The sequence below is a fragment of the Agrobacterium sp. ES01 genome (assembly GCF_050320885.1).
Taxonomy (GTDB): Bacteria; Pseudomonadota; Alphaproteobacteria; order Rhizobiales; family Rhizobiaceae; genus Allorhizobium.
This window is the reverse complement of sequence record NZ_JBNQTH010000001.1, coordinates 1-222690: the sequence shown is the minus strand read 5'-3', so window position 1 is coordinate 222690 and position 222690 is coordinate 1. Positions and strand designations below refer to the sequence as shown.

At 58.1% G+C, this 222690-nt stretch carries 221 protein-coding genes, 7 tRNA genes, 2 pseudogenes and 1 riboswitch (1 of these 231 only partly in view); of the genes and pseudogenes, 126 read left to right on the top strand and 104 right to left on the bottom strand.

The window, feature by feature from the left end; all coding sequences use genetic code 11:
* Both lptF and ACQQ2Q_RS01145 read right to left on the bottom strand, forming a co-directional pair.
* A protein-coding gene (gene lptF / locus ACQQ2Q_RS01150; protein WP_428185184.1) for an LPS export ABC transporter permease LptF crosses the window boundary here: on the bottom strand, nucleotides 1-835 show its 5' portion. The gene continues 347 nt to the left of window position 1, outside the view; the window shows 835 of its 1182 coding nt (coding positions 1-835); it begins with the start codon at nucleotides 833-835; the stop codon falls past the left edge of the window.
* Between the two features lie 67 nt (nucleotides 836-902).
* A complete protein-coding gene (locus tag ACQQ2Q_RS01145; protein ID WP_428185183.1) occupies nucleotides 903-1733 on the bottom strand; it encodes a phosphatase PAP2 family protein in 831 nt (276 codons plus the stop codon).
* 207 nt (nucleotides 1734-1940) lie between these two features.
* On the opposite strand from ACQQ2Q_RS01145, the gene ACQQ2Q_RS01140 reads away from it, so the two are divergent.
* Nucleotides 1941-3440 (top strand): leucyl aminopeptidase, encoded by a 1500-nt coding sequence (locus ACQQ2Q_RS01140; protein WP_428185182.1) that lies wholly within the window; start codon nucleotides 1941-1943, stop codon nucleotides 3438-3440.
* 20 nt (nucleotides 3441-3460) lie between these two features.
* Nucleotides 3461-3910, top strand: coding sequence for a DNA polymerase III subunit chi (locus ACQQ2Q_RS01135; protein WP_428185181.1), 450 nt, complete (start codon nucleotides 3461-3463; stop codon nucleotides 3908-3910).
* A 37-nt stretch (nucleotides 3911-3947) separates the two neighbouring features.
* Here ACQQ2Q_RS01135 and ACQQ2Q_RS01130 read toward each other — a convergent pair whose 3' ends face one another.
* The 4 genes from ACQQ2Q_RS01130 to ACQQ2Q_RS01115 form a co-directional block, all read right to left on the bottom strand.
* Nucleotides 3948-4793 (bottom strand): polysaccharide deacetylase family protein, encoded by an 846-nt coding sequence (locus ACQQ2Q_RS01130; protein WP_428185180.1) that lies wholly within the window; start codon nucleotides 4791-4793, stop codon nucleotides 3948-3950.
* Nucleotides 4794-4901: 108 nt separating this feature from the next.
* Entirely contained in the window at nucleotides 4902-6791 is a 1890-nt protein-coding gene (locus tag ACQQ2Q_RS01125) for an ABC-F family ATP-binding cassette domain-containing protein (RefSeq protein WP_428185179.1), read from the bottom strand.
* Nucleotides 6792-6908: 117 nt separating this feature from the next.
* Complete coding sequence (locus ACQQ2Q_RS01120) at nucleotides 6909-7982, bottom strand: GGDEF domain-containing protein (protein ID WP_428185178.1); 1074 nt, start codon at nucleotides 7980-7982, stop codon at nucleotides 6909-6911.
* A 178-nt stretch (nucleotides 7983-8160) separates the two neighbouring features.
* Nucleotides 8161-8670, bottom strand: coding sequence for a DinB family protein (locus ACQQ2Q_RS01115; RefSeq protein WP_428185177.1), 510 nt, complete (start codon nucleotides 8668-8670; stop codon nucleotides 8161-8163).
* 142 nt (nucleotides 8671-8812) lie between these two features.
* Between ACQQ2Q_RS01115 and ACQQ2Q_RS01110 the strand changes: the two genes are divergently transcribed.
* Both ACQQ2Q_RS01110 and ndk read left to right on the top strand, forming a co-directional pair.
* The gene (locus tag ACQQ2Q_RS01110; RefSeq protein ID WP_428186454.1) at nucleotides 8813-9496 is read left to right on the top strand and encodes a glutathione S-transferase family protein; all 684 of its coding nucleotides are present in this window, start codon (nucleotides 8813-8815) and stop codon (nucleotides 9494-9496) included.
* A 149-nt stretch (nucleotides 9497-9645) separates the two neighbouring features.
* Nucleotides 9646-10068, top strand: coding sequence for a nucleoside-diphosphate kinase (gene ndk, locus ACQQ2Q_RS01105; protein ID WP_428185176.1), 423 nt, complete (start codon nucleotides 9646-9648; stop codon nucleotides 10066-10068).
* Between the two features lie 151 nt (nucleotides 10069-10219).
* Here ndk and ACQQ2Q_RS01100 read toward each other — a convergent pair whose 3' ends face one another.
* Entirely contained in the window at nucleotides 10220-10726 is a 507-nt protein-coding gene (locus tag ACQQ2Q_RS01100; protein ID WP_428185175.1) for a hypothetical protein, read from the bottom strand.
* Nucleotides 10723-11274, bottom strand: coding sequence for a CGNR zinc finger domain-containing protein (locus ACQQ2Q_RS01095; protein ID WP_428185174.1), 552 nt, complete (start codon nucleotides 11272-11274; stop codon nucleotides 10723-10725). The genes ACQQ2Q_RS01100 and ACQQ2Q_RS01095 overlap by 4 nt, the downstream gene beginning before the upstream one ends.
* A gap of 59 nt (nucleotides 11275-11333) precedes the next feature.
* On the opposite strand from ACQQ2Q_RS01095, the gene ACQQ2Q_RS01090 reads away from it, so the two are divergent.
* Nucleotides 11334-12230: a branched-chain amino acid ABC transporter permease gene (locus ACQQ2Q_RS01090; RefSeq protein WP_428185173.1), complete on the top strand. Its 897-nt coding sequence runs from the start codon at nucleotides 11334-11336 to the stop codon at nucleotides 12228-12230.
* 3 nt (nucleotides 12231-12233) lie between these two features.
* Here ACQQ2Q_RS01090 and ACQQ2Q_RS01085 read toward each other — a convergent pair whose 3' ends face one another.
* From ACQQ2Q_RS01085 to uvrC, 4 genes are all read right to left on the bottom strand, one after another.
* Nucleotides 12234-12692: a molybdenum cofactor biosynthesis protein MoaE gene (locus ACQQ2Q_RS01085; RefSeq protein WP_428185172.1), complete on the bottom strand. Its 459-nt coding sequence runs from the start codon at nucleotides 12690-12692 to the stop codon at nucleotides 12234-12236.
* A gap of 2 nt (nucleotides 12693-12694) precedes the next feature.
* Nucleotides 12695-12949, bottom strand: a complete 255-nt coding sequence (moaD, locus tag ACQQ2Q_RS01080) for a molybdopterin converting factor subunit 1 (protein ID WP_428185171.1) — start codon at nucleotides 12947-12949, stop codon at nucleotides 12695-12697.
* A gap of 1 nt (nucleotide 12950) precedes the next feature.
* The gene (pgsA, locus tag ACQQ2Q_RS01075; protein ID WP_428185170.1) at nucleotides 12951-13535 is read right to left on the bottom strand and encodes a CDP-diacylglycerol--glycerol-3-phosphate 3-phosphatidyltransferase; all 585 of its coding nucleotides are present in this window, start codon (nucleotides 13533-13535) and stop codon (nucleotides 12951-12953) included.
* 110 nt (nucleotides 13536-13645) lie between these two features.
* A complete protein-coding gene (uvrC, locus tag ACQQ2Q_RS01070) occupies nucleotides 13646-15676 on the bottom strand; it encodes an excinuclease ABC subunit UvrC (RefSeq protein WP_428185169.1) in 2031 nt (676 codons plus the stop codon).
* A gap of 515 nt (nucleotides 15677-16191) precedes the next feature.
* On the opposite strand from uvrC, the gene ACQQ2Q_RS01065 reads away from it, so the two are divergent.
* Nucleotides 16192-16821, top strand: coding sequence for an outer membrane protein (locus ACQQ2Q_RS01065; protein WP_428185168.1), 630 nt, complete (start codon nucleotides 16192-16194; stop codon nucleotides 16819-16821).
* 79 nt (nucleotides 16822-16900) lie between these two features.
* Here ACQQ2Q_RS01065 and ACQQ2Q_RS01060 read toward each other — a convergent pair whose 3' ends face one another.
* The 5 genes from ACQQ2Q_RS01060 to ACQQ2Q_RS01040 form a co-directional block, all read right to left on the bottom strand.
* Nucleotides 16901-17302 (bottom strand): hypothetical protein, encoded by a 402-nt coding sequence (locus ACQQ2Q_RS01060; RefSeq protein WP_428185167.1) that lies wholly within the window; start codon nucleotides 17300-17302, stop codon nucleotides 16901-16903.
* A 14-nt stretch (nucleotides 17303-17316) separates the two neighbouring features.
* Entirely contained in the window at nucleotides 17317-17913 is a 597-nt protein-coding gene (locus tag ACQQ2Q_RS01055; protein WP_428185166.1) for a glutathione S-transferase, read from the bottom strand.
* Between the two features lie 15 nt (nucleotides 17914-17928).
* The gene (locus tag ACQQ2Q_RS01050) at nucleotides 17929-18684 is read right to left on the bottom strand and encodes a ribonuclease T2 family protein (RefSeq protein WP_428185165.1); all 756 of its coding nucleotides are present in this window, start codon (nucleotides 18682-18684) and stop codon (nucleotides 17929-17931) included.
* Nucleotides 18685-18987: 303 nt separating this feature from the next.
* Nucleotides 18988-19794, bottom strand: coding sequence for an FkbM family methyltransferase (locus ACQQ2Q_RS01045; protein ID WP_428185164.1), 807 nt, complete (start codon nucleotides 19792-19794; stop codon nucleotides 18988-18990).
* A gap of 111 nt (nucleotides 19795-19905) precedes the next feature.
* The gene (locus tag ACQQ2Q_RS01040; protein WP_428185163.1) at nucleotides 19906-20766 is read right to left on the bottom strand and encodes a 23S rRNA (adenine(2030)-N(6))-methyltransferase RlmJ; all 861 of its coding nucleotides are present in this window, start codon (nucleotides 20764-20766) and stop codon (nucleotides 19906-19908) included.
* 75 nt (nucleotides 20767-20841) lie between these two features.
* Between ACQQ2Q_RS01040 and ACQQ2Q_RS01035 the strand changes: the two genes are divergently transcribed.
* The 3 genes from ACQQ2Q_RS01035 to ACQQ2Q_RS01025 are packed head-to-tail and all read left to right on the top strand — an operon-like array spanning nucleotide 20842 to nucleotide 24372.
* Nucleotides 20842-22962, top strand: coding sequence for a molybdopterin oxidoreductase family protein (locus ACQQ2Q_RS01035; RefSeq protein WP_428185162.1), 2121 nt, complete (start codon nucleotides 20842-20844; stop codon nucleotides 22960-22962).
* Nucleotides 22959-23558, top strand: coding sequence for an NUDIX domain-containing protein (locus ACQQ2Q_RS01030; protein ID WP_428185161.1), 600 nt, complete (start codon nucleotides 22959-22961; stop codon nucleotides 23556-23558). The genes ACQQ2Q_RS01035 and ACQQ2Q_RS01030 overlap by 4 nt, the downstream gene beginning before the upstream one ends.
* 22 nt (nucleotides 23559-23580) lie before the next feature.
* Nucleotides 23581-24372 carry an SDR family NAD(P)-dependent oxidoreductase gene (locus tag ACQQ2Q_RS01025; RefSeq protein WP_428185160.1) on the top strand — a complete coding sequence of 264 codons (792 nt, stop codon included), beginning with the start codon at nucleotides 23581-23583 and terminating at the stop codon, nucleotides 24370-24372.
* Between the two features lie 7 nt (nucleotides 24373-24379).
* Here ACQQ2Q_RS01025 and ACQQ2Q_RS01020 read toward each other — a convergent pair whose 3' ends face one another.
* From ACQQ2Q_RS01020 to purM, 4 genes are all read right to left on the bottom strand, one after another.
* A complete protein-coding gene (locus ACQQ2Q_RS01020; RefSeq protein WP_428185159.1) occupies nucleotides 24380-25318 on the bottom strand; it encodes an omptin family outer membrane protease in 939 nt (312 codons plus the stop codon).
* 140 nt (nucleotides 25319-25458) lie between these two features.
* The gene (locus tag ACQQ2Q_RS01015) at nucleotides 25459-27321 is read right to left on the bottom strand and encodes an ABC transporter ATP-binding protein (RefSeq protein WP_428185158.1); all 1863 of its coding nucleotides are present in this window, start codon (nucleotides 27319-27321) and stop codon (nucleotides 25459-25461) included.
* Between the two features lie 123 nt (nucleotides 27322-27444).
* Entirely contained in the window at nucleotides 27445-28101 is a 657-nt protein-coding gene (gene purN, locus ACQQ2Q_RS01010; protein ID WP_428185157.1) for a phosphoribosylglycinamide formyltransferase, read from the bottom strand.
* The gene (gene purM, locus ACQQ2Q_RS01005) at nucleotides 28098-29171 is read right to left on the bottom strand and encodes a phosphoribosylformylglycinamidine cyclo-ligase (RefSeq protein ID WP_428185156.1); all 1074 of its coding nucleotides are present in this window, start codon (nucleotides 29169-29171) and stop codon (nucleotides 28098-28100) included. The genes purN and purM overlap by 4 nt, the downstream gene beginning before the upstream one ends.
* 297 nt (nucleotides 29172-29468) lie before the next feature.
* Between purM and ACQQ2Q_RS01000 the strand changes: the two genes are divergently transcribed.
* From ACQQ2Q_RS01000 to ACQQ2Q_RS00960, 9 genes are all read left to right on the top strand, one after another.
* On the top strand, nucleotides 29469-30605 hold the full coding sequence (locus tag ACQQ2Q_RS01000; protein WP_428185155.1) for an AI-2E family transporter: 1137 nt from the start codon (nucleotides 29469-29471) through the stop codon (nucleotides 30603-30605).
* Complete coding sequence (gene hdaA, locus ACQQ2Q_RS00995; RefSeq protein WP_428185154.1) at nucleotides 30598-31323, top strand: DnaA regulatory inactivator HdaA; 726 nt, start codon at nucleotides 30598-30600, stop codon at nucleotides 31321-31323. Before ACQQ2Q_RS01000 ends, hdaA begins: the two co-directional genes overlap by 8 nt.
* Before the next feature lie 50 nt (nucleotides 31324-31373).
* Nucleotides 31374-33566 carry an RNA degradosome polyphosphate kinase gene (locus ACQQ2Q_RS00990; RefSeq protein WP_428185153.1) on the top strand — a complete coding sequence of 731 codons (2193 nt, stop codon included), beginning with the start codon at nucleotides 31374-31376 and terminating at the stop codon, nucleotides 33564-33566.
* A gap of 10 nt (nucleotides 33567-33576) precedes the next feature.
* The gene (gene ppx, locus ACQQ2Q_RS00985) at nucleotides 33577-35097 is read left to right on the top strand and encodes an exopolyphosphatase (RefSeq protein ID WP_428185152.1); all 1521 of its coding nucleotides are present in this window, start codon (nucleotides 33577-33579) and stop codon (nucleotides 35095-35097) included.
* A gap of 367 nt (nucleotides 35098-35464) precedes the next feature.
* Entirely contained in the window at nucleotides 35465-35704 is a 240-nt protein-coding gene (locus ACQQ2Q_RS00980) for a hypothetical protein (RefSeq protein WP_428185151.1), read from the top strand.
* A 96-nt stretch (nucleotides 35705-35800) separates the two neighbouring features.
* Entirely contained in the window at nucleotides 35801-36040 is a 240-nt protein-coding gene (locus ACQQ2Q_RS00975) for a hypothetical protein (protein ID WP_428185151.1), read from the top strand.
* A gap of 96 nt (nucleotides 36041-36136) precedes the next feature.
* The gene (locus tag ACQQ2Q_RS00970) at nucleotides 36137-36376 is read left to right on the top strand and encodes a hypothetical protein (protein WP_428185150.1); all 240 of its coding nucleotides are present in this window, start codon (nucleotides 36137-36139) and stop codon (nucleotides 36374-36376) included.
* 96 nt (nucleotides 36377-36472) lie between these two features.
* Nucleotides 36473-36709, top strand: coding sequence for a hypothetical protein (locus ACQQ2Q_RS00965; protein WP_428185149.1), 237 nt, complete (start codon nucleotides 36473-36475; stop codon nucleotides 36707-36709).
* Nucleotides 36710-36805: 96 nt separating this feature from the next.
* A complete protein-coding gene (locus ACQQ2Q_RS00960; RefSeq protein ID WP_428185148.1) occupies nucleotides 36806-37042 on the top strand; it encodes a hypothetical protein in 237 nt (78 codons plus the stop codon).
* A gap of 115 nt (nucleotides 37043-37157) precedes the next feature.
* On the opposite strand, the gene ACQQ2Q_RS00955 is transcribed toward ACQQ2Q_RS00960, so the two are convergent.
* The 11 genes from ACQQ2Q_RS00955 to ACQQ2Q_RS00905 all read right to left on the bottom strand — a co-directional run bounded on the left by ACQQ2Q_RS00955 (nucleotide 37158) and on the right by ACQQ2Q_RS00905 (nucleotide 47857).
* Complete coding sequence (locus ACQQ2Q_RS00955) at nucleotides 37158-38516, bottom strand: esterase-like activity of phytase family protein (protein WP_428185147.1); 1359 nt, start codon at nucleotides 38514-38516, stop codon at nucleotides 37158-37160.
* A gap of 185 nt (nucleotides 38517-38701) precedes the next feature.
* The gene (locus ACQQ2Q_RS00950) at nucleotides 38702-38986 is read right to left on the bottom strand and encodes a hypothetical protein (RefSeq protein WP_428185146.1); all 285 of its coding nucleotides are present in this window, start codon (nucleotides 38984-38986) and stop codon (nucleotides 38702-38704) included.
* A gap of 8 nt (nucleotides 38987-38994) precedes the next feature.
* Entirely contained in the window at nucleotides 38995-40002 is a 1008-nt protein-coding gene (locus ACQQ2Q_RS00945) for a DUF2891 domain-containing protein (RefSeq protein WP_428185145.1), read from the bottom strand.
* 8 nt (nucleotides 40003-40010) lie between these two features.
* Complete coding sequence (locus ACQQ2Q_RS00940) at nucleotides 40011-40988, bottom strand: small ribosomal subunit Rsm22 family protein (RefSeq protein ID WP_428185144.1); 978 nt, start codon at nucleotides 40986-40988, stop codon at nucleotides 40011-40013.
* Nucleotides 40989-40991: 3 nt separating this feature from the next.
* The gene (locus ACQQ2Q_RS00935) at nucleotides 40992-41474 is read right to left on the bottom strand and encodes a GNAT family N-acetyltransferase (protein ID WP_428185143.1); all 483 of its coding nucleotides are present in this window, start codon (nucleotides 41472-41474) and stop codon (nucleotides 40992-40994) included.
* 2 nt (nucleotides 41475-41476) lie between these two features.
* Nucleotides 41477-42622, bottom strand: a complete 1146-nt coding sequence (gene rnd / locus ACQQ2Q_RS00930; RefSeq protein ID WP_428185142.1) for a ribonuclease D — start codon at nucleotides 42620-42622, stop codon at nucleotides 41477-41479.
* Between the two features lie 139 nt (nucleotides 42623-42761).
* On the bottom strand, nucleotides 42762-43649 hold the full coding sequence (locus ACQQ2Q_RS00925) for an MBL fold metallo-hydrolase (RefSeq protein ID WP_428185141.1): 888 nt from the start codon (nucleotides 43647-43649) through the stop codon (nucleotides 42762-42764).
* Between the two features lie 81 nt (nucleotides 43650-43730).
* Entirely contained in the window at nucleotides 43731-45137 is a 1407-nt protein-coding gene (locus ACQQ2Q_RS00920) for a multicopper oxidase family protein (RefSeq protein WP_428185140.1), read from the bottom strand.
* 87 nt (nucleotides 45138-45224) lie between these two features.
* Nucleotides 45225-46460 carry an MFS transporter gene (locus ACQQ2Q_RS00915; protein ID WP_428185139.1) on the bottom strand — a complete coding sequence of 412 codons (1236 nt, stop codon included), beginning with the start codon at nucleotides 46458-46460 and terminating at the stop codon, nucleotides 45225-45227.
* Nucleotides 46461-46582: 122 nt separating this feature from the next.
* Entirely contained in the window at nucleotides 46583-47422 is an 840-nt protein-coding gene (locus tag ACQQ2Q_RS00910; RefSeq protein WP_428185138.1) for a hypothetical protein, read from the bottom strand.
* 3 nt (nucleotides 47423-47425) lie between these two features.
* Nucleotides 47426-47857: an ABA4-like family protein gene (locus ACQQ2Q_RS00905; RefSeq protein ID WP_428185137.1), complete on the bottom strand. Its 432-nt coding sequence runs from the start codon at nucleotides 47855-47857 to the stop codon at nucleotides 47426-47428.
* Between the two features lie 101 nt (nucleotides 47858-47958).
* On the opposite strand from ACQQ2Q_RS00905, the gene ACQQ2Q_RS00900 reads away from it, so the two are divergent.
* Nucleotides 47959-48573 (top strand): TetR/AcrR family transcriptional regulator, encoded by a 615-nt coding sequence (locus ACQQ2Q_RS00900; protein WP_428185136.1) that lies wholly within the window; start codon nucleotides 47959-47961, stop codon nucleotides 48571-48573.
* Nucleotides 48574-48718: 145 nt separating this feature from the next.
* Complete coding sequence (aspS, locus tag ACQQ2Q_RS00895; protein ID WP_428185135.1) at nucleotides 48719-50509, top strand: aspartate--tRNA ligase; 1791 nt, start codon at nucleotides 48719-48721, stop codon at nucleotides 50507-50509.
* Between the two features lie 438 nt (nucleotides 50510-50947).
* On the opposite strand, the gene ACQQ2Q_RS00890 is transcribed toward aspS, so the two are convergent.
* The 4 genes from ACQQ2Q_RS00890 to ACQQ2Q_RS00875 form a co-directional block, all read right to left on the bottom strand.
* Nucleotides 50948-51433, bottom strand: coding sequence for a hypothetical protein (locus ACQQ2Q_RS00890; RefSeq protein ID WP_428185134.1), 486 nt, complete (start codon nucleotides 51431-51433; stop codon nucleotides 50948-50950).
* Nucleotides 51434-52181: 748 nt separating this feature from the next.
* Nucleotides 52182-53186, bottom strand: a complete 1005-nt coding sequence (locus ACQQ2Q_RS00885) for a lysophospholipid acyltransferase family protein (protein WP_428185133.1) — start codon at nucleotides 53184-53186, stop codon at nucleotides 52182-52184.
* A gap of 7 nt (nucleotides 53187-53193) precedes the next feature.
* Nucleotides 53194-54603 carry a cytochrome P450 gene (locus tag ACQQ2Q_RS00880; RefSeq protein ID WP_428185132.1) on the bottom strand — a complete coding sequence of 470 codons (1410 nt, stop codon included), beginning with the start codon at nucleotides 54601-54603 and terminating at the stop codon, nucleotides 53194-53196.
* Between the two features lie 190 nt (nucleotides 54604-54793).
* Complete coding sequence (locus ACQQ2Q_RS00875) at nucleotides 54794-55984, bottom strand: hypothetical protein (RefSeq protein WP_428185131.1); 1191 nt, start codon at nucleotides 55982-55984, stop codon at nucleotides 54794-54796.
* A gap of 203 nt (nucleotides 55985-56187) precedes the next feature.
* Here ACQQ2Q_RS00875 and parC point away from each other — a divergent pair, with 203 nt between their 5' ends.
* Nucleotides 56188-58464, top strand: a complete 2277-nt coding sequence (gene parC / locus ACQQ2Q_RS00870) for a DNA topoisomerase IV subunit A (RefSeq protein WP_428185130.1) — start codon at nucleotides 56188-56190, stop codon at nucleotides 58462-58464.
* A 224-nt stretch (nucleotides 58465-58688) separates the two neighbouring features.
* On the opposite strand, the gene ACQQ2Q_RS00865 is transcribed toward parC, so the two are convergent.
* From ACQQ2Q_RS00865 to ACQQ2Q_RS00855, 3 genes are read right to left on the bottom strand one after another with little or no spacing between them, the layout of a single operon-like run.
* Complete coding sequence (locus ACQQ2Q_RS00865) at nucleotides 58689-59627, bottom strand: DMT family transporter (RefSeq protein ID WP_428185129.1); 939 nt, start codon at nucleotides 59625-59627, stop codon at nucleotides 58689-58691.
* Nucleotides 59624-60391 carry an arginyltransferase gene (locus ACQQ2Q_RS00860; protein WP_428185128.1) on the bottom strand — a complete coding sequence of 256 codons (768 nt, stop codon included), beginning with the start codon at nucleotides 60389-60391 and terminating at the stop codon, nucleotides 59624-59626. The genes ACQQ2Q_RS00865 and ACQQ2Q_RS00860 overlap by 4 nt, the downstream gene beginning before the upstream one ends.
* A gap of 27 nt (nucleotides 60392-60418) precedes the next feature.
* Nucleotides 60419-62248, bottom strand: a complete 1830-nt coding sequence (locus ACQQ2Q_RS00855; protein WP_428185127.1) for an SLC13 family permease — start codon at nucleotides 62246-62248, stop codon at nucleotides 60419-60421.
* Nucleotides 62249-62512: 264 nt separating this feature from the next.
* Here ACQQ2Q_RS00855 and ACQQ2Q_RS00850 point away from each other — a divergent pair, with 264 nt between their 5' ends.
* The 4 genes from ACQQ2Q_RS00850 (at nucleotide 62513) to ACQQ2Q_RS00835 (ending at nucleotide 66273) form a co-directional block, all read left to right on the top strand.
* A complete protein-coding gene (locus ACQQ2Q_RS00850; protein WP_428185126.1) occupies nucleotides 62513-63256 on the top strand; it encodes a GntR family transcriptional regulator in 744 nt (247 codons plus the stop codon).
* A 99-nt stretch (nucleotides 63257-63355) separates the two neighbouring features.
* Nucleotides 63356-64342, top strand: coding sequence for a sialic acid TRAP transporter substrate-binding protein SiaP (locus ACQQ2Q_RS00845; protein WP_428185125.1), 987 nt, complete (start codon nucleotides 63356-63358; stop codon nucleotides 64340-64342).
* 85 nt (nucleotides 64343-64427) lie between these two features.
* The gene (locus ACQQ2Q_RS00840) at nucleotides 64428-64991 is read left to right on the top strand and encodes a TRAP transporter small permease (protein WP_428185124.1); all 564 of its coding nucleotides are present in this window, start codon (nucleotides 64428-64430) and stop codon (nucleotides 64989-64991) included.
* A gap of 7 nt (nucleotides 64992-64998) precedes the next feature.
* Nucleotides 64999-66273 (top strand): TRAP transporter large permease, encoded by a 1275-nt coding sequence (locus ACQQ2Q_RS00835; RefSeq protein ID WP_428185123.1) that lies wholly within the window; start codon nucleotides 64999-65001, stop codon nucleotides 66271-66273.
* A 68-nt stretch (nucleotides 66274-66341) separates the two neighbouring features.
* On the opposite strand, the gene ACQQ2Q_RS00830 is transcribed toward ACQQ2Q_RS00835, so the two are convergent.
* Entirely contained in the window at nucleotides 66342-66800 is a 459-nt protein-coding gene (locus ACQQ2Q_RS00830; protein ID WP_428185122.1) for an RDD family protein, read from the bottom strand.
* Nucleotides 66801-66910: 110 nt separating this feature from the next.
* Nucleotides 66911-67921 carry a porphobilinogen synthase gene (hemB, locus tag ACQQ2Q_RS00825; protein ID WP_428185121.1) on the bottom strand — a complete coding sequence of 337 codons (1011 nt, stop codon included), beginning with the start codon at nucleotides 67919-67921 and terminating at the stop codon, nucleotides 66911-66913.
* Nucleotides 67922-68100: 179 nt separating this feature from the next.
* Between hemB and ACQQ2Q_RS00820 the strand changes: the two genes are divergently transcribed.
* From ACQQ2Q_RS00820 to ACQQ2Q_RS00790, 7 genes are all read left to right on the top strand, one after another.
* Nucleotides 68101-68514, top strand: a complete 414-nt coding sequence (locus tag ACQQ2Q_RS00820) for a DUF6163 family protein (protein WP_428185120.1) — start codon at nucleotides 68101-68103, stop codon at nucleotides 68512-68514.
* Nucleotides 68515-68670: 156 nt separating this feature from the next.
* Complete coding sequence (gene ldtR, locus ACQQ2Q_RS00815) at nucleotides 68671-69180, top strand: transcriptional regulator LdtR (RefSeq protein WP_428185119.1); 510 nt, start codon at nucleotides 68671-68673, stop codon at nucleotides 69178-69180.
* 308 nt (nucleotides 69181-69488) lie between these two features.
* Nucleotides 69489-70814: a L,D-transpeptidase family protein gene (locus ACQQ2Q_RS00810; protein ID WP_428185118.1), complete on the top strand. Its 1326-nt coding sequence runs from the start codon at nucleotides 69489-69491 to the stop codon at nucleotides 70812-70814.
* A 250-nt stretch (nucleotides 70815-71064) separates the two neighbouring features.
* Nucleotides 71065-72354: a serine hydroxymethyltransferase gene (glyA, locus tag ACQQ2Q_RS00805; protein WP_428185117.1), complete on the top strand. Its 1290-nt coding sequence runs from the start codon at nucleotides 71065-71067 to the stop codon at nucleotides 72352-72354.
* Between the two features lie 17 nt (nucleotides 72355-72371).
* Entirely contained in the window at nucleotides 72372-72848 is a 477-nt protein-coding gene (gene nrdR, locus ACQQ2Q_RS00800; RefSeq protein WP_428185116.1) for a transcriptional regulator NrdR, read from the top strand.
* Between the two features lie 29 nt (nucleotides 72849-72877).
* Nucleotides 72878-73930 carry a bifunctional diaminohydroxyphosphoribosylaminopyrimidine deaminase/5-amino-6-(5-phosphoribosylamino)uracil reductase RibD gene (gene ribD, locus ACQQ2Q_RS00795; RefSeq protein WP_428186453.1) on the top strand — a complete coding sequence of 351 codons (1053 nt, stop codon included), beginning with the start codon at nucleotides 72878-72880 and terminating at the stop codon, nucleotides 73928-73930.
* Nucleotides 73930-74556, top strand: coding sequence for a riboflavin synthase (locus ACQQ2Q_RS00790; RefSeq protein ID WP_428185115.1), 627 nt, complete (start codon nucleotides 73930-73932; stop codon nucleotides 74554-74556). The genes ribD and ACQQ2Q_RS00790 overlap by 1 nt, the downstream gene beginning before the upstream one ends.
* 302 nt (nucleotides 74557-74858) lie before the next feature.
* Here ACQQ2Q_RS00790 and ACQQ2Q_RS00785 read toward each other — a convergent pair whose 3' ends face one another.
* Nucleotides 74859-75203 (bottom strand): hypothetical protein, encoded by a 345-nt coding sequence (locus ACQQ2Q_RS00785; RefSeq protein WP_428185114.1) that lies wholly within the window; start codon nucleotides 75201-75203, stop codon nucleotides 74859-74861.
* Between the two features lie 352 nt (nucleotides 75204-75555).
* On the opposite strand from ACQQ2Q_RS00785, the gene ribH reads away from it, so the two are divergent.
* The 4 genes from ribH to ACQQ2Q_RS00765 all read left to right on the top strand — a co-directional run bounded on the left by ribH (nucleotide 75556) and on the right by ACQQ2Q_RS00765 (nucleotide 80041).
* Nucleotides 75556-76014 carry a 6,7-dimethyl-8-ribityllumazine synthase gene (gene ribH, locus ACQQ2Q_RS00780; RefSeq protein WP_428185113.1) on the top strand — a complete coding sequence of 153 codons (459 nt, stop codon included), beginning with the start codon at nucleotides 75556-75558 and terminating at the stop codon, nucleotides 76012-76014.
* A gap of 3 nt (nucleotides 76015-76017) precedes the next feature.
* On the top strand, nucleotides 76018-76494 hold the full coding sequence (gene nusB, locus ACQQ2Q_RS00775) for a transcription antitermination factor NusB (RefSeq protein WP_428185112.1): 477 nt from the start codon (nucleotides 76018-76020) through the stop codon (nucleotides 76492-76494).
* A 34-nt stretch (nucleotides 76495-76528) separates the two neighbouring features.
* Complete coding sequence (locus tag ACQQ2Q_RS00770; RefSeq protein WP_428185111.1) at nucleotides 76529-77755, top strand: MFS transporter; 1227 nt, start codon at nucleotides 76529-76531, stop codon at nucleotides 77753-77755.
* A 147-nt stretch (nucleotides 77756-77902) separates the two neighbouring features.
* Nucleotides 77903-80041 (top strand): sodium-translocating pyrophosphatase, encoded by a 2139-nt coding sequence (locus ACQQ2Q_RS00765; RefSeq protein WP_428185110.1) that lies wholly within the window; start codon nucleotides 77903-77905, stop codon nucleotides 80039-80041.
* Between the two features lie 156 nt (nucleotides 80042-80197).
* Here the strand turns inward: ACQQ2Q_RS00765 and ACQQ2Q_RS00760 are convergent, their stop codons facing one another.
* The gene (locus tag ACQQ2Q_RS00760) at nucleotides 80198-80701 is read right to left on the bottom strand and encodes an outer membrane protein assembly factor BamE (RefSeq protein WP_428185109.1); all 504 of its coding nucleotides are present in this window, start codon (nucleotides 80699-80701) and stop codon (nucleotides 80198-80200) included.
* 210 nt (nucleotides 80702-80911) lie between these two features.
* On the opposite strand from ACQQ2Q_RS00760, the gene ACQQ2Q_RS00755 reads away from it, so the two are divergent.
* The 7 genes from ACQQ2Q_RS00755 to ACQQ2Q_RS00725 all read left to right on the top strand — a co-directional run bounded on the left by ACQQ2Q_RS00755 (nucleotide 80912) and on the right by ACQQ2Q_RS00725 (nucleotide 85501).
* Entirely contained in the window at nucleotides 80912-81517 is a 606-nt protein-coding gene (locus tag ACQQ2Q_RS00755) for a ubiquinol-cytochrome C chaperone family protein (protein WP_428185108.1), read from the top strand.
* A complete protein-coding gene (locus tag ACQQ2Q_RS00750; RefSeq protein WP_428185107.1) occupies nucleotides 81514-82077 on the top strand; it encodes a YceD family protein in 564 nt (187 codons plus the stop codon). The genes ACQQ2Q_RS00755 and ACQQ2Q_RS00750 overlap by 4 nt, the downstream gene beginning before the upstream one ends.
* A gap of 112 nt (nucleotides 82078-82189) precedes the next feature.
* Entirely contained in the window at nucleotides 82190-83236 is a 1047-nt protein-coding gene (gene plsX / locus ACQQ2Q_RS00745) for a phosphate acyltransferase PlsX (protein ID WP_428185106.1), read from the top strand.
* A 19-nt stretch (nucleotides 83237-83255) separates the two neighbouring features.
* Nucleotides 83256-84227: a beta-ketoacyl-ACP synthase III gene (locus tag ACQQ2Q_RS00740; RefSeq protein ID WP_428185105.1), complete on the top strand. Its 972-nt coding sequence runs from the start codon at nucleotides 83256-83258 to the stop codon at nucleotides 84225-84227.
* A gap of 108 nt (nucleotides 84228-84335) precedes the next feature.
* Entirely contained in the window at nucleotides 84336-84674 is a 339-nt protein-coding gene (locus ACQQ2Q_RS00735; RefSeq protein WP_428185104.1) for an integration host factor subunit alpha, read from the top strand.
* A gap of 122 nt (nucleotides 84675-84796) precedes the next feature.
* Nucleotides 84797-85339 carry a MerR family transcriptional regulator gene (locus ACQQ2Q_RS00730; RefSeq protein WP_428185103.1) on the top strand — a complete coding sequence of 181 codons (543 nt, stop codon included), beginning with the start codon at nucleotides 84797-84799 and terminating at the stop codon, nucleotides 85337-85339.
* An 85-nt stretch (nucleotides 85340-85424) separates the two neighbouring features.
* Nucleotides 85425-85501: transfer RNA gene (locus ACQQ2Q_RS00725), tRNA-Pro, on the top strand.
* Nucleotides 85502-85648: 147 nt separating this feature from the next.
* Here ACQQ2Q_RS00725 and ACQQ2Q_RS00720 read toward each other — a convergent pair.
* Together ACQQ2Q_RS00720 and ACQQ2Q_RS00715 are read right to left on the bottom strand one after the other, a co-directional pair.
* The gene (locus tag ACQQ2Q_RS00720; RefSeq protein WP_428185102.1) at nucleotides 85649-85834 is read right to left on the bottom strand and encodes a hypothetical protein; all 186 of its coding nucleotides are present in this window, start codon (nucleotides 85832-85834) and stop codon (nucleotides 85649-85651) included.
* A gap of 162 nt (nucleotides 85835-85996) precedes the next feature.
* Nucleotides 85997-86215, bottom strand: a complete 219-nt coding sequence (locus ACQQ2Q_RS00715) for a hypothetical protein (RefSeq protein ID WP_428185101.1) — start codon at nucleotides 86213-86215, stop codon at nucleotides 85997-85999.
* Between the two features lie 188 nt (nucleotides 86216-86403).
* Here ACQQ2Q_RS00715 and ACQQ2Q_RS00710 point away from each other — a divergent pair, with 188 nt between their 5' ends.
* Nucleotides 86404-87444: an extracellular catalytic domain type 1 short-chain-length polyhydroxyalkanoate depolymerase gene (locus ACQQ2Q_RS00710; protein ID WP_428185100.1), complete on the top strand. Its 1041-nt coding sequence runs from the start codon at nucleotides 86404-86406 to the stop codon at nucleotides 87442-87444.
* 13 nt (nucleotides 87445-87457) lie between these two features.
* On the opposite strand, the gene ACQQ2Q_RS00705 is transcribed toward ACQQ2Q_RS00710, so the two are convergent.
* The 4 genes from ACQQ2Q_RS00705 to ACQQ2Q_RS00690 form a co-directional block, all read right to left on the bottom strand.
* Nucleotides 87458-88759 (bottom strand): O-antigen ligase family protein, encoded by a 1302-nt coding sequence (locus ACQQ2Q_RS00705; protein WP_428185099.1) that lies wholly within the window; start codon nucleotides 88757-88759, stop codon nucleotides 87458-87460.
* Nucleotides 88756-90309 (bottom strand): undecaprenyl-phosphate glucose phosphotransferase, encoded by a 1554-nt coding sequence (locus ACQQ2Q_RS00700; RefSeq protein WP_428185098.1) that lies wholly within the window; start codon nucleotides 90307-90309, stop codon nucleotides 88756-88758. Before ACQQ2Q_RS00700 ends, ACQQ2Q_RS00705 begins: the two co-directional genes overlap by 4 nt.
* A 99-nt stretch (nucleotides 90310-90408) precedes the next feature.
* Nucleotides 90409-91563: a glycosyltransferase family 4 protein gene (locus ACQQ2Q_RS00695; RefSeq protein WP_428185097.1), complete on the bottom strand. Its 1155-nt coding sequence runs from the start codon at nucleotides 91561-91563 to the stop codon at nucleotides 90409-90411.
* Nucleotides 91564-91566: 3 nt separating this feature from the next.
* Nucleotides 91567-92142 carry a polysaccharide biosynthesis/export family protein gene (locus tag ACQQ2Q_RS00690; protein WP_428185096.1) on the bottom strand — a complete coding sequence of 192 codons (576 nt, stop codon included), beginning with the start codon at nucleotides 92140-92142 and terminating at the stop codon, nucleotides 91567-91569.
* Between the two features lie 192 nt (nucleotides 92143-92334).
* Here ACQQ2Q_RS00690 and ACQQ2Q_RS00685 point away from each other — a divergent pair, with 192 nt between their 5' ends.
* Nucleotides 92335-94587, top strand: coding sequence for a GumC family protein (locus ACQQ2Q_RS00685; RefSeq protein WP_428185095.1), 2253 nt, complete (start codon nucleotides 92335-92337; stop codon nucleotides 94585-94587).
* 6 nt (nucleotides 94588-94593) lie between these two features.
* Here the strand turns inward: ACQQ2Q_RS00685 and ACQQ2Q_RS00680 are convergent, their stop codons facing one another.
* Both ACQQ2Q_RS00680 and ACQQ2Q_RS00675 read right to left on the bottom strand, forming a co-directional pair.
* Complete coding sequence (locus ACQQ2Q_RS00680; protein ID WP_428186452.1) at nucleotides 94594-95841, bottom strand: GNAT family N-acetyltransferase; 1248 nt, start codon at nucleotides 95839-95841, stop codon at nucleotides 94594-94596.
* A gap of 185 nt (nucleotides 95842-96026) precedes the next feature.
* Nucleotides 96027-96236, bottom strand: a complete 210-nt coding sequence (locus tag ACQQ2Q_RS00675) for a DUF2842 domain-containing protein (RefSeq protein WP_428185094.1) — start codon at nucleotides 96234-96236, stop codon at nucleotides 96027-96029.
* A 136-nt stretch (nucleotides 96237-96372) separates the two neighbouring features.
* Here ACQQ2Q_RS00675 and ACQQ2Q_RS00670 point away from each other — a divergent pair, with 136 nt between their 5' ends.
* Entirely contained in the window at nucleotides 96373-97476 is a 1104-nt protein-coding gene (locus ACQQ2Q_RS00670) for a COX15/CtaA family protein (protein ID WP_428185093.1), read from the top strand.
* A gap of 2 nt (nucleotides 97477-97478) precedes the next feature.
* Here ACQQ2Q_RS00670 and ACQQ2Q_RS00665 read toward each other — a convergent pair whose 3' ends face one another.
* The 7 genes from ACQQ2Q_RS00665 to ACQQ2Q_RS00635 all read right to left on the bottom strand — a co-directional run bounded on the left by ACQQ2Q_RS00665 (nucleotide 97479) and on the right by ACQQ2Q_RS00635 (nucleotide 102990).
* Nucleotides 97479-98309 carry a DODA-type extradiol aromatic ring-opening family dioxygenase gene (locus tag ACQQ2Q_RS00665; RefSeq protein ID WP_428185092.1) on the bottom strand — a complete coding sequence of 277 codons (831 nt, stop codon included), beginning with the start codon at nucleotides 98307-98309 and terminating at the stop codon, nucleotides 97479-97481.
* Between the two features lie 278 nt (nucleotides 98310-98587).
* Nucleotides 98588-98971, bottom strand: a complete 384-nt coding sequence (locus tag ACQQ2Q_RS00660; RefSeq protein ID WP_428185091.1) for a GFA family protein — start codon at nucleotides 98969-98971, stop codon at nucleotides 98588-98590.
* A 140-nt stretch (nucleotides 98972-99111) separates the two neighbouring features.
* Entirely contained in the window at nucleotides 99112-100044 is a 933-nt protein-coding gene (gene argC, locus ACQQ2Q_RS00655; RefSeq protein ID WP_428185090.1) for an N-acetyl-gamma-glutamyl-phosphate reductase, read from the bottom strand.
* A gap of 102 nt (nucleotides 100045-100146) precedes the next feature.
* Nucleotides 100147-101097 (bottom strand): agmatinase, encoded by a 951-nt coding sequence (gene speB, locus ACQQ2Q_RS00650; RefSeq protein ID WP_428185089.1) that lies wholly within the window; start codon nucleotides 101095-101097, stop codon nucleotides 100147-100149.
* A gap of 226 nt (nucleotides 101098-101323) precedes the next feature.
* Nucleotides 101324-101794, bottom strand: coding sequence for a 30S ribosomal protein S9 (rpsI, locus tag ACQQ2Q_RS00645; protein WP_428185088.1), 471 nt, complete (start codon nucleotides 101792-101794; stop codon nucleotides 101324-101326).
* Between the two features lie 2 nt (nucleotides 101795-101796).
* Nucleotides 101797-102261, bottom strand: coding sequence for a 50S ribosomal protein L13 (gene rplM, locus ACQQ2Q_RS00640; RefSeq protein WP_428185087.1), 465 nt, complete (start codon nucleotides 102259-102261; stop codon nucleotides 101797-101799).
* Nucleotides 102262-102564: 303 nt separating this feature from the next.
* The gene (locus ACQQ2Q_RS00635; protein ID WP_428185086.1) at nucleotides 102565-102990 is read right to left on the bottom strand and encodes a PaaI family thioesterase; all 426 of its coding nucleotides are present in this window, start codon (nucleotides 102988-102990) and stop codon (nucleotides 102565-102567) included.
* 108 nt (nucleotides 102991-103098) lie between these two features.
* Here ACQQ2Q_RS00635 and ACQQ2Q_RS00630 point away from each other — a divergent pair, with 108 nt between their 5' ends.
* The 3 genes from ACQQ2Q_RS00630 to ACQQ2Q_RS00620 all read left to right on the top strand — a co-directional run bounded on the left by ACQQ2Q_RS00630 (nucleotide 103099) and on the right by ACQQ2Q_RS00620 (nucleotide 105153).
* Nucleotides 103099-103929 carry an enoyl-CoA hydratase gene (locus ACQQ2Q_RS00630; RefSeq protein ID WP_428185085.1) on the top strand — a complete coding sequence of 277 codons (831 nt, stop codon included), beginning with the start codon at nucleotides 103099-103101 and terminating at the stop codon, nucleotides 103927-103929.
* 210 nt (nucleotides 103930-104139) lie between these two features.
* The gene (locus ACQQ2Q_RS00625; RefSeq protein ID WP_428185084.1) at nucleotides 104140-104571 is read left to right on the top strand and encodes a VOC family protein; all 432 of its coding nucleotides are present in this window, start codon (nucleotides 104140-104142) and stop codon (nucleotides 104569-104571) included.
* A 132-nt stretch (nucleotides 104572-104703) separates the two neighbouring features.
* Nucleotides 104704-105153, top strand: coding sequence for a CoA-binding protein (locus ACQQ2Q_RS00620; RefSeq protein WP_428185083.1), 450 nt, complete (start codon nucleotides 104704-104706; stop codon nucleotides 105151-105153).
* Between the two features lie 22 nt (nucleotides 105154-105175).
* On the opposite strand, the gene ACQQ2Q_RS00615 is transcribed toward ACQQ2Q_RS00620, so the two are convergent.
* Nucleotides 105176-105529, bottom strand: coding sequence for a hypothetical protein (locus tag ACQQ2Q_RS00615; RefSeq protein WP_428185082.1), 354 nt, complete (start codon nucleotides 105527-105529; stop codon nucleotides 105176-105178).
* A gap of 47 nt (nucleotides 105530-105576) precedes the next feature.
* Nucleotides 105577-106065: a DUF1801 domain-containing protein gene (locus ACQQ2Q_RS00610; protein ID WP_428185081.1), complete on the bottom strand. Its 489-nt coding sequence runs from the start codon at nucleotides 106063-106065 to the stop codon at nucleotides 105577-105579.
* 112 nt (nucleotides 106066-106177) lie between these two features.
* On the opposite strand from ACQQ2Q_RS00610, the gene ACQQ2Q_RS00605 reads away from it, so the two are divergent.
* On the top strand, nucleotides 106178-106606 hold the full coding sequence (locus tag ACQQ2Q_RS00605; protein ID WP_428185080.1) for a CoA-binding protein: 429 nt from the start codon (nucleotides 106178-106180) through the stop codon (nucleotides 106604-106606).
* 4 nt (nucleotides 106607-106610) lie between these two features.
* Here the strand turns inward: ACQQ2Q_RS00605 and ACQQ2Q_RS00600 are convergent, their stop codons facing one another.
* Nucleotides 106611-107039, bottom strand: a complete 429-nt coding sequence (locus ACQQ2Q_RS00600; RefSeq protein ID WP_428185079.1) for a DUF6455 family protein — start codon at nucleotides 107037-107039, stop codon at nucleotides 106611-106613.
* Nucleotides 107040-107194: 155 nt separating this feature from the next.
* Between ACQQ2Q_RS00600 and ACQQ2Q_RS00595 the strand changes: the two genes are divergently transcribed.
* Both ACQQ2Q_RS00595 and ACQQ2Q_RS00590 read left to right on the top strand, forming a co-directional pair.
* Nucleotides 107195-108478, top strand: a complete 1284-nt coding sequence (locus ACQQ2Q_RS00595) for an O-acetylhomoserine aminocarboxypropyltransferase (RefSeq protein WP_428185078.1) — start codon at nucleotides 107195-107197, stop codon at nucleotides 108476-108478.
* A gap of 50 nt (nucleotides 108479-108528) precedes the next feature.
* Complete coding sequence (locus tag ACQQ2Q_RS00590) at nucleotides 108529-108873, top strand: cupin domain-containing protein (RefSeq protein ID WP_428185077.1); 345 nt, start codon at nucleotides 108529-108531, stop codon at nucleotides 108871-108873.
* On the opposite strand, the gene ACQQ2Q_RS00585 is transcribed toward ACQQ2Q_RS00590, so the two are convergent.
* Nucleotides 108870-109532, bottom strand: coding sequence for a glutathione S-transferase family protein (locus ACQQ2Q_RS00585; protein ID WP_428185076.1), 663 nt, complete (start codon nucleotides 109530-109532; stop codon nucleotides 108870-108872). The two genes, ACQQ2Q_RS00590 and ACQQ2Q_RS00585, sit on opposite strands and share 4 nt — an antisense overlap.
* 109 nt (nucleotides 109533-109641) lie before the next feature.
* Here ACQQ2Q_RS00585 and ACQQ2Q_RS00580 point away from each other — a divergent pair, with 109 nt between their 5' ends.
* On the top strand, nucleotides 109642-110628 hold the full coding sequence (locus ACQQ2Q_RS00580) for a helix-turn-helix transcriptional regulator (protein WP_428185075.1): 987 nt from the start codon (nucleotides 109642-109644) through the stop codon (nucleotides 110626-110628).
* Nucleotides 110629-110645: 17 nt separating this feature from the next.
* On the opposite strand, the gene ACQQ2Q_RS00575 is transcribed toward ACQQ2Q_RS00580, so the two are convergent.
* Nucleotides 110646-111890, bottom strand: coding sequence for a cytochrome P450 (locus tag ACQQ2Q_RS00575; protein ID WP_428185074.1), 1245 nt, complete (start codon nucleotides 111888-111890; stop codon nucleotides 110646-110648).
* Nucleotides 111891-112213: 323 nt separating this feature from the next.
* On the opposite strand from ACQQ2Q_RS00575, the gene clpP reads away from it, so the two are divergent.
* From clpP to ACQQ2Q_RS00540, 7 genes are all read left to right on the top strand, one after another.
* Nucleotides 112214-112849 (top strand): ATP-dependent Clp endopeptidase proteolytic subunit ClpP, encoded by a 636-nt coding sequence (gene clpP, locus ACQQ2Q_RS00570; protein WP_428185073.1) that lies wholly within the window; start codon nucleotides 112214-112216, stop codon nucleotides 112847-112849.
* 291 nt (nucleotides 112850-113140) lie between these two features.
* Entirely contained in the window at nucleotides 113141-114418 is a 1278-nt protein-coding gene (gene clpX, locus ACQQ2Q_RS00565) for an ATP-dependent Clp protease ATP-binding subunit ClpX (protein ID WP_428185072.1), read from the top strand.
* Between the two features lie 401 nt (nucleotides 114419-114819).
* A complete protein-coding gene (gene lon / locus ACQQ2Q_RS00560) occupies nucleotides 114820-117240 on the top strand; it encodes an endopeptidase La (protein WP_428185071.1) in 2421 nt (806 codons plus the stop codon).
* A 205-nt stretch (nucleotides 117241-117445) separates the two neighbouring features.
* Nucleotides 117446-117724 (top strand): DNA-binding protein HupB, encoded by a 279-nt coding sequence (gene hupB, locus ACQQ2Q_RS00555; protein ID WP_428185070.1) that lies wholly within the window; start codon nucleotides 117446-117448, stop codon nucleotides 117722-117724.
* A 218-nt stretch (nucleotides 117725-117942) separates the two neighbouring features.
* Nucleotides 117943-118087: riboswitch (FMN riboswitch) on the top strand.
* Between the two features lie 153 nt (nucleotides 118088-118240).
* Complete coding sequence (locus tag ACQQ2Q_RS00550; RefSeq protein WP_428185069.1) at nucleotides 118241-119152, top strand: DMT family transporter; 912 nt, start codon at nucleotides 118241-118243, stop codon at nucleotides 119150-119152.
* Between the two features lie 132 nt (nucleotides 119153-119284).
* Nucleotides 119285-121480 (top strand): esterase-like activity of phytase family protein, encoded by a 2196-nt coding sequence (locus ACQQ2Q_RS00545; protein ID WP_428185068.1) that lies wholly within the window; start codon nucleotides 119285-119287, stop codon nucleotides 121478-121480.
* 266 nt (nucleotides 121481-121746) lie between these two features.
* Nucleotides 121747-122463: a DUF2161 domain-containing phosphodiesterase gene (locus tag ACQQ2Q_RS00540; RefSeq protein ID WP_428185067.1), complete on the top strand. Its 717-nt coding sequence runs from the start codon at nucleotides 121747-121749 to the stop codon at nucleotides 122461-122463.
* A gap of 21 nt (nucleotides 122464-122484) precedes the next feature.
* Here the strand turns inward: ACQQ2Q_RS00540 and ACQQ2Q_RS00535 are convergent, their stop codons facing one another.
* Nucleotides 122485-123471 (bottom strand): aldo/keto reductase, encoded by a 987-nt coding sequence (locus ACQQ2Q_RS00535; protein ID WP_428185066.1) that lies wholly within the window; start codon nucleotides 123469-123471, stop codon nucleotides 122485-122487.
* A gap of 148 nt (nucleotides 123472-123619) precedes the next feature.
* Here ACQQ2Q_RS00535 and ACQQ2Q_RS00530 point away from each other — a divergent pair, with 148 nt between their 5' ends.
* On the top strand, nucleotides 123620-123880 hold the full coding sequence (locus ACQQ2Q_RS00530; RefSeq protein ID WP_428185065.1) for a hypothetical protein: 261 nt from the start codon (nucleotides 123620-123622) through the stop codon (nucleotides 123878-123880).
* A 30-nt stretch (nucleotides 123881-123910) separates the two neighbouring features.
* Nucleotides 123911-125014 carry a hypothetical protein gene (locus ACQQ2Q_RS00525; protein WP_428185064.1) on the top strand — a complete coding sequence of 368 codons (1104 nt, stop codon included), beginning with the start codon at nucleotides 123911-123913 and terminating at the stop codon, nucleotides 125012-125014.
* Here ACQQ2Q_RS00525 and ACQQ2Q_RS00520 read toward each other — a convergent pair.
* Nucleotides 124950-125159: a hypothetical protein gene (locus tag ACQQ2Q_RS00520; RefSeq protein ID WP_428185063.1), complete on the bottom strand. Its 210-nt coding sequence runs from the start codon at nucleotides 125157-125159 to the stop codon at nucleotides 124950-124952. The two genes, ACQQ2Q_RS00525 and ACQQ2Q_RS00520, sit on opposite strands and share 65 nt — an antisense overlap.
* Nucleotides 125160-125324: 165 nt before the next feature.
* Between ACQQ2Q_RS00520 and ACQQ2Q_RS00515 the strand changes: the two genes are divergently transcribed.
* The 3 genes from ACQQ2Q_RS00515 to ACQQ2Q_RS00505 all read left to right on the top strand — a co-directional run bounded on the left by ACQQ2Q_RS00515 (nucleotide 125325) and on the right by ACQQ2Q_RS00505 (nucleotide 128610).
* Complete coding sequence (locus ACQQ2Q_RS00515) at nucleotides 125325-125684, top strand: hypothetical protein (RefSeq protein ID WP_428185062.1); 360 nt, start codon at nucleotides 125325-125327, stop codon at nucleotides 125682-125684.
* Nucleotides 125685-125888: 204 nt separating this feature from the next.
* Complete coding sequence (locus ACQQ2Q_RS00510) at nucleotides 125889-127196, top strand: MFS transporter (RefSeq protein ID WP_428185061.1); 1308 nt, start codon at nucleotides 125889-125891, stop codon at nucleotides 127194-127196.
* Nucleotides 127197-127338: 142 nt separating this feature from the next.
* On the top strand, nucleotides 127339-128610 hold the full coding sequence (locus ACQQ2Q_RS00505) for an arsenic transporter (RefSeq protein WP_428185060.1): 1272 nt from the start codon (nucleotides 127339-127341) through the stop codon (nucleotides 128608-128610).
* Nucleotides 128611-128654: 44 nt separating this feature from the next.
* On the opposite strand, the gene ACQQ2Q_RS00500 is transcribed toward ACQQ2Q_RS00505, so the two are convergent.
* The 3 genes from ACQQ2Q_RS00500 to ACQQ2Q_RS00490 are packed head-to-tail and all read right to left on the bottom strand — an operon-like array spanning nucleotide 128655 to nucleotide 131441.
* Nucleotides 128655-129653, bottom strand: coding sequence for a LacI family DNA-binding transcriptional regulator (locus tag ACQQ2Q_RS00500; RefSeq protein ID WP_428185059.1), 999 nt, complete (start codon nucleotides 129651-129653; stop codon nucleotides 128655-128657).
* Nucleotides 129654-129697: 44 nt separating this feature from the next.
* Nucleotides 129698-130687 carry an ABC transporter permease gene (locus ACQQ2Q_RS00495; protein ID WP_428185058.1) on the bottom strand — a complete coding sequence of 330 codons (990 nt, stop codon included), beginning with the start codon at nucleotides 130685-130687 and terminating at the stop codon, nucleotides 129698-129700.
* A 13-nt stretch (nucleotides 130688-130700) separates the two neighbouring features.
* Nucleotides 130701-131441, bottom strand: a complete 741-nt coding sequence (locus tag ACQQ2Q_RS00490; protein WP_428185057.1) for an ATP-binding cassette domain-containing protein — start codon at nucleotides 131439-131441, stop codon at nucleotides 130701-130703.
* 150 nt (nucleotides 131442-131591) lie between these two features.
* Here ACQQ2Q_RS00490 and ACQQ2Q_RS00485 point away from each other — a divergent pair, with 150 nt between their 5' ends.
* The 5 genes from ACQQ2Q_RS00485 (at nucleotide 131592) to ACQQ2Q_RS00465 (ending at nucleotide 137296) form a co-directional block, all read left to right on the top strand.
* The gene (locus ACQQ2Q_RS00485) at nucleotides 131592-132572 is read left to right on the top strand and encodes an NAD-dependent epimerase/dehydratase family protein (RefSeq protein ID WP_428185056.1); all 981 of its coding nucleotides are present in this window, start codon (nucleotides 131592-131594) and stop codon (nucleotides 132570-132572) included.
* Nucleotides 132573-132620: 48 nt separating this feature from the next.
* Nucleotides 132621-133607, top strand: coding sequence for a substrate-binding domain-containing protein (locus ACQQ2Q_RS00480; RefSeq protein WP_428186451.1), 987 nt, complete (start codon nucleotides 132621-132623; stop codon nucleotides 133605-133607).
* A gap of 151 nt (nucleotides 133608-133758) precedes the next feature.
* The gene (locus tag ACQQ2Q_RS00475) at nucleotides 133759-134706 is read left to right on the top strand and encodes a sugar-binding protein (protein ID WP_428185055.1); all 948 of its coding nucleotides are present in this window, start codon (nucleotides 133759-133761) and stop codon (nucleotides 134704-134706) included.
* 85 nt (nucleotides 134707-134791) lie between these two features.
* A complete protein-coding gene (locus ACQQ2Q_RS00470) occupies nucleotides 134792-136297 on the top strand; it encodes a sugar ABC transporter ATP-binding protein (RefSeq protein WP_428185054.1) in 1506 nt (501 codons plus the stop codon).
* A gap of 12 nt (nucleotides 136298-136309) precedes the next feature.
* Nucleotides 136310-137296 carry an ABC transporter permease gene (locus ACQQ2Q_RS00465; RefSeq protein WP_428185053.1) on the top strand — a complete coding sequence of 329 codons (987 nt, stop codon included), beginning with the start codon at nucleotides 136310-136312 and terminating at the stop codon, nucleotides 137294-137296.
* A gap of 199 nt (nucleotides 137297-137495) precedes the next feature.
* Here ACQQ2Q_RS00465 and ACQQ2Q_RS00460 read toward each other — a convergent pair.
* Nucleotides 137496-137571: transfer RNA gene (locus ACQQ2Q_RS00460), tRNA-Val, on the bottom strand.
* Between the two features lie 345 nt (nucleotides 137572-137916).
* Between ACQQ2Q_RS00460 and ACQQ2Q_RS00455 the strand changes: the two genes are divergently transcribed.
* From ACQQ2Q_RS00455 to ACQQ2Q_RS00330, 26 genes are all read left to right on the top strand, one after another.
* Nucleotides 137917-137993: transfer RNA gene (locus ACQQ2Q_RS00455), tRNA-Asp, on the top strand.
* A gap of 77 nt (nucleotides 137994-138070) precedes the next feature.
* Nucleotides 138071-138147: transfer RNA gene (locus ACQQ2Q_RS00450), tRNA-Asp, on the top strand.
* Nucleotides 138148-138392: 245 nt separating this feature from the next.
* A complete protein-coding gene (locus ACQQ2Q_RS00445; RefSeq protein ID WP_428185052.1) occupies nucleotides 138393-138758 on the top strand; it encodes an NADH-quinone oxidoreductase subunit A in 366 nt (121 codons plus the stop codon).
* Nucleotides 138749-139330 (top strand): NuoB/complex I 20 kDa subunit family protein, encoded by a 582-nt coding sequence (locus tag ACQQ2Q_RS00440; RefSeq protein ID WP_428185051.1) that lies wholly within the window; start codon nucleotides 138749-138751, stop codon nucleotides 139328-139330. Before ACQQ2Q_RS00445 ends, ACQQ2Q_RS00440 begins: the two co-directional genes overlap by 10 nt.
* 18 nt (nucleotides 139331-139348) lie before the next feature.
* Complete coding sequence (locus ACQQ2Q_RS00435; protein ID WP_428185050.1) at nucleotides 139349-139951, top strand: NADH-quinone oxidoreductase subunit C; 603 nt, start codon at nucleotides 139349-139351, stop codon at nucleotides 139949-139951.
* Nucleotides 139952-139969: 18 nt separating this feature from the next.
* The gene (locus ACQQ2Q_RS00430) at nucleotides 139970-141160 is read left to right on the top strand and encodes an NADH-quinone oxidoreductase subunit D (protein ID WP_428185049.1); all 1191 of its coding nucleotides are present in this window, start codon (nucleotides 139970-139972) and stop codon (nucleotides 141158-141160) included.
* Nucleotides 141160-141411 carry a hypothetical protein gene (locus ACQQ2Q_RS00425; protein ID WP_428185048.1) on the top strand — a complete coding sequence of 84 codons (252 nt, stop codon included), beginning with the start codon at nucleotides 141160-141162 and terminating at the stop codon, nucleotides 141409-141411. The genes ACQQ2Q_RS00430 and ACQQ2Q_RS00425 overlap by 1 nt, the downstream gene beginning before the upstream one ends.
* Before the next feature lie 16 nt (nucleotides 141412-141427).
* Nucleotides 141428-142546 carry an NADH-quinone oxidoreductase subunit E gene (locus ACQQ2Q_RS00420; protein ID WP_428185047.1) on the top strand — a complete coding sequence of 373 codons (1119 nt, stop codon included), beginning with the start codon at nucleotides 141428-141430 and terminating at the stop codon, nucleotides 142544-142546.
* Nucleotides 142547-142556: 10 nt separating this feature from the next.
* Nucleotides 142557-143861 carry an NADH-quinone oxidoreductase subunit NuoF gene (gene nuoF / locus ACQQ2Q_RS00415; RefSeq protein WP_428185046.1) on the top strand — a complete coding sequence of 435 codons (1305 nt, stop codon included), beginning with the start codon at nucleotides 142557-142559 and terminating at the stop codon, nucleotides 143859-143861.
* A 32-nt stretch (nucleotides 143862-143893) separates the two neighbouring features.
* On the top strand, nucleotides 143894-144631 hold the full coding sequence (locus tag ACQQ2Q_RS00410) for a hypothetical protein (RefSeq protein WP_428185045.1): 738 nt from the start codon (nucleotides 143894-143896) through the stop codon (nucleotides 144629-144631).
* Complete coding sequence (locus ACQQ2Q_RS00405) at nucleotides 144631-144786, top strand: hypothetical protein (protein ID WP_428185044.1); 156 nt, start codon at nucleotides 144631-144633, stop codon at nucleotides 144784-144786. Before ACQQ2Q_RS00410 ends, ACQQ2Q_RS00405 begins: the two co-directional genes overlap by 1 nt.
* Nucleotides 144787-144801: 15 nt before the next feature.
* Nucleotides 144802-146883 (top strand): NADH-quinone oxidoreductase subunit NuoG, encoded by a 2082-nt coding sequence (nuoG, locus tag ACQQ2Q_RS00400; protein WP_428185043.1) that lies wholly within the window; start codon nucleotides 144802-144804, stop codon nucleotides 146881-146883.
* Nucleotides 146884-146895: 12 nt separating this feature from the next.
* Nucleotides 146896-147939, top strand: a complete 1044-nt coding sequence (gene nuoH, locus ACQQ2Q_RS00395) for an NADH-quinone oxidoreductase subunit NuoH (protein ID WP_428185042.1) — start codon at nucleotides 146896-146898, stop codon at nucleotides 147937-147939.
* A gap of 39 nt (nucleotides 147940-147978) precedes the next feature.
* A complete protein-coding gene (gene nuoI, locus ACQQ2Q_RS00390) occupies nucleotides 147979-148470 on the top strand; it encodes an NADH-quinone oxidoreductase subunit NuoI (RefSeq protein WP_428185041.1) in 492 nt (163 codons plus the stop codon).
* Between the two features lie 145 nt (nucleotides 148471-148615).
* Nucleotides 148616-149230 (top strand): NADH-quinone oxidoreductase subunit J, encoded by a 615-nt coding sequence (locus ACQQ2Q_RS00385; RefSeq protein ID WP_428185040.1) that lies wholly within the window; start codon nucleotides 148616-148618, stop codon nucleotides 149228-149230.
* 28 nt (nucleotides 149231-149258) lie between these two features.
* Nucleotides 149259-149567: an NADH-quinone oxidoreductase subunit NuoK gene (gene nuoK, locus ACQQ2Q_RS00380; protein WP_428185039.1), complete on the top strand. Its 309-nt coding sequence runs from the start codon at nucleotides 149259-149261 to the stop codon at nucleotides 149565-149567.
* Nucleotides 149568-149574: 7 nt separating this feature from the next.
* A complete protein-coding gene (gene nuoL / locus ACQQ2Q_RS00375; protein ID WP_428185038.1) occupies nucleotides 149575-151575 on the top strand; it encodes an NADH-quinone oxidoreductase subunit L in 2001 nt (666 codons plus the stop codon).
* Entirely contained in the window at nucleotides 151575-153086 is a 1512-nt protein-coding gene (locus ACQQ2Q_RS00370) for an NADH-quinone oxidoreductase subunit M (RefSeq protein WP_428185037.1), read from the top strand. The genes nuoL and ACQQ2Q_RS00370 overlap by 1 nt, the downstream gene beginning before the upstream one ends.
* Nucleotides 153087-153104: 18 nt before the next feature.
* Nucleotides 153105-154550, top strand: coding sequence for an NADH-quinone oxidoreductase subunit NuoN (gene nuoN / locus ACQQ2Q_RS00365; RefSeq protein ID WP_428185036.1), 1446 nt, complete (start codon nucleotides 153105-153107; stop codon nucleotides 154548-154550).
* Nucleotides 154547-155323, top strand: coding sequence for a biotin--[acetyl-CoA-carboxylase] ligase (locus tag ACQQ2Q_RS00360; RefSeq protein WP_428185035.1), 777 nt, complete (start codon nucleotides 154547-154549; stop codon nucleotides 155321-155323). Before nuoN ends, ACQQ2Q_RS00360 begins: the two co-directional genes overlap by 4 nt.
* 10 nt (nucleotides 155324-155333) lie before the next feature.
* A complete protein-coding gene (locus ACQQ2Q_RS00355) occupies nucleotides 155334-157001 on the top strand; it encodes a ribonuclease J (RefSeq protein ID WP_428185034.1) in 1668 nt (555 codons plus the stop codon).
* A gap of 56 nt (nucleotides 157002-157057) precedes the next feature.
* A complete protein-coding gene (gene mce, locus ACQQ2Q_RS00350) occupies nucleotides 157058-157462 on the top strand; it encodes a methylmalonyl-CoA epimerase (protein WP_428185033.1) in 405 nt (134 codons plus the stop codon).
* Between the two features lie 76 nt (nucleotides 157463-157538).
* Complete coding sequence (locus tag ACQQ2Q_RS00345; RefSeq protein WP_428185032.1) at nucleotides 157539-157811, top strand: DUF1467 family protein; 273 nt, start codon at nucleotides 157539-157541, stop codon at nucleotides 157809-157811.
* A gap of 456 nt (nucleotides 157812-158267) precedes the next feature.
* A complete protein-coding gene (gene proS / locus ACQQ2Q_RS00340) occupies nucleotides 158268-159590 on the top strand; it encodes a proline--tRNA ligase (protein ID WP_428186450.1) in 1323 nt (440 codons plus the stop codon).
* Nucleotides 159591-159609: 19 nt separating this feature from the next.
* Nucleotides 159610-160920 (top strand): lipoprotein-releasing ABC transporter permease subunit, encoded by a 1311-nt coding sequence (locus ACQQ2Q_RS00335; RefSeq protein ID WP_428185031.1) that lies wholly within the window; start codon nucleotides 159610-159612, stop codon nucleotides 160918-160920.
* Between the two features lie 14 nt (nucleotides 160921-160934).
* Entirely contained in the window at nucleotides 160935-161642 is a 708-nt protein-coding gene (locus ACQQ2Q_RS00330; protein ID WP_428185030.1) for an ABC transporter ATP-binding protein, read from the top strand.
* Here ACQQ2Q_RS00330 and ACQQ2Q_RS00325 read toward each other — a convergent pair.
* Nucleotides 161635-162228, bottom strand: a complete 594-nt coding sequence (locus tag ACQQ2Q_RS00325) for a hypothetical protein (protein WP_428185029.1) — start codon at nucleotides 162226-162228, stop codon at nucleotides 161635-161637. The two genes, ACQQ2Q_RS00330 and ACQQ2Q_RS00325, sit on opposite strands and share 8 nt — an antisense overlap.
* 332 nt (nucleotides 162229-162560) lie before the next feature.
* On the opposite strand from ACQQ2Q_RS00325, the gene dnaE reads away from it, so the two are divergent.
* The gene (dnaE, locus tag ACQQ2Q_RS00320) at nucleotides 162561-166058 is read left to right on the top strand and encodes a DNA polymerase III subunit alpha (protein ID WP_428185028.1); all 3498 of its coding nucleotides are present in this window, start codon (nucleotides 162561-162563) and stop codon (nucleotides 166056-166058) included.
* 17 nt (nucleotides 166059-166075) lie between these two features.
* Here dnaE and ACQQ2Q_RS00315 read toward each other — a convergent pair whose 3' ends face one another.
* Both ACQQ2Q_RS00315 and ACQQ2Q_RS00310 read right to left on the bottom strand, forming a co-directional pair.
* Nucleotides 166076-167314: a L,D-transpeptidase family protein gene (locus ACQQ2Q_RS00315; protein ID WP_428185027.1), complete on the bottom strand. Its 1239-nt coding sequence runs from the start codon at nucleotides 167312-167314 to the stop codon at nucleotides 166076-166078.
* A gap of 146 nt (nucleotides 167315-167460) precedes the next feature.
* Entirely contained in the window at nucleotides 167461-168753 is a 1293-nt protein-coding gene (locus ACQQ2Q_RS00310; RefSeq protein ID WP_428185026.1) for a DNA polymerase IV, read from the bottom strand.
* A 67-nt stretch (nucleotides 168754-168820) separates the two neighbouring features.
* On the opposite strand from ACQQ2Q_RS00310, the gene ACQQ2Q_RS00305 reads away from it, so the two are divergent.
* A complete protein-coding gene (locus ACQQ2Q_RS00305; protein WP_428185025.1) occupies nucleotides 168821-168952 on the top strand; it encodes a hypothetical protein in 132 nt (43 codons plus the stop codon).
* Nucleotides 168953-169049: 97 nt separating this feature from the next.
* On the opposite strand, the gene ACQQ2Q_RS00300 is transcribed toward ACQQ2Q_RS00305, so the two are convergent.
* The gene (locus ACQQ2Q_RS00300) at nucleotides 169050-169328 is read right to left on the bottom strand and encodes a DUF3572 domain-containing protein (protein WP_428185024.1); all 279 of its coding nucleotides are present in this window, start codon (nucleotides 169326-169328) and stop codon (nucleotides 169050-169052) included.
* Nucleotides 169329-169462: 134 nt separating this feature from the next.
* Between ACQQ2Q_RS00300 and ACQQ2Q_RS00295 the strand changes: the two genes are divergently transcribed.
* Nucleotides 169463-169834: a response regulator gene (locus tag ACQQ2Q_RS00295; RefSeq protein WP_428185023.1), complete on the top strand. Its 372-nt coding sequence runs from the start codon at nucleotides 169463-169465 to the stop codon at nucleotides 169832-169834.
* A gap of 18 nt (nucleotides 169835-169852) precedes the next feature.
* Nucleotides 169853-171229, top strand: a complete 1377-nt coding sequence (locus ACQQ2Q_RS00290; protein ID WP_428185022.1) for a PleD family two-component system response regulator — start codon at nucleotides 169853-169855, stop codon at nucleotides 171227-171229.
* An 823-nt stretch (nucleotides 171230-172052) separates the two neighbouring features.
* On the opposite strand, the gene rpmG is transcribed toward ACQQ2Q_RS00290, so the two are convergent.
* The 6 genes from rpmG to topA form a co-directional block, all read right to left on the bottom strand.
* Nucleotides 172053-172220 carry a 50S ribosomal protein L33 gene (gene rpmG / locus ACQQ2Q_RS00285; RefSeq protein ID WP_007626161.1) on the bottom strand — a complete coding sequence of 56 codons (168 nt, stop codon included), beginning with the start codon at nucleotides 172218-172220 and terminating at the stop codon, nucleotides 172053-172055.
* 92 nt (nucleotides 172221-172312) lie between these two features.
* A complete protein-coding gene (locus ACQQ2Q_RS00280; protein ID WP_428185021.1) occupies nucleotides 172313-173497 on the bottom strand; it encodes an MFS transporter in 1185 nt (394 codons plus the stop codon).
* Nucleotides 173498-173508: 11 nt separating this feature from the next.
* A complete protein-coding gene (locus ACQQ2Q_RS00275) occupies nucleotides 173509-174210 on the bottom strand; it encodes an NUDIX hydrolase (RefSeq protein ID WP_428185020.1) in 702 nt (233 codons plus the stop codon).
* The gene (locus ACQQ2Q_RS00270; RefSeq protein ID WP_428185019.1) at nucleotides 174207-174650 is read right to left on the bottom strand and encodes a DUF983 domain-containing protein; all 444 of its coding nucleotides are present in this window, start codon (nucleotides 174648-174650) and stop codon (nucleotides 174207-174209) included. The genes ACQQ2Q_RS00275 and ACQQ2Q_RS00270 overlap by 4 nt, the downstream gene beginning before the upstream one ends.
* A gap of 25 nt (nucleotides 174651-174675) precedes the next feature.
* Entirely contained in the window at nucleotides 174676-177045 is a 2370-nt protein-coding gene (gene rnr / locus ACQQ2Q_RS00265; protein WP_428185018.1) for a ribonuclease R, read from the bottom strand.
* Between the two features lie 2 nt (nucleotides 177046-177047).
* Nucleotides 177048-179699 (bottom strand): type I DNA topoisomerase, encoded by a 2652-nt coding sequence (gene topA, locus ACQQ2Q_RS00260; RefSeq protein WP_428185017.1) that lies wholly within the window; start codon nucleotides 179697-179699, stop codon nucleotides 177048-177050.
* A gap of 259 nt (nucleotides 179700-179958) precedes the next feature.
* Between topA and ACQQ2Q_RS00255 the strand changes: the two genes are divergently transcribed.
* On the top strand, nucleotides 179959-180162 hold the full coding sequence (locus ACQQ2Q_RS00255; RefSeq protein WP_428185016.1) for a hypothetical protein: 204 nt from the start codon (nucleotides 179959-179961) through the stop codon (nucleotides 180160-180162).
* On the opposite strand, the gene dprA is transcribed toward ACQQ2Q_RS00255, so the two are convergent.
* Genes dprA through ACQQ2Q_RS00235 form a run of 4 tightly spaced genes read right to left on the bottom strand, consistent with a single transcriptional unit; the run spans nucleotide 180142 to nucleotide 184194 of the window.
* The gene (dprA, locus tag ACQQ2Q_RS00250; RefSeq protein ID WP_428185015.1) at nucleotides 180142-181293 is read right to left on the bottom strand and encodes a DNA-processing protein DprA; all 1152 of its coding nucleotides are present in this window, start codon (nucleotides 181291-181293) and stop codon (nucleotides 180142-180144) included. The genes ACQQ2Q_RS00255 and dprA overlap by 21 nt on opposite strands.
* A gap of 7 nt (nucleotides 181294-181300) precedes the next feature.
* Nucleotides 181301-181930, bottom strand: coding sequence for a glycerol-3-phosphate 1-O-acyltransferase PlsY (plsY, locus tag ACQQ2Q_RS00245; protein WP_428185014.1), 630 nt, complete (start codon nucleotides 181928-181930; stop codon nucleotides 181301-181303).
* 21 nt (nucleotides 181931-181951) lie between these two features.
* Nucleotides 181952-183241, bottom strand: a complete 1290-nt coding sequence (locus tag ACQQ2Q_RS00240; protein WP_428185013.1) for a dihydroorotase — start codon at nucleotides 183239-183241, stop codon at nucleotides 181952-181954.
* On the bottom strand, nucleotides 183238-184194 hold the full coding sequence (locus ACQQ2Q_RS00235) for an aspartate carbamoyltransferase catalytic subunit (protein ID WP_428185012.1): 957 nt from the start codon (nucleotides 184192-184194) through the stop codon (nucleotides 183238-183240). Before ACQQ2Q_RS00235 ends, ACQQ2Q_RS00240 begins: the two co-directional genes overlap by 4 nt.
* 126 nt (nucleotides 184195-184320) lie before the next feature.
* Here ACQQ2Q_RS00235 and ACQQ2Q_RS00230 point away from each other — a divergent pair, with 126 nt between their 5' ends.
* Complete coding sequence (locus ACQQ2Q_RS00230) at nucleotides 184321-185976, top strand: acyl-CoA dehydrogenase family protein (protein WP_428185011.1); 1656 nt, start codon at nucleotides 184321-184323, stop codon at nucleotides 185974-185976.
* Here ACQQ2Q_RS00230 and ACQQ2Q_RS00225 read toward each other — a convergent pair.
* Nucleotides 185958-186893, bottom strand: coding sequence for an AEC family transporter (locus ACQQ2Q_RS00225; RefSeq protein ID WP_428185010.1), 936 nt, complete (start codon nucleotides 186891-186893; stop codon nucleotides 185958-185960). The two genes, ACQQ2Q_RS00230 and ACQQ2Q_RS00225, sit on opposite strands and share 19 nt — an antisense overlap.
* Before the next feature lie 281 nt (nucleotides 186894-187174).
* On the opposite strand from ACQQ2Q_RS00225, the gene ACQQ2Q_RS00220 reads away from it, so the two are divergent.
* Together ACQQ2Q_RS00220 and ACQQ2Q_RS00215 are read left to right on the top strand one after the other, a co-directional pair.
* Nucleotides 187175-187333 carry a hypothetical protein gene (locus ACQQ2Q_RS00220; protein ID WP_428185009.1) on the top strand — a complete coding sequence of 53 codons (159 nt, stop codon included), beginning with the start codon at nucleotides 187175-187177 and terminating at the stop codon, nucleotides 187331-187333.
* A complete protein-coding gene (locus ACQQ2Q_RS00215) occupies nucleotides 187330-187665 on the top strand; it encodes a DUF6105 family protein (protein ID WP_428185008.1) in 336 nt (111 codons plus the stop codon). Before ACQQ2Q_RS00220 ends, ACQQ2Q_RS00215 begins: the two co-directional genes overlap by 4 nt.
* On the opposite strand, the gene ruvX is transcribed toward ACQQ2Q_RS00215, so the two are convergent.
* A complete protein-coding gene (ruvX, locus tag ACQQ2Q_RS00210; RefSeq protein WP_428185007.1) occupies nucleotides 187605-188096 on the bottom strand; it encodes a Holliday junction resolvase RuvX in 492 nt (163 codons plus the stop codon). The two genes, ACQQ2Q_RS00215 and ruvX, sit on opposite strands and share 61 nt — an antisense overlap.
* A gap of 8 nt (nucleotides 188097-188104) precedes the next feature.
* Entirely contained in the window at nucleotides 188105-188407 is a 303-nt protein-coding gene (locus ACQQ2Q_RS00205) for an alkylphosphonate utilization protein (RefSeq protein WP_428186449.1), read from the bottom strand.
* Between the two features lie 200 nt (nucleotides 188408-188607).
* Between ACQQ2Q_RS00205 and ACQQ2Q_RS00200 the strand changes: the two genes are divergently transcribed.
* From ACQQ2Q_RS00200 to gatA, 3 genes are all read left to right on the top strand, one after another.
* Entirely contained in the window at nucleotides 188608-189315 is a 708-nt protein-coding gene (locus ACQQ2Q_RS00200; protein ID WP_428185006.1) for a metal-dependent hydrolase, read from the top strand.
* A 66-nt stretch (nucleotides 189316-189381) separates the two neighbouring features.
* Nucleotides 189382-189669, top strand: coding sequence for an Asp-tRNA(Asn)/Glu-tRNA(Gln) amidotransferase subunit GatC (gene gatC / locus ACQQ2Q_RS00195; RefSeq protein WP_428185005.1), 288 nt, complete (start codon nucleotides 189382-189384; stop codon nucleotides 189667-189669).
* 78 nt (nucleotides 189670-189747) lie between these two features.
* Entirely contained in the window at nucleotides 189748-191232 is a 1485-nt protein-coding gene (gene gatA, locus ACQQ2Q_RS00190; RefSeq protein ID WP_428185004.1) for an Asp-tRNA(Asn)/Glu-tRNA(Gln) amidotransferase subunit GatA, read from the top strand.
* Between the two features lie 78 nt (nucleotides 191233-191310).
* Here gatA and ACQQ2Q_RS00185 read toward each other — a convergent pair.
* From ACQQ2Q_RS00185 to ACQQ2Q_RS00165, 5 genes and pseudogenes are all read right to left on the bottom strand, one after another.
* Nucleotides 191311-191448, bottom strand: a pseudogene (locus tag ACQQ2Q_RS00185) (YjhX family toxin); the annotation flags it as partial.
* 131 nt (nucleotides 191449-191579) lie between these two features.
* Nucleotides 191580-192200, bottom strand: a complete 621-nt coding sequence (locus tag ACQQ2Q_RS00180) for an SRPBCC family protein (protein ID WP_428185003.1) — start codon at nucleotides 192198-192200, stop codon at nucleotides 191580-191582.
* A complete protein-coding gene (locus ACQQ2Q_RS00175) occupies nucleotides 192197-192535 on the bottom strand; it encodes an ArsR/SmtB family transcription factor (protein ID WP_428185002.1) in 339 nt (112 codons plus the stop codon). The genes ACQQ2Q_RS00180 and ACQQ2Q_RS00175 overlap by 4 nt, the downstream gene beginning before the upstream one ends.
* 100 nt (nucleotides 192536-192635) lie before the next feature.
* Nucleotides 192636-193970 (bottom strand): mechanosensitive ion channel family protein, encoded by a 1335-nt coding sequence (locus tag ACQQ2Q_RS00170; RefSeq protein ID WP_428185001.1) that lies wholly within the window; start codon nucleotides 193968-193970, stop codon nucleotides 192636-192638.
* A 122-nt stretch (nucleotides 193971-194092) separates the two neighbouring features.
* Complete coding sequence (locus ACQQ2Q_RS00165; protein ID WP_428185000.1) at nucleotides 194093-194350, bottom strand: YjhX family toxin; 258 nt, start codon at nucleotides 194348-194350, stop codon at nucleotides 194093-194095.
* Nucleotides 194351-194533: 183 nt separating this feature from the next.
* Here ACQQ2Q_RS00165 and ACQQ2Q_RS00160 point away from each other — a divergent pair, with 183 nt between their 5' ends.
* Nucleotides 194534-194689, top strand: a complete 156-nt coding sequence (locus tag ACQQ2Q_RS00160) for a hypothetical protein (RefSeq protein WP_428184999.1) — start codon at nucleotides 194534-194536, stop codon at nucleotides 194687-194689.
* The gene (locus ACQQ2Q_RS00155; protein WP_428184998.1) at nucleotides 194658-195170 is read left to right on the top strand and encodes an N-acetyltransferase family protein; all 513 of its coding nucleotides are present in this window, start codon (nucleotides 194658-194660) and stop codon (nucleotides 195168-195170) included. The genes ACQQ2Q_RS00160 and ACQQ2Q_RS00155 overlap by 32 nt, the downstream gene beginning before the upstream one ends.
* Here ACQQ2Q_RS00155 and ACQQ2Q_RS00150 read toward each other — a convergent pair.
* The gene (locus ACQQ2Q_RS00150) at nucleotides 195167-195466 is read right to left on the bottom strand and encodes a DUF1294 domain-containing protein (protein WP_428184997.1); all 300 of its coding nucleotides are present in this window, start codon (nucleotides 195464-195466) and stop codon (nucleotides 195167-195169) included. The two genes, ACQQ2Q_RS00155 and ACQQ2Q_RS00150, sit on opposite strands and share 4 nt — an antisense overlap.
* A gap of 136 nt (nucleotides 195467-195602) precedes the next feature.
* Here ACQQ2Q_RS00150 and gatB point away from each other — a divergent pair, with 136 nt between their 5' ends.
* Together gatB and ACQQ2Q_RS00140 are read left to right on the top strand one after the other, a co-directional pair.
* Entirely contained in the window at nucleotides 195603-197108 is a 1506-nt protein-coding gene (gene gatB, locus ACQQ2Q_RS00145) for an Asp-tRNA(Asn)/Glu-tRNA(Gln) amidotransferase subunit GatB (RefSeq protein ID WP_428184996.1), read from the top strand.
* Nucleotides 197109-197114: 6 nt separating this feature from the next.
* Nucleotides 197115-197618: an N-acetyltransferase family protein gene (locus ACQQ2Q_RS00140; RefSeq protein WP_428184995.1), complete on the top strand. Its 504-nt coding sequence runs from the start codon at nucleotides 197115-197117 to the stop codon at nucleotides 197616-197618.
* Between the two features lie 4 nt (nucleotides 197619-197622).
* Here ACQQ2Q_RS00140 and ACQQ2Q_RS00135 read toward each other — a convergent pair whose 3' ends face one another.
* Nucleotides 197623-198057, bottom strand: a complete 435-nt coding sequence (locus tag ACQQ2Q_RS00135; RefSeq protein WP_428184994.1) for a hypothetical protein — start codon at nucleotides 198055-198057, stop codon at nucleotides 197623-197625.
* 64 nt (nucleotides 198058-198121) lie between these two features.
* Here ACQQ2Q_RS00135 and ACQQ2Q_RS00130 point away from each other — a divergent pair, with 64 nt between their 5' ends.
* The 3 genes and pseudogenes from ACQQ2Q_RS00130 to ACQQ2Q_RS00120 form a co-directional block, all read left to right on the top strand.
* On the top strand, nucleotides 198122-198586 hold the full coding sequence (locus tag ACQQ2Q_RS00130) for an N-acetyltransferase family protein (protein WP_428186448.1): 465 nt from the start codon (nucleotides 198122-198124) through the stop codon (nucleotides 198584-198586).
* Between the two features lie 115 nt (nucleotides 198587-198701).
* Entirely contained in the window at nucleotides 198702-199100 is a 399-nt protein-coding gene (locus ACQQ2Q_RS00125) for an NADH:ubiquinone oxidoreductase subunit NDUFA12 (RefSeq protein ID WP_428184993.1), read from the top strand.
* A 162-nt stretch (nucleotides 199101-199262) separates the two neighbouring features.
* Nucleotides 199263-199643: pseudogene (locus ACQQ2Q_RS00120) on the top strand (DUF2155 domain-containing protein); the annotation flags it as partial.
* Between the two features lie 471 nt (nucleotides 199644-200114).
* Here the strand turns inward: ACQQ2Q_RS00120 and aat are convergent.
* From aat to ACQQ2Q_RS00095, 5 genes are all read right to left on the bottom strand, one after another.
* Nucleotides 200115-200732 (bottom strand): leucyl/phenylalanyl-tRNA--protein transferase, encoded by a 618-nt coding sequence (aat, locus tag ACQQ2Q_RS00115; protein WP_428184992.1) that lies wholly within the window; start codon nucleotides 200730-200732, stop codon nucleotides 200115-200117.
* 10 nt (nucleotides 200733-200742) lie between these two features.
* Entirely contained in the window at nucleotides 200743-202092 is a 1350-nt protein-coding gene (accC, locus tag ACQQ2Q_RS00110; RefSeq protein WP_428184991.1) for an acetyl-CoA carboxylase biotin carboxylase subunit, read from the bottom strand.
* A gap of 6 nt (nucleotides 202093-202098) precedes the next feature.
* Complete coding sequence (accB, locus tag ACQQ2Q_RS00105; protein WP_428184990.1) at nucleotides 202099-202569, bottom strand: acetyl-CoA carboxylase biotin carboxyl carrier protein; 471 nt, start codon at nucleotides 202567-202569, stop codon at nucleotides 202099-202101.
* A gap of 20 nt (nucleotides 202570-202589) precedes the next feature.
* Complete coding sequence (gene aroQ / locus ACQQ2Q_RS00100) at nucleotides 202590-203027, bottom strand: type II 3-dehydroquinate dehydratase (protein ID WP_428186447.1); 438 nt, start codon at nucleotides 203025-203027, stop codon at nucleotides 202590-202592.
* 145 nt (nucleotides 203028-203172) lie between these two features.
* Nucleotides 203173-203934 carry a DsbA family protein gene (locus ACQQ2Q_RS00095; RefSeq protein WP_428184989.1) on the bottom strand — a complete coding sequence of 254 codons (762 nt, stop codon included), beginning with the start codon at nucleotides 203932-203934 and terminating at the stop codon, nucleotides 203173-203175.
* Between the two features lie 208 nt (nucleotides 203935-204142).
* On the opposite strand from ACQQ2Q_RS00095, the gene ACQQ2Q_RS00090 reads away from it, so the two are divergent.
* Together ACQQ2Q_RS00090 and ACQQ2Q_RS00085 are read left to right on the top strand one after the other, a co-directional pair.
* Nucleotides 204143-205300 carry a pyridoxal phosphate-dependent aminotransferase gene (locus tag ACQQ2Q_RS00090; protein WP_428184988.1) on the top strand — a complete coding sequence of 386 codons (1158 nt, stop codon included), beginning with the start codon at nucleotides 204143-204145 and terminating at the stop codon, nucleotides 205298-205300.
* A gap of 105 nt (nucleotides 205301-205405) precedes the next feature.
* Complete coding sequence (locus ACQQ2Q_RS00085; protein WP_428184987.1) at nucleotides 205406-205966, top strand: GNAT family N-acetyltransferase; 561 nt, start codon at nucleotides 205406-205408, stop codon at nucleotides 205964-205966.
* A gap of 68 nt (nucleotides 205967-206034) precedes the next feature.
* On the opposite strand, the gene ACQQ2Q_RS00080 is transcribed toward ACQQ2Q_RS00085, so the two are convergent.
* The gene (locus ACQQ2Q_RS00080) at nucleotides 206035-208938 is read right to left on the bottom strand and encodes an Rne/Rng family ribonuclease (RefSeq protein WP_428184986.1); all 2904 of its coding nucleotides are present in this window, start codon (nucleotides 208936-208938) and stop codon (nucleotides 206035-206037) included.
* Nucleotides 208939-209613: 675 nt separating this feature from the next.
* Here ACQQ2Q_RS00080 and ACQQ2Q_RS00075 point away from each other — a divergent pair.
* From ACQQ2Q_RS00075 to ACQQ2Q_RS00060, 4 genes are all read left to right on the top strand, one after another.
* Nucleotides 209614-210888 carry an N-acetylmuramoyl-L-alanine amidase gene (locus tag ACQQ2Q_RS00075; protein ID WP_428184985.1) on the top strand — a complete coding sequence of 425 codons (1275 nt, stop codon included), beginning with the start codon at nucleotides 209614-209616 and terminating at the stop codon, nucleotides 210886-210888.
* Nucleotides 210889-211241: 353 nt separating this feature from the next.
* Nucleotides 211242-213698, top strand: a complete 2457-nt coding sequence (locus ACQQ2Q_RS00070) for a penicillin-binding protein 1A (protein ID WP_428184984.1) — start codon at nucleotides 211242-211244, stop codon at nucleotides 213696-213698.
* A 100-nt stretch (nucleotides 213699-213798) separates the two neighbouring features.
* Nucleotides 213799-214930, top strand: a protein-coding gene (gene prfB / locus ACQQ2Q_RS00065) for a peptide chain release factor 2 (protein WP_428184983.1) whose coding sequence is annotated in 2 segments (ribosomal slippage) — nucleotides 213799-213867 and nucleotides 213869-214930 — 1131 coding nt in all. Because the reading frame shifts where the segments join, the coding sequence is not laid out codon by codon here.
* A gap of 299 nt (nucleotides 214931-215229) precedes the next feature.
* A complete protein-coding gene (locus tag ACQQ2Q_RS00060) occupies nucleotides 215230-216081 on the top strand; it encodes an alpha/beta hydrolase family protein (RefSeq protein ID WP_428184982.1) in 852 nt (283 codons plus the stop codon).
* A 44-nt stretch (nucleotides 216082-216125) separates the two neighbouring features.
* Here ACQQ2Q_RS00060 and ACQQ2Q_RS00055 read toward each other — a convergent pair whose 3' ends face one another.
* Both ACQQ2Q_RS00055 and ACQQ2Q_RS00050 read right to left on the bottom strand, forming a co-directional pair.
* Entirely contained in the window at nucleotides 216126-216605 is a 480-nt protein-coding gene (locus ACQQ2Q_RS00055) for a hypothetical protein (protein ID WP_428186446.1), read from the bottom strand.
* Nucleotides 216606-216724: 119 nt separating this feature from the next.
* Nucleotides 216725-217498: an NAD kinase gene (locus ACQQ2Q_RS00050; protein ID WP_428184981.1), complete on the bottom strand. Its 774-nt coding sequence runs from the start codon at nucleotides 217496-217498 to the stop codon at nucleotides 216725-216727.
* Nucleotides 217499-217665: 167 nt separating this feature from the next.
* On the opposite strand from ACQQ2Q_RS00050, the gene ACQQ2Q_RS00045 reads away from it, so the two are divergent.
* From ACQQ2Q_RS00045 to ACQQ2Q_RS00035, 3 genes are all read left to right on the top strand, one after another.
* Nucleotides 217666-217741: transfer RNA gene (locus ACQQ2Q_RS00045), tRNA-Thr, on the top strand.
* 343 nt (nucleotides 217742-218084) lie between these two features.
* The gene (locus tag ACQQ2Q_RS00040) at nucleotides 218085-218375 is read left to right on the top strand and encodes a hypothetical protein (RefSeq protein ID WP_428184980.1); all 291 of its coding nucleotides are present in this window, start codon (nucleotides 218085-218087) and stop codon (nucleotides 218373-218375) included.
* Nucleotides 218376-218496: 121 nt separating this feature from the next.
* A complete protein-coding gene (locus ACQQ2Q_RS00035; RefSeq protein WP_428184979.1) occupies nucleotides 218497-218994 on the top strand; it encodes a hypothetical protein in 498 nt (165 codons plus the stop codon).
* Nucleotides 218995-219046: 52 nt separating this feature from the next.
* On the opposite strand, the gene ACQQ2Q_RS00030 is transcribed toward ACQQ2Q_RS00035, so the two are convergent.
* Genes ACQQ2Q_RS00030 through rlmB form a run of 3 tightly spaced genes read right to left on the bottom strand, consistent with a single transcriptional unit; the run spans nucleotide 219047 to nucleotide 221970 of the window.
* Nucleotides 219047-220264 (bottom strand): glycosyl transferase, encoded by a 1218-nt coding sequence (locus tag ACQQ2Q_RS00030; protein ID WP_428184978.1) that lies wholly within the window; start codon nucleotides 220262-220264, stop codon nucleotides 219047-219049.
* 39 nt (nucleotides 220265-220303) lie between these two features.
* On the bottom strand, nucleotides 220304-221089 hold the full coding sequence (locus tag ACQQ2Q_RS00025) for an HAD-IIB family hydrolase (protein WP_428184977.1): 786 nt from the start codon (nucleotides 221087-221089) through the stop codon (nucleotides 220304-220306).
* Complete coding sequence (gene rlmB, locus ACQQ2Q_RS00020) at nucleotides 221086-221970, bottom strand: 23S rRNA (guanosine(2251)-2'-O)-methyltransferase RlmB (protein WP_428184976.1); 885 nt, start codon at nucleotides 221968-221970, stop codon at nucleotides 221086-221088. The genes ACQQ2Q_RS00025 and rlmB overlap by 4 nt, the downstream gene beginning before the upstream one ends.
* A 216-nt stretch (nucleotides 221971-222186) precedes the next feature.
* Here rlmB and ACQQ2Q_RS00015 point away from each other — a divergent pair.
* From ACQQ2Q_RS00015 to ACQQ2Q_RS00005, 3 genes are all read left to right on the top strand, one after another.
* Nucleotides 222187-222271, top strand: a tRNA-Tyr gene (locus ACQQ2Q_RS00015).
* Nucleotides 222272-222292: 21 nt separating this feature from the next.
* A tRNA-Gly gene (locus ACQQ2Q_RS00010) sits at nucleotides 222293-222366 on the top strand.
* Nucleotides 222367-222573: 207 nt separating this feature from the next.
* A partial coding sequence (locus ACQQ2Q_RS00005; protein ID WP_143850884.1) for a GTP-binding protein occupies nucleotides 222574-222690 on the top strand: 117 nt, incomplete at its 3' end.

Genomic DNA, 222690 nt, shown 5'->3' with positions numbered 1-222690 from the left:
AGGTTGAAAGACGCCGGTGCAGCTCGCTGCGATATTCCTCGGGGCGCCGCTGGAAGTCAGAATCATTCGGGTCCGGGTCAAGCAGAAAGGCGAGTGTCCGGTCACCGGCATGCAGCCGTGCCTCGCCACGGGTCTGCGACAGGTCCGTCAGGTCAAAGGAATAGGAATCGAAACGCACAATGGAGACATTGCCGTCGCGTGCCTTGCGTTGAACTTCCCCGTCGCGCATCACCAGCGCGGTCCCGCTTTCGTCAACAGCACCTTCGCGCGCATAATAGATGAGGTCGAAATTCGGATCGCGCGAATCGGCAACGAACAGTCCCTTGAGCACTCGGCCGGACAGGCGTTCTGAAATCTGCACATAGAGCCCGTCTTCAAGACGCCGGAATGTCTTTTCCTCGATGACCGATGACAGCAGATCGGCATAGGCTGCCGCGATCATTTCGCGTGCGGATACGCGCAGCTTCGGTTCGACAAAATTCGACATCAGGAAGGAAAACGCGCACAGCAAGGCCGCAATGACCAGAATGGGCCGCGTGACGATGCTGCGTGAGGCGCCGGCGGCATCAATGACCGGGAGCTCCGAATCGTTGTTCATCGATGTCAGCGTCTGCGTGACACCAATGACCATTGCAAATGGCAGAACGGCCGGCAGAATGGTCGGCAGGATCAGGCTGGCCAGCTTGAAGAATGAGCCGACGGACTGGCCGCTATCGGTGACAAGATTGATGCGGCCCAGCACCTGGGTCACCCAGATGATGGTCAGCACAGGCAGCAGAGCGGTCAGGAACATCTGACCGACACGTTTTGCGATGTACAGTTCCAGCAGCTTCATACGCCAACCTGACAATGCTTGGCGACAGCAGCCAGCACGAAGAAAAATTTTGCTTTCTCTACGCGGCTCAGTCGCTTTTGGCGACAGGTACTAAAACATTTTTAATGTTTTCGCTGACGAATTTTCGTTGCTCGAGGATGTTGGCCACACTGAAAACCGCGGCATAAAGGACAATTGAGGACAACCAGCCCAGAATGACATCGGAGAGATAGTGGCCGCCGAAGAAGACCCGAAGGGCCGGTGTGACGATGCAGATGGCGATTACGGGAGGAATGAGGAACGGCTGGAGCTTTTTCGGAATGAGTGGAAGCAGGCAGATGACCCAGCCGGCACCGGCGGCTTCTCCCGAGACAAAGGAGCAGTTCTTGGGACATTCTCCGCCGAATTCGCCCGCAGGCATGAATATATGGGTCCCGCCGAAAAGGTCGGTATCATTGGGGCGCGGACGTCCCGAGAACATTTTGAAGATCAGGTTGACCAAGACATAAGGGCCAAGCGCGAGTGTCAGAAGCGACAGTGAATATTGTTGCGCAGGCCGCCCACGATAGGATTCGTCCCCGTTTTTGATCACCGTGAAGATGAGCATCCCGAGCAACACCAGCGCCGCGGCCGCAGGGACGTAAAAGAGAATCTTGCGTAAAACGATGAAGAACGGGTCAGTGCTGATCGGGAAAAATCCGCAATTCTCACCCGCCGGAGCAGGCTTCGGACATTCAGTCTCCTGGAAGAATATACGGGTCGCAGCTATGTCTATCTGTGGAAAAAAATGAAAAAAGGCCAGGATCAGAAACCAGATCGACAGCATGAGCATGAAGAATCCGAACGTTTCATGTCTCGGAATCGCCGGCAAGAAGCCCGGTGTTTCTTTATGTTGCTTTGGCAAATCAGTCAGGTCCATTGCAGCAGGCGGTTGAAACTGCGAATATTCAAGTCTGACGCTATCTCGTGCATGCGCACCATGACAAGGCTATGACGGTTTTAAAATTAGATATTTATGAAGTACGACCTACTTTTCCGCAGGAAGATTTCTCTGACACTTGCCTTCGAGGTTGAAAGGTTGAACATCTGGCCCAAATGAAAAAAACAAACACACGCGGAGCAATTAATGTCAGTGAAGCTTGAAATCTCCTTCTCCAAATCGGCGCGTCTCGATGGCGTAACGGCCATCCTCCTGAAAGCCTCTGGCGACGGCGCGGCTGCTGGCATCGCAGACGTCGATCCGTCAGGCGTTTATGAGCGTGCAGCGAAGGTGCGCAAGTTCACCGGAAAGTCCCTGGCAAAGCTCGATGTGGTGGCGCCACATGGTTCGTCCGTTGATCGCATGGTTGTTCTAGGCTTGGGCGATGCTGCCAAGATGAGCGACCATGACTGGCTACGTGCTGGCGGCACCGCCGTGTCGACATTGTCCGGCGTTGAGTCCGCTGTGGTCTATCTGGATGCTGCCGGGGTTGACGTGTCGGGCAAGCAGGCAGCCGACTTTGCTCTTGGCATGCTGCTTCGTGCTTACAAGTTTGATTCGTTCAAGACCTCCAAGAAGAAGGACGAGGACGAAGATGATTCCAAGGTGAAAACCCTGAAAGTCACGCTCGTGACGGCCGCTGCCTCCGACGCCAAAAAGGCCTTTGTCGATGCAGAAGGTGTCGCCGGCGGTGTCTTGCTCGCGCGCGATCTTGTCAATCTGCCGCCGAACGTGCTTGGCCCTGAGGAATTTGCGGCCCGCGCAAAGGCCATGGAAAAGCTCGGCGTCGAGATTGAAATTCTGGGCGAAAAGGAAATGAAGAAGCTCGGCATGGGCGCTCTTCTCGGCGTGGCTCAAGGGTCGTCGCGTCCGCCACGTCTCGTCGTCATGCAGTGGAAGGGTGGCAAGGCGAAGGACAAGCCGATTGCGTTCGTCGGCAAGGGCGTTGTCTTCGATTCCGGTGGCATCTCGATCAAGCCTGCCGGTGGCATGGAAGACATGAAGGGTGACATGGGTGGCGCTGCCGCCGTGACAGGCCTCATGCATGCGCTGGCGTCTCGCAAGGCCAAGGCCAATGTCGTTGGCATTATCGGTCTTGTCGAAAACATGCCGGACGGCAATGCCCAGCGTCCCGGCGACATCGTCACCTCGATGTCGGGCCAGACCATCGAGATCGTCAATACCGATGCTGAAGGCCGCCTCGTCCTGGGTGATGCACTTTGGTATTGCAACGAACGTTTCGAGCCGAAATTCATGATCAATCTGGCGACCTTGACCGGTGCCGTTCTCGTCGCGCTCGGCTCTCACCATGCGGGTCTGTTCTCCAACGACGATGCATTATCGGAGCAGTTGCTGGCCGCAGGTCTGCAGACGCATGAGCGTCTCTGGCGTCTGCCGCTCGGCAAGGAGTACGACAAGATGATCGATTCGCGCTTTGCCGATATGAAGAACAGTGGTGGCCGACATGCCGGCTCCATCACAGCGGCCCAATTCCTCCAGCGCTTCGTCAAGGAAACGCCGTGGGCGCATCTCGATGTCGCCGGAACGGCCATGGGGTCGCCTGCAGACGAGATCAGCCAGAGCTGGGCATCCGGTTACGGGGTTCGCCTGCTCGACCAGCTGGTGCGTGCGAATTACGAATCCTGAACCTGAAAGGTCCAACTGCCTTGGCGGAGATTCTCTTCTACCACCTGACGGAATCGAAGCTCGAGGACGCTTTGCCGCCGCTCCTGGAAAAAAGCCTGGAGCGCGGCTGGCGCGTGGCCGTGCAGACGCCGAACGCCGAAAGGCGCGATGCGCTCGATGGGCATCTGTGGACATTTCGCGATGACAGCTTCCTGCCGCATGGCACGGAGGAGGGGCCACAGTCGGCCGAACAGCCGATCCTCTTGACGGTCTCGGCAGACAATATCAATGCCGCGACGGTCCGGTTCCTGATCGACGGTGCCTCGCCTCCCGAAGACCTGAACTACGACCGCGTCGTCTTCCTCTTCGATGGACATGATCAGCATCAGCTGGAGTCGGCGCGGGGTGAATGGAAACGTCTGAAGGGTGAGGGGCATGCCCTGACCTACTGGCAGCAATCCCCTGAAGGGCGGTGGCAGAAGAAGGCCTGATCCCGACGTCGAGATGTGGCCATTCGTGTCGACAGCCTCACTGTGCCGATGCCAGCAGATCGAGGCCTGAACGCTTGTGGCGCAGTGCGACGACTTTGTAGCCACCGGCCTGCAAGCGCGAAAGCAATTGCGGGAGCATCAGTTCGGTGCGGGCATGAATGTCGTGCAGCAGTATGATGCCGCTTTGACGAGCCGCGAGTGTTGTCATGGTGCGTTCGACAATCTCGGATGGCGTGGACTTGAAATAGTCCTTGGAGTCGATGCCGACATCCAGCACCACGGTGCCGCGACGGGCGAGTGCGGCGCGAAGCGGGCCGGTGTCGGCGAGGTAAGGAAAACGGAAGAAGCCGATATCCGCACCGGTGCTGACCCTGACAGCCGTCTCGCCCCGCATGATCTCGGTCATGGCGCGATCGAAATTCATGCCGCTCAGATTGGCATGACGCCAGGTATGGCTCCCCACAGAATGGCCGCGTGCGACCACCTTTCGGGCGATGTCCGGATGGTTCTTCGCCATCTCTCCCACCATCAGGAAGGTCGCCTTGACGCGGAAAAGATCTAGCGTGTCGAGAATGCGCTCCGTCTTGCCGGGAACCGGGCCATCGTCAAAGGTGAGGATGACTTCCTTGGGTGCCAGTTTGATGTCGCCGACCGAGGAGACGTCCAGCGTGCGCCCCGTCAAAGGACCGCGTGGTGTGCCCAGACTGGCGTGAAACCATGCACGCGGTTCCATCGGAAGGGGATCGCTCGCATCGACAGGGCGAGGCTGCGGGATAGCGGGCACGAAGGCCGTCTGTGCTGAGGTTTCGTTTTTCTTGAGGTTCGCACAACCGGTGACGGTCAAGGCGACAACAACGCAGGCAACAAGGCGAAACGCAAACATGACCACACTCAAAGCGATATGACGTTGAGCACCGGTCTAGCGAAACATGGTTAATCTTTGGTTGAAATGGCCTCTTGGCGATTAACCATAAGACTCGCCTGTGTTGCGTTACTCTGCCATCGCCTCATCGTATTCGGTCGAAAGCTCCAGCCACTGCTCTTCGGCGTCTGCCAGCTTTGACGCCGTTTCGCCGCGTAGTTTGGCTTTCTCTGCGGCCTTGGCCGGAAACTTCTCGTAGAGCACCGGATCCGCAAGTTCCGCATCAAGTGCCTGAATCTGCTTCTCCAGTTTCTTCGTCAACGCTTCGATTTCGTTGATCTTTTTCTTCATCGGTGCAAGCTGGGCGCGCCGTTCGGCGGCCTGCTTGCGCTGGTCGGCTTTGCTGGCCTGATCGGCAACTAACTCAGTTCGCGGCTTTTCTTCTTTTTTTTTACCGGAAGAGACGATGAGCCCGCGATATTCTTCCATATCGCCTTCGAAGCTTGTCACCGTGCCATTATTGACGAGCCACAGGCGATCCACGGTCGCCTCGATCAGATGGCGGTCATGGCTGATCAGGATCACCGCACCTTCATAGTCGTTGAGCGCTGCAATCAATGCGCGGCGGCTATCGATGTCGAGGTGGTTGGTGGGCTCGTCGAGGATCAGAAGGTTCGGCGAATGGAAGGCGGCAAGGCCCATCAGCAGGCGAGCCTTTTCGCCACCGGAGAGATCCTTGGCAGCTGTCGCCATCTTCTCGGTCGCCAGCCCCATCTGGGCAACGCGTGCCCGCACCTTGGCTTCGGGCGCCCCTGGCATGAGACGACGAACGTGGTCGACCGGCGTGTCGTTGGGAATGAGGTCGTCGAGCTGATGCTGGGCGAAAAAGCCGATCTTCAGATTCGGTGCCAGCTTGATATCGCCGCTTTCAGCCTTCAACCGGCCCGAGATGAACTTGGCGAACGTCGACTTGCCGTTACCGTTCGCACCCAAAAGCGCAATGCGGTCGTCATTGTCGATGCGAAGATCGATATTCTTCAAGATAGGTTTTCCCGGCTCGTAGCCGACCGTGCCGCCATTGATGGCAACGATGGGCGAGGCGGGTTGCTTCTCCGGCTCCGGGAAGGTGATCGGCTGCACGTGATCCTCGATCACCGAGGCCACCGTGCCCATGCGCTCCAGCGCCTTCACGCGGCTTTGGGCCTGCTTGGCCTTGGATGCCTTGGCCTTGAAGCGGTCGACGAAGCTCTGCAGGTGCTTGCGCGCGGCCTCGTTCTTGGCCTTTGCTTTCGTCTGCAATTCGTCGGCTTCCGCCTTCTGACGTTCGAACTGGTCATAGCCGCCGCGATAGAAGGTCAGTTTTTTCTGATCCAGATGGACGATCGAATTCACGGCGGTGTTCAACAGATCCCGGTCATGGCTGATGATGATGACCGTATGGGGATAGCGTCGCACATAGTCTTCCAGCCACATCGTGCCTTCAAGGTCGAGATAGTTGGTCGGCTCGTCGAGCAGCAGCAGGTCGGGTTCGGAAAAGAGCACCGCTGCCAGCGCCACGCGCATGCGCCAGCCACCGGAAAAGGATGAGGCAGGACGAAGCTGCGCGTCGGCATCGAAACCGAGACCGGCCAGAATCGTGGCAGCACGTGCTTCCGCGGAATGCGCGTCGATATCCACCAGCCGCATCTGGATTTCGGATATCCGTTCCGGGTTGGTCGCCGTCTCGGATTCTGCCAACAGCGCTGCCCGTTCCTTGTCGGCGGCCAGAACGATGGACAAGAGCGAGTCTTCGGTTCCCGGCGCTTCCTGGGCCACCTGGCCCATGCGTGCATTCTTGGGGATCGAGATCGAACCGGTCTCCGGCGTCAGGTCACCGGTGATGATCTTGAATAAAGTGGACTTGCCCGCGCCATTGCGTCCGACCAGCCCGGCCTTGGTGCCGCTGGGAAGCGAAACGCTGGCATGATCGATGAGGAGGCGGCCGGCGATGCGAGCCGAAATATCGTTGATTGTAATCATGCCCCGGCTTGTGGCCGAACTGCAGTGCAAAGGCAATATAGGATCATACCGCAAGGCAGCATGAATGCGCCACGAGCTGTCTGGAGATGCCGTTGCGCAACAAAAAGAAGCGCAAACTCAAGCTGAACGACGAAACTTCGCTGTTGTGGCAGCTGCCGGATGTCCGGCGATCGGATTGCGACGATTGCCCTTCGTGGCTTTGAGGGCCTCCTGGGCCTGCGCCAGAAGCTGTGCCGCACTCATCGATGCGCCCGTCAGCGAGTATCCGATCATCAGCGTCAGATTGCTGTTGTCCGACGGATCGTCTGTGGCAAAGACCAGATTGTCGCTGATGGAGGTAAACAGCCGTTCTGCAATCGCCTCGGCATCCTCGGCGGAGACATCGTCGAACAGAAACGAGAACTCATCGGCACCGGTGCGGGCGACGAAGTCATTTTTCTTGATGGACCTGCGTACAATGGCCGAAAGACTCTTCATCAACCGGTTCACGGCCGCATCGCCAAACGACTGGGCCATGGCCTGAAAGCGGTCGATCCCGACGATGATCAGTGCCGTCGACTTCGGATCGCTGTCACCGGCGTAAAGTGCTTCGAGGCGGTTGTTGAAGGCGATCCGGTTCGGCAGGGATGTCACCCGGTCGCGCAATGCGGCGGTTTTGGCCTGGCCCGCCTTGCGTTCAGCCTTGGCGATGCGTTCGATACCATCGGCAAGCTTCTCGCGCAGACGATCTTCGGCTCCCATCTGTGCCTGAGCAGCCGATCTCAGATAGTCTATCTCGCTCTTCAGATCTGCGGTGTTGCCGGCATATCCGTCTTCAAGTTCGGTCGAGATGACCTCAAGCGCCTGCATGAAGCGACTTCCATGTTCAAGGCCGCTCGCCAGATCCTGGGTCAACTGTCTGAGCACGCTCGCCGCTTCCCGGTGCGCCACCTCGTCGGCAATGCCGCAATGAGAGACCAGACGGTGCTTGAGGCCGATCTGATCGAGCAGGTGCTGAGACGGATTGGTGCCGATGGCTTTCACGTCGCGCAAAAGGGCAGGGTCGTGGCCGTAGAGCCCCTGATAGAAGAGCTCATAATTGCGCGGGATGCCGGAGACCTTCAGACGGGCCATGTGTCTGGCCACTGTTTGAAGCTGATCGAGGCCAGAGGTGTTGGTGGCACGCTGCGCGTCTGCAGTATCCTCAAACATAACATATCCCATCAATAAATTATGGGCGCCTGGATGCTTGTCGCTGGCGCGCGGTCTTTAGCAATGGCAGTGATAGTTGCTGGAACCTCTTGAAAAAGGATGAATGTTGCACTGACTCCGTGCTTCGCGCCGAAGGTTCAGCGGACCATGGTAAACGGGATGTTTTAAAGCAGACGTGTCAGAGCCACTGCTGTCCCGCCGACCGCAGGAAATAGATGAGGTCCAGAGATAGCGACGGCTTGCCAAGCGCGGTCAGAGTCATGTGCGCCTGTCCGCGGTGGTGGGTCTGGTGATTGAAGAAGTGGGAGAGCGCCGGTCCAAGCTTGTGCGTGATCTGGCTGGGATTGGTGATCGGCGTATAGGTGAATGGCTGATCGAGCATCTCGGATGACAAAGAGCTGACCCAGTTGATGATCCGCGCATCTTCCGCTTTTCGCGCCTCTGTCAGCTGTGGCAGGGTGGAGTAGGGTTGTTCGTTGAGGCTCTTATGCGACGGGCCTTCCCCGGCGAAACGGTGCATCCAGATGCGATCGGCGACCAAGATATGGCTGAGCGTCGCAAACAGCGAACCGAAATAGGCGCCTCGGTCTTCGTTCAACGCCTGCGGCGTTAGAGTGGCTGCTGCGTCATATAGGAGTGTATTTGCCCAGGCGTTGTAAGCGGCAAACATATGATAATGCGCGATCATGATCCTACCTCTTTCAATCCGGTCTTTTACCCTAGCGCAGATATGTTGCAATGGGCGTGATGCATCGATGAAATAACTTGATTTGATCGACAGCGTCCCGGGAGGCTAACAATCGGGGCCTGGATTTTCAGCGAGGTTTATGATGACCATCACTCTTTACTCCTTGTGCGGCGCGGATGAAACGCGACCGTTTTCACCCCATTGCTGGAAGGTGGTGATGGCACTGCACCACAAGGGGCTGCCATTCGTCGAAAGTCCCAAGGCCTTCACAGCGATACCGGGCGTTGAAAACGGTGCATCCAAAACGGTTCCGCTTCTGCGGGATGGAGAGACGCTGATTTCCGACAGCTTTGCCATCGCCCGTTATCTGGAAGAGACCTATCCCGACCGTCCGTCGCTCTTTGGCGGAGAGGGTGGCCTGGCCATGGCACGTTTCGTCGAAGCCTTCTCCAACACCACAGTTCACCCGGCCGTCACCAGGATTGCCATCGTCGATATCTGCAACATGCTGGGGCCGGAGGATCAGTCCTATTTCCGCGAAAGTCGCAGCAAGCGCCTTGGCAAGCAGATCGAGGAGGTGGCCGCAGGCCGCGACACCGAGATCGCCGAGTTTGCCGACAAGCTGAAGCCGGTGCGCTACCTGCTGGCGCACCAACCCTTCATCGGGGGTGAAACCCCCTTGTTTGCCGATTATATCGTCTTTGGCGCCTTGAAATGGCTCGATATCGCCAGCGGCTCTGTTTACCTGCCGGAAGAAGATCCCGTATTTGCCTGGTATCAGCGCTGCCTCGATCTCTTTGCCGGTCAGCCCCGCAAGGTCGCCTGACGGCTGCAACAGGCCCCCTCTGGTCAAGATCGAGCCGCGCCGGCGAGCAATTGTGACGCCGGCGTGAAATTCGTGCATCCCTCTTGTTTTTCAGTCCCTTCGCCGCTAGAAACCGCCCACTTTCCCTATTCCACAAGAGGACATCACACATGGCGATTGAACGCACTTTTTCGATGATCAAGCCGGACGCAACCAAGCGTAACCTGACGGGCGCCATCACCAAGATGCTCGAAGATGCTGGCCTGCGCGTCGTTGCATCCAAGCGCGTCTGGATGAGCACCCGCGAAGCTGAGGGCTTCTATGCCGTTCACAAGGAACGCCCTTTCTTCGGCGAACTGGTTGAAGGCATGACATCCGGCCCGACCGTCGTTCAGGTTCTGGAAGGCGAAGGCGCAATCCTCAAGAACCGCGAAGTCATGGGTGCAACCAACCCTGCCAACGCGGACGAAGGCACCATCCGCAAGACCCACGCTCTGTCCATCGGCGAGAACTCGGTTCACGGTTCGGACGCGCCTGAAACGGCTGCTGAAGAAATCAAGTACTGGTTCTCCGACACCGAAATCGTCGGCTGAATCAGACTGTCAGGCGCAAGTCTGAACTAATTGACAGATATGAGAAAACGGCGCCGGATGGCGCCGTTTTTTTGCGAGCATCGGATACTTCTCCGTGCCTTGGTTCACATCGTCCGTGGCAGGATGTGCTGGATTTGAGATCCGCATTCTCTCATGTCGACGGGCATGCTTCCGGGGAAAAATCCGGCTTTTGGCCGGGCTTGTAGACCTCGGGATTGGCCGTATAGATCGCCCCGACAATGAGCGGTTTTGCTGGCAATATGCTCTGGTCGAGGTCTGAGGTGAGGGTCGTCTCGATGGTCTGGATCACGTCGCCCTTGCCATCGGTCACGGTCATCGTCACGTGATAGGGTCTGTTCTTGACGACACAGTGGATGGGCGGGCTTTCCAGCGCCACCTTCGTCCAGGATGGAAAGATCTTCGTCTTCGTCATGATCGGTGGCCCGCCGCGCGGGTCTTCGTAGCTGGTTTCGATAAAGCTGTGCTCCGGCAGTGTCGACTTGCGCGCAAGCGTCAGCACATAGGTTGCGGTCGAGACGCGGTAGTTGAAGGCAAAGAGCTTGCCTTCAATGGCAAGCGGTCCCTCATCCTCGCGCTGGCAGCCACCTGCGGCAAGCAAAGCCGCCAGCATGGTCATTGTCGTGATCGGCGCTTTCATGGCGCTATCCCCTGCTTCTGTCGTTGATAGTGACGGTTGGCCTTGGCGCGATTGCCGCATACGGCCATGTCGCACCAGGTGCGGCTGCGGTTCTTGCTGCGGTCGATGAACAGCCAGCCGCAGTTGCCGCAGATCTTCATGCGCTGTGGATCGGGCTCGCAGGTGAGGGCAAGCGCCGAGCGTGCGGTGCGGGCTTCCAGCGCTGTATCACTGGCAGCCGCCGACAGGTTGCGGGCAGCAAGGGCGAGCATCCATGCAAGTAAATGTCGATCATCGTTCCCGAGCGTGCGTGCCCGAAAATAGTCGTCGATGGCTTCGCGCAAGGCGAGGAAATCCTGAATATTGGCGGTTGTCGCTGCCGTCAGGCCGTTGACCTGCTGGCGCTCTGCGCAATGGGTGATCGCCGCCGGCACGAAATCATCCATCTGCGCGGTGATGGCAAAACGGTCGATCGAGCGTTCGGGGTCGAACCGCAAAATGACGCTGTTGGCGACATCCAGTGCGAGCGCGCCGCCGGAGAAGCGATGAGGGGTCCAGGCAAAATCCATGGTGAAATACTAACTGGTAAAAATCATTTTACCAGTTATAAATTTGGGTGGAGGCCGTCATGAGCTATTTCCTGCAGCAACTCGCCAACGCCGTTCCCGTCGCAGCACTCTATGCCGCGCTCGCCTTCGGCTATGCTCTGGCCTTCGGTATGACCAGACGTGCGGATATCACCTATGGCGCGTTGTTCGCATTTGCCGGCCAAATCTATTTGCTCTTCACCGGTGTCGGCTGGAACGACTTTCGTCTGATCTTTCCAGCGGCCCTGGCCTTCGGGGCTGCTCTGTCCCTTGTCTATGCCGTGGGGGCGGGAGCACTGATTGCCCGCTCGGTCATGCGGCCGCTGTACCGGCTATCGCCCAACACTGTCATCGTCGCCAGTCTGGCGGTGCTGATCGTCTTGTCGGAAACCGGCAGGCTGGCGCTCGAAAGCGGAAACCTGTGGCTGCCGCCCTTTCTCAATACCTCCATCACGTTCTGGCGCGATGGCAATTTCAGTGTCACGCTGACTGTGATCCAGATCGGCAATGCGGCACTGATGACGGTGATTGTGCTGGGTGGCCAGGCGGTTTTGCGCCAGACCCGGGCGGGGCGTATCTGGCGGGCAGTGGCTGACGATCCGCTGGCCGCAGAACTTTGCGGTGCGGCTTCCGGCAAGGTCTTCGTTCTCGCCTATGTGGCAGCATCGGCCATAGCCGCCACCTGCGGTCTGCTCGCCACCTCCTATTACGGAACGATGGACTTCGGCGCTGGCCTTGTTTTCGGTCTCAAGGTCGTTTTGATTGCCGCGGCCGGTGGCCATGCTCACCCGCTTCGCGCGGCTGTGGGGGCTGCGGGTGTTGGTGTGGCCGAAACCTTCTGGAGCGGCTACGCGCCCATTCTTTGGCGGGACTTCGTCATCGTCTCGGCTCTGGTGGTCCTGCTTGTTTTGTCGCGACGGGAGCGGTTGGCGCCGTGACGATCACAACCACTTGTCGCGGGCAGCGTCGTCGGCGTCCTTGGCGGCCACCCAGTCGCGGCTTCGACCGTCGATAGCGTGTTCCTTCTTCCAGAACGGTGCCGAGGTCTTCAGGTAATCCATCATGAAATTGGCACCATCGAAAGCAGCCTGCCGGTGCGGGGCAGCAGCCACGACCAGCACGATATTCTCGCCCGGAGCGATCTTGCCGAACCGGTGGATGGCCGTGAGCCCCAGAAGATCAAAGCGCGAAATCGCCTCGTCGGCAATCCGAGTCATTTCCGCTTCGGCCATGCCGGGATAGTGTTCGAGTTCCAGCGCTGATAGCTGCCCACCTTCGTCGCGGCACAGACCTGAGAATGAAACGATAGCGCCGATATCGCGGCGGCCTTGGGCCAGACGCTTTGTCTCCGCATTCAGATCGAAGTCTTCACGCTGCACGCGAATGGTCGGCTGGACCATGGTTACCCGCCCGTCATCGGTGGAAAGAGCCCGATCTCGCCTGCGCCGGCGATCGGTTCGTCATGCTCGACATGCTCCTGATTGATCGCAACCCGGATGGCCTGTGGAAACTGCAATGCGTTTTCGTATTCCTCGCCAAGTCCGCGCAGATGCTCGATCAGATCGCCGGCAGTGACGACGCTCGTCGGCAGGTCGAGTTCCTCTTCGGGCTTGCCGATCCGTTCGCGTACCCAGGCAAAATAGACGAGTTTCACCATGTCACTCTTCCATGATGTGCTTGGCGCCGGCCCGGAAATAGTCGTAGCCGGTATAGAAGGTCAGGATGGCCGCCAGCCACAGCAGCGCGATGCCCATCTCGGTCGTATAGGGCAGCACCTTGTCGCCTGCGGGGCCGGCCAGAAGAAATGCGATGGCCACCAACTGCACGGTGGTCTTCCATTTGGCGATACGCGTCACCGGCACCGACACCTTCAGCGCGGCCAGATATTCGCGCAGGCCCGATACCAGAATTTCGCGGCAAAGGATGGTAATGGCCGCCCAGATCGACCAGCCGGCAATCGTGCCATCGGCGGCCATCAGCAGCAGGACGGAGGCGACCAGCAATTTGTCGGCGATCGGGTCCAGCATGCGGCCGATATTCGATGTCTGGTTCCAGATGCGGGCGAGATAACCATCGAGAAAATCGGTGAGGGAGGCGACGACGAAGATCCAGAAGGCCGTCCAGCGCGCGAAATCGGTACTTTGCAGTTTGCCCTCAATGAAGAAGCAGACGACGATCAACGGAACCGCCAGAATGCGACCGTATGTCAATAAATTGGGAATATTATATGCGCGCGAAGCCATGATGTCCTGCTATCCGATATTTCGACCGTAGATGACGGTTTCCGACGCAAGCCGTCAACACGCCTCGTTATATTTAATGTCGCAGGCGCCCAGCAAAAGGCCAGCCCGCGTCAATCTGCACCGTTTTCGTGAAAATGATTGTAGACGAGCTTTGCGACGGCCTCGGAAATCCCGTCCACCGCCATCAGATCGCTGATCGCTGCCCGCGAAGCTGCCTTGGCTGTGCCGAAGTGCTGCAGGATCGCCCGCTTGCGGGTCGGCCCGATGCCGGCGATCTCGTCCAGCGGGTTTTTCACCATCTCCTTCTTGCGCCGCGCGCGGTGCGAACCGATGGCGAAACGGTGAGCCTCGTCACGCATGCGCTGGATGAAATAGAGCACGGGATCGCGCGGTGGCAGCGAGAAGTCTGGCTTTCCCTTGACGAAGAAGCGTTCCCGTCCGGCCTCGCGGTCCACGCCTTTGGCAATGCCGATGGCTGTTACGCAATCGGTAATGTCGAGATCGTCGAGGATCTTGCGCACAGCCGACATCTGTCCCTGGCCGCCGTCGATCAGGATCACATCCGGCCATGCCGGAAAGGTAGCATCGGCGGCATCCTCTGTCGTCGTTGTGCTCCGGTCCGGCTTGCCTTCTTCCTTGATCAACCGTGAGAAACGCCGGGTCATCACCTCGCGCATCATGCCGAAGTCATCGCCGGGGGTGATGTCTTCCGATTTGATGTTGAACTTGCGGTACTGGTTTTTCACAAAGCCCTCTGGCCCGGCGACCACCATGCCGCCGACCGCATTGGTGCCCATGATGTGGGAGTTGTCATAGATCTCGATGCGTCGCGGTGTGTAATCGAGTGAGAAGGTCTCTTTCATGCCCTGCAGCAGTCGCGCCTGAGACGAGGTCTCGGCAAGCTTGCGCCCATGGGCCTCGCGCGCATTGGCAACCACGTGATCGACAAGGTCCTTCTTTTCTCCACGCTGCGGAACCAGAACCAGCACCTTGTGGGCAGCCTTTTCCGATAGAGCCAGCGCCAGAAGCTCCTGCTCCTCTATCGTCTCCGACAGCAGGATCTGCCTGGGCACCGGCTTGTCGTCATAAAATTGCGCGAGGAAGGCAGACAGCACCTCGGCGCCGGAAAGCTGCGGGTCGGCCTTGGGGAAATAGGCGCGGTTGCCCCAGTTCTGCCCGGTGCGGAAGAAGAACACCTGAATGCAGCATAGCCCGCCCTCCTGATGGATGGCGAAAATATCGGCTTCCTCGACACCGGCCGGATTGATGCCCTGGTGGCTCTGCACATGGGAGAGTGCGGCCAACCGGTCGCGGAACACGGCGGCCCGCTCGAAGTCGAGATCTTCGGCCGCCTCGTTCATGGTCCGCGCCATGGTTTCTTTCACCTTCTGGCTTTTGCCGGAAAGGAAGTCCTTGGTCTCCTTGACCAGCTCCGCATAGTCCGCGTCGCTGACCTCGCCGGTGCAAGGCCCCGAACAACGCTTGATTTGATAGAGCAGGCACGGGCGGGTGCGGCTTTCGAAGACGCTGTCGGTGCAGGTGCGCAGCAAAAAGGCCCGTTGCAGCGAATTGATGGTGCGCCCGACAGCCGTTGCCGAGGCGAAGGGGCCGAAATAATCGCCCTTGCGCGCCCGCGCACCCCGGTGCTTGTAGATCGCGGGGGCCTTCCCGTCGCCGGTGATCATAATGTAGGGAAAGCTCTTGTCGTCGCGCAAAAGCACATTGTAACGCGGACGCAGCCGTTTGATCAGGTTCGCTTCGAGCAGCAGCGCCTCGACCTCGGTGCGGGTCGTGACGAATTCCATATGGGTCGTTTCGCGTACCATGCGCGCCAGCCGGTTGGAATGCAGCCGTCCTTGCGCGTAATTGCTGACGCGTTTCTTTAGAGACCGCGCCTTGCCGACATAGAGAACCTCCCGCGCGGCATTCAGCATGCGGTAGACACCAGGGGCGTTCGGCAGCTTCTTGACGAACTCGCCAATCAGTTCTGCACCCTTCAGCTCGGAGGGAACATCGCCGCTCTCGTTCCAGTCGATAGACAGGGTCGTTGCGGCCTCGACAATATCGGCGACCACGCCATCGTCATCATCTTCTGTGCCATCATAGAGCACACCGCCATCGCTGAGCTTGCCGCCCGTCATGCTTTAATCTCCTTCGCATTTGGTATCAGCCAAATGCGAGATTGTTCATGCGCCTGTACCCGTTTGCGTCTGTAGAACGCTGATCTCCGGCAAAGCGGCATCCAATTTTCGTGCCTTTACGACCACCGCTGCCGTGGTCGGGCTCGATTCTCCGTGTGCATGGGCGCAAAGAATCGAAGCCACGAGTCATATAGGCGTGTTTTTACGTTTGGCGAACACGCCGGCTTGATAACACACCAAAAACAACACAAGCGGCAAACATCTTCGTTCTCAAGTAAAACGGTGCGATATCAAGTAGATCTGACTTTACTATTTATTAGGGTTAATAAAATCCCTGTCGCATAATAGCAACATCTAACTTTCACCACTTGGGCGCCACAAACATTTCACATTTTGGCTCTTTCAAATCCTCAATTGAATTTCATTTTCCTCGGGAACGGACAGGAACCGTCTAACGTTCATATCGCAGGAACAAACAGCTGTTCGGCGGCCTGAACCGAAAAGGAGAATTTTTTATGCGTAAACTCATTCTGACCCTCATGGTCTCTTCGGCAGCTCTCGTGAGCTTCAGCGCGGCCCAGGCAGCTGATGCGGTCGACCAGATCCCAGCACCGCCAGTCGCCACCGAAAACACCTATGTGCCAGCCTCTGGCTGGACCGGTGGATATATCGGTGGTGGCGTCACCTATGATTGGGGTGGCAGCAACCTCGGCGACGCCGTTGGCGGTACCCTCTACGGTGGTTACAACATGCAGAGCGGCCAGATCGTCTACGGTCCGGAAGCAGACATCAGCTACAACAACCAGGAAGGTTCGGCCGGCGCCGGCATCGACAGCAAGGAAGGCCTCAACGGCTCGATCCGTGGTCGCGTCGGTTACGACATGAACCCGTTCCTGATCTACGGTACCGGTGGTCTGGCCGTCGGCAATCATGAACTCAGCAGCGCCGCAGGCTCTGACGAGAAGGTCTCGGCCGGTTATACAGTCGGTGCCGGTGTTGAAGCCCTGGTGACGGATAACATCACCGCACGCGTGGAATACCGCTACACCGACTACATGGACCGTGACTTCGACCTCGGCGGTACAACCGTATCGCGCGGCTTTGACGATCACAGCGTCAAGCTCGGTATCGGCGTCAAGTTCTAAGAACGCCGGAAGTACGCTTCACGAGTGAAGCAGCACCAATTGGAAGCCGGGTTCGTCCCGGCTTCTCTTTTATCAAGCTCTATAATTCCCTGAGCCGCTCGGCGACTGCCCTTTCTACGCCGGTTGCTGCGTGGAGATTGAACCACTCGATCATCCGTCGAACATCTCCACTTGCCGGGTTTTGCCCCAACGCTCCGATCAGTTCGGCACTGGCAGCAGCCATTGCAGTCAGGATGCGTGCCGTCTCAGGAACATAAGGCAGATCATTGCCGGCGTCATGGCGTGCGCGGATAATTGAGTAGCGCACCGTCTCAGGCAGGGACCACCCGCTGGTCAGAAAATCGCTGACGCTGACCGCTTGCCCGTTTACTGTGGTCGTCGCATCACGATCTTTTGGCTCAAAGCCGGTCGCTTCAATGCGCTCGCAGGCATCAATCGCTGCGTTCATCATTTCACGAATTAGAGGCCAGTCTGTTTTCATTGTTTGCCTCACCGTCACTGCGGCTTCATTTCGCTCCAGCCATCGAAACGCTTGGCGAATTTCGAAGGCCACGCAGCCAGTTCCGTGCGGCCCTTTTCCCACTGTCCGGGAAAACGCAGCATCAGGTAACCGAGCAAGGCGGCAAGCGCGAAATGACCGCCATGCAATGTCTTTCCGGTTTTCGGCATATTGGCGTTCAGATAGTCGAGACCGCGCTCCACCTTTGACCACTGCTTGTCGATGGCAGGCTGGTAAAGCATCTCTTCCGGGCGAAAGCGGCGTTCATAGACAATTGCCAGAAGGCAATCGGTCGTCCCGTCGCACAGCGCTTCAAGGCGCTCCGCTTCGGTGCGCTTCTCGCCCTTTTTGGGATAGAGCTTACCGTCCGAAATCCGGTTGAGATACTGCATGATGGCACGGCTGTCGAAGATCGCCACTTGCCCATCCCCGCGCACCAGTGTTGGAATTTTCCCCAACGGATTATTCTCGATCAGAATGTCCGGCGCCGCGGTGGTATCCACTTTCACCGATTCGATATCCAGTTCCAGATAGCGCGCGGCCATCCGCACCTTGGCCGAATAGGGGGACGTCGAAGAGTAAAGCAGTTTCATGTCGTTTCCTGAGGTTTAATTGGCGACCGGCGGTATCGTGATCGATGAACGTTGACACGACTTTCTATCAACTTCCTCGCACGCCCGGAATGTTAAATCGGTTGTCATGCAAATGCGCACTTCCTCCAGCCTTTCCCCGTCACAGGTCACGGACATGGCTTTGGTCGAAAGTCCGGGATTGGCGGCGACGAATTGCTGCTCCAGTCCGTCAGGACTCATGGTTTGGCGAATTTCGGGTTGTTGCAATGTGTCCGGTATTTTCAGCTTCTCGAACGCGGCGCGTGTCACGCGGAAATAATCCGCCTGAGACAGACCGGAACAGGTGCCATGCTTGCGCCATTCATGCCCCATCAACCCCATGCTCGGCATGATATCGAGATAATGCTGGCCGAGGTTATCTGGAACGCGGTCCGGCTGGTCGCTGGCGCAGGATTCGGGATAGCCTTTTTCATATTGCGGCCACAGCCCGTGCACGATCAGTCCGAATGCCTTGGAGGAGCCGCATTGCTGCTGGTTGCCCTCTCCCTCGTCTGACAGGCAGTAGCTTGGCGACCACGACAAGGACAGGACGTAGAAGTCGAAGCCCTGTCCAATGGGCAAAGGTTTTGTGCCTTCAGCAGGGGCAGGGACGGGTTTGGGGGCGGCTTGAACGATGACCGCCGGAGTATCTCCCACGTCCCAACTGGGCACGATAGGATCTTGCAGGAAGATCATGAGGCCCGCAGCAATCATCAGGCCGACAAAGGCGGCGATGCCATAATAGCGGTGCATGGCGGACCTCTATCGCTGCAATGTCGTGTGGGGCCGCTCCTCCGGCAAACAATGACGGAGCAGCAGATAACGGCTTTCGTGGTCGAAAGTATTGTCGGCGGAATTGGGGGTGCGGTTTGAACTCGAAGCCATCGCCGCATGGCCCGCGCTCAAGAACGCGCCAGTTGCGGCTAACCTACTGATGAAGAAGCGATTGCCCATCATGAGTCTCCCGTTTTTGCAACAATGTTGGCTAACTCGGGAGAGGTCAAGCCATCAAGCTTGGGGAGGCGGAACGGCTCCGCCTCTCGCTATCAAGAGGCCTCAGCGGCATTCGAAGAAGACGTGGCAGCGGTCATTCGGCAGATTGCTGGTCGACAAGGGCAAGAATTCCCCGCTTTTGACGTGGAGGATATGGGCGTTGAAGGCCCGGGCCGGGAAGAATTTGAAGATATCGCTGTTCTTGTGACCGTAGGTCGACAGATCGGCGTCACCATGAAGCTCGATGAACCAGTGTGAGGTTGTATGCGACAGCGTTTGCGTTGCGCCACCCAAGGCCTCGATCTCGTGCCCCTCGATATCCAGAAAAACCAGCGCCGGTGCACCATGGACAGCGGTCAATTCGTCAATCGACAAAACAGCAACCTTGGCGGACCCGACACCGGCACTCCGGGCGCGACCGTTGAGCCCGCCATCGATCGAGACAGCAATTTTCCCCGACGAGACAAGTCCGTGAAGGCAGGTGATGTTGCGGTAGCCGTTCATGGCGATGTTGCGCTCGGCAACCCGCTGGTTATGCGCATTGGCTTCGACAGCCACCACCTTGCCAGCCTTGCCGGCCAGTTCCGCCAGAAGCATGGCAACCATGCATTGGTGCGCGCCCAGATCGAAGATCGTCTTACCGGCGAGCTTGAAGCGCTTGAGGAACTCGAGTTCGGGAAGGTTGTCTTCATCGTGATCGTACCAGGCTGAACCAACAGGATCTGCGATATGCATGTTCAGCCGTTTGCCCGCAAAATTATGGGTGGCGTCGTATGCGGCAAACTGCCGTGTCATTCGCTCTTGCTTGGTGCGACGAAATAGATCGTAGATGATTTCAGGCGTGTATGAACGGATCGCGGATTTAAGCATTACAATTTTCCCTAATCGTTTAATTCAATTAACGAGGATTGATTAGGTAATGCAAATAAATCAGTGCTTCTTGCGCTTTGATGGTTAAGGTTCGGATTTAATTAAATTTTTTCAAATCTTCTCGGATTCGCCTCTAAGCCAGAAGCAACGCTGCGACGCATAGCGATCGACGCCCAGAATTTTCTTCAACTCCGGCAGCAGTGTGTGCAGTTCATCCTTGAGCGTGAAGGGTGGGTTGACGATCACGAGTCCTGACCCGGTCAGCCCTGTAATATCGCGATCGCTGCGCACCAGAAGCTCGGCGCAGAGCATTTTCGGGATTTCCAGATCCTGCAGTGCCTGATGAAACTCTTCGATGGGTGCGCCCTTCTTGATCGGATACCAGAGGCAATAGGTGCCGGTGGCAAAACGGCGATAGGCCTTTGCCAGTCCGTCTGCGATGCGAAGATATTCACCGTCCTTCTCGAATGGCGGATCGACCAGCACGATGCCGCGCTTTTCCTTCGGCGGCAGATGTGCGCCCAGTGCCAGCCAACCGTCCAGTTCGGTCACGCGCGCCTGAAAATCACCCTCGAAAAGGCGCGCAAGTGCGCGGTAATCATCCGGATGCAGTTCCATGGCCGAAAGCCGGTCTTGCGGGCGAAACAACATCCGCGCGAGCTTCGGCGATCCCGGATAGACCGTCACCGGTCCCTTGGGGTTCAGCTCTCGCACCGCGTCGAGATAGGGGGAGAGCAGCGCCTTCGCCTTGGGCGACAGCTCGGCCTCCAGCAAGCGTCCGATGCCGTCCTGCCATTCGCCGGTCTTCTGCGCTTCCTCGCTCGAGAGATCATAGACGCCAATTCCAGCATGCGTATCGAGCACGCGAAAGGCCTTGTCTTTCTGCTGCATATAGACGACCAGGCGCGCCAGCACCGCATGCTTCAACACATCCGCAAAATTGCCGGCGTGATAGATGTGACGGTAGTTCATCTGCGATCCTGATGTGTTCTATGATTTATGGAAATGGGGCTTTTGAGCCCGCGCTGCTTGCCATATAGAAAAGCAATGAACATCGCCAGTCCCAACACCTCCCGCACCATCGGTCATACGGTCTGTCCGCATGACTGTCCCTCCGCTTGCGCACTTGATGTCGACCTCGGGCCGGATGGCCGTGTGGGCCGGGTGAGGGGCGCTGCCGACAACAGCTACACCGCCGGTGTCATCTGCGCCAAGGTCGCCCGTTATGCCGAGCGCATCTATCATCCTGACCGCCTGATGACGCCTAAGCGTCGCACCGGCGCAAAAGGGGAGGGTGTCTGGCAGGAGATCTCGTGGGAGGCGGCCCTCGATGAAGCAGCCGAAGGCCTGCTGAAGGCCGAGCAGAACCATGGGGCAGACGCGGTCTGGCCCTATTTCTATGCCGGCACGATGGGCCAGGTGCAGCGCGATTCCATCGAGCGGCTACGTCACGCCAAGCGTTATTCCGGTTTCTTCGGCTCGATCTGCACCAATATGGCCTGGACCGGCTATGTGATGGGCACAGGCGCTTTGCGCGGCGCCGATCCGCGCGAGATTGCCAAGGCCGATTGCGTTGTCATCTGGGGTACCAATGCGGTGGCCACCCAGGTCAATGTGATGACCCATGCCGTCAAGGCGCGCAAGGAGCGCGGTGCCAGGATCGTCGTCATCGATGTCTACGATAATCCGACGATGAAGCAGGCCGATATGGCGCTGGTTGTCCGGCCGGGCACAGATGCGGCGCTCGCCTGCGCGGTCATGCACATTGCGTTCCGCGATGGATATGCCGATCGCGCCTATATGGACAAATACACGGACGATCCATCGGGCCTTGAGGCGCATCTGAAGAGCCGGACACCGCAATGGGCAGCATCGATCACGGGCCTATCCGTCGAGGAGATCGAAGCCTTTGCGGCTTTGGTGGGCCAGACCCGGAAAAGCTTCTTCCGGCTCGGCTACGGGTTCACCCGCCAGCGCAATGGCTCCGTTGCCATGCATGCCGCATTGTCGGTGCCGACGGTACTTGGTTCCTGGCAATATGAAGGTGGAGGTGCCTTCCACAACAATGGCGGCATCTACCGCTTCGACAAATCGCTGCTGATGGGCACGGCCTATGCCGATCCCACCGTGCGTTCGCTCGATCAGTCGCAAATTGGCCGCGTCTTGACGGGCGATGCCGAGGCCCTGCGCCATGGCGGGCCGGTGACGGCACTTCTCATCCAGAACACCAATCCGGTGAACGTTGCGCCTGAACAGCGGCTGGTCAAGCAGGGCTTCCTGCGCGACGACCTCTTCACCATTGTCCACGAGCAGTTCATGACGGATACGGCTGCTCTTGCCGATATCGTCCTTCCGGCCACAATGTTCATGGAGCATGACGACATTTATCGGGGCGGTGGCCACAGCCATATCCTACTTGGACCCAAGATCGTCGAGCCGCCGGACACCGTGCGCAGCAATCTCTACGTGATCGAGGAACTGGCCAAACGTCTCGGCATCGCCGATATGCCGGGCTTCGGCATGGATGAGCGCCAGCATATCGACCGTATCCTGACCGGTGCCGGACATCCCGGCATTGACGTGCTGGAGCAGGAAAAATGGTTCGATTGCCAGCCGCCCTTCGAGGACGCGCATTTCCTCAACGGGTTTGGCCACGCGGACGGCAAGTTCCGGTTCAGCCCTGACTGGGCGGGGACAGTCACACCCAACAGTCCGCCGGACACGATCGGCAATATGGGACCGATGGCCGAATTGCCGCGTTTTCCGGACCAGGTCGATATGATTGAAGCAGCCGATGAGGTTCACCCCTTCCGCCTGACCACATCGCCCGCGCGTAACTTCTTGAACTCCACCTTCGCCGAGACCAGGACCTCGTCCGATAAGGAAGGGCGGCCACAGGTGATGGTCGCGCATGCCGATGCCGAGCGTCTTGGCATTGAAAACGGCGATCTGGTGAAACTTGGAAACAACCGAGGCGAAATCCGCATCCATGCCCGGGTGACGGGGGAGGTCAAGGCAGGCGTTCTGGTCGCCGAGGGCTTGTGGCCCAATAAGGCCCATGTCGATGGCGAGGGTATCAATGTACTGACCGGTGCCGATGCCGTGGCGCCGCATGGGGGCGCGGCGTTCCACGACAACCGTGTCTGGCTGTGCAAGGAAACCGCATGAGCAAATTCGACAGGACGACAATAGACGTTGTCTCCGACGAGACCCTGTGGGACGGCTGGAGCCGCCTGCGTCGCGTGACCTTCGACTACACCGGGGACGATGGAAAAACCGACCGGCTGGATTGGGAAGTGTTCGATCGCGGTGAAGCGGTGGCACTCTTCCTGTTCAACAGCCAGCGCCAGACAGTGGTGCTCGTGCGCCAGTTTCGCGTCCCGGCTTTTCTGCGCGGCGATCATGCCTTCCTGCTGGAGGTGCCGGCCGGCGCACTGGAAAAGGACGAGGATCCGGCACAAGCCATCTGCCGCGAGGCGCTGGAGGAAACCGGCTACAAGGTCGAGGCGCCGACCAAACTGTTTTCGCTCTACATGTCGCCAGGCGCTGTGACCGAGAAAGTGCATTTCTACAGCGCCTCGGTTGACGATTCCGCCAAGGTGGCAGCAGGCGGCGGCCTGGAAGACGAGCATGAAGACCTGGAACTGTGCGAGCTCCCTCTGGATGAGGCGCTGGCGATGATCGAAAGCGGCACCATTGTCGACGGCAAGACGGTTGTCTTCCTGCAATGGGCAGCGCTCAACCGCGACCGTCTCTTCAACTAGACATTCAGATCGGGAGAAACGCATGGCATCGACTTCTGCCAAATGGGCGCTTGTGACCGGCGCAACGGGCGGACTGGGTCAGGCGTTCTGCCATAATCTGGCGCGCAGAGGCTATAACATCGTCGTCACGGCGCGCAGCGAGGAGGCCTTGGCGGCGCTCGCTGACGCCCTCAGGTCCGCCCATGGCGTCGAGGTCGTGGCTGACGCTGCCGATTTGAGCCAGCCAGGTGCCGCCCGGCAGTTGAAAGCGGCGCTGGAACGTCGCGGCATCACCGTCGATGCGCTCGTCAACAATGCAGGCTATGGCTGCCACGGTCGCTTCATCTCTCACACGGTTGAGGATGAATTGGGCATGATCGATGTCAATATCCGCGCCTTGACCGAACTTTGCCATCTCTTTGCAGCAGAGATGGTCAAGCGTGGCGGCGGGCATATTTTGCTGGTCGCAAGCGCAGCCGCATTCCAACCCATTCCAGGCTACGCGGTCTATGCCGCCACCAAAGCCTATGTGCTGTCGCTTGGCTATTCCTTGCGCGAGGAACTGCGGCGCAAGAATATCAAGGTCAGTGTGCTCTCGCCGGGACCGACCGAAACCGGTTTCTGGTCACGCGCTGGTCATACTCTCAATCCACTGGTGGGATCCTTCATGATGGATGCTCAACCGGTGGCGGAAGCGGGACTTGAGGCACTTTTCAGCGGCAGGGCAGGCGTGGTGCCAGGCATCGCCAACAAGCTGGCGGTCCTCACCGCGAGGATTTTCCCCCGCAGCCTGCTGGCCAAAGGCGCGGCCTATGTCATGAGCCGCCAGAAATGATCGCGGATCAGAAGCTGCCCTTCAGGCCCGCGCCGACATAGATGGTGCGAAGCGTGGCTCCCGCAGCCTCGTCATACGAATTCCGTACGCCCGTCGATGTGTTGTAGGTCTTGGTGTCGCCACGGCCGAGATTGGTGAAGTCGTAATTGGCCGTCAGATAGAGCGACGCTTTCGGTGTAAGCGTGTAGGACGCCCCAAGGCTTGCGCCGAAGGTCGGGGCAAAATCGAACTCGTCAGTGAATTCCAGATCGCGAAGCCAGTGGTTGTCCGTTGCCTTGGCGGCAAAGGCAAAACCGCCCTCAAGCCCGCCGTCGATGCTCAGTCGCCCGAATTTGCGCGAACCGTCGATATGCGCATAGGCGGTTGGAATCTGCTGGCGATAGGTGATGACTTTTTCTCCGTCGGTGAACGTGCCCGACGTGTCGCGCGTGCCAGTGGTACTGTAGAGGTAGGAACCGCCGCGTGAGGTCCATTGCAGGTCGGTGTATTTTACCCCGATACCGCCTGACAGCGTGTTGCGCGGGTCATCGACAAATTTACGATTGATTTCGATGCCGCCACTGTAAAAATGATCAAGCCCGGTGTCGGGGTGAATGGAACGGTCACTCCAGCCGCTCTTGCTGGTATCGATGTAATAAGGACTGATCCAGTCATAGTCGGTCATCTTGCCGTCGCCCTTGAAGCCGACGCGGCCATTGACTTTAAGCTGCCACTCGGGCGCAATCTCTATGCCAAGCGATCCGCGCAGAACTGGCACATTCTTGGTTTCCCAATCCAGTTCGCTGATCTTGAAACTGCCGGAATGGACCGTTTCCGTGGCATAGATATCCATGATGCCGGCATCGATGGAGCCGGAGATCAGGTTGTCGTCTGCGGCTGCATGATGGACCGCACCAGCTGTAAAAAGGCAGACGGCGAGGCTGAAATATTGACGCGAATTGGACACGCTCGACACTCCGCTGACGCTCTATTCGCCTGAAAACAAGGCAAAACCATATTGCGAGAATGTTCGCATAATATAGTTAATTATAGATTTATGTGGTACTAATTCACGCGCGTAGCGACGTCACGCAACGTGCGCCAAGCTTAGTCCGTCGCGTCCTCGCGTGAGGCGATATAGCCGCCGGTCTGGCGCTGCCACAGCCGCGCATACAGGCCGTCTTGTGCCAGCAGACGATCGGGGCTCCCCTGTTCGACAATGCGTCCCTTGTCGAGAACGATGATCCGGTCCATGCGGGCAATGGTCGAAAGCCGGTGGGCAATCGCGATCACTGTCTTGCCATCCATGAGCATGTCGAGCTTTTCCTGAATGGCGGCCTCCGCCTCGCTGTCCAGCGCCGACGTTGCCTCGTCCAGCACCAGGATCGGGGCATCCTTCAGCAGCACACGGGCAATGGCCACGCGCTGGCGCTGGCCCCCCGACAGACGTACCCCACGGTCGCCGACAAAGGCTTCGTAGCCGGTACGCCCTTCGCCATCCTTCAAGTCTGCGATAAATTCATCGGCGCGGGCAAAGCGTGCTGCATTTTCCACCTCCTTCTGTGTCGCGCCCGGCCGGCCATAGAGAATATTGTCGCCAATGGAGCGATGCAGCAGCGACACGTCCTGGGCAATAAACCCGATCTGGGCGCGCAGGCTTGCCTGGGTGACGCCGGCGATATCCTGACCGTCGATGGCAATCTTCCCGGCGTCCAGATCGAAGAGCCGTAGCAACAAGCTGACCAGTGTTGTCTTGCCGGCACCGGACAGACCCACAAGGCCGACCTTTTCGCCTGAACGAATGGAAAGAGAGAGGTCGTGAATGACGGCCTGCTTCTGGTGATATTCAAAGCCGATATTGTGGAACTCGATTGCACCACCGGTGACGTTCAGGGCAGGGGCATTCGGCTGATCGACCACCTTTGGCGGCGTGACCAGAACCGGCATGGCATCGCGGATCGTGCCGACGGCTTCGAAGATCTGCTGACCGAGGCTCAAGAAACCGCGCGAATTGGCTGAAAGCCGTTGTGTGATCGTCACGGCGGCAACGAATTCGCCAATCGATACGAAGGACGTAGCCAGTCCCCAGACACTGACGCCGAAGATGGCGATGAACAACAGCACATTAGAGGTGATAACCGCAAAGTCAGCAGTGAGGCCGATACGGCGTTCGCGGAACTGCGCGTGTATCGATTTTCCAAGCACCTTGCGAAGCGCTCCGGCCTCGCTGTCTTCGGCGGCAAAAAGTTTCACGGTCTGGATGTTGCTGTAGAGGTCCGTCATTTCGCCGACCACCCTGCTGCGGGCCTTGGCCGCCGCCTTTGCGGTCGCACTGAAACGCGGAATCGCCTGTTTTGCAATGACGATGTTGACCGCGATCCAGCACAAGACAGGCAGCGTGAGCGGCCAAGCAAGGGCAGCGAGAAGTGCCACAGAGCCCGCCATCTGTACGAGGGAGATAGGCAGCGTCCAGACCGCTGCCGCCAACTGCTGCTTAACCGCTGAGGCGACTTGGGCAATACGGCTCGCGACTTGACCCGCGAACAGGTCGTGGAAAAAGCCGATGTCCTGACGCTCGACCGCCTGGTGACCATGCCACTGAATAAGGACGGGCAACGATACAGAAAGCACATGCACGCCGATCGTATTGCAAAGAAAAATCAAAGCAGGCGTAACCGGAAAGAACAGGAAGACGAAAGCGGCCAGCTCCCCGCGGTGCGCGCTGAGATAGGGAATGGCCCCTTCACTCGAGACGCCGTCGACCATATGCGCTATGCCCCACAGTATCGTCAGGTTTACAATCTCAACCAGAGCCGAGAGTGCAAGGACGATAAAGAGCGTCGCAGGCGCCATTTTGACGAAGTGAAACAGCAGCCGCAACGGTCCCTCAGAGGGGATCGGACGGTACGGAACCTCAAGCGGGCGCAATATTCTCTCGAAAGGGCCGAAAATACGGTCGGACAACGTCATGACGGCTCCGCGGGCAAAAATTCGTTCGGAATGAAAATAAGCACGCGCAGTAAAACATGAGTCCCGGCCATCCGGGAACCCGTCGAATGTGACGAAGGGATATTCGCCTGCAACCGATCGTATTCAGACCGAGAGGACGAAGCCGCTCTTGTCGGTTGCTGTGCTGGTCGAGATCACACGACCTTCAGCGGACATGGTCACGTTCCCCAGCGCCACTTGCCGCAACGCTTCCGGGTAAAGTTTATGCTCGACGGTGAGCACGCGCGCGGCCAGAGCGTCGGATGTGTCGGTTGGCAGCACCGGAACGACGGCCTGACCGATGACAGGGCCTTCGTCCATGCCGGCGGTGACGAAATGCACCGTGCAGCCGCTGACCCGCATCCCTGCATCAATCGCCCGGTCATGGGTATGGAGCCCCGGAAAGAGCGGCAGCAGGGATGGATGGATATTCAGGATGCGGCCTTCATAGGGGGTAATGAAATCGGCCGATAGCAACCGCATATAGCCCGCCAGGCAGAGGAGGTCCGGTTTCAGCTCGGCGAGCTTCTGCAGGATCGCCTGTTCGTGAGCGTCCTTGCTGGCGTAATCCTTTCGCTGGAATGCGAAAGTCGGCACGCCCAGGGCGCTGGCTTTTTCAAGTCCGCCAGCAGTAGCCTTGTCGGACATGACCGCAATGATCTCGGCGGGGAAATCCTCCGCTTTGGTTGCGGCCAGGAGGGCAAGCATGTTGGAGCCGCTACCAGAAATAAAGGCAACGACGCGCTTGCGGGCTTGGCTCATAGGGCAAGCTCGCCTGTATAGATGGTACCCGGAGCACCGTCTTCACGGGCAACCATGCGTCCAAGCGTGAACACGGTCTCACCTTCAGCGGCAAGAGCGTCCGCAACGCGCGCGGCATCGGCTGCTGCAACGACGACGATCATGCCGACGCCGCAATTGAAGGTGCGCAGCATTTCGTTGCGGGCAACGCCGCCGGTCTTCGACAACCAGGAGAAGACGGCCGGCGGCTTTATGGAGGCCAGGTCGATTTCCGCAGCCAGATGCTTGGGCAGGACGCGCGGAATATTTTCCGGAAAACCGCCGCCTGTAATATGGGCAAGCGCCTTGATGGCACCGGTCTCGCGGATCGTCTTCAACAATGGCTTCACATAGATCCTGGTGGGTGTAAGAAGGGCCGCGCCCAGCGAAACACCCTCGGCAAAGGGTGCCGGAGCCTCCCAGGCAAGGCCGGAAAGTTCAACGATCTTGCGCACCAGCGAAAAGCCGTTGGAATGCACACCGGAAGAACCGAGGCCGAGGATCACATCGCCTTCGGCAAGATCGCCCGCCGGCAGCAGCTTTCCGCGTTCGGCTGCACCGACGGCAAAGCCGGCAAGGTCGTAATCGCCACGGGAATACATGCCCGGCATTTCTGCCGTCTCGCCACCGATCAGCGCGCAACCCGACTGGCGGCAACCCTCGGCAATACCCTCGACGATGGCCGCACCCTGATCGGGGTCAAGCTTTGCCGTGGCAAAATAGTCGAGGAAGAACAGGGGCTCGGCCCCTTGAACGACGAGGTCGTTCACGCACATGGCCACCAGGTCGATCCCGACGGTGTCATGGATATTGGCGTCGATGGCGATCTTGAGCTTGGTGCCGACGCCATCATTGGCCGCGACCAGAACCGGATCGGTAAAGCCTGCAGCCTTCAGGTCGAACAGACCGCCGAAGCCGCCGATTTCTCCGTCGGCACCGGGGCGCCGGGTGGAGCGGACAGCCGGCTTGATTTTCTCCACCAGCAGATTGCCGGCATCGATATCCACGCCTGCATCGCTATAGGTCAGACCGTTCCTGTCAGACTGGCTCATTTCTTGTCTCCGCGGCTCGCGATTGTTGCGGTGGCAATTGCATGACAGCGCGTCGGATGCAAGGCGCTAGGCCCTCAACCCGCTGGTTTTTTGCCGTCCCCGATGCCTATCCTGCTGGTGGCGGCCGTGCAGGTTCTTGTAATAACGGTAGTTCGCCCCCAACTCGGCACGGGTCTGCACCCCATACGAGAAAGCGAACGGCCTTGCTCCCCGGCGCGCGCTGTCATATTCGTGAATGCACGCGCGAAGCGGCCGTCATCGACAAAAAATACGACCCGAACCGAAGAAAGATAACGCATGTCCCAACAGATCAGCGGCTCAGGCCTGCGTCGCCAAGTGCTCTTCTGGGTTGGCGCGCTTGCCGTCTTCATCCTCTTCCTGATGACATTCAGCTCCATCCTGCTGCCCTTCATTGCCGGGATGGCGCTGGCCTATTTCCTGGATCCGGTGGCGGATCGACTGGAAAAGATCGGCTTGAGCCGCATGTGGGCCACGGTCGTCATCCTGCTCTCTTTCATCGTCGTTTTTGTTCTGTCGTTGATGATCATCATCCCGGTGCTGGCAACCCAGCTCAATGATTTCATTCAGCGTGTGCCGCAATATCTCACCGACCTGCAAAATCTCGTTGCCCATTCCAATGCAAGCTGGCTGCCCAGCTGGCTGGAAAGCCAGACCAGCACGATCCGCGAGAACTTCTCCAAATATCTGTCCGAGGGGGTGAGCTTTCTCGGCACATTGCTGGCGCAGATCTGGAATTCCGGCAAGGCCATCGTCGATGTGGTCTCATTGCTGGTGGTGACGCCGGTGGTTGCCTTCTACCTTCTGCTCGACTGGGACCGCATGATCGCCAAGCTCGATAGCCTAGTGCCGCGTCGTTACCTGTCGGATGTGCGTGAGGTCTCGCGGGAAATGGACCGGACGATTGCCGGCTTCGTGCGCGGGCAGGGCTCGCTCTGCCTCATTCTCGGCATCTATTATGCCGTTGGCCTGTCCCTGATCGGGGTGAATTTCGGTCTTCTGATCGGTCTCTTCACCGGCATGATCAGCTTTATCCCCTATGTCGGCTCCACTGTCGGCCTGCTGTTGGCCGCAGGGATCGCCGCCGTCCAGTTCTGGCCGGATTATTGGCATCTTGTCATTGTCATTGCCTTCTTCCTCTCCGGCCAGTTCATCGAGGGCAATATCCTGCAGCCCAAGCTGGTCGGTTCCAGCGTCGGCCTGCATCCGGTCTGGTTGATGTTTGCCCTTTTTGCCTTTGGCGCCCTGTTCGGTTTCGTCGGTGTTCTTGTCGCCGTACCGGCGGCAGCCGCCGTCGGTGTGCTTGTCCGCTTCGCGGTCAGGCGGTATCTTGAGAGTGATTTGTACGAAGATCCTGCGGCATCCAGCAAGGTGCCGGAAGGCATGGCCGGAAATAGAACTGAAGCAGATGCGTGAGTTGAAAAAGGTTGTCGCAAGGCCCCGGACCAGCGAACAGTTGCCCTTTGCCTTTGAACACAGGGCGTCGTCGGGTCGCGATGATCTCCTGATTTCAGAGCGGATGGCCGCTGCCGTGGCGATGATCGACAATTGGCCAGCCTGGCCATCGCCTGTGGTGATCATCACCGGGCCGGGAGGTTCGGGAAAATCGCATCTCGCCGATATCTGGAGACAGGCATCCGGCGCGCTCGATATCCATCCTTTAGCCGGCGCCGGTGCCTCTGAGGTTGCCGCAGCCAGCCCGGTGGTGTTCGAGGACGCTGACCGGACCGGTTTCGATGACACCGAACTGTTCCATGTCATCAATAGCGTCAAGCAAAACGGCCAGTCTCTGCTGATGACGGCGCGCGCATGGCCGCTATCCTGGGATGTCGAACTGGCAGATCTGAAGTCACGGTTGAGGGCCGCCACCATGGTGGAGATCGGCGAGCCGGACGAAGGCGATTTGGCGCAGTTGATTGTAAAACTGTTTGCGGATCGCCAGCTTAATATCGATGACAAGATAGTCGATTATATCGTTCCAAGGATGGAGCGGTCTTATGGGGCGGTGCAGGCCGTTGTCGAACGTATCGACACATTGGCGCTGGCACGGCGCACGAAAGTGACACGATCGATTGCCTCCGAAGTCATCAGTGCCCTGTCTGATGAGTTGGCGGGAGACGATCTGTCACAGTAAAGTCGTGCAACTGTTATATTGACCGCGGGAAATGAATTGAGAGGGTTGAAATGGACACGGTAGCGACGGAACTGAACGCGGAAAACAATAACGAGGTTGATGCGCAGGAGGCCTTGCTCACGAGCCCTGAACGTTTCATCAACCGCGAATTTTCCTGGCTTCAGTTCAATCGTCGTGTTCTGGAGGAAACCTTGAACACCGCGCATCCGCTTCTGGAGCGGATCAGGTTCCTCTCTATTTCGGCTGCAAACCTGGATGAATTCTTCATGGTGCGCGTGGCTGGCCTTGAAGGTCAGGTGCGCCAGGGTATTTCCATCAAGAGCCCCGATGGCAAGACGCCTGTCGAACAGCTGGAAGATATTCTCAAGGAAATCGACAACCTTCAGATGGAGCAGCAGGCCTCCTTGGCTGTCCTGCAGCAATATCTCGCCAAGGAAGATATTCTGATCGTGCGCCCGGCTGCGCTGTCGGGTCAGGACAAGGCCTGGCTGGAGACGGAATTCGGCGAATCCATTTTCCCGGTTCTGACACCACTGTCCATCGATCCGGCCCACCCGTTCCCCTTCATTCCCAATCTCGGCTTTTCCATGGGTCTTCAGCTGGAAAGCAATCGGGGCCGCGAGCCGATGACGGCGCTTTTGCGTCTGCCGCCGACGCTCGACCGCTTCGTGCGACTGCCGGATGAAAATTCGGCCATCCGCTACATCACGCTGGAAGATGTGGTGGGCATGTTCATCCACCTGCTTTACCCCGGCTACAAGGTCACCGGTTTCGGTACCTTTCGCATCATCCGCGACAGCGATATCGAAGTGGAAGAAGAAGCCGAAGATCTGGTGCGTTTCTTCGAGACAGCGCTGAAGCGCCGCCGCCGCGGTTCGGTGATCCGCATCGAGACGGATTCCGAAATGCCGGCATCGCTTCGACATTTCGTGGTCCATGAACTGGGCGTGCCGGACAACCGCGTGGCTGTCTTGCCGGGTCTGCTTGCCCTCAATACCATTTCGGAGATCGCCAAGGCGCCGCGCGACGACCTGCGCTTTGATCCTTATAATGCCCGATTTCCAGAACGCGTTCGCGAACATGCCGGTGATTGCCTGGCTGCGATCCGCGAAAAGGACATGGTCGTTCATCACCCTTATGAGAGCTTCGACGTCGTGGTGCAGTTCCTGCTTCAGGCCGCGCGCGATCCCGATGTGCTGGCGATCAAGCAGACGCTTTACCGCACATCCAATGACAGTCCGATCGTTCGTGCCCTGATCGATGCGGCCGACGCCGGCAAGTCGGTGACGGCCCTGGTCGAACTGAAGGCCCGCTTTGACGAAGAGGCCAATATTCGCTGGGCCCGCGATCTTGAACGGGCTGGCGTACAGGTGGTGTTCGGTTTTATCGAGTTGAAAACCCACGCCAAGATGTCGATGGTGGTTCGCCGCGAAGACGGTAAGTTGCGCACCTATTGCCATCTCGGCACCGGCAATTACCACCCCGTGACCGCCAAGATCTACACCGACCTTTCCTTCTTCACCTGCAATCCGAAGATTGCCCACGACATGGCCAATGTCTTCAACTTCATCACCGGCTATGGTGAGCTGGAAGAGGGTATGAAGCTGGCGGTGTCGCCCTATACAATGCGTCCGCGCATCCTCAAGCACATCGCCGAAGAGATCGAGCATGCGCGCAATGGCCGCCCTGCCACGATCTGGATGAAGATGAATTCTCTGGTCGACCCGGAGATCATCGACGCGCTTTACAAAGCGAGCGGTGCCGGAGTCGATGTCGATCTGGTCATCCGCGGCATCTGCTGCCTGCGCCCGCAGGTTCCGGGCCTCTCCGACAATATCCGTGTGAAGTCGATCGTCGGGCGCTTCCTGGAACACAGCCGCATCTTCTGCTTCGGCAATGGTTATGGTCTGCCCTCAGAGAAGGCGCAGGTCTATATCGGCTCGGCTGACATGATGCCGCGCAATCTCGACCGACGCGTCGAAACAATGGTTCCCCTGATCAATCCGACGGTCCATGAACAGGTGCTGACGCAGATCATGCTGGGCAATCTCATTGACAATCAGCAGAGCTACGAGATATTGGCCGACGGCACGTCCCGGCGTATGGAAGTCAGGTCGGGTGAGGAACCGTTCAACGCGCAACACTATTTCATGACAAACCCCAGCCTGTCGGGCCGTGGAGAGTCGTTGAAGGAAAGTGCGCCGAAGCTGATGGCCGGATTGATCTCCGGACACAAACAATAACTGGAACTTCATGACCAGATCAGAAGCGCAGGGGCGCCTTCCCGGAATAGCCCCTGTCTCGGTGATTGACATAGGATCGAACTCGATCCGTCTCGTGATCTACGAGGGATTGTCCAGGGCACCCGCGGTGCTGTTCAACGAGAAGGTCCTGTGCGGTCTCGGCAAGGGGCTCGCGGGCACCGGCCGGATGGACGAGGTCGGTATCAAGCGCGCGCTCGATGCGCTGCACCGGTTCCGGGCACTGTCACGACAGGCGCAGGCAACCGCACTTTATGTGCTGGCGACTGCTGCGGCTCGAGAGGCCGAGAACGGCCCTGCCTTCATCGAGGAGGCCGAACACATCCTCGAACAGGACGTCCTCGTTCTGACCGGTGAAGAGGAAGCCCTTTATTCCGCTTATGGCGTCATTTCCGGGTTTTATGAACCCGATGGTATCGCCGGAGATCTGGGCGGCGGATCGCTCGAACTGATCGACATCAAGGGCAACGAGGTCGGCAAGGGCATAACTCTGCCGCTCGGTGGCTTGCGTCTTTCGGAAACGGCGGGCGGTTCTCTTGAAAAGGCCTGTGCCTTTGCCAAGAAGCAAATCAAGAATGCCAGAATGCTGGAAGATGGCGCCGGCCGAAAATTCTATGCGGTCGGCGGCACATGGCGAAACATCGCCAAGCTGCACATGGAAATCAAGGGATATCCCTTGCACATGATGCAGGGATACGAATTGCCTGCAGCCGAGATCGGCCAGTTCCTTGATGAAATCATCTCCGGCAGCAATGCCAAGGAAGACGCCTGGGGCACCATTTCCAAGAACCGCCGGGCCTTGATTCCTTACGGAGCGGTTGCGCTTCGCGAGGTGCTGGATGTCATGAAGCCGGCCAGTGTCTGCTTTTCGGCACAAGGCGTCCGCGAGGGCTATCTGTATTCGCTTCTCTCCGAGGAGGAAAAAGCCGCCGACCCGCTTGTCACGGCTGCCAACGAGCTTGCCATCCTGCGCGCGCGTTCGCCCGAGCATGCGCGCGAGATCGCGGACTGGACGGGCCGGATGATGCCCTTCTTTGATATTGAAGAGACGCTGGAAGAAAGCCGCTATCGCCGCGCCGCCTGTCTCCTGGCAGATATCAGCTGGCGTGCCCATCCCGACTATCGCGGCCTTCAGGCTCTCAATATTATCGCGCACTCCTCCTTTATCGGTATCAGCCATCCTGGACGCGCATTCATCGCTCTTACCAACTACTTTCGCTTTGAGGGCTTGAACGACGACAAGCGCAGCGGAACGCTGGCGACAATCGCCACCGACCGATTTCTCGATCGCGCCAAGCTTCTCGGTGGCCTGTTGCGGGTGGTCTATCTGTTTTCAGCCTCCATGCCGGGCATCGTGCAGAACCTGACATTCATGCCGAGCACCAAAGACGATATCGACCTGGAATTTGTGGTGCCCGAAGCCTATCGCGACTTTGCCGGCGAGCGTATCGAAGGTCGCCTGCAACAGCTTGCCAAACTGACCGGCAAGCGACTGGCCTTCCGCTTCGAATAAAGAACTCGTCATTGTCGAGACCCGTCAGTCAGCCTCTGTCTGGAGCGCTGGCTGCTGCTCTTTTAGGCTTTGCATTGCTTTTTGACAGGCAGCTTGCGCAGATCTTGAGCGAAAAATAGGCTCATCAAAAATGCTTCACGGCGGTGTGACTTCCCTTGAATTCCCAACTTGTCGAAAGAGGTGAAGGGCTAAGTCATTGAAATTACTCAATCGAAAGTTATAAAAAACAACAGTTGTATTGTTCAATTATCGGCAACAATGCGGTCGCATTTCGACGCCTTGCTAATCGATCTCGAAACCCCAATTTCTCAATCATCGGCTCCCAAGACCGAACACGAAATTAAAACGAGAATAAGGAAACACGATCATGAACAAGGTATTTGCAGCAGCTCTTCTCACCGCCATTGCCGGCGCATCCTCTGCTTACGCTATCGAGCCAATTCAGGGTTCGATCCCATCGAGCGCCCGTCTTGAAAAGGCACCTGTCGGCAGCTCTTTCCAGAACCAGTTCTACGCTGATGGCAACCAGTACCGCGAAACTTATGTCGTCGCCCCCGACCACAGCGTTTCGCTCGTCAACCGCGAACAGCTTTCCAACAACAGCTAATCGCGACCAACTGAACAATAACAAGCAGTCGTCCAGCGATGCGGCCATGGCCGCTCGCGACGGCGAAGCTCACCCAGGAAACAAGGAAACACGATCATGAACAAGGTATTTGCAGCAGCTCTTCTCACCGCCATTGCCGGCGCATCGTCTGCTTACGCTATCGAGCCAATCCAGGGTTCGATCCCATCGAGCGCCCGTCTTGAAAAGGCACCCGTCGGCAGCTCTTTCCAGAACCAGTTCTACGCTGATGGCAACCAGTACCGCGAAACCTATGTCGTCGCACCCGACCACAGCGTTTCGCTCGTCAACCGCGAACAGCTTTCCAACAACAGCTAATCGCGACCAACTGAACAACAACAAGCTGTCGTCCAGCGATGCGGCACTGGCCGCTCGCGACGGCGAAGCTTACCCAGAAAACAAGGAAACACGATCATGAACAAGGTATTTGCAGCAGCTCTTCTCACCGCCATTGCCGGCGCATCGTCTGCTTACGCTATCGAGCCAATTCAGGGTTCGATCCCATCGAGCGCCCGTCTTGAAAAGGCACCCGTCGGCAGCTCTTTCCAGAACCAGTTTACGGCCAACGGCAATGAATATCGCGAAACCTATGTCGTCGCCCCCGACCACAGCGTTTCGCTCGTCAACCGCGAACAGCTTTCCAACAACAGCTAATCGCGACCAACTGAACAATAACAAGCAGTCGTCCAGCGATGCGGCACTGGCCGCTCGCGACTGCGAAGCTTACCCAGGAAACAAGGAAACACGATCATGAACAAGGTATTTGCAGCAGCTCTTCTCACCGCCATTGCCGGCGCATCCTCTGCTTACGCTATCGAGCCAATTCAGGGTTCGATCCCATCGAGCGCCCGTCTTGAAAAGGCACCTGTCGGCAGCTCTTTCCAGAACCAGTTTACGGCCAACGGCAATGAATATCGCGAAACCTATGTTGTCGCACCCGACCACAGCGTCTCGCTCGTCAACCGCGAAATGATGTCCAATCAGTAATCGCAAGATACTGAACGACAATAACAAAGCGTATCACGTGTCGGCTCTAGGCCCCCGTGACGATCAAATTGAACCAAGAAACAAGGAAACACGATCATGAACAAGGTATTTGCAGCAGCTCTTCTCACCGCCGTCGCCGGCGCATCGTCTGCTTACGCTATCGAGCCAATCCAGGGTTCGATCCCGGCCACAGCTCACCTTGAAAAGGCACCCGTCGGCAGCTCTTTCGAGAACCAGTTCACCGCCAATGGCAATGAATATCGCGAAACCTATGTTGTCGCTCCCGACCATAGCGTAACACTGGTCAACCGCCAGCTTCTGTCGCACGACTAAGCGATGCTGGACTGACATTGCAATGGAGCCGGGCCGATGGCCCGACCCATCTTGTGTGGTTTCATTCCATACGCAAATGGCCGAAGGCGGATCACGCCTCCGGCCATTCCCGTGTCTACTTGGCTGACAGGAACTCGCCCACCTCAAGCAGGACGAATTCGTTGTCGTCGGCCTTGTCGACTGCACGCCCGGCCGAGAATGGCAGATTGTTGTCGTTGCCGACGACGATGTGGGTCTGATCGACCACATCCACATTCTCGATGGTCACGAACGGCATGTCATAAAAGCCGTCGCCACCACCCTGACGCTTCTTGTTGCCAGGATCCGCAATCTTCATCAGGTCGATGTAACCGATCTTGCGGACGGCCTCACCGGCATTGTCGTCCGTCATCTCGATCTTGTAGATGCGCTTGTGCATGGCGGGCGTTGCAAAGCAGGTCGGATCCTTCGACGCCGCATCGGCGCAGGCCTTGTCTGGCGCTCCCTCGCCATTGTCACGCTCGATCACCAGTGCGGTCGTATCATCGACCATATTGAAGTCGCCGATGGCCTCTCCACCCTCAGACAACGGGTAAAGCCAGCTGCGACCGGTCCAGGCCTTCGACGCCACATCCATTTCGACGATACGCAGCGCCGTCAGGTCGCCGGCCTTTTCAACCGATCCGTCTTCCTTGTAGAGCGGACCTTCCAGCAGACCGTAAAGCTTGGTGCCGTCCTTCGACATGGCAAGCCCCTCATAGCCGCCCGAGCGTTTGAGGTTGAAGGTTGGCATTTTGGCTGTTGGATTGGCTGGCACGACCAGCATTGCATTATCCGGCGATGTGACCTCGATATCGCCGACCTTGGTCGCAATCACATCGGTCAGGTGACCATCGCTGTTGAATTTCAACATGTAAGGTCCGAATTCTTCACCGATCCAGAAGCCGTCAGCAACCGGCTGGATCGATTCAACGTCGAAATCGGCACCGGTCAGGTAGCGGGTATCGGCACCTTCCATGACGATCGGGAAGGGCGCTTTCTTGTCCGGGTCGCTGAGGAACAGTGTCTTTTGCACATTGACCTTGCCAGCATCCCAGTCGAACGCAATGCGATGCAGCATCAGCATGGAATCGGACGAATTGGTCTTCTTGCCGAAACCATTGTCGGAAAGGCTCCAGAACGTGCCGTCGTCCATGGTCTTGATGCCGGAAAATCCCTGCATGGCCTGACCGTCAAAAGGGGTCGAAAGGCCGGTCTCGCGGGTGCCGTCCATACCCTTGACGGTGCCAATGCCCTCTGCGCGCTTGCGGTCTGCGGTGATGAACTTTGCCGATGTTTGCAGATGCTCCGCTGCATCGGCAGGAGCTGCGATGATGCTGTTGGCCGGCAGGATTGCGTGAAAAACGAGCTTGGCTGGAAAAACGGTCTCGTCAGCAAATGCTGAGCCTGCAAACAGAACGAAAAGGGACGCGGAAGCAAGAAGAGTCTTTTTCATCGATGTCACCACTGAAAAGAGGAAAGGAACGCGGCGATCGATACGATGCGTGCATGTCCGCTCGATTACATCTGGATGAAGGTTTGGTGATCTCCCCGGAGATTTTGGGCTTGCGGTAAATCAATATGCGGGTCGATCGCCGAAAAGCTCACCACGGGTGCCAGGCTGCATGGTTGAGAGCCGTATCACAGGCCGAGGATCATCGGACCTAGCAGGATCAGCGCGCCGATCGGCGTGGCAAATCCGAGCATGATATAGGCGATGGCACTAAGGGCCAGATAGATGCCCCAGGCGAGCCGCTGCGGTGTTCGAAGTCCGCCAATGGCGACTGCGATATTGGCCAGTGCAAGCGAGCCACCCAGCGCGAAAAGCTGCGTTGCCGACAGAATAGACTCTATGAACAGCATGTGGATCGAAACCGCCACCAGCGAGATGATGATGGCAAAGACGATGAGCTTGCGGGACGACAACAGCGCTTTCAGGCCTCCAGTGCCAAAACGGCGAAACTCGCAAGCCAGTGTTCCCCCATGTAGTCGCCGGCCACATGGGGCAGGGCGGCATCGAGATGGCGAATGGCAGCGGTTTCGAATTGCGATTGAAGGCGATTGTCTGCGACCAGAGCACCGGCAAGGGAGCGCCAGCACCAGGCACGCGACAGATTGAGTCCGTCGAGATGTGCGATCTTGCCGTCCGATCTGTCTGAGACGGTGACCGGCTGGAACAGGATGTCCGGCATGCTTTGAGCGATATCCGGCAAGAAGCGGTCGAACCAGTTGAGGAAGTCTTCGACCGCTAAGAGGCGGCGCATGCATTCTGCCTCGATCAGCGTTGAGGACAGAAAATCGTCGCCGGATGGTTCGCCCCAGGCCGGGCAATCTTCGTCAGCGCCATACCAGCGCAGCGCTGTGTCGCGCAAAAGCGTGAGCAATGCACCATCGCCATCGCCTTCGGCGTAATCGGCGGCAAGCCTCAAGGCGAAGGCGGTGTTGAAATGGGTGCCCACACGCACCGGATAGGTCGCAAGCGGCAGGAACTCGACGAAGCGGCGGACAATGACATCGACAAGCGGCCGCAAGGTTTCAGACCAGCGTTTGTCGCGGCAGACGGCAAGTTCGGACGCCAGTTTCAACAACCAGGCCCAGCCATAGGGACGCTCGAAACCGCCAGCGGTCGGAGCCTCCAGATAAAGGCACTCTCCGGCAATCTTGTCGGAGACGAACTGGGTATCGAAAAGTGCGATGATATCGGTGCTCGCGGCCATCGCTGGAAAGCGATTGAGCAGCCGGGTCAGCATCCAGTAGCCATGCACGCAGGAATGCCAGTCATAGCTTCCGTAAAAGACGGGGTGCAGATCCTGTGGCGGGCGGGCGTCGCCTGGTCCGGACAGGACATGACCGGGCTTGTTGGGGTAGGGCCTGACGACATGACCAAGCGCGATGCGGGCAAACCGCTCCGCCGTTGCCTGATCCAGTTCATGCGTCGTCATGCCTTCTCCTAGCCGGATTCGTCGATGGCGAATCCATCGCCCCAGTCTGCACGGCGAACTTGCCTGAAGACTTCGCCGTCACGACGGCTGAAGGTTTCTTCCCCGGCACGTCCATCGGCTCTGCAAAGTTTGATCCGACCGACCCCGCCGTTCACGCGTGGCGGTGACAGCACACGCGCAGACGGTGGTGCCGCTGCAACGCGCGATGCCGCGATGAAGATATATTTCTCGTCCTCCCACGGCACCTCGCCTTTCTTGGCGAGCCTGTGGATACGCGAGCGCGCCACGCGCCTGGAAAAGTGACACCAGTCGGGACTCTCGATCGGACAGGTCTGTGCATGCGGGCAGGGGGCCAGCAGATGCGCGCCCGCCTCTATCAACACCTGGCGTGCCGCCAGAATACGCTTCCAGCCAGCCGTCGTGCCCGGCTCGATGATGACGAGCGTCCGGGACGCAAGTGCCCAGAGCCGCTGCGTGACCTCGCCAATGGCGGTTTCGGGCAGTTCGTCCAGCACATAGGCAAGCGTCACGAGTTCTGCCGGTTCGACTTCTGGCATGCGTCGGGTGATGTCGCCATCTGTCCATGTGGTGGAAACGGTTGAGGACCCGGAGAGCTTTTCGCCAACCGTGCGAATAGCCCCGCTCGTCTCGATCATCTGGGCGCGCTCGAGGTCGGGCCAGCAATCGCTTGCCGCCCAAAGCACTGTTCCGGGACCGGCGCCGAAATCGAGCAATGTACGCGGCGCAAAATCGGGATCGGCTTCAGTCACCATATCGAATGCCGCACGCACGGCTGCGAATGTCGCCGGCAAACGTGTTGCCAGATAGGCCTTGGCGGCGATCGCTCCGTCAATATGCAGACGGCCGTCACGCACTTCCTTGCGGTAGCGGCTGGAAAGCGTTTCCGCAGCGCGCGACAATGCCTCGAGGCGCTCACCCTCGAGCATGGCATCGACAGCACTTCGAAGCGGGGAAGGCAGTTCCATATCTTATGCTCCAGCTTGCCATTCGGGGCGCAGGATAGACATCTGCACAAAGTCGAACCGTCCAATGCCGGGCTTTGTGCCAGCCTGCCGCTGAACGCCTTCGTGAACAAAGCCCGTCTTTTCGTAGAGTGCTATAGCAGCCTTGTTGCCGGCAACCAGGCGAAGCCAGATCCGATGGATCGTGTCATGTTCTTTGAAAGCGTGGTCAAGAACGATGGGAAGCAGGCGAGAGCCATATCCCTTGGCCGGTGCCGTGACCGCGAAGCGTCGCAGGCAGGCATTGCCAAAATGATCGTCGAGGTCTGTGAAGATTGCAAAGCCAAGATCGGCGCCGACGAGATAGAGGAAAGTCGGGTCATCGATCTGGCGCAGATGGGTGGCTTCTTCGAAACGGCCAACTGTTTTCTCATAGCCGGGCATGCGCTCGGTTGCCATGATGAAGGGGATATCGTCGGGCGTTGCGCGTCTCACCATGCCGGCCGGCATGATCAGAGTTCCACCATTTCCACTCGCTTGTCGGCGAAACGAAGGGCAATGCCGCCGCCGATCAATTTCAAGGCGGGATTGCCGAACAATTCACGCCGCCAGCCCTGCATCGCCTGCACCTGTGCGTTCTCACCGTCGGTTGCAATCTTGTCGAGATCGTCGCTGTTGGCGATCATCTTGGCCGCAACACCATGCTTTTCCGAAATCATACGCAACAGCACCTTCAGCAGTTCAACCGCAGAAGCTGCGCCATCCGACACGTGGCTCTGACGTGGCAGATGCGGCATCTCGGCCTTGGGAATGGCCAGCGCCGTCTTCACAGCCTCGATAATCGCGGTACCGGCGCTGGAGCGTTCCCAGCCCTTGGGGATGGTGCGAAGACGGCCGAGCGCTTCGGTATCTTTCGGTTGCTGCTGTGCGATCTCATAGATCGCATCATCCTTGATGACCCGACCACGCGGTACATTGCGGTGCCTGGCTTCGCGTTCGCGCCACGCTGCCACTTCGCGCACGACGGCGAGTTCCTGCGGCTTGCGCAGCCGCATCTTCAGGCGCTGCCAGGCGTTTTCCGGCGCCAGATCATAGGTTTCACGCGATTCGAGAACCGCCATCTCTTCGGTCAGCCAGCTGGCCCGGCCTTCACGCTCCAGCTCTTCCTTGAGCTTGAAATAGACGTCGCGCAGATGGGTAACGTCCGCCAGCGCATAGTCGAGCTGCTTTTCGGTCAGCGGGCGTCGGCTCCAGTCGGTGAAGCGCGATGTTTTGTCGATATGTTCGCCTTTGACCCGCTGCACCAGCTGGTCATAGGACACACTGTCGCCAAAGCCGCACACCATGGCGGCAACCTGCGTATCGAAGATCGGATGCGGAATGAGGTCGCCGAGATGGAATATGATCTCGATGTCCTGACGCGCGGCGTGGAACACCTTGACCACGGAACTATCGGCCATCAGAGCGAAGAAGGACTTAAGGTCGATGCCCTTCGCCAACGGGTCGACGATAACCTCGACATCGGGGCTCGCCATCTGGATCAGGCAGAGCTCAGGCCAGAAAGTCGACTCTCGAAGAAACTCGGTGTCGATGGTGATGAAGTCGGATTTTGCGAGTTCGCGGCAGGCGTGCTCGAGTTCAGCAGTGGTCTCGATCATATCGTCTCGATAAGTGAAGTTTTATATATTGACGATCTTCCTTTCCCTTTCGGCAGCTGATGTCAATACGACGGGCCGGCTTTCCCGCCGTGCGTGCAGGGAATGCCCTGTTTTTGCACCTTTCAGACAATTTTTGCGTTCAGAAACGTTTCAGATCGCGCAATGCTGCGATATTTCCGCGATGCACCTTTTCATAGGCTGCGAAATAGCGGATGCGCCCGTCGGCGATATCCTCGGCCACGAAAGCGTTCAAAGGCAGGGCGTCGATGGAAGGATCATCGAGATGTTCGATGAGACGGAGCAGATAGGAGCGATTGGCCTCGATCAACCCGGTGTCATATCCCCCTGCGGCAATGATTTCCGGCGCGCCATGGTCAGGCAATATGTGCTTGATCGGCAATTCCGCCAATCGCGTGAGTTCGCGGATATGGGTCTTTAGATGTTCAGGCTCGGCGATATAGGTGATGGTATCCTCGAGCGTGTCACCGGCCAGCAGAATGCCCTCATCCGGTAGCCACAACACGCAGCCATCGGCGCTGTGGATATCGAAGTGCAGCAATTCCACACTTCTGTGGCCAAAGTCGAAAGCGAGGCGTTCGGTAAAGACGCGCGTCGGCATGACGACCGGCGATATGGGCGGTCCCCTGGTCTCGAGTTCCAGGCGATTGTCTTCCAGCGCTTTCGCGGTTGCCTCAAGCGCAATGATCTCGCAATCGGCAAACACTTCGTTGCCGGCCACATGGTCGGAGTGCCAGTGGCTGAGAACGACGCGGATGGAACTGACGCCGATGCTTTCCAGATGGCGCCGAATGGCCCGTGCATGGTCGAGCGACATATGGGTGTCGTAGACGATGGCTTCCTGGGCAAAGACCAGCGCGTAAGTGGCAATGCCGAGCGAATAGGCGCCATCATCCAGCCAGTTGTCGTCCTGCGAATGCAGCCTCTTTCCGGCAATGCGTCCATCGTAATAGGCAAAGAGCCCGGCGAATGGTTCGAAGATGCGCATCGTTTCGGAAAGATCTGTCATATCAGCTGCCTCGGTTCGTCATGCCACAACATCAGTGGTGACGAGACCGCGTCTGTCAACGGCGGGGCAGACGACGGACTGTCAGATGACCCGGAAGTAACCGGTCATGCCCGTCTTTTGGTGCTCGATGATGTGGCAGTGAAAGACCCAGTCGCCCAGATTGTCCGCCACCAGCGCAAGCTGAACCTTTTCGTCCGGCATGATGAGATAGGTGTCGGATACGAGTGGCGCGACCGGCCCGTTGCTCGACGATACCACCTGGAAGTTCATGCCATGCAGATGGATTGGATGCGCATGCGGTGTGACATTCTCCATATTGAGGAGATAGGTCTGGCCAAGCTTGAGTTCGGCAAGCGGGGCGGTCGGGTCATCGCTGTCGCCCGGCCATGGCACCTTGTTGATCGCCCAGAAGGAATAACCGAGCGAACCGCAAAAGCTCTCTTTGGCCGCGTTTTCAGCTGTTGCGCTCAAAACCAGCGGAATGGCGGTCGCGGTACTGAAATCGGCCTCGACCGGGGCATTGGGGCGGAATGTCGGGGCATCGCCCAGATTGCGCTTGAGGGACGTGCCCACGGCACGGAAATTGGCGACGACCTTTGGGGTGGACGGTCTGATATCTTCCAGCTTGACGATAGCGCCTTCATCGTCGGGCATGCGGATGATCAGGTCCAGGCGCTGCCCGGGCGAAATGACCGCCGTGTCGAGCGGCTCTCCAACGGGAAGAGGCTGGCCGTCAATCGCCATGATCAGCGCATCGGCACCTACAAGTTTTAGAGTGTAGATGCGCGTCACATCGGTGACGGCAAGCCGCAAGCGCACCAGTCCGCCGGCCGGGGCATCATGGGTCGGCTCTACCGCCCAGTTGGCGGTGCGCACAGTGCCATAAGTCCCGCTCTTGGCCGCGTCGCGCGGCTTGAACTGGGCGATGAACTGGCCATCGCCACCCAGCCGCCAGTCGCGCAGGTTGAGCACGATCTCGGCATCGAAGACCGGGTCATCCGGATCCTCGACCACAAGCACGCCGGTCATGCCATGGCCCATCTGGGTCAGCGTATTGCAATGGGGGTGATACCAGAAGGTGCCGGCATCCGGTGGCGTGAAGGCATAATCGAAGGTGTCGCCGGTATAGACGTAAGGCTGCGTCAGAAACGGCACGCCATCCATCGCGTTGGGAATGCGCAATCCGTGCCAGTGAATGGTGGTTGGCTCATCGATGCTGTTCTTCAACTGGGCCGCAAAAGGCTCGCCGCGCGTCAAGCGCAACAGTGGCGGCATGGGGCCGACGTTGAGACCAGCAGACTCGTAGGTCAAAACGCTGTGCGTCGCCTCGTTCCCGACGATCACGGCGTCACGCTTGACGGCTTCCAGGGTAATCGGGTGTGCGGCAGCCTTTGCCATTCCGAAACGTCCGGCCAGACCGACGCCTGCGCCATAGGCGCCGACAACGGCAGCCGATTTCAACAATGTGCGGCGGGAGATTTTCGGCAACTGCGCCTCCATGCGTTTTGGCCAGCTTTAAACCTGATCGTCGCGCTCATCAATATGGGGAGGTCGGCCAGTTTGCCGCACGGACTGTCACTTCGTCTTGGTGTTTGGTGGGCGGGCGAGCTTGGCAAAGAAGGCGGAAGTGCGCAGAAGCGAGCGGAAGCGCATGCGCCTTTCTTCCACCGGAACGCCCTCGCGAACGCGCATTCTAAGAAGTGTGTAGGCCATGAAGCCGGCCAGCACGACGACCGTGTAGACAAACAGTGCCTGCGGCCCGAAGTGATCGATCATGATGGAGGCGAACAGAGGGCCGATGACGGCGCCCGCCGACCAGTAGAACAAGGTGGCCGCCGAGATCAGCGCGTGTTGTCCGGGGGCTGCATGGTCATTGGCATGGGCCGAACAGAGCGAATAGAGCGGCATGGCAAAGGCGCCAAAGGCGAAGATGCCCACATAGTTCAGCCAGATGTTGGACCCGGCGACAAAGGCCAGAAACAGACTGGCCACCAGCGAACCGAATGTGGCCGCCAGAATGATCAGGCGCCGGTCGAGCTTGTCGGAATAGTGGCCGAGCGGATATTGCAGCACCACGCCGGCAAAGATGCCGACGCTCATGAAGGTGGCAATCGAGGCGACCGACATGCCGATGCCATCGGCATAGATCGGCCCCAGCGAACGGAAGCTGGAATTGGTAAGCCCGACCACCACGCAGCCGATAGTGGCCAGCGGCGACACCCGCCACAGGATGCCCAGATTGAAATTCACCTGCTCCGGTGCCTCAGGGCTGGAACGGTCGGTGAGCGAAATCGGCACCAGCGACAGGGTCAAGGCGATGGTAATGATCGCAAACAGCTGGAACCCGTCGATGCCGACCGCCGGGATCACGAATTGAGCCAATGTGACCGCGCCAAGATCGACGAAACGATAGACCGACAGCGTGCGGGCACGGGTTCCGTTATCCACCTTGGCATTGAGCCAGCTTTCCACCGTGGCAAACAATCCGGCAAAGCATATGCCCTGCACCAGACGCATGGAGAACCACGCCGCAGGCGTGATGAAGAGCAGCATCATGATCGAGCCGGACGCTGCAATTGCAGCCAGAGCCGAAAAAGCCCGGATATGTCCGATAGAGCGGATTACCCGGGTCACATAGATGCAGCCAATGGCAAAGCCGATATTGTAGCCGGTGCCGATGACGCCGATTATCGAGGGTGAAAAGCCCTCCTGAAGCGCACGCAGGGAGATGAAGGTGCCCTGAAGCCCGTTGCCACCGATCAGAATGCCGGCAGTCAGAAGAAGGGGAATGAGTGATCGAAGCGGTGACATGGCATGCTTTGCAGATGTTCAGCGCCCGCGGCGCACGGTCACCGTCTATAACCGGAATCGGTGCCGGTTGTCTCGCCGGAATGTCATCATCTCCCGGGCCGATGTCATCTTGTCGATCCGGTTCAAAGGAAGGGGCGCCCCATGATCGCCTGAACGAAGGTGCCGACGACGACGGCGATGCTGAACACGCTGCCGGCAAGCAATCCGGGGATCAGCAGGCGCGGCGCAATGGCGCCAAGCAATACTCCGAGGATCGGCAGGGCCTGCATGATATGGGTGGCAAAGAAATGCGCCACCCTGAGATCGCCGCCGCTGCGCGACCAGCCGAACAGAAAGAGCCCGTCAGCATCGCTGTGCACCCCGCCGACCCAATGGCCCGGACCGCCGATGCGGCCGCTGCCAAGCGCAAAGGCCGTGACGAGCGTCAGGATGCTGCCAAGCACCAGACCCCAGCCGCCGCCAAGCTGCAATCCGCGCGGGGCATCCGCTGCCGGCCGCATCAGCAGGTAGAGGCCGATCGCAAGGCTGGACAGCACCAGCAAGGCGGCCCCGATGCCCATTAGTCCATAGGCCAGTGCCTCGATCGGGGTTTCTGAATTGAAATGCGAGGCACGGCCCCGCGCGGCTTGAAGCGTGATGTAGAGGATCTCGCCGCTTGCAGTCATTGCGGCCACCAGGCAGGCAATCCAGACGCCCCAGCCGTTTTTCGCCGCGCTCTCGATGAGGGGAAGCAGGATGGCAAGCGTGCCCAGCATCATGATCAGCGAGGCCTGAAACTTCAGCGGTTTGCTCCACACGCTGACGCCGTTCAGCAATCTGTCGTCCACCACCACGGCGGCAAGGCTCGGCAACATCAACGCCAGCTGAATGCCGATGGCTGCAATCAGGAGGTTGTGCGCGCTGGAAACGTCGCAGCGGAAGGCCCAGGCTTGGCCAGGCACGGGCGCAGTGGTCAGGCTCATGGCTCAGGCCTTTCTCTGTGTGAGCGCCCTATCGGTGGCGCGGGTGATAACGAAGATCAAAAGACCCAGGGGGCCGAACAGGAAGGTTGCAAGAAGTATCGGTGCCTGCAGGACGCGGTTGATGCCGAGCTTGTCGGCTTCCAGCGCGATCCAGGTTCCGATGAAGAGATCGAAGGCCAGATAGTGTATCCAGCCGGCCACCAGCACCGCGTCGTTGGAAAACAGTGCGCGAACCTCTGCAATCGATCCAAAGCCTCCACCATCGATGCGGAAGAAGTGCGTGAATATGAGCGCGGCATAGGTGACGGCGAGAAGGCCGACCGCGCCATAACGCAGGAAAGCGATCAGCGCGGGCCAGCGTGGCAGCACCACAAGCGCCACCCAGCCATACAGGGCGAGCATGCTCGCCGCGGAAAACACCGTATCGAAGGACATCGGAACCTCATCTTGACAGTGACAAGATAACCTTAGCGCAAAACTTGTCAGTGTCAAGATTGCCTTTTGACAGCATTCCCCGCTCCAGACTATGAAGGGGCATGGCACGTCAAAAAGCATATCATCACGGCGATCTGAGAAAGGCACTGGTCGAGACCGGCCTGACCATGCTGGAGGAAGTGGGACTGGAAGGCATGTCCCTGCGCAAGATCGCAGCCCGCGTCGGCGTGTCCCATGCCGCCCCGGAGCATCATTTCCCCACCTTGCGGCACCTGTTGAATGCCTTGGCGAGCGAAGGCTTCATCCTGTTTCGAACATCCATGCTCGATGCGATGCAAAGCAGTGACGACAATGCTGCCGATCAGTTGCGCGGGGCATGCAAGGGCTATCTGGATTTCGCCGTCTCGCATCCCAATCTGTTCCGGCTGATGTTCAACAAGAACAGTCTCGACTGGGATGATCCCAAACTGGGCGAGGCTGCAGAGCCCTCCCGTCAGTTGCTGGCCGATATCTGCAAGCCGGCTGCCGCGCGGATGGGCTTGGATACACCGCAAGGGCGGCTGTCGGTCGAACATCTGGTTTGGTCGCAGATCCATGGATATGCCCATCTGGTGATCGACCAGAAAATCGAGGCCGATGCCGAAGTCTCCGGCACCACGCTTGCCCCGCCCTTCGATCTGGCGGGACTGCTGCTGCCCGCTGACGGGAAGGGCTGAAAGCCCGGCTAAAACGGGGGGCAGGGGGATCGGATTGGGGCGCGAGCCTTGACAAATCCGGCGTGCCATGCGCTTGTCCGCGCGATTTAAAACGCCCGAGAATCCGCCGTTGCGGATGACACCCAAGAATATGCAGGATCAAACCATGCACCCTTATCGCAGCCACACCTGCGCCGCCCTTCGTAAATCCGATGTCGGTTCCACCGTCCGCCTGTCTGGCTGGGTTCATCGCGTCCGCGACCATGGCGGTGTATTGTTCATCGACCTTCGCGACCATTATGGCGTAACCCAGGTGGTGGCCGACCCCGACAGCCCGGCCTTCAAGCTGGCCGAAACCGTTCGCGGCGAATGGGTCATCCGCATCGACGGCCTGGTCAAGGCCCGCTCCGACGACACCGTCAACAAGAACATGCCGACCGGCGAGATCGAGCTTTACGCGCAGGAAATCGAAGTCCTGTCGTCTGCCAAGGAATTGCCGCTGCCGGTCTTCGGCGAGCCGGACTATCCGGAAGACGTTCGCCTGAAATACCGCTTCCTCGATCTGCGCCGCGAAACGCTGCACAAGAACATTGTCAAGCGCACCCAGATCATCTCGTCCATGCGTTCGGGCATGGCCGCTGCCGGCTTCCCGGAATATTCCACGCCGATCCTGACGGCGTCTTCGCCGGAAGGCGCGCGCGACTTCCTCGTGCCAAGCCGCGTCCATCCGGGCAAGTTCTTCGCGCTGCCGCAGGCACCGCAGCAATACAAGCAGCTGTTGATGGTGGCCGGTTTCGACCGCTACTTCCAGATCGCGCCCTGCTTCCGCGATGAAGACCCGCGCGCCGACCGTCTGCCGGGCGAATTCTACCAGCTCGACGTCGAAATGAGCTTCGTTACCCAGGAAGATGTCTGGAACACGATGGAGCCGATGATGACGTCGGTCTTCGAACAATTCGCCGAAGGAAAGCCGGTCACCAAGGTCTGGCCGCGTATCCCTTACGACGAAGCGATCCGCAAATACGGGACCGACAAGCCGGATCTGCGCAACCCGATCGTCATGGAAGGCGTCACCGACCATTTTGCCGGTTCCGGCTTCAAGGTCTTCGCCGGCATGATCGAGAAGAACCCCAAGGTCGAAATCTGGGCAATCCCGGCCAAGACCGGCGGCTCCAGAGCCTTCTGCGACCGCATGAACGCCTGGGCCCAGCAACAGGGCCAGCCGGGTCTCGGCTATATCTTCTGGAAGGAAGAGGACGGCAACACCGTCGGCTCCGGCCCGCTTGCCAAGAATATCGGTGAAGAGCGCACCGCAGCCATTGCAGCCCAGCTCGGCCTTGAAGCGGGCGATGCCTGCTTCTTCGTCGCCGGTGAGCCATCCAAGTTCTACAAGTTTGCAGGCGAAGCCCGCACCCGCGCCGGCGAGGAACTCAACCTCGTCGACCGCGACCGCTTCGAATTCTGCTGGATCATCGACTTCCCCTTCTACGAGTGGAACGAAGACGAAAAGAAGGTCGACTTCTCGCACAACCCCTTCTCCATGCCGCAGGGTGGCATGGATGCGCTGGTCAACGAAGATCCGCTCACCATCAAGGCCTATCAGTATGATGCGGTCTGCAACGGCTTCGAAATCGCCTCCGGCTCCATCCGTAACCAGTCGCCCGAGACCATGGTCAAGGCCTTCGAACTGGTCGGTCTGAGCCAGGCGGATGTCGAAGAGCGCTTCGGCGGCATGTATCGCGCCTTCCAGTATGGTGCGCCTCCGCATGGCGGCTGCGCCTTCGGTATCGACCGTGTGATCATGCTTCTGGTCGGCGCCAAGAACCTGCGCGAAATCACGCTCTTCCCGATGAACCAGCAGGCCCAGGACCTGCTGATGGGGGCGCCTTCGCCGGCCCAGCCCGCGCAGCTGCGCGAACTGGAACTGCGCGTTGTGCCGCAGCAGAAGAAGGACTGACGCGGGTCAGGAAACGATGAGATTGGAGAGCCCCGGAAGCGATGGTTTCCGGGGCTTTTTTGTTGGGGGGATGGGGGCGTGAGGAAGCCTTCCCATTTGTGAGTGGGAACGAAAAAGCAGTGCATCAGCTATAGAGCGCTGGCTTCAGAGGAGTTTTCGGAGTTCTTTCTCGACCTCGCGTCATTGTGTGATGTTGGTCTTCCACCCCCTCACCAACAAAATCTGCGACTTAGCTGGCGCTAAGACTGCGATTTTGTGTCCTCTCCCACAAGGGGAGAGGATGGGCAGCAGGCTTGCCTCCGGTTCCTCTCCCTGGGTGGGAGAGGACGCAATTTCAGCATCTTAGCTTTGGCTAAGTGCTAGAAATTGCAGGTGAGGGGGTCACTTCGGCAGAGCATTATCCAGAAGAGGCGGAGGGGAATTCAGTCCCGCAGCAACTTAGCCTTTTTCATCTTTTCTTCTCGCGGTCGCCCACAAAAGCAATAAGAAAGCGCTACAAATGCTAGATACCACTGATAGGATGATAAAATAGGTGATGGTTCCGACTGCGCCGCTCATCGATTGACACAAGAGCTCAAGCTCAAATGGGGCAGTCAGAGCTGGTTGCACCTCGTCAAAGGCTGGGTAGAGAACTAACAGATTTGCTAGGCCCAAGGCTAGGACGCTGGCGACCGAGGTGTATATGGCGAGCATGACCTCAAATACCGTCGCCATTAGGATGAGGTATAGTGAGAGCTTGATGGATACGAGAGCGGAATAGGTGAGGTTTCGATTGACAATCAGGCACTCGTTGAAGCCAGCAGGAATATCGATGTGCACGAGGTGTAGATAAGCATAGGTTGCAGCAAGAAACGCCACGGGCAACAACCCTCCGAAGCAACTTCGACTTCCCAGCCTATAGGGCTTCTTTTTAACTTCCTTCATAGGATTTCTCCGCGTAGTGGCACTAATATCAGCTCGCCTTTGCGAGCAATGCTGGGCAACCGCCGAACCAATCCGTAGCTGCCGCCAGCTGCACGTAAATTCGAGACAAGTACAGCAGCGAACAATTTATGCCGGGATAGCGGGTCTAACGTGCTGTGTTTCGCCCCGACTGTATCGCCACATCGCCAACAACTCGAAAATGTTGATGGTAGTTATGAATAGAGTCGCACCAGTCGCTGCCAATAAAGAGGTTTCGCCACGGCTGATTTTTGGCTGAAGACTCCAAAGCCAATTCAAATCGGTAAAAACAAGGTAGGCGATATACAAATAGAAGAAAATTTTTTGTACCACGACCAGCGAGAAGCGGTTTGTTGAATGCGTAGAGATAGAACAACACTGCAGAGCTGAAGCCAACGTAAAAATGAATGAGAGACATCACCCGCTGTCTTTTGATCGCAAAAGCATTGTTCCGAAAAAGGTTGCTGCAACTTGGACTATCGCGAATATTTTCTACCACATGTCAGCCCCTTTATCGGGTCGAGTGTGGTGGGAAATGCTGTTTTTAGTTTAAGGCGATTGATCTAAATTGACAGGTCTATTGGGCATTGCCGCCCATGAGATGCTCCAGGCCCACAAGTGAAAATTCTACTCACTCCCCTCACCAACAAATCTGCGACTTAGCTGGCGCTAAGACCGCAATTTCAGCATCTTAGCTTGAGCTAAGTGCCAGAAATTGCAGGTGATGGGATCACTTCGGCAGAGCATTATCCAAAAAGAACCATTGCCCCAGATTGGCCCTGACCACCGGCTCGATGGCATCGTTGAGGCGTTGGATATCATCGAGCAACCGCGCCCCCGGCTTGTCTTCCGCCTCCAAGGCGATCGGTTCGAGAAACTGGCAGATGAAGCGGAAGCCGTCGGTGCGCAGGTTGTACCAGGGCTGGATGGTGGCGCCGGTCATGCGGGCAAGGCGCACGGCAACGGCGAGATTGCCTTCCAGATGCGGTTTGCGCCCGAACAGCGGTCCGCGGATCTTGTTCTGGAACCCCTCGTCGCAAAACATCGAGATCACGCCACCCTCCTTCAGCACCTTCACGGCAGGGCGAATGCCCTGCGCCCCGGGCGGCAGGAAGTTGAGGCCGCCCTTGCGCCGCACGCGCTCCGAAATCCACGCCTTGGCGCGGCCGGGCGGCGGCGTGTAATTGGCATAGGGGCGAAGGCCGATATCGCGCAGCACCGAGGGGCCGATCTCCCAATTGCCCAGATGCATGCCGACGATGATGACGGGACCTTTTGCAAGCGATTCCATCAGATAGTGCCGGTCGCGGATGTCGATGCGCTGGCGATGTTTTGCCAGCCGGTTGACCACGGAAAATTCCGTCATCAGCCGCCCCTGCGTCTCGAAATTGGTCTTCAGCAGTTGTTCCTGCTCGTCTTTCGACAGATGCGGGCAGAGTTTGGCGATGGTGGCGCGGGTGCGCTTTTCCGCAGACGGATGGAAGCGCGGAATGGCAAAGCCGCCGAGCCATGCGCCGAAATTCGAACAGCTATCCATCGGCATGAGCTTCATGCCGTAATGGCCGGCAAAATGCATGCCGTTCCAGAAATTGTCGTGGATCCAGTAGCGGATGAAACGCTTGCGCCTGTCGCCGCCGGCCATGAGATCGGACAGGGCAGGGGCCACCTGCTCTTCATAGCGCCAGGCCTTGCGCTTGGATGCCTCGACCGTCTTCTTGTCTCCTCCCGAAACCATGACGTCCTCAGCGTTTGTGCAGCGTGACGGGAAGGCCGTCCTTCGGCCTCAGCGTCAGGCGGCAATGCGGTTCCACCTTGTGCCCCTCGCGCACCCGAACACGATAACGCTGCGCAAGAATGGCAAGGCACAGGATCGATTCGGTCAGCCCGAATTGCAGACCGGCGCAGACACGCGGGCCAGCCGCAAAGGGGATGTAGCTATAGGGAACCGGCCGATTGTCGCCCATGAAGCGCTCCGGCATGAAATGATGCGGTTTTGGAAAGAGGCTCGCCGTGCGATGCAGGATCCACGGCACGATCAGAACCAGCGAGGCCGGTTTGACCTCAAGGTCTCCGATCCTGTCGGCTTCGGCAGCCTGGCGCGCCAGGATCGGCACGGGCGGATAGAGCCGCAGTGTTTCCTCGATGATGGCGCGGCACCATTCCAGCTGCGGCACGTCATCGACGGTTGGCGTGCGATCGCCGCAGACGCGCTCGATCTCCTCATGCAGCCTGGCTTCGACCCAGGTCGCCTTGGAGAGCAGATACCAGGCCCATGTCAGCGTGGCGGCTGTCGTTTCGTGGCCGGCCATGAAGATCGTGGCCGCTTCGTTGCGCAAGGCCACAACATCGAGCTTCAGTTCCGGGTTCTTCTGCTGGCGACGCACCAGAAGCTCGATCATGGAATTATGGTCGCCATGACCGGCCAGATGATCCTCGACCACCTTGTCGATGATCTTGTGGATGCGCTTGACCGAACGCCTGAGCGTTGGTGTTCGCAAGACCGGAAGCCCTTCGTCGAATCCGAGGAAATAGCCGAGATTGATCGAATCGATCAGCGACTGATAGCTGCTGAAACTGTCGGTGACGGCATCGGCGCTCTCCTTGCCGAGATCATTGCCGAACACGCTGCGGGCAATGATTTCGGCTGTCAGCCCGGCCATCTCGTGCAGAACATTGACCGCGGCACCGTCGCCAAGCGAATCCCAGCGCTCGATCAGTTCCAGCGTCGTCTGCTGCATCACCGGACCGAAGGCCGGCACCCGGTTCTTGTGCACGATATCGGCAACCAGCGAGCGCCGCTGCTTCCAGGTGTGGCCGTCGGAAATGAACAGCCCGTCGCCCAGCAGATATTCAAGCGCACGCCGCATTTGCGGGCTCTTGCGCTCGAAATTCTGATGACGCTTGGCCACCACATAGCGGATGGCTTCCGGCGAATTCACGGTGACGACCTGTCTGCCGAGAATGCGGTTCTCGCGAACATGCTCGGTATAGTCTTTCTTGCGCCAGACCGAGAGAAAGTCGGTGCGCGCCTGCAAGATCAGTTTGAGCGGTTTGCCGGTCTCGCCCTTGTAAAAGTCGGCATGTGCAGGCTCGAAAGACTGCCCCTTCAAGTTCTCTTTGATCGCGACAGGCCGATTGAGCCAGGACAGCATGAATTACCCGCTTTTGAACCTTCAACTGCAACGGGTTTAGCGACCCGTCGGCGGGCGTCAACCCGGAAGGGGCAAATTAGACTGCGGCAGTCTCAGCGAATGAGGCAATTCGCAAGCCGGGGACGGCAAGGATGCGCAACTGTGTCGCGCATCCCGCCTTGATGATCGCAGACCTGACAGGCTTTGCCGTTTACTGGTTTGCCTTGACGCTGACGCCCAGCACCTGTGGCAATGTTTCCGGCGCGCCCATGCCGGCCCCCATGATCATCGGGAAGGGAACGGGGCTTTCCGGTGCGGCGGTGATCACAAGGTTCTTGGGATCGTCAACATAGGTGTTGATCGCTGCGGACAGTTCATTCTGCAAGGCGCCGAGTTTCCATTGTGCCAGCAGTATGGGTGCCATGGCCTTGACCATCTGCGCGATCTGCGTGCCGCTCGTGCCCTGCTGCTCGCCGGCATAATCCAGCCCGCGCTTGGTAATGCCGTCGTCATCGAAACTGATCTTCGCATTGACGAAGGACATCTGCTGCATCAGGCCGAGCATTGCCAGTCCGCTTGCCTGCTGCGCCTGCGGATTTTTCGGATCGGACTGCATGGTGCGTGCCGTTTCCTGCAATTGCTTCACCAGATCGAGCGTATAGCCCGACAGCGTGAAGCCCAGGTCGAGCTTGCCGATATTGGCAAAATCGAGCGCATATTCGTCGACTTTGATGGTGCCGGTGGGCAGTTCCCATGAACCCTTCACCGAGATGTCGCCATCGAGCGTCACGATACCGAGCTTGCTCAGCGCGTCGCGGGCCTTCGGATCCTTGACGATGCTCAGATCACCCTTGATGCCGGTCATCCCGCCGTTGAAGGACATGGACTGCTCATCATCGGCGACATCGAGCGTGCCCTGGGCTTCTTCCATGGAAAAAACCGTCTTGCCGTCGACAGTCACAGTGGCCGGACCGGCATGGGCTTCTTCGTAAAGCGCCAGGGCATTGATATCGCCAGAATTCGGATCGCCCGGAACGTGGACGCCGGAAAGATAAAGGTCGGACACCTTGATGGTGGCCTTGTCTTCTTTCCTGTTGATCTCGGGAAAGGTCACGGTATCGATGCTGTAACCGCCATCGTCGTCTTCCGTGACACCCTCGAGCGTCAGTTCGTCGAGCTTGATGCCCTTGTCATCCACGCCCTTGGGCGAGAAGGTCACGCCTGTGAGCGTCACGTCGTCTCCCGAAACGTCGATGGATTGTGCCTTGATTTGACCGCCAGCGGCATAGGCTGCGTTGATCTTGGCCAGAAGATCCTGCCCGTCGAGTGCCCAGGCAGGGGCGGCAAATGATGCAAATGCGGCGCTGGCCATCAGCAAGCGGGCTCTCGTCAGGTGGGTCATGATCTCTCCTCGGTTTCGCTCGCACTGCGTCGCGCGTTCACTGTCTTGCCTGTATATGAGCGTTTGAATGACTTTCAAAGTCTTCGCGTGATTCATGCTCGTGCAACGCGAATACGGTCAGACCGAGGCATGGAGGTGGATAATCCACAGTACACTGCCCGCATTTCCTTGCCGTCGGGCGGCTTCTCGGCTAGGCAGGCTCTATGGGAAAAGAGCTTCTGCCACCCGGTGACGGTGGCGACAACATTCAGCCGGTCGACCTGAAGGCGGCGCTCGAAGAGCGCTACCTCGCCTATGCGCTTTCCACCATCATGCACCGGGCCTTGCCCGATGTGCGCGATGGCCTGAAGCCGGTTCACCGCCGTATCATTCATGCCATGAGCGAGATGGGGGTCCGTCCCAATACCGCGCACAAGAAATGCGCGCGTATCGTCGGCGACGTGATCGGTAAGTTCCACCCGCATGGCGACCAGTCCGTCTATGACGCGCTGGTGCGTCTGGCGCAGGATTTCTCGCAACGTTATCCGGTGGTCGACGGGCAGGGCAACTTTGGCAACATCGACGGCGATAGCGCTGCTGCCTATCGTTACACCGAAGCGCGCATGACCGATGTCGCAGCCTTGCTGCTCGACGGTATCGATCAGGACGCGGTCGACTTCCGCCTGACCTATAACGAGGAAGACGAGGAACCGGTCGTTTTGCCGGGCGCCTTCCCGAACCTGCTGGCCAATGGCTCATCCGGCATCGCAGTCGGCATGGCGACCTCCATTCCGCCGCACAATGTCCACGAGATCTGCGATTCCGCGCTTTATCTCATCAAAAATCCGCAAGCCACGGTCGAAGACCTGTTCTTCGATCCTTCCAATCCACAAAAGGGCGGCATCGAAGGCCCTGACTTCCCGACCGGCGGCGTGATCGTCGAAGGCCGCGACAGCATGCTGGAGACCTATCGCACCGGTCGCGGCGGCTTCCGCGTGCGCGCCAAGTGGGAACTGGAAGATCTGGGCCGCGGCGGCTACCAGATCGTCATCACCGAAATTCCCTATCAGGTGCAGAAGTCGCGTCTGATCGAAAAGATTGCCGAACTGCTGATCGCCCGCAGACTGCCGTTGCTGGAAGACATTCGCGACGAATCGGCGGAAGACGTGCGCGTCGTTCTGGTGCCGAAGAGCCGTACGGTCGATGCCACGCTGTTGATGGAATCCATGTTCAAGCTCACCGAGCTCGAAACGCGTATCTCGCTCAACATGAACGTGCTGTCGCAGGGCAAGGTGCCAAAGGTGATGGCGCTGAACGAGGTATTGTCGGAATGGCTCGGTCACCGTCGCGACGTTCTGGTCCGCCGCTCGCGCTTCCGTCTGGCGGCGATCGACCGCCGTCTGGAAATTCTGGGCGGCCTGCTGATCGCATACCTCAATCTCGATGAGGTCATCCGCATCATCCGCGAGGAAGATGAAGCCAAGCAGGCCCTGATCGAACGGTTTACGCTGACCGATCTTCAGGCCGAGTCGATCCTCAACATGCGTCTCAGAAATTTGCGCAAGCTCGAGGAATTCGAGATCCGCAAGGAGCACGAGGCACTGTCTGCCGAAAAGGCCGAAATCGAGACGCTGCTCGCCTCCAGCGACAAGCAGTGGCAGACGATCGCCTGGCAGATTGGCGAACTGAAAAAGAAATACGCAAAGGCAACCGATCTCGGTCGCCGTCGGTCGCAATTTGCAATGGCGCCCGAGGCCGATCTCGAAGCCATCCAGCAGGCCATGATCGAAAAGGAGCCGATCACGGTCGTTGTCTCCGACAAGGGCTGGATCCGCGCGCTGAAGGGCCATATTTCCGATACCTCGACGCTCACCTTCAAGGAAGGCGATGTGCTGAAGGTAGCCTTCCCGGCCCAGACCACCGACAAGATCCTGTTGGTGACCACGGGTGGCAAGGTCTACACGCTCGGCGCGGACAAGCTGCCGGGCGGTCGTGGCCATGGCGAACCGATCCGCATCATGGTCGATATGGAAAACGAGCAGGATGTGCTGACGGCCTTCGTCCACGATCCGTCGCGCAAGCTTTTGCTGTCGTCGACGGCCGGCAATGGTTTCATCATTGCCGAAACGGACATGATCGCCAATACCCGCAAGGGCAAGCAGGTCATGAATGTGGGGATGCCGGACGAAACCAAGTTGGTTGTCCCGGTCACGGGCGATCATGTTGCGGTCGTCGGCCAGAACCGCAAGATGCTGGTCTTCCCGCTCGACCAGATCCCGGAAATGACCCGAGGCAAGGGCGTACGCCTTCAGCGTTACAAGGATGGCGGCATCAACGACGTCAAATTCTTCGGCATGGATGAAGGCCTGACCTGGGTAGACAGCGCCGGGCGGACGTTCAGCAAGAATCGCGAAGAACTGATCGAGTGGCTCGGCGATCGCGCATCCGCGGGCCGCATCGTGCCCAAGGGGTTCCCGCGCTCGGGCAAGTTCTCCGGCTGACGATCAGCCCGCCTGGACGGTGTGATCGGCCAGAAAGCCTGGCCGGTTTACTCAGTGGCCGAGCGCGGGTGCCTCCAGCGCATGTTCATCTGTAATACCGGCAAGGCCGCCGTGCTCTTCTCGTTGCTCAGCGTGCATGGTCTCCACGGCTTTGCGCGAAAGCCGCCGTGGGGTGAGCCTTTGGCAGGGCCTTGCTTTCGGCCAAGAGGACGGCAACCCGAAAACTAACTGTCCGCTTTGACGTCGCCACTGTCATGGCTGCTGCCAGTCGCAGGTGCAGGCTGGAGCGGGTCGTCGGACAGAAGGGCAGGTTTCGTGCCGCGCCCCTGCCAGAGCGAATGGCCAGCCAGGGCCGCGATGATCAGAGCGCCGCCAACCAGCGTCATCGTGCTGGGCGCATCGTTGAAAATGAGCCACAGCCAGACAGGCGCCAGCACAGTTTCAAGAAGGTAGAACATGCCCACTTCTGCGCCGCTCAGATAACGGGGACCGACGGCCAGGCACCAATAGGCGATCGGCATGACAATCAACCCGTCCAGCAGGATCCATTCCGGGCTGCTGACCGCATAGCCGCCTTGCGTGACGAAAAACAGCCCGACCACGCCGGGGAAGATGGCGGCGATCAAAGGTGCAAGGCCAAGCGGTTTGGTTGCCATCCGACCAGCGGTAATCGCGCAGGCAAGCGCAAGCGCGGCTGCGGCGGCAAGAAGATCACCGAACAGATGCCCACCCGTCAGCCCGCCACCGACAATCAGTAGAACGCCGAACACCATGATGGCCATGGCAATGACGGTTGAGACGCTGGGGCGTTCCTTGAAGACGATCCAGGCCAACAGGGCACAGAATGTCGGATTGAAGGCGATAATGAAGACCGCATTGGCGGCACTGGTGTGATAGATCGCGGCCAGAAAACCGAGCATGGCAAGGCCAAAGAAAAAGCCATAAAGCACAGCAGCACGTCCCGGCATCAAGGCTGGACGGTAGGAGGTAAACAGTCTGGCAATCCCCCAGACGACAATGGCCACCGCAAAGGTCGCAAAACTGCGAAGCGCAATCATCGACCAGAACTCGGCCTGACCGAGCTTCACCAAAGGCACGTCGAACGACAAAGCCAATGCGCCGAAGGCGACAATCAGCCGCCCGTTCACTTGCTCTTTGTTCATTCAGCGCCGTCTGTGGATGTCGAAGCGGAGTTTTCCCAGCCATTGGGCATCAGGTGTTCCTGCGGCTGGAAGCGTGTCTTGTAGTCCATCTTCTTAGAGCCACTGACCCAGTAGCCGAGATAGACATGCGGCAGCCCAAGCGTATTGGCCCGCTTGATGTGATCAAGAACCATATAGGTTCCGAGAGAGCGTTTGGTGAGTTCCGGATTGAAGAAGGAATAAACCATCGACAGCCCGTCGATCATGGTATCGCTCAGGGCCACCGCAACGAGTTCGCCCTTGTCATTATCCGGCGCGTCATCGCCGGGTCTCACGCGGTATTCTATGATGCGCGTTTGCACATGGGTGTCTTCCACCATGATTGCATAATCCAGCGCCGACATATCCGACATGCCGCCGGTCTGATGACGATGATCGAGATAGCGGCGGAAGAGCGAAAACTGTTCCGTGGAGGGTTGCGCCGGATAGACGGTTGCTCTCAGGTCGCTATTGGCTGCAAGCACGCGTCGGAAGGTTTTCGTTGGCTGGAACTGCTTGGCGAGGATGCGCACAGACACGCAGGCCCGGCAGCTTTCGCAGGCCGGGCGATAGGCAATATTCTGGGACCGACGGAAGCCGCCTTGCGTCAGCAGATCATTCATCTCTCCGGCACGCGGACCAATCAGATGCGTGAACACCTTCCGTTCCATCTGATCTGGCAGATACGGACAAGGCGCTGGCGCCGTAAGGTAGAACTGCGGAGAAAGCGTCGTTTGGGTGTTCATCTTGCTCCAGCGATTAGCAGGCTCGGGCTATAAATTATAATACCATGGCGCAAGTATGGAAAACGTCAACCATATGATCGCAACCAGCGGTACGCCGCCCTTGACGAAATCCGAAAATTTATAGTGTCCGGGGCCCATGACCAGCAGGTTGGTCTGGTAACCGATGGGTGTCGCAAACGAGCAATTTGCCGCATAGACCACGGCTGCTGCAAAGGCCTCCGGCGGCGCACCGGCGCGGCGGGCGACATCGATGGCGATGGGCATGAACAATGCAGCGACCGCATTGTTGGACAGGATATTGGTCAAGACGGCCATCACCAGAAAGAGCACCGACAGAAGTGCCGCGGTTGGCGCGCCATCCATCATTGCCACGGTTTCCCGGGCGATCAGGGCCGCACCGCCGGTTGCTTCCAGTGCCGTCGCCATGGCAATCGAGGCACCAATCAGCAGGAATATCTGCTTATCGAACGCGCGGTTGGCCTGATTGAGCGTCAGGCAGCCAGTGGCAATCATCAAGGCTGCGCCAGCAATGGCGTTGACCACAATGGGGGAAATATCGAAAGCGGACAAAAGAACGATGGCCGCAAAAATACCCGCTGCCATGATCGCCTTGCGCCTCTGAGGCACGGATTCTGTCGAATGCTCCAGAAGCAGGATGTCGTGGTTACCGCGCATCGACTCGATGGCTTCTAGCCGACCGCCGATCAAAAGCGTGTCACCGGCCTCCAGTCTTATTTCCGACAATCCGGCGCGCGCCATGCGGCTTTTTCTCTGGACGCCGAACACCGCGACATCGAATTGCGCCTGCAGGCCGGAGAGCTGGATCGTGCGACCTTCGTAGCGCGAACCGGGCGCGATTATGGCCTCAACCAGATGAAAATGCGCGTCCGGCGGCGTCAGATCGGCTGCATCCAGCGAATCAATATCGGGCGATTCGGAGTCGGCACCCTTTTCGCCCTTGGCGATGGCCTCCATGAAGGACTTGCGTGTGCCGGTGACGATCAGTCGGTCGCCGGGAGCCAGTGTGATTTCGTCGAAAGGCGGCAGAATGGGAATGTCGCGGCGGATCAGAAGACGCGGGGTCAGGTTGAGGATGTCGGGAAAGAAACCGGCCTTGGCCGTCATGCCCTCGTAGCGGTGACCACGGGTGACAGCGATCTCACCAAGAAACTGGCTGCCATTGGCCGAGGCTTCGCGGGAGATCGGTGTCACACGGTCCTTCAACAGGCGCGGCAGAAGAAACAAGACATAGAGCGTGCCCGTGCCCGCAAGGATGACACCCATGCCGGTCAGGTCAAAAAAGTCGATTGTCACACCGGATTTGGCCGCAACGCCGGCTGCAATCATATTGGTCGAGGAGCCGATCAGCGTCGTCATGCCACCCAGAATGGCGATAAACGAAAGCGGCATATAGACCCGGTAGGCCGGCACGCGGTGCTGGGCCGCGATCACCGTCAGAATGGGGATAAAGATCACCACGACCGGAGTGTTGTTCAAAAACGCGCTGATGGCACCGGTCACACACAGGATAATGGCGACCGCAAGTTTTGGACCGCTCGCGCCAAGCTTGCCGAAAGCGCGGGCCGGCAGTTCCAGCGCGTCGGTGGCAAACAGTCCCTGACCGACGATCAGCAGGGCAACGACCGTGGCGAGCGCCGGATTGCCGAAGCCGGCAAGCAGTTCGCCAGGCCCCAGCTGCGCGCCATTGGGGCCCTGATAGGGCAGCATGCCGAACAGGATCAGGAGGGCCGCGATCACGCCGATGGATACGCCTTCGACGGAAAAGCGATCACTGGCAAAGGCGACAATCGCCGCAATGATAATCAGGAAGGTCGCAACAAGATGAAATTCAGACATGCAGCGTTCCGGTGGCAATGCGCAAAACAAGGTGAGTATCACCACTACCTATATGCCGTTGCGCCGGCGGGAAATAGCGGCAGCGACCAAATCAATGGCTCTGGGCGAAATATTGTTGCGCCAAAACTGCCATTGGCGGGAACGACCGGCAATCATTGATCCCCAAATTGATCGACTAGGATATCTTGCATACAAGGGATGCATCTGGTAGCCGTCGAGATGCGAAGGCTTGAAAATAAAAATGGCCGCGCAAGGGGGAGGGAAATGGGCAAGCTCGCACAGGAAGGCGAAAAGTCAGATCGATCCGCGGCTACGTCGTCGCGCGCTTCCGCATTGGCACTGTCGAAGGGTGCGCTCTATGCCGATTTGAAGGATCGTATTCTCAAGCTTGAGCTGGCACCCGGTGAGCCGATCTCCGAAATCGCCGTTGCAGACCACTACAAGGTGAGCCGCACGCCGGTGCGCGAGGCCATACAGCGATTGCTGTCGGATAAGCTGGTCGACGTGCGCGCCAAATCCGGCACCTATGTTGCGCGCATACCCTTGAACCTCTTGCCGCAAGCCATTGTGGTGAGGAAGGCGCTGGAAGGGGTTACCACGCGACTTGCAGCGCAAGTTGCGACCCAGAGCCAGATCCTGGAATTGAAGTCGCGCCTTGTGCGCATGCGGGAGATCTTGCCGACGGGGGAGCGCGAGCAGTTTCACCTCGCAGACGAGGCCTTTCATTCGACAATCGCCCGCATGGCCGGCTATCCCGGCATCTGGACGATGGTTGAACATGCAAAGATGCATGTCGATCGCTACCGGCGCGTGACGCTGCCGCAGGAAGGTCGCATGCTGGGTGTTATCGAGGAGCATGAGGCGGTGCTTGAGGCAATCGAGCGCCATGATCCGGACCGGGCGGTAGAGGCCATGGACCGGCATATCGAAGCTCTTGAAATAGCTGTCGATGAAATTCGTCGGTTGAATCCGTCCTATTTCGTCGACGAGGAGGATCTTTTGCGCTGAGGCGAACCTTGGCGGAAAGCTACCGTACCACAGGGAGTTGGTGCGTGATTTGGCGGAGGAAACGGCCGAACCGTCCGGCCTTTTATTTGGGAGGAAGACATGAAAATTACCCGCAGAAACGCGATGGTCGCGACCGCTGCCCTTGCCATGACCAGCGCGCTTGCACTGCCGGCAAAGGCTGCCATGGAGCTGAAATGGGCGCACGTCTACGAGACGGGCGAACCCTATCACCAGCAGGCGCTCTGGGCTGCCGAAGAAATCAAGAAGCGTACCAACGGAGAGATCAGCATCTCGGTCTTCCCGGCATCTCAGCTTGGCAATGAAAACCAGATCAACGAAGGCCTGACACTCGGCACTGTCGACATCATCTATACCGGCGTTGCCTTTGCCGGCTCGATCTTCAAGCCCATCTCGATCAGCAACGCGCCCTTTATCCTGCGCGACTTCGATCACTGGAAGGCATACCGCGATTCTCCGCTCTTCGGCGAAATGGCCGATGGCTACAACCAGGCCTCCGGCAATCATGTGGTTGCGCTTACCTATTACGGTCAGCGGAACCTGACGGCAAACAAGGAAATCAAGACACCGGCCGACATGAAGGGCATGAAGCTGCGTGTGCCGCCAGCACCGCTATATCTGATGTTCACCAAGGCAGTCGGCGCAAATGCCACCCCGATCGCCTTCGCCGAAGTCTATCTGGCGCTGCAGCAGGGCACCGTTGACGGCCAGGAAAATCCTTTGCCGACCATCAAGGCCAAGAAGTTCTACGAAGTTCAAAGCCACATCATGCTCAGCGAGCATATCACCGAGTCTCTGCTGACGATTGTCGGTCCTCATATCTGGTCGCAACTGAGCGACGACCAGAAGAAGATCTTCGAGGATGTGCTGCGCGAGGCAGCCTCGAACTCCACTGAAACGATCCGCAAGGCAGAAGGCGAGCTTGCGGCCTGGTTTACGGAGCAGGGCACAACCGTCGTTGAAGTCGATCGTGGTCCCTTCATCGAAGCTGCCAAGCCACTCCACAACGATCCGGAATCGGGCGCCGGCTGGACACAAGAGCAATACGACGCGCTGCAGGCGCTCTGATCGTCTGTGAAAATGCACCGCCCGGCACACAGCTGTGCGCGGGCGGTGCGGTTTGCTTTGTGATGTGCATTGGGATGGACGAACGATGACGACAAAAGGTGTGGTGCCGGCAGGTCCCGGCGAGGAGATTGTCATTCAGGTGGAGGACGACGTTGAGGAGCCCATTGAGTTCCATATCGACGACGTGATTGCCTTCATACTTTTCTGGGCCCTGGGCGGCGTGACCTTCCTGCAGTTCTTTACGCGCTATGTGCTCAACGACTCGGTTGCCTGGACCGAAGAGGTCGGGCGCTATCTTTTGATGTGGGTCACGTTCTTCGGTGCTGCCATCGTCTTTCGGCGTCGCTCGAATATCGCGGTCGACATTATTGTCGATACCTTTCCGCCGACGGCAGGCCGTGCCTGCCGCTTCGTCGCTGATGCGATCACCGTATGCTTTGTCGGCATATTGGTCTGGTTCTCCTGGACCATCACCCAGCGCATGTCGATCCAGCGCATGACGGTTATCGATGTCTCCATGGCTGTCATTTACGGCGGGATCGGCATCGGTTGCCTGCTGATGTTCTGGCGTGCGGTCGAGGCCTTCATCGCCAATGCGCGCCGAGGCTGGAGACCGCTGGACGTCAACACCCATTTGACCGCCGATTGAGGGCATCATGACCATATTATTGATCGTATTTTTCGGACTGCTGTTCCTCAGTGTTCCCGTATTCGTGGCCCTTGGCGGTGCATCGCTCGTCTACACGCACTTCATCGGACATATTCCCGATTTCGTGGTCCTGCATCGCATGGCAGGCGGCGTCGACTCCTTCCCGCTGATTGCCGTGCCCTTCTTCATTCTGGCCGGGAACCTGATGAACTCGGCCGGCATCACCAACCGTATCTTCAATTTTGCCACCGCGGCCGTTGGTTGGCTGCGCGGAGGACTTGGGCATGTGAATGTTCTGGCATCGGTCATCTTTGCCGGCATGTCCGGTGCAGCCGTTGCCGATGCCGGTGGTCTCGGCACCATCGAGATCAAGGCGATGCGCGATCACGGCTATGATGACCAGATGGCTGTCGGTATCACAGCGGCATCGTCAACCATTGGCCCGATCATTCCACCATCGCTGCCTATGGTGATCTTTGGCGTCATGGCCAATGTCTCCATCGGCCAACTGTTCGCAGCAGGCTTCATTCCGGGCCTGATGATGGCACTGGCATTGATGATCTACGTTACCTGGTATTCCCGGCGAAAGGGCATGGGACGCGATCAGGCGTTCAGCGTCACGCGTCTTGGCACAACCTTTATTGCCGCCCTTCCGGCCTTGCTGACACCTGTCATCATCATCGGCGGTATTGCAACCGGCGCCTTCACGCCAACCGAGGCAGCGATTGCTGCCTGTGCTTGGGCACTGATGCTGGGCTTCATCTTCTACCGTACTTTGACCTTGCGCCGCTTCTACAGCATCAGCATCCAGACCATCGAGACCACAGCCAGCGTTCTGATCATCGTGGCGGGCGCTTCATTGTTTGGCTGGATCCTGACCGTGACCCAGGTGACGGCCACCGTCACCGCCTTCCTGCTCGGCGTCACCGAAAATCCGCTGCTGCTGCTGCTCATCATCAACGTCATCATTCTGATCGTTGGATGTTTCATGGAAACGATTGCGGCGATTTCGATCCTCGTACCCGTTCTCATGCCGGCCGTCCTGCATGTGGGCATCGATCCGGTTCAGTTCGGTGTGGTGATGGTGCTCAATCTGATGATCGGTCTTTTGACGCCGCCCGTGGGTATGGTGCTGTTCGTGCTGGCTCAGGTGTCGAACCTCTCGCTGGACAAGACGATCAGGGCGGTGGCACCGTTCTTGGTGCCGCTCTTCATCGTCCTGTTCCTGATCAGCGCGATACCGTCTCTCACCCTTTATCTGCCAACGCTTTGGTACAGGTAAAAGAAAGCCCCGGCTTCACACGTTGAAGACCGGGGCAGGGCAGGGGACCGTTGAACCGAAGAGTAGGTTTAGTAAGCGCGGGCGACAGCCGTTCCGACCAGAAGGTCATGCACCAGTCGCGAGCGGTCGATGAACAGACCGGCCAGCAGAATGAGCGGTGTCAGCACAGAATTGAGGATCCAGAATAGAGCCAGATGCGCGATGGCGGTGACGAAGTCGATCTTGCCGCCATCGACCTTCACCATGAAGATACCCATGGCACGCATGCCCGGTGTCGACTGGCGTGGTCCAGCCAGAGACATCCCGAAATAAAGACCTGCAACAATGAAGAACAGGATCGGATAAAGAAGAAATCCGAGACCAAGTGTCAGGACGCCGAGAAAAAAGACCACCACTGCAGCCGGCACCCACAGCACCGCAATCAGCAGATAGTCGATCAGGAAAGCAAACATCCGCCGTGTCAGCACCCCGCTATAGGCGCGCCAGTCATCGGGGGCGGCATAGGTCTGGTTCTGATCAATGGCCATGGTCGCTTCCTTTTTGCCTTCGTTCCTCCATGATATGGGGAGACGTGAAATGAAATTCAAACCCTGGCGTGCGGTCTGTGCGGTCTGTGCGGTCGGCGGATGCGTGAGACCTACTTGGACAGCGCGCGCGCCACATCCATGGCGAAATAGGTGAGGATGCCGTCACAGCCTGCGCGCTTGAAGGCGAGAAGCGTTTCCATCATCGCCCGGTCGCCGTCGAGCCAGCCATTGGCAGCGGCTGCCTTGATCTGCGCATACTCGCCAGACACCTGATAGGCATAGACCGGCAGGCCGAATGCCTCCTTCACGCGCCAACAGATATCGAGATAGGGAAGTCCGGGCTTGACCATCAGCATATCGGCCCCTTCCTCCACATCGAGAGCCGCATCGCGCAAGGCTTCGGTGCCGTTGGCGGGGTCGACGTAATAGGATTTCTTGTCGCCCTTCAACAAACCATCCGTCGAGATCGCCTCGCGATAGGGGCCGTAAAAGGAAGAGGCGAACTTGGTTGCATAGGACATGATGCCGACATCCTGGTGGCCCGCGGCGTCCAGCGCCTTGCGGATGGCGCCAATGCGGCCGTCCATCATATCGGAGGGCGCAATGATATCGGACCCGGCATCGGCTTGCAAAACGGCGGCATGAGCAATCTGGTCGACCGTCTCGTCATTGACGATCACGTCGCCCCGCAAAATGCCGTCATGGCCGTGGCTGGTGAAGGGGTCGAGCGCAACATCGGTAATCACACCGATATTGGGAACAGCCTTCTTGATGGCAGCGGTTGCCGTGTTGATCAGGTTATTGGCATCGAGAATGGCCGAGCCGGTCTCGTCGCGAAGGTCCATCTCCACATTGGGAAAGGTCGCAAGTGCTGGAATGCCAAGGTCTGCGGCTTCCTTGGCGGCTTCAACCGCCTTGTCCACGGTCATGCGATTGACTCCCGGCATGGCGGCAATCGGTTCAACGATGTTATGGCCGGGAATAACGAAGATCGGCCAGATCAGATCGTCTACCGTCACCCGGTTTTCCAAAGTGAGCCTGCGCACCCAGTCGGCCTTGCGAATACGCCGCATGCGGCGATGACCGGTAATTTCATCCACCAGATGTGTCTTGTCTGTCATTGGGCGCTGGCTCCCTTTGTCTCAATTTGGCATGCACTGTCATATTATGGGGCGCGCTGGTCCGCTTGAGCCGTCCAGCATCGGCAATTGCCTTATCATGCCATCGTCATTTGCCAAACACTGTCGGACATGCTGCGACGATCTGGCGGGCGAGGATCGCAAGGGCTATCGTCGCCGCCATGGATGCTGATTCTTCACACGCCCCGAAACCAAGCCTCACCGAAAGCTTGTTTGTCGTCTTCTTTCGTCTCGTCGCCGTGTCATGCCTGTGGCTGGGTTTGCAGTACTGGGCCATGCTGACGGGCTACTCGCTCGGCGGAATGGGACGTTTCGACCTTTTGTCGGTGCCATGGAAGGTTGCGGCCTCCACATTGGCGGTGGTCTTTCCTGTGGCCGCGCTTGGTTTGTGGATTGCCGCAGCCTGGGGCAGCGTCATCTGGGTATTCGCCGCAGGCTTGCAGTTCTTGATGTATGGCCTTTGGACAGACACCTTTGGCCAGAGCATGCTGATCATCACAATGCATTGCACGGTGGTTCTGGTCTATGCCGTCTTTCGTCTGGCATTATGGCTGGAGGCCCGGCAGCGCCATTGAACGCATAAAGGCTTGGTTTACCCTATTTACCAAGTCGATGCTGGTAAGGGCTTGTTAAGCCTACGTTTTAAATAGAATTTTATATGCATTCGATAGGGTCACTCACAAGGCGGGAAGAAAAAACAAAACCGCCGCCAAAAACAGTGAGGCAGACCGATGAACACGAAACTTAAGCCGCAGGCAGATATTGTCGACGTGCAGGAAGATGCGATCCGCAGCCTGTACATGGAATCCCTTCACCTTGTCGAGCGACTGCACCGTCGTCTGCTCGATGTCATCAAGGACGAGTTCGACCGCCAGGGTCGCAGCGACGTCAACGCCATCCAGGCATTGCTCCTGTTCAACATTGGCAATTCCGAACTGACAGCTGGCGAACTGCGCTCGCGTGGTTACTATCTCGGCTCGAACGTATCCTACAACGTCAAGAAGCTTGTTGATCTTGGCCTGATCAACCATCAGCGCTCGCGCATCGACCGTCGTTCGGTCCGCATCAGCCTGACGGAAGACGGCCAGGCGATCGCTGAAACCGTGGCAAAGCTCTATGAGCGCCACATCGGCTCGATCCAGAAGGTCGGCGGTATCGGCGAGAATGAATTCTCGGAAATGAACAAGCTTCTCCAGCGGCTCGACCGCTTCTGGAACGACCAGATCCTCTATCGGCTGTAATTAGACACTGCCCCCGATAGACAAAAAGGCCGGGTGTGCTGTTTGCGCACCCGGCTTTTTCTTGTTTTCAGCATGAAAGCGGCAGCGGCCCCAGCGGGTTCGCCAATTTCACGCGCAAACACGCCTTCGTGAGCACCCCGGTGCTGACACGAATTGGCCATATTGGTATGGGACCCGCAACATATACCAAATCCATTGCCTGATGGGCGCATTTCATCGCCATGTTTCGAGTGAACCGGCGGTGGAGTCCATGGGCTGACTATGCCACATTATGCATCGAGTCTGAATCGCTGGGGATACGCTAAGAAATGTCGAACAAGTCCGAACTTCTCGCTATGTCGCGTCGAGCCCTGCTTCGGGGTGCGGCGACAACAGCCGCTGCCGCGATAGCGGGAACGGCTGCCGCGCAGTCGGCCATTAACGAGGTCATCAATGCGCCGCGCCGCGGCAATTGGGATGACCAGTTCGATGCAAAGGCATCTCGCACCGATGTCAGCGCGATTTCAAATTCGCCCGTGCTGAGTCCCAGCAATCAGGTCAATCTGTTGCAGGCGATCGGTGATTATCAGGCAATCGTCGCCAATGGAGGCTGGCCGATGGTCAATTCGGGCGTCAAGCTCAGGATCGGCGTTGTCGATCCATCCGTCCGGGTCTTGCGCCAGCGTCTGATGATTTCCGGCGATCTTGCCCGTTCGGCCGGCGTCTCAGACTCCTTCGATTCCTATGTCGACGGGGCCGTCAAGCGTTTCCAGGCGCGTCACGGCCTGCCGGAAGATGGTGTACTCGGTGAATTCACGCTGAAGGCGATGAATGTTTCCGCTGACGTGCGCCTCTCGCAGCTGAACAAGAACCTTCAGCGTCTTGAAGGCATGAAGGAAGACCTTGGCCAGCGTTATATCATGGTCAACATTCCGGCCGCCTATGTCGAAGCTGTCGAGAACGATACAGTCGCCCTTCGCAACACGGCAATTGTCGGCCGCGAAAGCCGCCAGTCTCCGCTGGTCGATTCCAAGGTCTCCGACATCATCCTCAATCCGTACTGGACCGCACCGCGCTCGATCGTCAAAAAGGACATCGTTCCGCTGATGCAGAAAGATCCAACCTATCTGGCGCGCAACAATATCCGGCTGTTCGACAACAAGGGCCAGGAAGTCTCGCCTGAATCCGTGGACTGGTTCGCGGCTGAAGCGCCAAACCTGATGTTCCGTCAGGATCCGGGCAAGATCAACGCCATGTCTTCGGTGAAGATCAACTTCCCGAGCCCAGACGCGGTTTATATGCACGACACGCCGACGCAGGGTCTGTTCAACAAGCTGATGCGCTTTGAATCGTCAGGCTGCGTTCGCGTTCAGAACGTGCGCGACCTGGTGGTCTGGATTTTGAAGAACACCCCAACCTGGGATCGTCAGCACATCGAGCAGGTCATTGCCAGCCGCGTGAACACGCCGATCCCGGTTGTCGATCCGCCACATGTGCACTGGGTCTATATCACCGCATGGTCGGCCAAGGACCGCGTCGTCCAGTTCCGCGATGATATCTACCAGCTTGACGGCGATGCCCAGCTGGCGCTCCAGACCACTGCCGGTATCGAGCAGATTTCAGGGTCTGTGGAAGACGATATTCTTCCGCAATAAGCTGAGCTGTTCGAGAATAAAGTTTGCGGGGCGGCTCTCCTTCGGGAGGGCCGTTTTGCCTTGCAATGCTTCTGTTCCGTCGCTTCCGCGCTCGATCAGCGAATTGTCACCACGGTCGAGAGGCTTAAAGAATGGCGGCGACTGACCCAGGCTGCGCTCTTTGATGGGCAAATGTCGCTCCCCGTATTGCCCTTGGGCATATGGAGGGCTAAGACGCCACTGCATCTTTCCCGTTCAGGAGCCTGCCATAATGTCGAACACCGATGCCTTCTTCTCCCGCCCGCTGGCCGAAGCCGATCCGGAAATTTTCGGCGCGATCGAGAAGGAACTGGGCCGTCAGCGTCATGAGATCGAGCTGATCGCCTCCGAAAACATCGTTTCCCGCGCCGTGCTCGAAGCCCAGGGCTCGATCATGACCAATAAATATGCCGAAGGCTATCCGGGCAAGCGCTACTATGGTGGCTGCCAGTTTGTCGATATCGCCGAGGAACTCGCGATCGAGCGCGCCAAGCAGCTGTTCGGCGTCAACTTCGCCAATGTGCAGCCCAATTCCGGTTCGCAGATGAACCAGGCGGTCTTCCTGGCACTTCTGCAGCCGGGCGACACCTTCATGGGTCTCGATCTCAACTCGGGCGGTCACCTCACGCACGGTTCGCCAGTCAACATGTCCGGCAAGTGGTTCAATGTCGTGTCCTATGGCGTTCGCGAGGGCGACAACCTGCTCGACATGGACGCCGTGGCGGAAACTGCCCGCAAAAATAAGCCAAAGCTGATTATTGCTGGCGGCACGGCCTATTCCCGCACATGGGACTGGAAGCGCTTCCGCGAGATCGCTGACGAAGTCGGCGCGTGGCTGATGGTCGATATGGCCCATATTGCCGGTCTCGTCGCCGGTGGCCAGCATCCGTCGCCGTTCCCGCATTGCCACGTTGCGACCACCACGACTCACAAGTCGCTGCGTGGACCGCGCGGCGGCATGATCCTCACCAATGACGAGGATCTGGCAAAGAAGTTCAATTCGGCTGTGTTCCCCGGCCTTCAGGGCGGTCCGTTGATGCATGTCATCGCCGCCAAGGCCGTTGCCTTCGGTGAGGCGTTAAAGCCCGAGTTCAAGGAATACGCCGCCCAGATCGTCAAGAACGCCAAGGCGCTTTCCGAGACGCTGGTGGCGGGCGGCCTCGATATCGTATCGGGCGGCACCGACAACCATCTTATGCTGGTCGATCTTCGCAAGAAGAACGCCACCGGAAAGCGGGCCGAAGCAGCGCTCGGACGTGCCTATGTGACCTGCAACAAGAACGGCATTCCTTTCGATCCGGAAAAGCCATTCGTCACCTCGGGCATTCGTCTCGGCACACCGGCCGGCACCACCCGCGGGTTCAAGGAAGCCGAATTCACAGAAATCGGCAACCTGATCGTCGAGGTTCTGGATGGTCTGAAGACGGCGAACTCCGATGAGGGCAATGCCGCTGTCGAAGCTGCCGTGCGCGAGAAAGTGGTCAAGCTGACCGATCGCTTCCCGATGTATCCCTACCTGTAAGGAAGAAGTTCGAGCCGATGCGTTGTCCATTTTGCGGATCTGAAGACACACAGGTCAAGGATTCCCGTCCTGCGGAGGACAACACGTCCATCCGCAGGCGGCGCATCTGCCCGGATTGCGGCGGCCGCTTCACCACCTTCGAACGCGTGCAGCTGCGCGAATTGATGGTGTTGAAAAAGACCGGTCGCAAGGCACCCTTCAATCGCGACAAGCTGGTGCGGTCGTTTCAGATCGCACTGCGCAAACGTCCGGTGGATAGCGAGCGCATAGAGCGCGCTGTCTCCGGCATTGTCCGTCGCTTGGAAAGCTCGGGCGAAACGGAAATCGGATCGGAAGAAATCGGCCTGCAGGTGCTGGAAGCGCTGAAGGGTCTCGACGACGTTGGCTTCGTTCGCTACGCCTCCGTCTATCGCGATTTCTCCCATGCCGAGGATTTTGAAAACGTCATCGCCGAGATCAATGCCAAGATCTCCCGCGACACCGTCGGAGATTGACGTTGACCGCGGCAGATGACGAGCGGTTCATGGCGGAGGCAATCCGCTTGTCGAAAACACATCTCGGCCAGACATCACCCAATCCCTCAGTCGGCTGCGTCATCGTCAAGGATGGCGAGATCGTCGGTCGGGCGGTCACGGCCGTGGGTGGACGCCCCCATGCCGAGACGCAGGCCCTGGATGAGGCTGGCGACAAGGCAAGGGGCGCGACGGTTTACGTGACGCTCGAACCCTGTTCCCATCACGGCAAGACGCCGCCTTGCGCCGACGCCCTGGTCAAGGCCGGCGTGGCGCGTGTGGTGACGTCGCTCCCCGATCCGGACCAAAGGGTGTCGGGCAGGGGACTGCAGATCATGCGCGATGCCGGTATCCAGGTGGAAACAGGCATGGCCGAAAATGAGGTGCGCCGGGTGCTGGCAGGCTACCTGATGCGTCAGACCCAAAACCGGCCGCAAGTGATTCTGAAACTGGCCATTTCGGCAGACGGCATGATCGGCCGCAAAGGCGAAGGCCAGATCGCGATTACAGGCCCTGAGGCGCGCACCGAAGTGCAGCATCTCAGAGCCCATTGCGATGCGATTCTCGTTGGCATAGGCACGGCGCTTGCTGACGATCCCGAACTGACAGTGCGCATTTCCGGCATGGAAGCGCGCTCGCCCATCCGCATTGTGCTCGACCGCCGGCTCGAATTGCCGCTGGATTCTAAACTGGTCCAGACAGCGCATGATGTCCCGACGATCCTTGTGACCAGTGAACAGCGCAAGGATGCATCGCGCTACTGCGAAATGCTGGCGGAACGCGGGGTCGAGGTGTTGGAAGCCGATGACATCGATACCTTGCTCTTTGCGCTGGCAAGCCGTGGCATCTCCTCGCTGCTGATCGAGGGAGGAGCCCGCGTCGCAAAGGACGTTCTGGGGTCAGGTGTTGTCGATCGCATCCTGCTGTTCAGCGGGCCTGATACAATCGGTGAAGGTGGGATTGAATCGCCCGTCACCGCCGCCAATATTCCAGATGGTTATGAAATTGTGCGCGAGGCTGATTTCGGCCCCGACCACCTGGTGGAATACGAGAGAAGCAGCTGATGTTTACTGGAATTGTGACCGATATTGGTGTGGTGGATCGGATCACCCCCCTCAATGAAGGCATCAAACTGCGCATCCGCACGGCTTATGATCCGGCCACGATCGACATGGGCGCGTCCATTGCCCATTCCGGCACCTGCCTCACGGTTACGGCTTTGTCCGAGGATGGTTCCAACGAGCGCTGGTTTGAGGTGGAGGCCTGGGAAGAAGCGCTGCGCCTGACCACCATTGGCGCCTGGACCGAGGGGACCCGCATCAATCTCGAGCGCGCATTGAAGGTTGGCGATGAATTGGGCGGCCATATCGTTTCCGGCCATGTCGATGGCAAGGCCGAGATCCAGTCGATCGCCGAGGAAGGCGATGCTGTACGTATCCGGCTGAGAGTGCCGGATGCCTACGCGCGCTTCATTGCGCCCAAGGGTTCCGTCGCGCTCGACGGGACGTCGCTCACGGTCAACGCGGTTGATGGCTGTGATTTCGATGTTTTGCTGATCCGGCACACGCTGGAGGTCACCACTTGGGGAGACCGTAAGGCCGGAGATTTCGTCAATCTCGAGATTGATACGATGGCAAGATATGCTGCGCGCCTGGCCGAATTTCCCGGAGCCGGTGGATCGTCCATCTAACGGGGCTTGACGGCGGCCGTTTATACCCGACCAGGCTGCAACATTATCTGAAGAACAGCAGGAACAGAATGACGAAGGGGAGGGGGATCCCTACGAGCCAAAGCAAAAGTCCACGAAACATTGTCATCTCCTTTTACACTGGAACTGTCCGGTGCTGTGAGCCACCCCATGAGTGGCTGCTGCGGTAATAACGTCATGATCTGGATTTGGTTCCCTTCAATAAACTGAACCGCATTCCCTCTCTCCCGGGCGGCAGAAGAGAGGGAATGCCGGCACTCATGACTTGGAACGTTCGCGCGCGGCTAGCGGACGTAGAAAGTCAAACCACCGTCTTCGGCCTTCTTGGCCGCGACGATATTGTTGATCTCAACCTTGTCGGCCTTGAGCGCCTTCATCAGGGTCTTGTTGGACTCGATGGATGCCTGCAGCTTGTGGACGCCCGGCGATTTCGGTGTGAGTGCATTATAGGCTGTATAATTGGGGTCGCTCTTCGCAATCGAGGAGATGTCCTGCAGTTGGAATTTCACCATTTTCGTCGTGGCGATATCATGGTCAAGGCTGGAAGCCTTGTCAGAGGCAAAGCTTGCACCGGCAAAAGAAGTGGCGGACATCAGGCCGATGGCGGCGAGTGTTGCGAAGCGGTTCATTGTAATTCTCCTTTCAATGAAACCAGTGGGAGGCATGAATACCTCCCGCTTGCAGGACCAAATCTGGGATCGGTTTTGGGCAAAATAGTGGCGTAAGTTACTGAAATTCATTACATATTATTTAGTCTGGTATCGGAGAATTAATGTTCTCTGGCATAGATTTGTCGCAATCTGCGAAGTGAGCCTTCACCTGCGTCGCAAGTCGCACGACTCGTCCCTTCGAATGCTGGCGGCAGCGGGAGCTCCATTTCTTCACCACGCTAAAAACACTTGCCAATCCATCATCATCATGGTTTGACCGCCATCTCTCCGGCAAATGCCGTGATTTGCCGAACAATCAAGGGCTAAAGACATGTCGCAGACAAAATCAAAGCCGCATCTTTTGATCGTGGAAGCGCGCTTCTACGACGATATGGCGGACGCCCTTCTGGAAGGTGCAACTGTCGCTCTCGACGCGGAAGGCGCGACCTATGACGTGGTCACTGTACCGGGTGCGCTCGAAATTCCGGCGGCGATTGCCATGGCGCTGGATGCGGCCGATGATGAGGGCACCAACTATGACGGCTTCGTTGCCCTTGGCATGGTCATCCGCGGGGAGACCTATCATTTCGATATCGTGTCGAATGAATCCTCGCGCGCACTGATGGATCTGGCGGTCTCTGAATCGCTTGCCATTGGCAATGGTATCATGACAGTGGAAAACGAAGATCAGGCTTGGGCACGCGTCCGTCGTACCGACAAGGACAAGGGCGGCTTCGCAGCGCGTGCGGCCCTGACGATGATCAAACTGAAGAACAAGCTGAGTGGCTGAGCAATGAGCAGCGAAGATCAAAACCCGGCCATCAAGCCGGCAAACCAGCGCGGCGCCGCAAGGCTCGCCGCAGTCCAGGCCCTGTATCAGATGGATATCGGCGGTACTGGTGTGCTGGAAATCATGGCGGAATACGAGACGCATCGTCTTGGCAAGGAAGTCGACGGCGAGACCTATTTGAAGGCCGATCCCGGCTGGTTCCGCTCTATCGTCTCGGGCGTTGTCCGCGATCAGACCAAGATCGACCCGGTCATTCGCAAGGCTTTGCAGGACGACTGGGCGTTGTCGCGCATCGACAGCACTGTGCGCGCCATCCTGCGCGCCGGCACATTTGAGATTGTCGAGCGCAAGGATGTTCCTGTCGCGGTTATCGTCACCGAATATGTCGAGATCGCCCGGGCATTCTTCGAAGACGATGAGCCAAAGCTGGTGAATGCTGTTCTCGACCGCATCGCCAAGCAGGTACGCGCCGAAAAGTAAAATCGCCAAGGCGGATCAGGAAAGAAACAGTGCAATGAGCGTGGCCGATAGCACCCAGATGGATGTCCAGTTTGGTCGCGCCAAACGCAATGTGTTTCTGTTGACCGCTGCACAGTCTGTGCTGGGCTCCGTGGCACCGATCAGCATTTCCCTCGGCGGGCTTGCTGGCTTCCAGCTTCTGGGCGACGACAAATCGCTCGCCACGCTTCCCGTCACCGGTTTCAACCTTGGTGTCGCCATGGGCGCCGTTCTGGTGGCCGCAGTGGCGCGCTTTCTCGGTCGCCGTGAAGGTTTCATGGTCGGCGCGATGATGGCAGCTCTGGGCGGCTGTGTCGCCGCCTATGCGCTCTATCAAAGCGATTTCTGGATTTTCGCTTTCGGTCTGATTCTGGTTGGCATATCCGGCGGGTTCACCCAGAAGATCCGTTTCGCAGCAGCCGACGCATCGCCGAGTTTCTTCAAGGGTAAAGCCATTTCCTGGATTCTGGCGGGTGGTATCGTGTCCGCTATCGTCGGTCCACAGATCGCCATTCAGATGAAGGATGCGTTGGCACCGGTAACATTTGCCGGCTCCTTCCTCAGCATCGCGCCCTTGATGCTGATCGCAATCGCCATTCTGTTCTTCCTGAACCTGCCGAAAAAGACCGAGCATGATCATGCTACAGGTGAGCCGGCCCGGCCCCTGACGGAGATCATCGCCACACAACGGTTCTTCACAGGAATGTTCTGCGGCGTGGCATCCTATGCGCTGATGAGCTTCATGATGACCGGCGCTCCGCTTGCCATGGTCATTGGCTGTGGCTTCTCGCCGGAGCTTGCAACGCTTGGCATCCAATGGCACGTCATCGCCATGTTTGCCCCGAGCTTTTTTACCGGCATGCTGATTTCACGCTTCGGCAGTGAGAAGATCGTGGCCGCCGGTCTTGTGATCCTGATGGCCTGCGCACTCGTCGCTCACATGGGCATAGAACTCTGGAATTTCTGGCTGGCGCTGGTGCTGCTCGGCATCGGCTGGAACTTCGGCTTTATCGGTGCCACGGCCATTGTCGCCTCAAGCTATCGTCCGCAGGAGGCCGACAAGGTGCAGGGCTTCCACGATATCGTTCTGTTCGGCACCGTCGCACTCGCTTCCTTTTCGTCGGGCAAGGTCTTTGCAGCCTATGGCTGGGCCGTCATGAATCTCGTGATCTGGCCAATTACCGTTCTCTGCCTGATCCTTCTGGCATTGCAGATGCGCTCTGCAGCGCGCAAGCCAGCCTGAGCTTCGCCCCCTACCGAAGCGGGGCTTGACGTCAATAAATCGGCAACGCAATCTCGCCTCGTGCAAAACGTCCTCGGAGGGGAGGTCGGATTGGCACGTCAATGCCCGCGTTACGTGAGGCGTGGGCAATTCGGGAGGGAATTGCGAATGACAGTGCTTCTAGGCGTAATTGTTTGCGGATTATTGTCGATCGTCTATGCGGTCTGGGCCACGCGCTCGGTCCTGGCAGCCGATCAGGGTAATGCGCGTATGCAGGAAATTGCGGGATATATCCGCGAAGGCGCGCAGGCCTATCTGACACGCCAGTATATGACCATCGCCATGGTGGGCGTCGTGGTCTTCATCATTACCTGGCTGTTGCTCTCGCCAACTGCGGCATTCGGCTTCTTGATCGGCGCCGTGCTTTCAGGCGCTGCCGGTTTCATCGGTATGCATGTCTCGGTCCGCGCCAATGTCCGCACGGCGCAGGCCTCGTCGCAAAGCCTGGCGGCCGGTCTCGACATCGCCTTCAAGTCTGGTGCCATTACCGGCATGCTCGTCGCAGGCCTCGCTCTGTTGGGTGTGTCTATCTATTTCTACGTGCTCACTGTCATTCTCGGCCATGAAAGCGGCTCACGCGACGTGATCGACGCGCTTGTTGCGCTCGGCTTCGGCGCATCGCTGATCTCCATCTTTGCCCGTCTGGGCGGCGGTATCTTCACCAAGGGTGCAGATGTCGGCGGCGATCTCGTCGGCAAGGTTGAAGCGGGTATTCCCGAAGACGACCCGCGCAACCCCGCAACCATTGCCGACAATGTCGGCGACAATGTCGGCGATTGCGCCGGTATGGCGGCCGATCTGTTCGAGACCTACGCGGTGTCCGTTGTGGCCACCATGGTTCTCGGCGCGATCTTCTTTGCCGGTAGCGCCATGCTGGAACTGTCGATGATCTATCCGCTGGCTATCTGCGGTGCCTGCATCGTCACCTCGATCATCGGTACATTCTTCGTCAAGCTCGGGACCAACGGCTCGATCATGGGCGCTCTCTACAAAGGTCTGATCGTCACCGGCCTTTTGTCGATCCTTGGCCTCGGTGCCGCCACATCGCTCACCATCGGCTGGGGCTCCATCGGCACCGTTGCCGGTCAGGATGTAACCGGCTGGAACCTCTTTCTTTGCGGCATCCTGGGCCTTGTGGTCACCGCCTTGATTGTGGTGATTACCGAATACTACACCGGCACCAACAAGCGTCCGGTCAATTCAATCAGCCAGGCATCGGTCACCGGTCACGGCACCAATGTGATCCAGGGACTGGCGGTTTCGCTCGAATCGACCGCGTTGCCGGCACTCGTGATCGTCGGCGGCATCGTTTCCACCTACCAGCTTGCTGGACTTTTCGGCACGGCCATTGCGGTGACCACCATGCTTGGCCTTGCCGGCATGATTGTCGCGCTCGACGCCTTCGGTCCGGTGACCGATAATGCCGGCGGTATCGCTGAAATGTCCGAACTGCCGCCTGAGGTGCGCAAGACAACCGATGCGCTGGATGCCGTCGGTAACACCACCAAGGCGGTCACCAAGGGCTATGCCATCGGCTCCGCAGGTCTGGGGGCACTCGTGCTCTTTGCCGCCTATTCCAACGATCTGGCCTATTTCGCAGCCAACAGCGAGCAATATCCCTACTTCGCCAATATGGGAGACATCTCCTTCAGCCTGTCCAACCCTTACGTTGTGGCCGGTCTGATCTTCGGCGGCATGATCCCCTATCTGTTCGGTGGCATAGCCATGACCGCTGTTGGCAGGGCTGCAGGTTCGATCGTGGAAGAAGTCCGTCGCCAGTTCCGTGAGGAAGCCGGCATCATGCAGGGAACCGTCAAACCGGATTACGGTCGCGCGGTCGACCTGCTGACCAAGGCGGCGATCAAGGAAATGATCATTCCCTCGCTGCTGCCGGTTCTGGCGCCACTCGTCGTCTATTTCGGCGTATTGCTCATTTCCGGCTCCAAGGCATCCGCCTTCGCAGCCCTTGGTGCTTCGCTTCTGGGTGTCATCGTCAACGGCCTCTTCGTGGCGATTTCCATGACCTCGGGCGGCGGTGCCTGGGATAACGCCAAGAAGAGTTTCGAAGATGGCTTTATCGACAAGGATGGCGTGACCCACATCAAGGGATCGGATGCCCATAAGGCATCCGTGACCGGTGATACCGTTGGCGATCCCTACAAGGATACAGCAGGTCCCGCCGTCAATCCCGCGATCAAGATCACCAACATCGTCGCATTGCTGCTGCTGGCAGTGCTGGCTGGCTGAGGACAGGCAACGCGCTTGGGCTTCGGCTAAAGCGCGATCCGGTTGATCGGTATCAAGATGTGGATGCCTCCAAGCGGGGCATCCGATCCCAAAGAGAAAAGCCCGCGGAGAGGATTTCTTCGCGGGCTTGCTTTTTATGATTGGTGCTGACCGAGGTTACTGGCCGCCACCAAGAATATTCTTGACGCTGTTGGCGGCACCCGCGCTGCCTCCGGACAGAACCTGCTGCAGGAAGGTGAGGTCCTTGCCGCCGGTCGGTGTCGTGCGCGAAATGTTGTCGAACACCTTGCCATCCTTCATCGAATAGTTGGCGATCTGCGAGACCACGCCATCCTTGTCGAAATAGATCGCAAGGATCTTCTGTTCGACCAGACGCTGCTTCATGAAGGCAACTGGGCGCTCGCGCGTCTGGGAAATGTAGTAGAAGACTTCGCTGTCGAAAGTCGCCGTCGTGGATGGTGTGCCAAGCGACAGCAGAACCTGCTCGCGGCTCGAACCCACTGGAACCAGCGCCAATGCCTGCTCGTCCACGATATAGCCGTTATGGAAGACTTCCTGGGTGGTGCAGCCTGCAAGGATGGCGCTCGACATAAGAAGTCCCGCTGCCGCACCGCGGAAAACGCCCTTGCCCGAATTAAGATACCGAATTTTCAAGCACACGTCTCCCTGCTGCGTTTGACGCCATCGTGGCGGCGCCCGACTTGTTGGGCATATGATTGTGGCCTTTCCGGGGAAAGGTCGCATCGAGATGCCGGTTCGTCCAGACCGATCGCTGTCGGGTCTAAGGGACCGGTAGACCGGTCATCCCGTGCCCAATGCGGCGATGGCATTGCAATTCACGACTGCTTCGGTAAACCAGCTTGCGCAATCATGCAACAACGTGCCGGGTATGGTATGCTCCTTCCTCGGCCAATTCTGGGAAAAACCATTCTGTTCAAGCTGTTTCGCCAGAGAAAGCACAACCAGATCATCGTGGACCGGCAATATGCTGCGCTGACCTCACTTGCGCGCACGCCGTATTTCTACACCGATCTCGATGTTCCGGACACCGTTATGGGCCGTTTCGAGATGCTCACACTGGTACTGATCCTGTTTTTCCGCCGCACGGCAAAGTCTGAGCGCAGCGGCCAGGAGCTTGCCCAGGAAATCATCGATGCATTCTTTACCGATATCGATCATTCGATTCGCGAACTCGGTGTGGGTGATCAGAGCGTGCCAAAGCGCATGAAGAAATTCGCCGGTATGTTCTATGGGCGGCTGGAATCGTACTCCGCTGCGATTGACGCTGATGAGCGAGAACAGTTGGCATTGGCGCTTCGACGCAATATATACCCCGACGCAGGCGCGGGCGCTCCGACGATGGAAAAACTCGCCGCCTGGACTATCGGCGCGGAAAAGGCGCTCACTGCGATCACCGAAGACGAGGTCGCCTCTGGCCATCTCGTTATTCTTGCCCCGGGAGGGGATACTGCATGAAGACCCAAAATCCCAAGGAAGGCGACACGCCGTTCTCATATCTCGTCAAGGTTGGCCATGTATCCGCCAATCCGGTGCAGGTGCATCTGGAAGCGAATGAGGCCGAGCGCGCCGGTCTGGCAGCGCTCTGGAACGTCGAGGCCGTCAATTCACTGTCCGCCGATCTTCAGATCGCACGCTGGAAAAAAGATGGTATTCGCATTCGCGGGACACTGAAGGGCGAGCTGGTTCAGGCCTGCGTCGTAACTCTCGAGCCCGTATTGTCCAGGGTGGATAACGAGATTGAGCAGATCTATGTGCCCGAAGGTTCCAAGCTTGCGCGTATCATGACCGACGACAACGGCGAGATGATACTCGATCCGGAAGGCCCGGATATTCCGGAGGCATTCTCCGGAGATACGATAGACGCTGGCGCTCTCGTCGCCGAATTTGCGGCTCTTTCCATCGATCCCTACCCGAAGAAGCCTGAAGCCGAATTCTCCGACTACATTGAGAGTGATGACGAAAAAGACGCGCGTCCATCGCCATTCGCAGTCCTGAAAGACTGGAAAAAGGATTGATCGCACCTCGCCGGGCTCTCCCGGGAGGCATAAACAAGTTGTCAGTGGCGGCAAAACCGGTATTTTGGCCGAAAAATTCGCCTGCCTTGGCGAACAGGAGGATCAACTCAGCGTGATCAGGATTTCTCTCGATGTGATGGGGGGCGACTTCGGTCCCGAAGTTGTCATACCAGGCGCTGTAAAGGCGCTGGAACGTCATCCGGACGTGAATTTCGTCATGTTCGGTCAAAAAGAAAAGTGCGAGCCCATTCTCGCAAAATATCCCAAGCTCAAGGACCGATATGTCTTTCACGACTGCGAAGTTGCAGTCGCCATGGACGAAAAGCCGAGCCAGGCCCTGCGTCGTGGCCGCTATGTATCCAGCATGTGGCGTTCCATCGACGCGGTGAAGAAAGGCGAGGCCGATGTGTGCGTCTCCGCCGGTAACACCGGCGCGCTCATGGCAATGTCCAAGTTTTGTTTGCGCACGATGGCGACCATCGAGCGTCCGGCAATTGCTGCCATCTGGCCGACGCTCTCGGGTGAGAGCATCGTTCTGGACGTTGGCGCAACGATTGGCGCCGATGCCCAGCAGCTTCTCGACTTCGCCGTGATGGGCGGCGCCATGGCGCGCGCCTTGTTCGAAATCGAAAAGCCGCTCGTTGGCCTGCTCAATGTCGGTGTCGAAGAGGGCAAGGGACAGGAAGAGGTCAAGGAAGCGGGGCGTCTGATTCGTGAGGCCGGTCTCGATTCCCTCGATTATTACGGCTTTGTTGAAGGCGACGATCTCGGCAAGGGCACTGTCGACGTTGTGGTGACCGAAGGCTTCACCGGAAACATTGCGCTGAAGACGGCGGAAGGTACTGCCCGCCAGATTGCAGAATATCTGCGCGCAGCCATGTCCAGGACCTTTATGGCCAAGCTTGGTTATCTGCTGGCCAAGGGCGCATTTGATCGCCTGCGCGAGAAGATGGATCCGCGCAAGGTCAACGGCGGTGTGTTCCTCGGCCTCAACGGTATTGTCATCAAGAGCCACGGCGGCACCGACGCTGAAGGCTTTGCCGCGGCCATTGATGTCGGTTACGACATGGCCCGCAACGGCCTCACCGAAAAGATAGAAAACGATCTCAAAAAATATCATGCAAGCCACCCGTCCAGCGCGGGCCCAGAAGCTGCATAATCTATAGGGTAAGAAACACATGATCCGGTCTGTAGTACGCGGTTTCGGAGCATCGCTTCCGAAACGGGCGGTTCCCAATCGCGAGTTGGAAAGTATTGTCGACACATCCGACGAGTGGATTGTCCAGCGAACCGGTATCCATCAGCGTTACATTGCCGGCGACGGAGAGACGACAGCGTCGCTGGGCGAGGGCGCAGCGCGTGCCGCTCTTGAAAATGCAGGCATGACGGTTGATCAGATCGACCTGATCATTGTGGCGACATCGACACCGGACAACACCTTTCCGGCGACGTCGGTGAATATCCAGCATCGCCTTGGCATGAGCCATGGTTATGCCTTTGACGTTCAGGCCGTCTGTTCCGGCTTCGTTTACGCGCTGGCAACGGCAGATGCCCATATACGCACCGGCATGGCCAAGCGCGTTCTGGTCATCGGCGCTGAAACCTTTTCGCGCATCCTCGACTGGACCGATCGAACCACCTGCGTGTTGTTCGGCGATGGTGCAGGGGCGCTGATTCTCGAGGCGGAAGAGGGCGAGGGCACGATTGCCGACAGAGGTATCCTCACCTCTCAGCTGCGGTCCGATGGCGCAAACAAGGAAAAACTCTATGTCGACGGTGGCCCGTCATCGACGGGTACAGTCGGCCATCTGCGCATGGAGGGTCGCGAGGTCTTCAAGCACGCCGTCGGTATGATCACCGATGTGATCGAGCAGGCGTTCGACGCGACCGGCACAGGTGCCGACGATATCGACTGGCTGGTCCCGCATCAGGCCAACAAGAGAATCATCGACGCTTCGGCCAAAAAGCTTGGTATTCCTGCTGAAAAAGTTGTCATTACCGTCGATTTGCACGGCAATACGTCGGCCGCGTCCATTCCGCTGGCTTTGTCTGTTGCAGCCGGTGACGGGCGTATTAAGAAGGGCGATCTGGTCCTGCTTGAAGCGATGGGTGGCGGCTTTACCTGGGGTGCCGTTTTGCTGCGCTGGTAACCAATTTGCTCGAAATAACGGATTTCAAACAAGCGCTTGACCGCTAGGGCCAAGGGCAATACTGTCCTTTTCATTGATTAATTCTGGCGAAGAGATGGGCTTTATACGATGGCCGGAAAGACTGTTACCCGCGCAGATTTAGCAGAATCGGTGTTCCGCAAGGTGGGGCTTTCCCGCACCGAATCGGCGGAGCTCGTGGAAACGGTAATCGACGAAATCTGCAATGCAATTGTCAGGGGAGAGACCGTAAAGCTCTCTTCCTTTGCCACATTCCAGGTTCGCAGCAAGAATGAGCGCATCGGCCGCAATCCGAAAACCGGCGAAGAAGTTCCGATCTCTCCGCGTCGTGTCATGACCTTCAAGGCCTCCAACGTGCTCAAGCAGCGCATCCTGCGCGCGCATAACGCCCGCAAGGCCAAGCAGAAGCCTGTCAATCCGGCGAGCTGACATTCGCGTAAAACCGATATTTTCCAAAACCTTGGACGAAAGTCTTGAATTACGGCCTCGTGCCCGTTGAAATACGCATGAGTTGCGACGACAGTATGTGCGTCGCAGACAGGAGCGGAACCGTGGACAAGAGCCCTGACGCCTTTCGGACCATCAGTGAGGTCGCAGACGATCTCGATCTGCCGCAGCATGTGCTGCGCTTCTGGGAAACCCGTTTTCCGCAGATAAAGCCGATGAAGCGCGGCGGCGGACGTCGATATTATCGCCCTGACGACGTGGAGTTGCTGAAGGGCATCCGCCATCTGCTCTATGATCAGGGCTACACGATCAAGGGCGTGCAGAAGCTTCTGAAAACCAATGGCAATAAATTCGTCATCGCGGTCGCCAATGGTGATGTCGATGCAATGGAAGCAACGGTTGCTGCCAGCGTTTCCAAGAACAATGACGAACCGCAGTTCAGCACGGCAGACGACGACCAGATCGTCGGCCGCCCCAAGGCAAAGGCAAGCAACCGGTTCTTTGGCTTTGGCGGTGGCCAGGGTGATGATGACAGCGTTGTGGCGAACGCGCGTGGAACAACTGTGGGAAAAGAGGACAGGGCGCTTCTGCAGGAGGCACTTTATGATCTTTTGGAATGCAAACGCCTTCTCGATCAGGTCCGCTAACCACCCTTTTTTGCCCTTGGCGACAAAATTGTCCTTGCGTCATAAAGCCCGAAAGACTAAGTGAAACTTGCTCTCAGGAGCCGGTCGGAATGTAGCGCAGCCCGGTAGCGCACTTGACTGGGGGTCAAGGGGTCGTGGGTTCGAATCCCGCCATTCCGACCATTTAATTCCTTGTTTTACAAGGAGATGTCGTTCTCTCCCCCACAAAGGACCTGTCCTTACGGAGAACGCAATCAGGCTGAGACACAGCGGTGTCGACATGCAGCCTATCTGGATTTCGGAAATTTTTGACCGTCGGTCCAGCTGTTCTCAGCCGAACTGGATATCCCGACGAGCGTTTGCAAGCAGATCCTGCTTTGGGGCATGCTCGCCCAGAAGATTTCGAAGTCGGCGTTCTTCCCGTCCATCAAGTCGGTAACGTTTGCAGAATTCGGCAACACTGAAAAGATCTGCGATATCCGTCTCTGCGGCAATGAAATCGGTGTGATTTTGCATCGGGCATCTCCTGAGGGGCAAATATCAATGCAGCGAGGCTACAATGGTTCCATTGTGCCAATCTTTTCCGATCGTCTCGTTCTGAGGCATTGGTTTCGATCAGAGTCGGATTTCCGGGAAGGCCAGCCGGCAGGGACTAGCTCGCCTTCCCGGCACTGGAGGTTACTCCGTGTCCGAAATTCCGGACATATTGTCCGGCATATTTCCGTCCTTCTGCACAAGAAGGCCTTCTGACATGCTGGTATTTTCCGCCACTATACTGGCCGTCAGGATCGTATCGTCGATTTCCGCCTGAGCGGTCGTCGGCAAATGACCCATACAATCGGCCATGGCGGTTGTCGCAAACAAGCCGAAGGCGGCACCGATGATGATGTTTTTCATGCGGCATTCTCCCCCAAGTCGTTAGCAACCGAATCATAGCGTGGCATGTAATCTGACTCTAATCACAATATGTGGCGAATATGTAATATACGCGACCGCCTTGAAATTGCTGCGATGCAACATTATTTATTGTTACGCGTTGGATATGTCTGGCTTTCGCCAGGGGCGCATAAAGGAGCGTGGAATCCATGCGTATGAAAGTTCCCAAGCTCTTTACCGACGCCATGAGCGGTCGAAGCAAGTGGCAACGCGATATATCGGCCTGGCAGCGAGATATGACCTCCTGGATGCAGGATGCCCCTGCACCTGTCGCCCCCGCACCTTTGAAGAAGCCCCGCAAAAAGCCGGGACGCTTGAAGCAGACCAATGCGTTCGGCAACAATCCCGGCGATCTGACGATGCTGCATTATACACCGCCAAAACTGGCGGTCGGCGCGGCGCTCGTTGTTGTCCTGCATGGATGTGATCAGGCAGCCGAGGATTTCGATGCCGCCAGCGGCTGGAGTGATCTTGCCAACCGGGATGGTTTCGCTCTTCTGTATCCCGAGCAGAAGGCGGGCAACAATCCCAATCGCTGCTTCAACTGGTTTCGTCCGAGTGCTGCCAGTCGCGACCGGGGCGAGGTCATGTCCGTTCGCTGCATGATCGACTATATGCTTGAAAACCATGCTCTCTCGAACAAGCGTATCCACATTTTCGGCCTGTCTGCGGGCGGAGCGATGGCTGCTGCCTTGCTGGCGTCCTATCCCGACATGTTCGCCGGCGGTGCCATCGTTGCCGGCCTTCCTTTCGGCGCTGCGCGCGATGCCATGGGCGCAATGTCGGCCATGAATTCAGGTGCTAGTAAAGGACCTGTCGAGTGGGGCGATCTGGCGCGTGCTGCATCCGACAAGAAAACAGGTTTCCCACCCCTGTCCATCTGGCATGGGGTGAGCGACAGGGTCGTCTCGGTGGCCAATGCAGACGGCCTTGCAGACCAGTGGCTCGATCTCCACGATCTCGACCGCAGCGGTGCAAGCGAATTGAAGGTGGGACGTCAGACGATCCGCCAATGGTCGAATGCGAAGGGTGAAGTGGCTGTCGAGCAGAGACTGATCGACGACATGGATCACGGCCTGCCGGTGTCAGCGCGCAATCTGCTGCAAGCACCCGACAAGCGGTTTTTCTATGATGTCGGCGTCGACGCTGCAACGGTGATGGCCAAGCGCTGGCAACTTGCCGCCAAGTGACTGGCAAACATTCTCAGTCGATGAAATGTGAGCTTCTGGCATAAGGCAGGCCCTGGGAATGGGACGCTCTGCGCGCAGGCTTTGGCACCGCGCCGTTTTTCTGCCAGTTATGTTCCAGCGCGCGGCATCCCCAAATGATCCCCAGCAGCAGATAGACGTGCCGCCAGTGATCGATGTCGATCACGTTGCCAATGCCGACATGCCCCACCACGACGATCCAGGCGATCATCAGATAGGGCTGCCAGGGTCTGTTGCGTAGAAGATAGTGAAATCCGGTCGCAAGCGTCCAGCAGATCATCGCGATATAGGTGACAAAGCCGAGCCAGCCATAGGTCGTCAGCGATTTCAGCCAGATATTGTGCTCATCCTCGGTATAGATCTTGCCAAACGCCATAGGTCCCAGACCGAGTGGGTGTTCCATCGACAGGGCAAAGCCGATCCGGTGGCGTTCGAAACGGCCCAGGTGTCCGGCATCGTAGTCCTGCTCCAGCTGCGCGCGGGTGCTGAAAAGATCTGCGACCTTCTTGGACTGCATGGCGCCGATCAATCCGCCCATCATGATCACGACGGCCACAAGCGTCAGCAGGAAGATGCGCAGGCGAAACACGCCGGTGCGCTCCTTCAACAGCAGAATGAAGACAAGTGCCACTGCGGAAAACAGAAACAGGGCCCAGGCAGCGCGCGAGAACGACAGAAAAACCCCAAGGGTGATGATCAAAAGTCCGACAGCCCGGAAGGGGGCGCCGGCAATGCTCTTGGTCAAGAGCCCATGTATCAGATAGAGCGACGGTGCGATCAGGAAGGGACCGAAGACGTTCGGATCCTGAAACGCGCCCTTGGCGCGGTCATAAAGCGTAAAGACCTCCGCACCCGGGAAGGCATGGAAATAGCCCAGGATGCCAAGTGTCGATGTAATGATGGCGGAGATGACCCATGCGTCGAAGATGATCTTCAGCCGCCTGTGATCATTCTCGATAATGGCCGCGTAGAAGACCGCGCTGAGTGCCAGAAAGATCGATACTGCGATATAGAGTGGCGCGCCCTCAAGATCGTGCATCACGGTGAGTGACATCATGCCACCGATATTGAAGAGCAGCAGAAGAGCCAGAAGCGGCGCAACGGCCCGCGAGATCTTCAGGCCGATCAGAAACCAAAGCGGAATCTGTACTGCCATGAATACTTCGTAAGGCGCGGGCTCGGAGATCACGAAACCAGACAGAAAGACGCCGAAGGCCACCATGGCCGAGCCGATCAGGCCCATTGTCGCAAGATGTGGCCTGGAAACGGGTGGCCTATGGGTCGCGATCGCGCTCAATAGGCATTTTCCGTATTCAGAAGTTTGATCGGGGTCAGGAACAGGATCTTGAGATCGAACAGCAGCGACCAGTTTTCGATATAGAACAGGTCGTAGGCCGTGCGGAACTTGATCTTGTCGTCATTGTCGATTTCACCGCGCCAGCCATTGATCTGCGCCCAGCCGGTGACACCCGGCTTGACGCGATGGCGCGCGAAATAGCCTTCGACGATCTCGCCGAACATCCGGTCGCGCGATTGCGCAAGAACGGCATGGGGGCGGGGCCCGACAAGTGAGAGGTCGCCTTTCAGCACGTTGAACAATTGTGGCAGTTCGTCGATCGAGAGCTTGCGAATATAGCGACCGATTGGTGTGACGCGCGGATCATCCTTGGTGACAACCTTCTTGGCGGCATGGTCGCTCATCTCGGTATACATAGAGCGGAATTTGAGGACGTTGATCTCTTCATTGTTGAAGCCGTGACGCTTCTGCACAAAGAGGGCAGGGCCCTTGGATGTTGCTTTGACAGCGATGGCTGTCGCGACCATCAACGGCCAGAGAAGAAAGAGGGCCAGAAGGCTGAAGAAGATATCGAAAGCACGCTTGGCAACCGAATCCCAGTCTCGGATCGGCTTGTCGAGAATATCTAGCATCGGCACTGCGCCGACATGCGAATAGGAGCGGGGACGGAACCTGAGGCTGTTGGAGTGTGCTGCAAGACGGATATCGACCGGCAGCACCCATAGCGATTTCAACAGTTCGAAAATCCGTCCTTCGGCACTGAGTGGCAACGAGATGATCATCATGTCGATATGGGCCAGACGGGCAAACTCCGTGAGCTCCGGAAATGTGCCAAGCTTGGGGTAGCCGGCAATCACATCTGGCGAACGAGCGGAGCCACGATCGTCAAAGATACCGCAGATGCGGATATCGTTGTCCGGTTGCTCCTCAAGCGCCCGGATCAGATCCTTGGCAGGCTTTCCACCACCGATGATGACGGCACGGCGTTCCATCACGCCATTGCGCGCCCAACGGCGAATGGCAAGCGCGATGAGGTTTCGCTCGCCGAACAGAAACAGTCCACCTGCGCAGAACCAGACCAGATACCAGTCACGCAAATGCGCCTGTCCGGGATGGATGAGAATGAGAACGACAGCAATGATCGCGCAAGTCACCGTCCAGGTGCCGATGACCCTTGGCATGAAATGCATCGGTGCCCGCAACGCCGGGATCTGATAGCAGTCGGCAATCTGCATCAACAAGACTGTGAGCACGCTACCGGCACAAGCGATGCAGAAATGGACGATATAGTCCGTCAGCGTTCCGGCATTCATCACGGTATGCGCTGCAAGACCGATCGCCAGCAGAAAACCGAACTCAAGCAGGCGCAATTGGCCAGTCACGATGATGGGAGAGTAATTGGTATCGCGGAACTGATTGGCGATCTGCCGCGCAAACGGGTTCATCTCGACAGGAGGTTGACGCTGAGCAGAGCCGTCCGCTGCGCTCTCGGAGATTTTACGGCGCAGTTCGCTGGAATCGAAATGCTGCCCGTTGTCCTTTTTAGCCATAGCTGAAAGCCCGCTCCTCGTTCATCAGAGTGCTAGCACCAAGATGCTAAGAAACGTTTATGACGAGTAGGATTAGGCTAAAGATCGAACTGCATTTTATCAGGATGCTTTACTGATGTGTGCCAAGCGTTCCCGGTAGACCGACAACACCCTGTCTGCCATGACCGATGCCGAAAATTGCGAGCGAAACTGGTCTTCTGTCGGCATTGTCTCGGCAATCCATTCGGGATTGGTGATGGCTTCAGACATGGTTCGGGCCAAGGCCTCGACATTGCCGGGCTCGCTCAATGCCTTGCTGTCTCCACCCAACACTTCTGGTATCCCGCCAACCCGAGAGGCAATCACGCCCTTTCCGGCACCCAGCGCTTCAAGCACGATATAGGGCATGGCCTCAGCACGCGAGGGGACAACAACAAGCCTGGACATGGCGAAGGCATCGCGAACCCGCATGGCCGGCAGCATCGTGATGCGTTCGCCAAGACCAAGGCGGTTGCGCAGGTTGTCGTAGGCGTCGAGATCAGGACCATCGCCCACCATCCGCGCCGAAAGAGGACGCCCGACGATACGCTCTGACTCTGCGAAGGCGCGGATGAAGACATCCGGGCCCTTCAGATCACGCATCATGCCGACATAGATCAGATCGGCGGCATTGGCGTTCGTCGCCACCGGCTGAAGATCTCGGTCGGATATTCCGTTATAGATCATCCGCGCAGTACATCGCGGCCGGCCGATCTTCGTTTCGTAAACGCCCTGCTCGTATTTGCACACGAACAGGATGGCATCGGTCATCCGTTCGAGCAGCCGTTCGGCCAAGAAGACGGCTTGTCCCTTCACGGAGGCCTGCTTGAAATGCAGGCTGCCTCCGTGAGGGGAATAGACGCGGGCTACGCAATACCTGTTCACCCGCAACACTGAGCCGATGGTGCGGGCGATAACGCCACCCTTGGCGCCGTGGCCATGCAACACATCAGGCTTCAAACTTTTTATGGTGTCATAACTGGACTTGATCGAGGAAAGGTCCTTCAGGCTGACCGAACGTCGGATGGGAATGCGGGTAAGGCCCAAGGAAAGGAATGGCATGATCTGATCGAAAAGCGCGTCCTCATGGGCTCCACCGGTCGTGCTGTCGCACACAATGCCGACAGCATGGCCCGCCTTGCTGTGCTGCTCAGCCAGATCGCGCACATGGCGGAAAATACCTCCGACCGGCGATCTGAAGCAGTGAATGATGCGAAGAGGCTCACCATATTGCATCTATCAGAAGAGCCGTTCACGGATATACAGCGTATCGCCCGCCATGATGGGGTCTGTGATCGGAACATGACCGGTGTAGCTGTTGCCATTGACGCGCCGCGTAATGTCAACCATCCGCTGATTGGCTCTTGTGGAGAAGCCGCCGGCAACGGCAATCGCATTCTGGACGGTCATGCCGGGGACGTAGGAATACTGACCGGGTTGGCCCACTTCACCCATGATGAAGATCGACCGGTAGCGATCCACCTCGATCGACACGTCGGGGTCACGCAAGAAGCCCTTGCGCAGCTTCTCTGCGATGGTTTTTTCCAGCTGTTGAAGCGTGGAACCGCGCGCTGCGACTGCGCCGATCAATGGGAAGGCGATATATCCCGCCTGATCGACCGTGTAGCTATTGGTCAGGCTCTGCTGTTCGAAAACGGTAATACGCAGGCGGTCACCGCTGTCGACCCGGTAGGGCTGGATCGTTGCTTCATGGAAGACCTTTGGTGCCGGCTTGTAGGATGTACAGCCTGACAGAAGCGCGGCAGTCACAGCCACCATCGCAAAACCAAATTGCCTTGAGCCCGAGATTTTCATTGCGCTTCTGCGCTCCCTGGGTGTGAATTCATTCTCAGTCGTTATCGGTCTATTAGGGTTAATGCCCGGTAAATGCCCAGTGACATCTCTAAGTATTTTCAAAACGAATACTGCTTTGACTGCCAAAGCGATTAACGCTTGGGTTACCATAAAGGTTTACAATTTCAGCACTTGAGTAATGGGAGTGCCGAGATGACGGGTTTCAGCAACGCGCAGCAGGACGTCGATATCGACCTTGCTCAGCTTTTCCGCGCCGTATGGCGCCGGAAGGGGAGGATCCTTGCTGTGACCTGTCTGGTGGGCGGACTGGCCTGTGTCGGCTCAACCTTTATCTCGCCCCGCTACGAGAGCGAGACACGCATCCTGATCGAGCCGAGCGCCACAGGCCTCGCCAGCAATCCCAATATTGCGGCAGCCGAGATGCAGCCGATGCTCGACGAACTCAATGTCGGCAGCCAGGTTCAGCTGTTGAGCTCGGTGGACCTGATCAAACAGGTTGCCCGCGACCTTGATCTCTACCAACTCTCGGAATTCGATCCCGATATTAAGCCGTCAGCCTTGTCGGATGTGCTTGTGCTCCTGGGTATCAAGAAGAACCCGATGGATCTGGCACCTGAAGACCGCGTTGTGAAGAACTTCCAGCAGAAGCTTCAGGTCTATCAGGTCGAAAAGTCCAGGGTTATCGGTGTCAAGTTCAGTTCCAAGGACCCCAAGCTTGCAGCGGCGATCCCCAACAAGATTGCCGAAGTCTACCAATCCTTGCAGAGCGGCGCAAAGCTCGACAGTACATCAGACGCCGCACGCTGGCTGGAGCCTGAGATTGCCAATTTGCGCGACAAGGTCAACGAAGCTGAAAGGAAGGTCGCGGAATATCGCGGCAATTCCGGTCTGCTGCGCACCAGCGATACCCAGAGTTTCGCCACCCAGCAGCTCAATGACGTCTCGCTTGAACTGGCGCGTGTACGTGCACAACAGGCCGACGCGGAAGCCAAGGCCGAAAGCGTGCGGGCCGCAATCAAGGCAGGCAAGCCGACTGACTCGATGGAAGCTGTCGCCAGCTCACCGGTCGTTCAACGCCTCAAGGAAACCGAATCCGGCATAAGAAGCCAGCTCACCGATCTGCAGACAACGCTGCTCGACGGCCATCCGAGGCTGAAAGCACTGCGCGCTCAGCTTGCCGGTATTCGCCAGCAGATTGCCCAGGAGTCCCTGAGCGTTGCATCCTCGCTGGAAAACGAGGCAGGCGTTGCCAAGCTGCGCGAAGCGCAGCTGTTGCAACAGCTGAACCGCGCCAAGGCGGATTCTGCCCAGGCCGTTGAAGATGAGGTGGGTTTGAAGGCGCTTGAGCGTGAAGCCACAGCCCAGCGTCAATTGCTCGAAACCTATCTTGCCCGTTACCGCGAAGCCACCAGCCGTCTCGACAAGGGCGCGAGCCCGGCTGACGCACGGGTTATCTCGAAGGCCAGCGAACCGGCTCAGCCGAGCTTCCCGAAGATTGTTCCCATAACCATTGTCGCTGCCGTTGCAACCTTTGTCCTGAGTGCGATCATCGTGATGCTGAGCGAATTGTTCAGCGGCCGTGCGCTGCGTCCTGTCTACGCCGAGTGGGAACAGGAACCTGCAAGAGACGAGATCCAGCCGGAGCGCCAGATACCGCAGGTGGCCTTATCGGCCGCTCCAGCGGTTGCCGCCCAGACAGAAATGGTGACGCCTGCTCCACCGCCGCTCAGCCGGGAAGCGCATGAAGAAGCAATTCCCGCCAGCATGCTCGATGCCGAACCGGACGAACAGCTTGCCGCAGAAATGGAAAAGAGCGTCTATCTGTCAAATGACGCCTCCGATGCAGAGGATACGGGCGAGTTTTCAATCGGCAGTGTCGCCAGCTATCTGATCGATGAGGACGTGCGCGTCGCATTTGCCATCTCGCCTTCTGGCGATGATGGCTCCACGGCCACCGTCATGCTTGCCCGCGAGATTGCCGAGACCGGTCGACGCGTGATTTTGATCGACATGACCGGCTCCGGTTGTCCGACCGCTTTGATGGCGGCGAATGCCGAGTTGCCGGGCATTACGGATCTGCTGTGCAGCGCGGCAGAATTTTCTGACGTCATGCACCCGGACAGGCTGTCTGCTGCCCATATCGTACCGCAGGGTACAAGCGATATTCGTCAGGCTATGCGCGGAGCAGACCGTCTTTCCATTGTCACCGATGCCCTTGCGGACGTCTATGATCTGGTGCTGATCGAATGCGGTCCGGCAAGACCTGAAGGCGTTGCGCGCCTGAGCCGTAACGGTGCCCATGAGGTCATCGTGTCGGCACCGAACCCTGATCGTGACCTCCTGGCGTCCATCATGGAGCAGTTCGAAAAGGTCGGTTATGGCGACCTGATCTTGATGTGTGCCAATACAGTGGCCATGCCAATCGACGGCCGCCACGCTGCCTGACCGGGTTCAACCGGTCTGGCGCGGTGCTTCTGGCTCTTCATCTGCATAAGCACGCAACCGCTGGATCATCGCATAGAGCTGCGGGTTGCCCTTGATGACAGCCTTGCCTCGCGTGAGGCCCTTCTGGGTAAGAGAACTCAGACGTCCGACCGCACTGATCGGCAGGTAGACGTCATGTTGTATGGTCTCGACCGTACACCAGCGGCGCTTGTATTCCTGGTCGCCGACTCCGAAGTCGAACAAGGCGGCTCCTTCGGCACAATATCGCTCTATCATCAGCCAGAACAGATATTCGCCTGGACTTGCCTCGGCCACCAAATCTTCGTTGATCGAACCGAATTGGCAGATGACATGATCGCCCTTGCGCGACATGCCGGCGATCGCAGCGATCTGTCCGTCATGCTCGCCCTTCAGGCGTAAGGCATGCAATTCCAAGGGTGCATCCTGACCATCGCCGGAGCGCTCCAGCAACATACGGAAGAAGCACTGCGTCTCTGCGTGCTGGAAAACATTGGGAATGCCCAAGGCCTTGAAGCGAACGGCCTTCTGATGGAAAAAGACGTCGATCATCTCCAGTTTTTCAGCGTCGCTGCGGGCAACCACGTAGTCGCAGCCGCCTGCGGCTTCCAGCTTGCGGGTCTGGCCGCGAAATCTCTTGCGGCGTCGCTTTCCATTCAATTGATCGATTGTCGCGTCAAAGTCTGAGAAGAGCGGAAGCTGGAAGGAGTGGTTCTGGTGTTCTATGACAGGAAGACCGAAAAACGGGTTTCGGTCGCCGCGCCAGTCGAGCGGAATGTTCTTCAAACTGACAAGATCGGCCTTGCCCTTCAGGCCGGCGGCCAACGCTTCCGCCAGTGCCTCTGAATCGGCTTTTGTGCAGCGGGCGCGGAAGGCCGGAGCAAACAGTCCGGTGTTGATGTTGTTGAAGCGAGCGCCGATGAATTGCGCTGTCCGCACCATGTTCTGGCGCACGATCTCCAGCGGAAGAATGCAAACGCATTCACCGTCCACTGTGCCGCGCATGATCGCCAACGGATTGCCGTGGGTCTTTGCCCAGGCCAAACACCAGTCGTAACCCTGGTGCAGAGAATTGAGATTGTCGCTTTCAAGCCGCCGCCATTCCCGCTCCAGCGGTTCCATTGCGGAGAAAAATTCGAACTTCACGTCTTCGGCAGACCTTTCATCCTCGAAAGCATGGGGATCGAGCGTGGCGAGCCTGGCAATCGCCACAGGGGCAATCGCCATCACATTCATGTCCAGCGGTGCAAGCGGCACGGCGTATACTCCATAAGAAGCCAATTGCCCGCACTTTAGCGTCGATCATCTAATTTCAATTTACGCCGCCGGGCATGCAATGGAAATCCGCAAATCTCGGTTACCAATGCCTTAACTGCTTGCGTCCGGTTGGCCGAGCATCGCCTTGAAAACCGCTCTATGGCCTATTTTTGAACAGGCCCGGCCATCCATTTGATGATGACCATAGCTGGCAGTATCCACAATACGCCGCTGAACAGAAAATAGAGAAAATGCATCCACCAGGGAGCCGTGGCGAGCAGCGCCGAGGCGATTGACACCGCAAGGACCGCATAGACGAGAACGAGGATGACGATGAGGATCGTACCAATCAGTTTGCGCAGTCGAACGGGCATGATTTCAAATTCCAAGGTGAACACAGGGCAGGGTGGTTGATCAAGATTGAGGGAGCGACCCCTTGCCGCAATCCATCAGGCCTTGTCTTCTAGCGGCACTTGCGCCAAATCAACAGCCATGCAGAAGGAATTTTCCATGGTCAACAGCGCAACGGTCGGCGAGCCGGCAATCATGAACGAGATCAACCGCAGTCGGAATAACCGGCGCGCGATACGGATCTGGCTCGGTATCGTCGTCTTCGCCCTGTTGTGCCTCGTTCTCGTTGGCGGCGCGACCCGCCTGACCAATTCCGGTCTTTCGATCACGGAATGGAAGCCGATCCACGGTGTTATACCGCCCTTGAGTGCGCAGGAATGGGAGGAGGAGTTCCAGCTTTATCAACGCATTCCCGAATATCAGCAGATCAACAAGGGAATGACGGTTGAGGACTTCAAGAGCATTTTCTGGTGGGAATGGGCGCACCGCCTGCTTGCCCGCTCGATCGGTGCCATCTTCGGTCTGCCATTGCTGTTCTTTTGGGTGACGGGACGAATAGAGCAACGCCTCAAATTGCCACTGTTGGGCATTTTCCTCCTGGGCGGATTTCAAGGCTTCGTCGGCTGGTGGATGGTATCGTCGGGCCTGTCTGTGCGCACAGATGTCAGTCAGTATCGGCTGGCAACCCATCTGGTGATCGCCTGCCTGATTTTCTCTGGCTGCATTTGGGTCATGCGCGGATTGTCGCCCCATGCCGATGATCCTGCGCCAACGCGAAATGCCGGTCGATGGGCAATGGCAATCGCAATACTCGCCTTGTTCCAGATTTATCTCGGCGCACTCGTGGCAGGGCTCGATGCAGGTTTCACCTACAACACATGGCCACTGATGGATGGCGCGCTGTTGCCTGGCGGCCTTTTCGTCCAGCAGCCCTGGTGGATCAACCTGTTTGAAAATCCAAAGACAGTCCAGTTCATCCACCGTCTTGGCGCCTACGCGCTTTGGTTCGTGGTGCTGCTGAACATGATCTGCTGCTTGAGAGGCAATGCGGCGACGACCCATACCCGCCGCAGCATGCTGCTCTTCGCCCTGGTCACCGTGCAGGCCATGATCGGTATCGCGACACTTCTCATGCATGTGCCCCTGGACGTCGCGCTCACCCATCAAGGCGGAGCGCTGATCGTGCTGGGCTTTGCCATTGCCCATTGGCGCGCCTTTTCCGGCGAATATCCGCCCGAGGCCGCTGTCGAAGTGCGCAGTTGACCTCAGCCGAACCGGTATCCTGAATAGGGTTTGCCCAGAAACTCGCCCTTGAAGATGCGGTGTCCGCGATCAGAACCCGCGGCACCGGCTGCGACAAAGATGGGTACCAGATGGTCGTGGTCCGGTACATGGCACGCGAGGGCATCGGGGTTTTGCTCCCAGGATGACAGAAGCGCCGCCCGCTCGACCACATCATCTTTCTCCACGGCATCGGTCAGCCAGTCATCAAAGCGGATTGCCTGTTTCTGGTGCTGGGCATCGTCGCTATAGAACATGCGCATATTATGGTAGGTCATGCCCGAAGCGATAATGAGCACATCTTCGTCACGCAGCGGTTCAAGCGCGCGGCCGATCGCCAGATGGGTTTCAGCGTCCAGGGTGTTCTTCATCGACAGCATCATGATCGGCACGTCGGCATCCGGATAGACCAGCATCATTGGAATGAAGACGCCGTGGTCAAAATTGCGCTCGGCGCTCTCGCCGACGTCCATGCCGGCGGCCTCGATAAGCGTTTTGGCGCGTGCTGCCAGTTCCGGCGATCCTGCGGCCGGATAGCTCAGCTCATAGGTCTCCGGCGGGAAGCCGCGATAGTCGTAAAGCATGCCGGGATGTTCCGCCGTGCTGACTGTCGGCACCGGCTCGTTTTCCCAGTGGCCGGAAATCATCAGGACGGCTTTTGGCCGACGACCGATCTGGTGATCGAGGCCGCGCAGAAAAGCGCCCAGATCCGCCCATGGCGTCTTGCCATCGCCGCCGGCTGGGAAATCCATGAACGGCCAGGGACCACCGCCATGGGGGATGAAAAGAACGGGGAATCTCTGGCTGTCGGACACGGTGCTTGCCTCGCTTTGCTGTTTCCCAAGATATAGCAACGCTGCGGGGCAACCACGATCCGGCATTGGGACGACATATTGTTCGCTGATCTTGAACGACTGGAGAATAGCAAGGTCTGAAAATAGCAACGCTGCGCTTGGATGGGCAGTGCGGTGTCGACTGCGCTGACGGCGATGTGCCAGCGCACACACAGAGGCGGTATCTGAGTATCGCTGCTGCGAAGGTCGATAGGTGCGAGCCGGAGCACCCCCTGGCTCAGGAAACCCCATCAAGTCATTCAGTACTTTTGAATTTGCGGCGCATTGTCTGCGATGTCGTAATAATCGCCCTTGTCCTTGACAAAGATATGCTTGCCCACGTGAAGGCCGGTTGGGATATCGAGGCAACCGGCAGCAATCCCGACGCCGTCTTCATCATTCATGCGATAGAATAGGCTGGAACCACACGTCTTGCAGAAGCCTCGCTTGGCGAAATCTGAAGATTTGTACCACGCAAGCCCCTGATCGTTGGTGAACTTCACTTGATCGTAGGGCGCGTGCGTTGATGCCCAAACATGGCCACTGGTACGACGGCATTGACCGCAATGACATATCGTTACTGTTTCCCTCACAGCCTCGACTTCGAAACTGACCGAACCACAGTCGCATCTGCCCTTGATCATCCACCGTCTCCCTCATCAAATCTTCAACCGCATCGCTCAAGCGCGCAGATGAATTACATAGGACGAGTCGACAAAGGGTTCCAAGTAGACGCTAACTGTCGCCACTGCGGTCGAGAGCGGATTTGCCAGACAGCAGGGCGTCAGGCCGTCAGCATCAGATCCATGTTCTGGACCGCCGCACCCGAGGCGCCCTTGCCGAGATTGTCCAGCAGGGCAACCAGATTGACATGCGTACCGCCGGGCGTGCCGAACACGAACAGTTTCATCGTGTCCTGGCCCACCAGTTCTTCTGCGTCCACCCGTGGCATTGCGGCACTGTCTGCCAGAGGCACCACAGTGACGACGTCCTGGCCGGCATAATGTGCGACGAGCGCGGCATGGATGGTTTCCATGGACGCCCCATCCTTCAGGTCTTCAACGAACAGTGGAACCTGCACGATCATGCCCTGGGCAAAACGGCCGACGGAGGGCGAAAACAGCGGCGCGCGGTCGAGCTTGCCATGAACCGTCATCTCGGGCACATGCTTGTGCTTCAGCGTCTGGCCATAGAGAAAATTGTTCGCGCTCAGATGATCCGGATGGTTCTTGTCTTCCATCTGCGCAATCATCGCCTTGCCGCCGCCGGTATAGCCCGAAACGGCATTCACGGAGACCGGATAATCGGCCGGTAGAATGCCGGCCATGCGCAGCGGCCGGATAAGGCCGATGGCGCCGGTGGGATAGCAACCGGGATTGGCGACACAACGCGCAGAACGAATCCTGGCGGCCTGATCCTTGTCCATTTCGGCAAAGCCGTAGGCCCAGTCATCCGCCACACGGAACGCCGTCGAGGTATCGATCAACCGGATATTGTTGTTGCCGGCGACCATTGTCACAGCATCGCGCGAAGCATCGTCCGGCAGGCAAAGAATGGCAATATCCGCACTGTTCAGCAGATCTTCCCGCATGGCGGGATTGCGCCGCTCGGCTTCCGGGATCGACAGCAAGTCCACATCGCGACGACCGGCCATGCGGGTGCGGATCTGCAAGCCCGTGGTGCCGTGTTCGCCATCAATGAATATCTTCGCTGTCATCAAACCTTATCCTTTGTCCTAAGACGCGCCTGCGTCCGAGCGATGCAAATATACCGCATATATGGCGGTTTCAACCCGTGTTTAAAAACGTGGGTCTGTTCCTCACCGATGTCGTGCCAATCGCTCCGCATGCAGACCCAGCAAATACATGGCCACGGTCGAGCCGGCGATTGCGGTAATGTCGGCATGGTCATAGGCGGGCGCGACCTCGACGACGTCGCCGCCGCGGATGTCGAGTTGGCCAAGGCCGCGCAAGACCGACAGCATCTTCGCGCTGGATGGGCCGCCGGAGACGGGTGTGCCTGTGCCGGGCGCATAGGCCGGGTCGAGGCAGTCGATATCGAAGGTCACATAGGTCGGTAGTCCGCCTGTATGGCTGACGATAAGCGACGCGATGTCACCGGGCCGCATGTCTTCGACCTGGTGACCATACACGATGCGGATACCGCAATCTTCCGGCGCATGGGTGCGAATGCCGATCTGGATCGAGCGGTCGGGATTGATGGTGCCATCGCGCACGGCGCGCGCCACAAAGGAACCGTGATCGATCCGTTTGTCGTCGTCGAACCAGGTGTCCTGATGCGCGTCGAACTGCACCAGTGCCATCGGCCCGTGCTTGGCAGCATGCGCTTTTAGCACCGGCCATGTGACAAAATGATCGCCGCCCAAGGTGAGCAGGAAGTTGGCCGACGAGAGGATCTTGGTTGCTTCCTCTTCAATCGTATCGGGTGTCTGCCAGTGATTGCCGTAATCGAGAAGGCAGTCGCCATAATCGATCGTCGGCATGGCTTCGAACAGATCACGCTCGAAGGGATATTGCGGATCGTTATCCATGATGGCTGAGGCTCGCCGGATCGCCAGGGGGCCAAAGCGTGCACCCGGCCGGTTGGAGGTCGCCGCATCGAACGGAATACCCCAGACAACCGCCTCCGCGCCTGTCAGGTCCTTGGTATATTTGCGGCGCATGAACGAAAGCGCCCCGGCATAGGTCGGATCTGTTGCAGCCGAGGTGAGTGAGGACGCAGTGAATGCGTGATCGATCGTCTTCGCCATGGTCTGGATCTCCCTGCTTTGCCGGACGGCCTAGAGCGTGGCGGCGATATTAGGGACGGCTGGCGCAAATTCCAGCAGTTTTTGCGATGCATTCGCCGCATGTGCGGCCCCATGGGTCGGACCTGTAGGATTTGTGCCTGTCAGCACGGGTTGCAGCGCCATCGAGGGTGCAAAGAAAAAGGCGGACCGAAGCCCGCCTTTGAAGTCTTGTTTTGAAATCCAGCGATTAACGCTTGGAGAACTGGAAGGAACGGCGGGCCTTGGCCTTGCCGTACTTCTTACGTTCAACAACGCGGCTGTCGCGGGTCAGGAAGCCACCCTTCTTCAGGACGGGGCGAAGGCCCGGCTCGAAGTAGGTCAGTGCCTTGGAGATGCCGTGACGAACAGCGCCAGCCTGGCCCGACAGACCGCCACCGGAAACGGTAGCAACGATGTCGAACTGGCCTTCGCGTGCCGAAGCAAGCAGAGGCTGCTGCAGGATCATCTGCAGAACCGGGCGTGCAAAGTAGGTTGCGAATTCGCGACCGTTCACGGTGATCTTGCCGGAGCCGGCCTTGACCCAAACGCGAGCAATGGCGTTTTTACGCTTGCCGGTGGCATAGGAACGGCCGAGATCGTCGACCTTACGGACGTGTGCCGGAGCTTCTTGAGCTTCGCCGGTCGCGCCGAGTTCCTTCAGGGAAGAGAGGTCAGCCATTATCAGGCGCTCCTTACGTTCTTTTTGCTCAGCTTCGCGACGTCGAGGACGGTCGGCTGCTGTGCTTCATGGGGATGGTTCGAACCAGCGTAAACGCGCAGGTTCTTCATCTGGCGACGACCGAGCGGGCCGCGTGGGACCATGCGCTCAACGGCCTTTTCGAGGACGCGCTCTGGAAAGCGGCCTTCGATGATGGCGCGCGCTGTGCGCTCCTTGATGCCGCCCGGATAGCCGGTGTGCCAGTAATATTTCTTGTCGTTGTATTTGTTGCCGGTCAGCACGACCTTCTCGGCATTGATAACGATGACATTGTCGCCGTCGTCAACGTGAGGTGTGTAGGTGGCCTTGTGCTTGCCGCGCAGGCGCATGGCAATGAGGGAGGCGAGGCGACCAACAACGAGGCCTTCGGCGTCGATGATGATCCACTTCTTCTCCACCTCTGCAGGCTTCTGAACGAAGGTAGACATGGTGATCACTTTCAGTTTGAACCCTTTCGGCCAAAGCCGTTCAGGCGTTTCTTGTTGCTTGAATTGCATGGTCTTTAGGAACACGCAAAATGTAGGCGGGCCTCAGGGCTCGCGAACTGGCCGGGTTATAGATGTGGCCATGATCTGCGTCAAGATAGCGCTGAAGGTAGGGTGTCTCAAATTTATGAATTAAAACAGAGACTTAATATAGCGGTATTTGGTTACCGTAAAAATTATGGTCGAATTCGCTGTGTCATGGAGGTCGAAATGGCTTTGAGGCGCGTCGTTACGGGCTGAGTGGCTTCAGCGCGGCGGAATCGAATAGGTCGCGCTGGCATGTGCCAAGGGCTCGGTTGGCGCGCTCTGATAGAGCAGGGCGTCGATCACGGCCAGCCGTTTTCCAAGCTTCAACAGCCGGCAGTCGCAGAGCATTGGTGCCAGTTCGGGCTTTCGCAGAAAATTGATGTTGAGATTGGTGGTGACGGCAAGGGCGACTGGTCCGATATGGGCGAGAACTGCGGCATAGGCTGCGACATCCGCCAGGGCAAACATCGATGGACCGGAAATCGTGCCACCGGGCCGCAGGTGCCGCTCGTTGGGGGTAAACTGCATTGTAACAGCACCCGGGCCGACAGAGACGACCGTAAAGGTTTTTCCATCGATATGCAGTTGCGGGAAGTCCGTTTCCAGAAAGGTATCGATTTCCTGCGCGGTCATCACTGGCTGCATTGTGTCTCGTTCCCATGTCGCGTAAGCGGCGTGCCGCACCACTAGAATTGCTGACCGCTTTTATGGCAGGCTTTGGCTCTGCCGCAAATTGGTGAAAAGGAGAATGCCATGGCCGAAGTCGTTTCGTTCAAAAAAGAGGCTGACAAGGCGACGCACGGCCCCGTCATTTCCAGTCTTGCCGATGGCATCCTTCGTCTTGTGCTGGACAATCCGCCTGCAAACGTCTTGTCCATTGCGGTGATGGAGGCGCTTCATGCCGAACTGGACAGAGCCGCCGAAGATAAGGATGTCCGTGTTATTGTCATCGCATCGACCGGAAACCTGTTCTCGGCAGGTCACGATCTCAAGGAATTGACGGCGCATAGAACGGACCCTGACAACGGACGAGCGTTCTTTGACAAGACCATGCGGCTTTGCTCGGATCTCATGCTCAAGATCACCCATCTGCCAAAGCCGGTCATTGCCGAGGTCGATGGACTGGCAACAGCTGCAGGCTGTCAGCTGGTCGCTTCCTGCGATCTGGCCATCTGCACCGACACGGCGACCTTTTGTACGCCCGGGGTGAATATTGGTCTGTTCTGCTCCACGCCCATGGTCGCGCTGTCGCGTGCCGCTACGCGAAAGCAAGCAATGGAAATGCTGTTGACCGGCGAGACGATCGACGCGCAGAACGCCCGAGAATTTGGGCTCGTCAACCGCATCGTGCCGAAGCAGTATCTTGGTCAGGTGGTGCAAAAATATGCGACCATCATCGCCTCCAAATCTCCCCTCACTTTGAAGATCGGTAAGGAAGCCTTCTATCGCCAGGCAGAAATGCCAATCGAAGCGGCATACGATTATGCGGCCGGTGTGATGGTGGAGAACATGATGGTGCGAGATGCACAGGAAGGCATTTCAGCTGTTCTTGAAAAACGAGAACCGGAGTGGAAGGGCGAATAGCATCTCCCGAGGCTTGCCTAGTACCTGGATACGCGGCGGTTTTGAACATCTGGCAACTATTTGCATGCTGATATATGAAGCTTCCTGTTTCTCGCAATATGACCCGAAAGCCTCCACCCGCAACCATTAGATGCTACTAAGGTACGCGGAAACATTTGCAGATCAAAAAAAGAACATATAAAAATATCACGTCAATTTTGGGGAGGCGTAATGTCGCTTGATCATCGCATTTCTATCGTCACGCTGGGCGTGTCCGATGTCGCAAAAAGTACCGAATTTTACGAAAAGCTCGGCTGGAAACGCTCTTCCTCCTCGCAGGACAGCGTCACCTTCATTCAGTTGAAAGGCGTGGTGCTGGGACTCTTTTCACGCGCAGCCCTGGCTGAAGATGCTGGGGTGGAAAACACGCCCGCCGGCTTTTCCGGGGTGACATTGGCGCACAATGTTGCGAGCCCCAGAGGGGTGGATGCGGTGGTGAAATTCGTCGTTTCCTGCGGCGCCAAGCTTGTAAAGGCTCCTCAGAAGGTGTTTTGGGGCGGTTACTCAGGCTATGTATCCGATCCGGACGGTCACCTGTGGGAAATTGCCCACAATCCGTTCTTCCCACAGGATGAATATGGACACGTCGTCTTGCCGGAATGAAGTCGTCTTGCCGGAATGAAACAGTCTGCGGCGCAGGGCTCCGGTAATTCGTTAAGAATTACCGGATATTCTGATGTTGGGACATTGTGAGACGGGCTTTCAAACCAGCCGGCTTTGCCGGGAGGAGGCTCTATGGACTATCTGCACCACACCGACACCGAAATTGCCGATATTCTCAGCACGGTGCGACACGTAGCGATTGTCGGCGCGTCGCTCAATGACGACAAGCCAAGCCATTGGGTCGCGGGATTTCTGCTCGGCAAGGGATATACGATCTATCCCGTCAACCCCGCTTATGCAGGCCAGACCTTGCTCGGACAAACGATCTATGCGCGGCTCTCCGACATTCCGGAGCATGTCGATATGATCGACGTATTCAGGCGCTCGGAGCACTTTGCTGGCGTCGTTGATGAGGTCTTGAAGCTTCCCGATTTGCCAAAGGCGATATGGGGCCAGCTTGGCGTTCGGGATGACAAGGCTGCGGAAAAGGCCGAAGCGGCCGGCATCAAGGTGATCATGGACCGCTCGCTCGTGTCTGAATATGCCATGGTCTATGGCCGGTCACACGGTCAGGCGGCCTGACAGCAATTCGCTTGGATGAGGATCAAAGCGAATTGTTGGGCACAACGAACAGCGGAAATGTCCGATCACGCTCGCGTGGTATGGGCTCGCATGCAAGCACCCGACAGCCGGGATCATCTTTTGTAGGAATGCGGGACCATTCCGCATATTCGTTGCTGTCACAATAGCGGCTGTTTTTGACATAGCGGTCGTAAAGGGGCAGGCCCGCCACATTCTTTGACGGATATCTCAAAATGGCGGCCCCCTCTGAGCGCAAAATATCCCGTGCCTGCTCGCATGTCAGCGAAGGAGAATTATAGCGCGAGATCGCAAGCGCGGGGGCAGCGGCAGCGAGCGAGAAAACCGTCACAAGGGCGGCAAGCAGCGTCTTGTTCATCACACCATCTTTCTCAAAACGTTTCGATCGAACAACGCCGCTGCGGTTCAGGTGGTTCCTGCAGCGCGGTTGGGAGACCGCTTGTTTAGATGATAGGTCAGTGCACTCTTCAAGCATAGGGCAAGGGCCGTTTCAGGAAGCGGAACTGACATCGCAAGAACCAGTGCGCGGTTGCCCTCAAAACCGAAATCCTGCGGGAACTGCTGGCGAAACATCTCCACGAGAGACGTATTGCAGTTGAAGAACAACGCGCATGTGCCCGTCTGCGCCTTGGATGCGCCCAGACGGATTGTCGTGCCGCTCTTGCTTTTCTCGGTGAGATAAGCCGGTTCACCCCACTTCAGGGTCTCCGTCACAGGACCCACGCCTTGCGTATCTGCCGCCACCTCAAAGATCATCGACCTGATCTCCAGCAGCCTTTGCTGAACCGGCTGAGGATGGCGTGAAAGCGCCTCTTTAATCTGCGTAGGTAGGGGAGGTGCGGCCATGGGCGTGTGTGTCCGGTCTCTGCTGGCCGTCATCATAGCGCTCTTCATCTGGCGGGCAATCCTCGGATGGGACGGTTCCCAGCCTCTTGGATTGACGGGAAAAGGCACTAGCTTTGTTTGAGGAGCGTCAACCGCTCATCAAAGATTTGGAGCAACGCAAATGAGCCATGACCGTTATGACGATGCAGAGATCGCAGCCGTTCTGAAGACTGTAAAGACGATCGCGGTCTTGGGGGCATCTCCCAATCCGGCGCGCCCGAGCAACGGCGTGATGCAATTCCTCATCTCCAAGGGGTACAAAGTCTTTCCGGTTAACCCCGGGCAGGCCGGCAAGGAAATCCACGGCCGGACTGTTTACGCATCGCTTGCCGATATTCCAGAACCAATTGACATGGTCGATGTTTTCCGCGCGCCCGAACATTTGCCGGCAGTCGTAGACGAGGTCCTGAGCGTCGAGCCGCAGCCCAAATATCTGTGGGGCCAGCTTTCCGTACGCAATGACGAGGCAGCCGCGACCGCAGAAGCCGCCGGAATGACGGTCATCATGGACCGCTGCCCTGCGATCGAATATCCCCGTCTGATCGGTTAGGTCGCTATTCTGCCAGAACGGTCGGTGTTGCGCGCAGCCAGTTCATGTTCTCTGCGTTGCAGCAATAGGACTGGAAGTTCTGCTGGATTGTATGGTCGTCGAGATCCTTGCGACAGGTCTGTTTGGCTGAGCAACTGGCGCATTCGACCTGCATGGCGCGGAATTGTTCGCGGTAGCGCAACTCCACTTCAACCGGATCGATGCCAAGCGCTTTCATCAGTCTTGGCATTTCGTCTGCCGCATGCGGTCCGGCCTTTGCCAGCTGGATCAACTGATCGGGACGAATGCCACAATCTCCGGCAATGGCGCGGATGGTGTCGGTTCCCAGCGCCGCGAGCATTTCCGATTCACTCGCGCCTTCCCAGCCCTTTGCCATCCAGGAGATGAGTTGGGCGAAAATTCCATTTTTATGTTCATTGGCTGCAATGTTCATGGCCAACCTCCAGTGCTTTTGGAATGATTGGCCTCGAAAGATGATTGCGCATTGATCAGGATCAATCGCGCGGCGCTTGCGGCTTTCGCCTATTCGCGATTAAGGTCGCGCCAAAGCTCGCGCGGGAGTGCCGCGAGCACAAAAGGGAGGTTTTCATGTCCAGCGACAATCCGGGTTTCTCAACGCTTTCTGTCCATGCCGGCGCTCAGCCTGATCCGGCAACGGGCGCGCGCGTCACGCCGATCTATCAGACGACGGCTTACGTCTTCAACGATTCCGATCATGCCGCGAACCTGTTCGCGCTCAAGGAATTCGGCAATATCTATACCCGCATCATGAACCCCACGCAGGCTGTGCTGGAGGAGCGCGTTGCAGCCCTTGAGGGCGGTACGGCCGCGCTTGCCGTCGCGTCTGGCCATGCGGCCCAGCTGTTAATCTTCCACGCCATCATGCAGCCGGGTGAGAATTTCGTAGCAGCCAGAAAGCTTTACGGCGGATCGATCAACCAGTTCGGCAACGCCTTCAAGAGCTTTGGCTGGAATGTGCGTTGGGCCGATCCCGTCGATACGGCAAGCTTCGAGGCGCAGATCGACGACAAGACACGGGCAATCTTCATCGAGAGCCTTGCCAATCCCGGCGGCACCTTTGTCGATATTGAGGCCATTGCCGAGGTTGCGCGCAAACACGGCCTGCCGCTGATCGTGGACAATACCATGGCGAGCCCTTATCTCGTGCGTCCGCTGGAACACGGCGCTGATATCGTCGTGCATTCCGCCACCAAGTTCCTTGGGGGACACGGCAACTCCATGGGTGGCGTCATCGTCGATGGCGGCACGTTTGATTGGTCGAAATCCGGCCATTACCCGATGTTGTCAGAACCACGCCCCGAATATAACGGGCTGGTTCTTCATCAGACTTTCGGTAATTTCGCCTTTGCGATTGCCTGCCGCGTGCTGGGGCTCCGCGACCTTGGACCGGCTATCGCGCCCATGAACGCCTTTTTGTTGTTGACCGGTATCGAGACCTTGCCGCTTCGCATGCAGCGCCATTGCGAAAACGCGCTCAAGGTGGCGACATGGCTGAAGCAGCATGACAAGGTTGCCTGGGTCAGTTACCCGGGCCTGCCGGACGATCCCAACCACGCGCTGCAGCAGCGCTATTCGCCGAAGGGCGCCGGTGCCGTATTCACCTTCGGCGTGACCGGCGGCTATGCCGCCGGCAAGGCCATGGTTGAAGGACTGCAGCTCTTCTCGCATCTGGCCAATATTGGCGACACCCGGTCGCTGGTGATTCACCCGGCCTCCACCACCCATGCCCAGCTCACGGAAGAGCAGCAGGTGGCCGCAGGGGCAGGGCCTGATGTGGTGCGCCTGTCGATCGGTATCGAGGATGCCGAGGATATCATCGGCGATCTCGAACAGTCGCTGTCAAAGGTCTGATTTCAAATTCGGGCGGCTCGTGTGGAGCCGCCCCAGCAACAGGATGTGGCATGGCCAACTATCTGCGTTTCGATCTCGACACGGTGGCCCCCGAAGAGGGCGCGCCGCCAGCTGAACGGATCATTTCCGGGGATCCGAAATTCCAGACATGGGATCTCGAAGAGGCTTCCGGGGGTATCTATGCCGGGGTCTGGCAGGCAACACCGGGAAAATGGCGGGTGTCCTACGACGAATGGGAATATTTCCACATTCTCGAAGGCCACTCCATTCTTGCCGAAGACGACGGAGAGATCATCCACCTGAAGGCCGGTGATCGCATGGTGCTGAGACCGGGCTTCAAGGGAACCTGGGAAGTCATTGAAACGACTCGCAAGGATTACGTCGTCCGCCTTTAACCGGCATCCTTTTTCAGGGCGTCGGCGATTGCTTGATGCTCTTTAGCCATGGCAGCATCTTCGGCTGTCATAGCCTTGTAGATTTGACGTTCGGTCATGCGCGCCACATAGGCCTTGATCGCCGGTCGTGGCGGAACGAGACCGAACATGACGGTCCAGGCGAGGGCGGTTCCCCAAAGGATATCCGCAGCAGTCAGCCGTTCGCCCAGCAGATGGGGCCCGGTGCTCAGCGTCGTCTCAATGAGATCGATCAGATCCTCATAGCGGCCGTAAGGCGTATCATTTGGCGTTTCCGGTATGAAACCTCTGTGTCGGTCAACGACCGCCGGCTCGAAGCAACTGCCATACATCGCAATCCAGCGCAGATAGCTGCCGCGGTCCGGATCGTCGAGGGCTGGCGTCAGCCCGGCTTGCGCAAACAGGTCTGCGAGATAGGTCACGATCGCCACCTGTTCGCTCACCAGCGTCCCGCCATGTCTGATGGCAGGCACCTTGCCCAAGGGATTGATGGCCAGATAGTCCGGCTGTCTTTGCTCGCCGATCTTCATGTTCAGCACATGCAGCGTGTAGGGCGCCTTCAGTTCTTCCAGAAGAATGCGCGTCCCGGTCGCCCGGGTCTGGGGAGAGTAATAGAGGGTAATGTCTTGCTGGGCGGTCATCGGATTTCCTTCGATTGCGGTTGAAGCGATGAACGCAGTTTGCGGCACCATACCTGTCAGCTTTTGTCAGGTTGTCATGATATAGCTCTCCAAACGGAGATTTTTTTCGATGCGCGCCAGCCGCCTCATCAACATTCTCACGACACTGCAGGCCCGAGGTCTGGTAACGGCGGAGGTCCTTGCCGAGGAAAATGAGGTGTCGGTTCGCACAATCTACCGCGATATCGACGCGCTCTCGTTATCCGGTGTGCCAGTCTATAGCGAACGCGGGTCGGACGGCGGTTATCGTCTGTTGGATGGCTATCGCGTACGGTTGAACGGCATGACCACAGGCGAGGCCGAGGCCATGTTCCTGTCGGGATTGCCGGGGGCGGCGGCAGATCTCGGTCTGGGGTCCCTCATGGCTGGCGCTCAGAAGAAACTGTCAGCCGCACTGCCTGAGGACTTGCGCCAGAGCGCTGCGAGGATGCAATCGAAGTTTCATCTGGATGCGCCGACATGGTTTGGCGAAAACGAGCAGCCGGTTCATCTTCAGGCCGTGGCCGATGCGGTCTGGAATGCCAAGCGCATCCGCATGCGATATCGTGCCTGGAAATCGGAGAAGACCCGGGAGGCAGAGCCGCTGGGCATCGTTTTGAAGGGCGGAGCATGGTATCTGGCGGCCCGGGTCGACGGTGACGTGCGCACTTACCGCGTCTCCCGTATTCTCGATCTTGTCGTTGAAGATGTGCGCTTCGATAGGCCTGACGACTTCAATCTTGCGCAATATTGGACAGACAATACGCAGCGCCTGGAACAGGAACTCCATCCCGAGTGGGCGACCTTAAGGGTTTCGGCTTGGGGCATGATGATGCTTCGACACACCAGCGCAAGCTATGTGCGGCAGCATCTGGAGGTTTTGGAGGCGGCCGATGACCAGGGTTGGACCACTATTCGCCTGCCTGTCGCCGCCGGGCGCCATGCCGTTTCCGACCTTCTGCGGCTGTCGACCGAGGTGGAGGTCATTGAGCCGCTAAGTCTCAGAGACGCGATGCGTTTGGCAGTCGATACAATTTCCCGTCGATATGCGGTCACAGCCATGGCAGCGGACGCGTAACAGTCTCCATCAGGCCGCTACCAGGCAAGGTCGAGGCGTTCCAGTCCGTGGAAGTGGTAGACATCCTTGACCTCAGGCGGCGATGCAATGCGAAGGCCCGGCAGTCTTTCAAACAGGATCGGCAGCGCGATGTTGAGCTCCAGCCGTGCCAGAGGCGCGCCGATACAGAAGTGTATGCCGGCTCCAAAGGAGAGGTTCGGCGCCTCCTGGCGACCCGGTTGGAAGGCGAGAGGATCGGAAAATTTGGCTGGATCCAGATTGGCGGCCGCCAGGATCAGCCCCACCTTGTCGCCGCGCTTGAAGGATACCCCGTCGATCTCCACTGGCTCGAGGCACCAGCGCTGGAAGATATGGACGGGTGCACAGATCCGCAGCGTTTCTTCCACGGTCCGCTCTTTGGTCTTCTCGTCGGCGAAAAGGCTGGAGGGCTCGCGGCCGCTCTCCAGAATGATGCGCACCGAATTGCCGATCTGGTGCACGGTGGCCTCGTGGCCGGCATTGAGCAGGACGATGGTGGTCGACACCAGTTCGTCGTCGGTCAGAAACTGTCCCTTGTGCTCGGTGTGGATCATGTGGCTCAGAAGATCGTCGCGCGGCTCGGCCCGGCGCTTGGCGATCATCTCGCGCACATAATCGGAAAATTCCTTTGCCGATCGGTCGGCGGCCTCTTCGTCGTCACGGGAGCGCTTGAACATGTACATGCCGACATAGTCATGGCTCCATTTCAGAAGCTGCGGCCCCATCTCTTCCGGAATGCCGATCATGCGGGCAATCATCGTCACCGGAATGATGTCGGCAAAGGAGGAGAGCAACTCAGTGTGTCCATCCTTTTCGAACCGGTCGATCAGCCGGTGGCACAGATCTGCGATCTCCGACGTCATTTTTTCCACATGGCGGGAGACAAAGGCACGATTTACCAGCGTTCTGAGCCGTGTATGTTCCGGGGGCTCCAGCTCCAGCAGGGAATGTTCCTCCGCCTTGTCGAAGTTGACCGTGTGAGCAAGAGGCTCTGGAAGTGCCAAGTCTTCGCGGCTGGCCACATGCAGGATCTGCCGGCCAAACCGGCGATCGCGCAACAAGGCGTTCACATGGTCATAGCCGGTGAAGAACCACATCTTCTGCTCTGCCCAGTAAAAGGTTGGGCAGGCGTCATGCAGTGCCGCATAGGCCGCATTCGGATTGCCAAAGAAAGCAGGGTCTCTGGCATCAAGGCTGACACGGCGGGTATCGTGATCGATCGCAAGAAATGGGAAATGGGACATGGCCTCTGTCTAGCCAATCCAAACGGCCCGTCAAGCAGCAGATTGGCCGCAGTTGCCGGTTCTGGCGCAGGCTGTTGACGGCTGGTTTACCATGACGACCTCGAAACCTGTGGAGGTCCACAAAAGGTAAGCCACACTTAAGGCAAAACTGTAATAAGCGAAAATGACGTTATGGGCACTTGTCCGAACAAGCGGCGTGTTTACCTTATCGACGACGGTGTCTTGAAGTACAGGGGCCCGGCACTCTATGTAGGGTTGACATATTTTCGACGATGATTCCCGCCGCGCTCCCGTGTTGGGGAAGGAAGTAATGAAGGACGGACATGAGAAATCCAGTTGATACCGCCATGGCATTGGTTCCCATGGTTGTTGAACAGACCAACCGCGGCGAACGGTCTTACGATATCTATTCGCGCCTCCTCAAGGAACGCATCATCTTCCTGACTGGTCCTGTTGAGGATCATATGGCTTCGCTGGTCTGCGCCCAGCTGCTGTTCCTTGAAGCGGAAAATCCGAAAAAAGAAATCGCAATCTATATCAATTCGCCAGGCGGCGTCGTGACAGCCGGCATGGCTATTTACGATACCATGCAGTTCATTCGCCCCGCCGTTTCGACACTGTGCGTCGGTCAGGCTGCATCCATGGGCTCGCTTCTGCTGGCAGCCGGCGAAAAGGGTATGCGTTTTGCCACTCCGAACGCCCGCATCATGGTTCACCAGCCGTCCGGCGGGTTCCAGGGACAGGCATCCGATATCGAGCGTCATGCCCAGGATATCCTGAAAATGAAGCGCCGTTTGAACGAGGTCTATGTCAAGCACACAGGCCGTACATACGAAGAAGTTGATAAGACGCTCGACCGTGACCATTTCATGGAAGCGGCTGATGCCCAGAAATGGGGCATTGTCGACAAGATTATGACCTCCCGCCTCGAAATCGAGGGTGCTGCACCGGCCTCGTAAGGGCCGGTGATCCCGGCTTTTGGGTGATATTACTCAATGTGAACAGGTCGGGGGTTCCAAGAGACGACAAAGACGTTATTAGTTGTCATTAAGGCTATGTTGAAATTTTATGACATAGCTTGCGATTTGGAGGGGTTTTCGTTGCCTCCGGTTCGTGTAGGTGAATGTTGGAACCGGATGTACCCCCGTCAAAGTCGATGCGATCCGGAATCGCTGCAAAGGCTGTGGCCCGGGTGGAGTAAGTGGACCGCGAAGTCCTGACGGGCAGCGGCGTGCTGGAAGGAAGAAGACATGAGCAAAGTCAGCGGTAGCAACGGCGGTGACTCCAAGAATACCCTCTATTGCTCTTTTTGCGGAAAGAGCCAGCACGAAGTCCGGAAGCTGATTGCCGGGCCGACTGTTTTCATCTGCGATGAATGCGTCGAATTGTGCATGGACATCATCCGCGAGGAGAATAAGTCTTCGATGGTCAAATCGCGGGACGGCGTGCCGACCCCGCAGGACATCATCAAGACGCTCGACGAATATGTTATCGGTCAGCGCCAGGCGAAGAAGATTCTGTCGGTTGCTGTGCATAACCATTACAAGCGGCTCTCACACTCCTCAAAGGGCGGTGATATCGAGCTTGCGAAATCGAACATCCTGCTCGTCGGCCCGACCGGCTGCGGCAAGACCTATCTTGCCCAGACATTGGCGCGCATCATCGATGTGCCCTTCACCATGGCCGATGCCACCACGCTGACCGAAGCCGGTTACGTCGGTGAGGATGTCGAAAACATCATCCTGAAGCTTCTGCAGTCTGCGGATTACAACGTCGAGCGCGCCCAGCGCGGCATCGTCTATATCGATGAAATCGACAAGATCTCCCGCAAGTCGGACAATCCTTCGATCACCCGCGACGTGTCGGGCGAGGGTGTTCAGCAGGCGCTTCTGAAGATCATGGAAGGCACGGTTGCCTCCGTTCCGCCGCAGGGTGGTCGCAAGCATCCGCAGCAGGAATTCCTGCAGGTCGATACCGCGAATATCCTGTTCATCTGCGGCGGTGCCTTTGCCGGCCTCGACAAGATCATCTCGGACCGTGGTGAAAAGACGTCGATCGGCTTTAGTGCAGCTGTTGCCGCACCCGATGACCGTCGTGTCGGCCACGTGCTGCGTGACCTTGAGCCTGAAGATCTGGTGAAGTTCGGACTTATCCCCGAATTCATCGGCCGTCTGCCGGTTCTGGCAACGCTCGAAGACCTTGACGAGGATGCACTGATCCAGATCCTGTCGGAGCCGAAGAACGCTTTGGTGAAGCAGTATCAGCGCCTGTTCGAGATGGAAGATGTGGAACTGACATTCCACGAGGACGCATTGCGCGAAATTGCCCGCAAGGCGATCATCCGCAAGACCGGTGCCCGTGGTCTTCGCTCGATCATGGAAAAGATCCTGCTCGACACCATGTTCGAACTGCCGGAACTGGAAGGCGTTCGCGAAGTCGTCATCTCCGACGAAGTCGTCAACGGCAATTCTCGTCCGCTCTACATCTATGCAGACCGCAAGGAAGAGAAGGCCAACGCTTCGGCTTGATCTACCTGAACTGAATTTGCGAAAGAGCCCGCTCCGGCGGGCTTTTTTGTGCCTTGCCGGCTCAACAGCATGGAAAACATCGAGTTTTACACACTGCGTCTATTTCCCTAGCGTAAGGCTTGGGGTAGGTCTTTGGCGTGGTTGTGTGGTCCGGAAAGATTCGCCTGTCGAATTTTCTTTGTCGGCGAAAGATATCGCTCCAGCCCCGCATTAGTTTCGCGTTCTATAGCTTTATGTTGCGTTCCCTTGTCCGCGTCCGTCACAAATTAGGGGAGCGGCAGCGGTCAGGCTTGAATTAGCGGCTCCGGCACTCCATTTCTGCCGGGACAGAAGAATACGCATGCAGCCCTTTGGGGTAGCGGCGAAAGCGCCTGGTAACAGGCCGTTTGAAAGGAAATGCAATGACCGATGAAACGTCTGGCGCAGGCCAAACCAATATCTATCCGATATTGCCTCTGCGTGACATTGTGGTTTTCCCCCACATGATTGTTCCCCTGTTCGTCGGCCGCGAGAAGTCCATCCGTGCGCTTGAAGAAGTCATGGGGTCCGACAAGCAGATCATGCTCGCAACCCAGATGAGCGCCGGTGATGATGATCCGGCTTCCGATGCGATCTTCGAGATCGGCACGGTTGCAAATGTGCTGCAGCTGCTGAAGCTGCCCGATGGCACAGTAAAGGTCCTGATCGAAGGCCGTGCCCGTGCCAGGGTCGAAGCCTATACCGACCGCGAGGATTTTTATGAGGCAACGGCTGTCCTGCTCGACGAGCCGGAAGAAGATGCTGTTGAAATTGAGGCTCTGTCGCGCTCTGTCGTGTCCGAGTTCGAGAACTATGTGAAGCTCAACAAGAAGATTTCTCCGGAAGTCGTCGGAGCTGCGAGCCAGATCGAGGACTATTCCAAGCTGGCCGATACGGTTGCCTCGCATCTGTCGATCAAGATCACCGAAAAGCAGGAAATGCTGGAAACGGTGAGCGTGAAGGGTCGTCTGGAAAAGGCGCTCGGCTTCATGGAAGGCGAAATTTCCGTCCTTCAGGTCGAGAAGCGCATCCGTTCGCGCGTCAAGCGTCAGATGGAGAAGACCCAGCGCGAATACTACCTCAACGAACAGATGAAGGCGATCCAGAAGGAACTCGGCGACGGCGAAGACGGTCGTGACGAGATGGCCGAGCTGGAAGACCGCATTTCCAAGACCAAGTTCACCAAGGAGGCCAAGGAAAAGGCCGAAGCCGAGTTGAAGAAGCTGCGCAACATGAGCCCGATGTCTGCAGAGGCAACGGTCGTGCGCAATTATCTCGACTGGCTGCTGTGCCTGCCCTGGGGAAAGAAGTCCAAGGTCAAGGTCGACCTCAACGCGGCTGAACAGGTTCTCGATGAGGATCACTTCGGTCTCGACAAGGTCAAGGAGCGGATCGTCGAATATCTCGCCGTTCAGGCCCGCCAGAAGAAGTTGAAGGGTCCGATCCTTTGCCTCGTTGGACCTCCCGGCGTCGGCAAGACATCGCTTGCCAAGTCGATCGCCAAGGCGACCGGTCGCGAATATGTTCGCATGGCGCTCGGTGGCGTTCGTGACGAGGCTGAAATTCGTGGTCACCGTCGCACCTATATCGGTTCGATGCCTGGCAAGGTCATTCAGTCGATGAAGAAGGCCAAGAAGGCCAACCCGCTGTTCCTCCTCGATGAGATCGACAAGCTGGGTCAGGACTATCGCGGCGATCCGTCTTCGGCTCTGCTTGAGGTGCTCGATCCGGAACAGAACTCGACATTCATGGATCACTACCTGGAAGTCGAATACGATCTGTCCGACATCATGTTCATCACCACGGCCAACACGCTGAACATTCCAGGCCCGTTGATGGACCGCATGGAGATCATCCGCATCGCCGGTTACACCGAAGATGAAAAGCGCGAGATCGCCAAGCGTCACCTTCTGCCGAAGGCAATCAAGGAGCATGCGCTTCGCCCCGAAGAGTTCTCGGTCAGCGACGATGCCCTGATGGCTGTCATTCAGCAGTATACCCGCGAAGCCGGTGTACGCTCCTTCGAACGCGAACTGATGAAGCTCGCCCGTAAGGCCGTGACCGAAATCATCAAAGGTAAGGTAAAGTCGGTTTCGGTCACAGCTGCCAACATCCACGATTACCTCGGTGTTCCGCGCTTCCGTCACGGTGAAGCTGAGGGCGAGGATCAGGTTGGTATCGTCACCGGTCTTGCATGGACAGAGGTTGGCGGCGAGCTGCTGACAATCGAAGGCGTCATGATGCCGGGTAAGGGTCGTATGACTGTGACCGGTAACCTGAAGGACGTCATGAAGGAATCGATCTCGGCTGCGGCGTCTTACGTCCGCTCGCGCGCTGTCGATTTCGGCATTGAGCCTCCGCGCTTCGACAAGTCGGACATACACGTGCACGTTCCAGAAGGTGCAACGCCGAAGGACGGTCCGTCTGCCGGTATCGCCATGGCAACCGCCATCGTGTCCATCATGACCGGTATTCCGGTGTCGAAGGATATCGCGATGACAGGGGAAGTGACCTTGCGCGGTCGCGTGCTGCCGATCGGCGGCCTGAAGGAAAAGCTGCTTGCGGCCCTTCGCGGCGGCATCAAGAAGGTTCTGATCCCGGAAGAAAATGCCAAGGATCTGGCTGACATTCCGGACAATGTGAAGAACAATCTTGAGATCGTTCCCGTGTCCCGCATGGGCGAGGTGATTGAGCACGCATTGCTGCGCGTTCCGGAGCCGATCGAATGGGATGCAAGCCTTCAAACGCCCGCCGTTACAACGGCTGACGGGGCCGAAGAAGGTGGCGCTTCAGTGGCACACTGAGGCTTAATTGCCGCATTCTTGCCAAATTGGCACATTCCCAATGAAAAGGCTGGCTAATATGCCAGCCTTTTTTGTGTAAAAACGCCGGAACGTCTTGTTTTGCGGGCTTTTGCAGTGCTTTTCAGTTGCTATGGGCGGAACTACACGTATTCTCCGCCCGACCTCAATTCAGAGTCGTTTCATGCCAATCAGAAAGGGTGGAAACATGAATAAGAACGAGCTCGTATCTGCTGTCGCCGAAAAGGGCGGTTTGACCAAGGCCGACGCAGCGTCGGCAGTGGATGCAGTTTTCGAAACCGTACAGGCTGAACTCGCAAAGGGCGGCGACATCCGTCTCGCTGGCTTCGGTGCCTTTACCGTTTCGCATCGTGAAGCATCCAAGGGCCGCAACCCTTCGACAGGCGCAGAAGTCGACATTCCGGCACGCAACGTGCCGAAGTTCACGGCCGGCAAGGGTCTGAAGGACGCCGTTAACAACAAGTAATTGTGGGGCGCTTCCCTGGAAGCGCCTTTGCACTTCTCTTCATTGGAAGTGATGAAAAGAGCCCGGACACGCGTCGGGCTCTTTTTTTGTGGGCGCGGCCCCCATCCCGTCATGCGGGCTGGCCATTTTCAGAGACGCAGTGTTTCGCAAACGCGGATCATTCGGTGCTTGATGAAACCGCCGATTTCACTTAACTCATGGTCGCCGGATAATCCGGCATGAATTCTCAGGGCGGGGTGAAAGTCCCCACCGGCGGTATGGGACCTTTCTCCCGAGCCCGCGAGCGCTCCGTGAAAGCGGAGGTCAGCAGATCCGGTGAGATGCCGGAGCCGACGGTCATAGTCCGGATGAAAGAGAATGAGATCCTGGCGGCTTCCGCCTTGCGTTCTGCCATCGGGCAGGCGCGGGGGGAGGGTGTTCGTCAGACGGTGCATCGTCATTGTCTTGCGCACCGTGCCGCTATCCCTCTCATGCGTCCTGATTTGTGTTGATCCTTTGACGTGAAGGAAGAATGACATGAATCAGAGCTTGATTTTGCTTCTGCGTTCCCGCGCCGTAACCGGTGCATTTTTCATGGTGCTCGCAGGCATTGCCTTTGCCGCTCTCAATGTTGCCACCCAGCGGCTCACCATGACTTTGGGCTTTTCCCCGTCCTCGACGGCCTTTTGGCAATATGGCTTTGCCTTCGTGCTGTCGCTGCCTTTGCTGGCCCGACTTGGCATCAAGTCCATGAAGACGATCTATCCCTGGCGTCACATCATCCGAGTGGTCTTTGCCGCCTTTGGCGTTCAGGCCTGGACTATCGGTCTGGCCTCGGTGCCGATCTGGCAGGCGATCGCACTGGTGATGACCTCGCCTTTCTTCATCATCATGGGTGCGCGCCTGTTCTTGGGCGAACGTGTCGGGCCTGTGCGCTGGGCAGCAACGGCTGTCGGTTTCACCGGTGCCATGATCATTCTGCAGCCATGGTCGGATGGATTTACCGCAGCCGCGCTTCTGCCGGTGCTGGCAGCCCTGCTCTGGGGAGCGTCGTCGCTGGTGATGAAGAACCTCACCAATTTCGAGCCTGCAGAAACCGTCACCGTCTGGTTGCTGGTGCTGCTGACGCCCATCAATGGCGGTCTGGCACTGGCCTCGGGCTTTGAGGTGCCGACCGGCCAGGTGTTGGTGCTTCTGCTCGTGGCAGGCCTGCTGACAGCGTTCGGCCAATATCTCCTGACACTCGCCTACAGCGTCGCGGATGCTGCTTATGTACAGCCATTCGACGATCTGAAGCTGCCGCTCAACGTGCTGGCCGGGTGGTTGGTGTTCGGCTATGCGCCTGCAGGCTATCTCTGGCTGGGTGCGCTGATGATCCTGTCGGCTTCGCTGTTCCTGATGTGGACAGAGATGGGCAAGGAGAAGCGGGAGACCCAACTGCCGGCCTGAGGCTGTGGATAAGCACCGGCGGGGTCGATAGAGGCAATCACGGCAGCCTATTGGCGGCCATTGTCATTCGTCTGTCATCCAAGTGACGCACAAGCCTCCTGTCTCATTCTCATGGAACAGGAGGGCTCTCCCATGACTTCAGGATTTTCCCGCGCGGCCCTGACCGCGGCTCTGCTCGCTTCCGCCGCCATCCCGGCTGGCGCGGAACAGGTCTTCAACCGCATCGCGTCTTTCCCTGTCGCCACCAATCTGCCGGCGGACAAGGATCCGATGACGCAAACCTCGGCTGAAATCATCTATGCCTCGGAAGACGGCAACACGCTCGTCTATTCCGATAGCCCGCTGGGCGGCATCGGCTTCGTCGACATCACCGATCCAAAGGCACCCAAGGCAGCAGGCGCTGTCATGCTCGACGGCGAGCCGACCTCAGTTGCTATCGCCGGCGACAAGGTCTTCGCAGGTGTTAACACGTCCGAAAGCTATGTGAAGCCATCGGGCAAGCTCGCCATCGTCGGTCTGACATCCAAGACCGTTGAAGCCAGCTGCGATCTCGGCGGTCAGCCCGACTCGGTTGCGGTCTCCCCCGACAAGTCCTTCATTGCCGTCGCAATTGAAAACGAGCGCGACGAAGAACTGAACGACGGTGCAATGCCGCAGATGCCCGCCGGCGATGTGGTCATCATTCCAATCAAGGATGGCACTGCCGATTGCGGCGCACTCAGCCATGTGGACGTGACCGGTCTTGCCGAGATCGCGCCTGAAGATCCGGAACCGGAATTCGTCTCCATCAATTCGCTCGGCGAAATTGCCCTGACGATGCAGGAAAACAATCACATCGTCATCATCGACGGCAAGACTTCCAAGGTGACCGCGAATTTCTCCGCTGGTTCGGTCGATCTTGACGGTATCGACATCGAAAAAGACGGCAAGCTCGACTTCACCGGGTCTCTGAAAGATGTGAAGCGCGAGCCTGACGCTGTGAAGTGGCTGGACGACAATCGTATCGTGATCGCCAATGAAGGCGACTACCAGGGTGGCTCGCGTGGCTTCACCATCTTCGACAAGACCGGCAAGGTTCTGTTCGAATCCGGTGCGTCGTTCGAACGCGAAGTGGCCCGCCTCGGCCATTTCCCTGACAAGCGCGCCGGCAAGAAGGGTATCGAGACAGAAGGTCTCGAAGTCGCCTCCTTCGATGGCCAGACCTACATCTTCGTTCTGTCGGAGCGTGGCTCTGTCGTCGGCGTCTACAAGGATACCGGTGCCGATCCTGAACTGGTGCAGATCCTGCCATCCGGTATCTCTCCCGAAAGTGCTGCTGCTATTCCAGGCCGCAAGCTGCTGGCGACGGCAAACGAAGTCGACCTCGGCGAAGATGGCGGCGCACGTTCGCATGTCATGATCTATGCCCAGGAAGAGGGCGCACCCTCTTATCCGATGATCGAATCGGTCTCCACTGACGGCAATATCATCGGCTGGGGCGCACTCTCCGGCCTCGTTGGCGACGCCGAGAAGCCCGGAATCCTTTATGCGGTCAATGACAGCTTCTATTCGGCGCAGCCGCAGATCTTCACAATTGATGCGACAGCAAAGCCCGCAAAAATTACATCGGCTCTGCCGATCACACGGGACGGCAAGGCTGCCAAGAAGCTCGACATCGAAGGCATCACGCTCGACGGTCAGGGCGGCTACTGGCTTGCCTCGGAAGGCAATACGGAAAAGGAAGTGCCGCACGCGCTCTATCACGTTGATGGCAAGGGTGCGATCACCGACGAAGTCTCACTGCCGGATGACCTTCTGAAAAACGAAGTTCGCTTTGGTTTCGAAGGCGTGACCATGCTCGGCTCCGGCGACGACGCCACCTTGTGGATGGCCGTTCAGCGCGAATGGAAGGACGATGAAAAGGGCACCGTCAAGCTCGTCTCCTACAAGCCAGCCTCCAAGGAGTGGGCAGCCGTTCGCTATCCGCTCGACAAGGGTGAAAAGGGCTGGGTCGGCCTGTCGGAAATCACCGCCCACGATGGCCAGCTCTATATCGTCGAGCGCGACAACCAGCTTGGCGATGCGGCCAGGATCAAGAAACTTTACCGCGTCGCGGTCGACAGCCTGAAGCCTGCCGCAATCGGTGGCGAGTTGCAGATGGTCTCGAAGGAAGAAGTTCATGACTTCATTCCCGATCTCAAGGCAACCGGCGGTTATGTTGTCGACAAGCTCGAAGGCTTCACCTTCGACAAGGATGGCAAGGCCTTTGCCGTCACCGACAACGACGGTGTCGACGACTCATCGGGCGAGACCCTGTTCTTCCCCGTTGATCTGACCGCCACCAACTAAGTTTCGTTCTCCCAAGACGATCGACCGAAGAGCCGGACGGGCAACCGTCCGGCTCTTTTTGCGATCAGCGACCTCGAGAGACGAAAGAGGTCGTGGAGAAAGATGATGTCGCGAGCATCAGGCCTGGCATGTCTCGTTGCAGATGGAGATGGCGGATCGCGGAAGCGCAAGACTGCGAATGCGTCTGGTAACGCAAGGCTCTCCGTCTATTATGAGCGGAAACGCACCCAGATTCGATGACGTGCTCACCAAAGCGAGATGATCTGTTGGAAACCGACCTCTACCCACCCGTTAAGCGCTTTCTCGAAAACCTCGGCTTCGAGGTCAAAGGCGAGGTGAAGGGTTGTGACGTCGTTGCGGTGTCCGGCGATGTAACGGAAGTCGTTGTCATTGGCGAACTCAAGCAGACCTTTACCCTGGAGCTGGTGCTGCAGGCGGTCGAGCGCACCTCGGCCTGCGATGAGGTCTGGCTTGCGGTCTCGGCTTCGAAGAAGGGCAAGGGCCGCGAGGCAGATTCGCGGGTGAAAAAGCTCTGCCGCTATCTCGGTTTCGGATTGCTCTGCGTGGCGGGCGGTGATCGCGTTGACGTGATCGTCGAGCCAAGCGACTGGAAACCCCGTCGTGACCCCAAGCGCCGTTCCCGCATCGTCCAGGAATTCAACCGTCGCAGGGGCGATCCGATGGCCGGTGGCTCGACGCGCGTGCCGCATATGACGGCCTATCGTCAGCAGGCCCTGGTGGTTGCAGGTGCCATGGAGCAGGCACCAGTTCGTCCGCGCGACCTGAAGGCGGTGGCGCCTGAGGCCGCAAAAATCCTGCAGGCCAATTACTATGGATGGTTCATGCGGATTGAACGCGGTGTTTATGACCTGACCGATGCCGGTCGCGCAGCACTGACGACATGGTCAACCCACCTGCCGGAGGCGGAAAATCCGGCGGCGCAGCACATAGCTTTGGGAGAAAAGACGGAACGGGCGGCCTGATCGGACCGCCCGGACAACACTTTACCAGCGATGATGCACGTGTGGGGCAATCAGCCGGTCGTAGACATCCTTTGCCGCTGCCATCACGTCGGCCGACAATGGCGCAAGTCCGGATGCCCCAGCGTTACCCTTGGCTTGCGCGTCATTGCGTGCGCCGGGGATAACCACCGTTACGGCCTCATGCATGAGGATCCAGCGCAGCGCCAATTGCGCCATGCTGGCACCGGCGGGCACCAGCTTGCGGATCTCGTCAACCGCATGGAGGCCTGTCTCGTAGGGCACACCGGCAAAGGTTTCGCCCACATCGAAGGCCTCGCCCGCGCGGTTGAAATTGCGATGATCGTCATCGGCAAAATTGGTGGACGCAGTCATCTTGCCGGATAACAACCCGCTTGCCAGCGGCACCCGCGCAATCACGGCGATGTCTTTCTTCTGCGCCTGCTCGAAAAACAGACCCGCAGGGCGTTGGCGAAAGATGTTGAAGATGAGCTGGACGCTTTTGACGCCCGGATATTCGATCGCCTTCAGTGCTTCCTCGACCTTTTCGACACTCACGCCGTAATTGGCGATCTTGCCGGCCTTCTGGATCTCTTCCAGCGCATCGAACATTTCCGGCTGGTAATAGACTTCGGTCGGCGGGCAGTGAAGCTGCACGAGATCGAGACAGTCGATATCCAGATTTTTCAGGGAGCGGTCAATGAAGGCTTCGATATTGGCGCGCGTATAACCTTCCGCCACATGCGGGGACAGTCGACGTCCGGCCTTGGAGGCCACCATGGGTCGCTCCCCGCCACGATCCTTCAGTACATCGGCGATGATCTTTTCGGATCGCCCGTCGCCATAGACATCCGCCGTATCGATGAAAGTCACACCGGCATCAAGCGCCGCGTTGAGCGCTGCACGCCCGTCCGCTTCCGAGACATCGCCCCATGAGCCGCCAATTTGCCATGCGCCAAAGCCAATCTCGCTGACGGTGAAGCCGGTACGGCCAAATGCATGATGCTTCATATGAAATTCTCCTTCTTGCCGGTGACGCAGGTAACAACTGCACCCCCGTTCGGCAAGGGCGAACCGGGAATTGCGTATTTCACGTCTTGATGATGTTCATGATATGTTCCATATCTGATTGCCCCTGAATAATGACGATGAAAACCTGATGACCAGTTTGATCGACACCCTTGGAAAGGCCGCGCGCCATAACATGCTCGTGGTCGTGCGCTGTCTGGGCTGTGGCCGCGAGGCAAAGTTCATGGCCCATGAACTTGCAGTCTTCTACGGCCATGGCAGAGTGCTGGACACACTGCCATTTAAATGCCTGGAATGCGGGGTAAGCGAAAAGAAGATCAGGCCGATGGAGTTCATGAACGACCGCACGCGTGAGATCATTGTCTGGCGTCCGACCAAGATGAAGATCTAACCGCGTGCCATTGGCCTATGGGGGAGGCAAGTGTTCAAATTCGTCTTCAGGCTGTTGGCGCTTGTGCCCATGGTGCTGGTCGGCTGGGGCGTGGTCGAAAGTGCGATCACACTCTACCGCTCGGGCGTCGCCTATGGGCTTGTCGATCCTGTAGGCCTTGCGCAGTACCGACTGTATGCCGCCGGACCGCAGCGGTTTGTCGAGGAAATCGAAAAAGCCATCGACGCCGGTGACTACGACTATGCCGAATCGCTTTATGCGCTCGGCATAGCCTATGGTCACGATCTACCCCCGGATCTTGAGGAAAAGGCGAAAGCCACCTGGGCGCGTCGCGCCGGTGTCGGCAGTCTGCGTGCCGCCAGGGGCTTCATCTTCGGCTCGGTGGAGACGGGCGAGGAATTGGCCGGGACCTTGGTCAGCGATCTCGTGGGTGTCGGTGACCTCAGAGACTTCTCGGTCCAGGGCTTCAATTATGTATCCGGAAGAGATTACGACGTCTTGCTTCTTGGCTTTTCCGCAGTCGGTCTGGGGCTGACGGCAGCAAGCTACGGCTCGTTCGGTTTGGCCGCACCCGCAGATACCGGCGTCTCACTGGTCAAGAACGCCTATCGCGCCCGCAGGCTTTCCAAGCCGCTTACCGCCTATTTTGCCAAGACTGCCCGTCGGCTGATCAAGCCATCGGTACTGAAGACGGAGCTCAAAGTGTCGAGCGAGGGCGCCGCCGGCATTGCGCGCCTGGAGAAGGCCGCGTTCAAATCGGTGGACAAGACCGCAGCGCGTATCTTGATGAAGGATGTCGAGGTATTGGGCGATATGCGCAAGACGAGCGGTATTCGCGCGCCTTTGGCAGCGCTTGCCATTGCCGATGGGCCGAAGGATTTGCGTAAACTCAGCCGGGTCAGCGCACATTTCGGCGCAAAGGGTGCCGTGGTGATGAAGTTTCTGGGCCGATCGGTCATCAGACTTGGCTATGGCGTTGCCGAGATCGCGAGTGCCGCGATCTCCCTGATACTCATGTTGTCAATGGCGTTGATACGCCTGCCGGCCCGCCTGTTGCTGGGCCGGTTGTTCAGCCGTTGGCACGCAGCAGCGCTGGTATTTCGGACATTGCGTCCGATCCTGCGGGCGTGGTGACCGCACCGGTATTCATGTGGGCGCTAATCTGAACGATGGTTGCCGTCTGCATCTCCGCAGTCTGCTCAGGCTTTGCATTGTTGCTGGTTTCCGACACGGAAATCATGTCACCGGCGGCGTCATAAAAATACTGCTTCTTGGTCATCTCGCGCTTTCAGCTTCCTGGACGGGGCCGTCCTGTCGGCGCCCGTTGATGCGGCTTCTCCTGATCGCGAATTGTTTTGAAATTAAGGCATGATCCAGCCCGTGCGCGGAACTTTTCCGCCATGCTGGGGGTTTCGTATTCAACCACCTGAAAGGGAGCACGGACATGCAAATTATTGGCACACAAGTTCATGAACAACGAGGCGGCAAGGGCGGATACATCGTCGAATTTGTCGGCGAGGGTGGCGACGTCATCTCCGTACAGTTGCGTCAGGGCAAGACCGGAGCGCTCAATCGTCAGAACGCCCTCGACAAGGCGCGTATCGCATTGTTGCATGCAGCCCAGTACAAGCGCAGCGACGATGTCAACGATGAGGCAGAGGCGGAGGCTATCCGTTCAGCCCGCGGATCCAACGATAACAATGATACGGAAGACCGTTTGGAGGAGGGGCTGGAAGACACATTCCCGGCATCCGACCCCGTCTCGATCACCCAGACCACCACAGCCGGTCGCGACGACCGGTAGTCCATTCTCTGCATGATGCAGAGACCGACGATCCGCATGAGGCGGAATATCTTGAGCGGCACGTGCCATGATGGCCCGTGCCGTTTTTGATTTGTGAACGAGTTCGGTTGCAAGCCGTGATCCGTCCTGTTGCTGCACGCGTATTGATATCATGATCAAGAGAGCCAAAACGCGGGTATGATGACTAACGGGAGCCAGGAGAGAGTGCCGAACCGGCTCCTTGCGCTTTATGCCTTGCCCGCGCTGCCGGTGGCGGCTATTGCGCTGCCGTTTTATATTATCGTACCGTCTTACTATGCGACGCGTCTGGGGCTGTCGCTGGCCGGTATCGGCGTGGTTCTGCTGCTGATACGGGTCATGGACGCGATCACCGATCCACTATTCGGCTATTGGTCGGATCGCATCACATCCCGGTTCGGGCGCAGGCGTTTTTTCTTTGCCTTGTCCTTGCCGCTGACGGCGGTTTCAGCACTGATGCTGTTCTGGCCCCCAAGCACTGCAGGGCTTTTCTATCTCGCCTTCTGGGGTGCGGCACTCTCCATCGGAACCACATGGACGACCTTGCCCCACACCGCCTGGGGTGCGGAACTCGTGTCGGACTATCATGGCCGTGCGCGGTTGACCGCCTGGCGCGAAGGCGCAACCGTGTTCGGCACACTGGTTGCCGTGTCACTGCCCTTCGCCATTGGCCTCGAGCGGGCAGATGGCCTGTCTGGATTGGCTTATCTCGGTCTGTTCGTCGCCATCGGTTTGCCGGTGCTGGGGTTGATGACGGTCGCATGGGTCGCGGAGCCCGAAGACCTGACCCGCCGTCGCCTGGCGCTTGTCGACGGATTGCGCCAGCTTTGGGACAATGCTCCCTTCCGCCGTCTTGCCCTGGCCTTTCTTCTCAACAGTTTTGCCAATGCGGTGCCGGCCAGTCTGTTCCTGTTCTTCGTCTCCGCACGGCTGGGTGCCGAGACATTGCAAGGCCCGCTGTTGTTTGCCTACTTCCTCAGTGCCGTGGCTGGCGTTCCCCTGGCCGTGCTTGCCGCCAGGAGAGTGGGCAAGCATCGTGCCTGGTGCATTTCCATGCTGGCGGCCTGCGCGATCTTCTTCACGGCCGGCTTTCTGCGGGAGGGCGATGTCGCTCCTTTTGTCGCCATCTGTATCTTGACCGGTCTGCTGCTGGGCTTCGATCTGGCACTTCCACCGGCAATACAGGCGGATGTGATCGACAACGACACGGCGATGTCAGGAGAACAGCGCTCCGGACTTTATTTCGCCGCCTGGAGCCTGATTTCCAAACTGGCGCTGGCCCTTTCTGCCGGAACTGTCTTTCCCCTACTGGGATCAGCAGGTTTCGATGCCAATGCTGCTGAGAGCGCCGCTCCCGCTGCGCTTTGGGCACTGGGTGCCCTCTACGCCTGGCTGCCGATCCCCATAAAGCTGGCATCCATCGCGGTCATGTGGAACTTCTCGCTCGACGAATTGGAACAGAAGCGGCTGCGCGAGCGCATTGAGAACGCATGATCAACATAAACACGCTATCTGCAAGAAATGACGGGCGTTGCTGCGCTGCATCGGCCAGTCCGACATCCTTCGTGCTAAGACGGCGCAAAAGCTGCGGTTGTTAAGAGTAGCTTTCACAAAGCAACCACCGGCGGACGCGAATATGCAAGTTCTGACAACGACGTTTCATCCCGCATGGATTATTGCCGCCGCAACAGCCTTCCTGGTCATTACCCGACCGTTTCGATGGCCGGAGGCTGTCTGGGCGGTCGGTGGCGCAGGCCTGTTGCTTGCATTTGGCCTGATGCGACCGTCAGCCGCCTGGACCGGTATCGCCAAGGGGTTTGACGTCTATCTGTTCCTGATTGGCATGATGCTTCTGGCTGAGTTGGCGCGAAAGGAAGGCCTGTTTGACTGGCTGGCCGTTGCCGCGATCAACCATGCCAAAGGCTCACCGAAACGGTTGTTCGTTCTGATCTATGCCGTCGGTCTCCTGGTCACCGTCTTTTTGTCCAATGATGCCACTGCTGTGGTCCTGACGCCGGCAGTCTATGCGGCGACACGCGCGGCCAAGGTGAAAAATCCGCTGCCATATCTGCTGATCTGCGCCTTTATTGCCAATGCCGCCAGTTTCGTCCTGCCGATTTCGAACCCCGCCAATCTCGTCATTTTCGGTGGCGGCCACATGCCGCCGCTCGGTGAATGGCTACGAATGTTTACGCTTCCCTCCATCGTTGCGATCATTGCCACCTTTGTCGCTCTTTACTGGACACAGCGCGGCTCTCTCAGCACCGACACGGTCGCCATGACTGCGTCGACGCCGCAATTGTCCTTGGCTGCCAAAGTTGTCGGAATTTCCCTTGCGCTCACGTCGGTTGGACTGGTTCTCGCCTCGGCATTTGAAATGGAATTGGGTCCGCCGACATTTCTGGCCGGCGTGGCGACGCTGCTGGTGATCGTCGCGGTCAATCGTCAGGCCCCATTTGCCGTGCTGAGGGGTATCTCCTGGACCGTCTTGCCTCTGGTCGCCGGCCTGTTCGTGATCGTGGAAGCGCTGAGCGGGACGGGCCTTATCCGCATCCTTGCAGACATTCTCGAGCGCGCGATTGCCAGTTCGCCGCAATGGGCAGCAGGTGGTGCAGGCGTAATCGTTGCGATCGTTACAAATCTCGTCAACAATCTCCCGGCGGGTCTGGTGGCGGGCAGCACGGTCCAATTGGCGCAAGTGCAAGGCGTGGTATCCGGTGCGGTCCTGATCGGTGTCGATCTGGGGCCTAACCTGTCGGTGACGGGGTCGCTTGCGACCATACTCTGGTTGACGGTGCTACGGCGCGAGAACATCCATGTCGGGGCCTGGCAGTTTCTGAAGCTCGGTGTCGTCGTGATGACACCGGCACTGTTTCTGGCGCTGGCAGCACTGCTCCTGACGTCATAGTCCTGTGACGGTTATCAGGGTATCACCGCAGAGGCGTCCGTGCGTTAAACCGACTCTCGCTCGATAATCTGGCATTCGACCTTAAGCTGGTCGTGGCGGCTTTTCAGCCCGCCTGCAATATCGTCGATCATCTCCACCGCCATCGCGCCCATTTCAAAGAGCGGCAGGTGAAGAGTGGTCAGCGGCGGACGGATGAACTGGGCGATATCGCGATTGTCGAAGCCGATGACCGAGATGTCGCCTGGAACGGATTTTCCTCGTTCTTTCAGCGCCTCGATACATCCAAGCGCCATCAGATCGTTGGCACAGAAGATCGCGTCGGGCGGGTTGGGCAGATCCATCAAGACCTGGGTCTCGGCATAACCGGAGGAGGGCTCCCAGTTGCCGTAGCGCACCAGTTCGGCGTCGAAGGTGAAGTCGTGGCTCGCCAGAGCCTGCTTGTAGCCGCGCAGCCGGTCGCGCGGATTGTCGAGGCCGTCCTGTCCGTTGATCAGTGCGATCCGGCTGCGACCGGCCCGGATCAACCGTTCGGTCGCAGACCGACCTCCGGCAACGTCGCCTGGCAATATGGACGGCAGTCGCCGGCTTTGATCGTAGCAATTGACGAGCACCGACGGCACCGTCAACAGCGGCGTCGGTGGATCGATCTTGCGTGTCAGGATCGTACCAAAGATATAGCCCATCAAGGGTTGCCGCTCGTATTGCTGGAAGACGTTCTCGGTTGGGTCTTCGTCCGCCCGGAAAATGCCGAGCGTGACGATGATTCCCAGTTCGAGTGCCTTTTCGCGCGCGCCTTCGAAGGCAAGTGCCATCCAGGGATCGGTCGTCAACTCGTCGGTGATGAACGCGATCACCCTGCTGTCTGTCGCATCGCTGGCAGGCGAGCGATTTGTGCGAAGGTAACCGAGTTCATTGACGGCGTCGAAAACCTTACGGCGCGTCGCTTCGCTGAAGCGTGCCCCTGAACTGCCATTGAGTATAAGGGAGACGGTCGCTTGCGATACACCCGCCCGCGCTGCGACATCCATCATGGTGGGTTTCAAGGTGATCTCCGTATTGCGCGCGAGCGCACTGTCATTTCGATTCGCTATCTTCGCACATTGCGGAATCGGTCAAATGCCACAGCGACGATGATGAAGGTACCTATGAACATTCCTTGCCAGAAAGTCGAGATACCCAGCAGGATCAGGGAATTGCGAATGACCTCGATGAGCAGCGCGCCGACAACGGCACCCAGCGCATTGCCTTCGCCACCCGCCAGATTGGCCCCGCCGATGACCGCTGCGGCAATGACGGTAAGCTCCATCGCCTGACCGAGATTGGTCGTGACGCTCCCCAGCCAACCAGCCATCAGGATGCCTGCAAGGCCCGCTGTAAAGGCAGAGAACATGTAGATACTGACCTTCAGACGTTTGACCGGAATGCCGGTCAGGATCGCCGCACTTTCATTGCCCCCGATCGCAAACAGATGTTGTCCCCATCGGGTCCAGCGAAAGACCAGTGACATGATCACGGCAAGCGCAATGACGGCATAGAGTGGATGCGGAATGCCGAGTGTCGAGCCACCGCCAATCCACAACAGTATCTCGTGATCCGGCCCGAACTCCCAGATCATCTTGTTGTCCGACAGCACCATGGCAAGCGAACGCGCGGCTGACAGTGTCCCGAGTGTGACCACGAAGGCCGGCATGCCTGCATAAGCAATCAGCACGCCGTTCAACAGTCCGACCAGAAGTGCCGAGCCGAGTGCCATGAGGGCCGACACCCAGAAGGACATGCCGCTGGCCATGGCCACACTGATCACCATTGCGCTCAAGACCACCGATGACCCGACCGAAAGGTCGATGCCACCGGAGGCGATGACGGCCGTCATGCCGATGGCGATGATTGCGACGAAGGCGAAATTGCGCCCCACATTGAACAGGTTCCGCTCGCTCGCGAAAGTATCGGTCAAAAGGGTGAGCGCCAGGCATGCTAAGATGGCGGCGGTGAAGACCCAGAAGACCTGCAGGCTTTTCAGGCGGGAAAACCAGTTTTGATGCAGCGATTTGCTGATGATGTCGTCGAGCGTTGTCATGTCGATCTCCCTCCTAGGCCGTTTCGATGGCGCCGGTGATCAGGCCGGTGACTTCTTCAGGGGATGAATCCTTGGCGGCCTTGCGGCACACCATCTGCCCCCGACGTAAAACGGCGATCCTGTCTGAGACGCTGAAAACATCGGGCATTCTGTGGCTGATCAGGATCACACTGATGCCGCGGTCACGCAGGCGGCGGATGAGGTCGAGCACTTCCGCGACCTGACGCACTGAAATTGCGGCCGTCGGCTCATCCATCATGACAATCTTCGGTTCCGACAGCAGTGTGCGCGCGATTGCCACCGCCTGTCGTTGGCCACCGGACATTCGCCGTACGAGATCGCGCGGGCGGGTTTCCGATTTGAGTTGCTTGAACAATTCGGCCGAGACGGAATTCATCTGCTTGTAGTCGATATATCGGATCGGCCCGAAATGACGCAGCGGCTCTCGTCCAAGAAAGACATTGGATGCGGCAGACAGATTGTCGGCGAGCGCCAGGTCCTGGTAGACCATTTCTATGCCCTCCCGCTGGGCGTCGAGAGGTCTGTGAAAGACCACTGGCTTGCCGTCAATGCTGATCTTGCCCGTACTCGGCGGAAAGTTTCCGGCAATGATTTTGACGAGCGTGGATTTTCCGGCGCCATTATCCCCCATAAGGCCCAGAACCTCCCCCGGTTCGATCGAAAGTGACACATCGCTAAGCGCCTGTATCGCTCCGAAATTCTTTGAAACTCCTGAAAATGCAAGTCGCGACACAATTTCCTCCCTTTATGTCAGCGCCGAAAATCCTCACTCCAAATCACACGGGCGGCTCATTTTCCCACGCCAGAATTAACTAATTACTTGACTTAATATTATTAGTAAACAAAGTTCAACTCGGACTAGGTTCTTTCGGAGGAGGGAAGCATGAGGCTTCTGCTGACGGGCGGAACGGGAAAGGTCGGGCAGGCATTCCTGCACGCATTCCTTGCAGATGTTCGTTTTGCGAAGTGGGAAGTGGTCGCACTTTGCAATAACAGGTCGGTCGAGGAGGGGGAGCGCGTCTCTGCGGTTCGGGGGTCCATGAATGATCCAGCTATCGTGGCTGAAGTCATGGATGGGGTGACCCATGTGATCCACATGGCAGCTGTCAAGGAAACGCCAGAGCTGATCTTCGATGTCGCCTTGAAGGGGCTTTACCTGCTGCTCGAGGAATTTCGGCGTTCACATTATGCGCGTCAGTTCATCCTGTTGAGTGGCGACTGCGCGGTCGGGCATATCTTCCATGACTACGATGCCCCAATCACCGAGGCGTCCGAGCGTCGGGCTTATCCGGGCAGCTACGCACTCACCAAGACCCTTGAAGAGGTGATGCTGGAGCAGTTCGGTCATCAGTATGGTGTGAACTGGTCGACGCTTCGTGCCCCGTGGATCATGGAGAAAGACGATTTTCGCTTCGCGCTCGACTTCAGCGACGCGCAATTTGGCGGTCCTTCATGGGCGGAGTTGATCGAGGAGGATCGGCTGCAGGACTGTCGCAAGGGTGGATATGTGCCGGTCTTGCGCGATGTGAACGGCGACTATCTCAAGCGAAACTTCGTCCATATCGACGACCTCGTGTCAGCAATTCTGGCGACGATCGACAACCCTCGTGCTGAAGGACAATTGCTCAATATTTCCATGGATCAGCCAGTGGACTATGGCGTCCTGGGCGAGCGGCTTTCAGCGCTCAACGGGCTCACTCCGGTCGAGATCGACACGCCGTTCTACAGCAACTGGCTCGACAATTCCAAGGCGCGGATGCTGCTTGGCTGGTCTCCGGAGATCGGCCTCGAACAGATGATCGAGCGCGCCTGGCAATACAAGCGTGCGGAAAACGACCCGCGCATTGTCTGGTATCCCGGCTGAGGCAGGAGGCTTTGGTCGGTTTAAGTGGAGGAGGAAAAACCGATGAAAATGAAGATATTGGCAATGACGGCCCTATCTGTCGCGGCTTTGGCCGCAGGGTCGGCTGGAGCAGCAGACAAAAAGACCCTGGCGATTGTCGTCAAGGGTCTCGACAACCCGTTCTTCGAGCAGATCAATCTGGGCTGCAAGAAGTGGATGTCGGAGAATGCAGACAGCGAATACGAGTGCCTCTATACCGGCCCGGCGTCGTCTGCAGACGAAGCGGGTGAAGTCCAGATCGTCGATGACCTGCTGACCCGTGGGGTGGCAGCGATTGCCATTTCGCCGTCCAACGCGCCCGCCATGGGCAATCGTGTGCGTGACATTGCGCCGTCGGTGCCGGTCATGACGGTGGATGCGGATTTCCTGGAAAAGGACCGCGACCTGCGCAAGACATATCTCGGAACAGACAACTATCTGATGGGCGTGAAAATGGCGGAGGAGGCCAGCAAGCTCAAGCCGGATGGCGGTACCGTCTGCCTGCAGCTTGGCAATGTCGCCGCTGACAACATCAATGCCCGCGCTCAAGGCTTTCGCGATACCATTGCCGGTGCCAAGGAAATCGACCGCCTGACAGGACAGGGCGGTTGGACGGAAGTCGAGGGTTGCCCGGTCTACACAAATGACCAGGCCGATCTTGCCAACCAGCAGATGTCGGACGTGTTCACCGCCAATGCAGATCTCGACGCCTTCATCCTGATCGGCGGCTGGGCACAGTTTGCGCCGCAAGCCTATGCCCAGGTGACCGACCAGGTGATGGACAAGCTCAAGAGCAAGGACCTGATCATTATCGCCGGCGACACGCTGCCGCCGCAGACCCAGGCCTTCCGCGATGGTCGCAGCCACGCCCAGGTTGGTCAGCGTCCGTTCGAGATGGGCTACAAGGCGCCGGATGTGATGATCCAGCTCATCAACGGTCAGACGGTGGAGGATCCGCTGTTTACCGGGCTCGATGTCTGCAACCAGGACGATCCTGGTTTCTGCGCCGATAACTGAGTCTTGCGGGGCGGCGGGTGGCGGGCTTCCGGGCTCGCCGCCATTCTATGTCGCAAGACGAATTATCAGTAAACATATTAATAATAATGCCATCCGTTACCGTCATATGGAACGCGACCTGGGAGGAAATCGGGTCGCAGGGAGGAATGAAATGAAACATCTGAAATCATTGGTTCTCGCAGCAAGTGTGGCATTTGCCGCGAGCCCGTCCTTTGCTCAGGACAAACCCTCGCTGGCCTTTATCGTCAACGCGGCATCCGACTTCTGGAAGCTCTCCGAAGCAGGCGTGAAGGCAGCCCAGGCCGAGTTGCCGGATTATGACTTGCAATTCCGCTACCCGGCTCAAGGGACAGCGGCCTTGCAGAATGCCCTGATGGACGATCTGGTCGCCGCCGGTACCGACGCGATCATGATTTCGTCGGCCGATCCGAAGAACTCGATCGATGCCTTCAATCGCATTGCAGCGCAGGTGCCGTTGTTTACGACGGACAGCGACGCGCCCAACAGCAATCGCATTGCCTATCTCGGCTCATCCAACACGGATGCCGGCGTTCAGGCCGGCGAAATGGCCGTCGCTGCAATGCCGGATGGTGGCAAATGCATGGGCTTTGTCGGCTTTCTCGGCGCTGACAATGCCGTTGAACGCATTGCCGGCTTCCGCAAGGCCGTCGAGGGCTCCGGAATCGAACTGGTGGATGTGAGAGGCGATGACGTGGACTTTGCCCGCGCACGCTCCAATGTCGATGACGTCCTGGCAGCCAATCCGGACATTACCTGCATGGTCGGGTTCTATTCCTACAACCCGCCCAAGATCTATGAGGCCCTGCAGGCCGCTGGGAAGCTGGGACAGGTGACCGTGGTTGCCTTTGACGAAGACCCGGTGACGCTGGGCGCCGTGCGTGAAGGAAACTTCGTCGGAACTGTGGTTCAGGACCCTTACCAGTGGGGCTATCAGGGGATGAAGCTGATGGCGGCCTATCTGCAAGGCGACAAATCGCAGATTCCGTCTGACGGCCTGATCATTGTGCCAACCAAGAAGATCACCAAGGACAATGTCGATGCCTTCGCAGCAGAACTGAAAGCCCGCGTCGGCGGATAAGCGCGCTGTCGAAAACGATCCTGGCTGCACGGATCCCATGGGGTTCGTGCAGCCTTTTGATCCGTCCTGCGTTCCGGGAGCGTCGATGACAGAATATCCTGACAAGACCATAGAACTCGATCTGGTGGGGATCACCAAGGTCTATCCGGGTGCGGTGGCACTCAACAATGTGTCCTTGAGCATTCGCGCGGGCGAGGTGGTTGGGCTTATCGGCGAAAACGGTGCCGGCAAATCCACCTTGATGAAAGTGCTAAGCGGCGCCATCGCGCCTGATGAGGGCCGGATCATCATCGATGGCGAAGAGGTGAGGTCACTGACACCCGCCCGGGTTCATGAGCGTGGCATTGCTCTCGTCCATCAGGAACTCAATCCGTTTTCCAATCTCGATGTCACAGCCAATGTGCTTCTTGGCCGCGAAATGAGGCATGGCATTTTCGGATTTCTTGATCGCACGGCGATGGAACAGAAAGTGGCGCCGATCCTTGAACTGCTCGGCGCGCGTTTCGGCCCGCGTGATCGGGTCTCCGACCTCTCGCTGGCCGATCAGCAACTGCTCGAAATTGCCCGTGCGTTGTCGATCGATCTGCGTCTGCTCATTCTCGACGAACCCACATCCAGCCTGACCATATCGGAGACCAAGCGCCTGCTGGAGGTTATCCGGCAGTTGAGCGCAAAGGGCGTGGCCGTGCTGTTCATCACCCACCGTCTGGCCGAGGTCGAACAGGTGGCAAGCCGGGTGGTGGCGTTGCGCGATGGCTGCAATGCTGGGGGCCTGAGCCGCGAGGAAATCACCAGGCACAATATGGTGCATATGATGATCGGCCGCGACGTCAGCCAGTTCTACGAGAAAACCGACCATGTGCTCGGTTTGCCGGTTCTGGAGATCAAGGCTCTGCGCACCATAGCCAATCCGCAACATTCCATTGATCTTTGTCTGAGGGCCGGCGAGATCCATTGCCTGACGGGACTTGTCGGTGCCGGTCGCACCGAGCTGGCGCGCGCGATATTCGGCATCGATCCGGTCGAGGGCGGGGTGATCGAGATCGGGGGCAGGGTGCTTGCCCCCCATTCCGTGCCAGACGCGATCGCAGCCGGCATTTGCCTGGTGCCCGAGGATCGAAAGGCAGAAGGCCTGTTCCTGGATTTCTCGGTCATGGAAAATGTTGCGATGCCTGCGCATGACGGGCTTTCAAGGCATGGCTTCGTCGATGCGCGTGCGGAACGAAGACTGGCCGAATCGTCAAGGGACAATCTGAAGATCAAGACGTCGAGCATCGATCGCGCCGTCGCCGAAATGTCGGGTGGCAATCAGCAAAAGATCGTTCTCGCCAAATGGTTGGCGATGAAGCCCAAGGTCATCATTCTCGACGAACCGACCCGCGGCATCGATGTGGGGGCCAAGGCGGAGGTCTATCGGCTGATGCAGGCGCTGGCTGCCGAAGGCGTGGCGCTGTTGATGATCTCGTCCGACATGGAAGAGGTGATCGGCGTTTCAGACCGCGTGGCGGTCATGTGCCATGGGCGGATTTCCGGAACGCTCAAGCGCGATCAACTGACCGAGGAGAGCATTCTCCGACTGGCCGTCGAATAGAAGGGGAAGAGGATGCACAAGAAAGATATTGGACTTGCCACCCTGGTGGTCACGGTTGGCGCGATTGTTGCCATGGTCAATCCGCGTTTTCTGTCGCCGATCAATCTGGCCAATACAGCCAATCTCATCGGCCTGTTCGGATTGTTTTCGATAGCCGAAGCATTCGTCATCGTGACGGCTGGCATCGAATTGTCCATTGGTTCCGTCATCGCACTGATCGGTGTCATATTCGTCGACCTCATCGCCAGTTTCGGTGTTCCCTGGGGCGTGGCACTGGCAATTGTCCTGGTTCTCTCCGTGGCCATAGGCCTGCTTCATGGCTGGCTGATCACCCGACTCAAGCTGCAGCCATTCGTCGTCACCCTGTGTGGCCTTCTGATCTATCGCGGTGTTGCGCGATTCTACACCAAGGACGGGACCGCCGGCTTCAGTTTCGGTTCCGATTTTCCCATGCTGGAATATCTCGTGTCCGGTCGCACCGCCGGCATACCGCATTCCGTCATCGCTTTTGCGCTGGTCGCCATCATCTCCTGGTTCCTGCTGCACCGCACAGTCTTCGGCCGCCATCTGTTCGCCGTCGGCAAGAATAGCGAGGCCGCGCGCTATTCAGGCATCGACACCAATCGTGTGATCATAAAGGCCTATGTGCTCTGCGCCTTCTTGACCGGGATCTCGGCGGTATTCTTCGCCATGTATACCCGGTCCGTCCAGCCATCGTCGCACGGCAATTTTTACGAATTGTATGGCATTGCAGCGGCAGTTCTTGGCGGCTTTTCGCTGCGGGGCGGGGAGGGCTCGATCATCGGCGTGGTGCTGGGCGTCATCCTGCTGCAGGAACTGCAGAACCTCGTGAACCTGCTCGGCATCCCGTCCTCCTTGAATTTCGCCGTGATGGGCAGCGTGATTCTCGCAGGCGTGATCGCCGATACCCAGTTTTCCCACTACCGCGACGCCCGCCGACAGGCGAGCGCCATGGCAGCGATGGAAGACAATACATAATGTGACGCGGATTAAGGTGTCGTTTAAACCGACTTGTCGCTACCGGATGGCGCATGACGAGTTGGCGATGGCTGCAATCGGATTGGTGAACTGCTCGCGACCGCGCCGCGCCTTATGAAGACGACTGGGATACAGCACACAACGGCAATGAAATGCGGTTGGTTGCGCTTACGAGAAATAAAGGGATTTCTGGAGAGAATGGTGGGCGATGAGAGACTCGAACTCCCGACATCCTCGGTGTAAACGAGGCGCTCTACCAACTGAGCTAATCGCCCGTCCGCTGTGCGAAGCATCTGTCCGCCGCGTCGGTGGCCGTGATCTATGCGGATCGGAAAAAATGCGCAAGAGTGTTTGTGAAGTTTTTTTGTTTTTTTTATCACTTCGCACACAGGAGAGAAAAAATCGCACCTCTTTATGTATGGGGTCTTTCCATTGGCAATGGCCGGGTTGAAAGGGGAGGGCGCACACTGGAGGCGGGCATTGTCCAAAACATTTGCATCGCTGTCATCGTTTTGTCTGCGAACCTGCTTGACACCCAATCACGAACATCTTAGTTAGCCGCTCATCGACCGGCGAGGCCCGGTTGGTGAGGACGGTTTCACCGTCTTTTTGAGATGTGCGCGGGTGTAGCTCAGTTGGTTAGAGTGCCGGCCTGTCACGCCGGAGGTCGCGGGTTCGAGCCCCGTCACTCGCGCCACTCTCAAGTCCTCGACGAAAGGCAGCCTATCGAATTTCGAAAAGCAGTCTTCTCCGCTCAAAGCGGACTATATATGCGCGGGTGTAGCTCAGTTGGTTAGAGTGCCGGCCTGTCACGCCGGAGGTCGCGGGTTCGAGCCCCGTCACTCGCGCCATATATTTCTCCTCCAATAAAAATAGGGTTTTGTTGCGCCGCATGGGTGTAATATACCGTTGACTATGTATCTGATTTTAACTCCTTGATAAAGTCGGACAGGTATCGGGTGAAAAGCCCGCTTGAGGCTTGCGCATCCGAGTTGGCTGCGTTAACCAACGGCTTGTTGCAACACTTATTTCGGCTTGTTGGCCTGATGGCCGGAATGTCGCCCGACATTTTCACTGACAGGCAGGGATGGATAAGATGACTGAACTCCTCAGTTCCTACCTTCCGATCGCAATTTTTATCGGCATTGCCCTCGTTATCGGTATAGCGCTTCTCGTTGCGCCGTTTGCCGTTGCGTATAAGGCGCCTGATTCTGAAAAGCTTTCGGCTTACGAATGTGGTTTCAATGCATTCGACGATGCGCGTATGAAATTCGACATTCGATTCTATCTTGTGTCGATTCTCTTCATCATCTTCGATCTTGAAGTTGCCTTCCTTTTCCCTTGGGCCGTTTCCTTCGGCGATCTGGGCTGGTTCGGCTTCTGGTCGATGATGGTCTTCCTCGGCGTTTTGACCATCGGCTTTATCTATGAATGGAAGAAGGGAGCCCTGGAATGGGAGTGACCGCTTCAGACACGACGCTCGTCGCGCAGCAGCCGAAGGGGATTATCGATCCCTCGACCGGCAAGCCGATTGGAGCCAATGATCCGTTTTTCGGCGAGATCAACAATGAACTTGCCGACAAGGGTTTCCTGGTCACTTCGACCGACGAGCTCATCACCTGGGCCCGTACCGGCTCGCTGATGTGGATGACCTTCGGTCTGGCCTGTTGCGCCGTCGAGATGATGCAGCTTTCCATGCCGCGCTACGACGTCGAACGCTTTGGCTTTGCCCCGCGCGCGAGCCCCCGTCAGTCGGATGTGATGATTGTTGCGGGGACGCTGACCAACAAGATGGCGCCCGCGCTTCGCAAGGTCTATGACCAGATGCCGGAGCCACGTTACGTGATTTCCATGGGCTCGTGTGCCAATGGCGGTGGTTATTACCACTATTCCTATTCGGTGGTGCGTGGCTGCGATCGCGTGGTGCCCGTCGATATCTATGTGCCGGGCTGTCCGCCCACGGCAGAGGCGCTGCTTTATGGCGTGCTTCTGCTGCAGAAAAAAATCCGCCGTACCGGGACCATCGAACGGTAAGGGCTGAGGGACGAGACAATGAGCGAAGCCCTGAACGAGCTTGCATCCTTTATTCAGGAAGTACGTGGCGAACTGATCGCCAGCGCCGAAATCAAATTCGGTGAATTGACGCTGACCGCCACACCGGAAAAGCTGATCGCGCTTCTGACCTTCCTGCGTGACGACGTGCAGTGCGGGTTTGTCAATTTCATCGATATCTGTGGTGTCGACTATCCGGCGCGCCCCGAGCGTTTCGATGTTGTCTATCATCTGCAGTCGCCGCGTCAGAACCTGCGCATCCGCGTCAAGACCATGACATCGGAAGAAAAGCCCGTGCCGTCGGCCTGTGGCGTCTTTCCCGGTGCCGACTGGTTCGAGCGTGAAGCCTGGGATATGTACGGCATCATGTTTACCGACCATCCGGATCTGCGCCGCATTCTGACCGATTACGGTTTTGAGGGGCATCCGCTGCGCAAGGACTTCCCGACCACGGGCTTTGTCGAAGTTCGCTACGACGATTCGGTCAAGCGCGTGGTTTACGAGCCGGTCGAGCTGAAGCAGGAATTCCGTAGTTTCGATTTCCTCTCGCCATGGGAAGGCACGGACTACGTGCTGCCCGGCGATGAAAAAGCGGCGAAGTGAGGACGGAAGGGTAAGTCAATGACCGAGCATAACGTTCGCAACTTCAACATCAACTTTGGTCCGCAGCATCCCGCAGCCCACGGCGTTCTGCGTCTGGTGCTCGAGCTCGACGGTGAAATCGTAGAGCGTGTCGATCCGCATATCGGTCTGCTCCATCGTGGCACCGAAAAGCTGATCGAAACCAAGACCTATCTGCAGGCCGTTCCTTACTTCGACCGTCTCGACTACGTGGCGCCGATGAACCAGGAACACGCCTATGCCATGGCGGTCGAAAAGCTCCTCGGCCTCGAGATCCCGATCCGCGGTCAGCTGATCCGCGTTCTCTATTCCGAAATCGGCCGTATCCTGTCGCATCTCTTGAACGTGACCACGCAGGCCATGGACGTTGGCGCACTGACGCCGCCGCTCTGGGGCTTTGAGGAACGTGAAAAGCTCATGGTGTTTTACGAGCGTGCCTGCGGCGCGCGCATGCACTCTGCCTATTTCCGTCCCGGTGGCGTTCATCAGGACCTTCCGCCGGAGCTGGTGGAAGATATCGGCGCATGGTGCGATCCTTTCCTGAAGACCCTCGACGATATCGACGATCTTCTGACCGGCAACCGTATTTTCAAGCAGCGTAACGTCGATATCGGCGTGGTGAAGCTGGAAGATGCCTGGGCCTGGGGTTTCTCCGGCGTCATGGTGCGCGGTTCGGGTGCTGCCTGGGATCTGCGTCGTTCGCAGCCCTATGAGTGTTACTCCGATCTCGAATTCGACATCCCGATCGGCAAGAACGGCGACTGCTATGACCGTTACCTGATCCGCATGATCGAAATGCGCGAGTCGGTGAAGATCATGAAGCAGTGCGTCAACCGTCTGCTTGGCGATGCAAAGACCGGCCCGTTCTCATCGCTCGACGGCAAGGTTGTGCCGCCGAAACGCGGTGAAATGAAGCGGTCGATGGAAGCGCTGATTCACCACTTCAAGCTCTACACCGAAGGCTATCACGTCCCTGAGGGTGAGGTTTACGCAGCCGTTGAAGCGCCCAAGGGCGAGTTCGGCGTCTTCCTCGTCTCCGATGGTACAAATAAGCCATACCGCTGCAAGATCCGTGCGCCGGGCTATGCCCATCTTCAGGCGATGGACTTTATCTGTCGCGGACACCAGCTCGCCGACGTGTCGGCAATTCTAGGCTCGATCGATATCGTCTTTGGAGAGGTCGACCGTTAATGCGCCCTGGCCTGATCATACTCGCAGCAAGCCTGGTGGCCGCTTCTGGTGCTGATGCCCAGACGTCGACAACTGGTGTTGCTTCGAGTTCTTCCTCCAAATCCATGGGGGAATTGGTCAGCGAGGGCTATGAGATCAAGTCGGCCGTTCCCAACGGCTCAACATTCATCGTGTTCCTCCAGAAGGACAATTCGGCCTATGCCTGTGAATTCGCCACCGTGGCGAGCTCAAGGTGTGGAGCCATAAACTGACAAGGCGTGAGGAAGAATGTCCGTTCGTCGACTAGCAGAAGACCAGCTCCAGCCCGGTGGCTTTTCCTTCACCAAGGAAAACGCCGCATGGGCTGAGGCGACGATCAACAAATATCCGGAAGGCCGTCAGCAGTCGGCCGTCATCCTGTTGCTCATGCGAGCGCAGGAACAGGACGGCTGGGTCACGCGTGCCGCGATCGAATCGATCGCCGATATGCTTGGAATGGCGTATATTCGCGTTCTCGAAGTCGCGACATTCTATACGCAATTCCAGTTGAAGCCGGTCGGCAAGCGCGCCCATGTGCAGGTGTGTGGCACAACGCCCTGCATGCTGCGTGGCGCTGAAGACCTGATCAATGTGTGCAAGAAGAAGATCAATGCCCAGCCATTGGAGCTCAACGAGGACGGCACGCTGTCCTGGGAAGAGGTTGAATGTCAGGGCGCCTGCGTGAACGCGCCGATGGTGATGATCTTCAAGGATTCCTATGAGGATCTGACGGCTGAAAAGCTCGAAGACATTATCGACCGTTTCCAGGCAGGCAAGGGTGACGAAGTCACGCCCGGCCCACAAATCGACCGTATTTTCTCAGCCCCTGAAGGTGGTCTGACCTCACTTCTGGAAGCCGACACGGCACCGAAGAAGACAAAGGCTGCGTCTGCCTCCACTGCTGAAGTCTCCGTCCCGCCAGCCAAGGCCGGCAAGCCTGATTCCGACGCTGAGATGACAAATCCAGCGCTGAAGACACCGGCAGACGGCAAGACGGCAACGCCTGGCGGCGAACCGGTCAAGCCGGCGCGCAAGAGTGCAAAGCCTGCGACCGATGAGGCCGATGCGGGTGACAAGCCTTCGCTCGACGACAAGAACCGTCCAGCAGCCGTCGAAAAGCCTGCGACGCCTGACGACCTCAAGCTGATTTCGGGCGTTGGCCCGAAGCTTGAAGGCACGTTGAACGAACTCGGCATCTACACCTACGCGCAAGTCGCGTCGTGGAAGAAGGCCGAACGGGAATGGGTCGATGGTTATCTGAAATTCAAGGGCCGCATCGATCGTGACGATTGGGTCAAGCAGGCCAAGGCGCTCGCCAAGGGCGGCGAAGCCGAATACATCAAAGTTTTCGGCAAGAAGCCGCGCTAAGGGGTAGGATATGTTAAAAGATCAAGACCGCATCTTTACCAATATCTATGGCCTCAAGGACAAGTCCCTGAAGGGTGCGATGTCCCGCGGCCATTGGGACGGTACCAAGCAGCTGCTCGAAAAGGGCCGTGACTGGGTCATCAATGAGGTCAAGGCGTCAGGGCTTCGCGGCCGTGGCGGTGCTGGCTTCCCCACCGGCCTGAAATGGTCCTTCATGCCGAAGGAATCCGATGGCCGTCCGCATTATCTGGTCGTTAATGCCGATGAGTCGGAACCCGGCACCTGCAAGGACCGTGACATCATGCGTCACGATCCGCACACGCTGATCGAAGGCTGCGTTGTCGCCTCTTTCGCCATGGGTGCCCATCACGCGTTCATTTATGTCCGTGGCGAGTTCATGCGCGAGCGTGAAGCCCTGCAGGCAGCGATCGACGAATGCTATGATGCAGGACTGCTCGGCAAGAACAACAAGCTCGGCTACGATATCGACATCATCGTGCACCATGGTGCCGGTGCCTATATCTGCGGCGAAGAAACGGCTCTGCTCGAAAGCCTGGAAGGCAAGAAGGGCCAGCCGCGGCTGAAGCCTCCGTTCCCGGCCAATATGGGCCTCTACGGTTGCCCGACCACCGTCAACAATGTTGAATCGATTGCGGTGACCCCGACCATTCTGCGCCGTGGTGCCGGTTGGTATTCAAGCTTCGGTCGCGCCAACAATGCCGGCACCAAGCTCTATTCGATCTCGGGCCATGTCAATCGCCCCTGCACGGTTGAAGACGCCATGTCGATCACCTTCGAAGAACTGATCGAGAAGCATTGCGGCGGGATTCGCGGTGGCTGGGACAATCTTCTGGCCGTCATTCCCGGCGGTTCGTCGGTTCCCTGTGTTCCAGGTGCCCAGATGAAAGACGCCATCATGGATTATGATGGCCTCAAGGAACTGGGGTCCGGCCTCGGGACCGCCGCTGTCATCGTCATGGACAAGTCCACCGACATCGTGAAGGCCATCTGGCGTCTGTCTGCGTTCTACAAGCATGAGAGCTGCGGTCAGTGCACGCCGTGCCGTGAAGGGACAGGCTGGATGATGCGGGTCATGGAGCGCATGGTGAAGGGCAATGCCCAGAAGCGCGAAATCGACATGCTGTTCCAGGTGACCAAGCAGGTTGAAGGCCACACGATCTGCGCGCTCGGCGACGCCGCTGCATGGCCGATCCAGGGCCTCATCAAGCATTTTCGCCCGGAAATGGAAGCGCGTATCGACCAGTATACCCGCAACGCCATGGCCCATGGCGCGGTGATGGAAGCAGCTGAGTAAAGATCAACCGGTGGGCTTGAGGAAAGATCGTCATGGCCAAGGACAACGACAGGAAGAGCGAGGAGCACCCGGAAAATCCGGCTGACTTCAGCCGGATTGCCGATGCCTTCAAGGACATGCCGATCCAGCAGCTGATGGCCAATCCGGCCGCTGCCTTTGCGGCGGCGACCGCTTTCGGCTTCGGCATGGCGACCCAGATGACAGACGTTTTCCTGCGCTCCATGCAGGCTGCGGGCAAAGCATCTGAGAGGGCCGCGAAAGAAGGCGACGGCGGGGAAGATGCGGTTCAACCCGTCGCCGAGCCGGTCAAGGAGCCAGCAAAGGCGCGCGCCGAAAAGCCGAAGCCTGCAAAGGTGACAAAGCCAAAGGCAACGAAGCCTGCCGCAGCCAAGTCGCCGGCTCCAGCGAAGTCCAAGGCGCAAGCCGCCAAAGCTGCGACGGCCAGGGAAGACGCGCCAAAGCCGGCGAAGACGGTGGCGACTAAGCCGACGGCCAAAGCGAGGCCGGCAGCCAAGAGCGCAGCCAAGCCAAAGTCCGTGGCGGGGGCGAAGCAAGGCACAGTCGCGGCCGACGACCTGAAGCAGATTTCAGGGATCGGACCGAAGCTGGAGCAGATGCTGAACGCACAGGGAATAACACGGTTCGCGGATATCGCGGGCCTGACGAAAGCCAGGATCGACAAGCTTGACGACACACTCGGATTGTCCGGCCGTATCGGTCGGGATGACTGGGTCGGCCAGGCGAAGTCTCTGTCCGGAGACAAGAGCTGATGCAGTTTGTCGACCAGGCATTTGAGGAAATTTGGAAAGCCATGTGCGAGAAGACAGCGAATGCTGGCGTGCATGTTTCCGGGAAATTGAACAATCGCGGCGACCACCAATCAATGGACCGGTCGCTCCTGCTGCGGCAGGCACGGTGTGCGTGAGACAGGAAGGCGAATATGACAAAGCTGAAAGTCGACGGTAAAGAAATCGAAGTTCCGGATCACTTCACGCTGCTTCAGGCGTGCGAGGAGGCCGGGGCCGAGGTGCCGCGCTTCTGTTTCCATGAGCGGTTGTCGGTTGCCGGCAATTGCCGCATGTGTCTCATCGAGGTGAAGGGTGGCCCGCCGAAGCCGGCAGCTTCCTGCGCCATGGGTGTGCGCGATGTCCGCGGTGGCCCGAATGGCGAACTGCCGGAAGTTTTCACCAACACGCCCATGGTCAAAAAGGCCCGCGAAGGCGTGATGGAGTTCCTGCTCATCAACCACCCGCTGGATTGCCCCATCTGCGACCAGGGCGGTGAGTGCGATCTGCAGGACCAGGCCATGGCCTTTGGTATCGATAGCTCGCGCTACAAGGAAAACAAGCGCGCCGTCGAAGACAAGTATATTGGCCCATTGGTCAAGACCGTGATGAACCGCTGCATTCACTGCACGCGCTGCGTTCGCTTCACCACCGAAGTGGGCGGCATCACCGAGCTCGGTCTGGTTGGTCGCGGCGAAGATGCCGAAATCACGACCTATCTCGAGCAGGCCATGACCTCCGAGCTTCAGGGCAACGTTGTTGACCTGTGCCCGGTCGGTGCGCTCACCTCAAAGCCATTCGCGTTTACCGCGCGTCCTTGGGAACTCGGCAAGACCGAATCCATCGACGTGATGGATGCGCTCGGTTCCGCCATCCGCGTTGATACGCGTGGCCGCGAAGTCATGCGTATCATGCCGCGCGTCAACGACGACATCAACGAAGAGTGGATCTCCGACAAGACCCGCTTCATCTGGGATGGGTTGAAGACCCAGCGCCTCGACCGTCCTTATGTCCGTCGGGACGGCAAGCTCATGCCCGCGACCTGGGGTGAAGCCTTCGCCGCCATCAAGACCGCAGTGTCCGCGACCACTGGCGACAAGATCGGCGCCATTGCCGGCGACCTCGCATCCGTCGAAGAAATGTATGCCTTGAAGGAGCTGATGACGGCTCTCGGTTCGAGCAATATCGATTGCCGCCAGGATGGTTCGGCTCTCGATCCGTCGCTCGGTCGCGCAAGCTATGTCTTCAATCCGACGATTGCCGGCATCGAGCAGGCCGACGCACTTCTGATCATCGGTGCCAACCCGCGTTATGAGGCCGCTGTTCTGAATGCCCGTATTCGCAAACGCTTCCGCCGTGGCAACTTCCCGATCGGTGTGATCGGCGAAGCCGGCGAGATGCGTTACGACTACGATTATATCGGCGCTGGCCCCGACTCGCTGAAAGAACTGGTCGATGGCACCGGGGCATTCTTCGAGACACTGAAAAATGCCGAACGCCCGATGATCATCATCGGTCAGGGCGCGTTGTCGCGCGCCGATGGCGCAGGCGTTCTTGCAAGTGCCGCCAAGCTTTCGGCTGCAATCGGCGCCGTGACGGATGAGTGGAATGGCTTTGCCGTTCTCCATACCGTCGCATCGCGCGTCGGGGGACTCGATCTCGGTTTCGTTCCGGGCAAGGATGGCGCGACCGCAGCGGAATTGCTGACGACGACAGATGTTCTCTTCCTGCTCGGCGCAGACGAAATGGACTTCTCGGCCAAGACGGCGAAGTTCACCGTTTATATCGGCAGCCACGGCGACAACGGCGCGCACACGGCGGACGTGATCCTTCCGGGTGCGACCTATACCGAAAAGTCGGGTACCTGGGTCAACACCGAAGGCCGCGTTCAGATGGGCAACCGCGCCGGTTTTGCACCCGGTGATTCTCGCGAAGACTGGGCCATCCTGCGTGCACTGTCGGATGTTCTCGGCAAGAAACTGCCGTTCGACTCACTGGCCGCCCTGCGCGCCAAACTGTACGAAAGCTACCCGCATTTCGCGATGCTGGATGAGATTGCACCGTCCAAGGGCAGTGAAATTGCCGCACTTGCGAAAAAAGGCGGGAAGATGACCAAATCCGGGTTTGCGTCTCCGGTAAAAGACTTCTATTTGACGAACCCGATAGCGCGCGCTTCGGCTGTGATGGCTGAGTGCTCGGCACTGGCCCGTAACAATTTCAAGGTTGCGGCAGAGTAAGGGCAGGGGATCATGGACACATTTGCATCAACCTATCTCTGGCCGGCGCTGATCATGATAGGGCAGTCTTTGCTACTGCTCGTCTGTCTTCTGGTCTTCATTGCTTACATCCTTTTGGCCGACCGCAAGATCTGGGCTGCCGTTCAGCTGCGCCGCGGCCCGAACGTTGTCGGTCCATTCGGTCTGTTCCAGTCCTTCGCCGACCTTTTGAAGTTCGTCTTCAAGGAACCGGTCATTCCAGCCGGCGCCAACAAGGGCGTGTTCCTTCTGGCCCCCTTGGTCGCCGTGGTTCTGGCGCTGGCCACCTGGGCCGTGGTGCCGCTGGCCGATGGCTGGGTCATCGCCAACATCAATGTCGGCATCCTCTATGTGTTCGCCATTTCCTCGCTCGAGGTTTACGGCATCATCATGGGCGGCTGGGCATCGAACTCCAAATATCCGTTCCTCGGCGCGCTTCGTTCGGCAGCGCAGATGGTGTCTTACGAAGTCTCGATCGGCTTCGTGATCGTCACCGTGCTTCTGACAGCAGGATCGCTGAACCTGACGGATATCGTCATGTCGCAGTCCGATGGTCTGGGAACGCGTCTGGGCCTGCCCAACACCTTCCTCGACTGGAACTGGCTGGCGCTGTTCCCGATGTTCATCATCTTCTTCATCTCGGCGCTCGCTGAGACGAACCGCCCGCCCTTCGACCTTCCGGAAGCGGAATCGGAACTGGTCGCGGGCTTCATGGTCGAATACGGTTCCACGCCTTACATGATGTTCATGCTGGGCGAATATGCGGCCATCGTGCTGATGTGTGCGCTCACCACCATCCTGTTCCTCGGTGGCTGGTTGCCGCCAGCCGATATCGCCATCCTCAACTGGGTGCCGGGTATCATCTGGTTCATCCTGAAGGCCGGCTTTGTGTTCTTCATGTTCGCGATGGTGAAGGCGTTCGTGCCACGCTACCGCTATGACCAGCTCATGCGTCTTGGCTGGAAGGTGTTTCTTCCGCTGTCGCTTGCCATGGTCGTCATTACAGCATTCGTGCTGAAGTTCATGGGCTGGGCGTGATCATGTCCATCCTGACATTCAGCGGATTTGGAGGTTAAGATGGCTGGTCTTTCACAGGCTATCAATTCCCTGTTTCTGAAAGAGTTCGTCGGCGCTTTCTTCCTGTCGATGCGCTACTTCTTCAGGCAGAAGGCCACGATCAACTACCCCTTCGAAAAGGGGCCGGTTTCTCCACGCTTTCGCGGTGAGCATGCGCTTCGCCGTTATCCCAATGGCGAAGAACGTTGCATCGCCTGCAAGCTGTGCGAGGCGATCTGTCCTGCCCAGGCCATCACCATCGAGGCTGGCCCGCGCCGCAATGACGGCACGCGCCGCACGGTTCGCTACGACATCGACATGGTAAAATGCATCTATTGCGGTTTTTGCCAGGAAGCCTGTCCTGTTGATGCGATCGTCGAAGGTCCGAATTTCGAATTCGCAACGGAAACCCGTGAAGAACTCTATTTCGACAAGCAGCGCCTGATCGACAATGGCGACCGCTGGGAGCGTGAAATCGCGCGCAATATCGCGATCGATGCACCTTACCGCTAATCGCGGTGCAACGTTTGGGCGGGGCATTCAGTCTCGCCCGGGCTTTTGAGTTTGAAGAGCAGCGCAGACCGGATATCCGATCCGCAAGCGCATTATCGGACGGCGCGGGGAGCCCGCCTTCGATGAAAGACGAAAAGGCAAGACTATGGGTCTGCAGGCAGTATTTTTCTATCTCTTCGCCATCGTCGCCGTGGCGTCGGCATTCATGGTCATTTCAGCGAAGAACCCGGTTCACTCGGTCCTCTTCCTGATCTTGACCTTTGTGAATGCCGCCGGTCTCTTTCTCCTGACTGGAGCAGAGTTCCTCGCGATGATCCTCCTCGTCGTCTATGTCGGCGCGGTTGCGGTTCTCTTCCTCTTCGTCGTGATGATGCTCGACATCGATTTTACCGAATTGAGGGCAGGGGCTGCGAAATATGCACCGGTCGGCGCGCTCATCGGTCTCGTCGTTGCCGCTGAACTGATCTTCGTGATCGGCGGCAGCGTAATTTCGCCGGAAGCCCTGAACGCCGTCAAAATGCCGATCCCGGATATTGCGACGCGCACCAACACAGCTGCCCTCGGCGATGTGCTATATACGAATTATGTTTATTACTTCCAGATTGCCGGCCTTGTTCTGCTGGTTGCGATGATCGGCGCCATCGTGTTGACGCTCAGGCATCGCCAGCACATCAAACGGCAGGATATTTCCCAACAGGTTGCCCGCACGCCCGCGACCGCCGTCAAGGTGGTCAAGGTCAAGCCCGGGCAAGGCGTCTGAGGCAAGGCGAGGTCAAGGATACAAAAATATGGAAATCGGTCTTTCCCACTACCTGACGATCAGCGCCATCCTCTTTATTCTCGGCGTGTTCGGTATCTTCCTGAACCGCAAGAACGTCATCGTCATTCTGATGTCGGTCGAGTTGATCCTGCTTGCGGTCAACATCAACATGGTGGCCTTTTCGCACTTCCTCAACGATATCGTCGGCCAGGTCTTTGCACTGTTTATCCTGACCGTGGCCGCCGCAGAGGCTGCGATTGGCCTCGCGATCCTTGTGGTCTTCTATCGCAACCGCGGTTCGATTGCCGTGGAAGACGTCAATATGATGAAGGGCTGAACCGGCTATGCTTATCTATAAGGCCATTGTCTTTCTGCCGCTGATCGGCTCGCTCATTGCCGGCCTGTTCGGTCGCCAGATCGGCGCCAAGGCTTCAGAATACATCACAAGCGGTTTGATGATCATCACCGCTATCCTGTCCTGGTTCGTCTTCATCAATATCGGTCTTGGCCATGGTGAAGGCCAGGAAGTCATCAAGGTTCCGGTTTTGCGCTGGATCCAGTCCGGCGGCATTGACGTCGAATGGGCGTTCCGCATCGACACCCTGACCGCCGTCATGCTGGTGGTGGTCAATACCGTGTCGACGCTGGTTCACATCTATTCCATGGGCTACATGCATCACGACCCGCATCGCCCGCGCTTCTTCTCCTACCTGTCGCTGTTTACCTTCGCCATGTTGATGCTGGTAACCTCCGACAACCTTGCCCAGATGTTCTTCGGCTGGGAAGGCGTTGGTCTGGCGTCCTATTTGCTGATTGGCTTCTGGTTCAAGAAGCCTTCGGCCAATGCCGCAGCCATGAAGGCCTTCATCGTCAACCGTGTCGGTGACTTCGGCTTCATTCTCGGCATTTCCGGTATTTTCGTTCTGTTCGGCTCGATCAATTTCGAGACGATCTTTGCCGCCGCACAGAGCTACCTGCCGGCTGAAGGCACCGAGAGCACGGAAGCGGTGATCAATCTCTTCGGCATGAACCTCGATAAGGGCCACGCCCTGACCGGAATCTGCCTCCTGCTCTTCATGGGTGCCATGGGTAAGTCGGCGCAGTTCCTGCTGCACACCTGGTTGCCGGACGCGATGGAAGGCCCGACCCCTGTGTCGGCACTCATCCACGCAGCGACCATGGTCACTGCCGGTGTCTTCCTTGTCGCCCGCATGTCGCCACTGTTCGAACTGTCGCCCGACGCACTGACCTTCGTGACGATCATCGGCGCTATTACAGCGTTCTTTGCCGCCACGGTCGGTCTCGTGCAGAACGACATCAAGCGTGTGATCGCCTATTCGACCTGTTCGCAGCTCGGCTACATGTTCGTGGCGCTCGGCGTCGGCGCCTATGGGGCGGCCATCTTCCACCTGTTCACGCACGCCTTCTTCAAGGCTCTGCTGTTCTTGGGCGCGGGCTCGGTCATTCATGCCGTCGATGGCGAGCAGGACATGCGCTATATGGGCGGTCTGCGTAAACACATCCCCTATACCTTCTGGGCGATGACAATCGGTACACTGGCGCTGACCGGCGTTGGCATCCCGGGCACGATGATCGGCTTTGCCGGCTTCTTCTCCAAGGACGTCATCATCGAAGCATCCTATGCCTCGCATTCCGCAGTGGCCGGCTTTGCCTTCACCATGCTGGTGATCGCGGCTCTGTTCACCAGCTTCTATTCCTGGCGTCTGGCCTTCATGACCTTCTTCGGCAAGCCGCGGGCCTCCGCCGACGTGATGCACCATGTGCATGAATCGCCGATGGTCATGCTGATCCCGCTATTGGTTCTGTCTGTCGGTGCGATCTTTGCCGGTCTGGTCTTCGAAGGTTTCTTCTACGGCCACGAATATGCAGAGTTCTGGAAGGGGGCGTTGTTTACCCTGCCTGAAAACGAACTGCTGGAAGAATTCCACCACGTTCCGTTCTGGGTCCAGATCAGCCCGTTCGTCGCCATGCTGCTCGGCTTCGTGATTGCCTGGTATATGTATATCCGTTCGCCGGAGACACCCAAGCGCCTGGCAGAGCAGCACCGTGTGCTCTACCAGTTCCTGCTCAACAAGTGGTATTTCGACGAGCTGTACAACTTCCTCTTCGTGCGCTCCGCCAAGGCATTCGGCCGCTTCCTCTGGAAGAAGGGTGATGTTGGAGTGATCGACACCTACGGACCCAACGGCATTGCCGCTGTCGTCGCAGGTGCCACGCAGCGGGTCGTCCGTCTTCAGTCGGGCTACCTCTACCACTATGCCTTCGTGATGCTGATTGGCGTCGCCGCTCTGATTACCTGGATGATGCTCGGGAGTTCCGTCTGATGACCGATTGGCCTATTCTTTCAACGGTCACCTTTCTGCCGCTTATCGGTGTCTTGCTCTTGCTTCTGACGAGGGACGACACTGAATCCGGTCGCCGAAATGTCCGTAGCGTTGCCTTGTTGACGACAGTCTTCACCTTTGCAGTCTCGCTCTTCATCTGGGTTGGCTTCGACAATTCGACAGCTGATTTTCAGATGGTGGAAAAGACCGAATGGCTGGGGACCGGCATTGCCTATCACCTCGGCGTTGACGGCATTTCGATGCTGTTCGTGATCCTGACCACCTTCTTGATGCCGTTCTGCATTCTGGCAAGCTGGATCTCGGTCGAAAAGCGCCTCAAGGAATACATGATCGCCTTCCTGCTTCTCGAAACGCTGATGATCGGCGTGTTCGTGTCGCTCGATATCGTGCTGTTTTACGTGTTCTTCGAAGCCGGTCTGATCCCGATGTTCATCATCATCGGTGTCTGGGGCGGCAAGGACCGCGTCTACGCGTCCTACAAGTTCTTCCTCTACACGCTGCTCGGCTCGGTGCTGATGCTGCTGGCCATCATGGCGATGTATTGGGATGCCGGCACGACCGACATGACCGAACTGCTGCAGCATGATTTCCCGGCGCATATGCAAACCTGGCTATGGCTGGCCTTCTTCGCCTCCTTTGCGGTGAAGATGCCGATGTGGCCGGTCCATACATGGTTGCCGGATGCGCACGTGCAGGCACCGACGGCGGGCTCGATGATCCTTGCGGGTATCCTGCTGAAGCTGGGTGGCTACGGTCTGCTGCGCTTCTCGCTGCCGATGTTCCCTTTGGCCTCCGATTTCTTCGCCCCTCTGGTCTTCACAATGTCGGTGATTGCGATCGTCTACACCTCACTGGTGGCGCTTGCGCAGGAAGACATGAAGAAGGTGATTGCCTATTCATCGGTCGCGCATATGGGTTATGTGACCATGGGTACATTTGCGGCCAATGCGCAGGGTATTCAGGGTGCCATCTTCCAGATGATCAGCCACGGCTTCGTCTCGGCCGCGCTCTTCTTCTGCGTAGGCGTGATCTACGACCGGCTGCATACCCGCGACATCGCGGCCTATGGTGGCCTGGTCAACAATATGCCGAAATATGCCGTGGCCTTCCTGATCTTCACCATGGCCAATGTGGGGCTTCCGGGCACCTCTGGCTTTATCGGTGAGTTTCTGACCCTGATCGGTGCCTTCCGCGCCAATACCTGGGTTGCGCTCTTTGCCGCAACAGGCGTTATTCTGTCGGCTGCCTACGCTCTATGGCTCTATCGCCGGGTGGTCTTCGGAGCGCTGGAAAAGGAAAGCCTCAAGGCACTTCTTGACCTTTCCGGGCGCGAGAAGCTCATCCTCTATCCGTTGATCGTTTTGACCATCTTCTTCGGCGTCTATCCGGCACCGATCTTCGATGTGACCGCGGCTTCGGTCGACCATTTGATCAACAACTATTCGGCAGCTTTGCAGGCGGCGCATGACGTTGCGCTCATTGCGAATTGACGACAGGACCCTTTGGATATGACCGCTGAAACACTCCTTGCAAACCTGCATCTGATCGCGCCGGAGCTGATCCTGGCGATCGGCGCCCTGGTGCTGCTGATGATTGGCGTCTTCTCGGGTGAGAAGTCGGCAACCACTGTCACAGGACTTGCTGTCGCCGTGCTGGTTGCGGCCGGCATCTGGATGGTCCTCGTCGGTGGCGACGGTGAAGCCTTCGGTGGCGCATTCATCGCGGACGGCTATGGCCGCTTCATGAAAGTGCTCGCCCTGATCGGCTCCGTGACTGCTATGATCATGGCCGTCGGCCATGCCCGCTACGATCACCTCGACAAGTTCGAGTTCCCGGTTCTGCTGGTTCTGGCCACCCTCGGCATCATGCTGATGATCTCGGCCAATGACCTGATCTCTTTCTACCTGTCGCTCGAACTGCAGTCGCTGGCGCTCTATGTCGTCGCTGCGATCAACCGTGACAGCCTCCGTTCGACGGAAGCGGGCCTGAAGTATTTTGTTCTCGGTGCCTTGTCGTCCGGCATGCTGCTTTACGGCATGTCGCTGGTCTACGGTTTCACCGGCAATACCGGCTTTGACGAAATCGCACGCGTTCTGACGGCTGGCAATCCGCAGCTGGGCCTCATCTTCGGTCTGGTCTTCGTCCTGGCCGGTATCGCCTTCAAGATCTCGGCGGTGCCGTTCCACATGTGGACGCCGGATGTGTATGAAGGTGCACCGACCCCGGTCACGGCCTTCCTTGCAGCAGCTCCAAAGGTTGGTGCAATGGCGATCCTCGTCCGTCTGGTTATCGGTGCATTCGAGCCGATCTTTGCCGAATGGCAGCAGATCATCGTCTTCATCTCGATCGCGTCGATGGTGCTGGGCTCCGTGGCCGCGATCGGTCAGCGCAATATCAAGCGCCTGATGGCCTATTCGTCCATCGGCCATATGGGTTACGCGCTGGTCGGTCTTGCCGCCGGTTCGAAGACGGGTGTCACGGGGGTGATCATCTACATGACCATCTACATGGCCATGACCCTCGGCACCTTTGCCTGCATCATGGCGATGCGCCAGAAGGAAGGCGGCAATGTCGAGAATGTCGACGATCTCGCCGGCCTTTCCACCACCAAGCCTTTCATGGCCGTCATTCTGACCGCATTGATGTTCTCGTTGGCGGGTATTCCACCTCTGGCAGGCTTCTTCGGTAAGTATTTCGTCTTTGTGGCCGCCATCGAAGCCAAGCTCTACGCTCTGGCGATCATAGGTGTGCTGTCCTCGGTCATCGGCGCCTTCTACTACCTGCGTGTCGTGAAGGTGATGTGGTTTGACGATGCCACCATGGAATTCGCGCGCATTGCCGGCGAATTGCGCCTGGTCTTCGGTCTCTCCGGTATCTTCGTTCTGGGTTACCTGTTCTTCGGCGGACCGCTGGGCACCGCTGCGGACGCCGCCGCAAAGTCGCTCTTCTATTGACGAGCGCTGGCCTGAATGGCCGGATCTCGATCGAGGATTTCCGGCACGAGGCGCTTGGTGTCGTCGGCTCGACCAATGCAGACGCGCTTGAGCGCGCAAGGGCCGGCGATCAAGGAAATGTGTGGCTGACAGCGACCGCCCAAACGGGCGGTCGTGGTCGTCGCGGCAGGACCTGGTCATCAGAGCCAGGCAATCTTTATTCCTCGCTACTCCTTATTGATCCAGCGCCATTGGAAAGCCTGCCGTCGCTGCCCCTGGCCGTCGCGATTGCTGTGCATGATGCCGTTCGCGCCGTTTTGCCCGTCGATGCACCGGCGCTTGAAATCAAGTGGCCCAACGACATCCTGATCGGCCGCAAGAAGGTCTGCGGTATTCTGCTGGAAGGCGAGCGCTTGCCCGATGGCCGCCAGGCACTGGCGATCGGCATCGGTGTCAATATCGTCGTGCGTCCGGAACTCGCAGGCTACCCGGTCGTTAGCCTGGGCGAGGTGGGGGCGTCGGTATCACCCCAAGAGCTTTTTGCACGTCTGTTCGAAACCATGGCTGAGGCGCTGGCTCTGTGGGACCAGGGCCGGGGCGTTGCAAGTGTCGTTGCCCGCTGGCGTGAAGCGGCCTGCGGCGTGGGTGAAAAAATTACGGTCAATCTGCCGGACCGTTCGATTTCCGGTTATTTTTCCGGAATTGATGATAAAGGCATGTTGCTGCTTGATCGGGAAGGCGAAAGCCGAATGACGATCGCGGCTGGTGATGTATTTTTTGGTGAAGTGAGTTAGCGAACAAAGTATGGCGAAGAACGAGGAACTGGTATTTCTGCCGTTAGGCGGCGTCGGCGAGATTGGAATGAATCTGGCCCTCTATGGCTATGGTCCGCCGACCCACCGCCAGTGGATCATGGTGGATTGCGGCGTAACATTTCCGGGACCGGATCTGCCTGGCGTGGATCTTGTGCTGCCAGATATCCGCTATGTTCTCGCCCAAAAGAACAACCTCAAGGCTATCTTCATCACGCATGCGCATGAAGACCACTATGGCGCCTTGAATGACCTGTGGCCCGGTCTCAACGTTCCCGTCTATGCCTCTGGCTTTACAGCCGGAATGCTGGAAGCAAAGCGCAACTACGAAGGCAGCCGCAGCGAAATTCCGATCACGAATTTCAAGGCTGGCGACACAGTCACTGTCGGTCCGTTCTCAGTCGAGGCTGTTGGCGTAAACCATTCCATTCCAGAACCCATGTCTCTGGTGATCCGGACGCCGCTTGGCAATCTGGTCCATACCGGTGACTGGAAGATCGACCACGCGCCATCGCTCGGGCCTTTGACTGACGAAGCCCGCTTCCGTGCTATCGGCGATGAAGGCGTTTTGGCGATGATGTGCGATAGCACCAACGCCATGCGTGACGGTGTGTCGCCATCGGAAGAAGAAGTCTCCAACGGCTTGCGCCAGATCATCGAGTCAGCCGAGGGTAGGGTGGCGATTACCACCTTCTCCTCCAATGTCGGCCGTATCCGCTCCATCGCCCAGGCAGCAGAAGCCGCCGGTCGCGAAGTTCTGCTGCTCGGCAGTTCCTTGAAGCGGGTCTGCGCCGTCGCTGCGGATGTTGGTCTGATGGAGGGAATGAAGCCCTTCATTGCTGAAGACGAATATGGCTATATCCCGCGCGACAAGATCGTCGTCATCCTGACCGGCAGCCAGGGCGAGCCTCGGGCAGCACTTGCCAAGCTCTCGCGTGACGAAATGCGGAACGTTGCGCTGGCATCCGGCGATACCGTGATCTTTTCGTCGCGCGCCATTCCCGGCAACGAAAAGGCGATCCTGGATATCAAGAACGGCCTGATCGAGCAGGGCGTTCATATCATCACGGACAATGAAGCTCTGGTACATGTGTCGGGTCACCCCCGCCGCAACGAATTGCAGCAGATGTATCAATGGGTACGTCCGAAGGTCCTCGTTCCCGTGCACGGCGAAGCAGCCCATCTGATTGCCCAGGGCGAACTGGCAAAGCAGTCCGGCATTGCCACTGTTCCGCGGGTCCGCAATGGCGATGTGTTGCGGCTCGCTCCCGGACCTGCCGAAGTGGTGGATGAGGCCCCGCATGGCCGGGTGTTCAAGGACGGAAAACTGATTGGCGATTTCGAGGAAATGGGCATCGGCGACCGCCGCAAGCTTTCCTTCGTCGGTCACGTGGCCGTCAATGTTCTGCTCGACAGCCATTTTGATTTTCTGGGTGATCCGGAAATCGTGCCCATGGGCCTTCCGGAATTCGACAATGAGGGCGAAGACATGGAGGATGTTCTCTATGATTGCGTTCTTGGTGCAGTCGAGAGCATTCCGCGCGCCCGGCGCAAGGATCTGGACAAATTGCGCGAGTCGATCCGCCGCGCAGTTCGCTCCACTGCCAATGAGGCATGGGGCAAGAAGCCTGTGGTGACGGTCTTCGTGACCAAAGTCTGATTGGCGATGTCAGGAGGGCGGTATAGCGTGCCGCCCACTGATTTCAGGAGGACACAATGCTCGGACGCGTCAATCATATCGCCATCGCCGTTCCGGATCTTAAAGCCGCCACATCCACCTATCGGGATATGCTGGGCGCCAAGGTGTCGAAGCCGCAGGTCCTTGCGGAGCACGGGGTGACCGTTGTCTTCGTTGAACTACCCAACACCAAGATCGAGCTGCTGGAGCCGCTGGGTGATGCGTCTCCCATTCTCGCATTTCTCGACAAGAACCCATCCGGCGGCATGCATCATGTCTGCTACGAGGTCGACGATATTATTGCTGCGCGCGACCGGTTGAAGCAGGCGGGCGCCCGCGTACTGGGAGATGGTGAACCGAAAACCGGCGCTCATGGAAAGCCCGTTCTGTTCCTGCATCCCAAGGACTTCTTCGGTACGCTCATCGAACTCGAACAGGTGTGACAATTTGGTCAAGGATCACGTTTGTGATCGTGCCCGCCTAGTTCTATAACGCGGCAACAAGCAGCAGGGGTCGCATATGCTTATCTTTCTTCAGCACTTCGCCGTCTACTTCATCATCTGGTGGATTACGCTCTTTGCCGTGCTGCCGATCGGCCTTCGCACGCAGTATGAGAATGATGATGTTGTTCCAGGAACGGTGGAGAGTGCGCCTGCGCGCTTTCGCGGTTTACGCGTTGTATTGATGACAACGGTCATCGCCGGGGTCATTCACGGCGGCTGGTATCTGCTGACGAATTATACAGGCCTCAGCATGGATAATCTTCCGCGTATAATGCCGGAATTCAAGTAAGTTCAGGGCAGGCGACAAGCCAAAAAAAAACAAGGCCGTGAGGCCTTGTTCTAAATTATCGCGTGATCTTCAACCATTTAAGGGGCTGCGAGCAAAGCGCGCCTAAGATCTGATCCTCCCAAGACTTGACCGCGAAAATCGACAAGAATTTAAGCTCCTTGCCTCTTTTGTGTGCTCAAGCTAGCCTAAACCTCAGGCCATGTCACCCTGTTTTTTGTAAAATTACTACAGTTCAAAGAAAAAATAGAGCTGTTCAGAGTGTCGTTGCCTTACTTAGCGGTATGCTGTGAGCAACTGCTCGCCAATGGAGAATATGTCGCAGTTTTTGCAGCGTCGCCAAGCGCTCAGCGCGGGTTTTCTTCCGCGTCGGAAACCGCTATGAACGCAGCCGAATAGAACCCTTGTCACGGCTGATTCCGCATCCGTAGCGGCTGAGCCCTTTTGATGGAATACGTTATGCGTCTGTCGCGCTATTTTCTGCCTATCCTGAAGGAAAACCCCAAGGAAGCCGAGATCGTCTCTCACCGCCTGATGCTGCGCACCGGTATGGTTCGCCAGCAGAGCCAAGGCATCTACTCCTGGTTGCCACTGGGCAAGAAGGTGCTGGACAAGGTGAATGCAATCATTCGCGAAGAGCAGAACCGCGCGGGCGCCATCGAAATTCTGATGCCAACGTTGCAGTCCGCCGAGCTTTGGCAGGAAAGCGGTCGATACGAGGCTTATGGCAAGGAGATGCTGCGCATCACCGACCGTCAGGACCGGCCCATGCTGTATGGACCCACCAATGAGGAAATGGTCACCGACATTTTCCGCTCCTATGTGAAGTCCTACAAGAACCTGCCCTTGAACCTTTATCACATCCAGCTGAAATTCCGTGACGAGATCCGTCCGCGCTTCGGCACCATGCGCTCGCGTGAGTTCATGATGAAGGACGCCTATTCCTTCGATATGACCATGGAAGATGCGGTACACTCTTATAACAAGATGTTTGCCGCCTACCTGCGCACCTTCGACCGGTTGGGTCTGCGCGCCATTCCAATGCAGGCCGATACGGGTCCAATCGGTGGGAATCACAGCCATGAATTCATCATTCTGGCCGAGACCGGAGAGTCGGAAGTCTTCTCGCACCGCGATTTTGTCAATTTCGACATTCCGCCAGCCGACGTCGATTTCGATGATGTTGCCGGCATGCAGGCGATCTTCGACAAGTGGACGTCCGTCTATGCGGCCACGTCGGAAATGCACGATGAGGCAGCCTTCGCGGCCGTTCCCGAAGCAGATCGTCTGTCGGCTCGCGGTATCGAGGTTGGACACATCTTCTATTTCGGCACCAAGTATTCCGAGCCGATGGGCGCCAAGGTGCAGGGACCGGACGGCAAGGAACATCTTGTCCACATGGGATCCTATGGCATTGGACCGACACGCCTTGTTCCCGCCATCATTGAAGCCTCGCATGACGACAACGGAATCATCTGGCCGGAATCGGTCGCGCCCTTTGATTGCGTCGTGATCAACATGAAGACGGGCGACGAAGCGTGTGATGCGGCTTGCGAAAAGATCTATGCGGAACTGATGAAGGCCGGCAAAGACGTACTTTACGACGACACCACCGGTGGTGCTGGTGCAAAGTTTGCGACAGCCGACCTCATTGGCGTCCCGATGCAGATCATTGCTGGTCCGCGCTCGGTTGCCAATGGCGAAGTCGAACTCAAGGTGCGCAAGACCGGCGCCCGCGAGACCATGACAATCGAGGCCGCGATCAACCGCCTTCTGGCCTGATCGAATTATTGGAGGCGACATGACCAGCGCAGCCGCCGACACTCCGGCTGGCCAGAACGGTGAAAAAACCGGCTCGGCCAAGCCTTTCTCCGCATTCGAACGCATGGTGGCATGGCGCTACCTGCATGCCCGACGCAAGGAAGCTTTCATCTCGGTGATCGCAGGCTTTTCCTTTGTCGGCATCATGCTGGGTGTGGCAACGCTCATCATCGTTATGGCGGTGATGAATGGTTTCCGCACGGAGCTGATTTCGCGCATTCTGGGCATCAACGGTCATATGATCGTCCAGGCCGTTGATACGCCTCTGAGCGACTTCGCCGATCTGGCGAAGAAGTTCGAGGGCGTCGAAGGCGTGACCATGGCCATTCCGCTGGTCGAGGGGCAGACCCTGGCCTCAGGCCGGTTGGGTGCGGGCACCGGCGCGCTGGTGCGAGGCATCCGTGCCGAAGACCTTCTCAAGCTGAAAACGGTATCGGGTAATATCCGCTCCGGCGATATGGTCGGCTTTACCAGCGGGCAGGGCATTTTGATCGGCTCGCGCATGGCCGCAGATCTGGGCGTGTCTGCCGGCGATACGGTGACGCTTGTGTCTCCCGAAGGCGATGTAACGCCCATGGGCGTAAACCCGCGCGTGAAAGCCTATACGGTATCCGGCATCTTCGAGATTGGCATGTCGGAATATGACAGCTCCATCATCTACATGCCGCTTGAAGAAGCGCAGCTCTACTTCAATGCCGAAGGCATCGTGCAGTCGATCGAGCTGTTCGTTTCCGATCCAGACAAGATCGACGAGATCCGTCCCAAGGTGGAGGCGGCTGCCGGTCGCCAGCTCTACATCACCGACTGGCGTCAGCGGAACCAGACCTTCTTTTCTGCCCTTCAGGTGGAGCGCAATGTGATGTTCATGATCCTGACGCTCATCGTTCTGGTGGCGGCACTCAACATCATTTCCGGCCTCATCATGCTGGTGAAGGACAAATCGAGCGATATCGGGATCTTGCGGACCATGGGCGCCAGTTCCGGCGCCGTTATGCGCATCTTCTTCATGACCGGGGCGGCCATCGGAACGGCGGGCACCATTGCCGGTGTCGCTCTTGGCGTTGTGGTCTGTCTCAACATCGAGTCGATCCGCCAGTTCTTCTCCTGGGTCTCCGGTACGATCCTGTTCGATCCGGAACTCTACTTCCTGAGCCAGCTGCCGGCGGATATGAATCTCGGCGAGACCGTGACCGTCGTCATCATGGCGCTCACATTGTCCTTCCTGGCGACGATCTTTCCCGCCTGGCGGGCATCACGCCTCGATCCCGTCCAGGCGCTCCGATACGAATGAGGACACCTCAAGCCATGTCATCCAAGACCGTCCTCCAGCTCTCAGGGATCAAGCAGGACTATGGTCAGGGCGAGACCGTCCTGACGATCCTGAAAAATGCCAATTTCAGCCTCATGGCAGGCGAAACCGTCGCTTTGGTCGCCCCCTCGGGCACCGGCAAGTCGACGCTTCTGCACATTGCCGGGCTGCTCGAGCATCCGACCGATGGCGAAGTGACACTGGGCGGTGAGGCCTGCAATGGTCTGGGCGATGATCAACGCACCCGGATGCGGCGCAATGGCATTGGCTTCGTCTATCAGTTCCACCATTTGCTGCCCGAGTTTACGGCCCTTGAGAATATCATGATGCCGCAACTGATCGCCGGCCTGACAATGGCCGAGGCGCGGGAGCGGGCAAGCCAGTTGCTCGATTACATGCGCATCAGCCATCGTGGCGAGCATCGCCCGGCGGAACTGTCGGGTGGTGAACAGCAGCGTGTCGCCATTGCCCGCGCCGTTGCCAATGCACCGCTGGTGCTGCTGGCCGACGAGCCGACCGGCAACCTCGATCCGGAAACCGCTTCTTATGTGTTTTCCGCCTTGGAGGCACTGGTGCGGCAGTCGGGACTTGCAGCTCTCATTGCGACCCATAACCACGACCTGGCGCGGCGTATGGATCGCTGTGTGACCATCATTGATGGCAAGGTTGTCGATTATGATCCGGGTGCTCGCCCCGTCATTTAACCCCGCAGACTTTGATGCCGTGCTCGTCGCTCCAGTCTTTCAGGGAGACCGTGCTTGGCGCGGTGTTCTGGGATGTGCCGTTTAAGACATACTTCCCGCTCAGCACATTATAGTCGCACGACCCGTTGCTGTCGGGATTGTCGATATCCAGCGTGTCGTTCCAGTTATAGGTAAAGCCGGCAACGATAAACTGGCTGTCACGCCAGGCGATGGTGACCGTCTGCGTCCAGCGGTTCCGCCCGATGCCCGAATTTTGCGTCGTCACGGCCAGGGAACCATTGTCCAGCGCTTTGAGTTCAGGGTCGCGTCCAAACATGCCGTCGAGACTGGTATTGCCCCACAGCGAATAGGCACCCTCGCTGACGGGCCGCAACAGGTTGTGGGTCTTGTCTGCGAGGTACAGATAGAGAAGGGCTTCGTCACTGTCCGCGTCCTCTGGAGCGACCAGCAGGGCAAGGTCGCTTCGGCCATCCTTGTTCCAGTCGCCGGTCACGCCGGAAACGACCCGTCCAGCTGGAAAATCAACAGCACCTGCCGAGACAGCCGGAAGCATTGCAATCACGGCAGCGGTCATCATTCGTTTCATCGTCTCTCACAATTCTCAATGGCAATTCATCTGGCGGTGTTCTCGCATACAGGCATGCTGAACAAAATGGCGAAAAAGTGATTGACGAAAGAACGAAAAGAGAACATAGTGGAAACATAACAAGTAAGGAGTGAGCCATGACCGAGGTAATTCGTGACGTTGCAGCATTCGCTTCCATCGCGGTTTTCATCGCAAGTTTTTCATTGATCGTGATGGCCCTGTAAGGCCTTTAGAGCGGGATAGCTTTTTGTCCCGACCGTTTGCATCTGGACTTGAGACCTCAGCCGGTCGAAAATAGCCGCCGATTCCTCGTGAGAGAAAGCGGTGCGTTTATGAGTGGTGCGGTTGTGGCTAAGGGTTCGGACGGGGCAGGCGAAACCTCGCCGGGTTTCGTGCATCTGAGGGTCCATTCGGCCTATTCGCTGCTCGAAGGTGCTTTGCCTCTCAAGAAGATCCTCGCGAAGGCGGCAAGCGACAGCCAGCCAGCCATCGCGGTGACCGATACCAATAATCTGTTCGTCGCGCTGGAGTTTTCGCAAAAGGCGCTGGGCGAGGGTCTGCAGCCGATCATCGGATGCCAGCTCGCCATCGACATGGAAGATGCGGGCGATGACAAGCGTGGACATCAGTCCATGCAGAAGTTCCCGGCCATCGTTCTGTTGTCGTCGACACCGGCCGGCTATGAGCGTCTGGTCGATCTGGTGAGCCGTGCCTATCTCGACGGTGAAAGCGGACAACTGGTTCACATCAAGGCGTCCTGGCTCGAAGAGATCGGCACGGAAGGTCTGATTGCGCTCACCGGTGCCACGACAGGTCCGGTCGATATTGCTCTGCGCGAAGGGCATAAGGCTCAGGCCGAAGCCCGCCTTGAGACGCTGAAAGGCTTTTTCGGCGACAGGCTCTATATCGAATTGCAAAGGCAGGTTGGCTATAGCCGCCCGCACGAGCAAAAAATGATCGATCTGGCTTACGAGCATGGCGTACCGCTGGTTGCCACCAACGAGGCCTTCTTCCCGACCAAGGATGACTATGAGGCCCACGACGCTCTGATGGCGGTGGCCCATAATGCTATCGTCTCCGATGACAGCCGTTTTCGCCTGACACCCGATCACTATCTCAAAAGCCGCGCAGAAATGCGCAAGCTGTTTGCAGACCTGCCGGAAGCGCTCGACAACACGGTCGAGATCGCCCGTCGTTGTTCTTTCATTCTCGACACGCGCAAGCCCATCCTGCCACGCTTTACCGGCGCCAGCGAAGACCCCGATGAGGCCGATCGCGCCGAGGGCGCGGAGCTTCGCCGTCAGGCGGTCGAAGGGCTTGAAAACCGGCTGGCGGCCCTTGGAATGGCACCGGGCTACGACGAAACCCAATATCGCGAGCGCCTCGATTTCGAACTCTCCATTATCGAGCGTATGAAATTTCCGGGCTACTTCCTGATCGTTGCCGACTTCATCAAATGGGCCAAGAGCCAGGATATTCCGGTTGGCCCCGGACGTGGTTCGGGTGCGGGCTCGCTGGTTGCCTATGCGCTGACCATCACCGATGTCGATCCGCTGCGCTTCTCACTGCTGTTTGAACGCTTCCTCAACCCGGAACGCGTATCGATGCCCGACTTCGATATCGACTTCTGCCAGGATCGCCGCGAAGAGGTGATCCGTTATGTACAGAAGAAATACGGTCGCGAGCAGGTGGCGCAGATCATCACCTTCGGATCGCTGCAGGCGCGCGCAGCGCTGCGTGACGTCGGTCGTGTTCTGGAAATGCCCTATGGCCAGGTCGACAAGATCTGCAAGCTGGTGCCGAACAACCCGGCCAGCCCGACTCCTCTCTCCAAGGCGATCGAGGAGGAGCCCAAGCTGCAGGAGGCTGCTGACGAGGAGCCTGTTGTCGCCCGGCTTCTGGACATCGCCCAGAAGATCGAAGGCCTCTATCGCCACGCCTCGACCCATGCTGCCGGTATCGTCATCGGTGACCGCCCGCTGTCGAAGCTGGTGCCAATGTATCGCGATCCGCGCTCGGATATGCCTGTCACCCAGTTCAATATGAAATGGGTCGAACAGGCCGGTCTGGTCAAGTTCGACTTTCTCGGCCTGAAAACGCTGACGGTTCTGAAGACTGCGGTTGATTTCGTGCGCCGCACCAAGGGTGTCGAAGTCGATCTTGCGGCCATCCCGCTGGACGACAAGAAGACCTATGACATGCTCTCGCGCGGCGAGACTGTCGGCGTGTTCCAGGTGGAAAGTGCCGGCATGCGCAAGGCCCTGATCGGCATGCGTCCCGACTGCATCGAGGACATCATCGCGCTGGTGGCGCTCTACCGCCCGGGCCCGATGGAGAATATCCCGGTCTACAATGCCCGCAAGCACGGCGAAGAAGAAATCGAATCGGTCCATCCGACCATCGATTATCTGCTCAAGGAAACGCAGGGCGTTATCGTCTACCAGGAGCAGGTGATGCAGATCGCCCAGGTGCTCTCCGGCTATTCGCTCGGAGAAGCCGACCTTCTGCGTCGCGCCATGGGTAAAAAGATCAAGGAGGAGATGGACAAGCAGCGCGCTCGTTTCGTCGACGGTGCGGTGAAAAACGGCGTCCTCAAACCGCAGGCCGACCTCATTTTCGATCTGCTGGCCAAGTTCGCCAATTACGGTTTCAACAAGTCGCACGCCGCTGCCTACGCTATCGTCTCGTACCAGACCGCCTATATGAAGGCGCATTATCCGGTCGAGTTCCTCGCATCGTCGATGACCTATGAAATGTCGAACACCGACAAGATCAACGATTTCCGCCAGGATGCGGGCCGGATTGGCATCAAGGTCGTGCCGCCATCGGTGCAGACCTCCTTCCGCAAGTTCGAGCCGGGCGACAACAGCATTTTCTATTCGCTGGCGGCGCTTAAAGGCGTGGGCGAAGCCTGCGTGGATCATATCGTCGAGGTGCGCGGCGACACGCCATTTGCCTCGATCGAGGATTTCTGCCTGCGCATCGATCCCAAGCAGATCAACCGTCGGGTGTTCGAAAGCCTGATTGCGGCCGGCGCCTTCGATTGTTTCGGTGTGGATCGGGCGCAACTGGTCGCGTCGCTTGACCGCATTATCGGTTACGCCCAGCGTGCGCAGGAAAACAAGGTCAGCGGACAGTCCGACATGTTCGGATCCGGTGGCGCCAGCGGACCGGAAAAGATCGCACTTCCGGCCTTCTCACCCTGGACACCGTCAGACAAGCTGATGCGTGAGTTCCAGGTGCTGGGCTTCTATCTGTCCGCCCACCCCCTGGATGCCTACAAGTCGCTTCTGGAAAAGCTGCGCGTCCAGACCTTCGGCGAATTTTCCGGTGCCGTGAAGCAGGGCGCCGTCGCCGGCCGTCTGGCGGGCACAGTGATCAGCAAGCAGGAACGCAAGACCCGCACCGGCAACAAGATGGGCATCGTGGTTTTCTCAGACCCGTCCGGGCAGTTCGAAGCCGTGCTCTTTTCCGAAGGGCTGAACCAGTTTCGCGACCTTTTGGAAACCGGCAAGTCACTGGTCATCACCGTGCAGGCCGATGAGCGCCCGGAAGGCATTGGGCTTAGAATCCAGACGGCGCAATCGCTGGAAGAAAAATCGGTTCAGATGCAAAAGGCACTGCGTGTCTTCGTACGCGATTCCGGACCGTTGAAATCCGTCGCTACCCACCTCAATGCGAAGGGCGACGGTCTCGTTTCCTTTGTGGTGATCAAGGAGGAGGGCGTACGCGAGATCGAGGTCGAACTGACGGACAAGTTCCGCCTGTCACCGGAAATCGCCGCCGCCTTGCGCTCTGTGCCGGGCGTGGTCGATGTGGAACTGGTATAGCCGGCCGGAAGCCTCGCTTATCCCTGCGGATTGCGGTGGGTTATGGTGATGAAGTCCGTGCCCTGACCGGTTTCCGGGCCAATGCCGGTATCGTTGATCGTCAGCGAGCTGCCCTCGTCGAGCAGAAGTGCGATTTTGTGGCGGATATTGTCGGGAATGGTGATGCGGTCGAGTGCTGCGGCCATGCTGTCTGAGGCCTGATCATCGGTAATGCCCAGACGCTTGCGCGTGGCAGAACTGATGTAGTCCTCAAGCGTCACCCCGTGCCACTCGGCTTTGCCGGAAAAGCGGTTGACGGCGGTTGCCTCGGCGAAATGTGTGCCGAGCGCCTTTTCGGGATGGTCGATCGTGATCGGCGCCTCGAAGACCGGCTTGAATTTTTGCCGGACCATGATCTGGCCAAGGGGCGGCTCACCACGCCCGCCGGCATGGTAGAGCGTCCGCATGAACTCGGCCGTCATGATCTCGCCCTTGGTCGGCAGGCCTTTCCAGCGCTTGAAGCCGTTGATGGCGCTGATTGTCATCGGACCGATATGACCGTCTGGTTGACCCGCATCGAAACCGAGATCGGTCAGAATTTCTTGCGCGTCAAACACCATCTCGCGCACGCCGCGACGGGTAATGAGAATACGAAGCGGCGGCAGTTTCTCAAGGGTTACACTGGTGCTCGCACCGACCTTTGGCAGAACTTCCGCAACGGCCACTTCGACCGGGATCTCGCTTCCATCGAAATTGGTCGGCCGCAACTGCGCGTCGGACAGGAGCATGCTGTTGTCGGCCGGAAGCTCCGGCGTAAAAAGTGTGCGGCTGGAGATCAGCTGAGGTGCGACAGGCGCATCGGTAATGATCACATGCGCGCCACGCTCGGTCATCTGAAACAATGAGCGCGCAAAGGCGCCGGGCAAACGCACGCAGCCATGCGAGGCCGGATAGCTGGGCACGCTGTTGGATTCATGTAGCGCGACACCAGACCATGTAATGCGCTGCATCCATGGCATTGGCGCGTTCGAATAGAGGTTCGACTCGTGATATTTGCGTTTCTCGAGGATTGAAAAAACGCCTGAAGGAGTCGTGTGCCCGGATTTTCCGGTCGAAACCTTCGAGGTCGCGACGATCTGTCCGCCGTCGTAAACGGTCAGGCTCTGTTGGTTCTTGGAGACGAAAATCTGCAGCGTGCCGCCATCTGCGGCAAGCGTTGCGGAGGAAAACGCGGTCAACGCCAGAAGACCGATGCCCAGATAAATTGACTTGAACACGAAACACAACCTCTACGCAAAACAACTCCCCTCGAATATAAGAGGAAGTTTAAGAAAGTTTTGAAGGACTGCCTCGCTCACATTTTTGTGTCAGGAAAAATCAATAGAAGCCGCTATTGGCCAGTTCGGGATGAGCGGCCAACAGCTTAACGATCCTGCCGCTTGGGATGGAATGTATAGCCGGTTTCAACGCTGCCCTTGCCGAATTTGTCGCGCAGCTTATCCATGGCAGCTTCCGCAGCAGCCCGACGCCCGGCCTGCTGGTCGACCAGATCGCCGGGGTCTGCGGTGGCAGCGTCGCAAAGGTCACTGACACCGATCCCGATCAGCCGGTACTTTGTGCCATCCGTTTCTTTTTCCAGAAGAGATATGCCGGTCCTGAAAATGCGGTCGGCAAGCTGGGTCGGATCGTCGAGACGCCTGTTGCGGGTCCGGCCTTTGAAATCGGCAGTCTTGAGCTTCAGCACCACTGTCTGCCCGGCAATGGCGCTTTTCTTCAAGCGCCAGGCGACTTTCTCCGAAAGCGAGCGCAGATGCGTCACCAGTTGCTCATGATTGGAGATGTCGTCGAAGAAGGTCGTTTCGGCCGAAACGCTCTTTGCCGCCTCGTTCAGATGCACATCGCGCTCGTCAATGCCACGTGACAGTCTAAACAGGCGCTGCCCCATGGAGCCGTAGCGGCGCATCAGGTCGCCTTCTTCCATGGTCTGCAACTGGCTGATCATCGTGATGCCATCGCGCTCCAGCGTGCCGGCAAGGGCTTTGCCAACGCCCCATATGGTTGTCACGGGTCTGGATGCCAGGAACTCGAGCGCCTCCGTGCGTCCGATAACGGAAAACCCGCGGGGCTTTTGCAGATCCGACGCCACTTTGGCCAGAAATTTGCAATAGGAGAGGCCGACGGAGACGGTGATCCCAACCTCCAGTTCGACCCGTCGGGCGAATTTCGCCAGCACCCGGGCGGCAGGGTTGTGATGCAGCTTTTCCGTGCCCTTGAGTTCCAGAAAGGCCTCGTCGATGGAGATCGGCTGCACCATCGGTGTCAGTTCCTGCATCATCTGCCGCACCTCGCGGCCAACGCGGGCATATTTTTCCATATCGGGTTTGATAACAACGGCATCAGGGCATGCATCCAATGCCTTGAACATAGGCATGGCCGAGCGCACACCATGAACGCGGGCGATATAACAGGCCGTCGAGACAACGCCTCTTTTGCCCCCACCAATGATCACCGGCTTGTCCGCAAGCTCGGGATTGTCGCGCTTTTCAACAGAGGCATAAAAGGCGTCGCAATCGATATGGGCGAGTGTCAGATCGTAGAGTTCTGAATGGTAGACAAGCCGCGGGCTGCCACAGGACGCGCACCGACGGCGGCCTTCAGGTTGACCCTTCAGGCAGTCACGGCAAAAGCCCGGAGATGGTTGATCGTCAGCGGCCATGATGAGAACAAAAGTTGAACATTCGATGTTTATGCGCTAGCGTTCCGCAATGCAAGCGGAGCAAGACATGATGCCTCAAAATTTCACTGACCGTCCACTGTCACCTGATCTGCCGCAGGACGTCGCGGTTGCCATGGGGCGGCAGGGGGGCTGTTACGGTTGCTGGTATGCCTGTTTCTGCCTGGCGCCACCCGAATGACAGGCAGGGAGCGCTGACGGGTGCAAGGCCGACATGCGCGCGCGTGGGAGTGCTGGCGCATCGCCGGGCGTACGCTGATGGCCAGCCGACAGAAGGCCTACATCATCGGTCCAGAAAGCTTGTGCCATGCCTCTGCTACCGTTTCAGGCTTGGTGCCAGTCGCCTCGCAAAAGCTCATCAGGCTGGGTTCATGGGCCATCATGAAATCCAGAAGTCCCGCCAGAAAGCCCGGATCTGTTGCCGCAGTGCGGATCTGGTCTGCCTGCACACCGGAAAGCGCTAGAAAACGCGAGAGCATATCGGGTTCATTTGCCAGCCAGGCAAGGATTGAGACCGCCGTTTCTTGCGGATCGGTCGTCGAGAGCTGTTCGCGCATAAGTTTTTCCATGATTTTCGCGAGGTTACCGTTTTCTCAACCAAATGAGAGTAGTTTAGCTTGTGAACAGATTTGAGCCGACCCGTGTGCCAAAGGTATGCGGGGCGCTGGGGGACGGAGCAAAAGGACTGGTAATGCCCAAGAAGGTCATGATTGTAGAAGACAACGAGCTCAATATGAAGCTCTTTCGCGATCTGATCGAGTCCTGTGGCTATTCCACGATTCAGACGCGAAACGGCATGGAAGCCCTCGATCTGGCGCGGAAATATCATCCGGACCTGATCCTCATGGATATACAATTGCCGGAAGTCTCGGGCCTGGAAGTGACGAAGTGGTTGAAGGACGATCCGGAGCTGCACGTGATTCCGGTAATCGCCGTGACGGCCTTCGCCATGAAGGGGGATGAGGAGCGCATTCGTCAGGGCGGTTGCGAAGCCTATGTTTCAAAGCCAATTTCGGTGCCCAAGTTCATAGAAACCATCAAGACCTATCTTGGTGATGCGTAACAAGACGGAAGATCAACCATGACAGCACGCATTTTGGTGGTTGACGATATACCGGCAAACGTCAAATTGCTCGAAGTTCGGCTGATTGCCGAATATTTCGATGTGCTGACGGCTGACAACGGTCCTCGGGCACTTGAGATCTGCAGCCAGACGCAAGTCGATGTCATTTTGCTCGATATCATGATGCCTGAGATGGATGGTTTTGAGGTCTGCGAGCGTCTGAAGGCCGACCCCCGCACCGCCCATATTCCCGTCGTCATGGTCACCGCGCTCGATCAACCCTCCGACCGGGTTCGTGGACTGAAGGCGGGCGCCGACGATTTCCTGACCAAGCCCGTCAATGATCTCCAGCTGATCTCTCGCGTTAAAAGCCTGGTGCGACTGAAGACGCTGAGCGACGAGTTGCGCATTCGCGCCGAGACCGCGCGCAATATCGGTATGGAAGATCTTCTGCGTGTGACGGACGGAAAGCTCGAGGAAGCGGGGCAGGTTCTGCTGGTCGACAGCCGCGGCAGTTCGCAGGAACGGATCATCAAGGCGTTGAAGCCCGTGGCCGAGATCATGGCCATGTCCGATCCGCAGGCAGCCGTCTTCGAAGCCACGGAAAATTCGTTCGACCTGGTCATCGTCAACGCCAACTTCGACGATTACGATCCGCTGCGTCTATGTTCCCAACTGCGTTCCGTGGACCGCACGCGCTTTATTCCGATCCTGCTGATCGTCGATCAGGGTGCGGATCAAATCGTGGTGCGCGCACTCGATCTGGGCGTCAATGACTATATACAGCGCCCGCTCGATCCCAATGAACTCGTCGCACGTGTCCTCACCCAGATCCGCCGCAAGCGTTTTAATGATCGTCTGCGCGAAAGCGTCCAGCACACGATCGAGCTGGCCGTCACGGACGGTCTCACAGGACTTAACAACCGTCGCTATCTCGACAATCACCTGAAGACGCTGTTTGCACGTTCAAAGGTGAGGGGGCGTCCGCTCTCCGTGTGCATCGCCGATATCGACCGCTTCAAGCAGGTCAACGATACCTACGGCCATGACGCGGGCGATGAGGTGCTGCGAGAGTTTGCAGCACGTATCCGTTCCACCGTGCGCGGTGCGGATCTGGCCTGCCGGTTTGGTGGGGAGGAGTTTGTGCTCGTCATGCCCGATACGCCCGCAGACACCGCCGCTTCTGTGGCCGAACGACTGCGTGCAATTATCGAGTCCAAGCCGTTCACGATACGCGGCATCGATGTCAGCCTGGATATAACGGCATCTATGGGCATTGCGACAGTGGTCGACGGCGTGGTGACGCCCGAGCAGTTGCTCAAACAGGCTGACCGGGCGCTCTACGAAGCCAAGAATGCCGGCAGAAATCGGGTGGTCGCGGCCGTCGCAGCCTGACGACAAGCGATGCCCGTGATGGGTGTGCCGAATCGCAACACCTCTCCAGAGATTGCCGAGACAGGCAAATTCTCAATTGCGCTTGTGCCGGTTGTGGATAAAAATGTCGTCAGAGAGTGCAGTGGCGTCGGTTGCGTTGAGGCGAGTGTATCGCCACAAGAGTTTTCGGTTTTACGAATTCATTCGGCATTCGCATTGATATTTTTTCGGTCTTCTTTGCACAATTGCATTGTTTTGACAGTTAAAATGGACGTGCGGTGCAATTTTTCTGCGCCTTTATATCTTAGTTTGTACGAAAATAGAGAAATTACTACGTTTTTGTCTTGGTTCAATTTTCGTTAGCGAAGATTATGCCGGTTCTTCATTCTAAGGTAAATTTGATTGTCCTGAAACTATACTTATGTATCTCTCGTGAATATCGATTCAAGCAGAGAGTCTTAACTGGCCGAATTTAACCATATGTTGTGACAAAATGGGGCGCGGTTAAGAAATAGTTGATTTTTCTTCCAACTTGCGCGAAGTTCGAGACACGGACATCGGGTCCACAAGGACATTCGAACACCCCATGATGCTCAGGTCCGCCGCATCTCCTGGGTCGTGGGGTCGGTCGGTTAGCGTGCTTGTTACAGTCGGTTCCTCGTGCCGCCTTAGTATGCTGACCGACCCCCTATTATAAGAAGCACCGTATCATCGTGATGATACGGTGCTTTTTTATTGGCCGCTCGATGAGGGGGGGGCGCGCGGCCGAATCCGGAATAGAGAAGGGGCGCCTCGCGACTAGCGCGGGCGCCCCTTGAACCTGTCTTGCAACTCCAAAGCGGAATTACTTGATCTTGGTTTCCTTGAACTCAACGTGCTTCCGTGCGACCGGATCGTACTTGGTCTTGGTCATCTTGTCGGTCATCGTACGGCTGTTCTTCGTGGTAACGTAGAAGAAGCCGGTGTCGGCCGTCGACAGAAGCTTGATCTTGATTGTTGTAGCCTTAGCCATGGTCGTCCTGCCTTTAAGAAAAATGAAGCCACGGACAACCGTATGGGTCCAAGGCTAATTCTGGCGCGAAACTACAAATCGGCCCCGAAAAGTCAAGTCTGTTTCGGTCTAAAAAGCAATCTTCCGATGGAAAGCGCCACATAAAGCGCGAAGAAGCCCGCAATTGCCCATGCAAAACCGTGCATTCCGGAGATATCCATCGCGGCACCGATCGCCTGTGGACCGGCAACAGTCCCGACAGCATAGCAGAAGATAAAGGCGGCATTGGCGGCTGCAAGGTCAGACCCCTTGAGTCGCGAGCCGAGATGGCTAAGGCCGATCGTATAGAGACCGGACACGCAGCCACCGAAGAACAGCAACAATACCCCGAGCGTGATCCAATTGGATGCGAACCAGGGCAGCATCAGTGCCCCTATCAGGCCCATCAGTGCCATGACGAATAGCAACAGGCGCCTATCCTTCAGCCTGTCGGAAAGCATGCCAAGCGGGATCTGGAAAGCCATATTGCCGATACCCATTGCGGTCAGCAATAAAGCCCCTTGGGCCTCGGAAAAACCGAGGCGGGTGGCATAGATCGGAAACAGTGACAGACCGCCTGCTTCGACAGCGCCAAAGACGAAAACGGCGGCAGTGGCTGTGGGGACCAGGAACACATAGCGCAGGAAGTGATTTTGCGGCTTTCCCTCCAGGACCGGACTTTCGCCGCGGGCGATGAAGATAGGGATTGCCGCCAGAAGGATGACACCGGCCCCCACGGCGAAGGGAAGAACCCCATCGGATCCGAGTACGGAAAAGAGCAGGGGACCTGATGCGAATCCGACGGACAGAACAGTGGCGTAAATGCCCAGCACCAGGCCACGACGGGATGGCGGGGCAGCGGCATTGATCCAGAACTCGGACAGGATGAACAGCGTCGTGGTGGCACCGTGGAACACCAGCCGTAGCGGGAACCACATCCAGAACTGTTCGGCATAAAAGAAGCCGAGGGCGCTGATGGCTGACAGAAGAACCGCCCACAGCATTGTGCGCGCGACACCGAAGTCATGGGCAAGCTTGGTGGTGATAGGGGCTGCAATCATGGCAGCAACACCCGCCATCGCCGAATTGAGCCCTATCAGCGTAGACGGTATTCCGCGCTTTTCCAGAATGATGGACAGCAGCGGAAGGCCAAGCCCCATGGCAATGCCAACGGCGGTAATGGCTGCGATTGCGGCGATCAGTGACGGCCAGTGGATGGTCTCCGGGTAACCGTGAGCACCGAGACCCTTATCGGACATGGTTTGAACCCTCAGATGCCACTGCGCAGGAACTGGCCCCGCCGTGCGTAATAGTATGGACCTTCCAGATCGAAGGGCAGGGACGGTTGCGCTGTCATCTGTGCTTGCACGTCTTCCAGGATTGTTTGCGTAATCGGCGGAATGTTCAGCGTTGAATTGCTGCCAATGTCAAGCCATTGCAGATCATGAAGTTCTTCCGAATTGCGCATGCAATCCAGTTGAAGCGCGGTTTCGTCGGTAAAAGTGCAAAAGAAGCGGGTATCGAATCGACGGACATTCCCGGGCGGTGTCACGGCGCGAGCGACGTATCGCAGAGACGATAGATCGGCCACCAGCCGCTCAACGGTGCCCCGTACCTCCAGTTGGCCGAGCACAAGTCCAGTCTCTTCATGCAACTCGCGGATTGCAGCAAGCGCCAGCGCGCGGCCGCGACGCACCGCAGCTTCATCCGTCTTGCCGCCGGTGAGGCGCGTCAGGACAGATGCATGAAGGTCAGAGCTATAGGGAAGCGCGTGATCGGTACGGTCACGCCGTCCACCCGGAAACACATAGAAATTGGGCATGAAAGCATGCTTGTTGCCGCGCTTGCCGACAAGAACCCGGATTGTTGTCCCGGAACGATCAAGAACCAGAATGCTTGCGGCATCCTTCGGCCGCAGGGGGGAAGGCGCCTGCCCCCCTTGCGGCTGGTTCTCGAAGGGATGCGACGTCATGCGCCCGGAAACTCGTCCGCTTCATCAGGTGTGTCGCCAAAACCGTGCATTCGAAGTGCCCATTGCAGACCAATGACGCCACCCTTGATCGGTTGAATGATCGCCAGCGAGATCACCACTGCCAGCGGCGCCCAGATGGCAAGATGGATCCAGGGAGATGCGGGAAAAATCAGGTCGGTCATCATATAGCCGCCCAGCAGTACATGGCCAAGGACCATGACCACCAGATAAGGCGGAAGATCGTCGGCGCGGTGGTGATACATTTCCGCCCCGCAGGATGCACAAGTGTCCACCGGTTTCAGGAAGGCTTTAAACAGGCGCCCGCTGCCGCAGGAGGGGCACGAACAAGCCATGCCCCGCATGATGGAGCGGCCCAGGGGCCGGTCGGCCTTTTTGTCTCCGCCATACCGGACCATCGACGATGCTTCGCTTGACGACATGACTTTATCCTCTCAGTGCTGAACCTCAGCGACGACCGCGTGGCGGTCGGGTGCCGGGCTGCTTGCGCATTTGTTCTCGTCCGCGCTTGGACGTTTTGTGGAATGATCGCGTCGACGTGGGCATAGCGCGTCCCTCGCTCAGCATTTCGAACCGCAACGCCCCCGCAAGCGGTATGGCCTCGACAAGCTTGACTTCCACGACATCCCCAAGCTGATAGCCAAGTCCGGTCTTTTCGCCCGAAAGTGCCTGATGCGCTTCGTCGTATATGAAGTAGTCCTTACCAAGTGTCGAGATCGGTATAAAGCCATCCGCGCCGAATTGCGGCAAGGCGACAAATAGTCCCGATTTGGTGACACCGGCAATCCGGCCTTCGAACTCGTCGCCGACGCGTGTCGACAGGTGATGCGCAACAAGGCGGTTGACCGTATCGCGTTCGGCGGCCATCGCACGGCGCTCGAAGGTGGAGATTTCAGCGGCAATATCAGCGAGTGCTGCCTCTTCGTCCGGCGAAATTCCGCCTTCGCCAAGGCCGAGCGAACCGACCAGCGCCCGATGCACGATCAGGTCCGCATAGCGGCGGATCGGCGAGGTGAAATGCGCGTACTTCATCAAATTGAGGCCGAAATGGCCAATATTTTCGGGGCTGTAGATTGCCTGGCTCTGCGAGCGCAACACCATCTCGTTGACCATGATCTGGTGCGGCGTATCCACCGCCTGGGCCAGAATGCCATTGAATGAATTGGCGCGCATATTGCCGCGTGACAGTGACATGCCGATCGTGCCGAGGAACTCGCGCAGGGTTTCCTGTTTCGACATCGACGGCGTGTCATGAACGCGGTAGATCAGCGGCTGGCGTTTCTTCTCCAGCGTTTCCGCAGCAGCCACGTTCGCCTGGATCATCATTTCTTCGATCAGCTTGTGCGCATCGAGGCGTTCCGGCACATGGACCCTGTCGACAGTGCCGTCTTCCTTGAGAAGGATCTTGCGCTCGGGCATGTCCAGTTCAAGCGGCTGGCGACGATCGCGACCGCGTTTCATGATCTCGTAGGCGTTCCACAGAGGCTTGAGAATGGGCTCCAGCAATGGACCGCTCTTGTCGTCGGGATTGCCGTCGATAGCCGCTTGGGCCTGCTGGTAGGAAAGCTTGGCAGCACTCTTCATCATCACCCGATGGAAGGTATGACCCGCTTTGCGGCCTTCCTTGGAAAAGGTCATGCGAACCGCAAGCGCTGGCCTGTCCTCGCCCTCGCGCAGTGAGCAGAGATCGTTGGAAATGCGTTCCGGCAACATCGGCACCACACGGTCGGGGAAGTACACCGAATTACCGCGCTTGAGCGCTTCGCGGTCGAGTGCCGATTTGGGGCGTATATACCAGGACACATCGGCAATCGCGACTGTCACGATCATGCCACCCGGATTATCGGGAGAGGGATCCTCTTCGGCATAAACAGCGTCGTCATGGTCCTTCGCATCGGCAGGATCGATGGTGACCAGCGGAACCTTGCGCCAATCCTCGCGCTTGGTCATCGGAGCAGGCTTGGCTGCTTCTGCTTCGTCCAGAACGGCCTGCGGGAAAATATGCGGAATGCCATGGGCATGAATGGCGATCATCGAGATCGCCTTTTCAGACGCGACCGAGCCAACCACGTTCAGCACCTTGGCGCGTTTCAGGCCAAGTCTGGAATGCGAGCGGATTGCTTCGACCTCGACCAGATCGCCATCCTTGGCGCCGTTGAGGTCCGTGCTGTCGATCACCATTTCGTCGTCGCGGCGCTCGACCGGCATGATCCGGCCATGGTCTGCGCCCGGACGTTCCTTGTAGACGCCGAGGATCGACAGGCGCGTCTTGTCGATCACCTTGATCACCCGGGCCGTATAGGCCGGGCCTGCGCGATCCTTGGAGGGGAAAATCTTGGCCAGCACCCGATCGCCCAGGCCGCCGACGGGGCTCTTGCCGTTTTTCTTGTCGGCGCTTGACTGACGGATCAGGACGGCGGGTGCGACACCCAGATCCTCGTTCCATTCCGATGGACGACCGATCAGATCGCCGTCCTTGTCGCGTGTGGTGATGTCGATCAGCGTGACGGGCGGCAGTGCGCCGGGCTTGACCAGCGACTTGCGGTCCTTTTGCACCAGGCCGTCGTCCTGCAAGGCCTTCAGCGCTTGCTTGAGCTCGACGCGCGCTTCGCCCTTCAGGCCAAAGGCCTTGGCAATCTCGCGTTTCGAGGCTCTGTCCGGAAAATCGGCAATGAACCGCAACAGCACGTCGCGAGACGGAACCTCACCGTGAATGATCTGGTCAGGCTTGGGCTGCGACGCGCCCTTTGCCGCGCGCCGCTCTTTCCTGTTGCGGGGAGCGGTCGTCATGTCGGGCTCGCGCGGTTTTTTGCTCAAGTTCAGCTCTTCTTTGTCTTGCTCGCCGTTTTCGCTTTGGCGGTGCTTTTCTTCTTCGGCTTGGCTTCGGCGGTGTCGTCAGCCTTTGCCTTGGCAGTCTTTGCCGGAGCCTTTTTGGCCTTGGCCGGTTTACTGCCGGATTTCCCTGCCTTTTCGACAATCAGTGCCAGCGCTTCTTCAACGGTCACGCTTTGCGGGTCCTTGCCCTTTGGCAGGGTGGCATTCACCTTGGCCCAGTTGACATAAGGACCGTAACGGCCGTCGCGAACCGTGATCGGCCCTCCATCGGGGTGATCGCCCAGTTCCTTCAGCGCTGCCGGCGTTCCACGCCCGCGGCCACCCTTGGACTGCTTTTCCGCCAGAACGATGACGGCGCGGTTGAGGCCGATGGTGAAGACGTCTTCAATGCTGTCCACATTGGCATAGGTGCCGTCATGGAGCACGAACGGTCCATAGCGGCCAAGACCGGCGGTGATCATCTTGCTGGTCTCCGGATGCGGTCCCACATCACGGGGCAATGCCAGAAGCTGAAGCGCCTTTTCGAAATCGATGTCTTCGGGCTTCCAGCCCTTGGGCAACGATGAGCGCTTGGCTTCCTTGCCGTCGCCGCGCTGGACGTAAGGACCGAACCGGCCCGAACGCAATGTCACATCCTCGTCGGTCTCCGGATCCTTGCCGAGCGCCTTGGGATCATTGCCAAGAGCCTCTGCTTCCGCACCACCTTCTGACGACAGCTGGCGGGTGAAATTGCATTCCGGATAGTTCGAGCAGCCGACAAACGCGCCGTATTTTCCAAGCTTCAACGAAAGGTTTCCGGTGCCGCAAACCTGGCAGATGCGCGGGTCGGAGCCGTCCTCGCGCTTGGGGAAGACCAGCGGTGCCAGCGCTTCGTTTAGCGCATCCAGTACGTTGGTGACCCGCAATTCCTTGGTATCTTCGATCTGGGCGAAGAAGTCCGTCCAGAAGTCGCGCAAAACCTGCTTCCAGTCGAGATCGCCAGCCGAAATCCTGTCGAGCTTTTCCTCGAGATCGGCGGTGAAATCATATTCGACATACTTGGTGAAGAAGTTTTCCAGGAACGCCGTCACCAGCCGCCCCTTGGCCTGCGGGACAAGCCGGCGCTTGTCGACCGTCACATATTCCCGGTCGTTCAGTGTCTTCAGTGTCGCGGCATAGGTGGAAGGACGGCCGATGCCGAGCTCTTCCATCTTCTTGATCAGCGAGGCTTCCGAGTAGCGCGGCGGTGGCTCGGTGAAGTGCTGCGAGGCATTCACTTTCTGCTTGGCCAGGCTTTCCTGTGCGTTGATCTCCGGCAGACGACCATCTTCGTCGCTGTCGTCGGACTGTTCGCCATCTTCCTTCTGGTCGGTATAGGCAGCGATAAAGCCGTCGAAACGGATGACCGAGCCGACGGCACGAAGCCCGGCCTGATCGCCACCCTTCGATGCCGTGATTTCAGCTGTCGTACGCTCGATCTCGGCGGATGCCATCTGGCTGGCAATGCCGCGCTTCCAGATCAGGTCGTAAAGGCGAAGCTGGTCGGAATCCAGATACGACTTCACTTGATCCGGTGTGCGTGTGAATTCGGTCGGCCGGATCGCCTCATGCGCTTCCTGGGCATTCTTCGCCTTGGTCGAATAGATCCGGGGTGCATCGGGAACATAGCGTGCGCCGAACTGATCGGCGACCGCCGAACGGGCCGCCTCGATCGCTTCAGGCGCCATCTGCACGCCATCGGTACGCATATAGGTGATCAGACCGACCGTTTCGCCGCCGATATCGATGCCTTCATAAAGGCGCTGCGCGACCTGCATGGTGCGCGACGCCGAGAAGCCGAGGCGGGAGGAGGCAGCCTGCTGCAATGTGGAGGTCGTAAACGGAGGACCCGGATTGCGCTTGACCGGCTTTGCCTCGATGCTGGCAACCACGTAGCTTGCACCTTCAAGCAGATCCTTGATCCGGTTGGCCTGTTCGCCATTGGCAACAGAGTTCTTCTGCATCCGCTTGCCATCGGCAGAAACGAGGCGCGCCACGAATTCGTCGCCCCGCGGCGTTTTCAGAAGTGCAGAGATATTCCAGTATTCTTCCGGGATAAAACGCTCGATCTCGGTTTCACGGTCGCAGACCAGACGCAGCGCAACAGATTGCACGCGGCCGGCTGAGCGAGCGCCCGGCAACTTGCGCCACAGAACCGGAGACAGGTTGAACCCGACGAGATAGTCGAGCGCGCGGCGCGCCAGATAGGCGTCGACCAGCGGCGTATCGATATCGCGCGGATTGGCCATGGCATCGAGCACGGCCTTCTTGGTAATGGCGTTGAACACGACGCGCTTGACCGGCTTGTCGCCAAGAACCTTCTTCTTTTTCAACAGATCGAGCACATGCCAGGAAATCGCCTCACCTTCGCGATCCGGGTCGGTTGCGAGAAACAGTCCGTCCGAGGACTTCACTGCATCGGCAATGTCCTTCATGCGTTTCTGTGACGCGCTATCCACTTCCCAGGTCATTTCGAAATCCTGGTCGGGCAGCACCGAGCCGTCTTTTGCGGGCAGATCCCGCACATGTCCAAACGAGGCGAGAACCGTGTAGCCCGATCCGAGATATTTATTGATTGTCTTGGCTTTGGCTGGTGATTCTACAACGACTACATTCATGATGTCTCTCTGAACAAGCGATCGCGACGGCTTGTTTTTGCAGGCTTGTGCCCATTTTCGCGATTCTGGTCTTCCGAAATGGACAGGGATTCGATTTCGGTCAAGGGGCTAACGTGATTTTGTGGAAGATGCAACGCGATACAACTAAAAGGAGAGTTGTGGGTAATTGCAATTTTTGATAAATGAAGTATCGTTTTTACGCTCTTCCATTTGATGGGGCCGAAAAGCTTTAGAAAATTATTGGCGGGATCGAATTGCGATGACGAATACCACCGACATTACGGTTGATGAGGCCGCGACGAGGCAGAACATCGCATATATCCGGCAGATGCTCGCCGAGCTGCGTCTGGTGGCGCAGAATGAAGGAGCCGACATGCTCTGTTATCTTATTGAGATGGCCTATGTCGAGGCCGGTGACCTGCAATCGGGCCGCAGGTCGCTTTCATTCCGTCATCGAAATTGACACAAGCCCACCCGGATGCCGGTGCAACCGACCGGCAATGTCGAGTTCCAGAAGCACCAGATAGACGGTCGCAGCCGCAATGCCTGTATGGCGAATGATGTCGTCAATATCGACCGGAGACGGCCCGAGCGCATCGACGATGATCGTCCGCTCCCGATCCCCCGGCGGCACATCGATGGGTTTCTCCTCATCCCATGACGGCTCCTCGACCTGTTGAGTGGTGAAAAACTCGGTCCCGGAAATCGGTTTGAGCGCTTCCAGCACGTCATCGGAGGAAGTGGTAACGATAGCCCCCTCTTTCAACAGGCCGTTGGTACCCTGGCATCGCGGGTCGAGGGGAGAGCCGGGCACTGCAAAGACAAGTCGGCCAAATTCGCCGGCCAGGCGCGCCGTGATCAAAGAGCCTGACCGGCTGGCTGCTTCCACGACAACGAGGCCAAGCGCGGTGCCGGCAATCAACCTGTTTCGTCTGGGAAAATCCCTGGCCCGGGCTTCCCACCCAAACGGCATCTCGCTGATCGCCAGACCGCGGCCTTCGCAGATCTCTGCATAGAGCGGCAGGTTCTCCGGCGGATATGGTTGATCCAGCCCACCTGCCATGGCGGCGATCGTGCCCGTCTCGAGGCTCGCTTGATGCGCGGCCGCATCGATTCCGCGTGCAAGGCCTGAAACGACAGCATATCCCGCCCGCCCGGTGTCGCGCGCAATCATTGCTGCAAATTTCGCTCCGCTGATCGAGGCATTTCTGGAGCCGACAATGCCGACTGCCGGCAGGCTTGTCAGCGACAGATTGCCTTTGGCAGCAAGGAGAGGAGGGGCCGCCTCGATCTGGCGCAGTGCCGGCGGATAATCGGGTTCGCCGATCCCCAGAAAACGGGCGCCGTATCTGTGGGCAGTCTCCAGTTCGGCTTCCGCCTCGGCTTCGCTCGCCACGCGGATGGCGCGCGTCGATCCGCCACGGCGGGACAGTTCGGGCAACATGGCAATGGCTGTCTCGGCGGTGCCGAAGTGATTGATGAGGTCGCGGAAGGTGGCCGGGCCGACATTGTCGCTGCGGATGAGGCGAAGCCAGGCAATCCTCTGCCGGTCCGTCAGCGCAATTCCTGTTCGTCTTGCGCCGACTGTCTCCATCCCGTCCTTATCCCTTTTGGCCGATCTTGCCTTCCGTCCCGGCGATCAGCCGTTCAATATTGGTCTTGTGCTTCCACCAGCTGATGACGGTCATTGCCGCTGTGACCAGTGCTGCATCATGCTGACCCAAAAACCACAATGCAACCGGAATTATCACCGTTGCAACCAGAGCGGATAGCGACGAGTAGCGGCTGATGAAGGCGACCGAGAGCCAGACGACGGCAAAAACCAGAACCATGAGCGGAGCAACGCCCAGAAGGGTCCCGATATAGGTGGCCACGCCCTTGCCGCCCTTGAAGCCGAGCCAGACCGGAAAGAGATGTCCGATAAAGGCGGCAAAACCGCCCAGAAGGCCGGCAAGCGGGCTTGCATCGCTGCCGAACAGATATTGGGCAAGCAGTGCAGCAGCCGTGGCCTTCAATGCATCGAGGAGGAGGGTGCCGGCTGCAAGTTTCTTGTTTCCGGTTCGAAGCACATTGGTCGCGCCAATATTGCCGGATCCGATCTTGCGCACGTCGCCCAGTCCGGCCATCCGCGTGAGGATCAGGCCGAAGGGAATGGACCCAAGCAGGTAGCCCAGAACCAGTGAGCCGATGAGGGCCGTGGTCGAAAGCGTGGAATAGTCGAGGCTAGGCATGGTCTCCTCCTTGATCCGGCATCAGATCGAATGCACGCATTGTCCGGCGACATAGGTGGCAACCGCCCGACCCGAAAACCGGGCGTCCTCAAAGGGCGTGTTCTTCGACCGCGACATCAGCGTATCTTTCTCCACGATCCATGGTTCGTCCAGATCGATCAGCGTGATATCGGCCTTTGCGCCCGGCTTCAGCGTGCCGGCATCGAGACCGAAGATTGACGCGGGGCGCGTGGACATCGCATCGATCAGGCGATTGAGCGTAACCAGTCCGCTGTGATGCAGTCTCAAAGCCGCAGACAGCATAGTCTCCAGCCCGACCGCACCATCCGCAGCATCTGCGAAGGGCAGGCGCTTGGTGTCGACATCATGCGGGTCATGGGAGGAAACGATAATATCGATTTCGCCCTTGGACAGCGCATCCACCATCGCCATGCGGTCATCTTCGGAGCGAAGCGGTGGCGACAGCTTGAAGAAGGTCCGGTATTCGCCAATGTCGTTTTCGTTGAGCGACAGATGGTTGATCGAGATAGCCGAGGTGACATTTGCGCCGCGATTGCGTGCGATGGTCACGGCCTCGGACGCTTCCGGCACCGATATCTTGGCCGCGTGATATTTGGCCTTGGTCAGTGCCGCGATCCTCAGGTCTCGCTCCAGCGGAATGATTTCGGCTTCCTTCGGAATGCCGGAAAGGCCGAGCCAGCTTGCAAACAGCCCTTCGTTCATGACCCCGCCGGAGAGATACCTGTCACGCGGCTCAAGCGAGACCACCGCATCGAATTCGCGGGCATAGGTCATTGCCCTTCGCAGGACCAGCGTATCGGACAGGGTCTGGCGTCCATTGGTAAATGCCACGGCGCCTGCACGCTGGAGAAGACCGAATTCGGTCATTTCCTTGCCGTTCAGCCCACGTGTCAGGGCCGCTGCCGGGTAAACATTGACGACAGCGGTGTCACGTGCGGTCTTGCGCACGAATTCCACCAGAGCAATGTCGTCGATCACCGGATCGGTTTCCGGCATCATGATGAAGGAGGTTACACCGCCGGCGGCAGCCGCGCGGCTTGCCGACGCAATGGTTTCGCGATGCTCGGCACCGGGTTCTCCGGCATAGACGCGCGCATCGACAAGACCAGGTGTCGCCACGAGGCCGGTGCAATCGCGCATCTCGGCACCCTCAGGCATTCCCTGGTTCGACGCATCGGCACCGGCAGCGATGATGCGACCGTCTTCGCCGCAAATAATCGTGCCGACTTCATCCATGTTGCGGGACGGGTCGATGATGCGAGCATTTTTCAGGACCAGCGGCGCTCTCATGCGTTTACTCCTTCGCTGCGCGGTCCCTGGTTCTGCGACAGAAGAAGCGTTTCCATGACAGCCATGCGAACGGCAACGCCCATCTCTACCTGTTGCTCGATCACACTTTGCGGACCGTCGGCCACATCGGACGCAATTTCCACGCCCCGGTTCATCGGGCCCGGATGCATCACGAGTGCATCTTCCTTCGCAGCTTTCAGCTTTTCGGCGTCGAGGCCATAGAAGTGGAAATATTCGCGGACCGAAGGAACGAAGGAGCCGTCCATGCGCTCGCGCTGCAGACGAAGCATCATCACCACGTCAGCACCTTTGAGGCCCTCTGCCATGGAGTTGTAGACCTCGACGCTCATGTCGCGGATGCCGGTCGGCAAAAGGGTTGAAGGTGCAACCACACGAACCCGCGCACCCATCTGATTGAGAAGGATGATGTTGGAGCGGGCCACACGCGAATGCAGCACGTCACCGCAGATCGCGACCGTTATGCCGGACAGGCGGCCCTTTGCGCGCCGGATCGTCAAGGCGTCGAGAAGCGCCTGGGTCGGGTGTTCATGCTGTCCGTCGCCGGCATTCACCACCGAGCAGGCTACCTTCTGGGCCAGAAGTGCGGCAGCTCCGGCAGACGAATGGCGCACCACAAGCACGTCTGGATGCATGGCATTCAGCGTCATCGCAGTGTCGATCAGCGTTTCGCCTTTTTTCACCGACGAGTTACTGACCGACATATTCATGACATCGGCGCCAAGTCTCTTGCCGGCAAGCTCGAACGAGGACTGGGTCCGGGTTGAGGCTTCGAAAAACAGATTGATCTGGGTCAGGCCGCGCAGTGTGGACGTCTTCTTCTCGCGCTGGCGACTGATCTGCACTGCAGCGTCAGCCTTGTCGAGAAGAAAGGTAATGTCCTGTTCGCTAAGACCCTTGATGCCAATGAGATGGCGATGGGGAAAGAAGACCATAGGTGGCGTCCTCTGGAGAAAGTCACGCGGTCTATAAAGAGTGAAGGGCCGTCCGGCAAGCATATGCTATGTGGATACGCGGGTATTCCCATGTTAAATGCGGCGCATAACGCATAGAAGAAGTGCATGACAGAGATGAGCAAAGCCGAAGAAAAACTTGCCCTGGAGTTGAACCAGCCCAAGCCCTGGGCGGGAATCAATGCCTATCGTACCGACCCGCTTCTGCTCGATATCTCGGCAGGGCTGCCGCGCATCGTCAAAGATGAGCTCGAATCGATCGGTCGCTACGTGACCTCGCATGAGGCGCAGGAACTGGCGCGCATGGCCAACCAGAGCAGCCCGCAATTGCGCACCCACGGCCCGCGTGGCGAACGCCTGGATGTAGTTGAGTTCCATCCGGCCTGGCACGCGCTCATGCGCCGTTCCATGTCCGTTGGGCTGCATTCCTCCGTGTGGGAGAACAATAGTCCGGCCAAGGGACACGAACACAAGGCACGTGCGGTACGCTTTTTCCTGACCGCCCAGCTCGAATGCGGACATCTGTGCCCGCTCACCATGACCAGCGCGTCCGTCGCCGCCATGATGGGATCGCCGCGGGTTCAGCGCGAATGGGCGCCGAAGATCCTGTCGCGCAAATATGATTCGGCCAACAAGCCGCCCATGCAGAAATCGGCAATCACCATCGGCATGGGCATGACCGAAAAGCAGGGTGGCACCGATGTGCGTGCCAATACCAGCACCGCCGAAAGGGTGGGTGAGGGCATCTATCGTCTCGCCGGCCACAAATGGTTCATGTCAGCCCCCATGAGCGACGCCTTTGTCATGCTGGCGCAGACCAAGGAAGGTCTCGGCTGCTTCCTGACTCCGCGTCTGCTCGAAGACGGTTCGGCAAACGGCCTGCGTTTCCAGCGCCTCAAGGACAAGATCGGCAACCGTTCCAACGCGTCCTCCGAGGTCGAGTTCGACGGTTCCATGGCGTATATGCTGGGCGAGCCGGGGCAGGGCGTTCGCACGATCCTCGAAATGGTCACCCTGACGCGGCTCGATTGCGCGCTGGCGTCTGCCGGCATCATGCGGGCATCGCTCGCCGAAGCCGTTCACCACGTGCGCGGGCGGCAGGTCTTCGGCAAGAACCTGATCGATCAGCCGATCATGACCCGCGTACTGGCGGATATGGCACTGGATGTGGCGGCAGCCACGGCACTGTCGTTCCGTCTGGCCGACAGTTTCGACCATGCCAGCGAAAACCCGGCCGATGCCGCCTTTGCCCGCGTCATGACACCGGTGGTCAAATATTGGGTCTGCAAGATCGCGCCCGGCCTGATCTATGAGGCAATGGAATGCCTTGGCGGCTCGGGCTATATCGAGGAACGCCCGATTGCACGCCACTACCGCGAAGCGCCGGTCAATGCGATCTGGGAAGGCTCGGGCAATGTGATGGCGCTCGATGTCTTGCGCGTCCTGAACCGGGGCAGGGATCTCTTCGAAGTCATATTCGAAGGGCTGGAACGCGATCTGGGCCGCTCGGGCAAGAAAACCGTCGAAGTGCTTCGCGCCGCCATCGCGCTGTGTGAACAGGATGAAGGTGCGGCCCGCCTGTTCGTCGAGCAACTGGCGCTCGCAGCCGCTGCCGCAGAACTCTATCGAGTCGGTGCCGGCAAGATTGCCGACTCGTTCCTGGAGACACGTCTGGCCGGCGGCTGGCGCCATACCTATGGTGTGCTCGATGGACGCTTTGACGCCCGCTATGTCGTCGACCTTCTTTACCCGCCAGCAACCTGACCGACGGCCCACAGGATTGCCGGGATGGTGAAGAAGGCCGCTGCCGTCTGCAGCGTGGCGATCGCCGCATAAAGCGGTGCGTCGCCACCCATCTGCTTTGCCAGCAGGTAGCCGTTCATGGCTGTCGGCACGCCTCCGGATAGCGCAAGCAGCAGAAGTGTCTCTCCTTGCACGCCCAGCAAGAGGCCGATCCCCGTCATGATCATCGGAAACACCAGGAGTTTGAGCACGACGCCGGCAATGGCTGCCGGATGAGGTTTGAGCGCATCCGATATCTTCAGACCGGCACCGACCATGATCAATCCCAGGCCAAGGGCCGAGCGGGACACCAGGTCAACGGCAACCAGCACCGGATCATAGAGCTCGATACCCGTCAGATTGACCAACACACCAGCGCCAGCACCGAGGATGATCGGATTGGTCGCCATGCGCTTGAGGATGGCTGTCGGGTTGCGGGAGCCACCGTTGAACCACACCAGCGTGCCGATATTGAAGACGTTGATCGGCAGAATATTGGCCGCCATGATGATGGCAATGACGGTCAGGCCATTGGTGCCAGCCAGCTTTTCCGCAATCGCCAGCGCCATGAAGGCGTTCCACCGCGTGGCCGTCTGGAAGATTGTCGTGAAGCTGGACGGACTGACGCCCGAGCGCCGGAACAGCGGCCAGCTTGCCAGAACCAGCACGCTCATCAGGACGACCGAGGAAAACGTGACGGCTGTAACCGATCCGGTCGCCATCCGCGCGAAATCCGCCTGTGAAAGTGACATGAACAGCAGGGACGGAAACAGCATGTAATATCCGAATTTCTCCAGACCGTCCCAGAACGGCTGCTCGAAAACCGGAGCCCGCTTGAGGCCTATGCCCAGTAGCACCAGCAGGAAGATGGGGAGAATGGCTTCGAAAATGGCGAGCATAAGGAAAAAACCTGTTTGTATACGTCCCGATATCCGGCCTTGATCGGCAGTGCAATGGTGGCGGGGTCGGCCGACACGATTCAATCGCGCGGGCAAAACAGGGATGGCCCCGCCCAAAGACACCGCAATTCATAGTGTCATGGCGATATCGCCTTATGGCTGCGGACAAATCCACAGGCCGCGTTAACCATAACGAAGGGTTTACGTTGCGTGCCGGGCAAGCGCGGTCCAGAGTCTCCTTTAACGAAGTTTTAACCATCCGTGTTGGGACGGGAACCAGCGTGAAACAGACCGCGTTTCTGGTCGTCATGATGACGTTCTTCGCAAGTCTTGCGTTGGATATTTCCGTGCCTGCACTGGTGTTGAGCCTGATGGCGCTCTCCAACCATATTGTGCTGAACGGACCGCCCACGCGACGGTTCAGGGAGAAGACCGCATGAAGTGGTTTTTGATTTTATGGGCGACGCCGGTCCTTCTGCTCAGCAGTTGGTACGGACTTTCCTATTACGACATGAGCTTTGGCATTTTCATGCTCACGCGCCAGGCCCATGACCTCGTTTTCCAGATCTACGGTCAGGTACTCGGCATTCCGCCAGAGACCATTCCCCCACTGGTCGCGCGCGCCATCGTGTTCGACAGTCTATTGGTTTTCTCGATCATAGCATTTCGAAAGCGCCGCCAGATTGCTGCCTGGTGGCGAGCACGCCGTGGTCAGTCCGACGAGGCAATGCGTGCGGCAGTCAGCCCTGAGAGCCTGTCCAGCGCGCCCTGAAGAATGAAGCTCGCCGCTGCCGAATCGATGCGTTCGGCGCGCTTGGCCCGTGACACATCCATTTCCAGAAGTGCCCTTTCGGCGGCAACGGTCGAAAGCCGTTCATCCCAGAAGACGAAGGGGATGTCGGTCTTGTCTGACATCGCGCGGACGAAAGCACGGGTCGCCTGAACGCGCGGACCCGACGAGCCATCCATGTTCATCGGCAGGCCGATGATGAAGGCTGCCACCTTTTCCTTGGCGGCAAAGGACAGCAGCACCTCTGCATCCTTGGTAAACTTCACGCGCTTGATCACCGGGCGAGGGGAGGCAAAGCGCCGCCCCAGGTCGGACATAGCAAGCCCGATGGTCTTGGTGCCGAGGTCAAGCCCGGCCACGGCCTGTCTGGCTTCCAGAAATTCCGGCAATTCCTCGATCGTCAAGATGGCCATTGTCGGTCCTAGCGCTTGCGCACGAATTCGGTGCGCAGAACCAGGCCCTTGATCGCATCGTGGCGGCAATCGATTTCTTCGGGATTGTCGGTGAGGCGGATAGACTTGATGACTGTACCCTGTTTGAGGGTCTGGCCGGCGCCCTTGACCTTGAGATCCTTGATCAGTGTGACGGAATCGCCATCTGCGAGCACATTGCCAGCGGAATCGTATACAGCATTGGCAGCCGCAGCCTCAGCCGCGATTTCCGAAGCGGGACGCCATTCACCGCTCACTTCGTCATATACATAATCGTCATCGGCCATTTGCATTCTCCAGTTCATGGTCACGTTATCGAAGCTTGCTGTCGCTTACAGTACCGGTCGGACGCACGCAACCAAGGGCAGGTGGCATCATCCGCCCTGAAACAATCGAAGATTTTTGCCTCAACCCAGTATCGTCACCGACCATTCTTGCCGTCTTGCAAGGCTGACACATATAAGTTGGCGACAGACAACAATAGGAGAATCCCATGAAGATCACCTGGCTTGGCCACTCCGCCTTTCGCCTTGAAACCGGCAAGGCAACCATACTCGTCGACCCTTTCCTCACCCATAATGCCTCCTTTTCCGGCCAGGACATGAAAGATGTGACCAAGGGTGTGACCCACATCCTTTTGACCCACGGCCACGGCGACCATGTTGGCGATACCGTTGCAATTGCCAAGGATACCGGTGCCGTGGTGCTGGCCAATGCCGACCTTGCTGCCTGGCTCGGCGCAAAAGGTGTCGAAAAGCTGGAGATGGGCAATACGGGCGGCACAATCGCGTTTGACGGGTTTACCGCGACATTTACCGATGCCAAGCATTCCTCTGCTCAGATCACAGAAGATGGCGTGTCCCATGCACTCGGCAATGCCAACGGCCTGATGCTGCATTTCAATGACGAGCCCTCGCTTTTGCACATGGGCGACACCGACATCTTTTCCGACATGGCGCTGATCAACGAATTGCACCAGCCGGATATCGGTCTCGTGCCGATCGGTGACCGGTTCACCATGGGGGGAGCCGTTGCCGCACTGGCCTGCCAGCGCTTCTTCAATTTCAAGACGGCACTGCCTTGCCATTACGGCACTTTTCCGATCATCGACCAGACCCCGGACAAGTTTGTGGCCGGAATGGATGGCTCAAAGACGAAGGTGGAAACGCCAAAGCCCGGCGAGAGCATCACTCTCGGATAATTCCCCCGTTGCGAAGCGCGGACATGGCCTTTATAGCGAGGGAGAAATTCCAATCGGAGAATAGCCATGTCCGTTGACCTAGCCACCGTCAAGCGCGTCGCGCATCTTGCCCGCATCGCTCTCAGCGATGATGAAGCCAGCAAGATGATGGGCGAGTTGAATGGTATTTTGGGCTTTGTCGAACAATTGTCCGAAGTCGACGTCGAGGGCGTCGAGCCCATGACCTCCGTCACCCCGATGGAGATGCGCAAGCGCATTGATGCCGTGACCGATGGCAACAAGGCCGAGGATATCGTTGCCAACGCGCCGGAAACAGACCGCAATTTCTTCCTCGTGCCGAAGGTTATCGAATAGCGGCATCCGCCCTCATTCGAGCCGTCACGATCCCGCGCGTCTTCCGCGCCGAGCCCTTTTCTAAAGTGAAGCGACACCATGAGCGAACTGACCAGCCTGACCATTGCCGAAGCCCGCACGAAACTCGCCGCCAGGGAGATCACGGCCGTCGAATTGACCGAGGCCTATGTGAAGGCAATCGACGGAGCCAATGATCATATCAATGCCTATGTCTCGGTCACCCAGGACAAGGCATTGGAGATGGCCAAGGCTTCCGACGAGCGCATTGCTGCTGGAAAGGCCGGCGCGCTGGAAGGCATCCCGCTCGGTATCAAGGACCTGTTTGCAACACAGGATGTTCACACGCAGGCCTGCTCGAACATCCTGAACCGCTTCAAGCCAAAATATGAATCCACCGTCACGCAGAATCTGTGGGACGATGGTGCCGTCATGCTGGGCAAGCTCAACATGGACGAATTCGCCATGGGCTCATCCAACGAGACCTCTTTTTATGGTCCGGTGACGAACCCCTGGAAGGCGAAGGATTCGAATGAAAAGCTGGTTCCCGGCGGATCCTCCGGTGGATCGGCCGCAGCCGTTGCCGCTCATCTTTGCGCAGGCGCCACAGCCACCGATACCGGTGGATCGATCCGCCAGCCGGCAGCCCTGACCGGCACCGTCGGCATCAAGCCGACCTATGGTCGCTGCTCCCGCTGGGGCACGGTTGCCTTTGCCTCATCGCTGGATCAGGCAGGCCCGATTGCCCGCGATGTGCGCGATGCCGCCATCCTTTTGAAGTCGATGGCAAGCGTCGACCCGAAGGATACCACATCCGTCGATCTGCCCGTGCCGGACTACGAGGCAGCCCTTGGCCAGTCGCTGAAGGGCATGAAGATCGGTATCCCCAAGGAATACCGCATTGACGGCATGTCGGATGAAACCGACAAGCTTTGGGCCCAGGGCATGGAATGGCTGAAGGATGCCGGTGCCGAGATCGTCGATATCTCGCTGCCGAATACAAAATACGCGCTGCCCGCCTATTATATCGTGGCACCTGCCGAGGCTTCCTCCAACCTTGCCCGTTATGACGGCGTTCGCTACGGCCTGCGCGCGGATGGCGGCAAGGACATCGCCGACATGTACGAAAAGACCCGCGCCGAGGGCTTTGGCAAGGAGGTCCAGCGTCGCATCATGATCGGCACCTATGTGCTGTCCGCCGGTTATTACGATGCCTATTACCTGCAGGCCCAGAAGGTCCGCACGCTGATCAAGCGCGATTTCGAGCAGGCCTTTGCCGCAGGTGTCGATACCATCCTGACACCGGCAACGCCGGGATCGGCTTTCGCCATCGGCGACAAGGAGCTCGCCTCCGATCCGGTCAAGATGTACATGCAGGACGTATTTACCGTAACGGTCAACATGGCCGGCCTGCCGGGCATCTCGGTTCCAGCCGGTCTCGACGGCCGCGGCCTGCCACTTGGCCTTCAGCTTATCGGCAAGCCGTTCGAAGAAGAAACGCTGTTCAAGACCGCCTATGTTGTCGAACAGGCTGCCGGCAAGTTCACGCCGGCGAAGTGGTGGTAAACGGATAGAGATTGTTGTGAAGTGTAGAAAGCCGTCCGGTAAAAGCCGGGCGGCTTTTTCGTGTCGTCTATTGTCCATCTGAGACCGCACCAGTTCCAGCCTCCGCGTGGTGACGCGGTAGGGGCTGCCGCCGGAAGACGCTCTGGCGCATTTGGTCTTCAGTTTCCGGAAGAGCCGCGTCGTGATGTCGGGGAAAGGCCAGCCTTCGCGGGTGATTTCAACGGAGGGCCGGGCAGGGCGTGTTTCTTTCGCGGGGTCGGCCTCTACCGGGTCTCGGACGAGTTGGACATGAACACTCCAGACTTGCCAAGCGTATAGGATGACGGTTGGTCCGGTTTGGCAACCCTTCAGTGTTGCGGGGGCGGCACCATCGATTTCCGCGCTTCGACGCTCGGTGGAACGGTGTCTCCAGGCCGTTCCCTCAATTCCTGTTCTGCGCGTCTGCGGGCTTCCGCTATATCCTCGGCAACACCGTCCAGTCGTTCGGTCCTGAAAATGTCCTTGTTGAGTATTCCGATGCTGTACATGCGCGAAATATGCTCTCCCAGCTTGTCGAGAGCGCCGCTCCAACCCCAGCTGTGGTCGGTGCAGTCGTCGGACGTCAGGAACTCGGCCTGCCGGAAATGCATCAGCGTGGCGTCGCCAAGGTCCTCGAAAGCAATGGAAACCAGTGTCTCGTAGCGGTGCCAGTCCATGCTGTAGGAGAAGGCAAGCCTTTCCGGTGCGACGATCTCCCTGTAGATGCCCCAGGTCCATGTGGGTGGGGAGCCATCTGCACCGGCAATTGCGAAGCGCCATCGCCCGCCAACCCGGAAATCCTGCTCGCAGTGGTCGAGGAAGTGGCCGCGCGGTCCCCACCACCGAATGATTTGCCGCGGCATTGTCCACAAACCAAAGACGACGTCGCGAGGCGCTTCGAAGCGCCGCTCGATTTCAAGAACTTTTCCTGGTGTACGTGCATCATTCACTGGCTGTCCTCCTCGTTGCGGACAATGGTCGCAAGATATTCGTCCATGCGGTCGAAGCTTTCGTCCCAGAAGCCCCTCATCCGCACGGTCCAGTCGGCGACCTCTTTCAATCGCTCTGGCGCCAGCTGGCAGGGGCGGGTCTGCGCAGAGCGGCTGCGGGTTATAAGGCCGGCCTGTTCGAGCACCTTGAGATGCCGCGATATGGCGGGCGGGCTGATATCGAAGGGCTCCATCAGCTCCTGCACGGTCGCCGCGCCATGCGAGAGCCGCTCGAGCATGGCGAGGCGGGTCGGGTCTCCGAGTGCAGCGAAAACCTGCGGAAGGTGCGTGTTCATTTATTAGCTTTTTTGTTAATTAACATTTTTGTTAATTAACTCATCGCAGGATACCTGTCAATAAGCGCGCAGAAGACAGCCGAATGGGAAAAGCCGCGTCTCAATCAGGTGCTTGTGGTTGGCTAGGCGCTGATGCGGTCTTCTCTTCGGGCATGATCCTGACCTCCACCGGCGTGCGCATGATGACCTCGCGATGCGGGAAGGGGATGTTGATATCGGCGTCCTTGAAGGCGTCCCACAGTGCCATCAGGACTTCGCCGCGGATATTGGTGAGACCATTGGCGGGGTCCGAGATCCAGAAGCGGAGCTTGAAGTCGAGCGATGAGGAACCGAAGGCCGTCATCCAGCAGACAGGTGCCTTATAGGCCGTGACGCGCGGTATCGTCTTGGCAGTGGCGATGGCGATCTCGACCACCTGATGCGGGTCGCTGGAATAGGCCACGCCGAAATCAACGTCGATGCGGACATATTCGCTGGAGAAAGACCAGTTGATCACCTGCTGGGTGATGAAGTCCTCGTTCGGAATCAGATATTCCTTGCCGTCACGGGTAATGACCGAGACGAAGCGCGCTCGAAGCTCCCGTATCCAGCCGAAGGTCTCGCCCAGCGAAATCGTGTCGCCCGGTTTGATCGACTTGTCCATCAGGATGATGATGCCGGAGATGAAGTTCGACACCACTTTCTGCAGACCAAAACCGAGGCCCACACCGATCGCGCCGGACAGCACGGTGAAGGCGGTCAGGTCGATGCCGGTCGCCGACAGTGCAAAGGCGCCGGCAATCACGATCAGTACAATCTTCGTGAGTTTGCCCAGAAGCACCCGGATGGCTGGAGATACATCGTCGATGCGCTCGACACGATTGGCAACGATATTGCCGATGAAGACGGCGGCCCAGATCAGCGCTGCCGTGATGATCGAGCCCTTGACGACGGACAACAGCGATATCCGCGTGGCGCCCAGTGTGATCGCCGCAGCATTCATCGACGTTGTGACTTCGTCGACAAAGCCGAGCAGGACCAGAGCAAGGTAGATCCACGTCCCCAGAGCCACAAGGCGGGCCAGCGAGCGATTGCGGATCACGCGTGTCAGAACGGCGACTACGAACCAGGCGATGGCGAGCGCAAGCGCCTTGGAGACAAGCCATGAACGACTGGGCCAGGTAAAATGCTCGATCAGGATTTGCGCCAGCCACAGCCAGGCAATGAAGAATACCCAGCGTAGACGTCGCATGAAGGCGATGACCACCCGCAACAGGTCTGGATTGCCCTTGATATTGCGTGCGCGCCCCTCAACCATCGGCTCGACCAGACGTGCCAAAGCCACAGCCAGAACGATACCGACGATCACGATCACGAACTGATAGGTGCCCCAGTCATCGCGGAAAAGAGCATAAATCCTTTCTTCGAGCAGGCTCAGCACGGATTGAACGGTCAATATGAAACTCCCAATGGCCGTCCGATACGGAGAGGCGATCTGCCACCCGTCGCCGTGGGCCTTGGTGTTTATGGTAGTGCGATGGCAGCCGGCGGTAAAGCGCCGGCTGCCAGGGTCTGGGCTCACCTGTTGTCGGGCTGCGCTCTGACAAGATTCAAACCGCGCTCCGTAATGGTATAAGGGCGGCTTGCTCTCGACTGGATAGCCCGCAGGCGCTTCAGTCTGCGGAATTGCTCAAGATCGAAGCTCGCAAAGAGCCAGCCCTCGCGCGTGAAGCACTGGCACTTTTCGATCTTGCGGTTGGCGTTGCGGGTTATTTCAATACGCCCGCCTTGGGCGAGCAGGTGGAGTATGCGCTGATCTGCGCGAGAAATGTCCATTGTCGGTGAAATCCGGAACACGCGTCCTGAAGAGAACGCACAAAAACGTGTCCGCTGCCGCAAGGCCGCGGGGCTTCGCTTTTGTTTGGCCCATGCGCACTGATCACCTTGGATCGTGGGCAGGGGCCTTTACCGGGACTCGGACAAACCGAACATCAAAACTCCATGAACGAAGCCAGCAGGATGGGAGCAACGTCTTGTTCTGTCAATCCTGTGGCCAATCGGCTGATCGATGTGCAGGGCATCAATGGCCACTGGAAAAAGCCGACGACGAATGATCTACTGATCTCCCGCGACGAGGTTGCCCATGATCACCGTGAGAAGCGCAAGACTGGATGAAGCCGATATCCTGGCCGATATCGGTCTGCGGGCCTGGGAAAAGGCCATGATCCCGGTGGGGGAGACGGGCACCATGGTGGAATACGCCCGCAGGGCCTTTGTCAATTTTACCCACACATCCTGGATTACCATCTCGGTGGTGGAAATATCCGGTGATCCTGTCGGTTGGGCCTCCCGCGAGGAACTGGACGAGAATATTACCGACTTGTGGGTGGATCCTCTTCACCAGGGCAAGGGCCTCGGAAAGCTTCTGCTGGCCGAGATGGAGGCCGAAATCGAGCATCAGGGCTTCACCCAGGCGCGAATGCAAACCCATGCACTGAATGCGGAAGCGGTCGGATTCTTTGAAAAGCATGGTTACGCGGTGCATTGGCTGACAGTCGTCTACAATCCCAAGCTTGATCGCGATGTCCAGACGATCGGGCTGTCGAAGCAATTATCCGTGGAGAAAGAGACGGTCAGCTATGGTCAGGAATTCTAGACGACGAGGATCGAGACGAAATAGCCGGCCAAGCCCAGAACAATGATGCCGTGCAGCACGGCAATCGTTTTGAGGTAACGGCGAAATGGCTGCTTTTGCGTCTTGTGACGGAAGATCCGCTGAGCCATCAGAGCGCCCGGACTGCCGCCGAAAAAGGCAAGCGTCAAAAGCTGCGCCTCGCTGATGCGCCGCCGGTTCGCCCGTGCGGCCGCCTTGTCCCACCAGTAAACGATGAAGACAACGGCATTGTAGAGCGCGGCGGCGAGCAGCAATATCAAGACGGTATCGGTTTCCATGCCAATGCTCTAGCGCAAATCGGTTAATGGCGCATCCCACTGCCCGTGGTGGCATCTTGCCGATCCCAAGCCTTGCGCAGGCGCAGCATTTGCTCTACCTCACACTCTGATTTTCAAAGCATCAGACGAGCCGACGATGACCCTAGTTGATACCCGCACGCCCGATCCGAAACGCATGATTGAAGGCGCCACTGGCGACTGGGAAGTCATCATCGGCTTGGAAGTCCATGCCCAGGTAACGAGCAAATCCAAGCTCTTCTCCGGCGCATCGACCGAATTCGGCAAAGCACCCAATGCCAATGTGTCACTTGTGGATGCGGCCATGCCCGGCATGCTGCCCGTCATCAACGAGGAATGCGTCAAGCAGGCGGTGCGGACAGGTCTCGGCCTGAAGGCCCAGATCAACAAGCGCTCGATCTTTGACCGCAAGAACTATTTCTATCCCGATTTGCCGCAGGGCTATCAGATCTCGCAGTTCAAGGATCCGATCGTCGGCGAAGGCAAGATCATCATCTCTCTGGGGCCTGACCGTCAGGGCAATTTCGAGGACATCGAGATCGGCATCGAGCGTCTGCATCTGGAGCAGGACGCCGGCAAGTCCATGCACGACCAGCATCCGACCATGTCTTATGTCGACCTCAACCGCTCCGGCGTGGCGCTGATGGAAATCGTCTCCAAGCCCGATATGCGCTCCTCCGAAGAAGCCAAGGCCTATGTGACCAAGCTGCGCACCATCGTGCGCTATCTCGGCACCTGCGATGGCAATATGGACGAAGGTTCCATGCGTGCCGACGTCAATGTCTCCGTGCGCAAGCCCGGTGGGGAATTCGGCACGCGCTGCGAAATCAAGAACGTCAACTCGATCCGTTTTGTCGGTCTTGCCATCGAATATGAAGCCCGACGCCAGATCGCCATTCTGGAAGACGGCGGCGTGATCGATCAGGAAACCCGTCTGTTCGATCCCACCAAGGGCGAAACGCGTTCGATGCGCTCCAAGGAAGATGCGCACGACTATCGCTATTTCCCTGATCCGGACCTGCTTCCGCTCGAATTCGACGATGCCTTCATCGCGGAATTGGCAAAGGACCTGCCGGAACTGCCGGACGACAAGAAAGCCCGCCTGGTCAAGGACCTTGGCCTGTCGGTCTATGATGCCTCCATTCTCGTCTCGGAAAAGGCGATCGCCGATTATTACGAAGAACTGGCAGCCGGTCGTGATGGAAAGACGGCCGCCAACTGGGTCATCAACGACTTGCTGGGCGCCTTGAACAAAGCCGGCAAAGGCATTGAAGAGACTCCGGTTTCCCCCGTTCAGCTCGGTGCCATTATCGACTTGATCAAGGAAGGCACGATCTCAGGCAAGATCGCCAAGGATCTGTTCGAGATCGTCTGGAACGAAGGCGGAGATCCGAAGGACATCGTCGAAGCCCGCGGCATGAAGCAGGTGACGGATACCGGCGCGATCGAGAAGGCTGTCGACGAGATCATCGCTGCCAACCCCGATCAGGTTGAAAAGGCCAAGGCCAAGCCTTCGCTGGCCGGCTGGTTCGTCGGTCAGGTGATGAAGTCGACCGGCGGCAAGGCCAACCCGCAAGCTGTCCAGGCGCTGGTCAAGGCCAAGCTCGGGATCGTCGAGGAGTAAGGCCGGATGGTCTATTTCGTCCGCACCGCTGGTCCGAAAGACGCGGAAACCATTCGTGCGCTCATCGAAGAGACCTTTCATGATTCCTATGATGGTCTTTACGGTGCCGACCGCGCAACGAAGATGATCGACGAATGGCATTCTTTGGCTGCCATTCGCGATCGCATTTCCAAGCCCGGTGGAGAGTTTCTTGTCGCCGATAGCGGCAAGGACATCGGCGGCATGGGCTATGCAGCCATGTATCCGAAGATGGCCAAGACAGCCATGCTGCATCACCTTTATGTCCGTCCGTCCGCTCAGGGAGAGGGTATCGGCAGAGATATTTTCGCCGAACTCGAAACCTGCTTCCCCGATGCCGAGATCATGCGGCTTGAAGTCGCCGTCGAGAACACGCGCGCCATCTCGTTTTATGCACGGCTCGGCTTTGTCGAGGTCGACAAGGTCACAGATTGCGGCGGTCCCGGCTCAGGCCTACCGGCTGTGCTGATGGAAAAACGTCTCGAACTCTGATCCGTCAGTTCTCAAACGGTATCTCTTCGGCGTTGCCATTCGCGTCGTAGAACATCACCGGCGTGCATTCGATCAGATATGGCCTGAGCGTCTTGTCGCAGGCCGCTTTGGCAAGGGCGAGCGCGGTCTCCTTGCTATCCAGTCCGCACATGAATTCGTGCCAGTGAATACCCTCCTGATGCTGCACGAAAATGTCGATGCTGGTCCGTGCCGGATAGCAATAGGCGATCTCCAGGCAGTCCTCGTCGGTTCCGCCGCCAGTGATGCATTGCTGTTTGGCGCAGGCAAAGGCTTCTTGCGCGTCCTCGCCCACGCATACCCCGCTCGACATTTCAGGGGCCTCGACATAGGCAATACCCTGAAGTGTACCATCTTGCGCATTGGCCGTGGCGAAGGCTAAGGCAATGCCAACGGTGAGCGCCGGCACACGAATGATCATCCTGTGTCCTCCTCTTTGCTCCCGCGATCAGGAAAGATTGAAATCTGAATATGAGGCACTGCGCATGAATCCGGAAGTGACTATTCGTATCGCCGAGGAGACCGATGTTCCTGCAATCGCGGCAATCTTTGCGACCGACATATTGGGCGGACATGGCGACGCCGCTGATCCCGAAGCGCTGCCGGACTATCTTGCCGCATTCCATGCGATCACGGCTTCAGACAACGAGACTCTGTACGTTGCACTGGTCGATGGCACGGTTGTGGCGACCTTCCAGACTTTCGTCACCACGACAATGAGCGGGCGCGGTTCCTCCTCTATGATCATCGAGGCGGTCCATACGCATCCCGATGCACGCGGGCAGGGGATCGGGGCAGAGATGATCCGTTTCTGTATCGGCAAGGCCGAGCGCCTCGGGCTGCGTCTCGTGCAGCTCACATCCAACGCCACCCGCAAGGACGCACACCGGTTTTACGAACGGCTGGGCTTCGCTCCGAGCCATATCGGTTTCAAAATGAAGCTCAAATGACCAATTGCCCATTGCGAATCACTGGACATCGTCCTTGTGAGATTGCATAAGCGGGATACGGATTTTGAGACAGTAAGCCGAGCCCTTGCTCAAGGGCCGCGCCCAAGGAAAAGACATGAAACAGCTTCTCTTGGAAATCTTCACCTGGTGGAACGGTCGGACCATGGGAACGCGGTTCTTCACCTGGCGCAAGGGTACGAAGGTCGGTGAAGACGAATTGGGCAATCTCTACTACGAAGGCCCCATGGCCTCGTGGGGCAAGCCCAAGCGCTGGGTCATCTACAAGGGCTATGCGGACGCGTCGACCATTCCTGCCGGCTGGCATGGCTGGATGCATTATCGCACCGATACACCGCCAAGCAAGGAAGACTACAAGCCCGCAGAATGGGAAAAGCCACATCGTCCGAACTTTACCGGTTCGGCACAGGCCTACCGCCCACCGGGTTCTATCGCAGTTGCAGGTGAGCGTCCGCGCGTTACCGGCGATTACGATGCTTGGACACCGGGAAACTGATACCGATTTGGCCATAATTTGAGTCTAGGCGCTTTCAAACCTGCTCGGACCGCCTGCGGTAAGCGGTGGTTTGCAGGGAAAAAAGGCTGGAGACGGGCGGATATGATTTCTTCGAAGCGCAATGCTTCAATCTTTGGGACGGTTCTTCTGGGTGCGGCAGTCATGTCTGCTGGCCTCTGGAACTGTGTGCGGCCAGCAGAGGCTGCGCGACTTGAAAATCCTGTCGCGGTCTTTTCCGGCATCGACAAGATTACCGGCCGCATCACATCCTTCGACGTCTATATCAACGAGACTGTTCAGTTCGGTGCACTGCAGGTCACCCCGAAGGTTTGCTATTCGCGTGATGACAGCGAAGCGCAGCAGACCGACGCTTTTGTAGAAGTCGACGAAATCACCCTCGATCGCAAAATCCGCCGTATCTTTTCCGGCTGGATGTTTGCAGACAGCCCCGGCCTCAATGCCGTGGAACACGCGATCTATGACGTCTGGCTGAGTGGCTGCAAGGCAACCTCCGACGTTCCGCCGCCTGAGGGCGCGCAGGCCGTGCACGAAGCGCCTGTGCCGGAGAGCCAGAAGGAAAAACTGGAGGCTGCCCAGAAGGCGCAGTCGGACGCTCAGAGCACGAGCACGAGCACTCAGCCGCAGCAGGACGGCAATCCGGATGCGGTCGCAGTCGACGGAGCAACCCGGCCTGTCGATCCGCAGGACGGCTCAGTGGCCGTTCCACCGCTCGACAGCCCGCAGGTCATCGGCGACCAGCCGCAGGGCGAATTCAGCGCTGACGGTCAGCTCGAGCCCCAGGGTCAGTTTGGTTCCGAGGGTCAGTTCGATCAGCAAGATCAGCTGCAGCCACTGAATGGCGATCAGCCGCAGGGGCAACCGGTGCAGCCGCAGATCGAAGGTGTTCAGCCAGGCAGCGTCGGATTGTTCTAGGACGGCATTTTGTCCGCGCGAAACAGGGTCTCTTCGTCGATACAATGGGCGCGTGATCACGGGTGATCGGCCCATTGTGCGTTACTTGAACGCCTTGCTTGGATTCGACATCGCCTCTTCCAGCAATTGTTGATACTCGGCTTTCGGAATTTCGATCGCGCCGAAGCTTGTCAGGTGGTCGGTGGTGAATTGCGTGTCGAGCAGTGTGAAGCCTTTGGCCTTCATCCGCTCCACCAGATGCACCAGACAGATCTTGGAGGCATTGGTCCGGCGTGAGAACATGCTCTCGCCAAAAAACGCGCTGCCGAGCGATACACCGTAGAGCCCGCCCACCAGTTCATCTCCCTCCCAGGCCTCCACCGAATGGGCGTGCCCGAGGGAGTAAAGGGCGCTGTAGAGGCCGCGGATCGTCTCATTGATCCAGGTGCTGGGCCTGTCGTCTGCTTCCTCCGCACATTTTGCCACAACGAGATTGAAGTCCGTATCGACACGGATATCGAAAGGCGCCTTGCGCACGGCCTTGGCGAGGCTTTTGGAAACGTGGAAGTCGTTGAGGGGGATGATGCCGCGCAGATCGGGCTCGACCCAGAAGAGTTCCGGGTCATCGGCGGATTCCGCCATGGGAAACATCCCGATGGAATAGGCGCGCAGCAGGATGTCCGGAGTGATTGCCGTCTGCCTGCTGCGTCGCCCTGCCATCTGTCAGCCGTCAGGCCGAAGTCTTGGCCAGATATTCCTCCAGCCAATGAATGTCGTAATCGCCGTTTGCAATATCCGGGTTCGAGATCAGATCCTGGAACAGCGGCAGTGTGGTCTTGATACCGTCGATGACGAACTCGTCCAGCACACGGCGCAGACGCATCATGCATTCGACGCGCGTGCGTCCATGAACGATGAGCTTGCCGATCAGGCTGTCGTAGTAAGGCGGGATCTTGTAGCCGGCATAGGCACCGGAATCGACGCGAACGCCCAGACCGCCCGGAGCATGGAAATGCGTGATCGTGCCGGGCGACGGCACGAAAGTCCGCGGGTCCTCAGCGTTGATACGGCATTCGATGGCATGGCCGAAGAACACGATCTCGTCCTGCGTCACCGACAGTCCCGCGCCGGAAGCAACTCGGATCTGTTCATGCACGAGGTCGATGCCGGTAATGGCTTCTGTGATCGGATGCTCAACCTGAAGGCGGGTGTTCATTTCAATGAAATAGAACTCGCCATTCTCGTAAAGAAACTCGATCGTGCCTGCACCGCGATACTTCATCTTGCGCATGGCGTCGGCACAGATTTCGCCGATCTTCATGCGCTGCTCGACGTTGAGAGCAGGGGAGTTCGCTTCTTCCCAGACCTTCTGGTGACGACGCTGCAAAGAGCAGTCGCGTTCACCCAGATGGATCGCATTGCCGGCGCCGTCGCCAACAACCTGCACTTCAATATGGCGTGGCTTGCCCAGGTATTTTTCCATGTAAACAGCGGCATTGCCAAAGGCTGCAAGCGCCTCGGAACGGGCCGTGGAAACGGCTTCATCCAGTTCTGCTTCGTTCTTGGCCACCTTCATGCCGCGCCCGCCGCCGCCGGCTGTCGCCTTGATCAGAACGGGGAAACCGATCTCGCGGGCAACCTTCAGGGCGTTTTCAGGCGTAACTTCACCCTCAGAGCCCGGAACGACCGGAATGCCGAGTTCCATAGCCGTGACCTTGGCGGTGATCTTGTCACCCATCATGCGGATATGATCTGCGGTCGGGCCGATGAACGTGATGCCATGGGCTTCCAGAATGTCGGCAAACTTGGCGTTTTCCGAAAGGAAGCCGTAGCCGGGATGCACAGCATCCGCGCCGGTAATCTCGCAGGCAGCAACAATCTGATGAATATTCAGATAGCTGTCGCGCGACTGCGGTGGGCCAATGCAGACACTCTCGTCGGCAAGGCGCACATGCATGGCGTTGGCGTCTGCGGTCGAATGCACGGCAACCGTTGCGATGCCGAGTTCCTTGCAGGCGCGCAGCACGCGCAGAGCAATCTCGCCGCGGTTCGCTATGAGTATCTTGGAAATGACAGCCATCAGCAATTACTCGATGATTACGAGTGGTTCGCCGTATTCGACGGGTGCGGAATCCTCGATGAGGATATCGACGACCTTGCCGGAGCGCGGCGAGGGGATCTGGTTCATCGTCTTCATGGCTTCGATGATGAGAAGGGTTTGGCCTTCCTTCACCGTTGCGCCGATTTCGATGAAGTTACGCGAACCAGGAGCGGGGGCGAGGTACACTGTTCCAACCATCGGGGCAGTGACAGCCTTCGAAAGGTCGCGTCCTGCGGGGGCAGCTTCGGCGGCAACAGCAGCTACGGCGACTGGTGCCGGGGCTGGCGCCGGGGCCGGAGCGGCATAGGTCGGCATTGCGACAGGGGTGCCGTTACGGGAAACGCGAATGCGCAGATCCTCCTGCTCCACTTCGATCTCGGTCAGATCGGTGTCGTTGAGGATATTGGCCAGATCACGGATCAGTGCCTGATCTATGCCGGATTTCTTCTCTGCCATGGATGTTGATCCTGTAATTGTTATTGTTTGATGGTGTTCAGCGCGTCCAGCGCCAGAATATAGCTATGCGGTCCAAAACCGCAGATCACGCCCTTGCACGCGGGCGCTATCATCGATTTGTGGCGGAATTCTTCTCGTGCGTGCACATTCGAGATGTGAAGTTCCACCACCGGAACGCCGATGGCCTTGATGGCGTCATGAAGGGCAATAGACGTATGCGTGTAGGCGCCGGCGTTAATCGCCACACCCGCCGCCTTGTCATTCGCCTCATGTATCCAGCTCACCAGATCGCCCTCGTGATTGCTTTGGCGAAAGTCTACGGCAAAACCCTTGTTCTCGGCATGGGCTTTGCACTCCGCCTCGATGTCGGCGAGGGTCTGGCCGCCATAAATCCCAGGCTCGCGCTTGCCGAGCATGTTGAGATTGGGGCCGTTCAGGACGAATAGGGTCTTGCTCATCAGTGGTTCCGTGGCCATTCGACCGCCTCCTATAGACCTGACGGGCCGCGAGGGAAAGCCCTTGCGGCCTGTAGGCAGGCCTTGTGTCCACATGGATCACAGGAAATCGAGGGTCAAGCCCGCAACGGGTAACTTGGTAAACGGCTCAGCAGCCGCCACCGCCGCATTGGCGCACGTCTTTAACCTTCTGCTCGAGGAGCTCGGCACCAAGCGCACCGAACAGGGCCTCGTCGCCGACAACGTAAGACGGCGTGCCGGTGATACCGAGATTGCTGGCCAGCTGATAGGTCTTGCGCACAGACTGGTCATTCGGGTTGCTGGCCATTTGCGCGCGGATATCGGCCTCGCTCACACCGAGCGAGGTCGCAACCGCGATGGCGCTGTCTTCCGTGGCGCGCCCTTGCGAACCCAGCAATGTCCGGTGAAATTCGGCGTATTTTTCCGGTGCCAGCTTGCGGAAGGCGTCCGATACCTTGTGGGCCGCAACCGAATCCGGGCCGAGGATCGGAAGCTCCTTCAGCACGAAGCGCACATTGCTGTCACTGCTGATCACCTTGTCCATGTCGGACAGCGCGCGTTTGCAGTATCCGCAATTGTAGTCGAAAAATTCGACAATGGTCACATCGCCATCCGGATTGCCAAGTGCGAGATCAGAGGAGGAATTGAAAATTTCGTCCTTGTTGTCGCTGATAGCCGCAGTCGCCTTGTCCTGACGTGCTTGCTCCTGCTTCGCTTCAAGAGCATTCTGCACATCGAGCATGATTTCCGGATTGGCGATCAGGTATTCCTTGATGAAGGCGCCGAACTCTTCCTTCTGCTTGTCGTCCAGCGCATGGGCCGAAAACGGCAGTGTAGTGGCGACACAAAGGGTCAGCGCGGCGGCAATATGCTTCAACGGCAAGGTCATAAGGTCCTCATTCTAAATTCGACCGGCAACGGCCCATAAGGGCCTGCGCGCGATCCTGCAATCTGCGCGAAGTCTAAGGGTAACCGCGCAGAAGATAAAACGTAATTTGATCGGCTCCCCGACAATCGCGGGATTGTGAAGATCGCAATATTGGGGCAATTGTCAGGCGCTCCCTATCTCGGGTGGCAGGTGGAAAAGGCATAATTAAGTGATTTCAGTTTCGAAGCGCAGCGCAGTCGAACCCTTCCACGCGATGGATGTGCTGGCGGAGGCGACCCGTCGGCGCAATGACGGTGCTCCGATCATATCCATGGCCGTGGGGCAGCCAGGCCATCCTGCACCGCAAGCCGCCCTTGATGCCGCGCGCAAAGCGCTCGACCACGGTCGGATCGGATATACCGATGCGCTGGGACTTGCTGACTTGCGAACCGGACTTGCCGACCATTACCGTAAGCGAAATGGCGTGGACATTGATCCTGCGCGCATCGTGGTGACGACCGGTTCGTCTGCCGGTTTCAACCTGGCGTTTCTGTCTCTTTTCGATCCCGGTGACACAGTCGCGATCGCCCGACCCGGTTACCCCGCCTATCGCAATATCTTGAAAGCCTTGGGCCTCAACGTGCTGGAAGTGCCGGTCAATGCCGAGAGTGCCTACACCCTGACGCCGGAATGCCTGCACGCCGCGCAAGGAAATGCAGGCGTTCGGGCCAAGGGCGTACTGCTTGCAAGTCCTGCCAATCCAACCGGTACTGTGACTGGCCGCGCGCAGTTAAAGGCGCTCGTCGATTACTGCCGTCAGGATAGCATCACCCTGATCTCGGACGAGATCTATCATGGGCTGACTTTCGGCACCGGCGAGACCAGCGCGTTGGAGCTGACCGACGACGTCGTCGTCATCAATTCATTCTCCAAATATTATTGTATGACGGGTTGGCGCATCGGCTGGATGGTGCTGCCCGATCAGCTCGTTCGGCCGATCGAATGCGTTGCGCAAAGTCTCTATATCTCCGCACCCGAATTGTCGCAGTTGGCAGCCATTGGCGCCCTTGGAGCCGATGCGGAACTGGAAGCCTATAAGCAAGCCTGTCGCAGCAATCGAGACTTTCTGGAGCAGCGGCTGCCGGAAATCGGCTTCTCGCTTCTCTCCCCGATGGACGGCGCTTTCTATGCCTATGTCGACGTAAGCGCCTTTACCAATGACAGTATGGAATTTGCCAAACGCATGCTGGCCGAGGCCGATGTCGCGGCAACGCCTGGCCTCGATTTCGACCCGGAAGAGGGAAATCGGGCCATGCGCTTCTCCTATGCGGGCACCATGGAAGAGATGGTTGAGGCAACCGACAGAATTGCCCGATGGCTCAAGTGATTGTCTTTTAAATCAGATGGTTGGGCATGTTTTCGGAATCAAGACTAAAACCTCTTGAATCAATCTGTAAAGGACAGGCTTGTCTGCGAATGAGCAAAGGCCAACATGACTGAAATTCTGCTTCGCGAAAAATATAACACGGCACCCGACATCCTGACGCCACGCCTGCTGATGCGCGCGCACCGTGCATCTGATTTCGACGCGGTAGCGACGATGTGGGCCGATGACGATGTGGTCCGTCATATCACCGGCAAGCCGTCGACACCCACGGAAAGCTGGGCGCGCCTGATACGTTATATTGGCCACTGGCCGGCACTTGGCTTTGGCGGTTGGGCACTGGAGGATCGGCAGACCGGCGCCTATCTCGGCGCGGTCGGCTTTGCAGACTACAAGCGCATCATCACACCATCGATCAGCGGTATACCTGAAGCCGGGTGGGTGCTGGCACCCCATGCGCATGGGCGCGGTCTTGCGCATGAAGCGCTTTCCGCCTCTCTGCAGTGGGCCGATCGCCACTTTGTCGAAGACAGGATTGTCGCCATCATCTCTCCGGAGCATGAGCGCTCGATACGCCTCGCCGAGAAATGCGGCTTCGTTGCAATGGGAAATGCAATGCTGGCGGATGATCCTGTGCTGTTGATGGAACGCCGCAGAGCGCCCCGCTGACGTTCATCGCACAAACGAAAAACGGCCGCGCAATGCGCGGCCGTTTTTAAATTCTACCTGGGCATCTCTCAGAAGAAACCGCGCTTCTGCCACCAGCCGCCCTTCTTGGGCTTGGCTGGCTCTTCATCGTTTCCGGCACTGGACGCAGTCGACGTGACGACCGGTTCGGAAGACACAACATTGTCTCCACGGTTGGAACGAACTGCCTTGGCATCCTCAGTCGCCGCATCCGCTTCTTCACCAACAGATGCGGTTGCCTCAGCAAGCGGAGAGGCCTCTTCAGCTGGTGCTTCGACGTCTGCTACCTTTTCCACAAGCTCAGGCTCAACCTTGGCCGGGCCTTCCTCGATCACCGGTACTTCAACCGGAGAAACAGCAATCTTCGCCTTGCGGGTGCGGCGCGGCTTCTTCGGTGCAGCGCCCTCCTGAAGCGATTCCGCCGATTCGATCACGGCCATCGCAGTCGGCTCTGCGGCATCCTTCGCCTCGGCGACGTCTTCGATCAGTTCAGCAACGGTTTCGGTTTCGCCGTCGTCGCCATTTCCGTTTTCGCCGTCAGACTTGTCGGTCTCGCCATCATTGTCCGATGCGTCAACTTCACCCTCGGGGCGATTGCGACGTCCGCCACGCTTGCCACGGCGGCGACGCTTGCGCTTGCCGTTGCCTTCGCCATCGGCAGACGAATCGCCGTTTTCGGCACTCGCGCTATCGCTGTCGTCATCGTCTTCGTCATCGCCAGCATCGTCGCTGACGCTGTCGGAAGAACTGTTTTCGGCCGCCCGCTCGTCAGAGCCGTTACCATTCTTGCCACGACGACGCCGACGACGCTTGCGCTTGCGGTTGCCTTCACCGTCACCGTCTTCCTTGTCGACGGTTTTCGTTGCAACCGGTGCTGCGACTTCCAGCGTATCGTCTTCTTCGTCATCTTCCGGCTCGGGAACGAAGTCATCTTCTTCGATCTCGGGCAAGGCAGACAGAAGGGTTTCGATCTTGACCGGGTTTTCGACGGCTTCACCGCGATCGACAGCAAAGTGCTGATGCCCGATGGTGGCATCGGCTTCAATGGTGATGGTCACACCGAAGCGGTTCTCATAATCGATGATGGTCGCACGCTTCTGGTTGAGAATGTAAAGCGCGGTTTCCGGCGTTGCGCGCACGGTAATGTCGTGCGTCGTGCTCTTGAGCAGGAATTCCTCGACGCCACGCAGAACGTGAAGCGCCACGGACGACTGCGAGCGGATAAGGCCGGTCCCTGTGCAATGCGGGCAGACCTGCGTCGTCGATTCCAGCACCGATGCGCGAATGCGCTGACGCGACATTTCCAGAAGGCCGAAATGCGAGATGCGGCCAACCTGAATGCGGGCGCGATCGTTCTTCAGGCAGTCCTTCAGCTTCTTTTCGACAGAGCGATTATTGCGCTTCTCTTCCATGTCGATGAAGTCGATGACGATCAGGCCGGCAAGGTCGCGCAGGCGAAGCTGGCGTGCCACTTCTTCCGCAGCCTCCAGGTTGGTCTGCAGCGCGGTGTCTTCGATCGAGTATTCGCGGGTCGATCGACCCGAGTTGACGTCGATGGCAACCAGCGCTTCGGTCTGGTTGATGATGATGTAACCGCCGGACTTCAACGTCACCTGCGGCTGCAGCATCTTGTCGAGCTGGCCTTCGATGCCGGAACGCGAGAAGATCGGGTGCAGGTCACGATACGGCTGAACCACCTTGGCATGGCTCGGCATCAGCATCTTCATGAAGTCTTTTGCTTCGCGGTAGCCTTCTTCGCCAGCCACGATAACTTCATTGATGTCCTTGTTGTAGAGGTCGCGGATCGAGCGCTTGATCAGCGAGCCTTCTTCATAGACGAGGCATGGTGCAGTCGAGGCGAGCGTGAGCGTGCGGACATTCTCCCACAGACGCATCAGATATTCGAAGTCACGCTTGATCTCGACCTTGGTGCGATTGGCACCAGCTGTTCTGAGGATCACACCCATGCCCTGCGGCACTTCCAGGCTGCGTGCAACTTCTTTCAGGCGCTTGCGGTCTGTTGGCTGCGTGATCTTGCGGGAAATTCCGCCGCCCCGTGCCGTGTTCGGCATCAAAACGGAATAACGACCGGCCAGCGAAAGATAGGTGGTCAGAGCCGCACCCTTGTTGCCACGTTCTTCCTTGGCAACCTGCACCAGCAGGATCTGCCGGCGCTTGATGACTTCCTGAATGCGGTACTGCTTGCGCGGCTTGCGAACGATGCGGTCAGGAACCTCTTCCATGGCGTCTTCAGCGCCGACGGATTCGATCTCTTCCTTCTCGTGATTGTCATCGTCGTCGTCGTCATCGCGCGAACGACCGCCAACTTCTTCCGAAACCGAATCGCTATCGACCATGGCAGCCATGGTCGAACCATTGCCGCCGTCTTCGTTGTCATCGCTATCGGATGCGCCAGGAGCCTCGTCGGCTGCGGCAGTCTCTTCAGCAGGAGCCTTGTCGGCTGCCTTCTTGCGCGGCTTGCGCACACGCTTGGGCTTTGCCTTGGGCGTAACGTCCTCGGCTGCTGCGGCCTCTGGCTGTGCCTCAGACGCGTCTTCCGGTGCATTTGCCTCGGCGACCACTTCTTCTACCGCGCTTGCAACGCCCAGATCTGCTTCCGGCTGTTCGTCGGCGGAAGCATCGTCGTGGTCGTCATTGCGGCGGTGCTCTTCGGCTTCCGCCTGCACGAGCGCCTGCCTGTCGGCCAGCGGGATCTGATAATAATCCGGATGGATTTCGGCGAAGGCCAGAAATCCGTGACGGTTGCCACCGTAATCGACGAAAGCGGCCTGGAGTGACGGCTCAACGCGCGTTACCTTGGCCAGATAGATGTTCCCGCGCAGCTGCTTCTTGTGCTGCGACTCGAAGTCGAATTCCTCTATCCGGTTACCGCGTACGACAACGACGCGCGTCTCTTCTTCATGAGACGCGTCGATAAGCATTTTGTCTGCCATAGTAAGATGTGCTCCTCGGCGCGGTTGCGAAGAAGCAAAACCGCCCGCTGCCTTTCGGCAGGGACGGTCTCATTCACGAAATGCGCCGGTAATAATTGTTCGCGCCTGTCATTTTCGCGTGATGCAGCCCGAGGACCGACGGGGGCATGCATCGCCCTTGCTCCGTGGTATCTGGGGGAAATCCGCTCAAAAAACATAAATGACCATACGTGAACGACAATGCCATAGACCCTTGGGGTCCGATGAGTGCCCTTTGGTAAGGGCGATTGGTGTTAATCCACCTGAAAGGTGGGCCGGCCACATGCCGACTTTCCGATTCAGTTTCAGGAAAAAAATGCAATGACGGCGGATGAGCATCCGACACTCAAGGCGCCAAGTCCTTAAAAAGGTTGGCAGCCGTGGCGGTGATTCTATCCCATCGGCACTTTTAACCCTCACTTGCCTTGTATGTTTTCTATGTGACAATAGCAAGTGCTAACACTAGCCGCCATAATGTCGTGTGAATTGTGGTGCTTACAGGTTTTTGCAAAGAATCGACTTACTTTCGGTTGGCGTAGGCTCCACGAAAGGATTGTCGGCTATGAAAATGCAATTTTAAAGCGGCCCCAGGCGGAATTTGGTACGCTTTTATTCAAAAATGACATGCGGAAATAAATTGGGTGTAACGATCTGCTGATGTTTGAAGGCAATTGGGGACAGGCTGCGCATAGCGTTGCGCAAGCCGTTTTGCGGATTCTTTTTGTGGCCGGAGCGATCTTGGCGATGGAGTGGCCTGCGCTTGCAACGGCGCCGGATGCCGATCCGGCAATGGTTGCTGAACCGCTTGTCGCCTATGGCGCGCGCATTGCTGGGGACAAGGTGAGGACCCGGATCGTCATCGACTTCGAAAAGGAACCGGAGTTCAAGGTTCATTATATAGCCTCGCCGCCACGCATCATCGTCGACCTGCCGGCAACGGCATTCAATTTTGATGCGTCGGAACTTGAGGCACGCGGCCTGTTCAGCGACATTCGGTATGGTGCGATTGATGCAGATTCCGCGCGCCTCGTCCTGACAGCCGAACATCCGGCGCGCCTTGTGATGAGCGAGGTTCAGGAAGATGTCGAGGGAAAGGGCTATCGGCTCGTGCTTGACGCCGAGACGGCGCCCGATCATGTCTTCAACGATCTTGTCAGAATGGGCTGGAACGAGACGGCAATCGCGCCCAAACCGGGCAGGGCGGGGCGCGTGCCGCCGGTGGCGCCTGCAAAGCGCGGCGATTTCGTCGTTGCGATCGATGCCGGCCATGGGGGTATCGATGCTGGTGCTTCGGGCGCGGTCACCAAAACGCCCGAAAAGGAAATCACGCTGGCCTTCGCCAAGGAGTTTGCCGATGAACTCAACCGCCAGCCCGGTTTCCACGCCTTCCTGACCCGTACCGGAGATGAGTTTCTCTCTTTGTCGGAACGCGTGGCAATCGCCAGACGAAACGAGGCCAATCTCTTTATATCTTTTCACGCGGACACGCTGCGCCAGAGCTATATTCGAGGGGCGACCGTCTACACCATTTCGGATAATGCGTCTGACAAGATGGCCGCGAGCCTGGCGGAACGGGAGAACTTGTCCGATGAGGTCGCTGGCGTCGCCCAGTCGGTTGAGCCAGATCAGGTGACCGATATTCTGCTCGATCTGACGCGGCGCGAAACCCAGGCATTCTCTGTGTCGCTGGCTGATTCGGTGGTGAAATCCTTCGAAGGTGAAGTTGGCCTGATCAATAATCCGCATCGCTATGCGGGTTTCCGCGTGCTTCAGGCTCATGATGTGCCGTCGATTTTGTTGGAATTGGGCTTTCTGTCCAACAAGGAGGATGAGAAACTTCTGTTGGACCCGAAGTGGCGCGCCAAGGTTTGTGGTCTGCTGACAGAAGCGGTCAAGAAGTACCATCTGCCGATCATCGCCAATGGCGGTTGAGCGGATGGGGCGGCTCTATTTGCGGGCTGCCCCTGTAACGAATCGGAGAGTGAGCCAGTTTGGCCCTATTTTTCCCACATTCGATCCGTTATTCCCCAATGACGCGGCTGCTTTATCGAATCTCGATGAGTTTGCTCGCCGCCGCTTGCCAACTGGGTGCTCGCGTGCAAAAGGCCAGCATATGTGCGATGTTGTTTCATCGCCCGGCATTTGGGTCTGGGTGGATTTGTGGGTCGCTACCGCCTTGAGCGGAGAGGCTTTACTCCCTGGACGAAACGAAAGAGCGGGAGCAGCGCACCTCGTCGCGCGAACGGATAACGAAGAATGCAGAATTTCTTGCCGGTAAATCGACCATGATCAGACTGATTGGATATCTCTTCGGGCTCGCCTCTGTACTGGCCTTGGGCCTAGCGGTTGTCGTTGCGGTTTATCTCACCGGCGTTTCGAGGGATCTGCCGGACTATGAGGTACTGTCCAGCTATGCGCCTCCGGTCACGACCCGCTTCCATGCCGGCAATGGGGCCTTGATGGCGGAATATGCGCGCGAGCGTCGTCTGTTTTTGCCCATCCAGGCAGTCCCCGATCGCGTCAAGGCAGCCTTCCTTTCGGCTGAAGACAAGAATTTCTACAACCACCCGGGCGTCGATGTTTACGGTCTCGCGCGCGCGATCGTGACCAATGTGCAGAATATCGGCTCAGGCCGTCGCCCGGTCGGGGCCTCGACGATTACCCAGCAGGTGGCCAAAAACTTCCTGCTCTCGTCCGACCAGACCATCGACCGTAAGGTCAAGGAAGCCATCCTGTCGTTCCGCATCGAACAGGCCTATTCCAAGGACAAGATCCTCGAACTCTATCTAAACGAGATCTTCTTCGGCATGAACGCCTATGGTATCGCCGGCGCCGCACTGACCTATTTCGACAAGTCGGTCACGGAACTGACCATTTCGGAAGCCGCCTACCTGGCATCGCTTCCCAAAGGCCCATCCAATTACCATCCTTTCCGTCATCCCAAGGCAGCGCTCGAGCGGCGCAACTGGGTGATCGACCGCATGGTGGAAAATGGCTTTATCAGCCAGCCGGAAGGTGATGCCGCGAAAAAGCAGCCGCTCGGCATCAACCTTCGCCAGACCGGCTCCTATATCTTTGCATCCGATTACTTTGCCGAAGCCGTACGCCGTCAGCTGATTGAAAAATATGGCGAGAAGGCACTGTATGAAGGTGGCTTGTCGGTACGGACCTCCTTCGATCCGAAGATGCAGGTCTTTGCGCGCAAGGCGCTGCAGGACGGTCTGATCAACTACGACGAGCGTCGCGGCTTCCACGGCCCCATCGACCATATCGACGTCAATGGTGACTGGGGTGCACAATTGGCAAAGCTCACTCCGCTTCGTGACGTTCCCGAATGGGATCTGGCCGTCGTCCTCGCCGTCTCCGCCAAGCAGGTGGATATTGGCCTGCGGCCACAGCGAGAGGAGGGCGGGAAGTTCTCCGCTGACCGCGATACCGGCCGTATTGAAGCCAAGAATATGGAATGGGCCTTCCGCTCCGCCAAGGGAGACCGCAAGACCACCAAGACACCTGAAGGCGTCGTGGAACCGGGCGATGTGGTCTATGTTCAGGCCATGGGCGAAGACCAGGCCGGAAGCTATCGCTTGCGTCAGCCGCCCAAGGTTCAGGGGGGGCTCGTCGCCATGGATCCGCATACGGGCCGCGTGCTGGCCATGGTTGGCGGCTTCTCCTATGCCCAGTCCGAGTTCAACCGGGCAACGCAGGCCATGCGTCAGCCCGGCTCATCGTTCAAGCCGTTCGTCTATGCCGCGGCTCTCGACAATGGCTACACGCCTGCATCGGTGATCCTCGATGCACCGGTCGAATTCGTATCGGGCGGACAGGTCTGGCGTCCGCAGAACTACGGCGGAGGCTCGGCCGGCCCATCGACGCTGCGTCTTGGCATTGAAAAGTCGCGTAACCTCATGACGGTTCGCCTGGCCAATGACATGGGCATGAACCTTGTCGCAGAATATGCCGAACGTTTCGGCGTCTACGACAAGATGCTGCCGGTTCTGGCCATGTCGCTCGGTTCGGGTGAAACGACGGTGCTGCGCATGGTGTCGGCCTATTCGGTCTTTGCCAACGGCGGCAAGCAGATCAAGCCGACGCTGATCGACCGCATTCAGGATCGTTACGGCAAGACCATCTTCCGTCATGAAGAGCGGGTCTGCGAAGGCTGCAACGCCAATGAATATTCCGGCCAGGAAGAGCCAGTTGTCGTCGACAATCGCGAGCAGGTTCTCGATCCGATGACCGCTTACCAGATCACCTCCATGATGGAAGGTGTGGTCAAGCGCGGGACGGCAGCCGGCAAGGTCAAGCTTGATCGTCCGGTCGCGGGCAAGACGGGCACGACCAACGATGAAAAGGATGCCTGGTTCGTTGGCTATACGCCGAATCTGGTCGCCGGCCTTTACATCGGTTTCGATACACCGACCCCGATGGGCCGTGGCGCGACCGGTGGTGGTCTGGCTGCCCCGATCTTCAACAACTTCATGCAGAATGCGGTGAAGGATCGTCCGGAAGGCAAGTTCAACATTCCGCAAGGCATGAGCCTTGTCCCCGTCGATCGCAAGACCGGAATGGCCGCAGCGGAAGGTGACCCGGATACCATCATCGAAGCCTTCAAGCCCGGTACAGGTCCAGCCGACTTCTTCTCCGTCATCGGTATGGATGAATATATGAACCCTGAGGAAATCCTGCGCACCTCGCCGCAGGCCAATCAGGCTGTAACCTCCGGATCAGGCGGGCTTTTCTGATCCCATCACGTCCTTTGCGTTTGCGCCCGCCCTTTACATCGAGGGCGGGCGCAACTATTCACGGGCAGAATTTTTCCGCACGAACAAGAAGAATGGAAGAATGCGTAACGAAATCGAAAACGTAGTCGACGAAATCAAGCAGGCCATAACCCTGCTGAGGAGGCATCTTTGACTGGGATCAGGCGCTAAGACGACTGGACTGGTTGAACAACAAAGCAGAGGATCCAAACCTCTGGAACGACGCCACGGAAGCGCAAAAACTGATGCGCGAACGCCAACAGCTTGAAGATGGCATCAATGGCGTCAAGAAGCTTGAGCAGCAGTTGACCGACAATATCGAGCTCATCGAAATGGGTGAGGACGAAGGCGACGAGGAAGTTGTCCGTGAGGCTGAGGAAGCGCTGAAGTCGCTGAAGTCGGAATCCGGTCGTCTTCAGGTCGAGGCCATGTTGTCGGGTGAAGCCGATGGCAATGACAGCTATCTGGAAGTGCATTCCGGCGCCGGCGGAACCGAATCCCAGGATTGGGCGAGCATGCTGTTGCGCATGTATACCCGCTGGGCTGAACGCAACGGTTTCAAGGTCGAATTGCTGGAAGTGCATGACGGCGAAGAAGCCGGCATCAAGTCGGCGACCATTCTGGTCAAGGGCCACAATGCCTATGGCTGGCTGAAGACCGAATCGGGTGTGCATCGCCTGGTGCGTATTTCGCCTTATGATTCCAATGCGCGTCGCCACACCTCTTTCTCTTCGGTCTGGATCTATCCGGTTGTCGACGACTCGATCAATATTGAGATCAACGAAAGCGATTGCCGTATCGATACCTTCCGCTCGTCAGGCGCCGGCGGACAGCACGTCAACACGACCGACTCGGCTGTGCGCATTACGCATATTCCAACCGGTATCGTGGTCGCCTGCCAGCAGGAACGATCCCAGCACAAGAACCGTGCCAAGGCCTGGGACATGCTGCGTGCGCGCATGTACGAAGCCGAGTTGAAAAAGCGCGAAGAGGCAGCCAATGCCGAGGCGGCTTCCAAGTCCGATATCGGCTGGGGCCACCAGATCCGCTCTTACGTTCTGCAGCCCTATCAGCTGGTCAAGGATTTGCGCACCGGCGTTGAAAGCACCGCGCCGGACGACGTGTTGAACGGCGGTCTGAACGACTTCATGGAAGCCTCGCTCGCCCACCGTATCAGCGGCAAAGCCAATGAGGATGTCGCCGACATCGATTGACGTCGATAGCGCCGGTGACAATTCCAATCGCGATCAAAAGCCGCGCGGAGATCTCTCCGGGCGGCCTTTCTGTTTGAAAATTCTGATCAATTTTGCCAACCTCCGGCTCTGTCACGATATCGGGAGGCAACAGGGCTATGCAAAATGTTGGATTTTCGACCGGCGAGTTTTTCGATGAGGAGCGTTGCAACTGGACGAGTGACGGCAGGCGTCCCATCGCATGGAGCGCGTGGTATCCAGCGAAGGACAGACTGAGCGCGTCGATAAATGCGACGCGCGACGCATCTGCGAGCCTTTTCGTGAAAGACGACGTGATGGCCGATGCGGTCCCCGTGCGGGGGCATTTCCTTCCAACAGTCATATTCTCTCATGGCACCGGCGGTTCGGCAGCCGGTATGTCATGGTTTGCGCTACGGCTTGCGGCAGCTGGATACCTCGTCCTTGGCGTCAATCATCACGGCAATACGGCGACCGAGAAATATCGCCCCGAAGGATTTCTGTGCTGGTGGGAGCGGGCACGCGATCTGACGGTGCTTTTGGATCATCAGATGGAGGACGGTCCGTTTGCGGGTTTGATTGACCCGGATCGGATCTTCGTTGCGGGCTTTTCGCTCGGTGGCTATGCGGCAGTAGCCTGCCTGGGGGCGCTGACGTATCTTGATCTTTATCGTCAATGGGCTGGTGATAGTCCGCTTGGCCGCGGCCCGCGGGAATTCCCTAATGCCATCGACCACCTTGACCAGTTGCTGGGGCAAAGTGCGGAATTTGCCGCGTCCATGAAAAGGCAGTCTCTGGATTACGCTGACACCCGTTTTAAGGCGGCGCTTCTATGCGCGCCGGCACCAACGGTACGCGGCTTCACGGACGAGTCGGTCAGGGCAATCCATGTGCCGGTTCTGACATTCGTCGGCGGAGCAGACCGGGAGGCGCCCGCTGACCCTTGCGCCAAATGGCTGGATGACAGGTTGCAAAACAGTCGACTCGAACGTCTGGCGCCAGACGTCGGCCACTATGTCTTTCTCAATGAATGCACTGAGGCCGGGTGCCAGGCTATCCCTGAGATTTGCGTGGATGCGCCGGGTGTCGATCGAAGGGCGATCCATGATCGCGTCGCAGCGGCGGCGATTACCTTCTTTGGTGGTATCGAATAGGAAAGCGTATCTGCCAGTTTGGACCGCGCAGTCCGTCAGTGATATCAGTTGGTGGCACGCTCGACAGTGATATCGCCGAATTCGTCGATGATCACCGTCCAGCTTTCTGGCTCCGACGATTGCGGATCGGTTTTCAGATACACGGTGGCAAACAGGCCCGGCTGGCTGCTCACGCCACGCGAGTCCTCAGGTCGGATATCGGTCACATAAGCGCCAAGGGCTGAAAATTCTTCCAGTTCCACACTATTGATCAGGCTTGGTCCATCTTGTGTCGACTGGATCTGTTGCAGATAGATTTTTGCGGTCGCATCCGGCTGTCGAACCGAGACGAGCTTGTAATAGCCGCGACGCTGCTCGTCCTGATCGCTGCCAGCTTCACCAGTCGTCCTATCCGGGCCGCTATCCTGCCAGAAACCTGCACTGATCACGAATGTTACAGCGACCGGAAACTGGCCCATATCCTGTGCCCCGGCTGGTGAGCCTGCAGCCAGAAACAAGGCGAGGGTGAGTGAGGCCGAGAGCATGTTCATCAGTCTGCGTCTCCTTCAACCGATTGGTTCAACGCAACCATTGGCCTGAGCAGTTGCGTCCTCGCAAGCGAGATTAAAGCGAGTGGGGCAAAACGAAAAGCGGGCAGGGCGCTTTAGTTGGAAAACTGTTCGGCGATGATTCGGTCCGACCACGACCGGTCCGGATCAGACAGGATACGCGCCGTCGTATCCGTCGACTGCTGTACCTTCACGTGGGTGACCGACTTCACCTCGGTGTGGTCGGCGACCGCATTGACCGGCCGCTTGTCTATTTCCAGAACGTCGATTTCCACAGTCACGCTGTCCGGCAACAGCGCACCGCGCCAGCGACGGGGCCTGAAGGGGCTGACCGGGGTCAACGCAAGAAGCGGCGCTTCCAAAGGCAGAATGGGTCCATGGGCAGAAAGATTATACGCTGTGGAGCCGGCAGGGGTCGCCAGCATCACGCCGTCGCACGTCAGTTCCTCCAGACGCACCTTGCCATCGATCGTCACTTTGAGCTTGGCGGCCTGATAGGACTGGCGCAGCAGTGAGACCTCATTGATGGCAAGCGCGATCGAATTGGTGCCGTCGGTGCTGCGGGTCGTCATCTTCAGGGGATGAAAGGCGTATTCGACAGCGCTCCGGATACGTTCGTGAAGACCCTCGGTGCGGTAGTCGTTCATCAGGAAGCCGACTGAGCCGCGGTTCATGCCATAGATCTGCTTGCCGCTGTTCATGGTGGTGTGCAATGTCTGCAACATGAAGCCATCACCGCCCAGCGCCACGATCACCTCTGCATTTTCCGGCTCCGTATTGCCGTAAATGCGCACGAGCTCGTCCAGCGATGCTTGTGCTTCGTCGGTATTAGACGCGATGAATGACAGAGGCTGAAAAGAGGAAGACATACACGACCCTTCTTGATCGCCAATGGGTACAGGAAAAAGCTGCGACGCCACAAGGCGTTTTGCGGCCCCTCGGTACGGTGGACAATGTCATTCTATTGGAAATGATACAGATTCCTGTCGATTTTCTCTTTACACACCGGCAGAATCTGGTATCCAGCACCCCGGTTGCCCTTGTAGCTCAGTTGGTAGAGCACCTGATTTGTAATCAGGGGGTCACGAGTTCGAACCTTGTCGGGGGCACCATTTTTCACACACTGTAACGCTATTCGGCGGCTGTTATTCAGTCGCGTCATCGGTTGTGTTTGAGACAATAGTCAGCAATATAATTTAGAACTTGATAATTCAATGATGGCATTATGCGCTTTCCCCCGAATGTGGAGGGCGCGATGCGACCCGGACGCCGCCGCCTTTTTGCGGCTCTCTTCGAAAAAATATTCTGGCTGCTGATGGTGCTCGCATTCGCCTGGTTCATGCAGTCCATGCAGATGCGCTACAGCGCGTAGGGCATTGCCTGGCGGTGTGAATTAGATGTTTACAATTTACAGATCCGGCGTAAACTGCGGGCATGATCGAGAAAATGAAACCAGTGGCTGTTTCTTTTCTGCTCGCTGCCATCCCGGCGGGTGCCTCTGTTCTTGCGGCTGAACCGGACGATTGCAGCTGCCTTGGCAAGGGTGGCCAGACTTACTCTCTCGGTCAGGTGACTTGTCTTCAGGTCGATAACCACGATTTTCTCGCGCGGTGCGAGATGAACCTCAATGTGACAAGCTGGCGAAAATTGAACAACGGCTGTGCAGCGACAGTCCCGTTGTCTGAAGACGCAACGCCCGTCGACACGTCATGCACCCCCTGGCATGTGAAGGTGTCGCTTCGCTGATTGCGGAGCACGCAACAGTGGCCTTCCGGCGCGAAAAATAAAGTCTCCACAACCGGACCGTTTACAAAGACCCTCAACAGGCGCTTAATATCCGTGTTTTGACGACACCGGAGATTTCGCCATGTTCTTTGGACTGTCTATTCAAGCATTCACGCAATTTCATGTTATCGTCAGCCTTGTTGGCATTGTCGCCGGACTGGCGGTGCTTTACGGATGGCTGCATTCGACGCCCATGACGCGTATGACGGCGATTTTTCTCGCCGCAACGGCCGTCACGGTCGTCACCGGCTTCATGTTTCCGATCACGGCCTTCACGCCGGCGCTGGGCGTCGGCATCCTCACCACTGTGTTGCTGATCGTGGCGCTCTACGCTCTTTACGTGCGCCATCTCTCGGGGCGTTGGCGCATGACCTATCTGATCACAGCCATTTCATCGCTTTATTTCAATTGCTTCGTTGTGGTGGCGCAATCGTTTCTAAAAGTCCCGTCGCTGCATGCGCTGGCGCCGAACGGAAGCGAGCCACCCTTCGCGATCAGCCAGGCAATTCTGCTCGTCGCCTTTGTTGTTGCAGGCTATTTCGCCGTCCACCGATATCATCCGCCAATGGCTGCAGCCTAGCTGCTGAGGCCATTGGGGATGCCTGTTTCAAATATCCCTTTGGGTGACGCCGTCAGTCCTCTTCGGAATCCAGTCGCACGGCATCCTGAATGCTGTGGATCAGATCGGGCAGGGCGCTCTGCACGCGGTTCCAGCTCGGCATGAACGGGGTTGCGTTCGGATTGTCGCGGAACACATCGCCAGCCTCAATCAGATTGGCGGCAAACAGTTCCACTGCCTGTTCTTCCTTGTGGCGATCGGTGGTCAGCCCGTTCATGCGCGCGTCATTGTGATAGATCTCAACCAGATCGAGTGCGGTGCGGTAATAAGTGGCCTTCAGCGTGCGCAGGCTTTCCTGGCTAAAAACGACACCGTCGGTTGCCAGTTTCCGCAACAACGCCTTGGTAATGTCGATCGACATGCGCGACAGCCCGCGTTCCTTGTCGTCCGACGACAGGTCCTGATGCTTGTGGTCATAGGCGTCGGCGATGTCCACCTGACAGATTGAGGTGTTGGAATAATTGCGCCACAGCTCTGACAGCACTCCGATCTCGAGACCCCAGTCGGAGGGAATGCGGATATCCGGCAACAAATGTGCCCGCATGGCAAATTCGCCGGCCAGCGGATAGCGAAACGCTTTCAGATAATCGATGTAGGGGTGATGGCCGATCACCTTTTCGAGGCTCAGCAGTAGCGGTGTCACCAGAAGGCGCGTTACGCGGCCATTGAGCGAGCGGTCAGCGATGCGCGGGTAATAGCCCTTAGAAAAGACGTAAGGAAATCCGGGATTGGTGACGGGGTAGACCAGTCTGGCCAGCATTTCGCGGCTGTAGGTGACGATATCGCAGTCATGCAGCGCAACGACACCGGCTGTGCGTGCCCCCAGGACGTATCCGATACAATACCAGACATTGCGGCCCTTGCCGGGTTGGTCCGGCGCCAGGCTTGCCGCATCCAGTTTCGCGTCGATTTCGCGCAGGCGCGGCCCGTCATTCCAGAGGATCGAGTGCTTTTGCGGCAGGCGTGAAAAATAGTCCCGTGCACGTCTGTATTGATCGCGATCTGCCTGATCGAGACCGATCACGATTTCCGAAATGTAAGGGACTTCCGAAAGCTCGGAGACGATGTGCTCGAGCGCATCGCCTTCCAGCTCCGAGTAGAGCGATGGCAGGATAAGCGTGATGGGGCGAACCTCGGCAAAGACCTTCAGTTCCTGCTCCATGCGTTCCAGGGAGCGTTCGCGCAGATTGTGAAGGGTTGCCACGACCCCATTTTGATGAAAGTCCGCCACGGTTTTGTCCCTTTCGTCTTTACACCCGCCTTTGCAGGCTCAATTCGCGGCTCCAACGAGCTGCCATATCATTTCGTTCCAACCCTCAGGGCCCGTTTTTTCAGAGCGCAGAATATGGCCCTGACGTTCCCGTTGTGTGACAGGAAGCGGTTTGTGTGCGCGATTGGCGATGATGACGCCATGATGGGCGGTCTCCAGCATCGCCAGATCATTCGGCGCGTCGCCAAGGGCAATGGTCGTGATCGCAGGTCCATACAGATCTGCATAGAGCGAAACGATCTCTGTCATCCGTGCCGCCTTGGAGGTTTTCGGCATGATGGTGAAGAATCGTCCACCCTGCGCTGCCATAAAGTTTTTTTGGTCCAGCTCGGCCTCAAACAGTGCTTTCTGTTCGGCGTTGCCGGTAAAAAGTCCAGGTTCGGAGAAGCGTCGTTTCTTGGCCAGCATCGCGGCCTGCGGATCAAGTCCGGTGCGCGCGCAGACCTCGTCGACGCTCCAGTCGCCAAAGCCTTGGAACAGGCCGTCCAGCGATGATGTCAGGCCTTTGATCATCGCCCTGAGGCTCTGATAGTCATCCGGCCCGTTGTCGTTGGCCACCGCATCGGCTTCCGGAAATACGATGCCGGCACCGTTTTCCACAATCATTGGATTGTCGATGCCGATCGCACGCGCAATCGGCCGCATCTCCGCCTCTGTCTTGCTGCTGGCAAGAATCAGCGGAATGCCGTGGGCTTCCAGCAGGTCAAGAGCGGGGCGGGCCGGTTCGAAGGAATAGCTTTCGTGATCGAGAAGCGTCCCGTCGAGATCGGAAAAGACAAGTATCATGCTTTGGAGCTTAGCAGATACTGCCTCGTCGCATAGAGGGCGATCGCCGCTGCATTGGAAACATTCAGCGATTTGATTGCACCCGGCATATCGAGGCGGGCAAGCACATCCACCGTGTCGCGCGTCTTCTGCCGCAGGCCCTTGCCCTCGGCCCCCAGAACAAGGGCAACCTTGTTTCCGGTAAAGCTTTGTTCGATGGCATCCGGGCCTTCCGAATCGAGGCCGACGGAATAAAAGCCGAGCTTCTTCAACTCGCCCAGCGCATCGGCGAGGTTGCCGATCTGGATATAGGGGATGAGTTCCAGCGCGCCCGATGCGGACTTCGCCAGGACGCCCGATTCGGTCGGGCTATGGCGCTGCGTCGTAATGACGGCGCCGGCGTTGAAAGCTACGGCCGAGCGCATGATGGCGCCGACATTGTGCGGATCGGTGATCTGATCAAGCACCAGAATCAACGGGCTTTCCTGCAAGGCCTCAAGATTGCGCACGGGCAGGGGCCGCGTTTCCAGCATCACACCCTGGTGAATGGCATCGGGGCCGAGATGGGTGTCGATATCGGCAGGCGATACGATCTTCACCGGAAAGGACTGGGCTGCCACCTCGCCGATATCCAGACGTACCCATGCGTTCTGCGTGACGGAAAGTTCGATGATCTTGCGTTCGGGATTCTCAAGCGCTGCGCGCACCGTATGCAGGCCGTAAAGGAAGACCTGTTCAGGGGCGAGTTTGGGCGGCGTCCATTGTCCGCCCTGACCGCGGCGCTTCTGCGGTGCGGGTGTCGGGATCTCGCCGCGCTCGCGCTTTGCGTCGCGCACCTGGCGGCGCAGGGTTGCATAATGGCTGTCACGGCCGTTCTTGTCGTCTGGATTATCTTTGCTCATAACGCCTTATATCCAGCGACATCGACGCCGGATAGTCCCTAGTCTCGACAGCGGCATTTCCATTTTGCAAAATTTTTCAGGCAATTTTCCATTTGCTCGTGTTGACATCAGTCGGCGGGGCGGTCATATACCCGCCGCAGATCGAAGGGGCCGCGCAACTTGCAAAGCTGCTTCGAACTCGAGAAAAGCTTGGTCGCTTGATCCGGTCGAATAACTGGAGGAATGCCCGAGTGGTTAAAGGGGACGGACTGTAAATCCGTTGGCTCAGCCTACGTTGGTTCAAATCCAACTTCCTCCACCATTCGACTTCGGATCGAACACCGCGGGTATAGCTCAATGGTAGAGCAGCAGCCTTCCAAGCTGAATACGCGGGTTCGATTCCCGCTACCCGCTCCAATCCGCTTTCCCTGTATTGGCATTCTTAAGCTAAGGGATTGAAGATCCTTAGTGAATTGTCGTGCGCCGCGAAAGCTGCGACGCCGCTGATGGCTGCCAGGTGGCCATCCGTAATTAAGTCTTGCGCATTCGTTGCGAAAGCCTTAAACGGCGGAACCAAACCGGTTCGCCGGGTCAACTCATTCACGATCAGGAAGAAGCATTCAAATGGCAAAGAGTAAATTTGAGCGCAACAAGCCGCACGTTAACATTGGCACGATTGGCCACGTTGACCATGGCAAGACGTCTCTGACGGCTGCAATCACCAAGTTCTTCGGTGAGTTC

Excerpts from the sequence above, each read along its gene's own strand:
- ACQQ2Q_RS00055 (WP_428186446.1), bottom strand. The coding sequence starts at position 216,605 with ATGCTCTCGGCCTCACTCACCCTCGCCTTGTTTCTGGCTGCAGGCTCA.
- nuoF (WP_428185046.1), top strand. The coding sequence starts at position 142,557 with ATGTTAAAAGATCAAGACCGCATCTTTACCAATATCTATGGCCTCAAG.
- ACQQ2Q_RS00900 (WP_428185136.1), top strand. The coding sequence starts at position 47,959 with ATGGCACGTCAAAAAGCATATCATCACGGCGATCTGAGAAAGGCACTG.
- nusB (WP_428185112.1), top strand. The coding sequence starts at position 76,018 with ATGAGCAGCGAAGATCAAAACCCGGCCATCAAGCCGGCAAACCAGCGC.
- ACQQ2Q_RS00585 (WP_428185076.1), bottom strand. The coding sequence starts at position 109,532 with ATGACCGCCCAGCAAGACATTACCCTCTATTACTCTCCCCAGACCCGG.
- aroQ (WP_428186447.1), bottom strand. The coding sequence starts at position 203,027 with ATGAGCAAGACCCTATTCGTCCTGAACGGCCCCAATCTCAACATGCTC.
- moaD (WP_428185171.1), bottom strand. The coding sequence starts at position 12,949 with ATGGTGAAACTCGTCTATTTTGCCTGGGTACGCGAACGGATCGGCAAG.
- ACQQ2Q_RS00435 (WP_428185050.1), top strand. The coding sequence starts at position 139,349 with ATGAGCGAAGCCCTGAACGAGCTTGCATCCTTTATTCAGGAAGTACGT.
- ACQQ2Q_RS00605 (WP_428185080.1), top strand. The coding sequence starts at position 106,178 with ATGAGCCATGACCGTTATGACGATGCAGAGATCGCAGCCGTTCTGAAG.
- ACQQ2Q_RS00465 (WP_428185053.1), top strand. The coding sequence starts at position 136,310 with ATGCACAAGAAAGATATTGGACTTGCCACCCTGGTGGTCACGGTTGGC.
- ribH (WP_428185113.1), top strand. The coding sequence starts at position 75,556 with ATGTCGCAGACAAAATCAAAGCCGCATCTTTTGATCGTGGAAGCGCGC.
- hdaA (WP_428185154.1), top strand. The coding sequence starts at position 30,598 with ATGCGTGAGTTGAAAAAGGTTGTCGCAAGGCCCCGGACCAGCGAACAG.
- ACQQ2Q_RS00935 (WP_428185143.1), bottom strand. The coding sequence starts at position 41,474 with ATGCCGGCCGGCATGGTGAGACGCGCAACGCCCGACGATATCCCCTTC.
- parC (WP_428185130.1), top strand. The coding sequence starts at position 56,188 with ATGGGAAAAGAGCTTCTGCCACCCGGTGACGGTGGCGACAACATTCAG.
- ACQQ2Q_RS00025 (WP_428184977.1), bottom strand. The coding sequence starts at position 221,089 with ATGATACTTGTCTTTTCCGATCTCGACGGGACGCTTCTCGATCACGAA.
- ACQQ2Q_RS00830 (WP_428185122.1), bottom strand. The coding sequence starts at position 66,800 with ATGGCCATTGATCAGAACCAGACCTATGCCGCCCCCGATGACTGGCGC.
- ACQQ2Q_RS00700 (WP_428185098.1), bottom strand. The coding sequence starts at position 90,309 with ATGGCTAAAAAGGACAACGGGCAGCATTTCGATTCCAGCGAACTGCGC.
- ACQQ2Q_RS00485 (WP_428185056.1), top strand. The coding sequence starts at position 131,592 with ATGAGGCTTCTGCTGACGGGCGGAACGGGAAAGGTCGGGCAGGCATTC.
- ribD (WP_428186453.1), top strand. The coding sequence starts at position 72,878 with ATGGCGGAGGCAATCCGCTTGTCGAAAACACATCTCGGCCAGACATCA.
- purN (WP_428185157.1), bottom strand. The coding sequence starts at position 28,101 with ATGAGCCAAGCCCGCAAGCGCGTCGTTGCCTTTATTTCTGGTAGCGGC.
- ACQQ2Q_RS00165 (WP_428185000.1), bottom strand. The coding sequence starts at position 194,350 with ATGGACATTTCTCGCGCAGATCAGCGCATACTCCACCTGCTCGCCCAA.
- glyA (WP_428185117.1), top strand. The coding sequence starts at position 71,065 with ATGTCGAACACCGATGCCTTCTTCTCCCGCCCGCTGGCCGAAGCCGAT.
- ACQQ2Q_RS01085 (WP_428185172.1), bottom strand. The coding sequence starts at position 12,692 with ATGGTCCAGCCGACCATTCGCGTGCAGCGTGAAGACTTCGATCTGAAT.
- accB (WP_428184990.1), bottom strand. The coding sequence starts at position 202,569 with ATGGCAGAGAAGAAATCCGGCATAGATCAGGCACTGATCCGTGATCTG.
- ACQQ2Q_RS00575 (WP_428185074.1), bottom strand. The coding sequence starts at position 111,890 with ATGTCCCATTTCCCATTTCTTGCGATCGATCACGATACCCGCCGTGTC.
- rpsI (WP_428185088.1), bottom strand. The coding sequence starts at position 101,794 with ATGGCTGACCTCTCTTCCCTGAAGGAACTCGGCGCGACCGGCGAAGCT.
- ACQQ2Q_RS00300 (WP_428185024.1), bottom strand. The coding sequence starts at position 169,328 with ATGCGCGAACAGCTCTCGACGACCGATCCGCAAGAAACGGCGGTCTCA.
- ACQQ2Q_RS00890 (WP_428185134.1), bottom strand. The coding sequence starts at position 51,433 with ATGAAGGAAGTTAAAAAGAAGCCCTATAGGCTGGGAAGTCGAAGTTGC.
- purM (WP_428185156.1), bottom strand. The coding sequence starts at position 29,171 with ATGAGCCAGTCTGACAGGAACGGTCTGACCTATAGCGATGCAGGCGTG.
- ACQQ2Q_RS00600 (WP_428185079.1), bottom strand. The coding sequence starts at position 107,039 with ATGAACATTGCAGCCAATGAACATAAAAATGGAATTTTCGCCCAACTC.
- ACQQ2Q_RS01115 (WP_428185177.1), bottom strand. The coding sequence starts at position 8,670 with ATGATCGCGCATTATCATATGTTTGCCGCTTACAACGCCTGGGCAAAT.
- ACQQ2Q_RS00980 (WP_428185151.1), top strand. The coding sequence starts at position 35,465 with ATGAACAAGGTATTTGCAGCAGCTCTTCTCACCGCCATTGCCGGCGCA.
- ACQQ2Q_RS00620 (WP_428185083.1), top strand. The coding sequence starts at position 104,704 with ATGGACTATCTGCACCACACCGACACCGAAATTGCCGATATTCTCAGC.
- ACQQ2Q_RS00255 (WP_428185016.1), top strand. The coding sequence starts at position 179,959 with ATGACGAATACCACCGACATTACGGTTGATGAGGCCGCGACGAGGCAG.
- ACQQ2Q_RS00230 (WP_428185011.1), top strand. The coding sequence starts at position 184,321 with ATGACAGAGATGAGCAAAGCCGAAGAAAAACTTGCCCTGGAGTTGAAC.
- ACQQ2Q_RS00675 (WP_428185094.1), bottom strand. The coding sequence starts at position 96,236 with ATGCCCGTTCGACTGCGCAAACTGATTGGTACGATCCTCATCGTCATC.
- gatB (WP_428184996.1), top strand. The coding sequence starts at position 195,603 with ATGACCCTAGTTGATACCCGCACGCCCGATCCGAAACGCATGATTGAA.
- ACQQ2Q_RS00615 (WP_428185082.1), bottom strand. The coding sequence starts at position 105,529 with ATGAACAAGACGCTGCTTGCCGCCCTTGTGACGGTTTTCTCGCTCGCT.
- ACQQ2Q_RS01125 (WP_428185179.1), bottom strand. The coding sequence starts at position 6,791 with ATGATTACAATCAACGATATTTCGGCTCGCATCGCCGGCCGCCTCCTC.
- ACQQ2Q_RS00915 (WP_428185139.1), bottom strand. The coding sequence starts at position 46,460 with ATGTCACCGCTTCGATCACTCATTCCCCTTCTTCTGACTGCCGGCATT.
- ACQQ2Q_RS01095 (WP_428185174.1), bottom strand. The coding sequence starts at position 11,274 with ATGGATTTTGCCTGGACCCCTCATCGCTTCTCCGGCGGCGCGCTCGCA.
- ACQQ2Q_RS00275 (WP_428185020.1), bottom strand. The coding sequence starts at position 174,210 with ATGACGTCGCATCCCTTCGAGAACCAGCCGCAAGGGGGGCAGGCGCCT.
- ACQQ2Q_RS00215 (WP_428185008.1), top strand. The coding sequence starts at position 187,330 with ATGAAGTGGTTTTTGATTTTATGGGCGACGCCGGTCCTTCTGCTCAGC.
- lon (WP_428185071.1), top strand. The coding sequence starts at position 114,820 with ATGACCGATGAAACGTCTGGCGCAGGCCAAACCAATATCTATCCGATA.
- ACQQ2Q_RS01030 (WP_428185161.1), top strand. The coding sequence starts at position 22,959 with ATGAGCAAATTCGACAGGACGACAATAGACGTTGTCTCCGACGAGACC.
- nuoG (WP_428185043.1), top strand. The coding sequence starts at position 144,802 with ATGACAAAGCTGAAAGTCGACGGTAAAGAAATCGAAGTTCCGGATCAC.
- ACQQ2Q_RS00750 (WP_428185107.1), top strand. The coding sequence starts at position 81,514 with ATGAAGACCCAAAATCCCAAGGAAGGCGACACGCCGTTCTCATATCTC.
- nuoN (WP_428185036.1), top strand. The coding sequence starts at position 153,105 with ATGACCGCTGAAACACTCCTTGCAAACCTGCATCTGATCGCGCCGGAG.
- ACQQ2Q_RS00715 (WP_428185101.1), bottom strand. The coding sequence starts at position 86,215 with ATGAAAAACATCATCATCGGTGCCGCCTTCGGCTTGTTTGCGACAACC.
- rnd (WP_428185142.1), bottom strand. The coding sequence starts at position 42,622 with ATGATCGAGACCACTGCTGAACTCGAGCACGCCTGCCGCGAACTCGCA.
- ACQQ2Q_RS00885 (WP_428185133.1), bottom strand. The coding sequence starts at position 53,186 with ATGGTTTCGGGAGGAGACAAGAAGACGGTCGAGGCATCCAAGCGCAAG.
- ACQQ2Q_RS00990 (WP_428185153.1), top strand. The coding sequence starts at position 31,374 with ATGGACACGGTAGCGACGGAACTGAACGCGGAAAACAATAACGAGGTT.
- ACQQ2Q_RS00325 (WP_428185029.1), bottom strand. The coding sequence starts at position 162,228 with ATGAAACGAATGATGACCGCTGCCGTGATTGCAATGCTTCCGGCTGTC.
- ACQQ2Q_RS00960 (WP_428185148.1), top strand. The coding sequence starts at position 36,806 with ATGAACAAGGTATTTGCAGCAGCTCTTCTCACCGCCGTCGCCGGCGCA.
- ACQQ2Q_RS00385 (WP_428185040.1), top strand. The coding sequence starts at position 148,616 with ATGGGTCTGCAGGCAGTATTTTTCTATCTCTTCGCCATCGTCGCCGTG.
- ACQQ2Q_RS00695 (WP_428185097.1), bottom strand. The coding sequence starts at position 91,563 with ATGCAATATGGTGAGCCTCTTCGCATCATTCACTGCTTCAGATCGCCG.
- topA (WP_428185017.1), bottom strand. The coding sequence starts at position 179,699 with ATGAATGTAGTCGTTGTAGAATCACCAGCCAAAGCCAAGACAATCAAT.
- ACQQ2Q_RS00370 (WP_428185037.1), top strand. The coding sequence starts at position 151,575 with ATGACCGATTGGCCTATTCTTTCAACGGTCACCTTTCTGCCGCTTATC.
- speB (WP_428185089.1), bottom strand. The coding sequence starts at position 101,097 with ATGGCGAAGACGATCGATCACGCATTCACTGCGTCCTCACTCACCTCG.
- ACQQ2Q_RS00810 (WP_428185118.1), top strand. The coding sequence starts at position 69,489 with ATGTCGAACAAGTCCGAACTTCTCGCTATGTCGCGTCGAGCCCTGCTT.
- ACQQ2Q_RS00150 (WP_428184997.1), bottom strand. The coding sequence starts at position 195,466 with ATGGAAACCGATACCGTCTTGATATTGCTGCTCGCCGCCGCGCTCTAC.
- ACQQ2Q_RS00880 (WP_428185132.1), bottom strand. The coding sequence starts at position 54,603 with ATGCTGTCCTGGCTCAATCGGCCTGTCGCGATCAAAGAGAACTTGAAG.
- uvrC (WP_428185169.1), bottom strand. The coding sequence starts at position 15,676 with ATGACGGGCGGCAAGCTCAGCGATGGCGGTGTGCTCTATGATGGCACA.
- ACQQ2Q_RS00735 (WP_428185104.1), top strand. The coding sequence starts at position 84,336 with ATGGCCGGAAAGACTGTTACCCGCGCAGATTTAGCAGAATCGGTGTTC.
- ACQQ2Q_RS00080 (WP_428184986.1), bottom strand. The coding sequence starts at position 208,938 with ATGGCAGACAAAATGCTTATCGACGCGTCTCATGAAGAAGAGACGCGC.
- dnaE (WP_428185028.1), top strand. The coding sequence starts at position 162,561 with ATGAGTGGTGCGGTTGTGGCTAAGGGTTCGGACGGGGCAGGCGAAACC.
- ruvX (WP_428185007.1), bottom strand. The coding sequence starts at position 188,096 with ATGGCCATCTTGACGATCGAGGAATTGCCGGAATTTCTGGAAGCCAGA.
- ACQQ2Q_RS00590 (WP_428185077.1), top strand. The coding sequence starts at position 108,529 with ATGGCCAACTATCTGCGTTTCGATCTCGACACGGTGGCCCCCGAAGAG.
- ACQQ2Q_RS00495 (WP_428185058.1), bottom strand. The coding sequence starts at position 130,687 with ATGACAACGCTCGACGACATCATCAGCAAATCGCTGCATCAAAACTGG.
- gatA (WP_428185004.1), top strand. The coding sequence starts at position 189,748 with ATGAGCGAACTGACCAGCCTGACCATTGCCGAAGCCCGCACGAAACTC.
- ACQQ2Q_RS00290 (WP_428185022.1), top strand. The coding sequence starts at position 169,853 with ATGACAGCACGCATTTTGGTGGTTGACGATATACCGGCAAACGTCAAA.
- ACQQ2Q_RS01100 (WP_428185175.1), bottom strand. The coding sequence starts at position 10,726 with ATGAAAGCGCCGATCACGACAATGACCATGCTGGCGGCTTTGCTTGCC.
- ACQQ2Q_RS00860 (WP_428185128.1), bottom strand. The coding sequence starts at position 60,391 with ATGAACACCCAAACGACGCTTTCTCCGCAGTTCTACCTTACGGCGCCA.
- nuoI (WP_428185041.1), top strand. The coding sequence starts at position 147,979 with ATGGCTGGTCTTTCACAGGCTATCAATTCCCTGTTTCTGAAAGAGTTC.
- ACQQ2Q_RS00335 (WP_428185031.1), top strand. The coding sequence starts at position 159,610 with ATGACCAGCGCAGCCGCCGACACTCCGGCTGGCCAGAACGGTGAAAAA.
- dprA (WP_428185015.1), bottom strand. The coding sequence starts at position 181,293 with ATGGAGACAGTCGGCGCAAGACGAACAGGAATTGCGCTGACGGACCGG.
- ACQQ2Q_RS00530 (WP_428185065.1), top strand. The coding sequence starts at position 123,620 with ATGACCAGTTTGATCGACACCCTTGGAAAGGCCGCGCGCCATAACATG.
- ACQQ2Q_RS01130 (WP_428185180.1), bottom strand. The coding sequence starts at position 4,793 with ATGTTTGCGTTTCGCCTTGTTGCCTGCGTTGTTGTCGCCTTGACCGTC.
- ACQQ2Q_RS00850 (WP_428185126.1), top strand. The coding sequence starts at position 62,513 with ATGGGCAAGCTCGCACAGGAAGGCGAAAAGTCAGATCGATCCGCGGCT.
- ACQQ2Q_RS00470 (WP_428185054.1), top strand. The coding sequence starts at position 134,792 with ATGACAGAATATCCTGACAAGACCATAGAACTCGATCTGGTGGGGATC.
- gatC (WP_428185005.1), top strand. The coding sequence starts at position 189,382 with ATGTCCGTTGACCTAGCCACCGTCAAGCGCGTCGCGCATCTTGCCCGC.
- ACQQ2Q_RS00660 (WP_428185091.1), bottom strand. The coding sequence starts at position 98,971 with ATGATCAAGGGCAGATGCGACTGTGGTTCGGTCAGTTTCGAAGTCGAG.
- ACQQ2Q_RS00135 (WP_428184994.1), bottom strand. The coding sequence starts at position 198,057 with ATGATCATTCGTGTGCCGGCGCTCACCGTTGGCATTGCCTTAGCCTTC.
- clpP (WP_428185073.1), top strand. The coding sequence starts at position 112,214 with ATGAGAAATCCAGTTGATACCGCCATGGCATTGGTTCCCATGGTTGTT.
- ACQQ2Q_RS01045 (WP_428185164.1), bottom strand. The coding sequence starts at position 19,794 with ATGCTTAAATCCGCGATCCGTTCATACACGCCTGAAATCATCTACGAT.
- ACQQ2Q_RS00405 (WP_428185044.1), top strand. The coding sequence starts at position 144,631 with ATGCAGTTTGTCGACCAGGCATTTGAGGAAATTTGGAAAGCCATGTGC.
- mce (WP_428185033.1), top strand. The coding sequence starts at position 157,058 with ATGCTCGGACGCGTCAATCATATCGCCATCGCCGTTCCGGATCTTAAA.
- proS (WP_428186450.1), top strand. The coding sequence starts at position 158,268 with ATGCGTCTGTCGCGCTATTTTCTGCCTATCCTGAAGGAAAACCCCAAG.
- ACQQ2Q_RS00050 (WP_428184981.1), bottom strand. The coding sequence starts at position 217,498 with ATGTCTTCCTCTTTTCAGCCTCTGTCATTCATCGCGTCTAATACCGAC.
- hemB (WP_428185121.1), bottom strand. The coding sequence starts at position 67,921 with ATGACAGACAAGACACATCTGGTGGATGAAATTACCGGTCATCGCCGC.
- ACQQ2Q_RS00925 (WP_428185141.1), bottom strand. The coding sequence starts at position 43,649 with ATGACAGATCTTTCCGAAACGATGCGCATCTTCGAACCATTCGCCGGG.
- ACQQ2Q_RS00085 (WP_428184987.1), top strand. The coding sequence starts at position 205,406 with ATGACTGAAATTCTGCTTCGCGAAAAATATAACACGGCACCCGACATC.
- ACQQ2Q_RS01050 (WP_428185165.1), bottom strand. The coding sequence starts at position 18,684 with ATGCACCGCTATTATGGCATCGCCGCCTTTGTCGGCCTGATGATTGCT.
- ACQQ2Q_RS00755 (WP_428185108.1), top strand. The coding sequence starts at position 80,912 with ATGCAACAACGTGCCGGGTATGGTATGCTCCTTCCTCGGCCAATTCTG.
- clpX (WP_428185072.1), top strand. The coding sequence starts at position 113,141 with ATGAGCAAAGTCAGCGGTAGCAACGGCGGTGACTCCAAGAATACCCTC.
- ACQQ2Q_RS00680 (WP_428186452.1), bottom strand. The coding sequence starts at position 95,841 with ATGAATGTGATGGCGATTGCCCCTGTGGCGATTGCCAGGCTCGCCACG.
- ACQQ2Q_RS00710 (WP_428185100.1), top strand. The coding sequence starts at position 86,404 with ATGCGTATGAAAGTTCCCAAGCTCTTTACCGACGCCATGAGCGGTCGA.
- nrdR (WP_428185116.1), top strand. The coding sequence starts at position 72,372 with ATGCGTTGTCCATTTTGCGGATCTGAAGACACACAGGTCAAGGATTCC.
- ACQQ2Q_RS00770 (WP_428185111.1), top strand. The coding sequence starts at position 76,529 with ATGAGCGTGGCCGATAGCACCCAGATGGATGTCCAGTTTGGTCGCGCC.
- ACQQ2Q_RS00765 (WP_428185110.1), top strand. The coding sequence starts at position 77,903 with ATGACAGTGCTTCTAGGCGTAATTGTTTGCGGATTATTGTCGATCGTC.
- ACQQ2Q_RS01025 (WP_428185160.1), top strand. The coding sequence starts at position 23,581 with ATGGCATCGACTTCTGCCAAATGGGCGCTTGTGACCGGCGCAACGGGC.
- ACQQ2Q_RS00840 (WP_428185124.1), top strand. The coding sequence starts at position 64,428 with ATGACGACAAAAGGTGTGGTGCCGGCAGGTCCCGGCGAGGAGATTGTC.
- ACQQ2Q_RS00975 (WP_428185151.1), top strand. The coding sequence starts at position 35,801 with ATGAACAAGGTATTTGCAGCAGCTCTTCTCACCGCCATTGCCGGCGCA.
- ACQQ2Q_RS00875 (WP_428185131.1), bottom strand. The coding sequence starts at position 55,984 with ATGACCCACCTGACGAGAGCCCGCTTGCTGATGGCCAGCGCCGCATTT.
- ACQQ2Q_RS00140 (WP_428184995.1), top strand. The coding sequence starts at position 197,115 with ATGGTCTATTTCGTCCGCACCGCTGGTCCGAAAGACGCGGAAACCATT.
- ACQQ2Q_RS01145 (WP_428185183.1), bottom strand. The coding sequence starts at position 1,733 with ATGGACCTGACTGATTTGCCAAAGCAACATAAAGAAACACCGGGCTTC.
- rpmG (WP_007626161.1), bottom strand. The coding sequence starts at position 172,220 with ATGGCTAAGGCTACAACAATCAAGATCAAGCTTCTGTCGACGGCCGAC.
- ACQQ2Q_RS00240 (WP_428185013.1), bottom strand. The coding sequence starts at position 183,241 with ATGAGAGCGCCGCTGGTCCTGAAAAATGCTCGCATCATCGACCCGTCC.
- ACQQ2Q_RS00345 (WP_428185032.1), top strand. The coding sequence starts at position 157,539 with ATGCTTATCTTTCTTCAGCACTTCGCCGTCTACTTCATCATCTGGTGG.
- ACQQ2Q_RS00595 (WP_428185078.1), top strand. The coding sequence starts at position 107,195 with ATGTCCAGCGACAATCCGGGTTTCTCAACGCTTTCTGTCCATGCCGGC.
- ACQQ2Q_RS00515 (WP_428185062.1), top strand. The coding sequence starts at position 125,325 with ATGCAAATTATTGGCACACAAGTTCATGAACAACGAGGCGGCAAGGGC.
- ACQQ2Q_RS00940 (WP_428185144.1), bottom strand. The coding sequence starts at position 40,988 with ATGGAACTGCCTTCCCCGCTTCGAAGTGCTGTCGATGCCATGCTCGAG.
- ndk (WP_428185176.1), top strand. The coding sequence starts at position 9,646 with ATGGCGATTGAACGCACTTTTTCGATGATCAAGCCGGACGCAACCAAG.
- ACQQ2Q_RS01000 (WP_428185155.1), top strand. The coding sequence starts at position 29,469 with ATGTCCCAACAGATCAGCGGCTCAGGCCTGCGTCGCCAAGTGCTCTTC.
- ACQQ2Q_RS00535 (WP_428185066.1), bottom strand. The coding sequence starts at position 123,471 with ATGAAGCATCATGCATTTGGCCGTACCGGCTTCACCGTCAGCGAGATT.
- ACQQ2Q_RS00445 (WP_428185052.1), top strand. The coding sequence starts at position 138,393 with ATGACTGAACTCCTCAGTTCCTACCTTCCGATCGCAATTTTTATCGGC.
- ACQQ2Q_RS00310 (WP_428185026.1), bottom strand. The coding sequence starts at position 168,753 with ATGGCCGCTGACGATCAACCATCTCCGGGCTTTTGCCGTGACTGCCTG.
- ACQQ2Q_RS01040 (WP_428185163.1), bottom strand. The coding sequence starts at position 20,766 with ATGAACTACCGTCACATCTATCACGCCGGCAATTTTGCGGATGTGTTG.
- nuoL (WP_428185038.1), top strand. The coding sequence starts at position 149,575 with ATGCTTATCTATAAGGCCATTGTCTTTCTGCCGCTGATCGGCTCGCTC.
- ACQQ2Q_RS00690 (WP_428185096.1), bottom strand. The coding sequence starts at position 92,142 with ATGAAAATCTCGGGCTCAAGGCAATTTGGTTTTGCGATGGTGGCTGTG.
- ACQQ2Q_RS00280 (WP_428185021.1), bottom strand. The coding sequence starts at position 173,497 with ATGTCCGATAAGGGTCTCGGTGCTCACGGTTACCCGGAGACCATCCAC.
- ACQQ2Q_RS00670 (WP_428185093.1), top strand. The coding sequence starts at position 96,373 with ATGGTCAACAGCGCAACGGTCGGCGAGCCGGCAATCATGAACGAGATC.
- rlmB (WP_428184976.1), bottom strand. The coding sequence starts at position 221,970 with ATGAGCAAAGATAATCCAGACGACAAGAACGGCCGTGACAGCCATTAT.
- ACQQ2Q_RS00550 (WP_428185069.1), top strand. The coding sequence starts at position 118,241 with ATGAATCAGAGCTTGATTTTGCTTCTGCGTTCCCGCGCCGTAACCGGT.
- ACQQ2Q_RS01140 (WP_428185182.1), top strand. The coding sequence starts at position 1,941 with ATGTCAGTGAAGCTTGAAATCTCCTTCTCCAAATCGGCGCGTCTCGAT.
- ACQQ2Q_RS00305 (WP_428185025.1), top strand. The coding sequence starts at position 168,821 with ATGATGCCTCAAAATTTCACTGACCGTCCACTGTCACCTGATCTGCCG.
- ACQQ2Q_RS00845 (WP_428185125.1), top strand. The coding sequence starts at position 63,356 with ATGAAAATTACCCGCAGAAACGCGATGGTCGCGACCGCTGCCCTTGCC.
- ACQQ2Q_RS00955 (WP_428185147.1), bottom strand. The coding sequence starts at position 38,516 with ATGAAAAAGACTCTTCTTGCTTCCGCGTCCCTTTTCGTTCTGTTTGCA.
- ACQQ2Q_RS00520 (WP_428185063.1), bottom strand. The coding sequence starts at position 125,159 with ATGACCAAGAAGCAGTATTTTTATGACGCCGCCGGTGACATGATTTCC.
- aspS (WP_428185135.1), top strand. The coding sequence starts at position 48,719 with ATGCACCCTTATCGCAGCCACACCTGCGCCGCCCTTCGTAAATCCGAT.
- ACQQ2Q_RS00160 (WP_428184999.1), top strand. The coding sequence starts at position 194,534 with ATGGGAGCAACGTCTTGTTCTGTCAATCCTGTGGCCAATCGGCTGATC.
- aat (WP_428184992.1), bottom strand. The coding sequence starts at position 200,732 with ATGGCAGGGCGACGCAGCAGGCAGACGGCAATCACTCCGGACATCCTG.
- ACQQ2Q_RS00610 (WP_428185081.1), bottom strand. The coding sequence starts at position 106,065 with ATGAAGAGCGCTATGATGACGGCCAGCAGAGACCGGACACACACGCCC.
- ACQQ2Q_RS00480 (WP_428186451.1), top strand. The coding sequence starts at position 132,621 with ATGAAGATATTGGCAATGACGGCCCTATCTGTCGCGGCTTTGGCCGCA.
- ACQQ2Q_RS01065 (WP_428185168.1), top strand. The coding sequence starts at position 16,192 with ATGCGTAAACTCATTCTGACCCTCATGGTCTCTTCGGCAGCTCTCGTG.
- ACQQ2Q_RS00910 (WP_428185138.1), bottom strand. The coding sequence starts at position 47,422 with ATGAGCCTGACCACTGCGCCCGTGCCTGGCCAAGCCTGGGCCTTCCGC.
- ACQQ2Q_RS00070 (WP_428184984.1), top strand. The coding sequence starts at position 211,242 with ATGATCAGACTGATTGGATATCTCTTCGGGCTCGCCTCTGTACTGGCC.
- ACQQ2Q_RS00965 (WP_428185149.1), top strand. The coding sequence starts at position 36,473 with ATGAACAAGGTATTTGCAGCAGCTCTTCTCACCGCCATTGCCGGCGCA.
- ACQQ2Q_RS00865 (WP_428185129.1), bottom strand. The coding sequence starts at position 59,627 with ATGAACAAAGAGCAAGTGAACGGGCGGCTGATTGTCGCCTTCGGCGCA.
- ACQQ2Q_RS00430 (WP_428185049.1), top strand. The coding sequence starts at position 139,970 with ATGACCGAGCATAACGTTCGCAACTTCAACATCAACTTTGGTCCGCAG.
- ACQQ2Q_RS01110 (WP_428186454.1), top strand. The coding sequence starts at position 8,813 with ATGACCATCACTCTTTACTCCTTGTGCGGCGCGGATGAAACGCGACCG.
- ACQQ2Q_RS00630 (WP_428185085.1), top strand. The coding sequence starts at position 103,099 with ATGGCCGAAGTCGTTTCGTTCAAAAAAGAGGCTGACAAGGCGACGCAC.
- ACQQ2Q_RS00295 (WP_428185023.1), top strand. The coding sequence starts at position 169,463 with ATGCCCAAGAAGGTCATGATTGTAGAAGACAACGAGCTCAATATGAAG.
- ACQQ2Q_RS01055 (WP_428185166.1), bottom strand. The coding sequence starts at position 17,913 with ATGAAACTGCTTTACTCTTCGACGTCCCCCTATTCGGCCAAGGTGCGG.
- ACQQ2Q_RS00505 (WP_428185060.1), top strand. The coding sequence starts at position 127,339 with ATGCAAGTTCTGACAACGACGTTTCATCCCGCATGGATTATTGCCGCC.
- ACQQ2Q_RS00905 (WP_428185137.1), bottom strand. The coding sequence starts at position 47,857 with ATGTCCTTCGATACGGTGTTTTCCGCGGCGAGCATGCTCGCCCTGTAT.
- ACQQ2Q_RS01060 (WP_428185167.1), bottom strand. The coding sequence starts at position 17,302 with ATGAAAACAGACTGGCCTCTAATTCGTGAAATGATGAACGCAGCGATT.
- ACQQ2Q_RS00970 (WP_428185150.1), top strand. The coding sequence starts at position 36,137 with ATGAACAAGGTATTTGCAGCAGCTCTTCTCACCGCCATTGCCGGCGCA.
- rplM (WP_428185087.1), bottom strand. The coding sequence starts at position 102,261 with ATGTCTACCTTCGTTCAGAAGCCTGCAGAGGTGGAGAAGAAGTGGATC.
- ACQQ2Q_RS00225 (WP_428185010.1), bottom strand. The coding sequence starts at position 186,893 with ATGCTCGCCATTTTCGAAGCCATTCTCCCCATCTTCCTGCTGGTGCTA.
- ACQQ2Q_RS00155 (WP_428184998.1), top strand. The coding sequence starts at position 194,658 with ATGATCACCGTGAGAAGCGCAAGACTGGATGAAGCCGATATCCTGGCC.
- ACQQ2Q_RS00425 (WP_428185048.1), top strand. The coding sequence starts at position 141,160 with ATGCGCCCTGGCCTGATCATACTCGCAGCAAGCCTGGTGGCCGCTTCT.
- ACQQ2Q_RS00410 (WP_428185045.1), top strand. The coding sequence starts at position 143,894 with ATGGCCAAGGACAACGACAGGAAGAGCGAGGAGCACCCGGAAAATCCG.
- ACQQ2Q_RS00790 (WP_428185115.1), top strand. The coding sequence starts at position 73,930 with ATGTTTACTGGAATTGTGACCGATATTGGTGTGGTGGATCGGATCACC.
- ACQQ2Q_RS00685 (WP_428185095.1), top strand. The coding sequence starts at position 92,335 with ATGACGGGTTTCAGCAACGCGCAGCAGGACGTCGATATCGACCTTGCT.
- ACQQ2Q_RS00635 (WP_428185086.1), bottom strand. The coding sequence starts at position 102,990 with ATGCAGCCAGTGATGACCGCGCAGGAAATCGATACCTTTCTGGAAACG.
- plsY (WP_428185014.1), bottom strand. The coding sequence starts at position 181,930 with ATGCCTAGCCTCGACTATTCCACGCTTTCGACCACGGCCCTCATCGGC.
- ACQQ2Q_RS00475 (WP_428185055.1), top strand. The coding sequence starts at position 133,759 with ATGAAACATCTGAAATCATTGGTTCTCGCAGCAAGTGTGGCATTTGCC.
- ACQQ2Q_RS00855 (WP_428185127.1), bottom strand. The coding sequence starts at position 62,248 with ATGTCTGAATTTCATCTTGTTGCGACCTTCCTGATTATCATTGCGGCG.
- ACQQ2Q_RS00125 (WP_428184993.1), top strand. The coding sequence starts at position 198,702 with ATGAAACAGCTTCTCTTGGAAATCTTCACCTGGTGGAACGGTCGGACC.
- ACQQ2Q_RS00785 (WP_428185114.1), bottom strand. The coding sequence starts at position 75,203 with ATGAACCGCTTCGCAACACTCGCCGCCATCGGCCTGATGTCCGCCACT.
- ACQQ2Q_RS00075 (WP_428184985.1), top strand. The coding sequence starts at position 209,614 with ATGTTTGAAGGCAATTGGGGACAGGCTGCGCATAGCGTTGCGCAAGCC.
- nuoK (WP_428185039.1), top strand. The coding sequence starts at position 149,259 with ATGGAAATCGGTCTTTCCCACTACCTGACGATCAGCGCCATCCTCTTT.
- ACQQ2Q_RS01015 (WP_428185158.1), bottom strand. The coding sequence starts at position 27,321 with ATGACGTTGTCCGACCGTATTTTCGGCCCTTTCGAGAGAATATTGCGC.
- nuoH (WP_428185042.1), top strand. The coding sequence starts at position 146,896 with ATGGACACATTTGCATCAACCTATCTCTGGCCGGCGCTGATCATGATA.
- ACQQ2Q_RS00440 (WP_428185051.1), top strand. The coding sequence starts at position 138,749 with ATGGGAGTGACCGCTTCAGACACGACGCTCGTCGCGCAGCAGCCGAAG.
- ACQQ2Q_RS00625 (WP_428185084.1), top strand. The coding sequence starts at position 104,140 with ATGTCGCTTGATCATCGCATTTCTATCGTCACGCTGGGCGTGTCCGAT.
- ACQQ2Q_RS00205 (WP_428186449.1), bottom strand. The coding sequence starts at position 188,407 with ATGCAAATGGCCGATGACGATTATGTATATGACGAAGTGAGCGGTGAA.
- pgsA (WP_428185170.1), bottom strand. The coding sequence starts at position 13,535 with ATGGCTTCGCGCGCATATAATATTCCCAATTTATTGACATACGGTCGC.
- ACQQ2Q_RS00095 (WP_428184989.1), bottom strand. The coding sequence starts at position 203,934 with ATGACCTTGCCGTTGAAGCATATTGCCGCCGCGCTGACCCTTTGTGTC.
- ldtR (WP_428185119.1), top strand. The coding sequence starts at position 68,671 with ATGAACACGAAACTTAAGCCGCAGGCAGATATTGTCGACGTGCAGGAA.
- ACQQ2Q_RS00945 (WP_428185145.1), bottom strand. The coding sequence starts at position 40,002 with ATGACGACGCATGAACTGGATCAGGCAACGGCGGAGCGGTTTGCCCGC.
- argC (WP_428185090.1), bottom strand. The coding sequence starts at position 100,044 with ATGACAGCGAAGATATTCATTGATGGCGAACACGGCACCACGGGCTTG.
- ACQQ2Q_RS00835 (WP_428185123.1), top strand. The coding sequence starts at position 64,999 with ATGACCATATTATTGATCGTATTTTTCGGACTGCTGTTCCTCAGTGTT.
- ACQQ2Q_RS00175 (WP_428185002.1), bottom strand. The coding sequence starts at position 192,535 with ATGAACACGCACCTTCCGCAGGTTTTCGCTGCACTCGGAGACCCGACC.
- ppx (WP_428185152.1), top strand. The coding sequence starts at position 33,577 with ATGACCAGATCAGAAGCGCAGGGGCGCCTTCCCGGAATAGCCCCTGTC.
- ACQQ2Q_RS00200 (WP_428185006.1), top strand. The coding sequence starts at position 188,608 with ATGAAGATCACCTGGCTTGGCCACTCCGCCTTTCGCCTTGAAACCGGC.
- ACQQ2Q_RS01090 (WP_428185173.1), top strand. The coding sequence starts at position 11,334 with ATGAGCTATTTCCTGCAGCAACTCGCCAACGCCGTTCCCGTCGCAGCA.
- ACQQ2Q_RS01120 (WP_428185178.1), bottom strand. The coding sequence starts at position 7,982 with ATGTTTGAGGATACTGCAGACGCGCAGCGTGCCACCAACACCTCTGGC.
- ACQQ2Q_RS00035 (WP_428184979.1), top strand. The coding sequence starts at position 218,497 with ATGTTCTTTGGACTGTCTATTCAAGCATTCACGCAATTTCATGTTATC.
- ACQQ2Q_RS00820 (WP_428185120.1), top strand. The coding sequence starts at position 68,101 with ATGGATGCTGATTCTTCACACGCCCCGAAACCAAGCCTCACCGAAAGC.
- ACQQ2Q_RS00580 (WP_428185075.1), top strand. The coding sequence starts at position 109,642 with ATGCGCGCCAGCCGCCTCATCAACATTCTCACGACACTGCAGGCCCGA.
- ACQQ2Q_RS00130 (WP_428186448.1), top strand. The coding sequence starts at position 198,122 with ATGAATCCGGAAGTGACTATTCGTATCGCCGAGGAGACCGATGTTCCT.
- ACQQ2Q_RS00740 (WP_428185105.1), top strand. The coding sequence starts at position 83,256 with ATGATCCGGTCTGTAGTACGCGGTTTCGGAGCATCGCTTCCGAAACGG.
- ACQQ2Q_RS00330 (WP_428185030.1), top strand. The coding sequence starts at position 160,935 with ATGTCATCCAAGACCGTCCTCCAGCTCTCAGGGATCAAGCAGGACTAT.
- ACQQ2Q_RS00720 (WP_428185102.1), bottom strand. The coding sequence starts at position 85,834 with ATGCAAAATCACACCGATTTCATTGCCGCAGAGACGGATATCGCAGAT.
- ACQQ2Q_RS00545 (WP_428185068.1), top strand. The coding sequence starts at position 119,285 with ATGACTTCAGGATTTTCCCGCGCGGCCCTGACCGCGGCTCTGCTCGCT.
- ACQQ2Q_RS00355 (WP_428185034.1), top strand. The coding sequence starts at position 155,334 with ATGGCGAAGAACGAGGAACTGGTATTTCTGCCGTTAGGCGGCGTCGGC.
- hupB (WP_428185070.1), top strand. The coding sequence starts at position 117,446 with ATGAATAAGAACGAGCTCGTATCTGCTGTCGCCGAAAAGGGCGGTTTG.
- ACQQ2Q_RS00270 (WP_428185019.1), bottom strand. The coding sequence starts at position 174,650 with ATGTCGTCAAGCGAAGCATCGTCGATGGTCCGGTATGGCGGAGACAAA.
- ACQQ2Q_RS00420 (WP_428185047.1), top strand. The coding sequence starts at position 141,428 with ATGTCCGTTCGTCGACTAGCAGAAGACCAGCTCCAGCCCGGTGGCTTT.
- ACQQ2Q_RS01035 (WP_428185162.1), top strand. The coding sequence starts at position 20,842 with ATGAACATCGCCAGTCCCAACACCTCCCGCACCATCGGTCATACGGTC.
- ACQQ2Q_RS00235 (WP_428185012.1), bottom strand. The coding sequence starts at position 184,194 with ATGGTCTTCTTTCCCCATCGCCATCTCATTGGCATCAAGGGTCTTAGC.
- accC (WP_428184991.1), bottom strand. The coding sequence starts at position 202,092 with ATGGCTGTCATTTCCAAGATACTCATAGCGAACCGCGGCGAGATTGCT.